Source organism: Lysinibacillus sp. A1, from assembly GCF_000801965.1.
GTDB classification, from domain to species: Bacteria; Bacillota; Bacilli; order Bacillales_A; family Planococcaceae; genus Lysinibacillus; species Lysinibacillus fusiformis.
Window position 1 is genome coordinate 1 of record NZ_JSZM01000004.1, and the last position, 230686, is coordinate 230686.

The 230686-nt window shown below is 36.9% G+C and carries 235 protein-coding genes, 2 riboswitches and 2 other annotated features (1 of these 239 cut by a window edge); of the genes, 168 read left to right on the plus strand and 67 right to left on the minus strand.

Annotated features, from left to right (window positions below; all coding sequences use genetic code 11):
• From PI85_RS01945 to PI85_RS01970, 5 genes are all read left to right on the plus strand, one after another.
• Positions 1 to 899: ArsA-related P-loop ATPase (locus PI85_RS01945; RefSeq protein ID WP_039390980.1), on the plus strand; the 899-nt coding region annotated here is incomplete at its 5' end.
• Positions 896 to 1177, plus strand: a complete 282-nt coding sequence (locus PI85_RS01950; RefSeq protein WP_009370515.1) for a HesB-like domain-containing protein — start codon at positions 896 to 898, stop codon at positions 1175 to 1177. The genes PI85_RS01945 and PI85_RS01950, both read left to right, overlap by 4 nt.
• A 65-nt stretch (positions 1178 to 1242) precedes the next feature.
• A complete protein-coding gene (locus PI85_RS01955) occupies positions 1243 to 1467 on the plus strand; it encodes a hypothetical protein (RefSeq protein ID WP_009370514.1) in 225 nt (74 codons plus the stop codon).
• 105 nt (positions 1468 to 1572) lie between these two features.
• On the plus strand, positions 1573 to 2928 hold the full coding sequence (locus PI85_RS01960; RefSeq protein WP_009370513.1) for an FAD-dependent oxidoreductase: 1356 nt from the start codon (positions 1573 to 1575) through the stop codon (positions 2926 to 2928).
• Between the two features lie 442 nt (positions 2929 to 3370).
• Positions 3371 to 5257 carry a TnsD family Tn7-like transposition protein gene (locus tag PI85_RS01970; RefSeq protein WP_009370511.1) on the plus strand — a complete coding sequence of 629 codons (1887 nt, stop codon included), beginning with the start codon at positions 3371 to 3373 and terminating at the stop codon, positions 5255 to 5257.
• A gap of 619 nt (positions 5258 to 5876) precedes the next feature.
• Here PI85_RS01970 and PI85_RS01975 read toward each other — a convergent pair.
• The 6 genes from PI85_RS01975 to PI85_RS02000 all read right to left on the minus strand — a co-directional run bounded on the left by PI85_RS01975 (position 5877) and on the right by PI85_RS02000 (position 11526).
• Positions 5877 to 6923, minus strand: coding sequence for an NAD(P)/FAD-dependent oxidoreductase (locus PI85_RS01975; RefSeq protein WP_008175519.1), 1047 nt, complete (start codon positions 6921 to 6923; stop codon positions 5877 to 5879).
• Positions 6924 to 7901, minus strand: a complete 978-nt coding sequence (locus PI85_RS01980) for an ABC transporter substrate-binding protein (protein ID WP_052323428.1) — start codon at positions 7899 to 7901, stop codon at positions 6924 to 6926.
• Between the two features lie 98 nt (positions 7902 to 7999).
• A complete protein-coding gene (locus tag PI85_RS01985) occupies positions 8000 to 9604 on the minus strand; it encodes a helix-turn-helix domain-containing protein (protein ID WP_052323430.1) in 1605 nt (534 codons plus the stop codon).
• Between the two features lie 142 nt (positions 9605 to 9746).
• Positions 9747 to 10403, minus strand: a complete 657-nt coding sequence (locus tag PI85_RS01990) for a DJ-1/PfpI family protein (protein ID WP_036121517.1) — start codon at positions 10401 to 10403, stop codon at positions 9747 to 9749.
• A gap of 127 nt (positions 10404 to 10530) precedes the next feature.
• Positions 10531 to 11136 (minus strand): TetR/AcrR family transcriptional regulator, encoded by a 606-nt coding sequence (locus tag PI85_RS01995; protein ID WP_036121515.1) that lies wholly within the window; start codon positions 11134 to 11136, stop codon positions 10531 to 10533.
• 51 nt (positions 11137 to 11187) lie between these two features.
• On the minus strand, positions 11188 to 11526 hold the full coding sequence (locus PI85_RS02000) for a helix-turn-helix domain-containing protein (RefSeq protein ID WP_036121513.1): 339 nt from the start codon (positions 11524 to 11526) through the stop codon (positions 11188 to 11190).
• A gap of 325 nt (positions 11527 to 11851) precedes the next feature.
• Between PI85_RS02000 and PI85_RS02005 the strand changes: the two genes are divergently transcribed.
• The 11 genes from PI85_RS02005 (at position 11852) to PI85_RS02055 (ending at position 22041) form a co-directional block, all read left to right on the plus strand.
• Entirely contained in the window at positions 11852 to 12565 is a 714-nt protein-coding gene (locus tag PI85_RS02005; protein ID WP_036121510.1) for an SDR family oxidoreductase, read from the plus strand.
• Between the two features lie 325 nt (positions 12566 to 12890).
• Positions 12891 to 13583 (plus strand): stalk domain-containing protein, encoded by a 693-nt coding sequence (locus tag PI85_RS02010; RefSeq protein WP_036121507.1) that lies wholly within the window; start codon positions 12891 to 12893, stop codon positions 13581 to 13583.
• A gap of 194 nt (positions 13584 to 13777) precedes the next feature.
• Positions 13778 to 15139, plus strand: coding sequence for a TraB/GumN family protein (locus PI85_RS02015; RefSeq protein WP_082011534.1), 1362 nt, complete (start codon positions 13778 to 13780; stop codon positions 15137 to 15139).
• Between the two features lie 355 nt (positions 15140 to 15494).
• On the plus strand, positions 15495 to 16028 hold the full coding sequence (locus tag PI85_RS02020) for an RNA polymerase sigma factor (RefSeq protein WP_036121504.1): 534 nt from the start codon (positions 15495 to 15497) through the stop codon (positions 16026 to 16028).
• On the plus strand, positions 16015 to 17661 hold the full coding sequence (locus PI85_RS02025; RefSeq protein WP_036121501.1) for a DUF4179 domain-containing protein: 1647 nt from the start codon (positions 16015 to 16017) through the stop codon (positions 17659 to 17661). The genes PI85_RS02020 and PI85_RS02025 overlap by 14 nt, the downstream gene beginning before the upstream one ends.
• A gap of 148 nt (positions 17662 to 17809) precedes the next feature.
• Positions 17810 to 18088 carry a transporter suffix domain-containing protein gene (locus tag PI85_RS02030; RefSeq protein ID WP_031416684.1) on the plus strand — a complete coding sequence of 93 codons (279 nt, stop codon included), beginning with the start codon at positions 17810 to 17812 and terminating at the stop codon, positions 18086 to 18088.
• Complete coding sequence (locus tag PI85_RS02035; protein ID WP_036121496.1) at positions 18078 to 18503, plus strand: MarR family winged helix-turn-helix transcriptional regulator; 426 nt, start codon at positions 18078 to 18080, stop codon at positions 18501 to 18503. Before PI85_RS02030 ends, PI85_RS02035 begins: the two co-directional genes overlap by 11 nt.
• Before the next feature lie 257 nt (positions 18504 to 18760).
• Complete coding sequence (locus tag PI85_RS02040; RefSeq protein WP_036121493.1) at positions 18761 to 20044, plus strand: histidine--tRNA ligase; 1284 nt, start codon at positions 18761 to 18763, stop codon at positions 20042 to 20044.
• A 142-nt stretch (positions 20045 to 20186) separates the two neighbouring features.
• Entirely contained in the window at positions 20187 to 20564 is a 378-nt protein-coding gene (locus PI85_RS02045; RefSeq protein ID WP_036121491.1) for a GntR family transcriptional regulator, read from the plus strand.
• Positions 20565 to 21422 (plus strand): ABC transporter ATP-binding protein, encoded by an 858-nt coding sequence (locus tag PI85_RS02050; RefSeq protein WP_036121488.1) that lies wholly within the window; start codon positions 20565 to 20567, stop codon positions 21420 to 21422. It begins immediately after the preceding gene.
• A gap of 4 nt (positions 21423 to 21426) precedes the next feature.
• Positions 21427 to 22041, plus strand: coding sequence for an ABC-2 transporter permease (locus tag PI85_RS02055; RefSeq protein ID WP_036121486.1), 615 nt, complete (start codon positions 21427 to 21429; stop codon positions 22039 to 22041).
• 46 nt (positions 22042 to 22087) lie between these two features.
• Here PI85_RS02055 and PI85_RS02060 read toward each other — a convergent pair whose 3' ends face one another.
• Together PI85_RS02060 and PI85_RS02065 are read right to left on the minus strand one after the other, a co-directional pair.
• Positions 22088 to 23701, minus strand: a complete 1614-nt coding sequence (locus PI85_RS02060; protein WP_036121485.1) for a hypothetical protein — start codon at positions 23699 to 23701, stop codon at positions 22088 to 22090.
• Positions 23698 to 24480 (minus strand): ABC transporter ATP-binding protein, encoded by a 783-nt coding sequence (locus tag PI85_RS02065; protein WP_036121482.1) that lies wholly within the window; start codon positions 24478 to 24480, stop codon positions 23698 to 23700. Before PI85_RS02065 ends, PI85_RS02060 begins: the two co-directional genes overlap by 4 nt.
• A 221-nt stretch (positions 24481 to 24701) precedes the next feature.
• Here PI85_RS02065 and PI85_RS02070 point away from each other — a divergent pair, with 221 nt between their 5' ends.
• From PI85_RS02070 to PI85_RS02080, 3 genes are all read left to right on the plus strand, one after another.
• Positions 24702 to 25286, plus strand: coding sequence for an RNA polymerase sigma factor (locus PI85_RS02070; RefSeq protein WP_036121479.1), 585 nt, complete (start codon positions 24702 to 24704; stop codon positions 25284 to 25286).
• The gene (locus PI85_RS02075) at positions 25258 to 26370 is read left to right on the plus strand and encodes a DUF4179 domain-containing protein (RefSeq protein WP_036121477.1); all 1113 of its coding nucleotides are present in this window, start codon (positions 25258 to 25260) and stop codon (positions 26368 to 26370) included. The genes PI85_RS02070 and PI85_RS02075 overlap by 29 nt, the downstream gene beginning before the upstream one ends.
• 116 nt (positions 26371 to 26486) lie before the next feature.
• On the plus strand, positions 26487 to 27200 hold the full coding sequence (locus PI85_RS02080) for a bifunctional 2-polyprenyl-6-hydroxyphenol methylase/3-demethylubiquinol 3-O-methyltransferase UbiG (protein ID WP_036121475.1): 714 nt from the start codon (positions 26487 to 26489) through the stop codon (positions 27198 to 27200).
• 70 nt (positions 27201 to 27270) lie between these two features.
• Here PI85_RS02080 and PI85_RS02085 read toward each other — a convergent pair whose 3' ends face one another.
• Positions 27271 to 28482 (minus strand): Zn-dependent hydrolase, encoded by a 1212-nt coding sequence (locus tag PI85_RS02085; protein ID WP_036127435.1) that lies wholly within the window; start codon positions 28480 to 28482, stop codon positions 27271 to 27273.
• Positions 28483 to 28905: 423 nt separating this feature from the next.
• Between PI85_RS02085 and PI85_RS02090 the strand changes: the two genes are divergently transcribed.
• Complete coding sequence (locus PI85_RS02090) at positions 28906 to 30354, plus strand: PLP-dependent aminotransferase family protein (protein WP_036121472.1); 1449 nt, start codon at positions 28906 to 28908, stop codon at positions 30352 to 30354.
• Between the two features lie 4 nt (positions 30355 to 30358).
• A complete protein-coding gene (locus PI85_RS02095; RefSeq protein ID WP_036121469.1) occupies positions 30359 to 31264 on the plus strand; it encodes a D-alanine--D-alanine ligase in 906 nt (301 codons plus the stop codon).
• 45 nt (positions 31265 to 31309) lie between these two features.
• Here PI85_RS02095 and PI85_RS02100 read toward each other — a convergent pair whose 3' ends face one another.
• Positions 31310 to 32149: a YitT family protein gene (locus tag PI85_RS02100; RefSeq protein ID WP_036121467.1), complete on the minus strand. Its 840-nt coding sequence runs from the start codon at positions 32147 to 32149 to the stop codon at positions 31310 to 31312.
• A 550-nt stretch (positions 32150 to 32699) separates the two neighbouring features.
• On the opposite strand from PI85_RS02100, the gene PI85_RS02105 reads away from it, so the two are divergent.
• From PI85_RS02105 to PI85_RS02115, 3 genes are all read left to right on the plus strand, one after another.
• Positions 32700 to 34148 carry an Msr family ABC-F type ribosomal protection protein gene (locus tag PI85_RS02105; RefSeq protein ID WP_036121465.1) on the plus strand — a complete coding sequence of 483 codons (1449 nt, stop codon included), beginning with the start codon at positions 32700 to 32702 and terminating at the stop codon, positions 34146 to 34148.
• Between the two features lie 125 nt (positions 34149 to 34273).
• Positions 34274 to 34717, plus strand: a complete 444-nt coding sequence (locus tag PI85_RS02110) for an SRPBCC family protein (RefSeq protein WP_036121463.1) — start codon at positions 34274 to 34276, stop codon at positions 34715 to 34717.
• A gap of 457 nt (positions 34718 to 35174) precedes the next feature.
• Positions 35175 to 36293: a serine hydrolase gene (locus tag PI85_RS02115; protein ID WP_036121461.1), complete on the plus strand. Its 1119-nt coding sequence runs from the start codon at positions 35175 to 35177 to the stop codon at positions 36291 to 36293.
• A gap of 10 nt (positions 36294 to 36303) precedes the next feature.
• Here PI85_RS02115 and PI85_RS02120 read toward each other — a convergent pair whose 3' ends face one another.
• Positions 36304 to 36768 carry an SMI1/KNR4 family protein gene (locus tag PI85_RS02120; protein WP_036121459.1) on the minus strand — a complete coding sequence of 155 codons (465 nt, stop codon included), beginning with the start codon at positions 36766 to 36768 and terminating at the stop codon, positions 36304 to 36306.
• Between the two features lie 126 nt (positions 36769 to 36894).
• Here PI85_RS02120 and PI85_RS02125 point away from each other — a divergent pair, with 126 nt between their 5' ends.
• Both PI85_RS02125 and PI85_RS02130 read left to right on the plus strand, forming a co-directional pair.
• On the plus strand, positions 36895 to 37422 hold the full coding sequence (locus PI85_RS02125) for a cupin domain-containing protein (protein ID WP_036121457.1): 528 nt from the start codon (positions 36895 to 36897) through the stop codon (positions 37420 to 37422).
• A 106-nt stretch (positions 37423 to 37528) separates the two neighbouring features.
• Positions 37529 to 37951 carry an Rrf2 family transcriptional regulator gene (locus tag PI85_RS02130; RefSeq protein ID WP_081937084.1) on the plus strand — a complete coding sequence of 141 codons (423 nt, stop codon included), beginning with the start codon at positions 37529 to 37531 and terminating at the stop codon, positions 37949 to 37951.
• Between the two features lie 54 nt (positions 37952 to 38005).
• On the opposite strand, the gene PI85_RS02135 is transcribed toward PI85_RS02130, so the two are convergent.
• Positions 38006 to 38410 (minus strand): hypothetical protein, encoded by a 405-nt coding sequence (locus PI85_RS02135; RefSeq protein WP_036121456.1) that lies wholly within the window; start codon positions 38408 to 38410, stop codon positions 38006 to 38008.
• A 106-nt stretch (positions 38411 to 38516) separates the two neighbouring features.
• Between PI85_RS02135 and PI85_RS02140 the strand changes: the two genes are divergently transcribed.
• The 5 genes from PI85_RS02140 (at position 38517) to PI85_RS02160 (ending at position 41577) form a co-directional block, all read left to right on the plus strand.
• On the plus strand, positions 38517 to 38936 hold the full coding sequence (locus PI85_RS02140; RefSeq protein WP_036121455.1) for an Lrp/AsnC family transcriptional regulator: 420 nt from the start codon (positions 38517 to 38519) through the stop codon (positions 38934 to 38936).
• Between the two features lie 14 nt (positions 38937 to 38950).
• On the plus strand, positions 38951 to 39475 hold the full coding sequence (locus PI85_RS02145; RefSeq protein ID WP_036121454.1) for a GNAT family N-acetyltransferase: 525 nt from the start codon (positions 38951 to 38953) through the stop codon (positions 39473 to 39475).
• Positions 39476 to 39485: 10 nt separating this feature from the next.
• The gene (locus tag PI85_RS02150) at positions 39486 to 39830 is read left to right on the plus strand and encodes a hypothetical protein (RefSeq protein WP_036121453.1); all 345 of its coding nucleotides are present in this window, start codon (positions 39486 to 39488) and stop codon (positions 39828 to 39830) included.
• 139 nt (positions 39831 to 39969) lie between these two features.
• Complete coding sequence (locus PI85_RS02155; RefSeq protein WP_042737428.1) at positions 39970 to 40563, plus strand: NADPH-dependent FMN reductase; 594 nt, start codon at positions 39970 to 39972, stop codon at positions 40561 to 40563.
• Positions 40564 to 40638: 75 nt separating this feature from the next.
• Positions 40639 to 41577, plus strand: coding sequence for a ring-cleaving dioxygenase (locus tag PI85_RS02160; RefSeq protein ID WP_036121451.1), 939 nt, complete (start codon positions 40639 to 40641; stop codon positions 41575 to 41577).
• 79 nt (positions 41578 to 41656) lie between these two features.
• On the opposite strand, the gene PI85_RS02165 is transcribed toward PI85_RS02160, so the two are convergent.
• Genes PI85_RS02165 through PI85_RS02175 form a run of 3 tightly spaced genes read right to left on the minus strand, consistent with a single transcriptional unit; the run spans position 41657 to position 44899 of the window.
• Positions 41657 to 42598: an alpha/beta hydrolase gene (locus tag PI85_RS02165; RefSeq protein ID WP_036121449.1), complete on the minus strand. Its 942-nt coding sequence runs from the start codon at positions 42596 to 42598 to the stop codon at positions 41657 to 41659.
• A 28-nt stretch (positions 42599 to 42626) separates the two neighbouring features.
• The gene (locus PI85_RS02170; RefSeq protein ID WP_036121447.1) at positions 42627 to 43700 is read right to left on the minus strand and encodes an LLM class flavin-dependent oxidoreductase; all 1074 of its coding nucleotides are present in this window, start codon (positions 43698 to 43700) and stop codon (positions 42627 to 42629) included.
• Positions 43701 to 43720: 20 nt separating this feature from the next.
• Positions 43721 to 44899 (minus strand): MFS transporter, encoded by a 1179-nt coding sequence (locus tag PI85_RS02175; protein ID WP_235318443.1) that lies wholly within the window; start codon positions 44897 to 44899, stop codon positions 43721 to 43723.
• A gap of 285 nt (positions 44900 to 45184) precedes the next feature.
• Between PI85_RS02175 and PI85_RS02180 the strand changes: the two genes are divergently transcribed.
• Complete coding sequence (locus tag PI85_RS02180) at positions 45185 to 45766, plus strand: TetR/AcrR family transcriptional regulator (RefSeq protein WP_036121443.1); 582 nt, start codon at positions 45185 to 45187, stop codon at positions 45764 to 45766.
• 136 nt (positions 45767 to 45902) lie between these two features.
• Here PI85_RS02180 and PI85_RS02185 read toward each other — a convergent pair whose 3' ends face one another.
• Complete coding sequence (locus PI85_RS02185) at positions 45903 to 46292, minus strand: RidA family protein (protein ID WP_036121441.1); 390 nt, start codon at positions 46290 to 46292, stop codon at positions 45903 to 45905.
• Positions 46293 to 46730: 438 nt separating this feature from the next.
• Between PI85_RS02185 and PI85_RS02190 the strand changes: the two genes are divergently transcribed.
• The 3 genes from PI85_RS02190 to PI85_RS02200 all read left to right on the plus strand — a co-directional run bounded on the left by PI85_RS02190 (position 46731) and on the right by PI85_RS02200 (position 49094).
• Entirely contained in the window at positions 46731 to 47783 is a 1053-nt protein-coding gene (locus tag PI85_RS02190) for an AI-2E family transporter (protein ID WP_036121439.1), read from the plus strand.
• A 98-nt stretch (positions 47784 to 47881) separates the two neighbouring features.
• Positions 47882 to 48418 carry a GNAT family N-acetyltransferase gene (locus tag PI85_RS02195; protein WP_191967630.1) on the plus strand — a complete coding sequence of 179 codons (537 nt, stop codon included), beginning with the start codon at positions 47882 to 47884 and terminating at the stop codon, positions 48416 to 48418.
• 220 nt (positions 48419 to 48638) lie between these two features.
• The gene (locus tag PI85_RS02200) at positions 48639 to 49094 is read left to right on the plus strand and encodes a GNAT family N-acetyltransferase (protein ID WP_036121438.1); all 456 of its coding nucleotides are present in this window, start codon (positions 48639 to 48641) and stop codon (positions 49092 to 49094) included.
• Positions 49095 to 49137: 43 nt separating this feature from the next.
• Here PI85_RS02200 and PI85_RS02205 read toward each other — a convergent pair whose 3' ends face one another.
• The gene (locus PI85_RS02205) at positions 49138 to 50481 is read right to left on the minus strand and encodes an MATE family efflux transporter (protein ID WP_036121437.1); all 1344 of its coding nucleotides are present in this window, start codon (positions 50479 to 50481) and stop codon (positions 49138 to 49140) included.
• A complete protein-coding gene (locus PI85_RS02210; RefSeq protein ID WP_036121436.1) occupies positions 50468 to 50935 on the minus strand; it encodes a GNAT family N-acetyltransferase in 468 nt (155 codons plus the stop codon). Before PI85_RS02210 ends, PI85_RS02205 begins: the two co-directional genes overlap by 14 nt.
• Positions 50936 to 51021: 86 nt before the next feature.
• Between PI85_RS02210 and PI85_RS02215 the strand changes: the two genes are divergently transcribed.
• Positions 51022 to 51852: a MerR family transcriptional regulator gene (locus PI85_RS02215; RefSeq protein WP_036121435.1), complete on the plus strand. Its 831-nt coding sequence runs from the start codon at positions 51022 to 51024 to the stop codon at positions 51850 to 51852.
• A 33-nt stretch (positions 51853 to 51885) separates the two neighbouring features.
• Here the strand turns inward: PI85_RS02215 and PI85_RS02220 are convergent, their stop codons facing one another.
• Positions 51886 to 53295, minus strand: coding sequence for a carboxylic ester hydrolase (locus PI85_RS02220; protein WP_036121434.1), 1410 nt, complete (start codon positions 53293 to 53295; stop codon positions 51886 to 51888).
• A gap of 117 nt (positions 53296 to 53412) precedes the next feature.
• Positions 53413 to 54054 carry a TetR/AcrR family transcriptional regulator gene (locus tag PI85_RS02225; protein WP_012295970.1) on the minus strand — a complete coding sequence of 214 codons (642 nt, stop codon included), beginning with the start codon at positions 54052 to 54054 and terminating at the stop codon, positions 53413 to 53415.
• Between the two features lie 286 nt (positions 54055 to 54340).
• Between PI85_RS02225 and PI85_RS02230 the strand changes: the two genes are divergently transcribed.
• Complete coding sequence (locus PI85_RS02230; RefSeq protein WP_082011535.1) at positions 54341 to 55618, plus strand: SMI1/KNR4 family protein; 1278 nt, start codon at positions 54341 to 54343, stop codon at positions 55616 to 55618.
• A 29-nt stretch (positions 55619 to 55647) separates the two neighbouring features.
• Entirely contained in the window at positions 55648 to 56823 is a 1176-nt protein-coding gene (locus PI85_RS02235; RefSeq protein WP_036121433.1) for a DUF4272 domain-containing protein, read from the plus strand.
• Positions 56824 to 56867: 44 nt separating this feature from the next.
• Here PI85_RS02235 and PI85_RS02240 read toward each other — a convergent pair whose 3' ends face one another.
• From PI85_RS02240 to PI85_RS02250, 3 genes are all read right to left on the minus strand, one after another.
• The gene (locus PI85_RS02240; RefSeq protein WP_036121432.1) at positions 56868 to 58277 is read right to left on the minus strand and encodes an erythromycin esterase family protein; all 1410 of its coding nucleotides are present in this window, start codon (positions 58275 to 58277) and stop codon (positions 56868 to 56870) included.
• A 144-nt stretch (positions 58278 to 58421) separates the two neighbouring features.
• Entirely contained in the window at positions 58422 to 58775 is a 354-nt protein-coding gene (locus PI85_RS02245; RefSeq protein WP_036121431.1) for a hypothetical protein, read from the minus strand.
• Positions 58776 to 58796: 21 nt separating this feature from the next.
• Entirely contained in the window at positions 58797 to 59480 is a 684-nt protein-coding gene (locus PI85_RS02250) for a DUF2225 domain-containing protein (protein WP_036121430.1), read from the minus strand.
• Between the two features lie 324 nt (positions 59481 to 59804).
• Between PI85_RS02250 and PI85_RS02255 the strand changes: the two genes are divergently transcribed.
• Together PI85_RS02255 and PI85_RS02260 are read left to right on the plus strand one after the other, a co-directional pair.
• Entirely contained in the window at positions 59805 to 60578 is a 774-nt protein-coding gene (locus tag PI85_RS02255; protein ID WP_036121429.1) for a Cof-type HAD-IIB family hydrolase, read from the plus strand.
• Between the two features lie 65 nt (positions 60579 to 60643).
• Positions 60644 to 61240, plus strand: coding sequence for a DedA family protein (locus PI85_RS02260; RefSeq protein ID WP_036121427.1), 597 nt, complete (start codon positions 60644 to 60646; stop codon positions 61238 to 61240).
• A gap of 28 nt (positions 61241 to 61268) precedes the next feature.
• Here PI85_RS02260 and PI85_RS02265 read toward each other — a convergent pair whose 3' ends face one another.
• From PI85_RS02265 to PI85_RS02285, 5 genes are all read right to left on the minus strand, one after another.
• Complete coding sequence (locus tag PI85_RS02265; RefSeq protein ID WP_036121425.1) at positions 61269 to 62006, minus strand: cyclase family protein; 738 nt, start codon at positions 62004 to 62006, stop codon at positions 61269 to 61271.
• Positions 62007 to 62094: 88 nt separating this feature from the next.
• Positions 62095 to 62201: riboswitch (SAM riboswitch) on the minus strand.
• 98 nt (positions 62202 to 62299) lie between these two features.
• Positions 62300 to 62701, minus strand: coding sequence for a hypothetical protein (locus PI85_RS02270; protein ID WP_036121424.1), 402 nt, complete (start codon positions 62699 to 62701; stop codon positions 62300 to 62302).
• A 150-nt stretch (positions 62702 to 62851) separates the two neighbouring features.
• Positions 62852 to 64423, minus strand: coding sequence for a helix-turn-helix domain-containing protein (locus PI85_RS02275; protein WP_036121422.1), 1572 nt, complete (start codon positions 64421 to 64423; stop codon positions 62852 to 62854).
• Between the two features lie 78 nt (positions 64424 to 64501).
• Positions 64502 to 65452: an ABC transporter substrate-binding protein gene (locus tag PI85_RS02280; RefSeq protein WP_036121420.1), complete on the minus strand. Its 951-nt coding sequence runs from the start codon at positions 65450 to 65452 to the stop codon at positions 64502 to 64504.
• A 159-nt stretch (positions 65453 to 65611) separates the two neighbouring features.
• Positions 65612 to 66796 (minus strand): MFS transporter, encoded by a 1185-nt coding sequence (locus tag PI85_RS02285; protein WP_036121418.1) that lies wholly within the window; start codon positions 66794 to 66796, stop codon positions 65612 to 65614.
• A gap of 109 nt (positions 66797 to 66905) precedes the next feature.
• Between PI85_RS02285 and PI85_RS02290 the strand changes: the two genes are divergently transcribed.
• A complete protein-coding gene (locus PI85_RS02290) occupies positions 66906 to 67289 on the plus strand; it encodes a helix-turn-helix domain-containing protein (RefSeq protein WP_036121416.1) in 384 nt (127 codons plus the stop codon).
• Positions 67290 to 67342: 53 nt separating this feature from the next.
• Here the strand turns inward: PI85_RS02290 and PI85_RS02295 are convergent, their stop codons facing one another.
• Entirely contained in the window at positions 67343 to 68188 is an 846-nt protein-coding gene (locus PI85_RS02295; RefSeq protein ID WP_036121415.1) for an aldo/keto reductase, read from the minus strand.
• Between the two features lie 310 nt (positions 68189 to 68498).
• Here PI85_RS02295 and PI85_RS02300 point away from each other — a divergent pair, with 310 nt between their 5' ends.
• A complete protein-coding gene (locus tag PI85_RS02300; protein ID WP_036121414.1) occupies positions 68499 to 68939 on the plus strand; it encodes a VOC family protein in 441 nt (146 codons plus the stop codon).
• 194 nt (positions 68940 to 69133) lie between these two features.
• Here the strand turns inward: PI85_RS02300 and PI85_RS02305 are convergent, their stop codons facing one another.
• The gene (locus PI85_RS02305) at positions 69134 to 70012 is read right to left on the minus strand and encodes a LysR family transcriptional regulator (protein ID WP_036121412.1); all 879 of its coding nucleotides are present in this window, start codon (positions 70010 to 70012) and stop codon (positions 69134 to 69136) included.
• 156 nt (positions 70013 to 70168) lie between these two features.
• Between PI85_RS02305 and PI85_RS02310 the strand changes: the two genes are divergently transcribed.
• From PI85_RS02310 to PI85_RS23755, 11 genes are all read left to right on the plus strand, one after another.
• Positions 70169 to 71365: a tetracycline resistance MFS efflux pump gene (locus PI85_RS02310; RefSeq protein WP_036121410.1), complete on the plus strand. Its 1197-nt coding sequence runs from the start codon at positions 70169 to 70171 to the stop codon at positions 71363 to 71365.
• Between the two features lie 22 nt (positions 71366 to 71387).
• Complete coding sequence (locus tag PI85_RS02315) at positions 71388 to 71603, plus strand: hypothetical protein (RefSeq protein WP_036121407.1); 216 nt, start codon at positions 71388 to 71390, stop codon at positions 71601 to 71603.
• A 14-nt stretch (positions 71604 to 71617) separates the two neighbouring features.
• Positions 71618 to 71860 carry an ankyrin repeat domain-containing protein gene (locus PI85_RS02320; RefSeq protein ID WP_338040006.1) on the plus strand — a complete coding sequence of 81 codons (243 nt, stop codon included), beginning with the start codon at positions 71618 to 71620 and terminating at the stop codon, positions 71858 to 71860.
• Between the two features lie 250 nt (positions 71861 to 72110).
• On the plus strand, positions 72111 to 72779 hold the full coding sequence (locus PI85_RS02325; protein WP_036121404.1) for a response regulator transcription factor: 669 nt from the start codon (positions 72111 to 72113) through the stop codon (positions 72777 to 72779).
• Positions 72776 to 74158, plus strand: coding sequence for a sensor histidine kinase KdpD (locus PI85_RS02330; RefSeq protein ID WP_036121401.1), 1383 nt, complete (start codon positions 72776 to 72778; stop codon positions 74156 to 74158). The genes PI85_RS02325 and PI85_RS02330 overlap by 4 nt, the downstream gene beginning before the upstream one ends.
• 107 nt (positions 74159 to 74265) lie before the next feature.
• Complete coding sequence (locus tag PI85_RS02335) at positions 74266 to 75177, plus strand: ABC transporter ATP-binding protein (RefSeq protein WP_036121398.1); 912 nt, start codon at positions 74266 to 74268, stop codon at positions 75175 to 75177.
• On the plus strand, positions 75174 to 75884 hold the full coding sequence (locus tag PI85_RS02340; protein WP_036121395.1) for an ABC transporter permease: 711 nt from the start codon (positions 75174 to 75176) through the stop codon (positions 75882 to 75884). Before PI85_RS02335 ends, PI85_RS02340 begins: the two co-directional genes overlap by 4 nt.
• Positions 75885 to 76622: an ABC transporter permease gene (locus PI85_RS02345; protein WP_036121392.1), complete on the plus strand. Its 738-nt coding sequence runs from the start codon at positions 75885 to 75887 to the stop codon at positions 76620 to 76622. It abuts the gene before it with no gap.
• Positions 76623 to 76640: 18 nt separating this feature from the next.
• The gene (locus PI85_RS02350; protein ID WP_036121389.1) at positions 76641 to 77900 is read left to right on the plus strand and encodes an erythromycin esterase family protein; all 1260 of its coding nucleotides are present in this window, start codon (positions 76641 to 76643) and stop codon (positions 77898 to 77900) included.
• A gap of 68 nt (positions 77901 to 77968) precedes the next feature.
• Positions 77969 to 78853, plus strand: a complete 885-nt coding sequence (locus PI85_RS02355; RefSeq protein ID WP_036121386.1) for an AraC family transcriptional regulator — start codon at positions 77969 to 77971, stop codon at positions 78851 to 78853.
• A 103-nt stretch (positions 78854 to 78956) separates the two neighbouring features.
• Entirely contained in the window at positions 78957 to 79115 is a 159-nt protein-coding gene (locus PI85_RS23755; protein ID WP_004231699.1) for a DUF1540 domain-containing protein, read from the plus strand.
• 48 nt (positions 79116 to 79163) lie between these two features.
• Here PI85_RS23755 and PI85_RS02360 read toward each other — a convergent pair whose 3' ends face one another.
• Both PI85_RS02360 and PI85_RS02365 read right to left on the minus strand, forming a co-directional pair.
• Complete coding sequence (locus PI85_RS02360) at positions 79164 to 79406, minus strand: hypothetical protein (RefSeq protein WP_036121384.1); 243 nt, start codon at positions 79404 to 79406, stop codon at positions 79164 to 79166.
• A 71-nt stretch (positions 79407 to 79477) separates the two neighbouring features.
• Positions 79478 to 80818 carry a PLP-dependent aminotransferase family protein gene (locus PI85_RS02365; RefSeq protein ID WP_036121381.1) on the minus strand — a complete coding sequence of 447 codons (1341 nt, stop codon included), beginning with the start codon at positions 80816 to 80818 and terminating at the stop codon, positions 79478 to 79480.
• Between the two features lie 118 nt (positions 80819 to 80936).
• On the opposite strand from PI85_RS02365, the gene PI85_RS02370 reads away from it, so the two are divergent.
• On the plus strand, positions 80937 to 81860 hold the full coding sequence (locus PI85_RS02370; protein ID WP_036121372.1) for a DMT family transporter: 924 nt from the start codon (positions 80937 to 80939) through the stop codon (positions 81858 to 81860).
• Between the two features lie 94 nt (positions 81861 to 81954).
• Here PI85_RS02370 and PI85_RS02375 read toward each other — a convergent pair whose 3' ends face one another.
• From PI85_RS02375 to PI85_RS25000, 4 genes are all read right to left on the minus strand, one after another.
• On the minus strand, positions 81955 to 82599 hold the full coding sequence (locus PI85_RS02375; RefSeq protein ID WP_036121369.1) for an SIMPL domain-containing protein: 645 nt from the start codon (positions 82597 to 82599) through the stop codon (positions 81955 to 81957).
• A 52-nt stretch (positions 82600 to 82651) separates the two neighbouring features.
• Positions 82652 to 83275, minus strand: coding sequence for a DUF2238 domain-containing protein (locus PI85_RS02380; protein ID WP_036121366.1), 624 nt, complete (start codon positions 83273 to 83275; stop codon positions 82652 to 82654).
• Between the two features lie 125 nt (positions 83276 to 83400).
• Positions 83401 to 83703 carry a YunC family protein gene (locus PI85_RS02385; RefSeq protein WP_008175342.1) on the minus strand — a complete coding sequence of 101 codons (303 nt, stop codon included), beginning with the start codon at positions 83701 to 83703 and terminating at the stop codon, positions 83401 to 83403.
• A gap of 151 nt (positions 83704 to 83854) precedes the next feature.
• On the minus strand, positions 83855 to 83977 hold the full coding sequence (locus PI85_RS25000; protein WP_255350090.1) for a hypothetical protein: 123 nt from the start codon (positions 83975 to 83977) through the stop codon (positions 83855 to 83857).
• Positions 83978 to 84234: 257 nt separating this feature from the next.
• Here PI85_RS25000 and PI85_RS02390 point away from each other — a divergent pair, with 257 nt between their 5' ends.
• Positions 84235 to 84972 carry a polysaccharide deacetylase family protein gene (locus PI85_RS02390; RefSeq protein WP_036121364.1) on the plus strand — a complete coding sequence of 246 codons (738 nt, stop codon included), beginning with the start codon at positions 84235 to 84237 and terminating at the stop codon, positions 84970 to 84972.
• 58 nt (positions 84973 to 85030) lie between these two features.
• Here PI85_RS02390 and PI85_RS02395 read toward each other — a convergent pair whose 3' ends face one another.
• Positions 85031 to 85282, minus strand: coding sequence for a hypothetical protein (locus PI85_RS02395; protein ID WP_036121362.1), 252 nt, complete (start codon positions 85280 to 85282; stop codon positions 85031 to 85033).
• A 105-nt stretch (positions 85283 to 85387) separates the two neighbouring features.
• Between PI85_RS02395 and PI85_RS02400 the strand changes: the two genes are divergently transcribed.
• From PI85_RS02400 to PI85_RS02420, 5 genes are all read left to right on the plus strand, one after another.
• The gene (locus PI85_RS02400; protein ID WP_036121360.1) at positions 85388 to 86182 is read left to right on the plus strand and encodes a DUF2268 domain-containing protein; all 795 of its coding nucleotides are present in this window, start codon (positions 85388 to 85390) and stop codon (positions 86180 to 86182) included.
• Between the two features lie 20 nt (positions 86183 to 86202).
• On the plus strand, positions 86203 to 86715 hold the full coding sequence (locus PI85_RS02405; protein ID WP_036121358.1) for a DNA-deoxyinosine glycosylase: 513 nt from the start codon (positions 86203 to 86205) through the stop codon (positions 86713 to 86715).
• 203 nt (positions 86716 to 86918) lie between these two features.
• Entirely contained in the window at positions 86919 to 87281 is a 363-nt protein-coding gene (locus PI85_RS02410) for a hypothetical protein (RefSeq protein WP_036121356.1), read from the plus strand.
• Positions 87282 to 87644: 363 nt separating this feature from the next.
• Positions 87645 to 89273 (plus strand): ribosomal protection-like ABC-F family protein, encoded by a 1629-nt coding sequence (gene abc-f, locus PI85_RS02415; protein ID WP_036127417.1) that lies wholly within the window; start codon positions 87645 to 87647, stop codon positions 89271 to 89273.
• A gap of 72 nt (positions 89274 to 89345) precedes the next feature.
• The gene (locus PI85_RS02420) at positions 89346 to 90107 is read left to right on the plus strand and encodes a hypothetical protein (RefSeq protein WP_036121353.1); all 762 of its coding nucleotides are present in this window, start codon (positions 89346 to 89348) and stop codon (positions 90105 to 90107) included.
• A gap of 97 nt (positions 90108 to 90204) precedes the next feature.
• Here PI85_RS02420 and PI85_RS02425 read toward each other — a convergent pair whose 3' ends face one another.
• On the minus strand, positions 90205 to 90690 hold the full coding sequence (locus PI85_RS02425; RefSeq protein ID WP_036121350.1) for an SRPBCC family protein: 486 nt from the start codon (positions 90688 to 90690) through the stop codon (positions 90205 to 90207).
• A 137-nt stretch (positions 90691 to 90827) separates the two neighbouring features.
• Between PI85_RS02425 and PI85_RS02430 the strand changes: the two genes are divergently transcribed.
• Positions 90828 to 91196, plus strand: coding sequence for a DUF4440 domain-containing protein (locus PI85_RS02430; protein WP_036121346.1), 369 nt, complete (start codon positions 90828 to 90830; stop codon positions 91194 to 91196).
• On the opposite strand, the gene PI85_RS02435 is transcribed toward PI85_RS02430, so the two are convergent.
• The gene (locus PI85_RS02435; protein WP_036121343.1) at positions 91189 to 91983 is read right to left on the minus strand and encodes a sulfite exporter TauE/SafE family protein; all 795 of its coding nucleotides are present in this window, start codon (positions 91981 to 91983) and stop codon (positions 91189 to 91191) included. The two genes, PI85_RS02430 and PI85_RS02435, sit on opposite strands and share 8 nt — an antisense overlap.
• A gap of 109 nt (positions 91984 to 92092) precedes the next feature.
• Here PI85_RS02435 and PI85_RS02440 point away from each other — a divergent pair, with 109 nt between their 5' ends.
• The 10 genes from PI85_RS02440 to PI85_RS02485 all read left to right on the plus strand — a co-directional run bounded on the left by PI85_RS02440 (position 92093) and on the right by PI85_RS02485 (position 101504).
• Positions 92093 to 92662, plus strand: a complete 570-nt coding sequence (locus PI85_RS02440; protein ID WP_036121340.1) for a nucleotidyltransferase family protein — start codon at positions 92093 to 92095, stop codon at positions 92660 to 92662.
• Between the two features lie 16 nt (positions 92663 to 92678).
• Positions 92679 to 93143, plus strand: coding sequence for a DinB family protein (locus PI85_RS02445; RefSeq protein WP_036121337.1), 465 nt, complete (start codon positions 92679 to 92681; stop codon positions 93141 to 93143).
• Positions 93144 to 93153: 10 nt separating this feature from the next.
• Positions 93154 to 93984 carry an AraC family transcriptional regulator gene (locus PI85_RS02450; protein ID WP_036121334.1) on the plus strand — a complete coding sequence of 277 codons (831 nt, stop codon included), beginning with the start codon at positions 93154 to 93156 and terminating at the stop codon, positions 93982 to 93984.
• 204 nt (positions 93985 to 94188) lie between these two features.
• The gene (locus PI85_RS02455) at positions 94189 to 95169 is read left to right on the plus strand and encodes an ABC transporter substrate-binding protein (RefSeq protein WP_036121332.1); all 981 of its coding nucleotides are present in this window, start codon (positions 94189 to 94191) and stop codon (positions 95167 to 95169) included.
• A gap of 104 nt (positions 95170 to 95273) precedes the next feature.
• Positions 95274 to 96281: an iron ABC transporter permease gene (locus PI85_RS02460; protein WP_036121330.1), complete on the plus strand. Its 1008-nt coding sequence runs from the start codon at positions 95274 to 95276 to the stop codon at positions 96279 to 96281.
• 28 nt (positions 96282 to 96309) lie between these two features.
• Entirely contained in the window at positions 96310 to 97305 is a 996-nt protein-coding gene (locus PI85_RS02465) for an iron ABC transporter permease (RefSeq protein WP_008175314.1), read from the plus strand.
• Positions 97306 to 97316: 11 nt separating this feature from the next.
• Positions 97317 to 98117, plus strand: a complete 801-nt coding sequence (locus PI85_RS02470) for an ABC transporter ATP-binding protein (protein WP_036121328.1) — start codon at positions 97317 to 97319, stop codon at positions 98115 to 98117.
• The gene (locus PI85_RS02475; RefSeq protein ID WP_036121327.1) at positions 98114 to 98884 is read left to right on the plus strand and encodes an alpha/beta hydrolase; all 771 of its coding nucleotides are present in this window, start codon (positions 98114 to 98116) and stop codon (positions 98882 to 98884) included. Before PI85_RS02470 ends, PI85_RS02475 begins: the two co-directional genes overlap by 4 nt.
• A 128-nt stretch (positions 98885 to 99012) precedes the next feature.
• Entirely contained in the window at positions 99013 to 100581 is a 1569-nt protein-coding gene (locus PI85_RS02480) for a BCCT family transporter (protein WP_036121325.1), read from the plus strand.
• A 389-nt stretch (positions 100582 to 100970) separates the two neighbouring features.
• A complete protein-coding gene (locus PI85_RS02485) occupies positions 100971 to 101504 on the plus strand; it encodes a YfiT family bacillithiol transferase (RefSeq protein ID WP_036127414.1) in 534 nt (177 codons plus the stop codon).
• Between the two features lie 88 nt (positions 101505 to 101592).
• On the opposite strand, the gene PI85_RS02490 is transcribed toward PI85_RS02485, so the two are convergent.
• Together PI85_RS02490 and PI85_RS02495 are read right to left on the minus strand one after the other, a co-directional pair.
• Positions 101593 to 102216, minus strand: coding sequence for an exosporium glycoprotein BclB-related protein (locus PI85_RS02490; protein WP_036121323.1), 624 nt, complete (start codon positions 102214 to 102216; stop codon positions 101593 to 101595).
• Positions 102217 to 102388: 172 nt separating this feature from the next.
• A complete protein-coding gene (locus tag PI85_RS02495) occupies positions 102389 to 103573 on the minus strand; it encodes a hypothetical protein (RefSeq protein ID WP_036121322.1) in 1185 nt (394 codons plus the stop codon).
• A 235-nt stretch (positions 103574 to 103808) separates the two neighbouring features.
• Here PI85_RS02495 and PI85_RS02500 point away from each other — a divergent pair, with 235 nt between their 5' ends.
• The 4 genes from PI85_RS02500 (at position 103809) to PI85_RS02515 (ending at position 106126) form a co-directional block, all read left to right on the plus strand.
• Complete coding sequence (locus tag PI85_RS02500; RefSeq protein ID WP_025113655.1) at positions 103809 to 104459, plus strand: hypothetical protein; 651 nt, start codon at positions 103809 to 103811, stop codon at positions 104457 to 104459.
• An 86-nt stretch (positions 104460 to 104545) separates the two neighbouring features.
• Positions 104546 to 105121, plus strand: a complete 576-nt coding sequence (locus tag PI85_RS02505; RefSeq protein WP_036121317.1) for a hypothetical protein — start codon at positions 104546 to 104548, stop codon at positions 105119 to 105121.
• Positions 105111 to 105395 (plus strand): hypothetical protein, encoded by a 285-nt coding sequence (locus PI85_RS02510; RefSeq protein WP_036121314.1) that lies wholly within the window; start codon positions 105111 to 105113, stop codon positions 105393 to 105395. The genes PI85_RS02505 and PI85_RS02510 overlap by 11 nt, the downstream gene beginning before the upstream one ends.
• A gap of 11 nt (positions 105396 to 105406) precedes the next feature.
• Entirely contained in the window at positions 105407 to 106126 is a 720-nt protein-coding gene (locus tag PI85_RS02515) for a hypothetical protein (RefSeq protein WP_036121311.1), read from the plus strand.
• 113 nt (positions 106127 to 106239) lie between these two features.
• On the opposite strand, the gene rpmG is transcribed toward PI85_RS02515, so the two are convergent.
• Entirely contained in the window at positions 106240 to 106389 is a 150-nt protein-coding gene (gene rpmG, locus PI85_RS02520) for a 50S ribosomal protein L33 (RefSeq protein ID WP_008175287.1), read from the minus strand.
• Between the two features lie 172 nt (positions 106390 to 106561).
• Here rpmG and PI85_RS02525 point away from each other — a divergent pair, with 172 nt between their 5' ends.
• Positions 106562 to 107755: a GTP-binding protein gene (locus tag PI85_RS02525; protein ID WP_191967634.1), complete on the plus strand. Its 1194-nt coding sequence runs from the start codon at positions 106562 to 106564 to the stop codon at positions 107753 to 107755.
• 18 nt (positions 107756 to 107773) lie between these two features.
• Here the strand turns inward: PI85_RS02525 and PI85_RS02530 are convergent, their stop codons facing one another.
• The gene (locus PI85_RS02530) at positions 107774 to 108316 is read right to left on the minus strand and encodes an isoprenylcysteine carboxyl methyltransferase family protein (RefSeq protein WP_036121306.1); all 543 of its coding nucleotides are present in this window, start codon (positions 108314 to 108316) and stop codon (positions 107774 to 107776) included.
• Between the two features lies 1 nt (position 108317).
• Positions 108318 to 109400, minus strand: a complete 1083-nt coding sequence (locus PI85_RS02535) for a type III polyketide synthase (RefSeq protein ID WP_036121303.1) — start codon at positions 109398 to 109400, stop codon at positions 108318 to 108320.
• Positions 109401 to 109796: 396 nt separating this feature from the next.
• Between PI85_RS02535 and rsgA the strand changes: the two genes are divergently transcribed.
• The 4 genes from rsgA (at position 109797) to metG (ending at position 114030) form a co-directional block, all read left to right on the plus strand.
• The gene (gene rsgA, locus PI85_RS02540) at positions 109797 to 110867 is read left to right on the plus strand and encodes a ribosome small subunit-dependent GTPase A (RefSeq protein WP_036121300.1); all 1071 of its coding nucleotides are present in this window, start codon (positions 109797 to 109799) and stop codon (positions 110865 to 110867) included.
• A 19-nt stretch (positions 110868 to 110886) separates the two neighbouring features.
• On the plus strand, positions 110887 to 111312 hold the full coding sequence (gene fosM, locus PI85_RS02545; protein ID WP_036121297.1) for a FosM family fosfomycin resistance protein: 426 nt from the start codon (positions 110887 to 110889) through the stop codon (positions 111310 to 111312).
• 15 nt (positions 111313 to 111327) lie between these two features.
• The gene (locus PI85_RS02550; RefSeq protein WP_036121295.1) at positions 111328 to 111981 is read left to right on the plus strand and encodes an HAD-IA family hydrolase; all 654 of its coding nucleotides are present in this window, start codon (positions 111328 to 111330) and stop codon (positions 111979 to 111981) included.
• Between the two features lie 99 nt (positions 111982 to 112080).
• Positions 112081 to 112339: a binding site (T-box leader), on the plus strand.
• A gap of 56 nt (positions 112340 to 112395) precedes the next feature.
• Positions 112396 to 114030, plus strand: coding sequence for a methionine--tRNA ligase (gene metG, locus PI85_RS02555; RefSeq protein ID WP_036121293.1), 1635 nt, complete (start codon positions 112396 to 112398; stop codon positions 114028 to 114030).
• Between the two features lie 46 nt (positions 114031 to 114076).
• Here the strand turns inward: metG and PI85_RS02560 are convergent, their stop codons facing one another.
• Positions 114077 to 115648 (minus strand): 2-isopropylmalate synthase, encoded by a 1572-nt coding sequence (locus PI85_RS02560; protein ID WP_036121291.1) that lies wholly within the window; start codon positions 115646 to 115648, stop codon positions 114077 to 114079.
• Positions 115649 to 115740: 92 nt separating this feature from the next.
• Positions 115741 to 115979: a binding site (T-box leader), on the minus strand.
• Positions 115980 to 116176: 197 nt separating this feature from the next.
• Here PI85_RS02560 and PI85_RS02565 point away from each other — a divergent pair.
• A complete protein-coding gene (locus tag PI85_RS02565; RefSeq protein ID WP_036121288.1) occupies positions 116177 to 116926 on the plus strand; it encodes an HAD-IIB family hydrolase in 750 nt (249 codons plus the stop codon).
• Between the two features lie 65 nt (positions 116927 to 116991).
• On the opposite strand, the gene PI85_RS02570 is transcribed toward PI85_RS02565, so the two are convergent.
• The gene (locus PI85_RS02570; protein ID WP_036147988.1) at positions 116992 to 118686 is read right to left on the minus strand and encodes a methyl-accepting chemotaxis protein; all 1695 of its coding nucleotides are present in this window, start codon (positions 118684 to 118686) and stop codon (positions 116992 to 116994) included.
• A gap of 311 nt (positions 118687 to 118997) precedes the next feature.
• Between PI85_RS02570 and PI85_RS02575 the strand changes: the two genes are divergently transcribed.
• The 5 genes from PI85_RS02575 (at position 118998) to PI85_RS02595 (ending at position 122164) form a co-directional block, all read left to right on the plus strand.
• Complete coding sequence (locus PI85_RS02575; protein ID WP_036121282.1) at positions 118998 to 119492, plus strand: DUF1648 domain-containing protein; 495 nt, start codon at positions 118998 to 119000, stop codon at positions 119490 to 119492.
• Positions 119493 to 119637: 145 nt separating this feature from the next.
• Entirely contained in the window at positions 119638 to 120291 is a 654-nt protein-coding gene (locus PI85_RS02580) for a YdeI/OmpD-associated family protein (protein WP_052323433.1), read from the plus strand.
• 33 nt (positions 120292 to 120324) lie between these two features.
• Positions 120325 to 120762 carry a DUF1801 domain-containing protein gene (locus PI85_RS02585; protein ID WP_036121279.1) on the plus strand — a complete coding sequence of 146 codons (438 nt, stop codon included), beginning with the start codon at positions 120325 to 120327 and terminating at the stop codon, positions 120760 to 120762.
• On the plus strand, positions 120759 to 121136 hold the full coding sequence (locus PI85_RS02590) for a VOC family protein (RefSeq protein ID WP_036121276.1): 378 nt from the start codon (positions 120759 to 120761) through the stop codon (positions 121134 to 121136). Before PI85_RS02585 ends, PI85_RS02590 begins: the two co-directional genes overlap by 4 nt.
• 44 nt (positions 121137 to 121180) lie before the next feature.
• Positions 121181 to 122164, plus strand: coding sequence for a GNAT family N-acetyltransferase (locus PI85_RS02595; protein ID WP_036121273.1), 984 nt, complete (start codon positions 121181 to 121183; stop codon positions 122162 to 122164).
• Between the two features lie 50 nt (positions 122165 to 122214).
• Here the strand turns inward: PI85_RS02595 and PI85_RS02600 are convergent, their stop codons facing one another.
• The gene (locus PI85_RS02600; protein ID WP_025113674.1) at positions 122215 to 122652 is read right to left on the minus strand and encodes an Rrf2 family transcriptional regulator; all 438 of its coding nucleotides are present in this window, start codon (positions 122650 to 122652) and stop codon (positions 122215 to 122217) included.
• A gap of 190 nt (positions 122653 to 122842) precedes the next feature.
• Between PI85_RS02600 and hmpA the strand changes: the two genes are divergently transcribed.
• The 11 genes from hmpA to PI85_RS02655 all read left to right on the plus strand — a co-directional run bounded on the left by hmpA (position 122843) and on the right by PI85_RS02655 (position 130495).
• A complete protein-coding gene (gene hmpA / locus PI85_RS02605) occupies positions 122843 to 124009 on the plus strand; it encodes an NO-inducible flavohemoprotein (protein ID WP_036121267.1) in 1167 nt (388 codons plus the stop codon).
• Positions 124010 to 124190: 181 nt separating this feature from the next.
• On the plus strand, positions 124191 to 124451 hold the full coding sequence (locus PI85_RS02610; protein ID WP_008175248.1) for a metal-sensitive transcriptional regulator: 261 nt from the start codon (positions 124191 to 124193) through the stop codon (positions 124449 to 124451).
• A 42-nt stretch (positions 124452 to 124493) separates the two neighbouring features.
• Positions 124494 to 124835 carry a rhodanese-like domain-containing protein gene (locus PI85_RS02615; RefSeq protein WP_036121264.1) on the plus strand — a complete coding sequence of 114 codons (342 nt, stop codon included), beginning with the start codon at positions 124494 to 124496 and terminating at the stop codon, positions 124833 to 124835.
• Positions 124836 to 124846: 11 nt separating this feature from the next.
• Complete coding sequence (locus PI85_RS02620) at positions 124847 to 125143, plus strand: rhodanese-like domain-containing protein (protein WP_036121262.1); 297 nt, start codon at positions 124847 to 124849, stop codon at positions 125141 to 125143.
• 66 nt (positions 125144 to 125209) lie between these two features.
• A complete protein-coding gene (locus PI85_RS02625; protein ID WP_036121258.1) occupies positions 125210 to 125758 on the plus strand; it encodes a sulfurtransferase TusA family protein in 549 nt (182 codons plus the stop codon).
• A gap of 15 nt (positions 125759 to 125773) precedes the next feature.
• Positions 125774 to 126169 carry a DsrE/DsrF/DrsH-like family protein gene (locus PI85_RS02630; RefSeq protein ID WP_036121255.1) on the plus strand — a complete coding sequence of 132 codons (396 nt, stop codon included), beginning with the start codon at positions 125774 to 125776 and terminating at the stop codon, positions 126167 to 126169.
• Between the two features lie 83 nt (positions 126170 to 126252).
• Positions 126253 to 127380, plus strand: a complete 1128-nt coding sequence (locus PI85_RS02635; RefSeq protein ID WP_036121253.1) for an MBL fold metallo-hydrolase — start codon at positions 126253 to 126255, stop codon at positions 127378 to 127380.
• Positions 127381 to 127524: 144 nt separating this feature from the next.
• Positions 127525 to 127752, plus strand: coding sequence for a sulfurtransferase TusA family protein (locus PI85_RS02640; protein ID WP_036121249.1), 228 nt, complete (start codon positions 127525 to 127527; stop codon positions 127750 to 127752).
• Between the two features lie 68 nt (positions 127753 to 127820).
• Positions 127821 to 128606: a sulfite exporter TauE/SafE family protein gene (locus tag PI85_RS02645; RefSeq protein ID WP_036121246.1), complete on the plus strand. Its 786-nt coding sequence runs from the start codon at positions 127821 to 127823 to the stop codon at positions 128604 to 128606.
• A gap of 2 nt (positions 128607 to 128608) precedes the next feature.
• A complete protein-coding gene (locus PI85_RS02650) occupies positions 128609 to 129313 on the plus strand; it encodes a DsbA family protein (RefSeq protein WP_036121243.1) in 705 nt (234 codons plus the stop codon).
• Positions 129314 to 129544: 231 nt separating this feature from the next.
• Positions 129545 to 130495 (plus strand): c-type cytochrome, encoded by a 951-nt coding sequence (locus tag PI85_RS02655; protein WP_036121240.1) that lies wholly within the window; start codon positions 129545 to 129547, stop codon positions 130493 to 130495.
• Positions 130496 to 130532: 37 nt separating this feature from the next.
• Here PI85_RS02655 and PI85_RS02660 read toward each other — a convergent pair whose 3' ends face one another.
• Positions 130533 to 132227: an FAD-dependent oxidoreductase gene (locus PI85_RS02660; protein WP_036121237.1), complete on the minus strand. Its 1695-nt coding sequence runs from the start codon at positions 132225 to 132227 to the stop codon at positions 130533 to 130535.
• A 249-nt stretch (positions 132228 to 132476) separates the two neighbouring features.
• Here PI85_RS02660 and PI85_RS02665 point away from each other — a divergent pair, with 249 nt between their 5' ends.
• Complete coding sequence (locus PI85_RS02665) at positions 132477 to 134465, plus strand: AarF/ABC1/UbiB kinase family protein (RefSeq protein ID WP_036121235.1); 1989 nt, start codon at positions 132477 to 132479, stop codon at positions 134463 to 134465.
• A 349-nt stretch (positions 134466 to 134814) separates the two neighbouring features.
• Positions 134815 to 135951, plus strand: coding sequence for a C40 family peptidase (locus PI85_RS02670; RefSeq protein ID WP_036121232.1), 1137 nt, complete (start codon positions 134815 to 134817; stop codon positions 135949 to 135951).
• An 85-nt stretch (positions 135952 to 136036) separates the two neighbouring features.
• Here the strand turns inward: PI85_RS02670 and ytvI are convergent, their stop codons facing one another.
• A complete protein-coding gene (ytvI, locus tag PI85_RS02675) occupies positions 136037 to 137095 on the minus strand; it encodes a sporulation integral membrane protein YtvI (RefSeq protein WP_036121229.1) in 1059 nt (352 codons plus the stop codon).
• A gap of 90 nt (positions 137096 to 137185) precedes the next feature.
• Between ytvI and PI85_RS02680 the strand changes: the two genes are divergently transcribed.
• From PI85_RS02680 to PI85_RS02775, 19 genes are all read left to right on the plus strand, one after another.
• On the plus strand, positions 137186 to 137737 hold the full coding sequence (locus tag PI85_RS02680) for a hypothetical protein (protein WP_008175231.1): 552 nt from the start codon (positions 137186 to 137188) through the stop codon (positions 137735 to 137737).
• An 87-nt stretch (positions 137738 to 137824) separates the two neighbouring features.
• Positions 137825 to 138370: a glutathione peroxidase gene (locus tag PI85_RS02685; RefSeq protein ID WP_036121225.1), complete on the plus strand. Its 546-nt coding sequence runs from the start codon at positions 137825 to 137827 to the stop codon at positions 138368 to 138370.
• A gap of 102 nt (positions 138371 to 138472) precedes the next feature.
• Positions 138473 to 138671: riboswitch (cobalamin riboswitch) on the plus strand.
• Positions 138672 to 138832: 161 nt separating this feature from the next.
• Complete coding sequence (locus PI85_RS02690; protein ID WP_036121223.1) at positions 138833 to 139390, plus strand: hypothetical protein; 558 nt, start codon at positions 138833 to 138835, stop codon at positions 139388 to 139390.
• Positions 139374 to 140324 (plus strand): ABC transporter substrate-binding protein, encoded by a 951-nt coding sequence (locus PI85_RS02695; protein WP_036121220.1) that lies wholly within the window; start codon positions 139374 to 139376, stop codon positions 140322 to 140324. The genes PI85_RS02690 and PI85_RS02695 overlap by 17 nt, the downstream gene beginning before the upstream one ends.
• A gap of 135 nt (positions 140325 to 140459) precedes the next feature.
• Complete coding sequence (locus PI85_RS02700) at positions 140460 to 141224, plus strand: tyrosine-protein phosphatase (RefSeq protein ID WP_036121218.1); 765 nt, start codon at positions 140460 to 140462, stop codon at positions 141222 to 141224.
• A 136-nt stretch (positions 141225 to 141360) separates the two neighbouring features.
• Positions 141361 to 142716, plus strand: a complete 1356-nt coding sequence (locus tag PI85_RS02705; RefSeq protein ID WP_036121215.1) for an MATE family efflux transporter — start codon at positions 141361 to 141363, stop codon at positions 142714 to 142716.
• A gap of 14 nt (positions 142717 to 142730) precedes the next feature.
• Positions 142731 to 143564, plus strand: coding sequence for a putative RNA methyltransferase (locus tag PI85_RS02710; RefSeq protein WP_036121213.1), 834 nt, complete (start codon positions 142731 to 142733; stop codon positions 143562 to 143564).
• A 79-nt stretch (positions 143565 to 143643) separates the two neighbouring features.
• Positions 143644 to 144246: a 1-acyl-sn-glycerol-3-phosphate acyltransferase gene (locus PI85_RS02715; RefSeq protein ID WP_036121211.1), complete on the plus strand. Its 603-nt coding sequence runs from the start codon at positions 143644 to 143646 to the stop codon at positions 144244 to 144246.
• A 61-nt stretch (positions 144247 to 144307) separates the two neighbouring features.
• Positions 144308 to 144769, plus strand: coding sequence for a low molecular weight protein-tyrosine-phosphatase (locus PI85_RS02720; protein ID WP_036121209.1), 462 nt, complete (start codon positions 144308 to 144310; stop codon positions 144767 to 144769).
• Between the two features lie 203 nt (positions 144770 to 144972).
• Positions 144973 to 145692, plus strand: coding sequence for a YebC/PmpR family DNA-binding transcriptional regulator (locus PI85_RS02725; protein ID WP_008175214.1), 720 nt, complete (start codon positions 144973 to 144975; stop codon positions 145690 to 145692).
• A gap of 70 nt (positions 145693 to 145762) precedes the next feature.
• Positions 145763 to 147058, plus strand: coding sequence for an arsenic transporter (locus PI85_RS02730; protein WP_036121205.1), 1296 nt, complete (start codon positions 145763 to 145765; stop codon positions 147056 to 147058).
• A 76-nt stretch (positions 147059 to 147134) separates the two neighbouring features.
• A complete protein-coding gene (locus PI85_RS02735) occupies positions 147135 to 148883 on the plus strand; it encodes a methyl-accepting chemotaxis protein (RefSeq protein WP_036121202.1) in 1749 nt (582 codons plus the stop codon).
• Positions 148884 to 149098: 215 nt separating this feature from the next.
• On the plus strand, positions 149099 to 150841 hold the full coding sequence (locus tag PI85_RS02740; protein WP_036121199.1) for a methyl-accepting chemotaxis protein: 1743 nt from the start codon (positions 149099 to 149101) through the stop codon (positions 150839 to 150841).
• 78 nt (positions 150842 to 150919) lie between these two features.
• Positions 150920 to 151495, plus strand: a complete 576-nt coding sequence (locus PI85_RS02745) for a YdcF family protein (protein ID WP_235318441.1) — start codon at positions 150920 to 150922, stop codon at positions 151493 to 151495.
• 77 nt (positions 151496 to 151572) lie between these two features.
• Positions 151573 to 153270, plus strand: coding sequence for a M3 family oligoendopeptidase (locus PI85_RS02750; RefSeq protein ID WP_036121195.1), 1698 nt, complete (start codon positions 151573 to 151575; stop codon positions 153268 to 153270).
• A gap of 209 nt (positions 153271 to 153479) precedes the next feature.
• Positions 153480 to 154577 carry an AI-2E family transporter gene (locus PI85_RS02755; protein WP_008175205.1) on the plus strand — a complete coding sequence of 366 codons (1098 nt, stop codon included), beginning with the start codon at positions 153480 to 153482 and terminating at the stop codon, positions 154575 to 154577.
• Between the two features lie 11 nt (positions 154578 to 154588).
• Complete coding sequence (locus tag PI85_RS02760; RefSeq protein ID WP_036121193.1) at positions 154589 to 155212, plus strand: NUDIX domain-containing protein; 624 nt, start codon at positions 154589 to 154591, stop codon at positions 155210 to 155212.
• Positions 155213 to 155342: 130 nt separating this feature from the next.
• Positions 155343 to 155804 carry a hypothetical protein gene (locus tag PI85_RS02765; protein ID WP_036121190.1) on the plus strand — a complete coding sequence of 154 codons (462 nt, stop codon included), beginning with the start codon at positions 155343 to 155345 and terminating at the stop codon, positions 155802 to 155804.
• Between the two features lie 233 nt (positions 155805 to 156037).
• Positions 156038 to 156646 (plus strand): alpha/beta hydrolase, encoded by a 609-nt coding sequence (locus PI85_RS02775; RefSeq protein WP_036121185.1) that lies wholly within the window; start codon positions 156038 to 156040, stop codon positions 156644 to 156646.
• A 41-nt stretch (positions 156647 to 156687) separates the two neighbouring features.
• Here PI85_RS02775 and PI85_RS02780 read toward each other — a convergent pair whose 3' ends face one another.
• From PI85_RS02780 to PI85_RS02790, 3 genes are all read right to left on the minus strand, one after another.
• On the minus strand, positions 156688 to 158799 hold the full coding sequence (locus tag PI85_RS02780) for an MMPL family transporter (protein WP_036121182.1): 2112 nt from the start codon (positions 158797 to 158799) through the stop codon (positions 156688 to 156690).
• A 105-nt stretch (positions 158800 to 158904) separates the two neighbouring features.
• Positions 158905 to 159921 carry an inorganic phosphate transporter gene (locus tag PI85_RS02785; protein WP_036121178.1) on the minus strand — a complete coding sequence of 339 codons (1017 nt, stop codon included), beginning with the start codon at positions 159919 to 159921 and terminating at the stop codon, positions 158905 to 158907.
• Between the two features lie 21 nt (positions 159922 to 159942).
• Positions 159943 to 160563, minus strand: a complete 621-nt coding sequence (locus tag PI85_RS02790; RefSeq protein ID WP_008175190.1) for a DUF47 domain-containing protein — start codon at positions 160561 to 160563, stop codon at positions 159943 to 159945.
• A 422-nt stretch (positions 160564 to 160985) separates the two neighbouring features.
• Between PI85_RS02790 and PI85_RS02795 the strand changes: the two genes are divergently transcribed.
• Both PI85_RS02795 and PI85_RS02800 read left to right on the plus strand, forming a co-directional pair.
• A complete protein-coding gene (locus PI85_RS02795) occupies positions 160986 to 161672 on the plus strand; it encodes an ABC transporter ATP-binding protein (RefSeq protein WP_036121174.1) in 687 nt (228 codons plus the stop codon).
• A gap of 1 nt (position 161673) precedes the next feature.
• On the plus strand, positions 161674 to 162993 hold the full coding sequence (locus PI85_RS02800) for an ABC transporter permease (RefSeq protein WP_036121171.1): 1320 nt from the start codon (positions 161674 to 161676) through the stop codon (positions 162991 to 162993).
• Between the two features lie 273 nt (positions 162994 to 163266).
• On the opposite strand, the gene PI85_RS02805 is transcribed toward PI85_RS02800, so the two are convergent.
• Positions 163267 to 164427 carry an SAM-dependent methyltransferase gene (locus PI85_RS02805; protein WP_036121169.1) on the minus strand — a complete coding sequence of 387 codons (1161 nt, stop codon included), beginning with the start codon at positions 164425 to 164427 and terminating at the stop codon, positions 163267 to 163269.
• A 189-nt stretch (positions 164428 to 164616) separates the two neighbouring features.
• Here PI85_RS02805 and putP point away from each other — a divergent pair, with 189 nt between their 5' ends.
• The 12 genes from putP (at position 164617) to PI85_RS02865 (ending at position 178173) form a co-directional block, all read left to right on the plus strand.
• Positions 164617 to 166104, plus strand: coding sequence for a sodium/proline symporter PutP (gene putP, locus PI85_RS02810; RefSeq protein ID WP_036121166.1), 1488 nt, complete (start codon positions 164617 to 164619; stop codon positions 166102 to 166104).
• Between the two features lie 137 nt (positions 166105 to 166241).
• On the plus strand, positions 166242 to 167528 hold the full coding sequence (gene hflX, locus PI85_RS02815; RefSeq protein WP_036121164.1) for a GTPase HflX: 1287 nt from the start codon (positions 166242 to 166244) through the stop codon (positions 167526 to 167528).
• Positions 167529 to 167946: 418 nt separating this feature from the next.
• Positions 167947 to 169434, plus strand: a complete 1488-nt coding sequence (locus PI85_RS02820) for a peptide MFS transporter (protein WP_036121161.1) — start codon at positions 167947 to 167949, stop codon at positions 169432 to 169434.
• A 207-nt stretch (positions 169435 to 169641) separates the two neighbouring features.
• On the plus strand, positions 169642 to 170787 hold the full coding sequence (locus PI85_RS02825) for a M20 peptidase aminoacylase family protein (protein WP_036121158.1): 1146 nt from the start codon (positions 169642 to 169644) through the stop codon (positions 170785 to 170787).
• Entirely contained in the window at positions 170787 to 171611 is an 825-nt protein-coding gene (locus PI85_RS02830; protein WP_036121156.1) for a GNAT family N-acetyltransferase, read from the plus strand. The genes PI85_RS02825 and PI85_RS02830 overlap by 1 nt, the downstream gene beginning before the upstream one ends.
• 21 nt (positions 171612 to 171632) lie before the next feature.
• Complete coding sequence (gene menC / locus PI85_RS02835; RefSeq protein WP_036121152.1) at positions 171633 to 172739, plus strand: o-succinylbenzoate synthase; 1107 nt, start codon at positions 171633 to 171635, stop codon at positions 172737 to 172739.
• 39 nt (positions 172740 to 172778) lie between these two features.
• Positions 172779 to 173831, plus strand: coding sequence for a membrane protein (locus tag PI85_RS02840; protein ID WP_036121147.1), 1053 nt, complete (start codon positions 172779 to 172781; stop codon positions 173829 to 173831).
• 285 nt (positions 173832 to 174116) lie between these two features.
• Complete coding sequence (locus tag PI85_RS02845; protein ID WP_036121145.1) at positions 174117 to 175067, plus strand: ABC transporter permease; 951 nt, start codon at positions 174117 to 174119, stop codon at positions 175065 to 175067.
• Positions 175060 to 176013, plus strand: a complete 954-nt coding sequence (locus PI85_RS02850) for an iron chelate uptake ABC transporter family permease subunit (protein WP_008175176.1) — start codon at positions 175060 to 175062, stop codon at positions 176011 to 176013. Before PI85_RS02845 ends, PI85_RS02850 begins: the two co-directional genes overlap by 8 nt.
• Complete coding sequence (locus tag PI85_RS02855; RefSeq protein WP_008175175.1) at positions 176010 to 176771, plus strand: ABC transporter ATP-binding protein; 762 nt, start codon at positions 176010 to 176012, stop codon at positions 176769 to 176771. Before PI85_RS02850 ends, PI85_RS02855 begins: the two co-directional genes overlap by 4 nt.
• Positions 176772 to 176837: 66 nt before the next feature.
• Positions 176838 to 177857 carry a siderophore ABC transporter substrate-binding protein gene (locus PI85_RS02860; protein WP_008175172.1) on the plus strand — a complete coding sequence of 340 codons (1020 nt, stop codon included), beginning with the start codon at positions 176838 to 176840 and terminating at the stop codon, positions 177855 to 177857.
• Position 177858: 1 nt separating this feature from the next.
• Positions 177859 to 178173: an antibiotic biosynthesis monooxygenase gene (locus tag PI85_RS02865; RefSeq protein WP_008175171.1), complete on the plus strand. Its 315-nt coding sequence runs from the start codon at positions 177859 to 177861 to the stop codon at positions 178171 to 178173.
• A gap of 103 nt (positions 178174 to 178276) precedes the next feature.
• Here the strand turns inward: PI85_RS02865 and PI85_RS02870 are convergent, their stop codons facing one another.
• A complete protein-coding gene (locus PI85_RS02870) occupies positions 178277 to 178816 on the minus strand; it encodes a hypothetical protein (protein WP_036121143.1) in 540 nt (179 codons plus the stop codon).
• Positions 178817 to 179154: 338 nt separating this feature from the next.
• Between PI85_RS02870 and PI85_RS02875 the strand changes: the two genes are divergently transcribed.
• The 8 genes from PI85_RS02875 (at position 179155) to zupT (ending at position 186253) form a co-directional block, all read left to right on the plus strand.
• Positions 179155 to 180057 (plus strand): polyprenyl synthetase family protein, encoded by a 903-nt coding sequence (locus PI85_RS02875; protein ID WP_144422565.1) that lies wholly within the window; start codon positions 179155 to 179157, stop codon positions 180055 to 180057.
• Between the two features lie 14 nt (positions 180058 to 180071).
• The gene (gene comX / locus PI85_RS02880) at positions 180072 to 180230 is read left to right on the plus strand and encodes a competence pheromone ComX (protein WP_008175167.1); all 159 of its coding nucleotides are present in this window, start codon (positions 180072 to 180074) and stop codon (positions 180228 to 180230) included.
• A gap of 5 nt (positions 180231 to 180235) precedes the next feature.
• Positions 180236 to 182524, plus strand: coding sequence for a sensor histidine kinase (locus tag PI85_RS02885; RefSeq protein ID WP_233301581.1), 2289 nt, complete (start codon positions 180236 to 180238; stop codon positions 182522 to 182524).
• A complete protein-coding gene (locus tag PI85_RS02890) occupies positions 182499 to 183119 on the plus strand; it encodes a response regulator transcription factor (RefSeq protein WP_008175164.1) in 621 nt (206 codons plus the stop codon). Before PI85_RS02885 ends, PI85_RS02890 begins: the two co-directional genes overlap by 26 nt.
• Before the next feature lie 413 nt (positions 183120 to 183532).
• Positions 183533 to 184432: a hypothetical protein gene (locus PI85_RS02895; RefSeq protein ID WP_039391042.1), complete on the plus strand. Its 900-nt coding sequence runs from the start codon at positions 183533 to 183535 to the stop codon at positions 184430 to 184432.
• A gap of 26 nt (positions 184433 to 184458) precedes the next feature.
• On the plus strand, positions 184459 to 184587 hold the full coding sequence (locus tag PI85_RS25005) for a hypothetical protein (RefSeq protein WP_255350091.1): 129 nt from the start codon (positions 184459 to 184461) through the stop codon (positions 184585 to 184587).
• 83 nt (positions 184588 to 184670) lie between these two features.
• Positions 184671 to 185279 carry a phosphatase PAP2 family protein gene (locus PI85_RS02900; RefSeq protein WP_036121133.1) on the plus strand — a complete coding sequence of 203 codons (609 nt, stop codon included), beginning with the start codon at positions 184671 to 184673 and terminating at the stop codon, positions 185277 to 185279.
• A 164-nt stretch (positions 185280 to 185443) separates the two neighbouring features.
• Positions 185444 to 186253: a zinc transporter ZupT gene (gene zupT / locus PI85_RS02905; RefSeq protein ID WP_008175159.1), complete on the plus strand. Its 810-nt coding sequence runs from the start codon at positions 185444 to 185446 to the stop codon at positions 186251 to 186253.
• A gap of 52 nt (positions 186254 to 186305) precedes the next feature.
• On the opposite strand, the gene PI85_RS02910 is transcribed toward zupT, so the two are convergent.
• The 3 genes from PI85_RS02910 to thrC form a co-directional block, all read right to left on the minus strand.
• On the minus strand, positions 186306 to 186992 hold the full coding sequence (locus tag PI85_RS02910; RefSeq protein WP_036121129.1) for an MtnX-like HAD-IB family phosphatase: 687 nt from the start codon (positions 186990 to 186992) through the stop codon (positions 186306 to 186308).
• 121 nt (positions 186993 to 187113) lie between these two features.
• A complete protein-coding gene (gene thrB, locus PI85_RS02915) occupies positions 187114 to 188028 on the minus strand; it encodes a homoserine kinase (protein WP_036121126.1) in 915 nt (304 codons plus the stop codon).
• On the minus strand, positions 188025 to 189077 hold the full coding sequence (thrC, locus tag PI85_RS02920; RefSeq protein WP_036121123.1) for a threonine synthase: 1053 nt from the start codon (positions 189075 to 189077) through the stop codon (positions 188025 to 188027). Before thrC ends, thrB begins: the two co-directional genes overlap by 4 nt.
• Before the next feature lie 204 nt (positions 189078 to 189281).
• Here thrC and PI85_RS02925 point away from each other — a divergent pair, with 204 nt between their 5' ends.
• Together PI85_RS02925 and PI85_RS02930 are read left to right on the plus strand one after the other, a co-directional pair.
• The gene (locus tag PI85_RS02925) at positions 189282 to 190511 is read left to right on the plus strand and encodes an MFS transporter (RefSeq protein WP_036121121.1); all 1230 of its coding nucleotides are present in this window, start codon (positions 189282 to 189284) and stop codon (positions 190509 to 190511) included.
• Positions 190512 to 190819: 308 nt separating this feature from the next.
• Positions 190820 to 191686: a MurR/RpiR family transcriptional regulator gene (locus PI85_RS02930; protein WP_036121118.1), complete on the plus strand. Its 867-nt coding sequence runs from the start codon at positions 190820 to 190822 to the stop codon at positions 191684 to 191686.
• Positions 191687 to 191789: 103 nt separating this feature from the next.
• Here the strand turns inward: PI85_RS02930 and PI85_RS02935 are convergent, their stop codons facing one another.
• Positions 191790 to 192593 (minus strand): GNAT family N-acetyltransferase, encoded by an 804-nt coding sequence (locus tag PI85_RS02935; RefSeq protein ID WP_235318442.1) that lies wholly within the window; start codon positions 192591 to 192593, stop codon positions 191790 to 191792.
• A gap of 396 nt (positions 192594 to 192989) precedes the next feature.
• Here PI85_RS02935 and PI85_RS02940 point away from each other — a divergent pair, with 396 nt between their 5' ends.
• Complete coding sequence (locus PI85_RS02940) at positions 192990 to 193916, plus strand: manganese-dependent inorganic pyrophosphatase (protein WP_036121113.1); 927 nt, start codon at positions 192990 to 192992, stop codon at positions 193914 to 193916.
• 421 nt (positions 193917 to 194337) lie between these two features.
• Here the strand turns inward: PI85_RS02940 and PI85_RS02945 are convergent, their stop codons facing one another.
• Positions 194338 to 195717, minus strand: a complete 1380-nt coding sequence (locus PI85_RS02945) for an FAD-dependent oxidoreductase (protein ID WP_036121109.1) — start codon at positions 195715 to 195717, stop codon at positions 194338 to 194340.
• 125 nt (positions 195718 to 195842) lie between these two features.
• On the opposite strand from PI85_RS02945, the gene PI85_RS02950 reads away from it, so the two are divergent.
• The 3 genes from PI85_RS02950 to PI85_RS02960 all read left to right on the plus strand — a co-directional run bounded on the left by PI85_RS02950 (position 195843) and on the right by PI85_RS02960 (position 200037).
• Positions 195843 to 196550, plus strand: a complete 708-nt coding sequence (locus PI85_RS02950) for a DsbA family protein (RefSeq protein ID WP_036121106.1) — start codon at positions 195843 to 195845, stop codon at positions 196548 to 196550.
• A gap of 195 nt (positions 196551 to 196745) precedes the next feature.
• Positions 196746 to 197372, plus strand: coding sequence for an FMN-dependent NADH-azoreductase (locus tag PI85_RS02955; protein WP_036121103.1), 627 nt, complete (start codon positions 196746 to 196748; stop codon positions 197370 to 197372).
• A 304-nt stretch (positions 197373 to 197676) separates the two neighbouring features.
• On the plus strand, positions 197677 to 200037 hold the full coding sequence (locus PI85_RS02960) for a bifunctional 2',3'-cyclic-nucleotide 2'-phosphodiesterase/3'-nucleotidase (RefSeq protein WP_036121099.1): 2361 nt from the start codon (positions 197677 to 197679) through the stop codon (positions 200035 to 200037).
• 21 nt (positions 200038 to 200058) lie between these two features.
• Here PI85_RS02960 and PI85_RS02965 read toward each other — a convergent pair whose 3' ends face one another.
• Positions 200059 to 200430 (minus strand): DUF2500 domain-containing protein, encoded by a 372-nt coding sequence (locus tag PI85_RS02965; protein WP_036121096.1) that lies wholly within the window; start codon positions 200428 to 200430, stop codon positions 200059 to 200061.
• A 35-nt stretch (positions 200431 to 200465) separates the two neighbouring features.
• Entirely contained in the window at positions 200466 to 200993 is a 528-nt protein-coding gene (locus tag PI85_RS02970; protein ID WP_036121093.1) for a YceI family protein, read from the minus strand.
• Between the two features lie 356 nt (positions 200994 to 201349).
• Between PI85_RS02970 and PI85_RS02975 the strand changes: the two genes are divergently transcribed.
• The 12 genes from PI85_RS02975 (at position 201350) to PI85_RS03030 (ending at position 213001) form a co-directional block, all read left to right on the plus strand.
• Positions 201350 to 201655 (plus strand): helix-turn-helix domain-containing protein, encoded by a 306-nt coding sequence (locus PI85_RS02975; RefSeq protein ID WP_004231981.1) that lies wholly within the window; start codon positions 201350 to 201352, stop codon positions 201653 to 201655.
• A 208-nt stretch (positions 201656 to 201863) separates the two neighbouring features.
• The gene (murB, locus tag PI85_RS02980) at positions 201864 to 202778 is read left to right on the plus strand and encodes a UDP-N-acetylmuramate dehydrogenase (RefSeq protein WP_036121089.1); all 915 of its coding nucleotides are present in this window, start codon (positions 201864 to 201866) and stop codon (positions 202776 to 202778) included.
• Between the two features lie 53 nt (positions 202779 to 202831).
• Positions 202832 to 203587, plus strand: a complete 756-nt coding sequence (locus PI85_RS02985) for an exodeoxyribonuclease III (protein WP_036121086.1) — start codon at positions 202832 to 202834, stop codon at positions 203585 to 203587.
• Positions 203588 to 203895: 308 nt separating this feature from the next.
• Positions 203896 to 206265 carry a penicillin acylase family protein gene (locus PI85_RS02990; RefSeq protein ID WP_036121083.1) on the plus strand — a complete coding sequence of 790 codons (2370 nt, stop codon included), beginning with the start codon at positions 203896 to 203898 and terminating at the stop codon, positions 206263 to 206265.
• 145 nt (positions 206266 to 206410) lie between these two features.
• The gene (locus PI85_RS02995; protein ID WP_008177117.1) at positions 206411 to 206782 is read left to right on the plus strand and encodes a metalloregulator ArsR/SmtB family transcription factor; all 372 of its coding nucleotides are present in this window, start codon (positions 206411 to 206413) and stop codon (positions 206780 to 206782) included.
• Complete coding sequence (locus PI85_RS03000) at positions 206763 to 208886, plus strand: heavy metal translocating P-type ATPase (RefSeq protein WP_036121080.1); 2124 nt, start codon at positions 206763 to 206765, stop codon at positions 208884 to 208886. The genes PI85_RS02995 and PI85_RS03000 overlap by 20 nt, the downstream gene beginning before the upstream one ends.
• 164 nt (positions 208887 to 209050) lie before the next feature.
• Positions 209051 to 209353 (plus strand): late competence development ComFB family protein, encoded by a 303-nt coding sequence (locus tag PI85_RS03005; RefSeq protein WP_036121077.1) that lies wholly within the window; start codon positions 209051 to 209053, stop codon positions 209351 to 209353.
• A gap of 122 nt (positions 209354 to 209475) precedes the next feature.
• Positions 209476 to 209895 (plus strand): transcriptional regulator MntR, encoded by a 420-nt coding sequence (gene mntR, locus PI85_RS03010; protein WP_008177112.1) that lies wholly within the window; start codon positions 209476 to 209478, stop codon positions 209893 to 209895.
• A 29-nt stretch (positions 209896 to 209924) separates the two neighbouring features.
• Entirely contained in the window at positions 209925 to 210782 is an 858-nt protein-coding gene (locus PI85_RS03015; protein WP_036121074.1) for a S1 RNA-binding domain-containing protein, read from the plus strand.
• Between the two features lie 138 nt (positions 210783 to 210920).
• Positions 210921 to 211835 carry a DUF1002 domain-containing protein gene (locus PI85_RS03020; protein WP_036121071.1) on the plus strand — a complete coding sequence of 305 codons (915 nt, stop codon included), beginning with the start codon at positions 210921 to 210923 and terminating at the stop codon, positions 211833 to 211835.
• Between the two features lie 132 nt (positions 211836 to 211967).
• A complete protein-coding gene (locus PI85_RS03025; protein WP_036121068.1) occupies positions 211968 to 212249 on the plus strand; it encodes a GNAT family N-acetyltransferase in 282 nt (93 codons plus the stop codon).
• 443 nt (positions 212250 to 212692) lie between these two features.
• On the plus strand, positions 212693 to 213001 hold the full coding sequence (locus PI85_RS03030) for a hypothetical protein (RefSeq protein ID WP_008177106.1): 309 nt from the start codon (positions 212693 to 212695) through the stop codon (positions 212999 to 213001).
• Between the two features lie 17 nt (positions 213002 to 213018).
• On the opposite strand, the gene PI85_RS03035 is transcribed toward PI85_RS03030, so the two are convergent.
• The 3 genes from PI85_RS03035 to PI85_RS03045 form a co-directional block, all read right to left on the minus strand.
• On the minus strand, positions 213019 to 214161 hold the full coding sequence (locus PI85_RS03035) for an MFS transporter (protein ID WP_036121065.1): 1143 nt from the start codon (positions 214159 to 214161) through the stop codon (positions 213019 to 213021).
• Positions 214162 to 214282: 121 nt separating this feature from the next.
• Positions 214283 to 215803 carry a succinate CoA transferase gene (locus tag PI85_RS03040; protein ID WP_031416501.1) on the minus strand — a complete coding sequence of 507 codons (1521 nt, stop codon included), beginning with the start codon at positions 215801 to 215803 and terminating at the stop codon, positions 214283 to 214285.
• Between the two features lie 349 nt (positions 215804 to 216152).
• On the minus strand, positions 216153 to 216803 hold the full coding sequence (locus PI85_RS03045) for a LytTR family DNA-binding domain-containing protein (RefSeq protein WP_008177095.1): 651 nt from the start codon (positions 216801 to 216803) through the stop codon (positions 216153 to 216155).
• Positions 216804 to 217308: 505 nt separating this feature from the next.
• Between PI85_RS03045 and PI85_RS03050 the strand changes: the two genes are divergently transcribed.
• The 4 genes from PI85_RS03050 (at position 217309) to PI85_RS03065 (ending at position 220263) form a co-directional block, all read left to right on the plus strand.
• Positions 217309 to 218103 carry a helix-turn-helix transcriptional regulator gene (locus PI85_RS03050; protein WP_025114261.1) on the plus strand — a complete coding sequence of 265 codons (795 nt, stop codon included), beginning with the start codon at positions 217309 to 217311 and terminating at the stop codon, positions 218101 to 218103.
• A gap of 165 nt (positions 218104 to 218268) precedes the next feature.
• Positions 218269 to 219027 (plus strand): membrane protein insertase YidC, encoded by a 759-nt coding sequence (gene yidC, locus PI85_RS03055; protein ID WP_008177090.1) that lies wholly within the window; start codon positions 218269 to 218271, stop codon positions 219025 to 219027.
• A 51-nt stretch (positions 219028 to 219078) separates the two neighbouring features.
• Positions 219079 to 219330, plus strand: coding sequence for a hypothetical protein (locus PI85_RS03060; RefSeq protein ID WP_008177088.1), 252 nt, complete (start codon positions 219079 to 219081; stop codon positions 219328 to 219330).
• A 150-nt stretch (positions 219331 to 219480) separates the two neighbouring features.
• Positions 219481 to 220263 (plus strand): D-alanyl-D-alanine carboxypeptidase family protein, encoded by a 783-nt coding sequence (locus PI85_RS03065; RefSeq protein ID WP_036121061.1) that lies wholly within the window; start codon positions 219481 to 219483, stop codon positions 220261 to 220263.
• 52 nt (positions 220264 to 220315) lie between these two features.
• Here PI85_RS03065 and cls read toward each other — a convergent pair whose 3' ends face one another.
• Positions 220316 to 221773 carry a cardiolipin synthase gene (cls, locus tag PI85_RS03070; protein ID WP_036127405.1) on the minus strand — a complete coding sequence of 486 codons (1458 nt, stop codon included), beginning with the start codon at positions 221771 to 221773 and terminating at the stop codon, positions 220316 to 220318.
• A gap of 167 nt (positions 221774 to 221940) precedes the next feature.
• Complete coding sequence (locus PI85_RS03075) at positions 221941 to 223101, minus strand: MFS transporter (RefSeq protein WP_036121058.1); 1161 nt, start codon at positions 223099 to 223101, stop codon at positions 221941 to 221943.
• Positions 223102 to 223434: 333 nt separating this feature from the next.
• Here PI85_RS03075 and PI85_RS24580 point away from each other — a divergent pair, with 333 nt between their 5' ends.
• Positions 223435 to 223572 (plus strand): Lmo0850 family protein, encoded by a 138-nt coding sequence (locus tag PI85_RS24580; RefSeq protein WP_164908744.1) that lies wholly within the window; start codon positions 223435 to 223437, stop codon positions 223570 to 223572.
• Positions 223573 to 223629: 57 nt separating this feature from the next.
• Here the strand turns inward: PI85_RS24580 and PI85_RS03080 are convergent, their stop codons facing one another.
• Entirely contained in the window at positions 223630 to 224817 is a 1188-nt protein-coding gene (locus PI85_RS03080) for an FtsW/RodA/SpoVE family cell cycle protein (RefSeq protein WP_008177081.1), read from the minus strand.
• A gap of 340 nt (positions 224818 to 225157) precedes the next feature.
• Between PI85_RS03080 and PI85_RS03085 the strand changes: the two genes are divergently transcribed.
• The 5 genes from PI85_RS03085 to PI85_RS03105 all read left to right on the plus strand — a co-directional run.
• On the plus strand, positions 225158 to 225910 hold the full coding sequence (locus PI85_RS03085) for a hypothetical protein (protein ID WP_036121055.1): 753 nt from the start codon (positions 225158 to 225160) through the stop codon (positions 225908 to 225910).
• A 114-nt stretch (positions 225911 to 226024) separates the two neighbouring features.
• Positions 226025 to 227104 carry a D-alanine--D-alanine ligase gene (locus tag PI85_RS03090; RefSeq protein WP_036121052.1) on the plus strand — a complete coding sequence of 360 codons (1080 nt, stop codon included), beginning with the start codon at positions 226025 to 226027 and terminating at the stop codon, positions 227102 to 227104.
• 11 nt (positions 227105 to 227115) lie between these two features.
• Complete coding sequence (murF, locus tag PI85_RS03095) at positions 227116 to 228483, plus strand: UDP-N-acetylmuramoyl-tripeptide--D-alanyl-D-alanine ligase (protein WP_036121048.1); 1368 nt, start codon at positions 227116 to 227118, stop codon at positions 228481 to 228483.
• An 80-nt stretch (positions 228484 to 228563) separates the two neighbouring features.
• Positions 228564 to 229256 (plus strand): carboxylesterase, encoded by a 693-nt coding sequence (locus PI85_RS03100; RefSeq protein WP_036121045.1) that lies wholly within the window; start codon positions 228564 to 228566, stop codon positions 229254 to 229256.
• Positions 229257 to 229608: 352 nt separating this feature from the next.
• Positions 229609 to 230686 carry the 5' portion of a DEAD/DEAH box helicase gene (locus tag PI85_RS03105; protein WP_036121042.1) on the plus strand. The gene runs 452 nt beyond the window's last position, so the window shows 1078 of its 1530 coding nt (coding positions 1-1078); it begins with the start codon at positions 229609 to 229611; the stop codon falls past the right edge of the window.

Genomic DNA, 230686 nt, shown 5'->3' on the forward strand with positions numbered 1-230686 from the left:
TGCAAGCATGGATGACTGACAAAGAAGTTATACATGCAGATGAATCAAATGAAGAAACTAAGATTCCTGAGATAGAAGAAATGATTGCAGATTATTTAGAACGTAAACCGAAACTCATTTTTACGATGGGGAAAGGTGGGGTTGGAAAAACAACTGTGGCTTCTTATATTGCATTACGATTAGCAGAAGAGGATACTCATGTACATTTAACTACAACAGATCCCGCCGCACACCTCGATTGGACATTCGGAGATGACAACGTTAATAATTTAACGATCAGTCGTATTGATCCAAAAGCAGAAGTGGCAAACTATGAAGCAGAAGTGCTTGCAAAGGCAAGTGAAACGATGAATGAGGAAGGTTTAGCATTTGTGAAAGAGGATTTGGCTTCTCCTTGTACAGAGGAAATAGCTGTATTCAAAGCATTTGCTAACGTTGTAGAAAATCATCAAGATGAAGTCATTATTATTGATACCGCACCAACAGGGCATACGTTGCTTTTACTAGACGCAACAGAAGCTTATCATCGGGAAATAAGCCGTTCACAAGGGGATATTCCTCCAGCTGTTTCTAACCTGTTACCAAGGTTGCGTGATGCCTCTTATACGAGTGTTGCCATTGTAACTCTTCCTGAAGCAACACCTGTTTATGAAGCTTCGCGCTTACAAGAAGATTTACACCGTGCTGGATTATCTGTTGATTGGTGGGTTGTTAATCAAACGTTTTCATCTATCTATACAACAAGTCCAACATTAATTCAAAAACAACAAGCTGAAACGAAATGGCTAAAAGAAGTTAGATCCATCAGCAATAATCAATTTGTGGCCATTCCATGGGTAAAAACGCCACCGGTTGGAACACAAGGCTTACATGAATTAAAAGGAGAGAAAATCAAATGAAAATGAGTCTAGAAGGTAAAAATTATTTAGAACAGGTATTAGCTGATTCAGAGGTTAAAACGCTTCGTTTCTTTGGTATTGCAGGCTGCTGTGGGGTTAATTTAGGTGTAGGCTTAGAAGCACCAGCAGAAGAAGATGCAATTCAAACAATTGAAGGTATCGAAGTCGCAATTCATCCTGATATTGCACCGCAATTAACAGATGTTACGATCCATGCAGAAGAAGAGAATGGTGAGCTAGGTTTAGTATTAGTTGGATACTCACCGACATCTTGCTAACAAGTGATCCTAAATATACTGTCTGTCGTAGCAATTATTCAATCCGTTGAATGGAGGATGCAATAATGACAGTAAACCATGCTAGCGAATTAACTAAAGATTATTTTATCGCTTATTTAAAGTTAATAATGAATAGTAGAGAATACACATTGATACAGGCTAAAGAGTTTGCTTTTGATTTCTTCTTTAAAGGAGATATGGATCGTTACGGCACTTCTACATGGTTGCAATTTGAAAAAGCTATAAAAGAAATTGATAAAATCATGTGTGAAATGGAAGTGTGTTCATAACTATCACAAAAGCTTAAATAAATTACGTCTAGCTTACTGCTAGACGTAAAAAATATATTTTATATAAGGGAATGCTTATATAAAGAAAAAAGAGGAGAAGTTTATATGAAAACACTAAAAGTAATCAATCAAAATCAATCTTGTTGTACTCCTGTTCAGGACATTGAAGTCCAAGAGACTGTTAATAATTCCAATAAGAATTTACCGATTGTCATAATTGGTGCAGGTCCTATCGGGTTAGCTACTGCTGCTCATTTAGTAGAGCAAAACCAGTCATTTATTTTACTTGAAGCTGGCAATGAAATAGCACACAATATTCGTACTTGGGGGCATGTCACATTATTTTCTCCATGGCGTTATAACATCAATAGAGCTGCTAAATCATTATTAGAGGGGTCTGATTGGGTAGAACCTAACTTAGAAACAATACCTACAGGGCATGAGTTAATTGATCTTTATTTAAAACCTTTGGCAGAGTTAACACAAATAAAACCTAGTATCCGATTGAACTCAAAAGTAGTAGGTATTTCAAGACAATTAAATGATAAAATGAAATCAAAAAATCGATTAAATCAGTTCTTTAATATATATGTTGAAAAAGAGGATGACATCGATATTATTGAGGCAAAAGCAGTTATCGATGCAACGGGTACATGGGGGAACCCAAACCCAGCAAATTCTACAGGTGTTTGGCTGAAAAATGAGAAAGTATTAGCAGATCACATTGAGTATGGTATTCCAGATATAAATACGAATCCTAAGAGATATGCAAATAAGAAGGTTGCTGTCATTGGTGGTGGTCATTCAGCGATCAATACCTTATTAGCTTTGGCTGAATTACAAAAAGATAATCCTTCAACAAAGCTTGTGTGGATTATGCGTAAAAGATCTGTAGAAGAAGCCTATGGCGGGGAGGAAAAAGATGCGTTGGCAGCACGTGGCGCACTCGGTATTCGCATCCATGAATTAGTAGATACAGGAAAGATTGAGGTAGTAACACCTTTCTATATTTCACAGGTGAAAAAAGAAGAGAATATCCATATTGTAGGTACTATTAATGGAGAACAAAAAGTACTTACAGGATTCGATGAACTTATTGTTAATGCAGGAAATCGACCTGATTTTACCATGAACAATGAACTGCGTTTATCTATTGATACAGCAACAGAAAGTGTGCAAGCATTAGCGCCACTAATTGATCCTAATGAGCATAGTTGTGGCACAGTCAGAGCGCATGGTGAAGAAATACTACGCCAACCTGAAAAGGACTTCTATATAGTCGGAGCTAAAAGTTATGGACGCGCACCAACATTTTTAATGGCAACCGGCTACGAACAGGTTCGTTCAATAACAGCTTATTTATCAGGAGATGAAGAAGCGTCGAAACGTGTTGAATTAGAATTACCAGAAACAGGCGTATGTAGTATTAATCTTGTCAATCAATCAAATACATGTTGCTAATTGGGGGGATATGTTTTGTTAAATCAGTTATTTATAGTGGGAGTATATATATTAATTATCTTAATGTTATCATATATTACACATGAATATCTGGAAAATAAGTTTAGTAAGCAATGTTATTTAATATGGTTGATTTGTGTTTTTTTAACTGGACCTATAGCATTCACCATATATATTATTTGGGATAAGAAAAACAACATACCTAATACAAATGTAAAATAGGTAAGTCTAATGTGGAGAATTCTATAAAGTTTAATTAATTGACTGTTAGTGAAAGCTAGCAGTCTTTTTAAAATACTAAGGGAAATGGGATGGACAAACTTATGGAACAGATTTGGGATGACAGACATCATTACTAATTGAAATATACTTTAGGTAGCGTTTTTACTTATGAAAAAAGCTTTACTGAAAAAACATTGTAATAAATAAGAGGAGTAAGGATATGATAGGTTATTTTCCAACGCCATATGAAGATGAACTATATTACAGTATAATAGCTCGTTATCACATTCATGTAGGTAACTTGAGTAGAAAACATACAAATAAAGAACTATTTGGAAAGAAGGTAAATATTAATTTAGAATTACCAATGGGACTCGCTCATTTAGTATCCCAAATCAATATATTCTCGAAAGAATTTACTAAAGAGTATTTTATTAACCAGCATACAGTGATACCGTTTGTAAAACCCTTTAAAAGTGAAGAATGGAATGAGAAAATTTATAAAAGTGATTTTAAAAATTTATATATTTTTTTATTTAGTTACAGTAAATACAATGTAAAAAACAAGAAATATTTATATTATTGTGCAGAATGCTTAAAGGAACAGCTTAAGTCAAATGGTGAAGGATTTTGGAACAGGATTCATCAAATTCCAGGGATTTTTGTTTGTACTAGGCATAAGACTCCGTTATTAGAGTATTCGTTAAAAATATCCGAGATGGGCTTTATAAATTATTTAATTCCAACAATTGAAGATATTAGAGAACCACTTAGGAGCTATAGTGAGGAACTAATGAAATATTTGATCGATCTAGCAGAGGACGTTGAATACATTATTAGAATGAATTACAAATCGTTTTCTGAAGAGTATTATATTAGCAAATATGTAGATTTATTAGGTAAGAAAGGGTTTGCATATCCCATTAAAAAGCGAAGAGAATACTTACAAAAGTTAATAATTGAATATTATCCAACAGATTTTCTAGAGTTATTAGATTCATTTTTCAAGATAAGTGACAAGTTTTCTTGGGTTCCTAGTTTAATAAATATTGAAGAAAATAGGTCGTTACATCCGATAAGACACTTATTATTAATGAGATTATTAAGTGGATCAGCCAAAAATTATTTTGAAAAGGAGAACTCATTTAAACCTTTTGGTGAAGGACCTTGGGTTTGTATGAACCCGTTTTGCAAGAATTATTTAAAAGAGAATATAAAAAATGTGAATGTTAGAGTAAATAATTCAGATAGGAAAATTCAAGGTATCATAAAGTGTAATTGCGGTTTTGAGTACATAATTAAGGAAGGGGAAAAATCTCCTTTTGATATAAGGGATTTCCATAGAAGAATAGTAAAGCGAGGCCGAGTATGGGAACTTAATTTTAATGAATTACTTAAACAAGATCTAACACTGAACAAAATAGCGGAATTAGCAAATATATCTAGGGATACAGTAATAAGGATTAAGAATAGGGGGCATCTTTCTTCAGTTCAATTAAAAAACAAAGAAGGATTAATGAACAAACAAAAATTAAAAACGGAGTACTACAAAGAGGAATTTCTAAAAATCCGAAAAGAAAATCCAGAATATTCACGCTCTGACTTAGGTAAAGCATATACTAAAATATACGGATGGCTTTTACAATATGATAAAGAATGGTTAATTCGCAATTCTCCTTACTTGAGGAGTACTGGTAATAGAGAAAAAATAGATTACTTAGAGAGAGATAAAGAATTACTAAGCAAAGCAAAATTAATAATAGATAGTTGGTCAGAACATGAAGGAAATTTAAAGAGATTGGTTAGGAAAAGTAGGACAGGGATAATAAATTTACTTGATGTCAAAGCAAGTTATAGTTTGTTCAGTGGAAAATACCCACTTACTACTAAGTATATCAATTCGAATATAGAGACGGTTGAGGATTTTCGGCATAGAAGAATAAAAATTGTTATGGATACCAAATATAAAGACGAGATTGTAACAAAAAATATGGTTATTGAAGCAGCTAATCTTAAAAACTATATTAGAATTAATATAGAGAAACGAGAAAAATTACTAAAATATATAGAGGATTTAGTAACTATCCATAATAACAAATTCTTATAGAATAAAGCTGTGAAGAAACATATTTAAACTATAATGTAAGTACATAATTTTCGTATTGGTATACAACTTTTTTGTAACAGTTTATTGCAAAATAAGTTAATTTGATGAAAATAAGTATACGACTTTATTGTCATTTTAAAGATAAGAAAGACACAAGAATGCGGGTTTGAACATTTGTTAGTATACAACTTTATTGAAACTCTTCAATTCAGCTTATGACATTCAAAGGCTGTATAAGCTGAAATAAATAATAACGAAATTAAAACTCGATCCATTAACCATGGGTCGAGTTTTTTTACAATTATCGTAAATGAAATTTTAAAGAGTTTTGTAAATATTTTCGAAAAATATTGTAGTCAGTTTCATGAATATAATTGTTAATTACTTTATATTTGGTTTGTTCTAACAGACAAGATATTATGACAGCTAAAGGAAACCAGCTCATACCGTAAAAATCATCGCTGTATCAAAGATTTTTTTAAAAAATTCGTAAGTATAGAAGCAAGGGGACCCAGCTCTTTTTATAGCCTTTGACAGCCGTATAGTGGACTGTAATTCCATAGATATCTTCAATAAAAATCCCCATTAGATTATACCTAACAGGGAAGATAGTAACTGATCACCTATGTGTAGTTACAGCTTTATTCTTTTGTTGTAGCGCTTCATTTTTTTCAGCGAAGCGGTCGTTGTGGGAAGAAACGCCCGCCATTTTTGCTTCTGTAGGGTCCATGTATAATTTGGCGCTATTTACAGCGAGGACCGCGTCATTAAATGCGCCTGCAATCAGTCTTATTTTCCCTTCGTTCGTTACAATATCGCCTGCGCCAAAGATGCCGGGGATACTAGTACACATTTTTGGTGTAACGGAAATGCCCCATTCTTCAGAAGCTAAGCCCCAATCCATAATGGCGCCACCAAAGTTTCGGTCAAACCCGTGATTGACAAGTACTTCGTCTACTTCAATATTTGTTGTATCATCTGAATGAACATGCTGTAATGTGACATGCTCGATTTTATTACCATTACCATGTAAACGAGAAACCGTATAGGGAACAAAGGTAGTGACGATAGACTTCATGCGCGTTACAGAAGATTCAAAGGCACTAAAGTCATCACGTCTATGCACGACATACACTTCTTTGGCGATAGGAGCCATTTCAATAGCCCAATCTACAGCTGAGTCGCCTCCACCAGAGATGAGTACACGTTTATCTTTAAATCTATTTATGTTCGTTACTGTATAATGAAGGTTGTTTAGTTCATAGCGGTCAGCGCCTTCTACCGTTAATTTCTGAATGCGTGTAATGCCTCGTCCTGTAGCTAGAATAATCGTTTTTGTATAATGTTTCTCTCCTGTTTTTGCTGTTAAGACAAAAATGCCATCATCGCGTTTTTCCATGCCAACAATTTCTTGACCAAAGACGATTGTTGGATTAAATGTCGTCGCTTGCTTGATTAAGGAATGAATAATTTCTTCACATCGAACAGGCTCAATACCCCCGACGTCCCAAACTAATTTCTCGGGATAGGTACGCATAAATCCACCTAGTTCATGCTTTACTTCGATAATTTTTGTTTTCATTTCACGCATACCACTGTAAAAGGCAGCATACATGCCTGCTGGGCCTCCACCGATAATAATTACATCATAAATTTCTTGTTGCATTTAACGCACCAACCTTTCAACTAAATAATCAAGGAATAGTGGAGAGCCAACTAAACCTTCACCTACAACGTAATCAGCTGTTTTTAATGGGTAAACATTGCCTGCCTTCACGGCATCCATTCCTTGCCACATTGGGCTATTCTCTAAATCCTTCATGGATTGTTCACTACTATAATTTTGCATTTGCCGTTGTTCAACAAAAATATGGTCTGCGTCAATCTCAGGTAAAACTTCTAAGGAAATAGGCGTGAACCAATCATGATGATCCTTCAGCTTAGTTGGAATACTTAATCCAAGTTGTGTATATAACATGTCACTACCAGGACTACCCTTTTCAGTGCCTAACACACGATATTGATTTTGTTCTACACGCAATACAAGAATTTTTTCGTCACCTATAGCCTGATGTAGTTTCTCTTTCGTGTCTTTTATTTTTTCTCTAAACTTCTGTAGAGCCCGTTCTGATTCTTTTTCTTTATTGAATAGTTCACCAAGCACAGGAACATATTCATCTATTGCAACACCTGCTTCAACAGCTACCGTTGGGGCAATTTTACTTAATGCATCATATTTTTTAGCATCAATAGCTGCGCCTTGAGCAATAATGACATCTGGTGCTGCTTGAAGAATAACTTCTAAATTGTCTTCATATTGCACAGTTGGAATAATTTTAACATGGTTGTCATCGAATAATTTAAAGCGATATTCAGGTTCAATTTCTTCAACAACTGTCACCATTTGAGGCGTTACACCGATTTCAATTAGGTTTTCAGCATAGTTAGAACTAAGAACTAGTATATTTTTAGGCTCGGTAGGGATAGTGACATCACCGTAGGCATCTTTTACAACACGTGTTGTTGGATCGCTTTTTTCTTTTGGATCCTTTGCTTCATTTCCTCTTTCTTTGTTAGTACTTGAGCAAGCAACTAAAGCTAAAGCAACTAGTATAAGAAGTATATAGGGCGTCATTTTTTTCATGGATTATTGCTCCTTTTTATTTGATAATGATTATCACTATCAAATAATAACAGGTAATGTTAAACCCTACTATGGCGTAAAGTGCCTTAAAAATTGGATTATTGTGTTCTAGAGCAAACACTCCCTAAAATCGCTTGTTCAATCTGTTGCATAATCTCCCTTTTGCCAAATACACTACAATTGTTAATCCATAAACCAGTATCCACATAAAAAACACGGTTATTTTTCACCGCATCTAAATTTGCCCACTGCTCACTATTTTGTAAAGTAGCTAGGCTTAAGTCGGCGGTATAATAGTTCATTATGCGTTTTTCAATAAATAAATATGTAGGATTGGCAGCCACTAATTGTTGTAAGGAACATATGTTGAAACTGTTTGCATTTGCACGCAATCCTTCAGGTATTTGCAAGCCCAGCTCCTGATATAAAAGAATAGCCGAGTCACTAGAAGATTCACCGAGATAGCGGTAACCTAGCTCCTCCACACGTAAGTATAGGATAGTAGCATCTTTTACTATATGATGTTGTATTTTATTTTTTAGAACCTCTACATATGTTGTAAGTTCGCGAATGATTTGTGCAGCTTCCTTCTCTTTGTGGAACAATTTACCAAAATAGCGGATGAGTGAATGTAAATCATAGGTTAGTCCAGTGATAACAGGGGCGATAGTTTGGAACTGCTGTTTTGTCTCCTCTGTTAAGTCGACACCGATAATTAAATCGGGTTGTTGTTGTACAATTATGTCCTGTTGAATCACATATTGAGGCATTTCTAAAATGGTTGTACCGACTTCCTGAAAAAGAAGTTGTTGATACTTTGGAGTTAGGGCGTTAGTCACAGTAACACAATTAGGTACAACACCTAATGCTATCGCAATTTCTGCATGTGCAGGTGAGAGAAAGCAAACACGATATTCACTAATGGTCTTTTTGTATTGCTTAGGTGGGCGACCAACAATACGTTTAAACTGTCGGCTAAAGTTTTGCACATCATCAAAGCCCACTTTTTTTGCGATATTTTGTGATAAATCATCTGTTGTTAATAGCATTTCCTGTGCGCGGAAAATACGATAACTAATTAAATAAGCTATCGGTGTCTTATCATATAACTCAATGAATTTTCTTGAATAATACCATGGACTATATCCAGCGATAGCTGCCAATTCATCTCTTGTCATCATTTGATTATACTTCTTTTGCATATAAATAACGGTATGTTTCATTCTTTGTTCCAGCGTGTATTCATCTATTGGTCTCTCTTGTTGTAATTCTTTCAACAAGCTGTATAAAATAAATTGTTTAATAGTGACATGGAGATGATCTATATTTATAGCGAGCGATATACGAATATCTGCGATGACCGTTTCAGGCACTCGGTGAATATAGTAACCATTTGTTGTATCGATAGACCAATTACAGGTTGATTTGACTTCTGTATCATATAGCTCAAAGCTAATTAAATAGCCCGAAAAATCAAGTCGATTTGTATGTGTAAGTTGGATAACGGCATCATTTTCAAGGGCGATTAAATGCCCAAATACAATATGCTCATTGTGACCATTAATAGATAGAGTGGTTTGGCCATCCGTAATCAATAAGAGAGCCGCACGATCAAGATGTATCGTCGAATTTTGAAATAATGATTGGGCTAAATCTTTTATTTCTGTGCAATGTGCCAGCCAATTAGGATTAGAATCAAGCATTTATGTACTCCTTTAGTTTGTTGTGATAAAAGTATACTACGGAATGTCACAATAAACGTCATAAAATGGTAAGAGCAAAATGAATACCATAAAAATTATGATGAAAACACCTCTGTGTTAAGGAGGTGTTTAGAAGGTGAGTTTACATATCAGGATCTCTCTCTGAAAATGCATGAAGCATTTTTTTAATATCTTCAACTAAAGGCTGAGGTGCTTTTTGCACAGAGCCTGTATCAAAAGGGGGCTGTGGATCATATTCCAGTATTAACTGAACGCCCATACTAAGGTCGTCACCAAATTCCCATGCAACTAATTGTAGAGCCATATCAATACCAGAAGAGACGCCAGCTGCTGTGACCATTTTATTTTGGCGCACAACTCTTTCATCTGTTGGAATAGTTCCAAGGGATTGTAGGATATCAAAGGAACCCCAGTGACTAGTTGCCTTCATTCCTTTTAATAGACCTGCTGCACTTAAAATAAGAGAGCCATTGCACACAGATGTTGTCCATTTGGTTGTTTGGTGTATGTTACGAATCCAATTGAGCGTTGTTTCATCATTCATTGGATTTTTGAAGTTAGGTGGACTACAGCCAGGAACAATAAGAATATCGGCAGAAGTTATGTCAGAAAAGCTATAGTCTGCATGTAAAAAGCCCATTTTTGAATCTAGTTTAATCATTCCTTTATCTTTAGCAACAAATTTCACCTGACATTGTTGTGTAGCTGCAAATACCTCGTATGGACCAATTGCGTCCAAAGCTGTAATCCCATCGTAAAGTAAAATTGCTATTTCCAAAACTATCTCTCCTTTAAAACATATTAGGACCGAACCGTCCGGTCCGCAAGATAATCTTAAACGCAAATGCATTTTTTTTCAACAATATAATTATTACATTTGAGTGAAAACCAAGAGGTCTTGTATTTTAAACCTCTTGGTTCTTTGGTGCGTACTGCTGTAAAAGGTATGTGATCTGTTCAATACTATGATTCATATGATCGTTATTTAAAGCTAAACGACTAGACATGACAGCACCCTCTAAAGTAGAGAATAAAAAAGAAGCTAGGGAATAAGCATTTACATGCTGGCTAAATTCTTTGGCGTGTATTCCTTCTTCAATGATTGATTGTAAAAAAAGTAGGGTTTCTTTATGTGAATTAGCAGCTAACTCATGTAGCTCTGGGAATCCATCATCACTTTCAATGGCTGTATTCAGTAGCGGACATCCACCATCAACTGGTGGGGTATGAACAGCATCTTGATAAACTTCAAACATAGCAATTATTTTATCAGTCGCCGTTATTTTAGACTTTATTGCTTCAAAATAATGATCCCAAATAATCTTCATAGAATGGGTGAAGGAAGCAATGGCGATGTCATTTTTATTTTCAAAGCGTCTATAAATGGCACCCTTAGGTAATGCCGTGACAGTCATAATATCTTGAATAGAAGTTTGGTTGTAACCTTTTTTATTAAATAAACTTAGAGAAGTTTGGATAATAAGATCACGTATTTGATCTTCTTTATTCATTGAATTTCCTCCATTTTTTACAATGATAGCTTACATTTAAAGGTTTATTTTTTATAAATTTAGTCCAAATCTTTTTAGTTCAATAAAAATCCCTTCCAATCTCTTTCCTTTTTCTGTTAGCGTATATTCCACGCGAGGGGGAACCTCAGGGAATACCTTTCTTTCTAAAATTCCTTGATCCTCCAACACTTTAAGGCGGAGGGAAAGTGTTTTCGGGCTAATTCCATCCATTGATTTCAATAGGTCACTAAAGCGCATCGTTCCTTCTATAAGCAGATCACGAATTATCAAAAATGTCCATTTTGTTCCAATTATATCCAGCGTTTTAGCGATGGGACAAGTCTCACCTGAAGTTCCTTTGGTCAACACGACTGGCTCGATCACACTCATCAGAAACAGCCTCCTAAAATTTTTTTGTCTAATTCACCTTATATTATCACAATAGTATACTTCCAGAAACTTTATGAAATAAATATCACTACTTCCATAAATGAAGTAACTATATATATAATATCGTTGGCTTTGTTAATCCATTACTAGATTGAGGAGGTAATGAAATTTAGTGAGATTTCAACAAAATATCAACTATCCTTAAGCATAGCTCTTATAATAAGTACTTTTACTATCAGTACCCATTATGAATTAAAGCGTGATATACAAATGCCAGATAAATTGTATTTTTAATTTACTATTTGGAAATATAGGAGGTAAAAACATGTTAAAAGATAAAAAGGTTGTCATTATTGGTGGGAGCTCTGGGATTGGCTTGGAATCAGCGAAACAACTATTAGCCCAAGGTGCTGAAGTAATCATTGCAAGTCGATCTGAAGATAAATTACGGAAAGCAAAAGAGCAATTGGGGGTGAAGGCTATAGCTTACACACTAGATACAACACAAGAACAGCAAGTTGTGACTTTCTTTGAAAAAGTCGGTCCGTTCGATCATCTTGTAGTAAGCGCAGCAGAAACATCAGGGGGCTCATTCCTTCAAACATGTACAGCTCAGGCTCGACAGTTATTTGAAAATAAATTTTGGGGACAATATTATGCAGCAAAATACGGCGCGTTGAAAATTTTACCAAACGGTTCCATTACTTTATTTTCTGGGGTTGTGGCCTATAAGTCTATGGTTGGTTCAGCAACTCTAGGTGCAGTCAATGCAGCTGTTTCTAATCTAGGCCAAACTTTGGCATTAGAACTTGCTCCAATCCGAGTGAATATTGTTTCACCTGGTATCATTGATACACCTTCTCGTAATAAAATGCCAGAAGAAATACGGAATAATTTTTATGCTTCTATTGGAAATAAACTTCCAGTTAAACGTATAGGGAGGGTCGAAGATGTTGCACAAAGCGTATTATACTTGCTACAAAATAGTTTTGTGACCGGAACCATTCTTCATGTAGAAGGAGGACACATACTAGCATAATTAGTAACTAAAAGAAAAATGGAGTTAAACATTCATTTTTCGATAGATAAGAATAATCCATACGGATTTAAGGAATATTCAGATACTAATAATCATATTAAAAGTGGAAAGCTTCAATTTCATAAACAAAAGTCTGTGAGATTAAACAAGTGTAGCCAGTGATCTTAAGCCTCATTTAAAAGCCAAATTTAATTATGTAGAATAAGGATTGCTTCATGATTAAAGAAGTGATAAGCAGGTTTTTTTCTATTTTAAACAATATATTGAAATATTTATATGAAATTTTTGGTATAATTACATATAAATATATTAAGGAGTGTGCTCTATGAAAAAACTACTTATCATTACAAGTTATTTAGGCTTTTTTATATTAGGAGGTTTAACCTTTACCTACCTTTCAACAACAGAGGCAGCAAGCAGTTTGAAAAAGATCAATGTTTCTCAAGATACGATTCATTACTATGTAGATAAGGTTGAGAAAAAGCCAAAAGAGGGTCAATCTGGCTTTATTTATGAAGGAACTACTTATGTGCCGATGCGTTTTATTGCTGAGTCCTTAGGGAAAAAGGTGACATGGGATGGTAAATCAAAATCCGTTTATATTGGTGAGGCTCCAACCTTCATCTCTTTAAAAGATGTAAAGCCTATTGGGAGTGATGAAGATCATTTCTTCCATAACCCAAGCTCTATCGTTATTAGTACTGGAGAAAAGTTTGAACAATCCTATCAACTAGGTGGCTATCACGGCGGTGGGGCTGTACAAGATCATACAGTTGAATACATGGCTAATGGAAATTATAAATCATTTGAAACATACCTAGCGCCTGTTAAAAAGCTAGCGGCAGGTTCTTTCGGCATAGGCTATATGAAAATTTACGCAGATAATAAATTGATTTATGATAGCGGATCGATAAAAGATAAGATAAAGGTTAATGTAAATTTAGAAGGTGCTTCAAAAGTGAAGTTTGAAATTGAAGGCAGTGGTTTGGGTATAGTGGATCCTAAATTTACTCGATAAGCTTAACATTAAAAGGCGATGACAAGAACGAGTGTCATCGTCTTATTTAATGGGATGAAATAACTATTCAGACATAATTAAAGTCAATACATTTTTGTAAATTTTTTCACATTTACGTATAAAATAGTTGGTTTATTTATGGTATAATTTCAAACGTTGTAGGTAAGGAAGTAGAAAAAGGGAGAGAAAATCTTATGATGAAAAAGATAATGAAACGTACAAGCGCTATTTTACTTGGGGCTTCATTGATGCTGACAACGGTTGTACCTGTGATCCATGCGGAGGAGCAGTCACTACCTTTAACACCATCAATTAGCGAGTGGGCAATAGAAACATTAAATGAGGGAGAAAAATACGGAATCTTTCCAATGGAATGGTATTTCGATGGTTTCCTTCAAGAAATTTCGGTAGATAAAGTAAATGAATTATTAGCTTTAACAGAAAAGAAAATTGCTTCTCTAGGTTTAGATGAAAACAAACAATTTAAACCAGTGAGTGTGAAGAATGATAACACACGAGGGGATATTGTAAAACGTTTATATAATATTGTAGCGCGTTATGATTTACCGGTTGGTAAAGATCCTATTCAATTTATGAAAGAGCATCATATATTACAAGGCTCAGCAAACGGATTACAGTTGGAGAGCAAGGCAACGACTCAACAGGCTGTAATATTGGCTGTGCGTTTCATTCAGAGTACATATGCGCTAGCAGAGCAAGGATCGAACGGAGTAGCTTGGGTTGTTCAGGATGAGGATACACTTGTATACTTACTAGGTTCCATTCATCTAGGAACACCCGATTTATATCCATTCAATAACAAACTAGTAAAGGCATTCAATGAATCGGATGCACTATTAGTAGAGGCGAATATCCTGGATGCGGAAGCACTCGAATACTATGCAGAAAAAGCAATGTATACAGATGGCAAAACATTAAAAGATAATGTTGCACCAGAAACATATGCAAAGTTAGAACAAGTCGCAAAGCTTTACAATCTTCCAATGGAGGAACTAACAGTACAAAAGCCATGGATGCTTTCTAGTGCATTATCAATGCTGGCAATGGACGATTCCTTTGGAATGACGCCACAAGAAATGACAATGCACGGGATTGATATATACTTTTTATTGAACGCACAGTTGCAGCAAAAGCCAGTGATTGAATTAGAAGGTACAAGAGCGCAGGTAGATATGTTTGATGCATTGTCACCAGAGGCACAGGAGCAGTCATTAGTCGCTGTGCTGGATAATATCATCAATCCATCTGAAGAAAATCAATCCGAAATTCTTCAAGAATGGTTTACAAGCTGGCAGCAAGGGAATGTGGAAGAATTCGCAAAAAGCTTCCAAGCAATGGAGGGAACATCATCTGAGTTCAATGAAATGCTTTTCGGCTTACGTGACGAGCAAATGGCCAAGAAAATCATGAATGTTCTTGAAGAGAAAAAAGGGAAGTACTTTGTTGTAGTGGGATCAGGACATTTCCTAGTAGATAAAAACATTCGCTATCATTTGGAGCAAAACGGATACGATGTAAAGCCGTTTTATCAATAAAAATATAAAGGCAACCCAAAGCTATGAAATTAGCTAGGGTTGTCATTTTTAGTTGCACCGACAATCATCGCTAGCTATCATTATCTTAAGATATACTTTTTTTGTAAAATAACTACCGTAATCAGCGGAAATATGAAGGAACAGAAATTTCTAGACCCAATGATGTCGCTGCTTATTGCGGTCTACAAGCTAAAAACAGATGGTTTGATGTCCTATAATGGACCTCTCTAATGCCATCTGTTTTCATTTTGAGGTTTTTAATTGAATTACATAACAAGGAAGTTCTAAAAAAGATGAACCATTTCTAGTAGTCATTTGTTTATAAAGTAGAACAGTCAGAAAGGAGTGACTCAGATTGACAGAACGAGAATTATTTGATTCATACAATAAGGATGTATACCGTACCTGTTACTACATGCTAAGAAATGCACAAGATGCGGAAGATCTCTGCCATGATGTATTTGTCACCGTGTTCCGTCAGGATTGGAAAAGCATTGAGCATATACGTGCTTGGATTATGCGCATTGCGATGAACCAATGCTTAAACTTGTTAAAAAGAAAGCAAGCTCAATTGAAAAAACAAGGTCAGGTTCAACTTCTACATGAGCAGAATACGGCATTGGTTAAGTCTGTAGACACAATTGTAATGGAGAAGGTAGCTGTGGAGGAATGGGAGGAATTGCTCAAGCAGTTGCCAGAAAAGCTTATGGCCGTTGTTACTCTTCGTTTTATCGGTGAATTGTCGTTAGTAGAAATCGCAGAAACGTTAAAAATTCCTGTAGGTACAGTAAAGTCGAGGCTGCATAAAGCATTAAAAATAATACGCAAAAAATTGGAACAAAATCAAAATCTATGGTTGAAGGGAGAGAATCAATTTGGAACGCACTGAACAGAAGCTGAAAAAAGGTATGAAGGCAGATCATAATATGGTGTATCCTGATTTCGAACAAATGTGGAGCTCTATTGAACAAGATGAGTTAAAAATTACCGAAGGTGAAACGATTGAAAAACGGCCCCGCAGAAGAAAGAAATTCGCTTTGGTGGCTGGACTAGCTGTCGCGCTAATGGCCACGCCAGTTTATGCAGCCCTGAATTATGATTGGTCAAACATTCTTTCATATAGAGCTGGTATTCAATCGGCATTAGCGCAAGGTTTAGGCCAGACGATTGAGCAATCCATTACGAAGGACGGATTTACGTTAACGGTACACACAGCGTTTATTGATGATAATAGAACTTTCCTTCTATATAGTTTGAAGCCTGATGCCACTTGGGATGGAAATAATATTAGATTTGATCAAATTGGATTTGAAAACTTTGAGGGTGATTTGATTAAAGGGAATTATGTACATCAATGGAATGAAGATCTTGGTCTATTCCAAGGATATTTCGAGACAGACTGGGTTGCAGAGGATCAACTATCAGATATTAATTTTTCAATAAAGAATATTTATGCGATAGGTGATGAGGAGCAATCTATTAGTTATAATCCTAATGATTTTAATACGCAGCATTTCGCCATTCAAAAGGATGGAATTGATAATGTCACATTACAAATATTTGAGCAACCAGAGGGAAAAGTAATGCTTCACTCGGCTGTTACGTTTACAGATTCAAACATGAAGGATAAATGGGTGCGTATCAAAGCAGTCAATGATAAGAACCAGCCTATTCAAGACGTGGGGACACCAGTCTTTGGAACACCAGGAGCTACAGGTGAATACTTTAGTCAGCAAATTTTCTCCTCAGAAAGTTTACGGGCGAAAGGGACACAGTTCAATCTAATATACGAACATACATTAAGTATTACAGAAAATACTTGGAGTATTGATATGAATTTGTCCAAGGAAAAATTAAAAAAAGGATCTTTTAAAAAAGTTGTTAATATTCCATTAGAAAATGCACCTGATGGAACAGTTATTCATGAAATGAAAGTTACACCAACACAAGTACGTTTAATACTGAAACATAAAGAGAAGTATGCACATATTCCTTACAAAGATTATCAGCTAAATATTGGGGGAGTACCTTTAGATGGAGGTAGGTGGGATGAAGAAAACGATCCTTATAAAACAGAGCTCCGTTTTGAACTGACAGGGGTAGATGTTTCCTCGTTGGTGGATAAAACAATGACATTGGTTGCTAAACATCGTGTTGATATAGTTGATGGTGATCTACAACCGATACGCTTAACTGATATAACAGAGAAACCTCAAAGTAAAACGTCGATGGTTGGAGAATATCCAATTACATGGACATACTACATGAAGGACAATAATCTTTATATTGAATCCTTTAGCTCGGATCCTACATTTGGCGGTGTCACTCAGACCTATTATCTTGATCATAAAGATCGAAACTATGGTATGCCAATATTTGCAGGTATACTTGGTGATAATAATAATAAGCGAATGGATGAATATAAAAATTTTAAGGAGAAAGAGCTTGATATTTATATTTATAATTATACAACGCAACAACCTGATGAAGAACTCCGTATACCTTTAATAATAGGAGAATAAGGATGCAAATTAACCCATCTATTTGGACAATCAAAACTCAAATAGATGGGGTTTTTTACTCATTATGTCCATAATTGCTTTACTTACAATAATATTTAATATATAATTAAGTTAACTTAACTAAATTATTAAATAGGAGAATCATTGTATGCCCTCTATCGAAAAACAAAAGTCCATTGCCTATAAATTGGGTATCGGGATTATTATTTTTTCACTTTCGTTGTGGTTAATTCCAATTATTACACCATTCACACCTATTCCTACGAAAGTAAAAGCAGGTATTATTCCAGGTAGCATCATTGTAGCTGAAATCTTATTTTGGTTGGGCGCTTTACTTGTCGGGAAAGAAGTAGCTAACAAATTTAAAAGCTATCTTAATCCTAAAAAATGGCGTGAAAAAGGTGATACTCAAAAAAATGAAGACTAACAATGTAGCAGAGCAAATTAATCATACAATTGAAGATATTTGGATTGTTCTTGAGAAAATGGAAAGAGACTATACTAAGTTCAATTTAAATAATCAGCAAGCGGTCCTTTTAGCATTAGTGATTCGTCATCCTTCCATTTCACCATCAGAAATAGCCGAGAAAATGACGATTACCAAAAGTGCCGTGAGCCAGCAGATAGCAAAGCTTGAAAAGGATGGCTATATTATAAAAAGGCAGCACACCGATGATAAGCGTGGCTATTCGATTGAATTAGGTGAGAAAGGTTTGTTGTATAAGCAGGAAGGTGAAGCGTTTAATCAAGAAATCACTAAAAAATATCAAGCACATCTATCGGATGAGGAATTGGTGAATGTGTTAGAGGTACTAGAAAAATTAAAAAATGTACTTTTATAAAATTTTCTAAATAATTTGACATTTATTTCATTTTGTCTTATAGTATCCCTTAACATAAAAGGGGGAATACATATGACAATCAACTTTGTCCAATCGTACACAACAAAACATCATCATAGTCAGTAGTCTTGCTATCATTATTATTTAATTAATATTGAATAGGAAGACTTTTTCTCATGTAATCGTATAAATAAAGCTGATGGAAGCTTTATCGAATACGGTTTTTTTATTTGTCAAAAAATGAGGAGGCAAAAGTGATGAAAAAAATGGATTACCAAAATGTACGTGGTACACAAGATTATTTACCTGAGCAGGAGGTGACTCGTCGTGCTATTCGACGCACTTTAGAAGACACATTTATGGCTTATGGCTGTAAGCCGATTGAGACACCAATTCTTAATTATACGGAGTTGATGGCTTCTAAATATGCTGGTGGTGCTGAAATCTTACAGGAAATGTATACACTAACGGATAGAGGTGAGCGTGATTTGGCGTTACGCTATGACTTAACAATTCCATTTGCAAAGGTAGTAGCGATGAATCCCTCTATTACGATGCCATTTAAACGTTATGAAATTGGTAAAGTGTTTCGAGATGGGCCAATTAAGGCGGGACGTTTTCGTGAATTTACACAATGTGATGTAGATATTGTTGGGGTGACGTCACAAGCTGCTGAAGCGGAACTAATGCTGATGGCGATAGATGCATTTGATAGGCTTAATCTCCAGATTAACATCCAATATAACAATCGCAAGCTTTTAGTTGGTTTACTGCAATTATTTGAAGTAGAGCAGCAACAAATGAATCAGGTTATTTTAATTTTAGATAAAATCGAGAAAATAGACCAAAAAACAATGCTATCTGAATTGAGGGAATTGGGAATTTCTGAAAACAGCATGACTAAAATAAAGAAATTTTTAGAGGCGCGACCTGAAATAAATATGGCCTATTTTAATGAGTTCGCTAATCAAAACACCATTTTGCAGCAAGGTATACAGGAATTAGTGGAGCTAACAGCTTATTTAAATGCACTTGGATTAAATGAGAAATGTACGTTCAATCCATTTTTAGCACGAGGGCTTGAAATTTATACAGCAACAATTTATGAAATCTTCTTAGCAGATGGAACCATTCGTTCGAGTATTGGGAGTGGAGGACGTTATGATCAGACGATTGGTGGCCTTTTGGGGTCTGAGGAGCAATCGTATGCCACTGTGGGAATTTCTTTTGGATTAGACGTCATTTATACAGCCTTGGAGGTTATAGGGAGAATCGAACAAAACGTTCCGATTGTGGATATTTATATTATTCCCCTTGGAACAGAAAAGTCAGCGCTGAAGTTGGCAGCAGCATTGCGGCAACATGAATATAAGGTAGAAGTTGAGCTTAGTGGGAAAAAAGTAAAAAAGGCAATGGAGAAAGCGAATCGGGAAAATACACCACAGGTTATCGTCCTAGGAGAAGATGAGGTCACGCAAAATATGTATAAAATAAAAAATATGCAAAGCGGTAAGGAAGAAGTAATTGCATTTAAATTTTAAATTGAAAAGGCATGTAGTCATTCATTTGGCTATATGCTTTTATTTTTATTTCACAAAAAGGAAAATTTTACTTGCATATTTGTATCTATGTGTATATATTGTATATAAAGTATATATACAATATTTTAAAAGAGGTATTTGCATGCAAATTATTATTTCGAACAGTTCTAAAGAGCCTATTTATGAGCAGATACATGCACAAATTAAAAAGCTAATTTTAACAGGGCAATTACAAGAGGGGCAGCCATTGCCTTCCATGCGCCAACTTGCCAAAGATTTAGAGATTAGTGTCATTACAACGAAAAGGGCATATGAAGAGCTTGAAAAAAATGGATTTATTTATTCTATTGTTGGGAAAGGATCATTTATCTCTGAACAAAATTCAGAAATGATGAAGGAAAGAAAAATGAAGGCCATTGAGGAAAAATTGTTGGTGGCGATTCAAAATGCGAAGGAAATGGATATTAGTTTAGCAGAGTTAAAGGCTATGCTTACTTTATTGTATACGGAGGATGAATAAATGGAAAATGTTATTGAATTACAGCATATACAAAAGTCCTTTAATGGTTTTCAAATAAAGGATTTTTCAATCCATGTTAAAAAAGGGTTTGTCACAGGGTTTATTGGAGGGAATGGTGCAGGAAAATCAACGACCATTAAAATGATTATGAATTTATTGCAGCAGGATAGTGGGACTATTTCTATTTTCGGTAAAAGTTATAAGAAACATGAAAAAGAAATAAAAGAACGTATCGGTTTTGTTTATGATGAGAATATCTTTTATGAAAATATCACACTCAAGGATATGAAAAAGATTATTAAACCTGCCTATAGAAGATGGGATGACAAGGCATTTCAGCATTATGTGGAACAGTTTGAGCTGCCCTTGAACAAAAATATGAAGACCTTTTCGAAAGGGATGAAGATGAAAGCATCCTTAGCCATCGCGTTAGCACATCATGCTGAATTAATCATCATGGATGAACCAACGTCAGGGCTCGACCCTATTTTTCGCAGAGAATTACTCAATATTTTACATGAGTTAATGCAGGATGGAGACAAAACTATATTTTTCTCCACACATATTACGACAGATTTAGATCGCATCGCAGATTATATAACGTTTATTCATAATGGCGAGCATATTTTCACAAAGGAGTTTTATAAAATTCAAGAGGAATACGCTATTGTTAAAGGAACCTTGGATTTATTAGATCGTGAAACGGAGCAGGAATTCGTCGCCCTTCGTAAAACAAACAGAGGCTTTGAAGCATTAACAGCCAATAAACATCGAGCAGCTACTATATTTGGCGATACAGTGGTGGTTGAAAAGCCTACGCTTGAAGACATTATGTATTATACAAAGAAAGGGTGGTAAGGATATGTTGAACCTTATTTTAAAAGATATTTTAATTCAAAAAAACATCCTAATATTCTACATAGCAACAATTATTCTTTATTTAATGGTCAATGTTCCGTCGGTATATATAGTATTTATATATAGTATCGTATTTGTTTTAAGTGCTTTTTCGAACGATGAAAAAGATAATGCAAATATTTTACTTAATTCATTACCGTATACAAGAAAAGAAATTGTTAGTTCTAAATATATTGGAGCTTTAATTTTTACAGGGCTCTTTATGCTCCTTACGTATTTGTTCGACTTTCTTTTAAATGGGAATCAGGTAGCTGTATTATGGAAGGAAATAGTACTGATTATGGGCCTCGTTATGATTGTCATTTCGTTTATTTTACCGATGTCCTATAAATTCAAAACAAAGTATTTAACTATTGCTATCATGGGATTATTTGGAGTTTATATGGTAATCATCAATTATTTTGTCCCTAACTTAAATAAACAAATAAGAACCGCTGTACAAAATTTCATGACTATACAGGAACTACAACTATACTTTATGATCTCATTACTAATTGTTGGACTCTATATAGGCTCATGGATGCTCTCAGTAAGGATTTATAAGCGCAAGGCGTTTTAAAAGAAAACGGCCGGTCCCATATAAGGTGGGACTCGAGCCGTTTTTGTCATTTGAAAGCTAACTTCCAAACAAGCATGTTGATAAAAAAAAGCACTATAAAATAAATAGTAGGTCCGAATGCTATTTGACTGGCAATTAAATAGTGTAGACCTGCCAAAATAGCTATAGGGATAAACAATAAAAAAGTTTTCCAGCCTTGAGCATCTCCAACCTCATCATATGGTTTGGTAAAAGGTATTTTATTGCTCATCGTTACGAAACAAAACAGTGTATATATCCAGCTTGTCACTAAAACTACTAGTAGGTCTGGGATAATTCGAATACCGTATATATAGCTAAAGACCAAACTTAGCACTAAAAACAATGGGACATATAATTTGATTAAAAATGCCTTTAAACTGCCTTTTTGTAAATTCGTATAATCTTTTAATGGAAGTATTTTGTAAATCCACGCCGCTTTAAATTTAGCCGAATGACCAAGTAAAAGGACAGCAGCTGGAATAATCATCATACTAAAATAAATATTTAAGTAGCTCATACTAGTAGCGTAATCAATTTTTTCGGATCCGCTAAAGGTAAATATAAAAATAAATGGGATAATAAATGAAAAACCTAAAGAAGGGTAAACTTTGAGCTTAAACTCGCGTTCTTGCTTCATCATAAGAGAGGCGAAACGAAAAAATGCTCTTTCTTCATGTGTTCTACATAGCAGCGTTAATAAAAGTACCTTCAGTCGATTGTTCTTCTCTTTTTTTGATTTACTTGTACTTAATAGTTTTTGAAGGTTACGTTCAAAGGTTGGGATGAGTTTAATATATAACCCAATCGAAAGTATCGGTATGATTACAGCAAAGAGGCTGTATAGTACTGTTAATAACGAAGTATCGCCATTTAGTAATAAGTTAAAGGGTGCAGCGAACCACATCGGTATTAGGAAGAGACTCCACCAATGAAATGACACCGTCATATCCAAATTAACGAATTCAAAGGACCGAATCAGAACCTGGTAGCCGATCATGAGCATTAACGACAAGGCAATTTGTACATAGTTGATCATATCCTTCAGCTTTTCACCATCGAAGAAGCGTAAAATGGCAATATATAAAATGGCAGTGATCGCTACAATAAATAAATTAATGAATATAATCTCTAGAACGGTTAAAAGGAAAAATACAATTCCTTGCGTAAAAAGGCTGACGAGTAAAGGGATGCCTGTTAAGGCAATTGTTAAATAGAATAAGTAAATGAAAATATGCATAAATTTTGCTGCGTTAATGGTTCTTGCGGAAATAGGCTTAGTTGATAGTATGCTTTTGTCTCGTACATCTAAGAGTACTGAGGAAAAGTCAGAAATCAATGAAGTCATAATTAAAAAAATGATCATGGCAAACGCAATACTCATTTGAAATAAAAAGTTTTGACCAAATCCCATGAGTGGGATTAGTATAAGGCCGAATAAAACATAAATCCATAGCGATTTAATATAGCCATATTTTTGATCGTTCTTCTTTTTGTTCTGATTAAATAGTGTGGGTACTTTACGTTCATCCATTGTTAATTTGATATGAAGGATTTTTCTCATTAGGTCATAATCAATACCCATTCTTACAAAGAGCCAGCGGAATAAATCAAGCAATTGGAGTGTTTTAAAATCTGTCATGATTGTACTCCTCGAACGATGGATACAAATTTCTCACCAATTTCCTGATGCTCATGAAATCCTGTTAACTGATTAAAGATCCTTTCTAGCGTTCCTTCAGTGTTACCAGCTTGTAATTGGGCAAAAGTTCCGTCCGCTGCTATGTTGCCGTCATATAGCAGGATGATGCGACTACTGATCTTTTCAACGACATCCATAATATGAGATGAGTAAAATATTGTTTTTCCATTGGCTGCGAGCTGCGTTAAAATCTCTTTAAAAATCATTACACTGTTTGCATCTAAGCCATTGATCGGCTCATCTAAAAATAATAGGTCTGGGTTATGTATAAGACTAGCAATGATTAATAGTTTTTGTCGCATGCCCTTTGAGTACGAGGAAATTCTAGAATGGTACGCCTCACCCACTCCAAACAACTCCATGAGCGATTTCGATTTGTCAGCTGCCTCCTCTAGCTCTAGCCCATATAACTGACCGATAAAGGTTAAATATTCATAACCTGTTAAGTTGTCATAAACATCAGCGATTTCTGGAACGTAACCAATTCTACGCTTATAGTCTATTTGATCTTGCCTAATGCTTTCACCAAAGAGCTTAATCTCGCCACCATAATCACCTTCAAGCCCCAAAATAATTTTAACAGTCGTGCTTTTACCAGCACCATTTGGACCAATATATCCGATAATTTCTCCTCTAGTTGCATGGAGGTTTATTCCTTTTAATATTTCCTTGTTTCCATAACTTTTCGTTAAATTTGTAATCGTTAAAATGTCTTCCATTTCAGTGCACCTCCATAATTATAGAAAAAATATCCATTAATACACTATAACATATAAAAAGAGAATATATTCCTTTTGGTAAAATGAAACCAGTTCAATTTCATGTGGTTGGGGAAGGGTTATTAAATTAAGAAATTATATATTATAACGCCAATTTTTATTCTTTTGCTGTCACAAAACGGTAGTGAATTTAGTTATACAGATAGAGAGGAGGGAAGCTTGTGACTATATCAAATAAAACAGAGGAAACGTTATTAATAAAAGAGGTAGTTAAACAAGTTCAGGCAGGGGATACTCATGCCTACACAGAAATCATACGGTGCTTCCAAAAACAAATCTATCTTTACTGTTACTACCTATTAGGAAACAAAGAAGAAGCTGAAGATGCCTCACAGGATGTTTTTATAAAAGGTTTAGAGAATATTCGCAAATTCTCTTACTCAGTGTCATTTTCAGCGTGGCTCTATAAAATTGCTCATCATCATTGTATCGACCTACTGAAGAAGAAAAATAAGGGCTTTAGATTTTGGACAGGGTTTAAAAAGGAGCAAATGGTCGAGCAGGCATATGAATCCCATCATTACGAGGATTCGATTCATCAGTTATTAGAGAAATTAAATGTGGATGAAAAAAGAATTTTATTACTTCGATCTATTGAAGAGTATAGCTTTGATGAAATTGCCTCTATCATGGATTTGAAACCAGCTACTGTACGCAAAAAATATGAACGATTACGAAAAAAATTGTTGAAAGAAAAAAAGCAAGGGAGGGGATATTATGAGCGTTCGATCAAAACTGAAGGATGATGAATTGAACATGCTAAAGAAGTACATCCGAGAAACACCCGTAGAAATTGATTTAGTTGACCGTGTTATGAATAAATATGACCATGATTCTAAAAAATTGATTACTCATAAAAAGAAGCCTCATAATGTGTTGGTAGTGAAGGCTATTGCTACCGTAATCGTATGCTTGCTACTAATCACGCCCTTCATTTCACCTACAATGGCAGCAACCATAAAACAAGTTCCTGTATTATCCTCTATTTTCAGTCTAGCTGGTGACCTTGGTCTGAAAACGGCTGATGAAAAGGGGCTTTCAACGAAACCTAATGCAAGCGTCAGTCACGATGGATTTACATTAAGTGTATCGGAGGTAGCATATGATGGTACACGTGTCTCGATTGGGATAGAGCGACCTCGAACAGCTAGTGAAACGGAGACATTAATGGAGCGCCTCGGCAATATTGAATTGTTTATTAATGGAGCACCTATAGATGATTTTGCTCCTAGTGAGTCGAATCATATTGGTATCTTTCTACATCCAGGAAAAGATAAGGATTCTACAATAATTGAGTTTTCGGATAAGAGCAATCAGGGAGGACAACCTTTCCCGGAGCAATTCGATTTAACAGTATATGCTACTATTACGGGCATACAGGCTCCTTTAAAGATTGATATTCCTGTGAAAAATAAAATTGCAGACTATGTGACTTTACAGCCAAATGTAAATCGACATTATAATAATATTCATTTTACAGTTGAACAGATCAAGATTACCCCTATTACAACCAATATAACGACGAGAACCATATTGACAGACAACTCCACTTTTATTGAGCCATGGTTAACAATGGGGATAGATATTTTTGATGAGCAAGGGCGTAAACTTGGACTAATTAATGGGAATGGTTGGCATGAGACCAATGGAAGTGAAAAAATTATGGATCATCGCTTTACTCCTTTTGAATCTGTACCTGCATCCATAACGATCAAGCCTTATATCCATCTTTTTAAGGAGCATCCAAAAGGAAGCTTTCAAATGGATGAGAATAATAAACCGATCATTCAATATATTCCTGAGCTAGAAGTGACAATACCAGTAAAGTAATAAAATATTATAAGTGAGAAGCGTTTTTATGGTTTATATTGGTTATTTTGAAACTGGCTGAGTATGTATTCGCTCCTATATAATGAAGCTTTAATAAGAATAAATCGAGGTGTGGAATGCTAATTAAATCCAATGAAGATTTGCTTATTTTACTAGATCATTTACTACGGGAGCCCCAACATTTTTGGAATAATTTTTATGATGATACATGTCGAAAGGTTCCTTTCTTTGTTAATAAGCCTGATGAAAATCTAGTACACTATTTTGAAAAGGAAATGATTTTTCCGAGTAAAGTTTTAGAATTAGGGTGTGGTGCAGGGCGTAATGCTATCTATTTAGCTAAAAAGGGATGTTCAGTGGTTGGAGTGGATCTATCAGAAAATGCACTGGAGTGGGCAAAAAAGAGAATATCTGAAGATGTGAATGTAGAATTAGTATGTGCTAATATTTTTGATTTAGATTTTCAACAGGAAAGCTTTGATTTTATTTATGATTCGGGATGCTTTCATCATATAGCACCACACCGTCGTGTTAGTTATATAGAGATCATTAATAGGTTATTAAAGCAGGATGGATACTTTGCTTTATGTTCATTTGAGGAGAATGGTACATACGGTGGCTCTGCCCTGACAGATGAGGAAGTATATTTAAAGCGCAGTTTAGAGGGTGGGCTTGGTTATACCAAAAGTCAACTACAGGAAATTTTTAATTTTTTGGAAGAAATTGAAATACGTAAAATGTTACCAATGTCTACAGTAGATCCGCATTTTGGATTAGAAGGTTTTATAGTAGGGTTATTCCAAAAAAATGATATTAAAGAGCCATTCTAAAAATGAACTGCCCCGTAAAAGTTAAATTGATATCTAACTTTTCGGGGCAGTTCACTTCTATTATAGTGAACTATTTAGAGAGCTCGACGACAGAATCATAAAAAATAGTAGTGGCTATAATGATATCCTCATCGGAGCTAAATTCTAAGGGATTGTGGCTAATGCCGTCTTTTGAGCGGACAAACAACATCCCGATTGGAGCGATTTCAGCCATATTCATGGCATCGTGTCCTGCACCACTTATAAGAGAATAGGGACGTATCCCTTGCTTTTCAATACTTATGGCAAGTTGTTGCTGTAGCTTCTCATCCGCTTTTGCAGGTTTAATGCGCTGTAATATTTTCGAAGCCAATGTAACATTTCTTCGGTCTGCAATTTGTTGTAGTTGCTGCAAAATCGTAGTCTCTAGTGATCTCACTTTTTGTTCGTCTATATCTCGTAGATCAATTGAGAAAGTAACTTTGCCTGGAATCACATTTGTTCCATTCGGGGACACAGTAAGCTTGCCGACCGTTGCAACCGCATCTGTAGTGTCATTTAATAGCCGTTCAATCGCTAAAATCATCTCGCTTGCCGCAGTTAGAGCATCCTGCCGAATGGGCATAGGTGTTGCACCAGCATGTTCACTGACGCCAGTGACAGTAATTTCTAACCATACAGGAGCGGCTATACCTGTTACAACACCTACAGGTAAATCTTCATTTTCTAGCACCTTGCCTTGCTCAATATGCATTTCTAAATAAGCTTTAATGTCATTTCGTTGAGCATTAACTAAAGGATAAGGCGACAATTGGAATTCCTTCATAGCTTCTTCAATGGAAATGCCAGCCTCATCTGTGTGCTGTAATTGTTCCTCCGTTAAAAGCCCGGCCATCGCACTACTACCAAGTAGCCCAAAGCCAAATCTCGTTCCCTCCTCATCCTTAAAAGCGACAACTTGTATCTTTTTAGAGGGGAGTATTTGTTGCTCATACAACCTATTTACGACTTCAATAGCTGCCAATACCCCTAATGCTCCATCGTATTTGCCGCCTTCTGGTACTGTATCAATGTGTGAGCCTAGCATAATGGTTTCATCGCCTTCACCATAAGTACCAATGAGATTTCCAACAGCGTCAACCGTTACTTTCATGCCAGCCTGTTCCATATAAATGGTCACTAGCTCAATAGCCTGTTTTTCTACTGATGTAAAGGAGAAGCGATTAATCCCACCTGTAGCTTCATTGCAGCCGATTCGGCTTAAGTCTTGAAGATGTTGTAAGAGTCTACCTCCATTAATCATGACAATCACTCTTTCATCTGGAATTGGAAGTGGTACTGTCCTTCTCATAAGACAAATTGGTCATGAACCACCTCTAAATTATTATTGTACCCTTTGGCAATAGTGGGGTCGATTACTTTGCAATGAAAGTGGCGCATTTACCTGTTTCATTATCCGCCGCTTGTTGACCCGATGGACAATGGATAACTGTTTTGTTGAACCTCGATTTCCTTATAAACAGTTCGAGCTTAAATAAATTATTATGACCCTTATCGTAGTGTGGCACATAGTTAATATTGTGAACGATCTTCATCACGTTTGATACGTATAATAATTTTGAAATAAGATAGAAAGAAGAACAACCACTACAATAGGAAATTACATACTGAGTGGACCTTTTGAGTTCACTCGCGTTATGCAAGAATGAAGCAAGGGGGTCAGGGATTGTTTAATGATTTTAAGATGGTGGATGATCGTCCTGTTTATGTGCAATTGAAGGATTATGTTCAAGATATGATTGTCAAAGGGCATCTGTTAGAACATCAAAAGCTTCCATCTACGCGTGAACTTAGTAAGCTATTAGCGGTTAGCAGAAATACAGTGCTGAATGCATATGCTGAGCTAGAGCAGGACGGCATCATTTACGCAGTGAAAGGAAAAGGGAACTTTGTAGGAAAGGTTACTACTTTGAAAACGTCCCCTATCGAACTTGACTGGAAAAATAGGCTGAATACAGCAACTTTGTTAGCAGATGAAATTGATTTAGTACGACAAGATATTCAGTGGCAAAAAGGGATGATCTCCTTTACTAGTATTGCTCCGGAAGAAAAGCTTTTTGATGTTGAAAATTTCAAAAGGGCTTTTCTTACACGTATGTCCCTTGAAGGCGATATTGTCTTGAATTATGGCTATGCAAAAGGATATAAACCTTTAATTGATTATCTCCTTCGCTATATGGAAATGAAGGGTGTAGATATTTCTAATAAAGATATTTTAATTACTAACGGCTTTACGGAGGGACTCGATATTTTATTATCCTCAATAGCTAAAAAATCTGGGCGTGTTCTATGTGAAAACCCTACACATCACGCAGCATTGAAGCTTTTTCGTTTACATGGGCTAGAAATACATGGCGTTGAGATGAGCGATGATGGCATTGACATGGAGCAGGTAGAAAAAATATTAGCCAAAATGGATTTTGATTTTGCCTATCTCATCCCGTCCTATCATAATCCAACAGGAATTGTTACCTCCTCTGAGAAGAGGAATGCTATTTTTCAGCTTTTTTCCAACTATCAAATACCTATCGTAGAAGATGGCTTTAATGAGGAATTAAGGTATTCAAGCTCTCATTTGGCACCACTAATCGCATTTAGTGGTTCAGGTAATAACATTGTCTATATTGGCAGCTTTTCTAAAATCCTTTTCCCAGGCTTACGTGTTGGCTGGATTTTAGCAGATAAGGAGCTAATTGCTAGCCTAGAAAGCATGAAAAGAGCGCGAACAATTCATACATCGACACTGGATCAGGCAGTGTTATATCAATATTTACAGGATGGTTATTTTGAAAAATATTTAAAGAAAGCAAGAGCTGTTTATAAGAAAAAGTATGAGCTTGCTCGTCAAGCCTGTATGGAGTACATTCCATTTTGCAAAATCAGAGGGGATGGAGGACTTCATCTCTTTATTGAACTAGAAGAGGGCATAGATGCTCGCAGATTATTAGAAAAATGTTATGACGAAGGTGTGGTGTTCTATCCAGGAGATGTATTTTATACAAATGGTCTTGGTAAAAATACATTTCGCCTAGGGTTTTCCCGTTTATCAGAAGAAGATATTGTCCGGGGGATTCAAATTATTGGGGATACATTAAGAAATGATAGAAGGGGTTGAAAAGATGAAAGTGGGCGTAATTATGGGCGGTACCTCCTCTGAAAAGCAGGTTTCGATTATGACAGGGAAGGAAATGGTTGCTCATTTAAATAAACAAAAATACGATGTTGTTGAAATAGTATTGGAAGACCATCAAGAGGTAATAGAAAAAGTGCAAGGTATCGATGTAGCTTTATTAGCACTGCACGGTAAGTTTGGAGAGGATGGCACGATTCAGGGTGTATTAGAAACATTGGGTATTCCTTATACAGGAAGTGGTCTTCTAGCAAGTAGTTTGTGCATGGATAAAAATATGGCCAAGAAAATACTGCGCTATGAAGGGATCGCCACACCAGATTGGATGCATCTCGTAAAGGGCGAGGAGCTGCCATTACAGGACATAGAGCTGATGGGTTATCCGCTGGTCGTTAAACCAAATGCTGGTGGCTCTAGTGTAGGTGTTCAAATTGTTCATGATCGAAATGCCTTATTGACGGCTGTTGCAGAGGTATTGAAGTGGGATAACGAAATTATTATTGAGCAGTACATGATTGGTGACGAAATTACATGCCCAATCCTCAATGATAGGCTATTGCCAGTCCTTTCAATCAAACATACAGCAGTATTTTTTGACTACCAGGCGAAATATGATGATGCTTCTACAATAGAGGAGCCTGTGGAGCTCCCACTTGCGATTCATGACCGTGTGGCAAAGGCTGCTATGACCAGCTATAAGTCTTTAAAATGTAGTGTGTATGCTAGAGTAGATATGTTAATTAAGGAGGGCGTTCCTTATGTATTGGAGGTTAATACATTACCTGGCATGACCCAAAATAGCCTGCTACCAAAAAGCGCCTTTGCTGCAGGAATTAGCTATTCTGCCCTATTGGATAGCATTATTGATAGCTCCTTACAGATTGATAATAGGTAATAGAAAAAACACCTTTTGCTTTCCTACAAAAGGTGTTTTACTATCTTAAGATTTAGCTAATTCAATAAAGCCTTCTCCAAAAACATCCCTTACATCATGAATGGCAATAAAGGCATCCTTGTCGACTTCTTTGACAATTTTTTTGAGCTTTACAACTTCTTGCTTACTAATGACGATATACAAAATTTCTTTTTGTTCCTTTGTATAATAGCCATGACCGGAAAGTACCGTAACTCCGCGGTTCATATAAGCAGTTACCTGTCCAGCAATGTCTTCTGGGTTTTTAGAGATGATCGTAACTGCTTTTTTAGGATTAACCCCTTCGATAACGAACTCCATCACCTTAGTACCAACATAAAGCATGATTATTGTTAACATTAATGCCTCTGCTCCGATGATAAAATAAGATGAAAAAGCAACGATTAAATCAAAGAATAAAAGTCCATAGCTAATACTCCAGCCAAGGTACTTGTTGGTGATTCTAGCTAAAATCGTAGAACCTGCCGTTGTACCACCGACTCTAATAATCAAACCAATACCGACCCCAGCAAATACTCCACCAAAAATAGTATTTACGATAATTTCATTTGAGGAAATCGACCAAGATTCTGTTAAATGTAAAAATAAAGAATGGAATGAGACCGCAATGATTGTATAAATGGTTGTTTGTCTATTTAGAAATTTATAGCCAACTAGTAGTAAAGCCGCATTCATAATAAAGCTGACAATACTCGGAGACCATCCGAAAAGATAATAGGCTATAATCGTTAAGCCCGTTACGCCACCTTCACCCAAATCATTTGGAATAACAAATAAGTTAACTGCTAGGGCAAAAAGCAGTGATCCAAGCATAATCATTAAAATATCTATTACGTATTTTTTCATTCACATAACACCACCATATCAAATTAGATTTTTTCTTAAATCCATACTATATCAGGTTTTCACCAAATGATATACTTTTTTTGTAATATTCATTTAGGATATATCGACCTTTTTTTGTATGTCTGTATACTAAGAAGACCTTGACTAATTAGAATAAATATTTATAATAATCATAATACTTTTAAGGAGGATTATTAAAAAATGACATATACAATGAGACTACGTTGCACCGTTTTGAACCAATAACTGAATAGGGTCAAAAACTCTGTTTGTGAACCCAGAGTATACGGGATAGTCTGTCCTTTTTTAATCATCTTCAATTGCGCAAGAAAGAGAATAGCTCACGCCTTTATTTAAAGAGGCTGCTTATTCTTTAATATATCCTAGTTACTTGGATCACAGGCAAATTGTCTGTGATTTTTTGTTTTATTTAATAAGGAGGAATAGATCATGCATATGCTATTATTCTTTTGATATGAGCTTTAACTAGAGGCTCGTATCGGTACCATAGCTATCGATACGAAATGAGTTAATTTCGGGAGGTAGTCATATGGAAAAAGTTTGCTTTGAATTAGAACACGTAATTGTAAATTATTTAGATAAAGAGATTTTAAACATTGAAAAATTAGCCATTCATCAATTCGATCGAATCGGTATCGTTGGGAAAAATGGCGCTGGAAAAAGTACATTAATGAAGTTACTTGCTAGCAAGGTTCAGCCGACAACTGGGATGGTAAATAGTCATGTACAGTTCGGCTATTTTGAACAAATGGAAGCACCAACGCCTGTAGAGGCAGAGCCACAGTTATTAGGAAAATTAGCTATTCCAGTAAATTCTGAAGGACTAAGTGGTGGGGAACAAACGAGATTAAAGTTAGCTCATTTATTTTCTTTCTATGAGGAAGCACTGCTCATTGATGAACCAACAACACATTTAGATCAAGAGGGTATTTCATTTCTAGTGGATGAATTGCGTTATTACTATGGTGCGCTCGTACTAATTAGCCATGACCGTGCGGTTCTGAATCAATTGGTCACAACAATTTGGGAGATTGATGGGGGCACAGTAAACATTTATTCTGGCAATTATAGTAATTATGCTTGGCAAAAGCAGCTGGAGCAAGATCAACAACGTCAGGCGCATGACTTATACTTGAAAGAAAGAAGTCGTCTTGAACAAGCTGCCGAAGATAAAATGAAAAAGGCTGAAAAAATTACCCAAGCAGGTAACATGTCAAAAAGAGAAGCTCATGCAAAGCCGAATCGCATGTTTATGACAAAGTCCAAAGGGACAAGTCAAAAAAACGTACAACGTGCAGCCAAGGCAATAGAACAGCGAATAGAGAAGCTTCAGAAAGTAGATGCAGTGCAGGTAGACAGAAATATAGTTTTTCGACAATCGAAGGCATTGGAATTACACAATAAATTTCCGATTATGGCAGATCAATTCACTTTACACGTTCCAGGAACAGTCCTATTGGATGTCGTAAGCTTTCAAATACCATTGGGTAAAAAAATTGCACTTGCAGGTAGTAACGGTTGTGGGAAAAGTACCTTACTACAACATATTGCAAACTATGGGGATGGGTTAACCATTTCCCCTAAGGCCAAAATAGGCTATTTTCATCAAATGGGCTACCAATTTAAAAGTGAGGAAACGGTCCTCCAATTTTTAAAAAATCGCTCTGATTGCGATGAAGGCTTTTTACGAAGCGTTCTAAGTTCCATGCAGTTTGTAGGAACTGATATACAAAAGGGTGTGAACTCTTTAAGCGGTGGTGAAGCGGTACGCCTCCAGCTGTGTTATCTGTTTTTAGGAAGCTATAATATACTGTTATTAGATGAGCCAACTAACTTCTTAGATATTCAAGCATTAGAGGCGCTAGAGCAATTTATAACGGCTTATGAGGGAACCATAATCTTCGTGACTCATGATAAAAATTTTATTGAAAATGTAGCAGACATACAATTTACAATAAAAAATAATAAGATATTTTAACTGTAAAGATGCGATTCTACCATTAGGAGGAATCGCATCTTTTTATTAAAGTTTTAATCAAAGAGAGGGAAGAGGGGAAATTTGGCGAATGTGATAGATAGACACTATGAAAAGGATGATGATCGATGTTGAATACGAATGTGACGACTAAATTAAAAATCAAGCAGCCAGCTCATAAAGTTTTTGAAGCCATTATTTCTCCTACTGAAATCGGACATTATTGGTTTTCTAGTAGCTCTGAAAGATGGGCAGAGGGGAAGAGGATTACATTGAGATACGAGGAGTATAGCGCAGAAGGAATTATCTCAGTACTTGAAATAGAGACTAACAAAAAAATTGTATTTTCTTGGGGAGAGGAGCATGGTGAAGTGACGATTGTTACTATGACCCTTGAGGAATATCAAGGTGAGACAATCATTGAGGTAGTGGAATCAGGACTGAACGCACATGATCCGGAAATTGTGACGAAAATGATGGGTCAAAAAGAAGGCTGGATTTATACATTAACCTGTCTCAAAGGATACTTAGAAAATGGCATAAATACTTTAAGAGCTTCATTAATTCATTAGAGTAGTATGATTTGATGACCTATTTTTGAGGTGATTTTTTGGATAAACGAATTTTTTCATTTTGTATCATTTTGATCGCTGTTATTTCGTTATTTAGTCCGACGATTGTTTCTAATTTAATGCTTCAACAAAGTACAATAATGGATAATCATTATTACATTCAATATATGGCTAATTTATCGAGTGTTTTTCTAAGTTTATTTTTTTGGCTTCATTAGCATTCGTTTTATTTCTCAAGAAAAATCGATGACTAAATTCATCAATGCTTTGCTGAACATCCCTTTCTTACCTTCCGGGATGAAGGATGGGGGAGAATGGACATTACGGCTACAATTTGCTTCGAACCAATTTAGAAATTTCGTGTGCCTAGTTGTAGAAGTCATCCCACCTGAAGCTATAAATAGGGCAATAGCGCTCTGATTAAATCATTCATCTACTGCATAAAGGAGGGATTGGTATGAAAAAGTGGGTTTGGCTAACTGGTGGCCTTTTAGTATGTACAGGGTTTGTCATAGGCATTGTATTTTGGAAAATCCAAAAAGAAGTCAAGAAAGACGACCCTGAATATATTGTGCAATTTATGAAAGAGAATAAGGGCAATAAAAATGTTTCCATAGCGATACAATATAATCGCCAAAGCTGGGTAGAGCAGCATACAAAGGAACCACTGCCTTTAGCCAGTACGGTTAAAATAATCGTCGCTATCGCATATGCGCAACAAGTCGCAGATGGACATATTAATCCTCAGCAACAAGTTCGCTTAAGGGAATTAGAGACATTTTATATCCCAAAAACAGATGGTGGCGCACATGAAGCGTGGCTCGCGCAGTTAAACCTCAATGGCAAGGAAAGTGTGCCGCTGAGCGAGGTTGCAAAGGGAATGATTACTTATAATTCTAATGCCAATACAGATTATTTAATGCATGTACTAGGGCTCCAAACTATTAATGAGGTTCTCACTCAACTGGATGTAAAGGGTCATGAACCCCTCTATCCAATCGCAAGTGCTCTCTACATCCCGATTCAATTGCTAGATGAAAAGAGTCTAACGAAAAAAGAAGTACTAGCGGCTTTAAAAGATATGGGGATGGCTGAATATCGAGAGCGGGCAATGGTTATTCATGAGAAATGGCTAGAAAAACCTTTAACAAAAGAGGAGAAAGCTCAGGCAATAAAAATGCTCAATATGGATGTTCAGGGGGTATGGTCTGATCGTTTAATAAGGGCTTCTACTAGTGACTACATTTCTATTTTAGAAAAGTTGAATAGTAAAAATTACTTTACAGAAGATGTACATAAATACTTAGATCCTGTGATGGAACAATTGATGCAAAACCCTAGGAATCAAGAATGGCTTATACATGCAGGTCAAAAAGGAGGGTCAACAGCCTTCGTATTGACACTAGCCGCCTATGCGGAAGATAAGGATGGGAATCAGACGGAGATAGCCTTTTTTGCTAACGACTTAAATACAATACAACAAATTAAATTATCTACTAGCATGAATAGTTTTCAATTAAAATTTCTTACAGACGAAAAATTTAGGACGCGTCTTCAAAGGGAATTATCTATGTAGTGAATGGCCTTTAAAATGATCTATGTTCATCAAGTAATCTTTCAAGAAAAGCAGAGAATGTAGCTGCGTACTCATCAATCATGTCATTCATTAGGTCATAACACATGACGGGAAATTCCCCATCTTTATCTTTTGCGGATAAATCGAAAAAATAAAGCTCATCTGCGTCTGGGACAAATAAGTCCAATCTATTTGGATATTTTCTGTACCAATCTTCATCAGCCAAGTTCAGACGGTGAATATAGAGAATGTCGCTATCGCCGATATCTCTGTATTCAGGTTGACTGACCGTCAGAATGTTTCCTCCATTTAGTCGGGCATTACCATAATTCATTAACCACCAGCAATAAGAGGGCGGTAATTGAAATCCTAGCTCTAATTCTGCTTCGGCTATCCAGCTATCTTTTACATTGCATCCTGGATGCCACTTAATCGATGTAGTATGAGCTAGCTTTTTTATTAAATTCTCATACATCAAAAAACCTCACTTTTTCATAATGACATTTAAAGAGCGCCCTTGTAGTTAAGGTAGCTAGAATTCGTACATTCCTTCGACTGTCTGCATACTATACGTTTATAATATGTGAGAGGATTGAGATCAATGCATTACCCTTATTATCATAATTACCCCGTGTATAACTATGGCTACCACCCTGTTTATTGGGCTTATCCAACACAGCTAGAGCAGGGGACCAGAAGTAATATGCGGAGAGATTATGGACCAGAGCCATTCGTTGTGGACATAGAGGACGTTACAAAGCAAAACAGAAATTACCGTACAGCATTATGGACAGGGTCAAACTTACAAGTAACTGTGATGAGCATCGATGTAGGTGATGATATTGGCTTAGAAGTGCATCCGCATGTCGATCAATTCATTTGTATTGAAGAGGGTAAGGGAATTGCCCAAATGGGACCGACTAAGGATTATTTAAACGTTCAAAGAAATGTTTCTGAAGATACGGCCATCATGGTACCCGCAGGGACATGGCATAATATTACGAATATAGGAAATGAACCATTAAAGCTCTACACGATTTATGCGCCTCCCAATCATCCATCTGGGACTATTCATGTGACGAAGGCAGATGCAGAGTCTGAGGAAGCGGGCTATGGTCAAGAATATTAAAAAATAAAAAGCGTGTTTTATTTAACATGCTTTTTTCTCGATATATGGTAGAATGTTTTTTAATTGCAGATAATAAAGGTCCTTAATTAATGAAAGAAGGTAATGAATGATGAAATATTCAAAAGCAACAAACTATGCGTTACATACAATGGTATTTTTAACGCATACGCCTAAAGGAAAATCAATGAATGTTGAGACACTAGCAGACATGCAGAAACTATCTCCAACCTATCTTTCAAAAATTTTAACAAAGCTTGTAAAGGCGGGGTTAATCGAATCAAATCCAGGGGTCAATGGAGGTTATCGCATTTCGAAGCGCCCTCAAGAAGTTTCCTTTTTAGATGTGATTTACGCAATCGAGGGACAAACCTCATTATTCAGCTGTTCCTCTGACCACGAGGATTCCTTTCATAATGAAGGTTGTCTCATTGAGCAAGTAATGGTGGATGCTGAGAACAATATGAAAGAAGAGCTAAGTAATAAATTGATTATTGATATTGCTCATGAAATCGATAAAAAAATGAAGTAGGCGGCTAGAATGTTGAAATGGATGGATAAGAACTAGGGGACTCTAGTTCTATTGTTATTTCAATTGCATAAGAGCCCCAAAGTATTGCTGTGCGGTTGTGAAACAAATAAATGCCAGTAGTTCACTGATTTCAGCCTCTGTTAAATATTCTTTTAAGACAGCGGTGACATAGGGTGCGGTATGACCTTTAGTCACTAAAAATGCCTCAGCAAAACCTGTACAAACGGCTGTTTTCTCATCGTAATGTTGAGGGTCAGGTATACCTTTCGCCTGACAATATTGACAACCATTTTTTTGTGCTAATGTTTTTCGGACCTCTTCTTTTAAATGTGCAGATAAATGACCGTCCTTTTCGACCGTTTCTCCTAATTGTAACCAATGCGACTGTATTTCCTCGTTATAGCCTAGTAGTTGTTGAAATGGCGTTAAGCCCTTGTCATATAAATGAATGAGTGTCATTAATGTTCCCTCCTATAATTAGTGTAAAATATGAATGGCCTTGTTCACATACCAATTCGAAGGGAAATATTTTCTTTCTCCTTTAAAATGAAGGGAATTTTCTACAATGGATTTCATTAATGAAACAATACTAACAGAATTGAAAAAAGATAGCCGAATTTCTATGAGTGAGTTAGGCAGAAGAGTACATTTATCGGCCCCTGCAGTTCGTGAAAGGGTACGACATTTAGAGGAACAGCAAGTTATAAGGAAATATACATTAGACATTAATTCAAAGGCGCTAGGCTTTCCCATTGAAGCTATAATAGAGGCAACAATTAAAAATAATCGCTATGCAGATTTTAAAGAACATATCCTGACATTTACAAACGTCAATTTTTGCTATCGAATATCAGGAGAGGCTTGTTTCTTATTAAAGGCTCATTTTCAATCTTTTTCTGATGTAGAGCAATTTATTGATGATTTACAGCTATATGCACATACAAAAACCAATTTTATCTTTTCTGATATATGTGAGGACTTATAAAAAAGGGGATCTTTATGGAAATCAAATTATTTACGGGTGAAATAGATGACTTAGTCCATTTACTAACTCAAAATAAATGGATTTACCACACCAATCAGCACGTAAAAGAAGAGAGCGTCCGAGCAGCGTTCGCAAAGGGATATTATGAGAATGATCGTGAAACATATTGGATAATGGAAAATGGAAATAGAGTAGGAATTATCTTTATTCATGATATCAGTGACACCATCCCACTGTTTGATATCCGCCTACATACAAATTGTAGGGGGAAAGGATATGGCGTAATGGCACTTCGATGGTTACAAGAGTATCTATTTGAGGTAAGGGGTAAGATTCGTATTGAAGGCTATACAAGAGTTGACAATATAGGGATGCGGAAATGTTTTAGCAAAGCTGGTTTTGTGAAGGAAGGCTATTTACGAAATGCCTGGGAAAATGAAGATGGCACAGTGACCGATAGTATTGTCTATGGTGCTATTAAAGAAGATTGGGTTCTAGGAAATCCAACGCCTATTAAAATAGATGACGTTCCATTTTAAGGAGACAAGCATGAAGAAAAATGTATTAAACGCTCTAAGGCAATCTTGGTCGGCCCAATCAAGTTCTAAATGGAGCGTTGAAAATCCTGCAAAAGGACAATGTGGTGTTACCTCTCTAGTGGTGCAAGATATACTTGGCGGGGAAATTAGGAAAACACGTTTGGATGAAGGCTGGCACTTTTATAATGTAATAAATGGAGAGAGAATAGATTTTACGGAAGAGCAGTTTTCATCTAAAATTGATTATCAAGACATTGATTCGAATAGGACAGAGGCCTATCAGGATACAAATAATGCTCAATATAGCTGTTTAAAATCACAAGTTAATAGACATCTAGTAAGAGCAGAGGGATAGATTCCTCTGCTTTTTCAAATTAATAAAACAAAGGTGTTGACGTTTAGGAAAGAGGCATGTTATTATTATCTCGAATTCAAGATAAATAAATTCAAGATAAACGAATTCAAACCTTTAGCTTTCGTAAGGAGGTACAATAATGGGTTTTTGGAATAAATTATTTTCTTCAAAAAAAGAGGAGGAACAAGCAATGGCAGAATTAAATATCGGTATTATTATTGGATCAACACGTGAGGGACGTGTAAGTCCTCAGGTAGCGCAATGGGTAAAGGAAATTGCAGATCAACGAGGAGATGCAAACTATACAGTGATTGATATCGCTGATTATAAATTGCCATTATTAGGAGAGCCAGGGCAAGATGCTTCAGGTGCACAGGCTTGGTCAGAAGTTATTGCTAAACAAGATGGATTTGTGTTCATCGTACAAGAATACAATCACTCTATTACAGGCGCTCTAAAAAATGCACTAGATTATTTACGTGTTGAGTGGAATAACAAAGCAGCAGGTATCGTTTCATATGGTTCTGTAGGTGGTGCTCGTGCAGCAGAACATTTACGTGGCATCATGGGTGAGCTTTTAATCGCAGATGTACGTGTTCACCCTGCATTATCATTATTCACAGATTTTGAAAATGGTTCAGACTTTAAACCACAAGCTGTACAAACTGATTCAGTCAATCAAATGTTAGATCAAGTAATCCCATGGTCAAAAGCTTTATACACTATTCGTTAAGCTTACGCGTTTGAGATAGGACGAAATTGGATAAAGTATGGGAGAGAAAAATTAGTCAGGAAAGGGCATGTTAACATGAAAAAACATACAGCAGGTATTCACCATATCACAGCTATTGTAGGCCATCCACAAGAGAATATTGATTTTTATGCAGGTGTATTAGGCTTGCGTTTAGTGAAACAAACAGTAAACTTCGATGATCCTGGCACATATCATTTATATTTCGGTGATGCAGGTGGGAAACCTGGAACAATCATTACATTCTTCCCTTGGGCCAATGCTTATCAAGGGCGTATTGGTGACGGTCAAGTTGGTGTCACAACGTATGTTGTACCAGAGGGGGCACTACCATTTTGGATTAATCGTTTAGCAAAATTTTCGATTCCTTTCCAAAAAGCTGAACGCTTTGGTGAGCAAGTCATTCAGTTCGATGATCCGCACGGTCTGCATATCGAACTCGTTGCGCGTTCTGCAGGCGAATTAAATAACTGGACATTTGGAGAAGTAACGCCAGAGGTTGCCATTAAAGGATTTGGTGGAGCTACATTATATTCTAGCCACCCTGAAGAGACTGCAAAAGTTTTAACAGAGGTAATGGGTCTTGAAAGAGTAGCGACAGAGGGTGACTATACTCGTTTTAAATCTAATGCGGAGATTGGCAACACAGTTGATTTAAAAGTGGTTGTAGGACAACGTGGACAAATGGGTGTAGGGACGGTTCACCATATTGCGTGGAGAGCTCAAGATAATACGGATCATTTAGAATGGCAAGAGTATGTTATGAATCATGGTCAACATGTAACGGAAGTCAAGGATCGTAATTATTTTAATGCGATTTATTTCCGTGAACCTGGTGAAATTTTATTTGAAATTGCTACGGATCCTCCGGGATTTGCTCATGACGAAACAATGGAGACGATGGGAAGCCAATTAATGTTACCATCTCAATATGAGCAACAACGAGAGCAATTAGAAAGTGCATTAATTCCGATTAAAGTACGTGAGCTTGACTAATATATAGAATCTACTTAAATCAATGCGAAATGTTGAGAACTCAACATTTTCGCATTTTTTTGATCCGGCGCCATCCTCATCAGCCGTTGAGCGCACGGGCCATGGCATCTAAATAATTTTGACTAGTGCGCTGACTAATTTCAGCATTCGGCACAAAGACATCAAAGCAATGAAAGCTACCAGGATAGAGATTCATCTCAACATCTACTCCTGCTTGAGCAAGTCGTGCTACATAGTCGAGGGTTTCATCTCTGAATAAATCAAGTTGGCCTATACATGTGTAGGTAGGCGGTAGTCCTGCTAAGTTATCTGCTCTTGAAGGAACCGCATATGGAGAAAGTTCATGGGTGTCCTGTTCTTCTCCTAAGTACATACGCCAAGCGGTCAAATTATTTGTTCTATTCCAAGTTGCGTGACTGTTAGTAATTTCATAGCTAGAAGGTGTTTCATTTCGGTTATCAAGCATTGGATACAGTGGCATCTGGAATATAATCGCGGGCCCTCCTTTATCGCGAGCCATTAATGCTAGAGCTGCTGTTAGCCCTCCGCCTCCACTTGCACCAGCAATTGCCACTCGTTTAACATCAATGCAGAGTGATGGAGCCTCAGCTGTCATCCATACTAACCCTGCATAACAATCTTCAATCGCGGCTGGATAAGGATGTTCAGGAGCAAGTCGATAATCAACAGAAACGACAACGCAGTTAGCGGTCTGAACAAAACGTTCACATAGAAGATCATCCATATCGGGGTGTCCCATAACAAAACCACCACCATGAATCCAAAGCATAGCTGGAAGTTTATCGTTGCTCCGTTTAACGGGTTCATATATTTTAACTAGCATTTCACCTCCATCACCTCTAGGAATTGTACGATTAGTTGTAAATACAAGTTCTGACTCCTCTAATGGTGATTGGGCTAAGAGACGACGACTCCACTCTAAATCTTCGTCTAGGCGAAAGCCTGGAAATTGCGAGTAAGCCTGCGTTAATTCAGGTAAGATTCGGGCATTGATTGTCATATAAATCCTCCTTTAAAGTAACAAAATTTTAAATAAATAGATGTCCTGCTACAGCCATTTCCGCCTCCCATTGGGCAACTTCTTCACGCACACGAGGAGCCACTTCAGTTCCTAGAAGTTCTATAGCTTGCATGACTTGATCATGTGGCATTGTACTTAAAGGTACGTATAACATAAATCGTGTGATCCCTACATGTTTACGAAGATGAATAATTTTCTGAGCAACTGTCTCTGAATCACCTACATATAATGCTCCTTCAAAACTACGTGCAGCATCATAGCTAGAACGATCATAATACGGCCAACCCCGTTCTTTGCCCAGTTTATTCATGCCTGCCTGTGTAGATGGGAAGAATGTATCTGCTGCCCACTCGTTATTCGGGCCAACGAACCCTATCGAATGGGAGCCTACCTGAAGCTTAGATAAATCATGACCTGCATGAGCAGCAGCTTTTTTATAAAGTTGTACGATTGGAGCAAACTGCATAGGACTGCCACCGATGATTGCTAGCATAAGTGGTAATCCTAAAAGACCTGCCCGAATGGCTGATTGTTGATTTCCTCCACTACCAACCCAAATAGGTAAGGACTTTTGAACAGGTCTTGGATACACACCTAAATTATTGATCGCCGGTCGATGCTTTCCTTCCCACACTACTTTTTCTTCCTCACGAATTTTAAGTAATAAATCTAAATGCTCTTCAAATAGTTCATCATAGTCATTTAAATCATATCCAAATAACGGGAAGGATTCGATGAACGACCCACGACCTGCCATAATTTCCGCACGCCCATTGGAAAGTCCATCTAAAGTAGAAAAATCTTGATAGACGCGAACCGGGTCAGCTGAAGAAAGGACAGTCACCGCACTTGTAAGTCGTATTTTTTCCGTTTGTGAAGCAGCGGCGGACAACACCATTGCAGGGGAAGATGCAGCATAGTCTTCTCGATGATGCTCGCCAATGCCAAATACATCCAATCCTACTTGATCGGCAAGAATAATTTCTTCAACCACTTCACGCAAGCGTTGGGCATGACTAATCACTTCCCCACTATGAACATCTGGTTTTGTTTCTACAAAAGAGGTAATTCCTATTTCCATTTGTCTTTCTCCTTGTCAAATTATTGTTTTGTAAAGCGTAGAGTCGTTACCCAAAAAAGAATTGCTAGAGCACTAATTGAAGCTCCGAGGAAAGAAATCCCTTCCCAGCCAAAGTGTGCATATATTTGAGTAGAAGCAATGGAGCCACTTGCACTGCCAATGGAATAAAAAATCATATATCCGGCAGTAAGTCGACTTCGTGCCTCTGTACGTAATGGAAGAATTATCGCCTGATTCGTAACATGTACGGCCTGTACAGCTAAATCTAGCAATACGATTCCTACAATTAACGCAAATAACGATTGCTCTAGATAGCTAATAAACAACCAGGAAAATAGTAACAGTGCTAATGCTATACCTGTTGTTCTTTGTGCGTATCCTCGATCAGCCAATTTCCCTGCTCGGGCCGCTGCCAACGCTCCGGTCACTCCAACAAGACCAAAAGCACCAATTACGCTATGTGAAAGGGCCAACGGTGGTGCACTAAGTGGAAGAACAAGTGATGTCCACAAAATACTGAAATCAGCAAAAATTAACATGGCTAGAACGGCACGGATACGTAAAGTTCGTTCTTGTTTTAATAAAGTGAACACAGATTTAATGAGCTGATGGTAGGTGAGTGATTTTACTTCGCGCTCCACTGTAGGTAATACCTTTACAAACAAACAGACCATGATGAGCATGAAGGCAGCAGAGAATAGATAGACAGTACGCCATCCTGCAAGGTCAGTTAATAGTCCTGCGAAGGTACGAGCAAGCAGTATGCCAATGACAATCCCACTTGTAACAATACCAACGACGCGTCCACGCTCAGCTGGGGAAGCGATGGTTGCTGCAAATGCTACAAGCGTTTGTGTCACAACTGCAAGTAAACCTACTAAAGCCATGCCTGCGAAAAGAACTATGCTATAAGAAGCGGTACCAACTATAACTAAAGCAGTTGTGGATAATAGCATTTGACCAATAATCAAACGTCGCTGATTAAGTAAGTCCCCAAGTGGCACTAAAAGCAATAGGCCTATCCCGTAAAAGATTTGCGTGATTGTAATGACAACGCCAATAATCGACGGATCAATATTAAACGCAATAGACAGCTGATCTAGTAGCGGCTGTGCAAAATAAATATTGGCGACTGACATTCCACAGGCTGCTGCGAATAAAAATGTGACAGCGCGTGGCATGGACGACGGTAGATTCATCGCAGGTGCATCCCATGTCTGTCTAAGATCTTCGTCCATCTTATATCCTCCAGTCCATATAGAATTTCATTATAACGTACCGAACGGTACAATATAATTATTGGTAAATATATCTTACCGTTATTGATAGTGTCAAGTGTTTTTTGTATTTATTTTTACCTTCTTACTGAAAATAGAGTAAAATTGACAATGGAACCAGCTGATTATACAATGATTACATACTGTTTGGTATTTTAATTTTTATATAGTTTAAATGGCGAATTCTACTACAGTGGAGGTGATTTTATGGCAAGAACCCGTGAATTTGATGAAGAAAAAGTTTTAGAGGCTGCCATGCAGTTATTTTGGGAGAAGGGATATGAAGCTACTTCTCTAAGTGATCTTACTTCAAGAATGGGCATTCAACGTCCAAGTATTTATTCAACCTTTGGGGATAAAAAAGAGCTATTCGAAGCAGCACTGCGTAGATATACGACATCTAGAGCAGCTGATATACGGGCTAGACTTCAAAGTCATGTTTCTGTAAAGCAGTCATTTGCTACTTTTTTTGAAGAAGTGATTCAAGCTGAGTATACGAAAGATCTTAGTAACGGTTGTTTTTGTATTAATACAATGGTTGAACTCGCTCCTCATGACGAAAGATTTGAGATTTTAACGAGGGAGCATCAACTTTATTTAGCAGTTATTTTTCAGGAGACCATTGAGCGAGGGGTCCAGGCGGGGGAGCTTGAGGCTGACACGGATGCAAAATCACTTGCACAGGCACTCATTGTATCGTTAATTGGATTAACTGTTATGATGAAATCACAGCCACAGCGTTCATTCGTTGATAATGCAATAGCCACGACTCTGACATTACTTAAATAAAATTTTAAACTAGTAAAGAATAAAATATGAATGTCCATGTAACCCTTTAAAAATAATAATTTAAAGGGTTTTTTTGGGTTATTTTTCCATTATTAAATTCAAATCACATATCTATAAAGCTCTACATAAAATAAATTTATACTTCTTTACAAGCCCAAGCATCAATCTCGACCTTTATGGCCGGAGCAGCCAGTGCCACTACGTACAGTAAGGTTGTACATGGAAGATGTCCTTGTAAAAAATCATCCATTATTTCTTTTCGTTGTTGAGCATTCATATCGCCTACCAAGTAAAACACGAGCTTTGTAATATCTTGAATCTCCATATTGGCATGATCAAGATTTTTCCGAATATTATCTAGTGCTATCTTCAATTGGGCAACCGGATCCTCAGAAATTGACCCATCTATCTCCATGCCAATTTGCCCGGATAATGTTAACCATCTGTTTGGTCCTGTTACTTCGATCTGATGTACATAAGGGGCTACCGGTGGATGAATGTTTTCTGGATTTCTACTAATTTTCATTGAATCCATCTCCTTCTCTATTATTCATTTTCATCTCTCCATTAAAATAGCATAGAGTAATCATAGATAAAAGTAGTACAAATACCATTATAAATGAACTTACAAATTGGATATGTCGATACAAAGGGTTATAATAGATTCATAAAATATAGGCTTATACGCTGATAAAGCATTCAAAATAGATAAAAGTATTAACTTTTTAATTTGACTAGACATACAATTCACTTCACGCCCTTAGGTTTTATACAGATACTTCTAAAGAAACATGAATTTCGTCTTAATTTGAAGGTGGATGGCTATACTCATTAAATGAGAGGGAAATTTTTACATAAGAATGATGCGTATTGATGTAAATTAATGTTTACTACTGATGTTTAGTTACTAGTGCAACCTTAGGTGGCAAAGGCAGCGAGGCCGTTTTGTAGAAGGAGTGAATAAATGAATAATTTCTTTCGGAGTAATGGATTTAAACGTTTTATCATTCTAGTTGGAATTGCTGTTGCATTGTATTTAATGCGAAGTATGATCAACTTAATTTTGCTTACATTTATTATTACCTATTTGATGAATCAGCTTACTACGAAGACAACGAAAAAAATAAGAAAATACACACCGATGAATGAAAAGGCTGTTACTGTAACATTATATTTGTTACTGGTCGCTGGTATTGTTGCTGTGATTTACAAATACTTGCCCATTGTCACGCAGCAAGTCACACAGCTTTTTGATCTTATTGCTAGCTTTAACCTCGATCCAGATGACAATGAGATTGCGAGATATTTGGCTCCAACCTTTGAGAAGATTGAGCTTGGTAAGTATTTAGAACAGGGTGTGGATATAACTCTTAAAAATATTACGAATATTGGTAAAATCATTATGCAAATTTTGATCTCCCTAATATTGAGTTTGTTCATCTTGTTGGAAAAGAAACGCATCATTGAATTTACAGCAAAGTTTAAGGATAGTAAAATTGGACCTCTTTACGATGAACTGCATTATTTTTCAAGAATTTTCATCCGTTCATTTGGTAAAGTAATTGAGGCACAGTTCATTATTGCTGCTGTTAACTGTGTATTATCAGTGATTGCCCTTTCGATTATGGGCTTCCCACATCTAATTGCTCTTGGGATTATGCTGTTTATTCTTGGCTTAGTGCCAGTTGCAGGTGTTATTATTTCATTAATCCCACTCAGTATTATCGCCTATAGTATTGGTGGCTTAATGTACATTGTCTACATTTTAGTAATTGTTATGGTCTTACATGCGATTGAAGCGTATTTCTTAAATCCAAAGCTTATGTCAGCCAAGACAGATTTACCGATTTTCTACACATTTATGGTCATCCTTTTCTCAGAGCATTTCCTTGGTGTATGGGGATTAATCATCGGTATCCCATTGTTCATGTTCTTACTTGATATTCTAGGGGTTACTTCCTCAGAAGAATCTAAACAGAAAATGGACGTCGTTGAGGACAAAAAATTAATGGAATAAAAATAGCTTTACAAAAGGGATCATCTTGTATGTAGAGATGATTCTTTATTAATTTACAGGCGTAGCTCATTTAAGATAAGTAGGGGGTGTTTTTGACAATGATGGTAAAGGGTCAGAGGGTATATTTAAGAGAAATCTCTGTTAATGATAGCGAAAGTATTGAAAAATGCTTTCAAAATGAGGAAATCATGTATATGACAGGAACTCGTAACTTGCTAACAAAAGAACAAATTAAAGAGGCTATCTACCGCTTTAAAGAAGATTCTACTCGCTATGATTTTGCTATTTGTTTAGTAGATAATGATCAAGTAATTGGTGACTTAGCTATTATGGAAGTGGATTTAGATAATAAGAAGGCAATGTTTCGTATAGCCCTGCATGGATTAGAGGATTGTGGCAGAGGTCTTGGATCAGAAGCAGTTCAACTTGCTCAAAAATTTACATTTGAGGAGCTATGTCTGAATCGTTTGGAACTACAAGTTTACTCTCATAATATTAGAGGGATCAAATCCTATGAAAAGGTTGGCTTCAAAAAAGAAGGTGTATTGAGGCAGGCATTATTTATGAATAATACTTTTTCAGATGAAATCATTATGAGTATTCTTCTGGAAGAGTATAGGGAAATATCAAAGTAGAAACTAAGCCAGCACAGAGAATATTTGTGCTGGTTTTAATTTTGCTAAAAAGAAAAAAATGTTAATAATGTATAAAAAGGTATGTTATTATAGTTATGAATCTTTGCTATAGGGGGCGGTCATGATGACAAATACATTTATTTTTATCGTTCAATACAGGGGGAAAACGCCTTATTAACAAAGTGTTTAGTGTTTCCCTAAATTCGGAAGGGGACCATATATGTCTAGCAATACTGTAAGAATCGAAGAGGTAAATAATAATAATTGGTATGATTGCTGCCTGTTAGAAACATCAGCAGAGCAAAGGGATTATGTTGAATCCAACGCTATTTCTATTGCGCAATCAAAGTTCGAACCAACTTTAAAGCCATATGCCATTTACTATGAAGACAAGATTGTTGGATTTTTAATGTTCAATACAGTAAAGGAAGAGCTTGGCGGGTACTGGATCTATCGCATAATGATTGATCAGCACTTTCAAGGTAAAGGTATTGGCAAAGAAGCCACAAAGCAAATAATAAACGAACTAGCTAAGTTACCGGATGCTACAAAGGTTGTTGTAGGTTATCATCCAGAAAATAAAGCCGCGCATCATTTGTATGCAAGTTTAGGTTTTGTCGATAATGGCGATCGTTTCGGTAAAGAAATGGCTGTTATTCAATATTTAACTGAATAAATAGTAGGAAAGGGACCTGTATAAGTACAAGGTCCCTTTCCATTTAAGCATCGCCAGAAGAGTAAATTATTCGTGGGTTTTTTTTGATATACCCGTAAATAAGTAAGGCTGTAATACCCTCTGCCACTGGGAAGGTCCACCAAATTGCTTGAGAGCCAAACACTTTAGGCAGGAGAATAAGAGTTGGGATAAATAAAATAATACTCCGAAGTAACATAATAGTTGTGGCAATACGAATTTTTTCGATAGATTGAAAGAATTCGGCAAGTACCATATTGATACCTAAAAATACATAGCCTATAGCAAAATGAACAAAGCCTTGAGTTGCCATATGACGAATTTCGAATGAGCTATCTCCGAATAAAGCCATAAGCTGTGAAGGGAAAAGCATAGCTATAAGGGCTGTCGTTAATCCTAAAATAAATGCTGTAGCTAATCCGATTTTTAGTAATGCTGTTAACCTCTCAAGTAATCTTGCCCCATGATGATAGCTAACTAATGGCTGTAGAGCCATGCCAATACCTAAAAAAATTGTTAACAGGACTGTATGGATATAGTTGACCATTGCATAGGCGGTCACACCGTTTGCCCCTAAATAGTGTAAAAAGGTCACATTATATAAAATAATAATAACTGCTACAGAAGCCTCGACAATAAAACTAGGTAATCCGATAGCGAAAATTTTTCTTAAATCTGTCTTATTGAAGAATGAAGAGACAAACTTTAATTCAGATTGTGGACGGAAAAAATGAAGACATAGTACAGCTGTACCTATAATAGTAGCTATTGCTGTTGCTAATGCACAGCCTGTTACACCATAATCTAGAACGAAGATAAAAATATAATTTAAGATAATATTCAATACAGATGTTGTAATTAAACCCAGCATAGCTAGCTTTGGATTACCATCATTGCGAATAAAGATACTTAAAAGATTTTCAATTGTATAAAACACTCCAAATAACAAAATAACGTGTAAATATTCTTGCACATATGGATACGTATCATCACTTGCCCCGAATATATAAGAAATATCTTTTAAATTAAGCGCAAGGAACCCGATAATTGTTAACACGACCACAAGCATTGTAGTAAACGCCAACGTAAAGAGCTGATGAGCTCGTTGCTTATTGCCTTCCCCAAGAGAAATGGAATAGAGTGTAGCTCCACCCATCCCTATCCAAAGCGAAATAGACAGCAGAATAGAGAAAATCGGAACTGCAATATTAACGCCTGCTAACGCTGTAGGACCCACGCCGTGACTAACGAAAATGCCATCCACTAAAATATTAACGGACATGAGAAGCATGCCAACCATCGCTGGAAATAAATAGGATAAAAATAATGGTTTGAGCGGCCGTGTTTCAATTGGATTAATGGTTGTCATATCCATGCACCTCCAAGACCATTACTTTTTCCCCTTTATCATCTAGTTCACCATTAAACATAAAGCCAAACTGTTTATATAGCTGAATAGCTACTGCATTATTGTCATAAACACTTAAATATATTTTGTGACAGCTGAATTTTTCTGTTAAGTAATGTATAAGCTGCTGTAAAAAATGTTTACCTAAACCTTGTCCCTGATAGCGTTCATCAATTAAATAACGATCAAGCCAAACTCGTTGACTATGATCCTCATGAGGAAATACGCCATACATAGCGAAGCCTATTACGGTGCTATCCTTATATAAGCCTAAAGGTGTAAAGCGCCGATCCATCTCCGCCTCTGCTAAGCATTGGTCTGTACTTTCAATAAAATTTTGCTGATTGTCAGCAATACGTAATGCTAAAATTTCTTGTTTGTTAAAAGCTGTAATGTCACGAATCTCCGTGAACATAATGTCAAAACCTTTCTATTTTTATTGTGAATAGGTACAATCTAAAGTATATAGTTACTATATAGTCAAGAGAGGATACTCAAAAAATGCTTAATAAAAATGTAAAATATTTTACAACTGGCGAATTTGCTAAAATATGTAAGGTTAATAAACAAACTTTAATTTATTACGATCAAATTGGCTTGCTATCTCCTGTTATGAAGGATAGTAAAGAGTATCGATATTATTCACTCGCTCAATATGATTTTTTTAGCGTCATTGAGTTATTAAAGGCTGTTGGCATGTCTTTGAAAGGTATACAGCAGTATATGGCGGAGAAATCACCTGAAAATTTTTTAGAATTGATGCATTTACAAAAGGAAATTGTCGCAAAAAAGCGGCGAGAACTGGAGATGATTGAAGGCATTATTGATGTCAAAATTGATTTAACGAAGGAGTCACTACAACTTGATTTTGATAGCATTACAATTGAGCATTTCCCAGAGGCAACCTTGTATTTAAGTCGAAATATTGAGGACTCAACGGAAGAACAATTCGTTAAGGCTGTCTCTGATTTTATAGATGAATTGGATCGCTCTCGCTTAGACACAGGTTATCCGATTGGTGGAATTACCAAAAGGGAGCAGGTATTAGCCGGTAACTATGATAATTATAGGTACTTATATATTGAGCAGCCGCATCCGCAGGAAGGTCATCCTTATTTTAAAGCAATTGAAGGAAAGTTTATTGTTGGATACCATGTAGGAACATCTACGACTCTGGAAGAGACCTACAAGCGATTATTCCAGGTCATGAGAGAAAAAGGCTATGAACTGGGGCAGTATGTTTATGAGGAATATATTTATGATGCGGTTATTAAAAATCGTGAAGAGGAATATGTAACAAAGATTATGGTGGAAATAAAAGAAGGTTGTTGATGCATCTCTGCCTATCAACAACCCCAAATATACTTAATGCAAAGTTAAGTTTATTTCCGGATGTGCCTTTTGTATTTTATTTAATTTATTGTCTTGGATTCCTTTTAAATTTTTATCGAAAAAGCCAAGTGATAATTCATTAATCAATTTATAAATTGCATTTACATCTGCCCCAGATTCATTAATAATCGGCGAAACGGCTGCTAAATCTGTAAAACTTCCGTGATTTGTTTTTGGAATAATAGCTGTGTAAACACCAGGCTTTTCAATTGTTTTATTTCGTAGATAAGCTTCTACAAACAATTCATCACGATTACCAGGCTGCTGGTTATATGCTTCTTTCATAAAGTTTATGGATGCCTCAGCATTCATCAGCATAAAAGGCTTTTTAGGACCATTTTTTGGCATTGAATCGCCATATAACCCACCATCCATATCAATGGCTGCTTTAATACGATTATCCTTTACTAGCATTTGAGCTGAAGTAGCGCCGCCAAAAGAATGACCTAGCATACCAATGCTATCATAGTCAATTAGTGAGGCTATTGCACGAAAGTTCTTATCAAAATCTCCTTTAATGACTTCATCTAAAACAAAAGATGCATCCTGCTCCCAAAGATGAATTCGATTATTCAAGAATGTAATGGTGTTTTCAATTGGTGTAAAATCAACCCGATCACCATCGGGGAATATTGTTGTTGCCGCGTCACCTGTAAAGTTAAGAGCAACGACAATATAGCCATGACTCACTAATTCTTCTAGTTGGAAGGTATTTTGTCGACTATATAAACTCATACCATGTGCAAATAATAAAAGTGGAAATTTTTCTTTAGACTTTATAGCTGTCGCATCTTGATAAGAATGGGTTTTCGTCAGTCCTAAATGCGTTGTTGCGATATTGGGAAAACCCTGTGTCGTTGCTAACTGTTGTGTTAACGCATCTATATCTTTAAAGTAGGGTGAAGGTTGTCCTGTCTCTTTTTCAGCAGGATAATAAACTTGAATCATCAGTTCGCGATTCACCTGATGATTAGGTACAACAAATTCTTTGCGATTCTTATCGGTCAGGTGAAATGTCTGTGTTCCTACTGTGTATTTTCCTGTTGGTTCAGGAAAAGACATGATTGGAAATAACGTTGGTAATGTGAACATTGTAATAGTGGCCACAACAATACCTGAAGTTTTAATTATTTTCATCCTTAAATTTTTTGAAACAATTGTACTTTTTGGCTTCACAAAAACTTGTAATGTTAATAACATCAAAACAAAATAAGCAGGGATCATGCGCCAGTTAGCACCAATTGTCATAATTGTTCCTATTAACAAAACATAATTGGTAGCTATCATAATAAGATTTATTGTAGTTACCCCACGTTGTCTAAAAGTTAGTGAGATACTCGATAGTATTAAAATAAGTGTAAATAGTACTTCTAAGGTTTTCATCATTTATCTCCTTTTTCATACATACAAATGTATGAAATTAATTAAAAATATTTTTAAGTATATATACATACGAATGTATGTATAAGATTAAAATAATAAACTACATATAGTAGTTTATTATTCCTGCACTTTATCAAATAATGCTAAAAAAACATCTTTCAATTCATCATTCATAAGTGGTATGCCAATCCCTTTGAACATCAAACTTATATGTTCAATTTTATGAATAAATTCGGCTCGGCTTACACGAAATATTTCAGGATTCATCCAAATGTCAAAAAGCATTGTAAAAGTTTCAGCTGCTTGCTTCGGGAAAGCAACTTGCAGTGAGCCGTCTTGATTGCCCTCATCAATAATTTTTTGAATTCCTGGTGCAACAACCTGAATTCCTTCTGTGATGCGGCTATAAACAAACTCGGCAGAATTCATTTTTAAATGAATCGAGGATAAGTTTTCTTCCTTTCCGCTTTGAGAAATTGAGAAAGAAATGCCTTGTCTTAAACGCTCTAAAGCATTTAAGTTTTCCAAATCTGAGATGTCATTAAAATAATTATTTGCTGTTAGCATTTCCTTTGTAATGGCATCAATAACATCAGCACGCGTTTTAAAATGATGATAAAATGCTCCTCTAGTAATATCCCCTACATCATCGACAATTTCTTGAATCGTTACATTATCCCAACCATTTAAAGTAAATAATTTAACAGCTGATTCAATGATTCTTTTTCTCGTAACTTCTGGATATTTATTTCTGGCCATAAAATATCTCCTTATAGATACATTCGAATGTATTTATAATAATAGGCGCATCCTTCCAAATTGTCAACATGATACGATTTATGAGAATTGCTGAAGAAAACTAGAAAAGAACAAGTAAAGGTAAGTAATTTAGCATATATTTTGAATTTAAATAGAAGTAAAATCCGAGTGTTTTTAGGGAAAGTAAAACCAAACTCTAATACATAAATGACTTCCTGACGATACATTAGTAGAGAAAAAAGTAGAGCATTATCCGAAATATTTTTCTAAGCATGGAGGAATAGATATGCAAATATGGGTTGATCGATGGACGCAATTATTAAAACAGCTTGAACAGCAAGGTGCTTGGATTCATCCACTGGAGATAAAGCCTATGGCTACTGTGCATGAACTATCAATGGTAGAGATGCGGCTCGGCGTTCCGATTCCTTCTGAGTTCCGTGATGTATTACTTCATTGTTCTCGACAAGTGGGGGTATATTGGTCTTTACCTGACGAGGCACTACTTCCTATTGAGCTGGAAGACACACCTTTAGGTGATTTTGGCTGGAGCTTGGAAGAACTCGAATTCCCTGATTTTGGCGGAGACAGTGATAATGCAAAAGAACAACTATACCTACAATTTCATACGGCTGGCAATGGTGATGCGCTACTTATTAAGATTGAGGATGGTTCCGTTTGGTATTGGAGTCATGAGGAGGATGAGTATGACCTTCTTGCCTTGAATTTTAAAGATTATGTAGAGAAAGCTACAACTTTAGGCTGCATAGGGGCAGATTGTGGACAGTGTCTACAGTTTTGTAGTGAAGGTGGACTAGATTTAAGTTTGACCACTTCTCAAATCTGGCTAAAGTGGTTTGAACAATATTTAACTTCAACATGGGAGAACGTTATGTATCAACTGGATACTTTACTCCTATATGTGTCGATGCATGGTATGGAGGATACTAGGGTTCGAGAAGCATTTACACGGTTAAATACTGGGAAAGTGTTTGCCGCACTTCAAAATCAAATTGAACAATCACGGCGTTTAGCGGATAAAGAAGTATGGTGCAAAGTGCTAGTAGAGGTTTGTGCAACAGAGGCAAGTCATTGGGTGATGACACTTTGGGAAGACCAAAATGATTTGCCTAATAGTATTAGAGATTATTTAACCGCCTACTGTCTACCAGAAGAAGTGGGGTTATCACTTGTTCTTCAAGATATTGAAAAAAGGAGAATTGAATCTTATATAGCTTTACAGCGACTACGTGATTTTCATAACCCAAGAACAATAGCATGGATGAAACGTTATGTTTCTTTTCCGATAGAGGGGTGGGATACGCTTTTAGTAGAATCACAGCCGAGTGCAGAAACTTTATTTGAGTGGTTGAATGGTAAGGAAGTAGAGCGTCAAATAGCAATACGAGCCGTATGCCAAATGTTGCAGCAAGGAATTAAACCGACAACTTCAGTGGATATGGAGAAATGGCTGTCATTGCTTACGTTTTGGAAGGACAATGAAGTACTACGAAAACATAAACAATTTTTTAGCCAAGCTCTAGAGGGCATTGAACTTTGGTGAAATCTAATAATTGTAAGGAGGAGAAATAATTGAACAATTTCACTATATTCGCTTCTATGAATAATACAAAAGAAATCGAATGTAAGATTTTCGATGTTTTTAGTAAAGGTTTTGCTATTGAAAAAAATGAAAATAACTATCTTATAAAATCCAAAGCATTATTTAACAAATATAAATTGATGGTTAGGGTGATGTCTGAAGATACAGACTCAGAATACTTTGTGAATAATATCCCTGGAATGATGAGCTATTACAACAGTATTCCATTTGAAGATAACCATTTAAAAGAATTAGTTTTAACGCAAATTTCTGTGTTAAATACAGTCATTGCGATCGAATGTGAAAAAGAAATAAAGGATGAACAAATGCAGTTATGTTTGAGTCTGCTATTAACCATTGGAGGAATTGGATTTTTACCAAATGGTACCTTGTTAGACAAAGAAGGTGCAGTCATTGTTTATCCTGATGGGCAATCAGGGCCATCTAACTTTAGGCCTTATGCTTGTACACAGAAAGTGAGGGGACAAGAGGCGACATCGGAAGAAGGTCATCAAAGAAAGAATAAAACGATAGCATATTTAAAAGAAAACGGTATTCCATACACAGATTCACTCCCGCAACTTCCGCCAATTGGAGCTTGTCAGCTTAAAGCCAAAGAGGATATTGCTAGGAGAGCTGTAGCTTTACTATTTGTTATTCAATTTGCTTGTGATGTGGCACAAGGAGAAAATGTTGAAGAATCAAGAGATTTCTTCATCAATATGTTGCATAAATATGAAGTAGAGGCAAATCTAACGGATAATGAAAGGGCCTTTTTATATGATCAACAACCAAATGCACAAGAAGCCATTAATATTTCATGGCAATATGAAGCTTATTGGATACTGATTTGGGTACTGGGATTTGTTAAAGAGCTTGATTTCCCTGATGAAGTATGTGATTGTGAGTACGCTATTCAAGTTATTTCTAACTGCGAAACGTTTGAGCAATTTTATCTTCAAATTATGATGCGTAGTCAGAAAGAAATAATGGATGAAGCCGACAAGATATTCAGATTACACTGGGCGTGCGTAGATAATCGTATACAAGAACGACCGGCTCCTGTTGGAATGAATGAAAGTATTGTTATGGAAAGACGTAGAGCCTTATTCTGGTTGATCGGTCATCAAAACGAAGAGTGGGAAACGATATCAATGGATACTTAAAAAGTAATAGCAAACTAGGATACTAGTTTGCTATATTATAAAGGTTATTTTACATATGTTGGTTTATTCACCTTATCAATTAAAAGAATACCATCATATTGATCGCGTGGAACAAGGCTTTCTTGTATTACTCCCCAGCTATAGGATAGGCGAGGTTCAAACATCCATGAGTTACCACGTTCATTTTGACGATTACGTAAATCAATGAATGTGTAAGGTTGGTTGGCTGAGGATACAATATCTTCGATAGATCCTTTTATTGGTGGTAAAACGGGCATCGTCTCACCCATATTATTGGCAGTTTCTCCGCTAGTCATATATAGGCCTAATACATAGCTATATTTTTTGTAGATGTCTGGTAAACGTTCACCCATTAATTTAACTGGATATGGGGAGCCCATTACATCTGATTGAGCCTTACGAATATGGTCATTATGCGCCCAAACGATAAACTTTTCTGTTGGATAAACTTCTTCAGCTAGCCAAAGTAAGTTCTCCATCATCGCCTGATCACGCCACTCCATTGTTGTTAAAAACGATTCATATTTATTTTGCTCCATCTCAATAGTGGATTGAATTGTTAGCTCTACATATTCGTCTGCCAAACGGATACGGTCTGCTAAAGTGCGCTCCATCAGCTTTACTATTTGAAGTTCATTCGGATAAGCCTTTTGAAGCTCCTTTTCTTTCGTCTGAACTTGTGCTTTTACTTGTTTATAAACGTTAATAATAGCTGTTTTTTCTTTCTGGTAGCCTTTTAAATCTTTGCTAGAGCTCCATTCTGCGAGTTGCTTTTCCGCGTCACTGAATTGCTGAGCCAATTGAGGGTTTTGCAACCAATCCCCATTCGTAAATGCCCCTTGCTGTTGAATATCAAAGCCTGCTAGAACAAGAGGTTTCTCTGTAGCTTGAGTTGTTTTTGCGTATTCAAAAAGAGGCAATGTTTCTTTTGTCCACCATACTCCAAAAATAGCATCCTTCATCGTTTGTAGTGCAGCTTGTTTATCAATTTTTCCTTGGGCATTCATGACATCGCCCAGACCACTTTCGAAGGCTAAAACATTGTAACCCATTTCTTGATGTAAAAATTGTATTAAACGAGTTTTAGCGAGATTAAACTGTGCGACCCCATGAGAACTTTCACCTAAAAAGACAATACGTTTATCATGTAATAATGGCTTTAGCATTGCTAGGTCCTCAAATTTATTAGAAGGGATTTTCTTCGAACTAGCTGTTTCCGGCTGAATGGAAGTCAAGCTATAAGCATGATCATTCACCCATGTTTTCCAATCCTCTAATGTTTCAGTAGTAGTCCTAGCCTGCTGAACCACTCCGTATTTTTCCTGCTCTTTTACCGCAGGGGCAGCCGCTGAAGCACTAGTTATGCCACTGAATACGATTAAACTTGTCAGTGCTGTACTTAATAAAGCTTTCCGTTTTCTATAATGTTTCATTGAAAATCAGCCCTTTTCTTTATGTTGATCCTAAGTATAAGGGGCAAAGTTTAAACCATAGGAGGAGTTTGTTTAAATTTTGTTTAAATTTGGATTGATTGTTAAAAAAGAAAGCATCTCCATTTAAATGGAGATGCCCAACAACTATTTATAATGATACGTACTAGCTCTAACATGGTTACGTTGAATTTGTTTAAACCATGCCCGATCCTTTTCCTCTTGATTTAAGGTACCAATAATAGAGGAGGAGCAGCTCACGCAAATTTTCGCTTGAGTAATTTGTCCACATCTTTCACAAGGGGCGCCTAAATTTGGGAATATCGAATTTTTTAACTTTCCGGCTTTGACCCATTTATACAGTAGCTCAGACGAGACACCTGTCAACGTCACAACCTCTTCGTTTGTTAAATAACGATTATTTTTTCTTAATAAAAAATGATGCAGTTCTGAAAAAATATCCTCTTCTCTCACATCTATCTTTTTTTGAAATAGCAACATAACTAGTCCTCTCCTCGTCACTCAATTCATGCTTTCTTTAACGGTTATAGGTTGTTCATCATATTTATAATTTTCCCAACGATTACGTGCTAGCTTTCGATATTTTGGCGAGACATTCTTATCGGCAATTAATCTAGAAAATCCTTTTTTAGCTTCTGTCATATCACCAAGTCGGAGGCTTAGCTCGGCATGTAAAAATTGAATTCGCTCTCCACCTTCCTGGTTAGATGCAAATGATTTACTGTAAAAATCTCTAGCAGCAAAAAGGTAGCGTTTTTCAGATTCCTCGTCGTTTTTTAAGCGATATAACCAGGCAATTTTTAATGCGAAATTTGCCATCAAAAGCGATTCTTCCATTGATGCGCGAGATACTAGGTAGGCCAGCTTAAAGCTTATAATGGCATCATCGATTGTACGTTCCTGACAGATATTCATAGGTTTCTGTAGCTCTTTAATGTATAGTTCATCTATGAGCTGCATGAAAGGTCCGTATGTCCGCGTCATGGATTTATGGAAAGCAAACCCACAATGTGGGCACACAGCAACTTCATACAGCAAAGGGTTTAGGCCATCATAGACGGGCATGAAATCTGTTTGTTCCTCGATAATTTTATATCGATTTGGGCGTACTTTATACGTTGTAAAATGCTTTTTGCAAAATTTACAATCTACGCTACTTTCATAGTAGTAGATGTTAAATGCCATAAGAATCAACTCCTTTGCATGCTCTAGAATATTATTTCTTTTGTTCTATTTATACGCAATCGATAATCGTTCAATGTATTTAATTCATTATCTATCATTTTAACAATTCTGTGTTCTTTGGTATACTCCTTTAGAATTATTAAATTAAAAATAATCCTTACATTATTAGTTAAATATCATTAGAAATAAGCTTGTAATAGTATTTATCGGTGTACTTAAAGTAAGTTATATAGTTCGAGCAAATTTTGTCGAATTATATACAATTTATTTCATAGACAATTCGAATTGTATAGTTCAAAAGTTTGATGTGAGAGGATGGAGGAAATGACATATAAAATAGTATTTTTTGATGTGGACGGTACTCTGATCAATTATGAGAATGGCGCTGTGGAAGAAAGTACAAGGCAGGCCATTCATCTACTACAGGATAAAGGGATTCATCTAGTGGCTGCGACAGGAAGGCCGTTGTCCATGTGTGAAGGGCTGAAAAGTTTGGGAATTGAAACCTTTATTACGGCAAATGGGGCATATGTGAAGCACAAGGATGTTGTCATACATAAAATTCCGATTGAAAAGGGCATTGTTCAAAATGTTCAAGCTTTTGCACAGCAACAACAGCATTCCTTAACATTTTTTACAGAACAACTTACGATGAATGCTATACAAAATCCGTTAGCGTTAAGCGCGATGCAAGAGACATTGTCTTTACGTGATTTTCCCGTTAGAAATGACAGCATTATAGAAGAAGAGGTTTTTCTTATGTGTCTTTATGCAGATGAGCAGGCTGAAAAAAGATTAGCTTGTCAATTTTCGAATATATTACGGCAACGATGGCATCCTTATATTGTGAATGTCTTACAGCAGGATGTGTCCAAGTCGATAGCTGTAAAGGCTGTACTAGATTATTTTGAAATTAATTTTAAGGATGCAATAGCTTTTGGAGATGGAGAGAATGATATAGATATGCTAGAGCAGGTTGGTCTCGGGGTAGCCATGGGAAATGGGAGCCAAGCTCTAAAAAATGCTGCAGATTTTGTTACAAAGAAATCTATTGAAGGTGGCATAGATTTTGCTTTACGTCAGCTTCACATTATTTAACGACATATTTGCTTGAGCAATTTTACTGTTATGACTGTATAGAAAAGGTGTTAGGTGGTTGGAAAATGGCGCAACATGTGCAATCTCTAATTGAACATTACGGGTATTTTGGTATCATTGTGATCCTAATTGGAGGCATTGTTGGGTTGCCACTTCCTGATGAAGTATTTTTAACTTATGTAGGCTATAGTGTTTATCGAGAAAGTCTTGAACATATCCCAGCGTTAGTAAGCGCCCTGATTGGTGCCATGGGAGGTATTACTTTAAGCTACTATATCGGCCATCGATTTGGCTTACCGCTCTTGCAGAAATATGGGCCAAAGTTTCATATAACTGAGGAAAAAATTGATTTTACTAAAAAAATGTTTACGAAAGTAGGTCCTTTTTTATTAATAGTTGGCTATTTTATTCCAGGTGTACGCCATCTGACAGCTTATATTGCGGCTATTAATAATTATCCCTATAAAAAATTCGCATTCTTTGCTTATACAGGAGCATTTATTTGGACGTTCACATTTATAACATTAGGAAAAGTATTAGGGGAGAAGTGGCGATTCGTCGGTTACTATTTATCCCATTATAGTATTTATGTCATCTTACTATTTGTCCTTGTCATGTTAATCGTTTATTATCTATTGAAAAAAAGAAACGTACAAAAGTAAAAGTCGGTATGAGTGTACCGACTTTTTGTTATGGCAAAATGGCAAATGATCGAACAGGGAATCCAGATGCTGTTTCAGGCTTAGGTACAATATTAAAAATAATAGCCCCTTTTGGAGGAAGCTTGTCCAAATTAGTCATAAGCTCAATTTGATAGGTGTCTTGATCAAGGACAAAATATTCTCCATCCAATTTGCCGCTTTGACGAAAATCAGTAGCAGAATCGGTATCAAAAGTTTCATGACCAATTGCACTTACTTTACGTTCCTTGAATAAAAATTGTAATGCCTCCAAGCCCCAGCCTGGAAGATGATTATGGCCATCCACATCTTTATTATTGAAGGCTTCTTTATCGGGCCAACGCTTACTCCAATCTGTTCGCAGTGCCACAAAAGTACCTTCTTCTATTTGTCCATGTTGTGCCTCGAATTCTAGAATATCTTGGACACTGAGCGTAAAGTCATGATTACTAGTAGCCTCTTGTGATTTATCAATAACGATAAGCGGGAGAACTAGCTCCTTTAGCTCTAGTTCATCTAGAAAACGAGTATTTCTTACAAAGTGAATAGGTGGGTCAATATGTGTTCCATATTGTCCGGGGAATGTAAATTGCTGTGCGAAAAAACCGTCATCATGCGAGAATAATGTTTCAAATTTAGCATCTTCAAACATGAAAAAATGAGGTGAATGTGGGCCAAAGGTATGTGTCAAATCGACCCATTGTTTTGATTTTAGTAAGTGCAATGCTTGTAAAAGTTCATTAGACATTTAATTTCCTGCTTTCTAAAAGTAATGGTAAATAAAAAAGAGTCCTCTATAGAAGAGGACTCCCTAAATCATACGTGGGTAGTTCGTCTTCTCATCTTTCAGGCTTAGATTTTGCCAAAAGGAATTAGCACCATACTGATTGAGCTGGTTGCTGAGACTTCATCGGGCCGATCCCTCCGTCTCTCTTGATAAGAAATAGAATATAAGAATTTTCAGAAATAACAGTACAAATACTTTAGCATATATTTTTATAGTTAACAACTTTTATAGGATTACATGGTTAAAATTTTTATTTACCAATTTAAAATTAACGTTACTCTACAGCAATCACTATCCATAAGCTGTATTCTAAAATTATCTGGTGTATAGTTGGTTTCGAATTTTGTAGTGATGCCTGTGGATGTAATCAATTTTTCGACCTCTGTTTTATTTGAAAGTTGTGCAGCATTTTTTAAATCATGGGCAAATTGTTGAGAACTATCAATTTTATCCGTAAGTAATTGTGCTTGTTGCATAATCGCCTTTATCCGCGTAGCTGAAGATATTAATTTTTGTGTATCAATAGAGGGAAAGGGACTATTACTGGTCGGCATTGCTAAATGTTGAGAAAAGGGTCTAGCTACAAGGTGATGGGCCGTTGACGGTATTGGGTAATGGTAGGGGTGAACAAAATACGGATAAGGATTATAATACAATTCAATTCCTCCTATCCAAAAGCTGATATCTTATCTTATGTATCATGATCTTTTTAGGTGTTTGGATAAAGATGTTTCTGTACAGGAGTGTACAACATGCTATGCTACACAAACAAAAGAGGAAGCCATAGCAAGCTTCCTTGTTGTTCTTTAGCCAAGAACATTTAAAACATCATCTATTTTTTTGCTATGTGATAGGATTCCATAATTCATCCAAGTTAAAAAATCGACCTCATAAACACAGCTGCTCTTAACTGCACTTAGGTTTTTCCACATGGAAGATTTTAAAATAGTACGCTCTTCATGCTCATAAATGGAGTGCTGCTTGTCGAAGGTGATGAATAAAAGATCCGCGTCTAGCTGTAGCAGCTGATCGGAAGTCAGATGAGCTTTACGCTGATTTAGCGGTATTTTCCATACTAATGGGTGAGGCGTTAAGCCTAAGTCACGGTATAGGATTGGCCCTGTATAACCGCATTCAGGGCCGGCATACAGCGTAATGCCAATCGCTGAAATACGAAGAAATGCCACACTTTGCCCGTAAACGGATTTACCGAGAATTTGTCGAGCCTTCTGTACCTTATCCTCGTAATCCAAGATAATATCTTGCATCATAGCTGTTTTTCCTGTTAAGTCAGCAATTTTAAAGAGGGTCGATTGCCAGTCTTCCCCAGGGTGGTCTAGGTGACAGATTGGGGCTAGCTTATTTAAATGAAGACAAGCTTCCCAACGTTCTATACCGGCATCTAACATAATTAAAGTTGGTTTATAGTGAAAGAGACGATCCACTTCTCCGTACTGTACATCGATATCGGGCACATCCTGCAAACCTAAATAGTCTTGTTTCCCCCACTTGGAATGACTAAATTGGGCAATGGGTGTAATACCTAAAGCTACAAAAAAGTCCTCTAAGAACGGTGCGAATACACGTACATTATTACTTTGACTTCGTCTGTATTGTCCTGGGGAAATACCTACATGCTCTTTAAAACGACGGTTGAAATAATATTCGTTATTAAAACCAATGGACTGACTAATTTCAAATACACGATCATTAGTTGTCATTAATAATTGTTTGGCTTTTTCAATACGTATACTATTTAAATAATGAAGAGGAATCTGCCCCGTAATATCTTTAAAAATACGAGAGTAACTCCATCTTGGAACATTTGCAAGTTCTGCTAATTGTTCAACAGTCCAATCCCTACCAAAGTGTTTGTGCAAATATTGAATGGATTGCTCTACAGATTGACGATCATTTTGTAGTATAGGCTTTGGTTGGTTTTGTTCAAAAATAAATAGCATTAATTCTTGGAAACGAACATGCTGCTCAAAAATAGTGTGTTCATCCTTTGCTTGACGACACCGATAAATAGCTTCTAATAGTCTATTGCATTGAGAAAAGGGAAGGAGACGTAGTTCTCTAACACTTGTAAAGAGACTAGTAGGGGCATGGGATTTACTAAGATAAATCGTGTTAAATGTCAATTGGTATAAGCAGAGGGGCTCATTTGCAGTGTGAATTTCGACATGGCAATTAGGTGGAATAATCACACATTTTTCTTTCATAAGGTGGATAGTTTCATGATTTGTCTTAAGTGTTCCGTTACCACTAATAAGGATGAAAAGCGAATAGTATGTATGGCTATATGGCTGCATATCCGCTGGTAGAATAGTATATGAAATAGTTTGTAAATGATAGATTTGTGTTAAAGTACCCATTGTCCATGCACTCCTAAGTAAAGTTTAAATTTGGAAAACAACAGAAAGAAAGCCCCCTAAAGAGCTTTCTTTTGTAAATTATTTCACGAACCATTTTTCAAGATCATCATATTTTCGTAGGTTTGCAGTAATGGCGCCAGACTGCCAATAAGTTCGATCAGCAATATAAACTTGTCCATTTTTTACAGCAGGAACTGTTTTCCAAAGTGTACTATCTAACCATTTAATCGCCTCTTGATTTTCCTCGGTTTCCCAAGTGCCATTTGAAGGGAAGAGTATAATATGATCAGCATCCAATTCTGGAATAGCTTCTTCAGACAAGACCTCGTGGAACTCTGTCATATCACGAGCTAATGGATGTGGAGTTAAACCAGCTTCCGTATAAATGTATCCCGTGTAACGATTCTTCATTCCGAATAATGCCAATGTTTTATCGGCAACATTTAGACGAACAACGGCAACAGTTTCGTCACCAACTGATTCATCTAACGTAGCTTTTAAATTAGTAACACGTTCCTCATATTTATCAACGATTTCATTTGCTTTCTCAGGAATATTTAAAACATCAGCTATCGTTTTTACAATCTCCCGTGGATCTTGTAGTATTTCTTCTTTTAAGCGATAAGTAGGCGCAATCTTAGAATATTCTTCATACTTTGCCTTATCTGCGGCACCATCTACAATGATTAAATCCGGCTTAGCTTGAAGTAATGTTTCCATACTACCTGTAACGTCAAACTCAGGTACGTCTAAGCCTAAATAATCTTGTTTCCCCCAGGATGGGTGATACCATTGCACAACGGGTTTGACATCTAGGGCAGTTAAATAATCTTCCATATAGATGGCTGCTACTCGCTGTGGATTTGTTGGAATTGTTACTTCGCCAAACTCATCTTCTACAACTCGTGTATCTTCTTTTGGTGGATTCTCATTTTCGGAATTTGTTTGTGCTTCATTTGAACCACAGGCACTTAAAACGAACATCAGTACAAGGAAAAGTACAAATGTAAAATATCGACTGATACGCATGGCAATTCACTCCTATAAATTTACTAAAACAGATTGAATGTTATCTTAATTTAGAATGATAATCATTCTCGTTTGATTCAAATAAATTATAGGATACAACATAAAAACAAACAATACATATTTTCTACATCTTTTTTATACAAAATGAAGTTTAGAGCACTATTGTTTCTTTTTATCAAAAAGTAGCCATAAGAGTGTAACGATCGCTGCAAGCATAACCATAAAGAATCCATAAACAGGCGTGTGTGCTAATGATTGATGACGAATAATAAAGCCTCCAATATAGGAACCTAAAAATATACCAATATTGAAAGCAGAAATATTCAATGCAGAGGCCATTGAAATAGCTGATGGTATATATTTTTCAGACAGTATAACTGCATATAGTTGCAAGCCTGGGACATTCATGAACATAAATAGGCCCATTATTAGTACCATGATTAACCCGATAATTGGCGATTCAAGAGTATAGCCAATGCCAAGTAAAGCTAATGCAAGTCCTACAAAAATAATAAAGATGGAACGAAGTGGATTTTGATTTGCAAAATGGCCTCCTAGTGTATTACCAATAGCCACGCAAATACCATAGACAACTAATATAATAACGACCGCGTGTGGCGAATAACCCATATATTGCTCTAATATAGGTGAAACATACGTGTAAACAACAAATGCGCCACCGTATCCAATTGCTGTAATGAAAAGGATTAATAACATTCGAATATTATCTAATACTTTACCGATATCACGAATTGAGATTGGGTTACCTTTTGATAATTGGCTTGGTACTAACAAAGCATTACTAATTAAACCAATTATTCCTATAATAACAATAAAGATGAACGACATACGCCAGTCTGTTACTTGTCCAATAAATGTACCCAGTGGGACACCAGTCACAGTAGCCAATGTTAGTCCAGTAAACATAAAGGCAATAGCACTTGCGCGTTTATTTGGTTCAACTACATCAGCCGCTATGACAGAAGCGATGGACATAAACACACCGTGTGCTAATGCTGAAATAATACGTCCTATTAATAAAATTGAGAAATTTGGTGCCATAGCTGCGGTTAAGTTCCCAATTATAAAGATTGTCATGACAAGCAATAAAACAGTTTTTCGACTAAGGCGAGATGTTAAGGCTGTTAATAATGGAGCTCCAACAGTAACGCCTAATGCGTATATTGAAACAGTTAAGCCAGCTGTGCTTAAAGAAATACCGAAGTCATTTGTAATTAATGGTAAAAGCCCAACGCTGATAAATTCAGTGGACCCTATTCCGAAAGCACTGATTGCAAGTGCTAGTAAAGTTAATTTAGCATTTGGCTTTTTTGATTGTGACATACTACTTATATCTCCTTTGATTTTTTTTATCATGTGTAGTAATATTCATACATACCTATAAGATATGTAGAGTACTTTTGGTTACTTTTGAATATTACGGGGGTTTACAATGCAAAAAATTTATAATATTGGTGTAGAAGCTACACTTGAAGTCATTGGTGGTAAATGGAAACCAGTCATTCTTTGTCATTTAAATCACCATGGTAAAATTCGTACAAATGAGTTTCGACGATTGATTCCAGGAATCTCGCAAAAAATGCTCACTAGTCAATTAAGAGAGTTAGAGCAAGCTGGATTAATCCTTCGAAAGGTCTTCAATCAAGTGCCACCGAAAGTTGAATATTCCTTAACGCCTTATGGACAAGGAATGGAACCTATTTTAAACATGCTTTGCACTTGGGGCGAGAAGCATGTTGAAGTATTACAGGATAAAGGCGAAGATGTACTGTTAAAACAACGTGATGATGATATAGCTATGCAGCAAACATCGTAATGAGGGGGAAAGAGACTGTCATACAAAAGACAGTCTCTTTTCCTTTTTAATGCTTATAAAGCAAAGTCATATTCATCAGGATTAGGTCCAACTCGTTGTTCAAGATTCATCGCATTGATGATAGCCATTTCTGCGTCTGTTAAAGTAAAGTCAAAGATATCGGCGTTTTGCATCATGCGTTCTCTACGCACAGATTTAGGGATAGTAATCACGCCATTTTGTACATCCCAGCGCAGAATAACTTGAGAGTTTGATTTTCCGTATTTTGTTGCTATTTTTGAAATCGTTTCATCTTCAAGAAGCCCACCTTGCATTAAAGGAGCCCATGCTTCAAGTTGAATTTGGTGCTCTTTACAGAATGAACGAAGCTCCACTTGCTGTAAGCGTGGGTGGAATTCCACTTGATTTACAACAGGTTTAATACGAGCAAACGATAATAAGTTTTCCAAGTGTGCCACAGTGAAGTTACATACGCCAATTGCTTTGATCTTCCCTTGTTCATATAGGTCTTCAAGAGCTTTCCAAGATTCAGCAAACTTATCTTTACCTGGCCAATGAATCAGGTAAAGATCTAAATAATCTAAGCCTAATTTTTGTAGACTCTCTTCATAGGCAACAATCGTTTCATCGTAGCTTAATCCGTCATTCCACACTTTTGATGTTATAAACAGATCTTCGCGATGTAAGCCAGTCGATACTAGCGCCTGTTTAATGCCTTCCCCTACACCAGCTTCATTGCCATAAATAGCAGCAGTATCGATGCTACGATAGCCAACCTCTATAGCGTTTTTAACCATTTCAGCAGTAGCGTCATTTGCTACTTGGAAAACACCTAATCCTATACCAGGCATTTGTAAACCGTTATTTAATGTGATTGTATCTTGTAAATGATTAATCATTGTGATTCCTCCAATTGTTTTGATTGCTTATTGCTCCTTCATTATGATGTCCTATAAGGGTAAAAAAAAGTACGTACATTTTTGTTTCATAGAAACGTTAAGGTAACTTTTGTGAGTTGACAAAGGTTTGGGGGGAATAATTTTTTTCATTTGTCATATTTACAAACGGAGGACGTTTCTAGTAGCTAAACTAATGTCTAACGATGATTGCTATACAAAAAGCAACGGGACAGAGAGGGAATCTCATAATAAAAGGGTTTTTTCTTTTTAAGCAGAATTAAAGTAGTATTACTGTAAAAGGGGTAGGAAGATGAATCGTTTAAATTTGATTACATTAGGTGTTAAAGATATGGTGGAGTCTCTCGCTTTTTATCGAGATGGTTTAGGTTTTGAGGTTGTAGTTTACGGAGAGGAAACAAATCCTGATGTTATGTTCTTTAATAATGGAGGGACAAAAATATCACTATTTCCAATTAAAAGATTGGCTAAAGATATTAATGAAGCAAACCCACCTGAAATTGGCCATGGCTTTGGTGGAATTACTCTTGCTTATAATGGTAAATCAAAAGAAGAGGTGGACAGTATTTTTGCATTAGCCAAAAAGGCTGGGGCAAAAATTGTTAAAGAGCCTGAAACTGTATTTTGGGGTGGTTATAGTGGCTACTTCCAAGATCCGAATGGCTTCTATTGGGAAGTTGCTTACGGCGATATGTGGCAGTTCGATGAGAACGATATGCTAATTATTCAATAATGGTCATATGTAGCTCACATAATAAGATCGTCTATTTTGGAATAAGTGGGGGATTCCTATAGGGCGACGACTCCCGAGAAAAGTAACAGTTTCACTATGTTTCATTGTAGAGAAGACTGTAGACAAGCTCAATATTTTTAATAGTTTGTCTACAGTTTGAAAATAGCTTGTTGTTGAGCGACATAGTGATGTATTTAACAATAATTTCTTCTCATTAAATCAACAAAGTTTTGAGCGGCTTTTGATAAGTAATGATTTTTCAACCATACGAGTCCTACAGAGGTGGATAATTCTTCTGACGGTATTTTGTATGCATGAAGTGGTAAATCTCCATATTGCTTTAGAATAGTTTCAGGTACGATAGAGGAGCTAAATCCCGTAGCAATTAAATTCATTAAAAGTGCGGTATCTGAACATTCACCCACGATATGGGATTGTAATTGGAAGCGGGAAAAGGCTTCTAATATTGAATAGTGAACGCCTAACCCTTCAGTACTTGGTAAAAGGAGTGGCCAGTTTTGAATTTCTGCCAGTGTCACCTCATGTTCTAGCCGATCATTTTTGTCGGATTGAATAAAGTAAAATGGCTCTGTATACATATGAAGAACAGAGAAATCATCTAATTCTAAAGGTAATCGAATGATAGCCAATTCTACTATACGGTCTCTTACAAGCTTACAGAGATAAGAGGATTCATTTTGCTGGATCTTATAAGTTACCTTGGGATAGTGTTGTTGAAATTGATGTAATAATGGAGGGAGCTCAACTACCGAAAACGTATTAATGCCTAGTGTTAATCGTCCATGAATGCCTAACCCTACATCTTTAACTTCCGCATCAGCTTCCTCCATTAATTGAGCAACCTGAAGTGCGTATTTATATAAGGTTTTTCCAGCCTCAGTGACTTCAAAATATTTTCCACTTCTCTCCACTAGTTTTGAGCCTAGTTCTTCCTCCATCGCTTTTAAATGCTGGCTTAATGGAGGCTGAGAAATATGTAGCCTTTCGGCCGCAGCAGAAATCTTTTTTTCCTCTACAATCGCAATAAAATATCGTAGTTGTCGAATATCCAATTAAAAGTGCACCTCCTTATTATTCGAAAAACCTAAGTAAAACATATTTTTTAAATATTTTTCATATAGTTAGTGCCATGTTAGCATATTTGTATAAAAGAAAAAAGGAGATACGTCTCCATTTTTTCGCACATATGTGTGAAAGGGACAACTACTATGCCAACTAAAACCGTATTTCCACTTCTATTAGTTTATATGTTTCTCGCTATGCTTGGTGCAGGTCTTGTCATACCGATTCTTCCACAGTTGCTGATTGAGTTCGGTGCAAGTGGTAAAGCAGCAGGATATTTAGTATCTGCTTTCGGATTAACACAATTTTTATTTTCACCTATAGCTGGGAGGTTTTCTGATAAGTATGGCCGAAAGCCAATGATCATTGGTGGTCTAATTTTGTTTGCGTTATCCAATTTAGTTGGAGCTCTAGCAAGTAATTTCACCATTTTTCTTATTTCACGTTTTATTGGGGGGATGGGATCAGCAGCATTGGTTCCTTCTATAATGGCTTACATCGTAGATATTACCACTGAAGAAAAGCGATCGAGGGCGATGTCATTTTTAGGGGCATCCATGTCTTCAGGATTTATTGTTGGACCAGGCTTAGGAGGGCTGTTAGCAGAGTTAGGTACAAGAGCTCCGTTCTTTACGTCAGCTATTGTTGGTGTTTTAGCAGCCATTAGCTGTTTATTTTTATTACCTGAATCACAAAGGACTACACGATATGTTGAATCAAATTTAAAAAAGGAAAATATATTTCAACAGCTTGCACAATCTATTAAATCTCCCTATTTTATTTTACTATTTATGGTATTTTCACTGACGTTTGGACTGGCTCACTTTGAAACTGCTTATCCGTTAGTAGTCACACAGAAGTATGGTTTTACAACAAGACAAATTTCTATTTTATTTATGGTTTGTTCCTTCGTTGGAACAGTGAATCAATTATTATTAACAAGCTGGCTTACTAAAAAGTTTGAAGAAAAGCATATTATTAGTAGTATGCTTCTATTTTCGGCTACGGCGCTCGTCCTTTTACTGCTGTCCGCTAATTTTTACTACATCATGGTAATAACGATGCTATACTTCTCATTTAATAATATTTTACGGCCGACCATTAATACTCTTTTATCGAAAGAGGCAGGGAATGAACAGGGCTTTGTGGCAGGCTTAAACAATGCTTATATGAGTCTCGGGCAAATTTTTGGACCCGTACTTGCTGGAATATTATTTGATCTTCATTTGAATCTCCCGTATTTATTTGGAGCATTGGTCCTCATCGTAAGTAGCGCTATCTCGATGAAACGAATAGGAAAGCTGCGGAGAGATCCATTACAACATAAAAGTACGATGCAATAGCCAAAAGGAGCTAAACACTGACATGATAAAAAAATGGTTCATAGTATGTTTAGGAATCGTGTTCCTCCTCCAAGCGTGTACATCAAACGACCATAAGGATATTCAAAAAGAAGTTGGACTAGTGGGAAATCAGCTACTACAAGCGGCCGAACAGGGAGATCGAGAGGCCGTCTACAAATTAATAGCTGATGAAGATATTGAATTAAATATTTTCCCGCAGCAGAGCATGGTTATGTAGAGAATGTTCGAGAAATTCTTAAGTATACAAATGTCGATGTAAACCATATGAATAAACCAGGCTGGACGGCATTGTTAGAAGCAATCATCTATGGGGATGGTGGCCCCAAATATCAGGAAGCTATTCATGTATTGATTGAACATGGAGCGGATGTTCATTTGGCAGATGCAAAGGGAATCTCCCCCCTTCAGCATGCACAATCTCGAGGATTTCAGGAAATTAGCAACATTCTTATTCAAGCAGGGGCAAAACAATAGATAGGTCTACGGAGTGGAATGTTCGATTCAAGCTATACAACATTCTGTAAACAGAAAACGCAACTTTTTCAAGCAATAAAAAGTTGCGTTTTTTCATGCCCTCATAAAAAATAGGAAGAAAATAAGTAGAAGATTACCATATAATAACCATGTATGGAATTTATCTTGTACTTCATTTTAAGATAAATGTATAATGCAAAATATGGTATTTTAGTATATCTTTCAATATAGGCATAAGGAGGGTGAAACATTGATTCGTATATTATACATAGAGGATGAAAAGGAAATAGGACATTGGGTTAGTAAAGATTTAACTGAAAGGGGCTATGAGGTAACATGGCTAGAGTCTGGGGATGGTATTGAGCAACATATTGCCTCAAAGGATATTGCCATACTGGATGTGATGTTACCTGGGTTAGACGGATTTTCCATCGGTAAAAGAATTAAAAGGGAAAATAAAGAACTCCCGATTCTAATGCTATCGGCGAGAACGGCAGTCGAAGATAAAATAGAAGGCTTGAATTTCGCAGATGATTATTTAACAAAGCCTTTCCATCCAGATGAACTAGTAGCAAGGCTTGAAGTATTACTGAGAAGATACCAAAAAAATGATGATGTGCTGGAACTACAGCATCTTAAAATGTATACAAAAGATATGAGAATTATTAATACATTGACTGAAGAAGAAATTCTCTTGACGGGTAAACAGTTTTATCTTTTACAGTATTTTATTCGCCACCTCAATCAAATTTTAACGAAAGAGCAACTTTATGAGGGCGTTTGGGGTGAAAGCTATATCGAAGGTGATAAAACATTGATGGTACATATTCGATATTTAAGAGAAAAGATAGAGATAAATCCTGCAAAGCCAATGATTATCGAAACGATTCGAGGGATTGGGTATAGGGTGAAACTATGAAATTCTTCCGATCACTACTAGCTAAATATATGTTGATCATTATATTAGCCTTATCCATTGTTCAAATTTCTTATATGGGGACAGCTATGTTTGTATTAGGAATTACGAAGACAGGGGTAGGAGAGTTTTCTAGTGAGATCCTTTTGGAAAGTGAAATTGAGGAGCAATGGCATGCTCAGTCTAAAAATATAAACAATGTATCAAATGATGCCATTACCCAGCTTTTTCAAAAGTGGCAAGAGCAATTACCTACGGCTTCTATGTTCTGGGTAAGTGAAGACGGGACATTATTGACTACGGTAAATGTGCAGGAGGAGCTTCCAGCAAAGTGGACACCTGCATTTACTACTAAATTTATAAAACAGCGATATGGAGGAGATCCATTTACTGTTATTGCTTTCTTAGGTGATGATGTATCCAATGGTTTTATTGTGTTAGAAGTTCCAAGAAACGTATTTAATCCACCACTTATCAATATTTATGAAAACTACGGCAACCTCTTATTTTTTGGTGTGATTGCGATTATTCTTTTTTTCATTGTCGTCTCCTTGTTATTTTTCAAAGGAATCCGAAAGAGACTTTTACATCTTCAAGATGCCATGGAAATACGGGATGTAGATGGTTTACCTATTGAAATCCATGTGAAAAAAAAGGACGAAATTGGGCAACTGGAGCATAGTTTCAACAGAATGGTTTGTGAGCTAAGAGAAAGCAAACAACGTCAGCAAAAAGAAGAGCAACTAAGACGAGAGCTAATTGCGAATCTTTCACATGATTTGCGGACACCTTTAACAAAGGTAAGAGCTCAATCTTACTCCATTAGCAAAGAAACATTGTCAGAGGAAGGTAAGCAGGCGTTACGGGCGATGGAAACATCTATCGTGAATATTGATGCTTTAATTGAAAATCTAATGTCCTACACATTGCTCATGGCAAGTAAATATAAATTTGAACCGAAAGAAATCAATGCTATTCGTTTTGTTCGAGAGCACCTGACGACATGGTACCCAGTTTTTGAGCGTGAGGGATTTACCATAGATATTGAGCTACAAGCATTCGAACATCAAGAATGGTGTGTAGACCCCATTTGGTTAGGGCGTATATTAGATAATCTTTTCCAAAATGTACTGCGACACGCCAATAGCGGGAAATATATAGGTGTGAAAACAGAGTCAACAGGTAGTTATACGGCATTTATTATTGAGGATCAGGGAAATGGTATGAAAAATGAATCGAATGCAAAGGGTGCAGGGATTGGCCTATCCATTGTAGATGTTATGGTAAAGGGCATGCATTTAGAGTGGGATATTTGTTCAGAACCATCGGGTACAAAAATTATAATAAAACATGCAAATCCATCTGCGAAGCTTGATCAGTAAAAGCTCGCAGATTTTTTATGGAAAAAATGCTTTTTAAACAAAATTTAAACTTAGCCCTTACCTGTTTTTAAACTTCTATTCTTATGATAGTTAATGAGGTGAGGATATTGGAATTTATCGTACAAACACAAAACTTATCAAAATACTTTGGAAAAGAACAAGCTGTATCAAATATAAATTTGCAAATACGCAAAGGTGAAATTTACGGATTTTTAGGACCTAATGGAGCGGGGAAAACAACAACGATTCGCATGCTTCTTGGTCTAATGAAACCATCCTCAGGGACAATAAAAATTTTTCAAAAGGACATTGCGAAGGACCGTATTCAAATTTTAGCGAACGTGGGCTCATTAGTTGAAAATCCATCTTACTATCCCCATTTGACAGCCTATGAGAACTTGGAGGCCCTACGAAAAATACTAGGCGTGCCTAAATCTAGAATCGATGAAGTTCTGCAAATTGTCCGTTTGAAGGAAGTTGCCAACAAGAAAGTAAAGGGCTTTTCACTAGGAATGAAACAACGTCTTGGGATTGCTGCTGCTTTATTGCACAACCCAGAGTTACTCATTTTAGATGAGCCAACGAATGGTCTTGATCCTTCAGGTATTATTGAAATTCGCAATTTAATTAAAAGACTACCGAAGGAATACGGCATGACCATTATTATTTCCAGCCATTTATTATCAGAAATCGATCAAATGGCTACACAGGTAGGCATTGTTTCTAAGGGAACATTGATTTTTCAAGATTCCATTGAGGAAATGCGTAAATTTGCACAACCAAAGGTTATTTTTAAAGTTAGCAATAGCGAAAAAGGATGGCGTTCTCTATTAGCAAATGGCATTAAGGCAGACTATCAGGATGGTGTCATTTTCTTAGAGGAATGCTCTGACGAAAAAGTAGCCCATATTGTTCAGGTACTTGTTCAGGAGGGTATTTCAGTATTTCGAGTAGAGGAAGAGAAACGCTCATTGGAGGATATTTTCCTGCAAATGACGGCGGGAGAGCTAGTGCTATGATAGGTAAATTATTAACTGCTGATTTTTTAAAAATTAAACGCAAAGGTTTATGGTTTTTAACAATTTTAGGTCCCGTTGGTGTAGTTGCTCTGCAAATGGTCAATTACGGTGTGAGGAAAGACTACCTTTTACAGCAGAGCGATGATGATTGGGGTTATTTTTTACAAAATATTCATTCCTTTACACCGCTAGCCATTGTACTAGGTATTGCTATCCTAACGTCATTCATGGCGAGTATTGAAAACGAGACAAATGCGTGGAAACAGCTCATCGCCTTACCTGTTTCTAAACTATCCGTGTATTTATCTAAATTTACAGTATTGGCGATTCTGTTATTTTTGTCTTCAACACTGTTAATGCTTTTCACACTGAGTTACGGACTATTTTTAAGCTTAAGCGAACCGATACCTTACTTAGAGCTCGCCAAGTATAGTTACTTTCCAGCTCTAGCAGCATTGCCAATTCTAGCTCTCCAGCTGTGGATTGCAAGTGTTTGCCATAATCAAGGGATACCTATTACTGTAGGTATTTTCGGAGTGATTTTTGCCTATTCTTCCTATGTTTTACCAGATTGGATGATATGGAAATGGCCGTCATTGATGAATCAATGGGATGAGCCGACCATCAATGTCATGTTAGGAGTAGGAGTAGGTATCTTCCTCTATATGGTTGGTATGATTGATTTTGCAAGAAGGGACGTGAAGTAAATGACGGCTATACTGCGAGCTGAATGGTATAAGCTACGTAAATCAAAGATGGTACCGATCATTTTAGCAGGACCCATTATTGGGCTATTTATCGGATTATCGGCCAATTTAGAAGATAATATGTCAGGAGTAGCAATCAATGAATGGTATATTGCTTTGTTCTCCATGAATTTAACATATGCTTTATTATTTTTACCACTAATTACGGGGGTCTTTGCTAGTCTCATCTGTAGGTATGAACATCAATCTGGAGGCTGGAAGCAGCTATTAGCATTACCTGTAACGAGGGGGAAAATATTTGTCGCTAAATATGTGTTAATTGTACTGCTTGTTATGGCGATGCAGTTATTGTATTTATGTTCAGTTTTTACTGTTGGGATGATCAAGGGCTATACGGATCCTTTCCCAATGGAGATTGTGTGGAAAAGTATTGTGGGAGGATGGGTAGCGACATTGCCTTTAGTAGCCCTTCAATTATGGATGTCGATTATGTTTAAAAGTTTTGCCGCTCCTTTTGCAGTCAATGTGGTATTTACATTACCCTCTATTTTTGCTATTAACTCTGAACGTATTGGACCTTACTATCCTTGGGCACAGCCCTTTTCGATGATGTATATTGGTGGCAGCACAGACGATGTGTTTTTTGTACCATGGGAGCAATTGTTAACAGTTGTCGGTGGTGGCTTCATCCTATTTTTCCTTGGTGGGTATTACTACTTCCAACGAAAAGCCATTTAACCTTAAGGGAGAATTGACATGAAAATGAAACGAAGTTTGAGAATATTAACTACATGTATACTACTAGCAGTTTTAGGTGGCTGTGGACAGGGGGCGGCTGTCAAAGATGCCTCACAATATAGTAGTGAAATAAAAGATATTACTATACCTGATGATGTAAAAATTATTGGCTTTGGAGAGGCAACACATGGAAATGTGGAATTCCAAGCCTTAAAAAAGGATCTATTTGAAGCAATGATGAAGAATGAAAATGTTCGCGTCTTTGTTTTAGAGGGGGATTTCGGGGGTGCCCAAAAGATAAATCAATTTATTGTCAATAGTGTTGGCACGGCGCAAGATGCTATTAAAGCACTGGATTACGGCATTTATCAAACTGAACAAATGGTGGACTTTGTGCAATGGATGCATGACTATAACTTAACGGCCAAGGAGGAAGATAAAATTTATTTTTATGGTAATGATATGCAACGCTATGATGATAGCAAAAAGGGTTTACTTGATTATTATGCGGATGTCGATGCTGAAACGGCTAAGCAATATTCGGCTCAGTTAGAACATGTGTCCAATAAAACAATGAGAGATTTATCGAATAGCCAGTTAGTAGAGCTTGATAAAACAATCGATGCCATCATCAAAGATTTACAATCAAACAAAGAAGTCTATGAGAAAAAGTCATCAAAGGATGCCTTCTCTTTTGCGGCGCAATATGCACAAATTTTAAAGCAACGTACGCAATTGTTTTTAAACGATGGTAATTACATGAATTTACGTGATGAATACTTAGCTCAAAATTTACAATGGATTGTTGATTTCGAAGCGACGAAGGGCCATGATAAAGTATTGATGTCTGGACATAATGGTCATATAGATAAAACGTCTGCTACAATGGCTGGTTATAAGTCGATGGGACAATATTTAAATGAGCATTATAAAAATCAGTACTTTGCTATTGGTACGGATTTTGTGAAAAATACATTCCAAGCACCAAATGGGTCTGGTGAACGTAAGGAGTATACGATTGAACATCATAATGCTCTAGTGGATGCTTTTAGTGATATCAATGACAACATCTTGTATGTAGATTTTGAAAAGGCTAGTCAATCAGAAGAGCTATCCAATATTCTTACAAAGGAGCAAAGAATGGGCAATATAGGCGATGATTTTCGTCCTTGGTATAAGCTTACAAAAATGCTTTATACCATTAAAATGACACCTGCAGATGCATATGACGGTCTGATAATTGTACAGGAAGCAACACCAACAAAAGTAACGGATTAGTCAAATATAGCAATCTCCATCAAAAAATCTCTTTTCTTCGCCATTATGATAAAAGTGAGGTGAGCAATATGGAGTATAGTCAGGCAACACAAAGAATTATTACTTATATCGAGGAGCAATTGATGGAAGAAATAGTACTTGAGTGTATGCCGAATATTACCGGCTATTCGAAGTTCCATTTAAGTCGAATCTTTAAACAAGAAACAGGGCTGACGATAGGTGCATATATTCGGATGCGCCGATTAGCTATGGCTGCCAGTTGTTTAATATACTCCAATGCATCGATAATAACGATTGCCTTTAAATTTCAGTTTCAATCTCAAGAGGCTTTTACAAGAGCTTTTAAAGAGGTGTATGCTTTGCCACCAGGAAAGTACCGAAGATTGATGCAATCACTAGCTATGTTGGAGGAGGAAAAGTTGATGGAATTAAATGAACAGGTTACGGGCTGGGTGCTAAGTGGCGGAAATCCAGAATTATATCAATTTCATACGGATGATAAGGTATTTCATTCAGGAAAGCGCTCTGGTGTATTATTTTCCACCCATGCAGCAGCCAATAATGGGCAATTTGCTACGATGATGCAGGGTTTTCAGGCAGCGGAATATAAAGGTAAGCGGCTCAGAATGTCATGTTACTTAAAAACGGCTGAAGCTACAAAATGTGGAGCGTGGATGCGCATAGACAACGTTACGGGTGATACCATTCAATTTGATAATATGGATCAGCGCTCTGTGACAGGAACTACTGAATGGAATCATTATTCTATTGTTCTAGATGTACCTGAGGAAGGAGATTCCATTTATTTTGGTGTGTTGTTAATTGGCTCAGGGAAAGTGTGGGCAGATGGCTTCCGTTTTGAAGAAGTCTACGATAATGTACCCACAACCAATATGCTTACGCAGGAACGATTACCAAAACAACCAGCAAATTTAGACTTTAGCATGGAGTGATTTGGATACGCTACACTCGCGTGTGGACCGAGAATCGACTTTGTTGAACAACGTATTGTTTACCTCTAATTTGTTAAAGCTAACATAGAGGAGGTGTGAAACGATGGCACAAGAAATTCTTTGTGAAGTCAATAACTGCACATTTTGGGATTCTGGAAACAAATGCACAGCAGAAAAAATTTATGTTGTCAGCCAGAAGGGACAACATGCTTCCAACAGTGAGGAAACTGACTGTAAAACATTCGAACCTGAAACGCATTAATGAAAAAAGGGTAGCCACTTATATGGTTACCCTTTTTCCCTGTCTTTATTAAAAAGCATCGACCTTTTCTTTATTAAATAAAAGTTCATGTGCAGTTTTTACTTTTTCCTCTACATAATCCAATGAGTACTTACCCACCGAATCTGTTAAATCTCCAATTGCCCGCGACAAGTTATCAATGATCGGGATTAATTTATGCATTTCGTTGCGGTCTTTTTCTTTGTGCATCTCATCCATAATTTCATATGCAAGACGCTGAATTTTCCTTAGTCGCAATTTCTCAGAGTGCATTGAATCCTCCTTATTGAACCAATTTATGATGTCTAAATATATGAAGAACAAGAAGGTTTCATGAATGACTTTTAATAAAAGTAATTGTTAGGATCGTTAAGAGATAAGGAAATTTCCTTTATACCCAGATCAATTTTTGACTCTTCCACATTAGATACATTTAATTTCAATATTCGTTCATGATAAAATTCTTCTAAATAATTGCGGTTAATCGAATCTAAAAGTATATGTCTTTGTTTCAAATGCTGGATCAGTTTATCGGTATTAACCTGTCTTGGTAAAATAATGTGGCTATGCATACAGATTTCCTTAGAAGCCCTATACTTTGCCAAATGAGTTGTTACCGATTGTTGAAGTATGTTAGCTCGTATGGCATAAGACTCGCTGACCTTCTTTTGATAACGTTCAAACATGCCACTTTTTAGGTATAGCTCTAAAGCTGCCTGGGAAATCATCGAGCTATCAATATCAGTGGTATTTTTATATTGTTGAAATGTCTGGATGAAGATGTCTGGTAAAACGGCTAGCCCAATACGTAAGCCAGGAAACATGATTTTAGAAAAACTTTTTAAATAGATGACATGCTGCTGTGTATCATCTGTAACAATGGGATCTATTTTCGAATTTTGGTCGAAATCCGCTAAATAATCATCTTCAACAATGTATACATGATATTGATAGGCAAGTTTACGGATCATATCTTTTTCCTGCTTGCTGTATGAAGTCCCTAGAGGATTGTGCAAGCGAGGCATCGTGTAAAAAAACTTAATGTCGTGATGACTAAAAATGCGCTCTAATTCAACTAGATCAATGCCATATGTTGTTCTTTTAATGCCGATAGCGGGGATTCCATAGGTTTTCAAATAATCCATATACAAATGATAACTAGGCTGCTCCACTAAAATGGTTGAACGACCATTTGGGAATGGCATAATACTTAGCAAAGATAGGGATTGTTGGACACCAGAAGTGATAAATATATTTTCCTCTTTTGTGAACACTTGATAATTTGTTAATAGTTTTTTGGCTTCTTTTATGAGAGATGGTAAGCCTTTCGGTGTCCCGTATCTAAATAGGTCTGCTTGGTATGTATCGATTGCCTTGTTGATGCAATGTTGAAAATCTTGGTACGGGAAAGCATGCCAGCTAGGTGAGGAGGTAGCAAAATCTATATGGTCTTGAACCTGTGGCTGAAAGGGCACTTGATGGTCTACAACATAGTAACCGCTTTTCGGTAATGCATAGATAAGATGCTGCTCCTCAAGCTTTTTCAAAGAAGTTAAAATAGTACTTTTACTGCAGGAGTATTGCTGTGATAACTGGCGGATTGAAGGTAGCTTTGCCCCTGATGGAAGAGTGCCTGCCTGTATTTGAGTCATAAGCTGTGAATAAATCCATTCATATTTAAGCATATATAACCTCCAACGCATCTGTATCGGTACAGATGTGTTTTTTTCATATCGTCAAATGGTGCACTTTTTTATACGATAACCATACCGGCCGGATTTGATGGAGAAGGAGCATTGTCGTATGTCCAAAAAAAGAAAAGCCTATATAGCAGCGATTTCGTATGCATTGATCATTGGGCTTTCATTCCTATTTGTGAAAGTTACATTAACAGTGTCAAGCCCTATGGATACATTAGCTCATCGTTTTTCAGTTGCTTTCATCAGCATTGTTATTGTACTAGTAATTACGAAAAATAAGCTAACAATAAAAAAACATGATTTATTAAAAATTTTACCTTTAGCCATATTGTATCCCATAGTTTTTTTCACGTTTCAAGTGCTTGGACTTGCTAGAATTTCCTCTTCAGAAGCGGGAATTATTCAAGCAACGATTCCTATTTTTACATTAGCACTAGCAGGTTTATTGTTAAAGGAAAAAGCTACACGTGGACAGCTTGTAGCCATTGCGTTTTCTGTACTTGGTGTGATGTATATGCTAATGATGAACGGGGCAAATGCTACTACTGGGAATGTTATTGGCAGTGGGTTTGTTTTACTTTCAGCAATTGCGGCATCGATTTATAACGTCTTTGCAAGAAGGCTTACAAAGCAATATTCTTTACTGACATTAACATATGTCATGACATTATGTGGATTTGTCATTTTTAATGGGATAGCTATTGGAGATCATATGATGAAGGGCACTATCCATGAATTTTTTAAGCCATTTCTACATGTTGATTTTATTATCGCCATTTTATATTTAGGCCTATTATCCTCGCTCGGCACGTCTTATTTATCAAATTATGCTCTATCTATATTAGAGGCCTCTAAAATGAGTGTTTTTAGTAATTTGGCTACGCTTATTACTATATTTGCAGGTGTTTTATTTTTACACGAATCCTTCCAGACGTACCATTTAATCGGGGGAGTAATGATTGTTATGGGTGTTATAGGAACAAATTATTTCGGCATGAAGAGGGTAGAAATAAATAAAGAAATATAGCCTTTTATTATTGAAAAGTTGTAATGGAATGGGTATGGAATTCACAGTAGGAAAGCCTTCCGCTGTTGTTTCGCTGAAGGCTTAAGGTCATCAATCAATATTGAAAGTTCACGCGGACAGAGGCATTTATGTCGATTTGCCCTTGTTCTATAGGTGTCATATCGGAGGAAACGGCCATTGAGCGATAAAGAATAGGCGTATTAACTTGTTCTTCGACAATTTCAGTGGGGAGGAGCTGCAAAGGTAAATGCATAGTTTCTGCAATGGTTTTTGCCTTTGCTTGAGCATTATGCAAAGCCAAACTCAATGCTTGCTGATAGTAAGCATCTGCACGGTCAACTTTGAATTGAATGTTGCTGATACGATTTGCCCCGTTTTCTACAGCTGTATCAATGATAAAGCCAACACGTTCAGGATCTGATACATTGACGGTAATGGCATTCGTTACTTCATAACCAGTGAAAATTTGTTGGCCGTCTTCAAAATGATAAAGTGGGGTAATTGTATAGGCAGCTGTTTGAATTTGTTCGCTTGGAATTCCAAGGGCTGTAATGGATTGAATGACTTGCTTCATAGTAGCCGCATTCTTCTGCTGTGGCTCTTGTACATTTTGGCCTTGTGTTTGAACTTCTATTTGTAGTTGCATGGCGCTTGGCCTCGCCTTTACCTGCCCAGTGCCCGTTACAGTTATAACACGTGGGGGAATGGATGCCTGATGAGGGAGCTGTGCATAGTACATACAATACCACCTTTCATAAGATTTTTATTCCTTATACTATGCAAAAAAGATTTTATTTGTTTAATCTCTTTAAATATTTATCATGGAGCTTTGTCAATAAAAGCAAGGTAATAATGGAACCTAGCAAGGCTAAAGACATGTCCCATTGAGCGTCCCAACGATCTCCCTGCATCCCTAAAAAGTCTTTGGCCCCTTTACTGCCCTTCGAGATTCTTGTGCTTAACCATTCAATGATTTCATACAATGCAGCAATCGCAAGCAAAATACTAATGGAGATACCTGTTAGCCAAGCCCCTTTTGTAAGAGGGGTTTTTCGAATTAAAATTTCTCTTATAACAATGGTCATTAAGCCTTTTAAAAAATGACCGAAGCGATCGTAATTATTACGATGCAAATCAAATTCTTCTTTTATCCAATTAAATAGTGGCACCTCTGAATACGTATAATGTCCACCTATGAAAGTTAGAATTGATAATAGGGTAATGATCAAGTAAGAAATGGTTGTGAATCGGAATTTAGGATAAATACAAACTACAATAATTATCGCAATAATTCCTGGGCTAACTTCAGCGAGCCAATCTAAGTAGGAAGATGGTTTAATAACAGACCAGATAAAAACGATTAAAGCAATCGCAAGGAAAGTTACATGTATTTTAAAATGCTTATTATTATTCATGACAACACGCTCCCTTTGTCCCACAGTATGGGGAAGAGAGAGTTTGCTTATTCAACCAGTGTAGGGGTTCAAAAAAAAGGAAAAGCGTCTAGTCATTCGTTCTAAAACTGACGCTTTTTTATATATTAAATCATTTTTAAAAGTGCCTCGACGCCACTCATTCCTTCTGTAATGCCAAGTTGTTCGGCTTCATAAGTCACGGATTCTAACGGAGCCGTTAATAACTCATCAATCGTTTTCACACCAACTGCCCGACCAGCAATAATTTTTCGATCAACTAAGCGACTATTTAACAGACCTACATCTAATGCGCCGCACATAATGTAGCCAGTATTATTAGAAATAGTCAGTAGTGTTGTTTTAGGTAATTGAACAACTACTGCAGTGAAAAAATGTCCCTTAATCATGATAGGTTCAATTGTCACCATTGAAATCACTCCTTTTCTCTATATACATATGGCGATAACTATCAAGGTGTTCGACATTTCTAATAAAAAAACTCTTGGTAATAAAGAAAAAAGTCTAATATCAAAATAATAAAAAGGAATCTATTCTAGGCGAATAGATTCCTTTTAGCATTTACTTTGTATAAGACAATAAAGCGGTTTGTTTACATTTACTCAATGCAATGGTTGCTTCACTTTTAGAAGTATATTCAAACATCCGATACGTGTTTTCTTCAAATACGGTAATTATCCACATTTATAGTATCTCCTTTTATCTGTTACATAACATTTATTAAATTTATATATTGTTATATATCAATGATGATTTCATTTTACATGAATAAAGAAAAAAATAAAGGAATATGAGTGATGTTTCACAATTCGTTCAATATTATAAGTTTTTTTGAAATAATTAAAACAGGAAAACAGACGTCTCTCACAAGTATAATTAACGGTAATTCGCAAATAGTAAGTTGACGGAGTTCTGTGAATGTGGACTTGGGAGGTGATGCTATGACACGTAAATATGTATGGGTTTTAACGGTTTTCGTTTTAATCATCTCGGGATTTTTTGTAGGGTTCAAAGCTCATGCTAATAAAGGACGTCCGTATTATGAGGAGACTGGAAAAGTTGTGTGGGATATTAACACGGAGGATAAAATAGTGGCACTTACCTTTGACGATGGCCCACATCCCAAATACACAGCGGCGGTGCTTGATTTATTAGCCAAATATGATGCCAAAGCGACTTTTTTTATTATTGGAAAAAATGCTGAAAAATATCCAGAGCTTGTTTTACGTTCTTATACAGAAGGGCATGAATTAGCGAATCATACGTATACACATCCGTTTAAAGTTTCCATCAATAAATTGCAAGAAGAGCTTCGACAGACGAATGACACGATTTATGGTATTACTGGTTTTTCCCCTGTTTTATTCCGTCCTGTTGGTGGAAATTACACAGATGCTATGATAAATGCCGCTGTTAAGGATGGCTACAAGGTCGTGATGTGGTCTTGGCATCAGGATACTCAAGATTGGAAAGAGCCCGGTGTAAAGAAGATTGTACAAAAGGTTATGAAGGGCACAAAGCCTGGCGATGTCATATTATTTCATGATGGTGGTGGAAATCGTACACAAACCATTCAAGCATTAGAGGAGATAATACCAGCATTAAAAAAGCAGGGCTACACATTTGTAACAATATCCGAGTTGATTGAAAGTAAACAGCAGCAAGAGCAAGTTCAATAATGAAAAATGAGCCATCTCAACAATGTTTGAAATGGCTCGTTTTTCACATCCATATAACCTAGAAGAAAATAATTGGAGCTAGTGCAATACCTAGAACAGTTCCTAGTGCAATGCCAACGCCAAATCCTCCTCCACCATATCCCCAAAAGCCTAGACCGTAACCACCATATCTTCTATCAGGTAGAATCCATACCTGTCTTCTGTCTACCCTCGTGATTTCCCCAACATGTACTCTACCAGATGTATCCGAAATTCGAACTCGTTTACCGTGATATTTACAACAAATATTGTAAGCATCAGTTGGATTCACAAATATCCCTCCTTTCTACTTCATTACAAGCTAATATATGCTAATTAATGCATTTATCTTTAGCCGATTGTCTATTCATCACATATACTATCAAGAGGTGATGACGTGGCAGTTGAGTCTACAGATAAGTGGCTTGAGGAGTATGAATTAGCCAGAAAATCTAAGAGCAGTGATGAGCTATATAGCTTGCAGTGTTCGATTCTATGTGATCGTTTGGTTAAACTATTTCAAGAGGGATATCCAGAGGAAATACACTTCGAATTACAGCAGCAGGGTCTTTTTTTATCAGAGGAAGAGATTCATCTAGAGAGACTGAAACAGATGAATGTGTGGGGCTGTGTGGAGCAGGAGTTTATGTACTTACAGAAGAAGTGGGATGGTCCAACTATACCTATATATATATTTCCAATTACCCGACAACAAACTATCACTAACAAAAATGGTGTGGCGTATCCTCATTCGCTTTTTTTATTTGTGGGAGAAGTAGAAAAACAGGAGCTTCAAGCATTACTCGCCCATGAATATAACCATGTTTGCCGTTTACATTATCTTAAAAAGTCTTTAGTCGAAATGACTTTATTGGATTCACTTATACTAGAGGGTTTAGCAGAATGTGCAGTGAAAGAACTTTACGGAGATCAATGGCTAGCACCGTGGTTAACTGACTATACGATCGAGAAGGTTATAAAACTATGGAAATCTCAGTTTTTGCCAAACCTACAGCTTCTGGGATTGGAAAAGCATCGACCATTTTTATATGGTGGAGAGCTTCCACCGTGGATAGGCTATTGTATAGGCTATGAAATTGTTCGGTCGTATGTGAGGAATCATTCATCCCAGCTTCCTTTATTAGTACCAAGCCAAGATATACTTGCCGGATCTGATTTTCCGCTACAATAGAGAAAAGGAGAGTGATTGTTGTGTCTAGTGAAGTAAAAAATGTATTATTACCCGTTGTAGATTCATCCACAAAGGTGCTAATTGTTGGCTCCATGCCAGGAAAACAGTCATTAGAAAAACAGCAGTACTACGGTAATCCACGCAATCACTTTTGGCCCATCATTGGTGAGCTATTGCATATTGAAGTTCCTGACGATTATGGTGAGAGAATGGCTTTATTAAGAAAGCATGCAATCGGACTTTGGGACACAATTGAAGCCTGTGAGAGAAAAGGGAGCCTAGATGCGGCGATTCGTAATGAAAAGCCAAATGATTTTCAAACTCTTTTTCAAAGCTACCCGAACATCGAGTTAGTACTCTTTAATGGGGCGAAGGCATTCGATGTTTTTAACAAGCATATTGGATTAGAGCTTTTAGCTGGACGAGCTTATAAAAAAATGCCGTCAACGAGTCCGATACCAGGGAAAAATATTAAATCCTTTGACGAAAAAGTAGAGGATTGGGGAATTATGCAGTCATATTTATCTCAATAGTTTGCGGTCATTCCACCATTGTTTTGTACATAATCAGAGCCATACTCTTACGATGAGAAGCATACCTAGACTTTACTAAGATGTGCTGCCAGAGGTTATAGCATGAGGGAAAATACGCTGCTATTATCTTCACCTAGGTAGGCAATGGCTCAACGGTTAAATGCCCGATTACATATATTGAATTATGTAAAAGGAGGGCTTGTGTGTACAATAATCCATTTAGAGAAGATAATTTTAGAAGACCTGGCTGGGGTGGCGATGATAATTTTGAAACACCGCCATTTGGTCCACCTAATTTTGGTCCGCCTCCGGCAGGACAAATGCCAATGAGTGCACCACCAGGCTTTTCGCCACCAGTGCCTGCACGGCGAGAAGGATCAAGTGGTATTCGATCCTGCCTATTTAGAAACACCTTTATTTGGTTGAATACAGGTAGGAGCTTTTGGTTTTTCCCAACTGTTATAGGAAGAGAATTCATTGCTGGCTTTCGTTGGAGTAGTCGGTATGGCTGGTATTTCCGTACGATAACGAGAAATCAAATTCGTTCATTTGAATGTTTCAGATAATGTCGCGCAAAGAAAGTTTCATTTTCAAAAAAATGGTGTTACAATGACGGTAATAAAAGATGAAGGGACGATGGGTGGCTAATGAATAACTAATCTTATTTTTTACAGATGAAATTTAATTTAAATTTCACCAACAATAAAAATAGGATTAGTCTGCCCATTTTCCATAATTAACGCTTGTATTGGTCTTAATAGGCCAATATAACGCTATTCCAGAAGCTTATTTTACGATGTCTAAAATAAGTAATGGAGTAACAAATATAGCTGTTTCAACAGTTAATTTGTGTATATGTAGCGGTGACTAATCCTTCCAAAATACTTGGAGGGATTTTTTTAGTCCTCCAACTGGAGAGGATGGATAGTATGAAGGAGCTTTTAAAATTACAGGATATTAGTTTTGAAATAAAGGATACATTCCTATTTGAGCATGTGACCGCTACCGTAAAGCAAGGTGAGGTAATCGGCATTATTGGTAGAAATGGTGCTGGAAAATCCACATTGCTTCAATTCATACGAGGGATGCTGGTGCCTACTACAGGAGAAATAAAAGGGCTAGAAACAGTAAAAACGGCAATTGTAGAGCAGGAACTAGCTCATTTTACTAGGATGGAAATAACGGCTAGAGAGGCAGATTTGCTATCTAAATGGAAGGTGCCCAATCTGCCATTTGAAGCATTAAGTGGTGGAGAAAAACTGAAAATGCGCCTGGCAGAAGGTTTTTCGCAGGGTGCTCAAATTCTAATGCTGGATGAACCAACCAATCATTTAGACGAACAGAGTACCACATTTTTGATTAAACAAGTACAAAACTATAAGGGAACGATTATTGTTGTCTCACATGATCGTTACTTTTTAGATAGCGTAGCGACGAAAATCTGGTCGATTGAGGACAAGAAGCTTATTGAACATAACGGAAATTATTCAAACTATATGGCTGAAAGAGAGCATCGAAGATTAACACAACAACGTGCATACGACAAGCAGCAAAAAAATATTGAGCGTATTGAGGCACAGATGCAGGAACTAACAGCATGGTCTCAAAAGGGCCATGCTCAGTCTACCAAGCTAGAAGGTTTTAAGGAATATCACCGTGTGAAAGCAAAGCGTCTTGATTCCCAGGTGAAATCTAAGAAAAAGCGATTAGAAGCTGAGCTTGAGAAGGCAAAGGTCGAAGCTGTGAAGCCTGAATCAGAAATACGCTTTTCTTTAGGAACCAATCAACGTGTCGGTAAACGTTTTTTAGAGACCAAAAATGTTTCCTTACGATTCGACGACAGATTGCTGTTTAAGGATGTGAACGTCACTGCGCAATTTGGAGATAAAATTGCTGTCACGGGCACAAATGGTAGTGGAAAAACAAGTTTTTTAAAAGTCATTTTAGGTCAATTAAAGGCTGAAGGTGAAGTATGGGTATCTCCGGCTGCCAACATTGGTTATTTAACACAAGAAGTCTTTGACCTACCGCTTGATCAGACACCAGAGCAGTATTTTTATCAAGAAACGTTTGAAGAGCGAGGGAAAGTTCGCAATCTCATGAAAAATCTAGGCTTTACTTCTACACATTGGACATCTTCGATTGGGGAGATGAGCATGGGTGAGCGTGTAAAATGTAAACTGATGGCATATATAGTAGCAGACAAGAACGTTCTTATTTTAGATGAGCCAACGAATCATCTTGACCTGCCTTCTCGTGAGCAGTTAGAGCAAACGCTTGCCCAATACAATGGAACATTACTTGTTGTCTCACACGATCGCTACTTTCTGGATAAGGTAACGAATAGTGTTTGGGAGGTTCATGGTCAACAGATAGAGAAAAAATGGAGAAAAGAGGTTAAGCAGGACGAGGATGTAATGACACTTCGTTTAAAACTAGAAACGGAGCGGCAAGAAATATTAGGGAAACTAAGCTTTCTCACAGCTAAGGATAAGGATTACGCCAAGCTCGATGAAAAATTTAATGAGCTGACGAAGCGAATTAACGAGCTAAAATAGCAAACGTTTAAGTTAGTTTTTACTAGGGAAAAATACCGAGAGAAGGAAATTAATAGATGGAGGTTCACACGAATGAAAAGAATGCTATTTCTCCTTTTTTTGAGTATTTGCTTTATAGGTGCCTGTGCAAATCGTGAAGAAAATCAACAAGCATATGAAAGTGAGACCCAAATACCTGTAGAACAAGCTAATCATCATAATAATGGAACAGCAATGGAACAAACAGAGGTCCTGCAACAAATCAAGGATCAAATACATGCTGATTTCACCATAAAAATGCCAACAACTTTACCTATTCCAGAGGGTGCTTTTTTATCAGCTACTACAAGGACTGAAGGGAATCAGGTGGAAATTGTCTTTTATGAAAGTAAAGAGAATATACCTATTAATGATATTCGATTAAAGAAATCAGCAACCGTCATAGGGCGATTGCTCGTTAAGCAATACAATAATGCAGAAGGTGCTAGCACTCAAATAGCGTTTGATAATTTTAATCAAAATGGTGGGCGAAAAGTGGATCTTGGTTACAATATTAAAGGTTACCAAAATGCAGGAGCCGGTTCCTTATGGACTGGATGGAATGAAGGACGTTGGGCAATTGCTACACATACCCGAACAGAAAATCCAGATGCAGGTGTTAAGCTTGCAAAGCAGGTAGTAGAATATTTAGAAAGTCATATGCTCCCTATTCCAAAGCAGTATGGCATGGCTCAATTGGACGTTTATCAGACAGGCAATTTAATCGTTTGGCAGGATGAAAAGCTTGTGTATACACTCGATTCCATAAAGGACCCTCTAAAGGCCATAGAAATAGCTACAGCGTTTTACCAATAATAAAAACCCTAGAGTCATTGTGACGTGACCCCGATTATTAGACGCATCTAACAATTGGAGGTGCACGTCAATTGTACTCTAGGATTTTTTTAGTCGTTTACTTTACGGAATCTACAAGGTCCTTGTAGTCATGGAATCGCTGTTGCCAACTCTCCATTGGGAAGGTTAGCCGTTCCTGACCATCTAGCAGATCAGCCAGCAAGTCCAGACATATATGCCATCCTGCTAAATCCTTTGGCGTATGCTCCGTTAAAGCTTGAAGTGTCTCCACTAATAGTAGTAATGTGCCCTGGTCAGTAGAAGAAAGTTCGAATCGTACAGTATCCGTACCCCAATCAAATTCGAGAGTTTCATTCTCTGCATAATCAGTAATGCCTATTGTTTCATAGGCATCTGTTCCATCGTTCATATTAAAATGAATCTTACCATTGTTACGAAGATCGATGATTTCTAAATTACTCATCCACTTTTGCAGCTTGTCATTATTAGTAATTGCTGCCCAAACAACCTCTATCGCATGAGGGAGCGGGCGTTTAAATATAGCAACATGGTGATTGGATTGTTCTTCAATAGAAGCTAGCATAGTATCCTCCGTTTTTTATGTGATTTTGTCCTTATTATAGGTGTTCTTTATGAACTGTTCAAAGGAGAACATCACATAAATACATTTTTTATAAGAAGGTAGATATGGGATAATATTGTTAAAAAGGAGGCGAGAATATGACACATAAACAAGCATTAGAACGTTATATCCAAGCAACAAATACGCATGATTTTAATGAAGTAAAGGTTATTTTGCATCCACAGGCTGTATATTGGTTTTCGGATAAAACATGTACGACTACAGAGGAAATTGGTGCTTACTTCAATCACGCATGGAATGTAATTCAAAAAGAGGTCTATTCAGCGACTGATATAGCATGGCTAACCGTTGATGAAAAGACAGCTACCTGTCTTTATACATATCACTATGAAGGCTATCATAATGGAAGATTTGTATCAGGTAGCGGTAGAGCGACAAATATTTTCACGTTGATGAATGGTGAATGGAAGTTAATTCATGAACATTTGAGTGGCAATATTAAATGATTTTCCATAGCATCTGAATAATCAACAATGAAATAATGACAGGTAGGAGTAGTTTGGCTATTTTTATTGGAATATGTGGCAGCACTAGGAGGCCTAATTGAGAGCCTAGGATAGAGCCTAATGCCATGGCAATGGCATAGTGCCATTGAATAAAACCAGTTTGATAAAAAACAATAAAAGCTCCTGCACAACTCCCAAAAAGCAGTGCACGAGTGAGTTGTACAGCTTTTATGTAAGTGTGCTGGCAACGCAAATAATATAAAATACTAAAAATTGAAGAACCAGGGCCAAAGCCACCATCATACATAGCGATAAAAAAGGGCTGCCAAAGGGAAGACGTTGTATGCTCTGTATGATTCACAGTGTTAGTCCAAGCCTTATTTTTTAAAGTGACGACTAATGCAAAAATCAGTAGGATACAGGCTGTAAAATTCATAGCTTTTTCAGATAGTGACACAGCCAGAAGTGCACCACCAACCCCTCCAATACCTGCAATAGTGATGTATTTTAAAATAGCTTTCAAGTGTAGCTCCTTATGGTACAGTAAATAAAAAATGCTAGATAAAGCCGATATACCAGTTGAAAATTTATTTGTCGCAATACTAGTCTGAATGGGAATGCCGACCAGCATCATTGCAGGAAGTGTGATCAGTCCTCCACCTCCCGCAAGTGTACCGATAAAGGCAGCTATAATACCAATACATATGAGGGTCAAAGAAATTTTTGCATAGTAAAGCCCCACCAAACTAAGGAGTACAAAGAACGATACCAGTAAAATTTTTTTCATAAGCTACTCTCCTCACTTGAATAGCTTTAGGGTAAATGGTTTTAATGTATAAATCTAATATATTATTTTTGAGTATTTATAAATTTATTTTATCTTTTGGAGGGCTAAGATGAGATTGCTACAAACTGAGAAAGAATTAATAAGTCTAATAGCAGCAGACGATTGGATGATGAATGTTTTAGAAGCTGTTGAAAAAGTACAGCTCCCTGATTGTTGGATATGTGCAGGATTCATTCGTTCAAAAGTATGGGATTATATTTATGAGAAAGAAGATCGAACACCAGTAGCTGATATTGATGTGATCTATTATGATTCATCCAATTTAACAGAAGAAAAAGAGAAGCATTATGAGCAGGAGCTGTGGAAGATTTGTAAGGACGAGCCTTGGTCGGTCAAAAATCAGGCAAGGATGCACGTCATAAATAGGAGTAATCCATATCACTCTTCCTTAGATGGAATCTCTCATTTTCCTGAAATCCCAACTGCTATCGGTATTAAATTAACGAAAGGTCGGCTACAAGTAGCTGCACCATATGGTATTCACCATTTAGGTGCTGGCATAATAGAACCAACCCCGTTTTTCCTTGAAAATAAAGAAAGATATGCGATATATCGCCAAAGAATTACTTCTAAACAGTGGCATTTAAGATGGCCGAAATTAGAAATCAATCTACAGTAATCGGAGGGCAAATCCAATGCTGCGAGACAAAAAGTCGATTATTAAACACTATGAACAATCTCTTATTTGGGTAAAGAATATGAGGAATTTATCTGAGGGGCAATGGCGTATGCCAATTAAATCTGGAAAATGGTCGGTTGCAGAGGTGATAGGACATCTTACCCCATGGGATACATTTGTATTAGAACATCGAATACCTTATTTATTTATAAATACATCTTTACCAAAAGGGCCAGATATCGAGCATATGAACACGAAGGCAGCTGAAAAAAGTCGTGAACAGCATTTAGAAAAAACGATTACTGAATTTGTTTTGACAAGGCGTCAATTGCTACAGACTATTCAACAATTGACAGATGAGCAATGGCACCAGTCGTTCAGTATTGGGCAGTCTAACATAACGGTTGCGGATTATTTTGGCGGGTTAATTGACCATGATTTACATCATTTTTCACAAATTCAGAGCGTTTTACATATATAGGAGCTAGCACATGGATATCAAGTATTTAATAGATTACTTTGCACAAGCATCTGTAAAATTTACCGATGTCTTTACGAAAAGAATGGAGCCGGGAGAAGTTGATTTAGGGAGAACTACTGCACCAGAAAAGTGTGGAATTATTGTGCCGCTTGCAGGCAGTGCTATTTTTAGCTTGAATGGAACGCCTTATGTAATGGAACCAGGAGTAATAGTGCATGCCGGTTCTCAAATGCCAATTGAAGTGAACGTAACGAGCCAGAAGGTTTGGGAATATGCTGTAGTTCATTATAATCTACCTATGGATGAGGCGGCACTTTATCCACTAGCTCAACAACACTTTCTTATTAAAACAGGCCATAATACGCAAATTATTACCCAAGTTCAGCAATTGGTAGAAAGCTATTCCTTTCCAGGGAGTATGGCGGTATTTAAGTCTAAGACATTATTCATGAATTTGCTGGAACACATTCTTATAGCGGCAAAAGTGAAGGTTCTGGATAATGCTAATGAAATGATGGAGCAGGCTTTACAGTATATACATGAGCACTACGCGGAGCAGCTTTCGGTATCAAATATTTCTAGTGAATTTGAAATTGAACGACGTCGATTTGCCTATTTATTTGAGCAACATACAGGCATGAATCCAAGCACATATATAACGGAATACCGGATAAGACGAGCAAAGGACTTACTAGAGTATGGTGGAATCCCTGTAGCTGAAATTGCAGAATGTGTTGGCTATATAGACTGTTTTTATTTTAGTAGGGTATTTAAAAAGTGTACAGGTTTATCGCCTTCAGCCTATCGAAAATTAAAAATAGAGGAAGCCAAATACGTATAAATGACTGTTTCTTATAAAAAAGAAACAGTTTTTTTATTGATTAAATCGGCAAAAGTCCATGTCATTTTCGAAATCGTCCATTCACAATCTATTTTCACTTTGTTAGGATAGTATCCGTAAATGATAATGAGTATCAATTATATATTGACATACATATGAAAACGATTATCATTATCAATATGAGCTCGTTAGGAGAGAATATCTATGAATAAATATTTTAAAATGTGTGCGCCAGCACTTTTAGCACTATCATTAGCTGCATGTGGAACAGATAAGGCGGAGGAGTCTACATCAACAAATAATACGGCTGAAACAAGTGCAACAGAATCACAGACAGAGCAAACTAAGACACAGACAATAACTTACTTAGGTGAGAAATATGAGCTTCCAGCAGAAGTGAAAAATATTGTCGCTGCGAGTCTTGAATCTATGGAAGACGCTGCAATGCTAGGAATTAAGCCAGTAGGTGTACTTGAAGTGGGTGGTAAAGTGCCAGCATATCTAGCATCAGATTTTGAAGGTGCTACACTTGTAGGAAATAAAATGGAGCCGAATGCAGAAGCCATTCTTAATTTGGATCCAGATGTCATTGTGGGTACTTCAAAATTCCCTGAAGAAACGGCTGAAAAGTTGAAAAAAATTCAAACAATGATTCCTTACTCACATATTTCAACAAACTGGAAAGAAAATTTGACAGTGCTTGCACAGCTAGCTGGTAAAGAAGATGATGCTAAAAAAATCATCTCTGACTATGAGGCAAAAGTTGCTGATGCACAGGTGAAATCAAAAGAGCAATTAGCTGATAAACAAGTGTTAATCATTCGTGTTCGTGGTGGCGTTATGTACATTTATCCGGCTGGTGTTTATTTAAATCCTGTTTTATATGAGGATTTAGGTGCACCAGTTCCAGAGGTAGTTACGACAGCTAAAGCGCAAGCTGAATTATCGCTGGAAACACTAGCTCAAGTAAATCCAGATGCTATTTTCCTTCAATTTGAGGAATCAGAAAATAAGGATACTCCAAAGGCTTTAGAGGAGCTACAAAAAAATCCAATTTTCACTAGTTTAAAGGCATCACAAAATAATGAAATTTATGTCAATACAATTGACCCATTAGCACAAGGTGGTACGGCTTGGTCTAAGGTTAAATTCTTAGATGCAGCAGCTGAAAAATTACTTAAATAGTATACACAGGCTGGTAGTAGATTTGGTGATATCACCGGGCTATTACCGGCCTTTTGTTCAGTAGAAGTTTGGATAAGAAAATGGTATAGAAAAAGGTGTGAAAGTTGAAAAAAACAAACATAGTGTCATTTTCAATATTAGCGGTATCTCCTTTCCTTATTGCCCTTGTGGCACTTGTTTCTGTTATGTATGGAACAAAGGATATTAGTGTAATCACTGTGTGGCAGGCAATATCAGCATTTGATCCTTCCAATGTTGATCACCAAATTATACGAACAGGACGTATTCCTAGAATAGCCGCAGTATTGTTAGTTGGAGCATTTTTGGCAGTTGCGGGTGCAGTTATGCAGGGAATTACACGAAACTATTTAGCATCTCCGTCATTGATGGGTGTCAACGATGGCTCTGCATTTGTTATCACATTAGCTATTGTCTTTTTCCCAGGACTGCCCAATTATCAGATGATTTTATTGTCAATGCTAGGTTCTGCACTGGGTGCGGGCATTGTTTTTGGCTTTGGCTCATTAATTCGAAATGGCTTATCACCAGTAAGGTTGGCTATTATTGGAACCGTTATTGGGACATTTTTAAGCAGTATAGCTACAGCAATCGCGATGTATTTCCAAGTATCACAAACAGTCAGTGCTTGGTATAACACTAAAGTACATATGGTAGATATGGATATGCTGATGCTTTCAATTCCATTTGGATTAACTGGATTATTTTTGGCCTTATTATGTGCGAGGGCCATTACGATTACCTCGCTAGGTGAGGATATTGCAATGGGACTAGGTCAAAAAACGAGAGCAGTACGGATTATTAGTATGTTAGCTGTCGTATGCCTGACAGGGACAGCAGTCGCTCTCGTTGGAAAAATAGCCTTTGTAGGGTTAGTTATTCCGCATATTACTCGTTTCCTTGTTGGGGTGGATTATCGCTATATCATCCCTTGTGCAGCGGTTATTGGTGCCTTTTTCTTGGCGCTTTGTGATGTCCTTAGCCGTTTTGTCAATTATCCGTTCGAAACGCCAATTGGAGTATTAACAGCATTAGTTGGCGTACCATTCTTCTTATATTTAGTTCGTAAGCACGGAGGTGAAAAACGTGCGTAAACATACCTCAAGTGTATTCTTTTTGACTATGTCGATGCTTTTACTTTTAATTTTAGTTGCAAGTTATCTACATATTACAAATGGCGTTTTTGACATGTCTGTGATGGATGTCATAAAAACATTATTGCGTATTGACTCTAATCCAAAATTTGATCTTGTTATTTTTGAATTCCGCTTACCACGGATTGTCATAGCCGGACTCGTTGGTATTGGTTTAGGAATGGCTGGAGTTGTTTTACAAGGTATTACGCGCAATGGGCTTGCAGATCCAGGCATATTAGGGATTAATGCAGGAGCTGGTGCCGCGGTCGTAATTTTTATGTTTTTCTTTCAGTTAAAATTAGTGAGCGCAGATATGAACAGCTGGCTATCTATTTTAATGATGCCATTGTTCGGTTTTATTGGTGGAACAATTGCGGCTATATTGATTTTTACATTTGCTTTGAAAAATGGTCATCTCGATATGCAGCGATTAATATTAACTGGGATTGCCATTAACAGTGGATTTGGCGCTTTATCATTGTTTTTATCCCTAAAAATGAGTGCGCAGGATTTTGAATCCGCAGCCATTTGGATGGCAGGCTCCATTTACAATGCGAATTGGATTTTTGCTCTTACTATGTTACCTTGGCTTTTAATATTAGGAATTTATGTGCATAGAAAATCGTATTTACTTGATTATTTTCAGCTGGAAGAGGATAGCATCACAAGTTTAGGGATTGCTGTTGAAAAAGAGAAAATGAAGCTGTTATTAGCCAGTGTGGGACTAGTTAGTGCCTGCGTATCTGTATCAGGAAGTATTGGTTTTATTGGCTTAATGGCGCCACATATCGCTAAGCAGCTTGTTGGTATTCAGCACCGTTATGTCATGCCAGTAAGTGCATTGATAGGTGCAGGCTTGTTAATCCTAGCTGATTTTATCGGCAAAACGGTATTCGCACCATCAGAGCTGGCTGTTGGAATAGTAGTGTCGATTATAGGAATTCCATATTTCTTGTATTTACTTGTAAAATCTAAGGCATAGGAGGAAACGGTATGCAAACTGCATTTAGAATGGAAAATTTGGCTTCGGGTTATGAGCAGGTTCGAGTATTTGAAGGGTTAAATTTAACGATTGAAGAGGGCAAGGTCACAACAATTATCGGACCGAACGGCTGTGGTAAATCAACGCTTCTCAAAACGATAGGACGAATTTTAAAAAAACAACAGGGCACGGTATACTTGCAGGAGCAAAATATGCAAAATTTATCGACAAAGGATATTGCACAGAAGCTAGCAATATTATCACAGACACCCATCGCACCAGGGCAATTAAAAGTTGAGGAGCTAATTGCTTATGGCCGATATCCACATCGCAACAATGTCAATCGTTTAACAAATAAGGATGAAGAAATGATTGAGTGGGCGTTAACGGTCACCAATACGATGGAATATCGAAATCGAGAGCTGGCACAGCTTTCTGGGGGACAGCGTCAGCGTGTATGGCTTGCTATGGCATTGGCACAGGAAACAAATATATTGTTACTTGATGAGCCCACTACTTATTTAGATATGGCCCACCAGTTGGAAGTACTGGATATCGTGAAAAATTTAAATGAACAGCATCAATGTACAATCGTCATGGTTCTTCATGATATTAATCATGCTGCTAGGTATTCAGATCATCTTATCGCCATGCGAAAGGGTGTTATCATGCAAACTGGAACACCACAGGAAATTTTGATTGCAGAAGTGATGCGCCAAGTCTTTAACATTGATGCACGTATTATGGAAGATCCGGCAACGAATACACCTGTATGTTATGGCTATGACATATTGAAGGAGGAAAACAAATGAATCGAACAGAAATAGATTACTCAACACAGCAAATGACTTCAAAATGGGCAGACTATACGTATGAGATTAACGTCTATGTACCCAATGAGGAAGCGCCAACAGAAGGCTTTCCTGTCATCTATGTATTGGATGGTTCTTCTTATTTTTCTCTTGTTAAGGAAGCAGTTCGATTGCAAAGTCGTAATGCGCCAAAAACGGGTATTTTACCATCCATTGTTGTTGGTATCGGGCATGGTGAAGATATGCGTGAACGACGATTTTATGATTTTACGGCACCAGCAGAGACGTATATTTATCCCGCAAGATTTAAAGGTAAAGGGCATGAAAAGCTTGGTGGGGCAGTAAACTTTAGTCGATTCCTAGAAGAAGAACTAAAGCCAACGATTGAAGCCAACTATCCAGTAAATAAAGCACAGCAATCGATATTTGGTCATTCATTAGCGGGTTATTTTACACTTTGGCAATTATTTCACCATCAAACAAGCTTTCAACATTACCTGGCTATCAGTCCCTCCATCTGGTGGAATGAGCATGAATTAGTCCCATGTGCCTCAGTATTTTTAAATGAGCATCAGGCTATGAAGGAAACATTGTTTATTAGTGCTGGTGAACTGGAAACCTTTATGGTAGATGATGCACGACAAATGGCAACAATGCTTGAAAAAATAATGAAGGTTGATTTTTATGAAGCTTTAAACGAAAATCATGCATCTATTGTGCCCACTGTTATGAGTAGAGCCATACGTTTTGCTTTTAAAAATGAATAAATAATAGCCGCATTATCTACGGGTAATGCGTTTTTTTATTTTCAGGAAGTTTTGATTTATAAAATACTTGAATGAAACTCATAATAAAGGAAATTTGGTAAAACGTCTGGGATTAATGGAGGCGCTATATGCAAAAAAATAAAAATTTAATCAACCCAGTATTTATTATTTCTAGTGGAGCCATTTTACTTTTGGTCATTATTGGGGCAATAATACCGGAACAGTTTAAGAATGTAGCGAACAGCGTCTTTCATATGACGACGGATTTTTTTGGTTGGTTTTACTTAATGGCGGTCTTTATAATCGTGGTTTTTCTATTTGGCTTGGCGATTAGTAAATATGGCACTATTCGATTAGGAGCAGAAGAGGGTCGCCCAGAATTTAGCTTTCTCACATGGATATCTATGCTCTTTTCTGCAGGACTAGGCGTGGGACTAGTCTTTTGGGGAGTAGCTGAACCAATGAGTCATTATTTTTCACCACCTTTTAGTGATACAAAGCCTCTTACGACAGATTCAGCCCGACTGGCAATGGGCTATTCATTCTTTCATTGGGGAATCAGCCAATGGTCTGTGTATGCCATATTGGGACTAGTTATGGCATATGTGCAATTTAACAAAAAAAGAAATATGCTCATCTCAACCGCCTTAGAGCCTGTAACGGGGAAAAATCGAGTCGTGAAGGGCACGATTGATATTTTAGCGGTTATTGCCACAGTGATGGGGGTAGCTACTTCTATTGGCTTGGGCGTGCTCCAAACAAATGGAGGCTTAAGCTTTGTCTTTGGTTTACCTAATACATTTCTCTTACAAGTAGTCATTATTCTTATCATGTTTATTGGCTATATGTTATCTGCCACTACAGGCCTTCAAAAGGGAATGAAAATCTTAAGTAATGTCAATATGATGCTAGCGATTGTGTTACTGCTATTTGTTTTTATTACAGGTCCGACAGTATTTATAATGGAAACCTTTACACTAGCGATAGGCGATTATATTTCAAACTTTATTCAATATAGTTTAAGGATGCAACCGTATGTCGGAGGGACATGGGTAAAGGATTGGACTATCTTTTATTGGGCGTGGGCGATAGCTTGGTCACCCTTTGTTGGTTCTTTTATTGCTCGTGTATCAAAAGGTAGGACCATTCGAGAATTTATTGTTGGCGTATTAATCATTCCTCCTCTTATTGCTTGTTTTTGGATTGCTGTTTTTGGAGGTACTGCCTTGTGGTTCGATTTGCATCAAGAAGCTCAAATTGCACAAACCGTTCATAACGATGTAACAGTGGCGTTGTTTCAAATGTTAGAGCATTTGCCACTTTCAACGATAGCCTCTTTTATTGGGATTTTGCTTATAATTATCTTCTTAATTACGTCAGCCGATTCTGCTACTTTCATTATGGCCAGTATGACGACAAGGGGATCCTTAAACCCTACAGTACTGTCGAAGTTAGTTTGGGGTATATTGATGGCCTCTATTTCAGGTGTTTTATTGTATACGGGTGGGCTAGATGCATTACAAACGGCGTCGTTAATTGCCGCTTTACCATTTACGGTAATATTACTGTTGTTAATGATTTCTTATATTAAAATGATGAAGGATGAGATTATTCCGCTGAAGAAAAAAGACATTCAACGATTGAAGATAGCCAAAAAGCATCTTGAAAAAGAAGCAAAAGCTAAAGAAAAAAAATGAAGTCGTAAGCTGTATTATTCTTTCATGAGTAATACAGTTTTTTGTATGTGTGTACATTAAAATGTGTTGAAAATCATTTGTTTATGTGGCATCTTTAGGGGATTGAAGGATATGGAAATACAGAGCTACCAGTAGTAGGCTACCATAGAGATACTAAAACTATTCAGCCAATTTTAGTGGATAGATGGAGTATAGGCCTTGGCGGGCCCACAAATGGAGCGGATGCTCATAGCCCTTTAAGCGTAAAAATTCCTAGTCCAGGAGAATGGGCCATTTTCTTGTATACAAATGGTAAATACTTTGATACGTTGATTGATGATATTCAGAAATAAGAGTGACCTAAAACACTTTGGAAAAGTAAGAGGATAGAAACGGAGGAGAGCAAGTTGATCGATTTCGAATTACGATATCCAATTGGGGAGTTTCAATGTCCAACAGAAGTGACATCACAGCATGTAAAAGAATGGTTGAAAGATATTCGTTTATTACCACAGCAGCTTGAAGAAGCCTTAAGTGGAGCCAGTGAGCAGGAATTGGCAAAATCCTATCGTGAAAATGGCTGGACTGTAACACAGCTAATCCATCATATTGCTGATAGTCATATGAACAGTTATATCCGCTTTAAGCTAGCTTTAACAGAGGATGAACCAACTATTAAGCCATACAATGAGGCTGAATGGGCAATGCTACCAGATTCAGAAATGCCAATAGCGACCTCTCTTCAATTAATCGAAAGCTTACATGGACGTTGGGTTTACTTATTAACAAGCTTAACAGATGAACAATTACAAAGAGCGTTTAATCATCCTGATTCAGGGCTGACAACATTGGAACAGGCAATTGGTATATATGCTTGGCATGGCAAACATCATTTGACGCATATTCAGAATGCTTTAGCCTTAAATTTTATAATTAAAAAGTAGGCGATTTAATTAAAATCGCCTACTATAAATTAATTTTCAGTTTTTTGATTTTTGAAAAAATTTAACAGTAATTGTTAGCATAATTCACTTATACAATAGTAATTCCTGCACTTGCGTTACCAGCAAGAGTAACCAGAACAGTAGCTCCTGAAGTAGTCATGGAGAACACCATTAATAAACGATCACCAGTACTTACTGGTACTGAAACGTTTGCACTACCGCTTGCAATCGCACCAGCTAATAATGCTGCTAATGGTAAAGCTGGAGCTAAATCAACAAATGCTGCAGTAGGGCTGAAAACATTGCTTCCTTGAACTGCACGGTAAATTTGTGCTCTAACAGTAGCTGTTCCTGTTAGTGTTAAAGCGGCTGTTGCTGAAATTGTTGCAGCAATAGATGTAATTGTTCCTGGACGTGGAACAGTAAAAGCTTCTGTGGCAAGAGAACTTGTTAAATCAATATTAACGCCAGCAAGAGCTACACCTGGAACAGATGTACCAAATCCAACAAGGCTCACAGTACTAACTAACCCAGAAGCAAGAGATACTAATACAACAGGAATTGTTCCAGAAGAAAATGGGATAATGGAACCTGTAGCGGCTGGTGGAGTAATACACGCCGCATCAATACCGATAAATGGCCCAAGTGCTGTACACTGCCCATTACCATGACCATTACCAGAGCAACCACACATTGAATTATTCAAACACATTTTTACACCCCCTTTCTTCATTATTCTATTCATTTCAGATTAGGGGTTAAGGGCAAATATCTATTTCACTTATAAATTCAATGACTTCTTAAAGCCAGCTTTATTTGAAATATAAAGACATCCACTATGTAAGGAAATACATTGTGGATGTCTTATTATAGAGTGATAAATTTTAACTCCATCTTTTAAAGAAATCGAAAAAAGAGTTTTTTCCCTTCTTATTCTCTTCCTCCATCGGTGTGTTTACAGGAACAGGTTGATTATTTTCTTCTTCAAGGGACGAATGAACCTCATAGACGGCTTCAGAATTATACACTTCAACATACTCTTCGGTTTCCAATGAAGGAGTATGATGTGTGTCAGTAGGTTCTGCTACTGCTTCTGAAATGACTTGGCTAGGAGGCTCGTTAGCTATTGCTGTATTGTCTTGACTAACTGGCTCGCTAAGTATCCCTGAATGAACCGGTTCCAACGATTCTTTAGTTACTTCAGAAATCTCATGATTGTTACGTTCATTTTCCGTTTGCACAACCTCTATAGGATCATCTGATTTTTCGGTTCCAGCACTCGATTCATTAACAATAATTGTTGGTGAATGATCTTTCTCGATGTCTTCTTCACTTAAAGTGAGTTGTACAGCCGATGGATCATAAACACTTACTGGAACTTCCTTTGCATCCGTGGCATTTTTAAAATGGAAGGTGGATTCAACTGTCGTGTTTCGGAATAAACCATTGTATATATGGCTTGGATGCGTATTAATAGATTGGAAATACTGCTGATTAAAATGCCGCTCTTCATGTTTAGTTGCCTGTCGATCATTATGAGAAGAGGGAGTGCTATTATTATTGCCATTTTGTTGATGGTTTGTGGCTTTACCTGCCAAATTTTGTAGCAGTCTATAGGATGGTTGTGCTGTTATCGTAGTTTTGTCTGCTGTCTGTGTCATTCTAGGTTGTCTAGGTAAATGAGTAGCGGAAGTTTGAGAAGGTACTTTAATGGAGGGAGAAATGGTTGTAGTATCATTTCCTTCAACAGTTACTAATTTGTTTAAAACTGCTAAAATTTCTTGATTCATTTCTTCCATGGTTTGATTCAGAGACTCAATTTGTATGGATAGAAGCTTGATTTGATCATCATACCCTTTTATATATGAATTTTGTTTAGTATCCAATGTCTCTGTAATCCCCTCTAAATGAGCCATCTGTGTTTTCAGTCCATCAAACTCCTGCTTCATATAAAGGAAATCTTCAATTGACGAACCCATTTTTAATGAAGATAACGATTCTCTATAGGTTTCAATTTTTTGCCTTAAATTTTCAATTTCTTGAGTGGTATACAATTTTGACTCTTCCATTGTAGTTCACCCCTTTCAGTCCATTATTAGTTTATTAAAAATATTGACGTTCTGTTACAAATATACCGGTTCATTCAACATTTTAGTTCTTATTATAAAGAAAGAACTGTCTGTAAAAATGATTGCCGCTGATTTTTATAAATATCCAATGTAACTATTTATTAGCCCATGCACTTATAGCTGAAAAACATATGCTACAAACGAAAGATAAAAAACTTATGGAGGTGTCAAAAGGATGCAAGAACATATGCCATCCCAGGCGCAGGAACTGATTTGTATAAATGTTGATAAGGTATATGACTGGATTGTAAAGGAAATGTCATTTGATATTTCACCAACTGGAGCAATTACATTCCCAGGCGTAACAGCAGCTACTGACTTAACGGGTGCTATCGTTACATGTCGAGTAATTCCAGCAGCTACAAATCCAATTGTGATCCTAAACCGTGAGAATCGCCAATTCTCTATCGATGGATCAACTGTTTGTTTACAACATTTAAATATTCAAAAGAATTTCATTCTTACGATCATAGTTACATTACCAAATGGAACAATGTTCACAAGCACTGAAATTCCTGTTTCACGCTGTGAGCAAGTAACATTATGTGCACCTAAGGGTACAGATGTAGAAATTCTATATACAGATTTAGATTGCTTTGTTTGCACAACTGGATCACTTACTGTTGGAACAGGTACTGCAGCAGGTACAATCACATTCTCTGCGTTAACAATTACTGTTGCTGTTTGCCAAAGCATTCAATCTACATTCCCAGTTACTGTGGAATTCTTAGCAACTTTCTGCGAGCCAAGAGCAGATCTGCCATTCACATGTCCAACTGCGGTTCGTCCACAACAATGCCCAGTTATTTTCCCAACTGTTGGTTAGTAGTGCTAACAAATAGAGGAAAGTCATATCATGAAGAGAGGGTTATCCTCTCTTTTTTTTTATGAACAAGAATAAGGGGGCATTTAGTGATAACACGGATAGAAGACAAGATACAAGCGGTGAAAGAACAGACAAACACGTATGTTCAGGAAATTAAAAAATTGGTAGAAGAGCTACCGGTTCAAAATAAAATTAGTCTTATCAGTTATTTTACATCCTCGTTCAATATATCCTATGACTCTGAGCAAGAAAGTCTCTGTTTAGGATCCTACCATATTCGCAATATTGGGCAGACACCCGTGACCAATCCATATTTATGCATTAAATTACCGAAGGATTCTCCGTTTTATTTCTCAGGAAGGTATGTCCACGAAAATTTCACACCGACTTTAAAGACGCAGGGGCAAAGTAATTGGGAGCGTTTTAACGACAAATCGAGCAAAGAGGAATACTGGCTGAGACCAGTAGGGAAGTCCACCATCGAACCAAATGAAACGATTTCATTTACCAATTTTCAAATTAAATGGTCACATAATTTATCGTATTCTGGCACTATTATGGGTTTTACATATTGTGATCAGCTAACGGATGGTGTGGTTGTGTTAAACCCAATTAATCTCAATGGCGTTAGTCCAACCCAGGAGGTAAATAATGGTGGATAATGAAAAACAAGAGCTTAGTAGCGTAATTCAACAATTGCTGAAAGACCAACTTAACCGCCGTAATGTACAAGATAATAGTTTTGCCTTTCTTGAAAAAAACACATTACAACAATTAATTGCCTATCTTGTCTCTGGGGAAAAAAGTAAAAATTTTGAACAACATGATCATCCAGAATTACAAACAAAGTGGTTAAAACAACTGGATGAGGTGTTAGAAGACAGTAAAGCGCAGTTTGAAGAAGTTATTGAAATTCTAAAAAGTTTTTCAGGCTAGGAGGTGCAAGGATGGACAACGATATTGTCAAAAACAATGATCCTCTACAGCTCCAACAAATGATTATTTTTTTAAGAGCCGAATTAGCCAAATATAAAAATGAAGTGAAAAGGCTTAGGGATAGTGATTATTATGCATTAGTGCTTCGTCTTGAACGGGAGAATATACAATTAACAAGGCTCAGAAAGGATCTTTCGATGGAACTATTAAAGTTGAAGAGAGATTTTGATAAGGAATTGGAAGCATATGATGAAGAGATCCAAAAGCGAGAGCTCCAAAGAAAAAAACAAATTGCTTCGATAGAGTCCTTATTAAAGGAACTAAGAAAGCTGCGAGCAGAAAATAAGTTATTAAAGGACAACATTGATGTATCTATTGAAGAAACAAACTATAAGTCAATGATGGAGGAGTTAGATAAAAGATTAAAAGACTTTACCATTGTTACAGGTGGAAAAATGGAACATATCGTAGAGACGATAGAACAATCATATAGAAATAAAGTAGAGGCGGACAGTCTTTATGACCAATTAGTAAAAGAATTAGAAACGAAAAATCTAGAAATTGAAAAACTCACTAATGAGATAAAAGGCTATAAAAATCAATCTGATGCTAGTAGAGTAAAAATGAATGAGTCTATAAATATAGACGAGCAGATTGATTTTCGATTACGAATGCTTGATGAACTCGATCAAAAATTGAACGAGCTCGCATTCGAAATAAATAGAAAATAGATGGTATACAAACACTGTTTCAAAAGAGGTAAGCCTTCCTCTTTTGAAACAGTTTTTTTAGGGCAAGGATGCTTGGTCCAAGAAACATTCAAATGAATTAACTACTGCCTAAATTACTTTGTTTCACGATGTAAAGTAACCCGTTTTAAGCGAGGGGAATACTTTTTAAGCTCCAACCTCTCTGGATTAGTACGTTTATTTTTCGTCGTGATATAGTTTTTATCACCAGTTTCCGTGCAGGCTAGTGTTATTTGTACGCGCATAAATATGCCTCCTTTTAAATGGTAATCATTACGATTTAAACGATATATTTTAGGGTGTAAATTGTCAAGTTTATTTTTTAAAGTGATAAAAAGCTTTGCATTTTCAAAATATATATGTTTTAATTACAAATTGTAAATAGTAATGATTACGATTTAAGGGGTTGGAGTGAAAATAATGAAAATACCTGTGACTGTATTAAGTGGATATTTAGGGTCTGGTAAGACCACGATGATGAATCATGTATTGCAAAACGAAAAGGATTTACGTGTTGCTGTTATTGTGAATGATATGAGTGAAATTAATATTGATGCTGAGCTTATTGCAAATGGCAGCGGGATCTCACGAACAGAAGAGAAATTTGTGGAGTTATCCAATGGCTGTATTTGTTGTACATTGCGAGAAGATTTATTACAGGAGGTCGAACGTCTTGCGAAACTTGGCAATATTGATTATATATTGATTGAATCGACAGGTATTAGTGAGCCGATTCCAGTTGCACAAACATTTAGCTATTTAGATGAAGAGCTGGGCATAGATTTAACGAGATTTTGTCAATTGGATACGATGGTAACAGTCGTAGATGCGCATCGCTTTTGGCATGATTTTCAATCAGGAGAGAGTTTATTAGAGCGTAAGGAAGCAATTGGTGAGTTAGATGGACGGGATGTTGCAGACCTTCTTATTGATCAAATAGAATTTTGTGATGTCCTTGTATTAAATAAATGTGACTTAGTTTCAATAGAAGAAGTAGAACGGTTAGAGCGCATACTACGCGCACTACAGCCAGAAGCAAAAATAATCCGAACGGTTAATGGTGAAATTGATCCTGCTGAAATTTTAAATACAGGTCGTTTTGACTTCGAACGTGTCTCGGAATCAGCTGGCTGGTTAAAAGAATTAGAGCTTGGTCATGAAAACCATATGCCGGAGACGGAGGAGTACGGCATATCTTCATTCACCTATACAAATAGAAGGCCATTCCATCCAATGCGTTTTGTCGAGTGGTGTGACCAAATGCCACCATCAATTGTGCGAGCAAAGGGGATTGTTTGGAGTGCAAAGCATCAAGACATCGCATTATTGCTATCACAGGCAGGTTCATCTGCAAAAATTGAACCTGTTTCTTATTGGGTAGCGGCATTACCAAAAGCTCAGCAGGAAGATGTTTTCCAACAAAGTCCGGAGGTGTTGGAAGATTGGGATAGCGAGTTTGGAGATCGCATGACACAGCTTGTTATTATTGGTATAGACTTAGATAGAGAGCGTATTATTAAACAGTTGGACAGCTGTTTATTAACAGAAGAAGAGTTTCGTAACCCTTGGGAACGACTACAAGATCCGTTTAACTGGGAATGGCATTCATAAAAAGAAAGAAGATTTCGGCTATGATTCCGAAATCTTCTTTTCAAACACACGATTATAATTAGTAGCATCTCGTAATGCCTTTTCTTCTATCGGAATTCGTACAGAAAGCATTGTAATATTTAATAGTGTAAAACAAAACGCCGTGAAATATGCCTGAAACATAAGAGGTAGAAGGAGAATTTCTAAACAAACGACAGCATAATTAGGATGGCGCATAATTTCATAGGGACCTTTACGCACGACTTGTGCATGAGGTAGAATGAGAATTTTTGTATTCCAAAATGGGCCTAAAGAACGGATACACCATATACGCAATGCCTGAACGGCTACAAATAAAATAAAAAATAATGGGAATAAGGGCGATATACCATTGTGATTTGTTACTACTTCAACAATTAGAAACAAGAAGAAACTAATATGCATAGTGACCATATAAGGGTAGTGAGAGTTACCAACCTCATAGGCTCCCTGAGCAATCATCCATTTCTCATTTCGTTTAGCAATGACAACCTCTGTCAATCTTTGTAGAATGACAAGCGTTACAATTAGATAGAAGATCATGCTACTCCCTCCAGTTTAGTAATACAGCTTCTGCACAAAAACCAGGGCCAAGAGCGACGAGTAAACCTGTATCCTCCACTTGTCCTTCATGTAACATAAATTGTTCTAACACATATAACACGGTTGGCGATGACATATTACCATGCTGACGTAATATTTCCCGAGAAATGTCGGTTTTTTGAGAAGAAAGATAAAGCGTGTCCTCATAGGCTTTTAATACTTTTTTTCCTCCAGGATGTGCAATGAAATGAGTAAGCTGTTCACTATAAATTCCTTGTTCCTGTAAAAATTGTTCAATATATGGTCCAAGCCAACTAGTAATAATAGCCGGAATGCTTTTTTGGAAAATGACATGAAGACCATTATTTTTAACGTCCCATCCCATTACATTTTCTGAATCTGGCATCCATTTAGAGCCTGTTGCCAGAATTGCTGGTGATGTTTTTTTTGTATCAATCATGATTTCATCACCACATACGAGAATACAGGCGGCACCGTCAGCAAAAAGTGAAGCACCGATTAAATTACTTTTAGAAAAATCATTTGGCTGAAAAGTGAGGCTACATAGTTCTACACAAACAACAAGCACTTTTGCATGAGGGTGTGCTTTACAAAAATCATAGGCTCTGCTAACACCTGCTGCTCCTCCTGCACAGCCTAATCCCCATAGCGGAATACGTTTCAATTGATCGGAAAAAGAAAGCTTGTTCATCACACGTGCATCAATGCTAGGTGTTGAAATTCCCGTACTGCTTACAAATATGATGGCGTCGATTTCTTCAGGAGAAATAGGTGAATATAAAAAGGCTTCATTTTGTAAGCATGCCTGAATAACGTTCACGCTGTATTGTGTGGCTAGTTCAATATATAGATCATTACGCTCCTCAAAGGAGTGATTTGTACGATGCCACTCAGGTGGAACACAAAAATGACGCGTTTCAATTCCACCATTATCGAAAACCTTTAAATAGCGCTCTAGTTTTGGGATTTTTTCATAGAAAAGTTCCTTTGTTAGCTCCTCCGCATTTGATTGCTGTAATGTGTAAGGTGGTTGATGTGTGCTAATAGAAATGATTTTAGGCAATTCAACATCTCCTCGCATTTATTGGTCTTGTACATTCTATGCGTTGAGGAAGGAGATACATGCTAATAATATTTTATTTGACAATTACCCAAATTTTATATATATTGGTAACAACTAAATGGAAAGTAGGTGATGTGACATGTTGAATAAATCTATTTTTAGCGAACTGCAATTCGGTTTGTTTCATTTCACACGCCTAAAATATACAAAGCGACGTCGTGCATAGCTCGAGGTATTTGTATATCCTTTAAACGTGCGTGTGAAACCTTGTAACTGCCGAATTGCGCAGATACAAGGTTTTTTATCGTGGTTCAAATTTGCTGAATCAAGATAATCGCTTCTGGCGGAAGTCTGCACAGAAGCTTCATGGAAACGTACCTTTAGGAGGAAATTAATTTGAATTTAACAACATTAGGTTTTACAAAATATTTTGAAGAGCAAATATTAGAAATGAAGAAACAGTCTAAATTTAAAAATTGTGTGCCTGCGAGGGTTACTTTAGAGCATAAGCATTCCTATCGAGTGTTAGCTCAGGAAGGGGAATGGCTTGCAACAATCGCTGGTCATTATGCCTATACATCTTTAGCTCGTGAAGACTTTCCGGCAGTGGGCGATTGGGTGCTGGTAGAGAAAATGCCTGGTGAGGAACGAGCTATTATTCATCAATTATTCCAACGAAAATCTGTCTTTTCGCGCAAAGTTGCTGGTTTGGAAATCCAGGAACAGATTGTTGCATCGAATGTGGATATTGTGTTACTTGTCATGAGCCTGAATGCTGATTTTAATATTCGCCGTTTGGAACGATATTTAGTAGCTGCCTGGGATTCAGGTGCAAAGCCTATTATTGTTCTAACAAAGGCAGATTTATGCGATGATGCACCAAGCTTAGTGAAAGAAGCTGAGTCAGTAGCTTTTGGAGTAGATATTTTCGTAACGAGTGCCATTTCGGGAGAAGGCTTAACGGAAATTCAGGCCCTTTTTACAGAAGGGGTCACTGGAGCGTTATTGGGCTCCTCCGGTGCAGGAAAATCTACATTAACGAATGCTTTATGTGGGGAGATGTTGATGAAGGTATCAGACATTCGTGAAGACGATGCTAAGGGACGTCATACAACAACTCACAGAGAGTTAGTAATGTTACCTTCTGGTGGCTGTTTAATCGATACACCGGGAATGCGTGAGCTACAATTATGGAATCAAGGTGATAGTTTATCATCTAGCTTTCAAGATGTTGAGGAATTAGCAAAAGCTTGCCGTTATCGTGATTGTACCCATCAAAAAGAGCCGTATTGTGCAGTACAGCAAGCTATTGCTGATGGTGAACTTGATCAAAATCGTTTACACAGCTATTTTAAGCTACAAAGGGAATTGGCTTATATGGAACGTAAAACAAATGTGCAAGCAAAGCTCGAGGAGCAACGTAAGTGGAAGCAAATTTCTAAAGGCGTTAAAAAGGGAAAAAAATAAGAGGAGCACACATACACATATGACCATACAAAGCATAAATCATCTACTATTTTCAGTTTCTAATCTAGAGCAATCTATTGCATTTTATGAAAATGTTTTCGATGCTAAGTTACTTGTAAAGGGAAACAGCACAGCCTATTTTGATGTAAATGGGCTGTGGCTTGCCCTCAATGTTGAAAAAAATATACCGCGTAATGATATTCAATATTCCTATACACATATCGCTTTCACGATCTCGGAGGATGAATTCGATAAAATGTATGATAAATTAGTACAATTGAAGGTTCATATTTTAGACGGCCGACAAAGAGATGAAAGAGATAAAAAATCAATTTATTTTACCGATCCTGATGGACATAAGTTTGAATTTCATACGGGGACTTTACAAGATCGTTTAGATTATTATATGAAAGAAAAGTTACATATGGAGTTTTTTAACCATTGATCAAGGAGTGATTTTATGACGAAAGCATTTATTTTTGATATGGATGGCACTTTATTTCAAACAAATCTTATTTTAGAACCTGCGCTGGATGCTACATTTGATGTGTTGCGTACAAAGGGCTTATGGCAGGGAGAAACACCCATTGAAAAATACCGTGAAATTATGGGCGTTCCTCTACCGGTTGTATGGGAGACCTTATGTCCAATGCATTCCGTAGACATACGTGAGGAGAGCAATGTGCTCTTTCATATAAAGCTGACGGAGCAAATCCGTAGTCGTAAAGGTGCGCTTTATCCACATGCTGAGCAAACTCTTGCCACATTGTCAAAGAGCTATCCGTTATACATAGCGAGTAATGGACAGGTTGACTATTTACAGGCAATTGTTGAAACCTATCAATTAGAGCAATTTATAAAGGGGACTTACAGCATTCAATCCATTGCAAGCGGGCATAAATCAGACTTAGTAAAAAAAGTAATGCAAGACAATGGAATTCAGGACGGTGCGGTAGTTGGAGATCGTTCATCCGATATTCAAGCTGCCCGCGATAATGAGTTACTTTCAATAGGTGTTCGATTTGACTTTGCTCAGGACCATGAATTGCAACAGGCACATATTGTGATAGATGATTTAACGGAGTTATTAAACATAGAGATAGGCTCATCATGATAAATCCCCTAACAGGAGCGTTTTTGAAAAAATGGGAGCAATTTAACGACAATTATTGCATTTCATCGTAATAAAGCGTAGAATAGTGCCAATCCTATAGATAAAGCATTGAAAAGGAAAAGTAAATAGGAATAGCATTTTGTAGAGAGCCTCTGTTGGTGGAAATGAGGTAAATGAATCCTTTTGAAAATGACCTTTGAGCTTCGTACCGAAAGCTTATAGCAAGTAGATTACGACGAGATGGGCACTCGTTACAACAGCGGCAGTATCTCATATTAAAAAAAGACGTACTGAATAAGGCAAATAGTGTGAGCTATTTGTAAATATAGGTGGTAACACGGGTAGACTCGTCCTAATCAGATTTGATTAGGGCGATTTTTTTTACCATTTTTTATGTGAGGGGAGCAATTTAGAATGACTATTGTTATTGGAGGCGCTTGGCCGTATGCAAATGGCTCTTTGCATTTAGGACATGTAGCCGCATTATTACCAGGTGATATTTTGGCTAGATATTACCGTCAAAAAGGTGAACAAGTATTATACGTATCGGGTAGTGACTGTAATGGTACACCCATTTCTATTCGTGCAGCTCAGGAAAACACAACAACCGAGACGATTGCTAATCATTATCATGAAGAATTTACAACATGTTTTAATGAGCTAGGATTTACTTATGATTTATACACAAGAACAGACGCAGAGCACCATCATGAATCCGTTAAGGGCTTATTTTTACAGCTACTTGCCAACAATTTTTTATATAAAAAGAAAATTGAACAGGCTTACTGTGAGACAGATCAGCAATTTTTACCGGATCGATTTGTAGAGGGCGTATGCCCAAATTGTGGTGCAAAGGCGAGAGGAGACCAATGTGATAACTGCTCAGCAATTTTAGACCCACTAGATTTAATCGATAAGAGCTGTAAAATATGTGGGAATGAGCCAGTCATTCGAGAGACAGAACATTTTTATTTTACCTTTAGTCAATTTCAAGGGAAATTAGAGACATTTTTATCCGAGGCAAAGGCAGAAAAACGTTGGAGGGACAATGCATTAGGATTGACAGAGCGCTACTTAGCAGAGGGCGTCCCTGACCGAGCAGTAACGAGAGATTTGCCAAATGGAATAGATGTTCCAGTGCCTGGCTTTGAAGGTAAGAAAATATATGTGTGGATTGAAGCAGTTGCAGGTTATTTAACAGCTAGCCTAGAATGGGCGAAGCAACATCATATAGCGATTGAAGATTTGTGGAATGAAGAAACCATTTCGTATTATGTCCATGGAAAGGATAATATCCCATTTCACACAGTTATTTGGCCAGCTATTTTGATGGGGCTAGGTGCGAAAGCTTTGCCGACACATATCGTATCCAATGAATATTTAACATTAGAAAAACGCAAATTATCAACGAGTCAAAATTGGGCCGTATGGGTTCCTTATATTTTAAGTCGTTATGATGCGGACTCTATTCGCTATTTCTTAACGACTAATGCACCGGAAAATCGCGATACTGATTTTTCATGGCGAGAATTTATTTACAGCCATAATGGTGAATTACTTGGTGCCTATGGTAATTTTGTGAATCGAACATTGAAATTTATAGAGAAATCCTTTGCTAATCAAGTACCTCAGGCGGAAGTGGATAGTATTATTCGCAAACAAACTATTCAGCTATTTAACGAAGTGGGTATTCTTATTGAAGGTGGTCATTTCAAGCAAGCATTAGAGTCCATTTTTGAGTATATTCGTGGCGCTAATCGTTATTTCGACGAACAACAGCCATGGGTACAAGTAAAAGAAAATGTGGAGGCGGGCAATCGCACACTCGCAACCTGCGTCTATATCATTGCCAATCTCGGACAATTACTACATCCATTCCTACCGTTTTCAGCAGAGAAAGTAAGGAATATGCTAGGTATAGATGAAATGATGTGGCATGAGCAAGTGGAATTACCTGAAACCATAAAAGAAGTAACACCTTTGTTTGAACGACTGGATATCGAACTAATAGAAGAAGAATATGAAAAGTTAGTAAGAGATAGTCGCTAGCAGTGAAAAAGCAGTATGGCTAATAGGCCATACTGCTTCTCTTGTTTTAATTCATGACAGGTGTTAATTTGGCCACTACAATGCTATTGATGGCATTAATATAGGCTAGGGCACTGGCTTTTAGAATGTCAGTATCTGCAGCTTTTGCCATATACTTTTCACCTTCATGCTCAATCGTGATTTTTACCTTTCCTAGCGCCTCTTTGCCGTGCGAAACACTATTGATATTATATTCCACTAGTTTTACATCCATGCTTGTAACTTCTGCAATGGCTGAATAGAGAGCATCAATTGGACCTGAGCCAACTGCGCTGGCCTTCAATACTTCATTACCTTTGCGTACTTTAACGCTCGCAGAAGGGAAGCTTGTATTGCTGACGACTTGTAGATCTTCAATATCAAAGAATTGGTCGCTATAATGAGTTGCATTCTTGTGAGAAGCATCATGTTTTTCATAATAGCTTTCAACGATTACGTATAAATCATGATCGTATACTTCCTTTTTGGCATCCGCTAGCTTTAAGAAGCCTTCAAAGATTCCCTCGAATTCATCTGTAGAAAGATTTGAAAACCCTAATTTTTCAAGAGCATTTTTTACGGCATGTCGACCAGAACGCGCTGTTAGTACTAGCTCCATATCATCAAGACCAACGTCTTCAGGATGCACAATTTCATAGGCATCACGAGATTTTAGTAATCCGTCCTGATGGATACCTGATGAATGGGCGAATGCATTATCTCCCGTAATAGCTTTATTTACTTGAACATCTAAGCCCATAAAGCTAGAAACAAGTCGTGATGTATTCATAATTTCTTTTGTGTTAATTCGTGTATCAGCATTGTAGACAGAGCTACGCGTTTTTAGTGCCATAACGACTTCTTCTAGTGCCGCATTACCTGCGCGTTCACCGATACCATTAATTGTACATTCTACTTTATCGGCACCATTTTTTATCGCTGCAAGCGTATTAGCTGTTGCCATTCCAAGGTCATTGTGGCAATGAACGCTAAGAAGAACGCTATCGTCTAAATTTTTCATACGGTTGTTTAATTTAAAGATCATTTCACCGAACTCTTCTGGTTCTGCAAAGCCGACTGTATCAGGAACGTTAATCATAGTAGCACCAGCTCGCATAACAGCTTCAATCGTTTTCCAAAGATACTCAAAGTCTGAACGAGACGCATCCTCAGTAGAATATTGAACTTGTGGCAATAGAGTTTTTGCATACTTTACAGCATCTACACCAATTTGCAGAATTTGATCTTTGGATTTACTGAATTTTTTCTCCACATGTATATCGGATGTCCCAAGAACCATGTGAATCATTGGATTTTCAGCGTATTTCACAGCATTATAAACGGCATCAATATCTGCCTTTACTGCACGTGCTAATGCTGTAATCATAATATCACTAGTAGTACCGACCTTCTCAGCTACAGCTTTGACAGCATCAAAATCCCCCTGTGATGAAGCGGGGAATCCAGCTTCGATAATATCGACACCTAATTTTTTCAGTTGCTGTGCTATTTCTACTTTTTCATATAAATTTAGCTTGGCACCTGGCACCTGTTCACCATCACGTAATGTTGTATCAAATACCCAAATTTTTCTCCCCATTTTTTAACACTCCTCTTGTAGTTATCAGTATTTAAAATCTACACGTAGGCCAATGATTCATAAAAAAATAAAAAAACCCATCTCTATTTAAAAATAGAGACGAGTTTATGCTCGCGGTACCACTCTAATTGACCTTCTCTATACAGAAAAAGTCCCCTTATCGACAGCTATCACTGTCTATCCTGTTAACGGGGGAAACCGACATCCCTTACTAGACTATTCAGGGAGTAGCTCATGGACGAGTTCAAAATGTGTGTCTACCGATTTTCACCAACCATCGGCTCTCTACAAGTACATCACCATTTTTACTATTTCCAATCTTGGCCTGCAATGTGTTGTTGAAAGCAATATTACTTGGATATTAATAGCCTGTCAATAATTTTCTAAAAATTTTTAAAATTATGTCTAAAGTAATGTTTGTTATAGTAAGTATTTGATAGTTATGAAATGAATAAACGTCCACTAAAAATAGTCATTTCTGTGAGATAATAAAAATTGCAAATGAACGTAGGAGAGGTAGGAAAAACTATGAAATTTGTCTTTGATTTAGACGGTACAATTTGCTTTAAAGGGAAGCCTTTAAGTGTGGGTATTATCAATGCGCTAGAGGCATGTAGACAAAGTGGGCATGAAGTTATTTTTGCCTCCGCTAGACCAATCCGTGATCTATTACCGGTATTGCCTGAGATGATGCGAGAATATCCAATGGTGGGCGGAAACGGAGCATTCGTCGCTTGTAATGGAGTAACGGAGGAGGTTACAGCATTTGAGACGGAGGTAGTAGGGGAACTTCGGCAGATTATTACAGCATTTCAATTACCGTATCTCGTAGATAGCCGATGGGATTATGCGTATACAGGCAGTGAAGCTCATCCCATTTATCAAAATCTAGATCCGCTAAAAATAGCTAAAAAAGTAGCGTTGCAAGATCTTCATGATATTGTAAAAGTTGTTTTATTTCCGGGGGAGAATAGAGACACATTGTTATTTGAGCTACAACAGCTTGCTGTTACTCTCTATGAACATGCATCAGAAAATATTATAGATATAAGCCCTAATGGAATTGATAAGTGGGATGGCTTAACTAAATTAGGTGTCATCGAGGGGGAGTATATAGCATTTGGAAATGATGCGAATGATGCCTCGATGTTTTTGAAGGCAAAGGAAAGTGTTTGTGTAGGGAATCATCAGGTTGGTGAGATGGCTACTTTGCAAGTTCCTAGTGAGGAAGCAGCCATTATAGAAATGCTTTATCATTTAAGCGATAAATATAAGTGAGTAAAGGCCTATACATATAAAGAAAAAAACTGCTCGTTTCCTAGAGGGAATCCGAGCAGTTTTCTTTATTCTAATTTAAAGCGAGAGACTTCTGTTTGAAGCTCCTCAGCCATATTTGAAAGTGTTGCCGCGGAAGCAGCGACTTCCTCGATTGTTGCTAACTGCTCCTCAGAGGCAGAAGCGACATTTTGCAAATTACTAGAAGACATTTGAGCGATTGTTGCTATTTCATCGAAGGAAGCATAAATTTGTTCTGCACTGGATGACATTTCTTCTGAAACTGTTGTAGCTTCTTGAATTTGCATGGACACTTGTTCAATAAGCTCCATAATTTTAGAGAAGCCTTCTTCAGCTACCTGTACAACCTGCATACCAATTTGTACTTCTTGTGTACCGGTATCCATCACCGTCACAGCACGGTTTGTATCCTGTTGAATTTCTGCAATCAACGTAGCAATTTGCTCTGCTGATTTTTTGGATTGCTCTGCTAACTTTTTCACCTCGTCTGCCACGACAGCAAAGCCTCGCCCATGATCACCTGCACGAGCAGCCTCGATAGCGGCATTGAGCGCTAGTAAATTTGTCTGCTCTGCAATATCTGTAATAATGCCAATAATGTTACCAATTTCTATAGAATGCCCGTCTAAATTTTTCACAACGCTTGCAGATTCTAATACAGCAGTATTAATGGTAGTCATTTGCGAGATCACTCGATGTAATGATTCATTGCCCTTTTGAGCCTCTGAATTCGTTTCCATTGCTAGTTCAGAAACTGCCGCCGTAGTAGATGCTAATTGCTGTATGCCCTTTGTCATATTCTTCATCGCTTCGGAGCTTTCTGTAGCATTTTTACCTTGAGCCTCAGAGCCACTAGCCACTTCCTGAATCGAAGAAGTGATCTGCTCTGTCGCTTGGATGGTTTGCTCAGCACTTGCTGTTAATTCAGCAGCAGAGCCACTAACTTGTACAGTGTTGTGACGTACATTTGTAATTAAATCTTTTAAATTAACGGCCATTTGATTAAATGCTTGGGCTAAATCACCCACTTCATCACGATTCTTGATACGAATCTGTTCAGCCGTTAAGTCACCTTCTGCTATTTTTTTAGCTGCTTTAGCCATGCCGTTAATTGGACGAGACATTAGACTACCAACAACCATTGCAATTATCAGACTTATGACAACAGCAAACACCCCAAGCAGTATCATTTGGAACTTAATATCTTGAATTTGTTTAGATGTAGCGGCAATTTTTCCTTCAATATACTCATTTTGATAATCGGAAAGGTTTTCAACACGTTCGTCAAATTGTTTAATAATTAGACGCCCTTGTGTACTATCAAGCTTTTCGTACTTTTCCGTTTCACCTGAAGCCTTTAACTCGAACATACGGTCCGCAAACTGTTGAACATTTTGCTCACTTTTATTAATAGCCTCTAGAAATTGGATGGATTTTTCCGTCGTCAAAGATGACATTAGCTCTTCAGATTTTTGTTTAAATTCTGTTCGAGAGTCTTGATTGCTTTGAAGATTTTGTTTATCTCCAAGTAGTAAATAGCCACGTAAACTAACTATCTCTTGTTTGGCAATAACGCGTAATTCTTGAATAGCGATAGATTTAGTTGTTTGCTCCTCCAATAATGTACGATAAGTTTTGTTCACAGAATCAAGCTGCTTTATATTTAGGCCGATAGTAGCAACTAGAACTAAAATAACTATAAAAAAACCGAGTAATAATTTCTTGTAGATAGTAAATCGCATAGATGAAATTTCCTTTCTCAGTATTTAGTAGAAATGTTACAAATTAATGAAATATGTATATATATCATTTATATCAGAAAATATGAATTTTACAAAGTATTATGAGTATTTTTACTGTACTAAATAGTTTAAAGGTGGCAGAAACTCGTGAATGAAGTGATAAAAAAAGGATTTTTACTGCTAAAATATGCTAGGAATAAAGCGATAGTTAATGGTAGTGACTAAATATTAAGCCAATATTCATAAATTTTGAAACTTATAGAGTAGTCGAAGCGTAAATTACGTAAGAAGATGAACTGAGGTGGTATGAAGTGTATAGACCCATTTTAAAAATCCCTAAAACGAGGTCTGAAAAGGTTTGGAATTATATTGGCGTTATCATATTCCTATTATCTATCTTTTATATTGCAGTGATGTGGGGGAAATTGCCTGAAGAAATTCCTGTTCATTTTAATGGTATGGGTGAGGTTGATCGATGGGGTTCAAAAATTGAGCTCATTATTCTTCCATTTATAGGTGTGTTTCTATGGATAATAATGAATCTTTTAGAGAAAGCCCCACATATGCATAACTTTCCAGCACGTTTGAATGAACAGAATGTAGAAGCATTTTATTTAAACAGCAGAAAAATGTTAAACGCAGTAAAAAATTTCTGTCTTATTTTATTCGCATGTATATCATTCCAGATGGTCCGCATTGCGCTAGGAGAGACCGCCTCCATAGGATGGTGGTTCTTGCCAATTGTCATAATCGGGATCTTTATTCCGATTATTAAAGGCATAATCGTTACTCGCAAAATAAAATAAAGCTGAACCGTAAACGCTTGAGATATGTTCAAGCGTTTATTTTTGTTCCCAAGCTCTCATTTATTCAGTATACTATCAAAACTAAGATTCAAATGTATGAGCCATTTTTTAGTGGCTAAAAATGAGTGGGAGAAGAGGTGTTTAAATGATGCAAAAGAAATTAAAACTAGAGGATGATGTATCCATTGCCATCCATAACCAGCCACTTGATTCGACATTAGATGGAGTGTTTCATTGTGGAGAGGCACCGTATGACCGCATTATTTCTTTTGCGTTTTCCATAGATGCCATGGTAACGTATTTACAAAAAGTGTTAAAAGATAATAGTCTAGTGGAGCAGGGCTATTTATTTTTTGTTTATCCTAAAAAGGGTAATAAAAAATATGAACAGTTTATTCATCGAGATGAGATTTTTCCAGCGATCCATGTGGACGAGGAAAAGTATATTGATGGTAGTGATTTAAAGTTTTCTAGCTTGATGTCATTAGATGAAACATTTTCAATCTTAAGTATTAAGAGAGATGGTAAAGGAAGAGGTAAGAAAAAAACAGCCAATAGTCAATGTGTGAGTGACTATGAGAATATGATCCCTCCATTACGGGACTTACTCTCCGAAAATCAGGATGACTTAGTCTTTTATGATGGACTCACTCCGGGATATCAAAGGGATTGGGCACGTTATATCTATAGTGTAAAAAAGTTAGAAACACAAGAAGCGCGTTTACAAGAGATGCGTCAAATTATTCGACTAGGTTATAAAACAAAGGAATTGTATCGCAAGGCACAAATTAATAAGTGAAGTAGGGAAAATAACGACAAAGTGAGGCTAGGTATGAAGAGCATATATATGGAGCAAGTAGAGGAAAAATGGCGAGATGCCTTTAGTAAGCTTGTAGATGTTTTAGAAGCTAATTTGCCAGTGGGTTTTGAACAAACTATGCAATATGACATGGTTAGCTATGTAGTGCCATTAGAAATATATCCAAGTGGCTATCATGTGACGCCAAATATGCCATTACCTTTTATTAGTCTTGCAGCGCAAAAACGTCATATTGCGCTCTACCATATGGGTATATATGCAGACCAAGCATTACTTTCTTGGTTTCAGGAGGAATATGCGAGGCGAGTACCAACAAAATTAAATATGGGGAAAAGTTGTATACGTTTTACAAGTACGAAGCATATTCCCTTTGATTTAATTAGTGAACTTGTTGCAAAAATGACACCAGCAGAGTGGATTTCACATTATGAGGGAGCGAAAAATAGATGAAAAGCGCGACAACTTTCTTAATGTTTCAAGGACAAGCGCATGAAGCAATTGAACAATATCAGCAATGGTTTACAGATTTAGAAGTTATACAGATAGAATATATGGAAAATTCTAAGCAGGTAGCGATGGCCACCCTACAATTAAATGGGTTAAAACTAATGGTGAATGATAGTGTTATTCAACATAGCTTTTCGTTTACGCCATCAACGTCTATCTTTCTAGAATGTGAATCTGAGGAAGAAATAAAGAATTTAGTAAATCAAATAGTGGAAAGTGGGCAGGCGTTAATGCCACTTGATCATTATGGGTTTTCAAAGAAATTTGCGTGGATTCAGGATCGCTTTGGCGTCTCCTGGCAACTAACGTATAGTTGAGAATAGAATACGACAATAGAATGTTAGTAAAAGGGGAATAGAAGATGACGGTAACTTTAGTGAAACATGATATCAAATATGCTGAGGCCATGCATGAGTTGTCTTCTATGCCACAGGTTCGAGATGCACTAGGGCTACCTGTTGGTAAAGTAGAAGATACTATTCATTTTATCAAACGTGAATGCATCGATGAAGAAGAAGGGAAGACCGTTCCTCGTGTTGTTTTAAATGAGGAGGGACAGCTAATCGGTGTGACAGCATTGATGTTTATAGACCAACATAAAAACAGTTGTCATATCGGTTCGTGGCTCGGGCATCCATTTTGGGGAAAAGGTTATAATCTTGAGGCTAAAACAGCTATTTTAGATATCGCCTTTTTTGAGCTTGGATTAAAGCGAGTTTTTGCTGGAGCAAGGAAGGTGAATATACGTTCACAAAAGGCACAGGAAAAGCTGAGCTTTATTCAACTAGGGGTGGAAGGAGATTATCCAGAAGAGCATTCATGGTTAGAAGCGAAAGAGAAACAACCATGTGTATTAAATGTTTTTGAACGTGAGGATTTTGTACGATATCGAACAGCTCTAAAAAAAGTAAATGGTAGTCGAGAGCCCTTTTTACCACAGCTTTTACTGGCAGATGAGAGTGAAGAGGCTATTCGAAAATACCTCGATGAGGGTACCTTATTTGAAGTGAAGTGTGGAGAACAGCTTGCGGGGGTGGCATTATTAATCCCTCAATCTCAAACAACCATTGAATTAAAAAATATTGCGATTGTGCCAAAATTCCAGGGGAAAGGGCTTGGTAAAGAGGTATTGCAACAGCTTACGGCAATTTGCGAGAAGGAAGGCTATCAAACGCTTTTAGTTGGAACAGCAAATTCAAGTATTGATAATATAGCCTTTTATCAAAAGGCAGGTTTTCGCATGGAGACCATTGAAAAGGATTTCTTTCGCGACTATCCAGAGCCAATATATGAAAACGGCATTCGTGCATTAGATATGATTTTCTTTACTAAGCAATTGTTGTAGATGTTTTTTCATAAAGAAATACCCGTCCAACAAACGTTGAGCGGGTATTTTTATTTACCTAACAAGAGGGCCATTAATTTCTCCTTTGAATGTAAGAAGTCATCTAATGTGTAGCGATCTAGTACAGTTAGGTAGGCCTGTAAAGCTTCATATAGGACACCTTTTAGCTGACATTCCGGAGCTATTTTACATAAATTATTCTCTTTATCGAAACATTCTACTAAATGAAAATCCTCTTCTGTATGACGAACAATCTCACCAATGGTGATAGTTTTTGGATCGATGGCTAAGCGAATACCGCCACCTCTTCCGCGAATTGTTTCGATATAGCCTAACAATCCAAGTTGGTGCGTCACTTTCATTAAATGGTTTTTCGATATATTATAAGCCTCTGAAATCTCTTGAATAGTTGATAATTGGCCATCCTCTTTCGCACCTAAGTAAATAAGTGTACGAAGAGAATAGTCTGTGTATAAAGTTAAGCGCATAAGAACACCCTACTTTCTATAATTCAAAGTAATTATAGCATTTTTACAATGAAGTATAATATTTTGAAACCACTTTTAAAGATGTATTTAAAATACATTAATTATGTCCATTTTGTTAAAGATGTATTTTACATATTGCTTTAAGAAAATGAAAGCGTTATATTGTAATCACGAAAGGATGGTAAGCGATATGTTAAAACAAGAAACTATTCAAATTATTAAGGCAACAGTCCCTGTATTAGAAGTTCATGGTGTAGAGATTACAAAGACGTTTTACAAAAATATGTTTCAAGCTCATCCGGAATTATTGAATATTTTTAACCACACTAACCAAGAAAAAGGTCGTCAGCAAACAGCATTAGCAAACACAGTTTATGCTGCGGCAGTTCATATTGAAAATTTAGAAGCTATTTTACCAGCGGTCATGCTTATTGCGCATAAACATCGTAGTTTAGGTATTTTACCTGAGCATTATCCAATTGTTGGTGAAAACTTACTAAAAGCGATTAAGGAAGTACTTGGCGACGCTGCGACAGACGATATTATTAATGCATGGGCTGAGGCATATGGCGTTATTGCAGATATTTTCATTCAAGTAGAAGAAGAGTTATACCAAAAAGCTGAAAATAATGGTGGATGGCGTCTATTTAGACCATTAAAAGTGGCGAAAAAAGTGGTAGAAAGCGACTTAGTTACATCTGTTTATTTTGTTAATGAAGATGGCTCCTCATTACCAGCTTACGAGCCAGGACAATACATTAGTATTCGCGTGAAAGTTCCTGGAGAAGAGTATTTAATGAATCGTCAATATACACTTTCACAAGCAAGCGCAGAAGATGGTTACCGCATTTCAGTGAAACGTGAAAGTGATCATACGCCAAACGGTAAAGTGTCAAACTTTATTCATGATGACTTACAAGTTGGAGATTTAGTAGACGTAAGTGTGCCAGCAGGATTATTCGTTTTAGAAGAAACGACTGCTCCTATTACATTTGTTAGTGGTGGTATAGGTGTAACACCATTAAACAGTATGCTACAATCTCTAAAAGAAGATGCAACGAATAAAGTTAACTTTATTCAGTGCGCACGCAATGAAAAAGTTGTAGCGTTTAGCGATGATATTCAAGGAAAAGTAAATGCGTTACCTAATGCATCGTATACGGCTCTATATTCTGATGAAGACAAGCAAATTACAAAAGAATTATTAGCAGAAAGAGTAGCTGATAACGCTGATGTTTATGTATGTGGACCTGTAGGCTTTATGGAAGCCGTTATTAAAAATTTACAAGAAATTGGCGTGAAAGACGAGAAAATTCATTATGAATTCTTCGGACCAGCCATGCAATTAGCAAAATAAAATCGTAGAAATACCTGTTATGAGTTACAGCTCATAGCAGGTTTTTTTGTATAAGACAATATAGATAAAGACTCTCAAGAAAAAGAGTTGAAGCTTTCATGTTGACAATATACCTATTGGGGTATAATATGAATCACGTAAGCAAGTTGAATCTATCGTTTTGAAAGGGGGCTGGAACTGAATGGCTTATGACTCTAAAACAGCTAATCGAGTGAAACGGATGGAAGGTCAATTACGCGGGATTTTACGCATGATGGAGGAGGGTCAAAACTGTAAGGATGTGATTACACAGCTATCTGCCGTGCGTTCAGCAGTTGATCGGACGATAGGAGTTATTGTTAGTGAAAATTTATTAGATTGTGTCACTACTGCTGAAGGCAATGCGGAAAAAATGAATTCAGCCATCCGAGAAGCAATGGATTTAGTGGTGAAAAGCAGATAGTTTTTATATACCCTTTATCGTATAAAAAGGAGCGGTGATAAATTGGAAACGTGGATCATTATTGCGATTATCGCAGCGTTTTTCATTTGGCGAATGAAACCAACAAAGGGCGTTCAATCGATCTCTACAGCCCAATTAAAAAATATGCTGAGTGATAAGGATAAGATATTTATCGATGTACGCACGCCAGCTGAATTTAAGGGGCGCCATATTTCGCAGTTTAAAAATATGCCTCTCGGGTCAAGTTTTGACAAACTACCGAAGGATAAAGAAGTGGTAGTGATTTGCCAAAGTGGTATGCGTAGTAGTCAGGCATGTAAGCAATTGAAAAAGCAAGGCTTTGAGCGTATTACAAATGTTCGTGGTGGAATGAGTGTCTATTAGGAGGAAAGAAAATGAAGGAAATTACAGCAAAACAAGTAGAACAAGCAATCATGCAGGGTGAAACACCGAACCTGATTGATGTTAGAGAGGTAGATGAAGTAGCGACTGGTCATATTCCCGGTATTATTCATATTCCACTTGGTTTATTAGAGTTCCGCGTACAGGATTTGAATAAGGATGAACCATATATTATCGTTTGCCGATCTGGTGCTCGTAGTAGCCGTGCTACCGAGATATTAGAAAGTAAAGGCTTTAATGTTTCGAATATGGTTGGTGGAATGTTGTCCTGGGAGGGCGAAGTACAATAGTAGCATATAGCTATATTTTTTTGTTAAAAATAATACCCTAATAGGTATATGGAGGTTGGAATAAGGATGAAGGCAGATTTTCAGCTAGATGCCAAGGGCCTTTCTTGTCCGTTGCCCATTGTGAAAACAAAAAAAGCAATGGCCGATCTAGAAGATGGTCAAATTTTAGAAGTGTTTGCGACAGATAAAGGATCAAAAGCTGATATTGCAGCATGGGCAGAAACTGTAGGGCACCAATATATTGGCACTTTAGAAAATGAAGGCGTGCTCAAGCATTATATTCGCAAATGTACAAACGATCAAATAGAAGAAATTTCGTTTGACCCAACGATTGATCTAGAGCAAATTAACAATCGTGATGGATTAATTCTTGATGTACGTGAGGAAGCGGAGTTTGCCTTTGGGCATATTGAGGGCGCTAAATCTATCCCGATGGGTGAATTGGAAGCACGCCTCTCGGAGCTCGACAAAGAGCAAGAAATTTATGTTATTTGTCGTACTGGAAAGCGTAGTGATATGGCTGCGCAGAAGCTAGCTTCACATGGTTTTATAAAGGTCTTTAATGTTTTACCAGGAATGACATCTTGGAAAGGCACATTAACAAAAAACATTTAATAGGAGGAATTTTTTATGTCAAACAAGGTAGCAATTATTGCAAGTAACGGTGGTTTATTTGATGCATATAAGGTGTTTAATATCGCAACAGCGGCTGCAGCTTCTGAGAAGGAGGTAGCGATCTTCTTCACATTTGAAGGATTGAATCTCATTCATAAGCAAGGGATGCGTGCATTACCAATGCCTGCAGGGGCAGAGCATTACGCAGAAGGGTTTGCGAAAGCGAATGTTCCTGCCATTCCTCAACTAGTGGACATAGCCCAAGAATTAGGTGTCAAATTTATTGCTTGTCAAATGACGATGGATGTAATGGGTTTATCGACAGATGATTTTATTGATGGTATTGAAGTGGGTGGAGCTGTTACTTTCCTTGAATTTGCAAAAGATGCAGCACCTTCACTAACTTTCTAAAGAGTTTTGTGCAAGGAAGGCGGAGGGGCTAAAGGCTCTCCACTTTAAAAAACTTCGAAATTATACCTATGGGGGTTATATATATGCCAATGCAGAAATGGAACGCTTCACAAATTGCTAAAAAGGTCATTAACAATGAAGAGTTGTTTATTTTAGATGTTCGTAATGCAGATGCGTTTGAAGACTGGAAAATTGACGGTCACCGATTTGAGTATTTAAATGTACCATATTTTGAATTGTTAGATGGGGTTGAGGAGATCTTGCCGCAAATCCCCTCCAATAAAGAGATTCTAGTCGTTTGTGCTAAAGAAGGATCCTCATTGATGGTTGCTGAAATGTTGTCAGAAGCTGGTCGAGATGTTGCCTATTTAGCGGGCGGTATGAAATCTTGGAGCGAATATTTAGAGCCTATTAAAATTGGTGATTTAACGGGTGGAGGAGAGCTTTATCAATTTGTCCGTTTAGGGAAGGGCTGTCTTTCTTATATGGTGATATCTGAAGGAGAGGCAGCTATCGTTGATGCTGTTCGCTTTACAGATGTATTTATCAATTTCGCCGAACAGAAGAATGTGAAGATTACACATGTTTTTGATACACATTTACATGCCGATCATATTTCAGGTGGACGCCATATAGCTGAGTTAACTGGTGCGGTCTATTACTTGCCACCGAAAGATGCAGAAGAGGTTGTCTTTTCATATAGACCGTTAGTGGATGGAGTGACTGTTCAAATTGGATCATCAAAAATAGAGGTAGGAGCTATCTACTCACCAGGTCATACAATTGGCTCTACATCATTTGTTGTCGATGGCCAATATTTGTTAACAGGGGATATACTATTTGTTGATTCTATTGGACGTCCTGATTTAGCTGGCCTTGCTGAGGACTGGGTAGGAGATTTACGAGATACGCTTTACAAGCGTTATCGAGAATTGTCCGGTGAGCTTATCGTGTTACCAGCTCACTTTATGATCATTGATGAACTTAATGAAGATGGGACAGTAGCGAAACGACTAGGGGATTTATTTTTACAAAATCATGGTTTGAATATTCATGATGAAGTAGAATTTAAGCGTGTCGTGACAGATCAATTGCCACCACAACCTAATGCCTACCAAGAAATTCGTCAGGTAAATATGGGGAAAATAAACCCTTCGCCAGATGAACAAACGGAGATGGAAATCGGCCCAAATCGCTGTGCTGTTCGATAAAATTTATTAAAGTACAAAGGACACGTCTCTGTACTATAAATGTGGATCGTCCAGAAATTGAAGGTGCTCATCCTTCATGAATGTAAAATAATAAGAAGAACAGGCAAATCGCTTACAATCTTTGCCGTGTTGAAGGGGATCAATATGAAATCAAATTTACAATTAGATGCAACAGGTCTTTCGTGTCCCATGCCTATTGTGAAAACAAAAAAGGCGATAGACACATTAACTATAGGAGAAATTTTAGAAGTTAAGGTGACAGATAAAGGGGCTTTAGCGGATATTCCTGCTTGGGCAAAAGCTGGAGGTCATCATATCGTAGATCAATCCGAAGAAGCTGGTGTCATCACGTTTTTAATTCAGAAAGCTTAAGGCTAATGGAGGGTTGTCTATTAAATAGAACAACCCTTCTTTCACTTTTCGGAAAGAAGGAAGAATGCATGGATATTACATGGATATTAACGATCTTTTTAATTGGCTTTCTCGGTTCGTTTGTATCAGGGATGTTAGGTATCGGTGGCGCAATTATTAATTACCCAATGCTACTGTATATTCCACCATTATTAGGATTTATGGCATTTTCGGCTCATGAAGTATCCGGAATTATTGCCATACAAGTATTTTTTGCATCCCTTGCGGGTGTATGGGTATACCGCAAGGGTGGACTTTTAAATAAATCACTTATTATCTATATGGGTGGTGCTATATTAACAGGAAGTTTTGTTGGTAGTTTTGGTTCCAAATTTTTATCCGAGTCAGGCATCAATATCGTTTATGGTGTGCTAGCCTTAATAGCGGCAGTCATGATGTTTATTCCAAAAAAACAAATTGATGATCAACCGTTGCAGGATGTCACATTTAATAAAACATGGGCAATTTTATTGGCCTTAGTTGTTGGGGTTGGATCAGGTATTGTGGGAGCAGGTGGTGGATTCTTATTAGTCCCTATTATGTTAGTGGTTTTAGGGATTCCTACGCGTATGACCATTGCTACTAGCTTAGCAATTACATTTATCTCCTCCATAGGGGGAATGGTTGGGAAATTAATGACCGGACAAGTTGAATATTTCCCCTCGCTCATTATGATTATTACTAGTCTTATAGCGGCCCCGCTTGGTGCGAGAGCTGGGAAAAAATTAAATACCAAAAGCTTGCAAGGCATTTTGGCAATACTTATATTGGCGACTGCCATCAAAATTTGGATAGATATTATTGGGGGGATCTAACCATGAAGATTGAAGTATTTACGGATTTTACTTGTCCGTTTTGTTATATTGCCAAGCGAGAATTGGAACGTGCGATTAAGACAAGCGGCTATACGGGACAAGTAGAAATTGAATACAAGGCTTATCAAATAGGTCCGGAAACGCCTAAAGTAAATGCACCGAATTTTTTAGACACTTTGGCTATGAAGTATAACGCAACACCTGAAGAAGTACATGGCATGACAGAGAATATGGCATCAAGAGCTGCAGAAGTTGGGTTGACTTATAATTTTGAAATGATGACAACAGCTCACACAGAAAAAGCTCATCGATTAGCAAAATGGACACAGCAATTTGGCCAAGCATCTGCATATACGGAAGCACTGATGGCTGGTTATTTTATGGCTGGTGAAGATGTGAATGATGATTCCTTTTTATTAAAGGTGATTGCACAATTAGGTTTAGATATAGAGGAGGCGCAGGACATTCTAGCTACTAAGGTCTTTCTTGAGGCTTTAGATCAGGATCGATATGATGCACAGCAACTTGGTATACAAAGTGTGCCATTCTTTGTGTTTGAAAATCGTTATGGCATTAAAGGGGCAGAGCCAAATGAAGTCTTTGTGCGAACATTACATCAAACTGCAAAAATAGTGGGGATTCAGCCAACGATTCAATTAATGGGAAATGGTGAGGATACGTGTACGGATGGTGCATGTAACTTGTAAACCGATGGATAAGTGTCGAGTACTTAAAGTACTCGGCACTTTTTTGATTCATCCCCATACTGCAAGAGGTATTAAGTCGTGATTTCGGTGTTGTAGTACAATAATTTATGTATAATATATCCATTTTTATCATCTGAATGGTTCTATTTTATAGTGGTGTGAGAAAAATCACATCCAATAAAATGTTATGTTGCTAAAATATAAGTGAGTATACAAAGGGGGGTATTATAGATGAAACCTATAGTAGCAGGAGTAGCAGGGACAGTACTGTTAGTAGGCACAATTTTTGTAGCAACCATTATTAGTGACAAAATTACAGTTGATTCGATTGTGGAGGAGAATGAAACGACAGTGCAGACGCAATTACCAACGACAGCAGCTGCTCAGTCAGTTGTCTATGCTCCACCAAGTATTGACGAAGTGCCAGATGGACCAATGAAAGAAGCGATTTTAAACGGCTATGAGCTTGTTAATAACACACATGTTGCGGCGGACGAATATGTAGGGAACCAATTATCATGCACAAGCTGCCATGCTGGTGCTGGCTATGACGAGCAAGCATCATCATTAGTAGGAGTAATGGCTAATTATCCACAATATATTGGACGCTCGGGTGGTGTAGTTACAATAGAAGAGCGTATTAACGGCTGTATGGTTCGTAGTATGAATGGTAAAAAATTCGAAATGAATAGTGATGAGCTAGAGGCCATGGTCGCTTATTTTGCATATATTTCTGAAGGTGTTCCAATTGGGGCAAAACGTGAATGGGCAGGTACTAGTGATATGAAAAATGTACCGACTCCGAATGTTGACAATGGTGAGGAGCTTTATGGTCAGTCCTGTATAGCTTGTCATGCAGCTGACGGCTCTGGGACTGGTGCCAATACTGGTCCAGCATTATGGGGTGATAATTCCTTTAATGATGGAGCAGGTATGGCGCGTATGTCAAAAATGGCTGGCTATATTCAAAATAATATGCCAGTAGGTGCAGCAGGGACTTTAACAGATCAAGAAGCGGCTGATTTAGCAGCGTTTATTTTATCGCAAGATCGTCCTGAATGGCCAAATCATGATAAAGATTGGCCAAAAGGCGGAAAACCAAATGATATTATGACTAAAGAAAAACGTGAACAAGTTAAAAATGGTACGATTGATTGGGAAAAGGTACTATCTACAAACTAATGAAAAGGGATGCTGTTTTATGGGCATCCCTTTTCAATTACTTAAAATTATAAGCAGTGACAATTTTATCTCTGTTTGTTGTGACATCTGTAAAATATTCGTATAGGCTAATACCCAGGAATGACCCGCTTACGTTAAAGACGTTAGAATAACCGCTATTTTGAAGGGCCATAACAGCATTATAGCTACGCTGACCGGATCGGCAATGTACATACACTGGTTGATCCTTAGGTACCTCATGCATTCTTTCTCGAAGTTCACTTAGAGGGATATTGTGTGCATGAAGGAGATGACCAGATTCAAATTCATTCTTTTCGCGTACGTCTAAGAAGTAGGCTTCATTTTCAATGAGTGTTCTCACTTCATCAACTTTTATTTGTTTGTAGTGTCCATGTAATTGATTTTGAGCTACAAGAGCTGCTAAATTGACAATATCACGGGCAGTGCTAAACATTGGGGAGTAGGATAGCTCCAGCTCCTTCAAATCTTCTAAAGTACCACCCATTGTGATGAGGGTAGCTATTACATCAATTCGTTTATCTGCATTGCCTTTACCTATAGCTTGGGCTCCGAGGATTTTACCGGTTGGTGTTTCATAAACGAGCTTAAAATGAAGCGGATTACTATTCGGCATTAAGCCTACTTTATCAGGAGCTATTAGATAAACGCTTTTCGCCTGAAAGCCATTTGCTAGAGCTGTTTTTTCGTTCAAACCCGTTGAAGCACAGGCAAGGTCGAAGATTTGTACACTTGAAGATCCGATAACCCCTTTATTGTGATGAGGGATGTTATACATATGATTAGCTGCAGCACGAGCTTGTCGCTGAGTGGGCCCGGCTAAAGCAAGTCGTGTCTGTTTATGGCTAAGCTGATGGAATACTTCAATCGCATCTCCCACTGCATATATGGAAGGATCTGATGTCACGTAATTAGCATCAACCTGAATGCCTCCGAGTGCACCGATAGTTAGCCCGGCTTCTTTGGCTAAGTGGATTTCAGGACGAACGCCAATCGCTAATACGACGGCTTGTGCTGTCAATTGTTTGCCAGAATTTAACGTCACATCACTTGGAGTAACCCTTGCGAGACCATCATTGACAATAACTTGAACCCCCTTATCGGTCATCTCCTTTTGCAATATTTGAGCCATATCATAATCAAAAGGGGCCATAATTTGTTGACCGAATTCAACTAAAGAGACATTATAGCCCGCTAGCTTCAAATTTTCCGCTACCTCTACACCAATGAAGCCTCCACCGATCACAGCAATATCCTGTACATGATCCGTTTGTAGGTATTGATTTAAACGGTTAATATCTACCACGTTTCTAATGGTAAAGACATGGTTTGAACGGATACCCTCTAGGTCAGGGACGATAGGACTTGCTCCTGGTGATAGAACTAATGTATCGAAACTTTCCTCATAATCTCTACCCGTTATTAAATTCTTAATGGTAATGGTTTTTTGTTCTCGGTTAATGCGTACAACTTCTTGCTGTACACGAGCCTCTATATTGTATTTTGTTTGAAAGGATTGAGGTGTCATTAAGATCAATTTGTCACTATTTTCAACAATCCCGCTTAAATGGAAGGGGAGAGAACAGTTGGAGAATGAAACATTTGGTCCTTTTTCAAACATAATAATTTCTGCCTTTTCATCGAGACGACGAATGCGGGCAGCAGTGGATGCTCCACCTGCAACGCCACCAACAATTAAAAATTTTTTACTCAATTGTCAACACTCCTTTTGCTTAATACATATAAGGGTATAAAAAAGCTTTTAAATATAGTTTTTTGTTATTGAAATCAATAAATAATGTAGTATGAGTACTACAAATTAAATAATATACCCTAAAGGGTATATTATCAAGGTGAAAGACTTCATTAATTTTCTAAGGTGTTCCTTGTGAAAGAAAGTTAATGTATAAATTTGCTATACTAACAGTAGTAGGAAATGGAAATGACAATGGAGGTGACACTGTTGATTTTTTTGAAATTTTTGATGCAAATCATTATAGTATCGGGTTTGATTTATATTGTGAGTGGACGATTAATAGGCTCTAATATTAATTTTGTACGAAGAGTGCTTTCAGTCGTCATTAGTGTGACATTAACCTCTTTTGTTTACTGGTACTCTTATTTACGTCATACAGATTTTTTGTCAGAAACCATGATGCAAACTGTTACAGAGGTCAGCACATTAATTTGGATAGGGAGTATGCTACTCATTTCTATGTTGCTGTATTTGGTTTTTGAGCTCTTTGATCCAAGTGGCATTACAACTGGAGATCGTCGAAATGGTCAAAAATCTTTGCTCTTACGACTGCGGAGCTATTGGCGACAGCAGAAACGATTGCGACAAGTTTTAAAAATTGCAGTTACAAATGGTGTCGTCCAAACGATTAAATATGCAAGGCAACGTGAAAACGAAAAAGAGTTGGCGATTGCATTGCGCGCAACATTAGAGCAATGTGGTGGGATTTTCATTAAATTTGGACAAGTACTGTCTACACGTAAAGAATTATTTTCACCCATCTTTATAGATGAGCTAGAGATGCTACAACATCGTGTAAAGCCTTTACCAGCAGAGCAAGTGACAAGTATTTTAGAGCGCTCACTTCCTCAATCAATGGATGAGTTATTTAGCCAATTTCAAATGGAGCCTATTGCAGCAGCCTCTATCGGTCAGGTGCACAAAGCACGGCTTAAAAATTATGAAGATGTTGTCGTCAAGCTTCTCCGTCCAGAAGTAAAAGGGATTATGCGCGATGATCTTGAAATTTTAGAGGAATTTGCAAATTGGCTTTCATCCAAATCTACTTGGGCAGAGTCACTAGGCTTTCGTGAGCTAGCTGGTGGATTCGCAGATGGGCTACGTGAAGAGATTCATTTAGATATTGAGGTACGTAATACGTTACAGGTTAAGAACGCATTATCGAAAAGTGATTATAAGGTTCGCATTCCAAAAATTTATACAGCTTACAGTAATGAAAATATTATAGTGATGGAATATATTCGTGGACAGAGTGTGGCAGATGGGGGATCAGAATTCAATCGTCTGTCCATTGATCGCAGACAATTTGCTAGAACAGTATTATATTCTTTTTTTGAACAGATGCTTTTTTCAGGTATTTTTCATGCTGATCCTCATCCAGGAAATATTCACATTGATGAGAAGGATGGTACACCCGTATTGCTCGATTTTGGAGCAGTTGGAAGATTGGGGGCCACACAACAAGAGGGCTTAAAGCTATTTTTAATGGGTATTCAGCTCAATGACTCCAGTGTCTTGTACGATGGCTTAACACTATTAGTGGAAAATGCCGATCATGCGGAACGTGCAAGAATGGAACAAGCAATCGATCAAATTTTACTAAAAATCTCGTATGTTGACCGCATACCAACAGAAGAATTAATACATGCTTTATTTACAGTGGTGCGGGATTTTGGGCTAGCCTTTTACCCAGCGGTAGGTTTAGCACTCCGCTCTTTGGTGATATTAGATGGAACATTAAGGGTAATTGATTCACGTTTTGATATTTTTACAGAAGCTAAGGATTTCTCTGCTACATATATGCGTGCTTCTTTCCTAAAACCATTTAAAGAACCAATGGCTACAAAAGAACGGCTGCAAGAGGAATTATCGATGCTGATACCAACTTTGCGTAAAATGCCAAGAAGAGTGGATCAACTAATTCAGCGTGTAGAGAGTGGAAAAATTATTTTACATCACGATATATTCTCTGATGAGCATAATGCCCGATTCATTACCAACTTGTTTTCCCGATTCGTACTGCTTTTAGTAGGGATTACATTTGGAATTATATCTGTGGCTCTTTTAGCAATCTCACAATTTATCCATGATTCTTATGCAGTATATTTAAACACAGCTGCTTATTTAGGTTTATTTTTATGTGCAATTTTGTTAGTAAGGTTATCGATACAGGCATTGCGTTCCATGAAGCAGTAGGTAGGGATTATTCCCCTACCTCTTTTTTTTTGAAACATTTCCAAGTAATATTACAAAAACATTACAAAGTAGGTCGTGTGACTATTGTCGAATTAGCTAATAACAGACTTGTGTAGAATATATAAGTGTATTGTAGAATAATCGGTATTTTACGCGAATGTTACAGAAATGTTTCGAGTTTTACTAATGTATTAAATAGATAGGAAATAGTATAAAAGTTATGCTGAAAATGCTAAACTTTAAAAGGCTAAAACAAATATATAAGAACAATTGATTAAATATAGGATCGTTCAACAGATTACATAGAGTATTCAGAGCGAAATTGATAAATGAAGGGAATTGAAGGTACGTGGGTAAGCGCAATAAATGGCGTAAGTCGATGGTGCTCGCTTTAGCACTAGCAGGCGGCTTATTATTTAATACAATTCAACCAACAGAAGTACATGCTGAAGAAACTTCTCAACAAATGATTGAGAAAAAGGCTGAAATAGATGCACAAGTTAAAAAATTACAAGAAGAACTAACGAATTTACAAAAAGAGATCGACGAAAAAGTAAAAGTTTTTAAACAAGTACAAGAGGAAATTAAAGAAGTAGATGCTAGTATTGTTGAAACAAAAAAACGTATTGAGCAACGTTCTAAAATCTTAAGTGAACGTATGGCTGCATACCAAGCACAAGACAACACAGTGGGTGTTTATTTAAATGTAGTTCTTGAAGCAAAAAGCTTTGCTGATTTAATGGACCGTGTCGTAGCGGTTAAAACATTAATGGATGCTGACCAAGAATTAGTGGATCAACAAGAAGCTGACAAAGCGAGCTTAGAGCAACAAAAAGCCATTCTAGATGAAAAACAAAAAGAGCTTCAAAAGCAATTCCAAGAGCTTCAACAAAAGGAAAGCGAAATGGAAGTGAAAAAGGCTGAAAATGAAGCAAAATCATTAGCCCTAAAAGCTCAAATTGCTACAAAACAGGAAGAAGAACGTTTAGAAGCTGAACGTAAGGCAGCTGAAGAAGAAGCGGCTCGTTTACGTGCTCTTCAAGCAGCAACGCCAGTAGTACAAGCTACTCAAAATAACGGTGATGGTCAACAACCACAAAAAATTATCGTTGGTTCAGGCGCTGGTACTGCCTCTTCAGGTGATGCTATTTCTACAGCAAAACAATTCCTTGGTCGTCCATATGTTTGGGGTGGTAGTAACCCAACTTCTGGATTTGACTGCTCAGGTCTTGTACAATGGTCTTACAAACAAGCAGGCGTTTCTTTACCACGTACTGCATCACAACAATATTTAGCAACACAACGTATTTCTGCTGGGGAAGCACGCGTTGGTGACTTAGTATTCTTTAGCTATGGCTCAGGTGTAGCGCACGTAGGTATCTACTTAGGTAATAACACAATGATTGATGCTCAAAATAATGGTGTTGTCATTGAATCACTTGATTGGTGGAATCAATATTTAGTAGGCTTTGGTCGAATTCAATAAGCCTCTATAGTATATAGACGATTAACATGATAAAAAGGTCATCTTTGTAAGGGAAAAATACAAAGATGACCTTTTTTTATTGGTATCAAATTTTGAAGTTTACTTTTATGATGCCTGTTTCCTTTAAGGCGATAAAGAAAATAATGACAAATGGCCCGACAAGTAAACCGATAATTCCAAATAACTGTAGTCCAATAAACATGGCAATTAATGTAGGTAAAGTTGATAACCCAATATGGTCTCCCATTAGTTTAGGCTCGACTACACGACGAATAATGAGTAAAATAGCAGCTAAGATGAATAATTTTACAGCAATAGATGTGTTTCCCATTAAAAGGTGATAAAGCCCCCATGGTGCTAAAATAATAATGGAGCCTAAAAAAGGGACAATATCTATTAGCCAAATAATAATGGTCATGGTTATGGCATATTTCGGCTGGATTAATAAAAGTCCAATAAGTGTAACGCCTCCGATAATGAAGCTTACAAATAAATGTGCTTTCATATAGCCGAATGTCGCATCCTTTAAACGGTTTAAAATAATTTTTATTTTCTTTGCTGTATTAGGCTTTAAATACTTATAAGTAATGCGCTTCAATTTCGGCAGATCTAGCATAAATAGGAATAGGGCAATCATATAGACGAGAAGACTGATAAATAGACTTGGAATCTCTGAAAAGAAGGCCGAAACTTTGCTATAATTAAAGAAGCTTAAAAACGTTTCTTCAATTTTCTTTATGAAATCCATTGTGGTTTTTTGAAGCGAAGTACTTACTTCAGGTGGAAAGTCTTCCGTGTATTTAGAAATATTTTCTTGCATATGAAGCCACATATCTGATAGCTTGGAAATATAATAGGGAGCTTGCTTAGACAATAAAATTATTTGCGTCATGATCTGCGTAATTGAAATATAGCAAATAATAGAAATGATAATGACACTCACTATGTATATAAAGGCAACTGCAATTTTTCGAGACATTTTCCAGCGCCTTTTAAAGAACATGACGATTGGTTCAAGGAAAAATGCGCTGATAGCTGCTAATATTAACGGCATAGATACCGGAATAATAAAGTAAGCGGCTATAATTAGGGACAGAATCACTAGCAATCGAAAAATCAATTTCCTAGCATTAAATTTATTCATAAACTCACCTTCTTTGCGAAAAAAATTAAGTTAAGTGTAACATAAATCAAGTTTTATGACGTTCTGAAACAATAAAGGTAGGGATAAATTATGGAAAAAGAGATTTTGCAACTTTTTAGTAATCTAACAGAGCGTGATCGAGATATTCAATATGAATCTTACGAGGAACTGATGAAAATTATGCAGGAGCCCGTAGATTGGACATATGCAGTGTGGGAACAGCTTGTACAAGCACTTACATATAAAAATGGGCATGCACGTGCACTTGCCGCACAAATTTTATGTGCTTTAGCTGCAAAAAGTGATCCCGAAGAAAGAGTATTAGAAGATTTTTTAAAGATTTGGGCAGTGACTTATGATGAAAAGCCCGTCACGGCAAGGCATACATTACAGGCTATTTGGAAAATTGGTTTAGCAGGCCAAGTACAAAGCGATTTAGTCGTATCTTATTTAGCCAAGAGATTTCAAACTTGTTTAGATGAAAAGCATCCTACTCTCATTCGCTATGATATTATTGTATCTTTAAAAAAATTATATGATCAAACGAGTGATCCTAAATTATTAGACATAGCACATCGCTTAATCAATGAAGAGCAAAATGTTAAATATAAAAAGAAATATAAGTCAGCCATCCGTTCTTAGTAACGAGATGGTGTTTTTTGTGCAAACCTTTGGTAATGAGGAGATTAGTCAACTATAATATATGAAAAAAACAAAAGGGGTTAGGGAATGAGCATTTATAATTATTTAGTACGAAAGCCGAATGGTGAAATTTTATCAATGGAAACTTTTCGAGGAAAAACAATGCTAATTGTTAACACGGCCAATCAATGCCGATTTACATATCAATTTGAAGACTTACAAAAAATGTACGATAAATATGGCAAAAATAATTTTGTCGTTCTAGGATTTCCTTGTGATCAGTTTGGCCATCAAAATCCTGAAGATGGAGAGGAAACTGCGCATCTTTGTAAGGTCAACTATGGAGTTACGTTTCCCATTTTTGAGCTAGTCCAAGTAAATGGTGAGACGACACATCCTTTATTTAATTATTTAAAACATGAAGTCGATTTTCGTGAATTTGGAAAAGCAAGCATGCAGGAGAAAATGCTTGCTGAGGCAATTGTTCAACTTGCTCCAAGCTTTTTAGATGGTCGTAATATTCGCTGGAATTTTACTAAATTCCTAGTAGATGCAAGCGGAAAAACCATAGCTCGCTTTGAGCCTACAGACTCACAGCTTGATATTGAGCAAGCAATTGAAAAAGTATTGTAGTAGAGTGATTTTATGGGAATTGAAATACGTCTAAAACGGCTATCATTTTTGTACGCAACTATTTTTTCCTATCAATCTATGATAAACTGCTTTACAAGTGAATTATTCTTGCAGAATAAAGGTGCTAGCTAGCATAATCGGGAATTCGGTATAAGCCGAAGCTGTTTCCGCAACTGTAAGTACAGCTATTATAAAGATGAACCACTGTTTCATAGGAAATGGGAAGGTTCTTTATAGCTCTTATAAATTTTATAGGAGCGTTGTACAAGCCAGGAGACCGACCTTTATTTGAACGTATAACAACTCTTCGGAAGCTAGGAGGATATACGGCAAATACATAGGCAGTGTCGTGTTTCTATGACAATCATTATGTTATTTTCGTCGTTCCTTTGCGTGAGGAGCGACGTTTTTTTATGTTCTATAAAAGTGAGGATTTTCATTAAGAAAAAGGGGGACAGCAGGTTGAAAAAAGATGCACGTTATTCTTGTTATCCTTTTATGCGAGAGAAGGCTTCAACTGTCGATTTTGAGATTCGCACAGATAGTTTAACAACGCATTTAGGGGTTGCGCTAGCTATAGTAAAGAAAGAGGATGTACAAGTTGTTGCAGATGATTTAATGCAGATTTTACCTATGGCTTATCATGTGAATGGCTCGGTTCGTGGGAAGCTAGCAGTTACAGATGAGGATCTATCCTGGTTAAGTGAGCGCTATGATTTTTATGTAAGTCATGTGAAGGAAGAGATTCAAAGTTTTGTTTTACCTCAAGGAACAGAGGCTGCTGCTGCTTTACATCTTTGTCGTAGTGAGGCGAAAAAATCATATCGAACTTTACACAAGGTTTCGGAAGAACGAGAGATACCGACTATTCTCTTCGATTATTTAGGCTTATTAGCCAATGTATGTTTTGTAATGGCTGTCTATACGAATCAACAAGCTGGAATAGCTGAAATTCCGTTTATGAGTAAATCATATCCAATGAAAAAGAAAAAGGTGAATAATAATGAAGAAACTATTTAATTTACAATGGCTATCGGTTTTATTGCTAGCGCTCGTTTTAGCAGGTTGTGGAACTGCGGAAGATACAAAAAATAAAAATGGTTCTCAAGATGAACAAAAGATTGAGCAAACAAGTTACAAAGTAACCGATGATCGTGGCGTAGAAATAGAGTTTAAGGAAGTGCCAAAAACAGTTGTGTCCTTACAACCAAGTAACACAGAAATTCTATTTGCATTAGGGGTTGGCGATAAAATTGTAGGTGCCACTGAATATGATACATATCCAGAAGCCGCCCAAAAAATCGAACGTGTTTCTGATACTGTGAATTATAACAGTGAGCGAATTTTAGCGTTAAAGCCAGATGTTGTTATTGCGTATACGATTGGTGAGAAGGATGCACTTAAGCCACTCGAGGATGCAGGAATTAAAGTATTTGTTATTCAATCAGCGGCTACATTTGATGATGTATATGGAGATATCGAACAAATTGCAGCTGTTATGGATGTTAAGGATAAAGGCAAGGCATTAAACGAGGAAATTAAAGCAAAAATCGCTGATGTGCAAACAAAGGTTAAGGAAGTAAAAACACCAAAAAATGTTTATTTAGAAATTAGTCCGAAGCCAGAAATATATACAGCAGGCTCTAGCACTTTCCAACAAGAAATATTAAATGCGGCAAATGTAAAGAATGTGTTTGCAGATTTAGATGGCTGGAAGCAAGTATCTGAGGAAGATGTAATTGCGAGAAATCCAGACGTCATTTTAACAACAGTCAACTATACAGAAAATCCAATTGGAGAAATCCTTGCTCGTGATGGGTGGAATACGGTAACAGCTATTCAAAACAAGGCAGTTCAGTCCCTTGACACAGATATCTCAAATCGTCCAGGTCCACGTATCGGTGAAGCAGTTGAGCTTGTTGTTAAAGCTGTGTATCCAGAGTTATATAAATAAGATCGTAGAAAATGCTAGTTGTTTATTACAGCTAGCATTTTTTATTTTATTACCTAGTGTGAAAATTGGTATTCATGTAGTTTGTTCGATAGAATAAAGGTAAGAACGCTTATTAATATAGGGAGGTGTAGTTCAGTGAAGCAAGTACAAAAAAATATTCCGTTTGAGGCCGTTTATAATTTCCGAGATATGGGGGGATATCAAACGAGAGATGGGCGTGTTATAAGAAATGGCTTATTTTATCGCTCTGCCGCACTTGGTAAAATGACATCGACAGATAAAGAATTATTTGAAACATTAGGTATTAAAACAATTTTTGATTATCGTGACACAAATGAAGTACAACATAATCCTAATCCTGTGTTTCCACAAACTCGATATATTCAAATCCCTGCGAAGGGAAAGCATGCATTTGAAATGCCAACCAATACAGGTGGTAGAGAATTTTATAAAGTAGTTAACGCTGATATGTTCAAGGAATTTTATGCACAAATGCCTTTTCATAATCCCTCTTTTAAAGAATTAATGACGACTATACAAGACCCTGATAATTTAGGGCTAGTCCATCATTGCGCAGTTGGAAAAGACCGAACAGGAATTGGCGGAGCTCTTATTTTATTGGCTTTAGACGTACCTGAAGAGACCATTATGGAAGATTATTTAAATACGAATATTCATTTGCGTCCCATGGTAGAAAGAATGGCTCAAACGATCCAGCACCAGTATAATGAACAAGAATTACAGCAATTTTATGCATTAATGTCCGCTCGTGAGGATTATTTACAGGCAGCGTTGGATGCTATGGATCATCGTTACGGCTCAAAGACAGCTTTTTTGGAGCAGGAGTTTGGTCTAACGGCTGATAAGCGTGAGCAATTACAGTCATATTGCTTAATCTAAATAAAATCCCTTTCACAAATTAGTGAGAGGGATTTTTTATGTGGAAGCGTTGTCTTCCTATAAATCTCTTTACAGTCTGAAAATTTATGATAAGATACAATAGATTTTTAAGAAAAGTATAGGAGAAGTGAAGGTATTGGCAGACACAATAAAAGAAGCAAATAAGTTAAGTCTATTCCATTTAACATGGCCTATCTTTTTAGAAGTATTTTTATTTATGTTGATGGGACTAGCCGATACTTTTATGCTTAGTGCGCTATCAGATAATGCTGTGTCAGGAGTAGGTGCAGCCAATCAATATATTCATATCGCTATTTTAATTCTTGAGGTAGTCGGCAACGGTGCGTCCATTGTTGTATCACAATATTTAGGTTCGAAACGTTTTTTTGAAGCGGCTAAAATATCGGCTCTAGCAGTCACAATGAATTTGGCAGTTGGACTTATAATGAGTGTTCTATTTTTCTTCTTTGCTAGTCATTTAATGTCGATGATGAACTTGCAAGGTGAGGTACTTCATTATGCTCAAAGTTATTTAGTGATTATAGGGAGTTTTATTTTCCTTCAAGCAATCATTAATGCCCTTGCTGCAATTATTCGTGTTCATGGTTGGACGAAACAGACGATGTATGTATCACTTGGCATGAATGTACTGCATGTTGTACTTAATTACGGCCTGATCTTTGGGAATTTTGGTTTACCAGAGCTTGGTGTAAAAGGTGCAGCTATCTCTTCAGTGATTAGTAGAGGATTAGCGATGATCGTGTTTTTCTGGTTGCTTTATCAAGTGATGGAGGTACGAGTAAAGCTACACTACTACTTTGAGTATTCCAAGGAATATGTAAGAAAAATTTTAAACATTGGTTTACCGTCTGCCTTTGAGCAGGTTCTTTACCAGTTTTGCCAGATCATATTTTTATATTATGCCACATATTTAGGGGCAGAAACTTTGGCGGCAAGACAATATGCTATGAACATATCTATGTTTACCTATTTATTCGCTATTGCGATTGGGACAGGAACAGCCATCATTATCGGTAGGCATGTAGGTGCTGGAGAAAAGGATGAGGCTTATCATCAGCTGTGGACAAGTGTTCGAGCAGCATTTATTTTTACCATTATTATGGTTGGTGTAGTGACCATTTTCCGCAAGCAGCTGATGCATGTTTTTACAGATAACCCTGAGGTGATGGCTATCGGAGCATCTGTCTTGGCATTAAGTATAGTGCTAGAAACTGGTCGGACGATGAATATAGTCGTCATTAACTCTTTACGTGCCTCGGGAGACGCAAGGTTTCCTGTTAAAATCGGTTTTCTATCAATGGTTTGTATGAGCCTCCCGTTAGGTTACTTTTTTGTATTCGTCCTCGATTGGGGCTTAGTAGGTATTTGGTTAGCTATATCTGCAGATGAATGGGTAAGGGCAATTATCGTATACTTTAGATGGAAAAGCCGAAAATGGGAGCGTTTTGCCCTCGTTTCACCGAATGAATAGAAGGAGGAATAGCAATGGGAGCACTATCTAAACGTGCAATAGGAGCAGCATTGATCAATCAACATATTACGCTTTTTGCATGTCCGTTATGTCAGCAATCTATGCACGTCTATGAGCAGGGGAGCCTCGTTTGTTCTGCCAATCACTCTTTTGATATTGCCAAGCAGGGCTATGTCAATATGCTGACACATGGCTCTACTTCTAAATATAGTAAAGATCTTTTTGAATCTCGCAAAGCTGTTATTGATAGCGGGATTTATGATGTTGTAGAAGCAAAGATTGGGAAGCTTATTAACTCTGCGAATACAGTGCTCGATACGGGCTGTGGAGAGGGATCGCATTTAGCTCGTATTATGAATGAAAAAAAGAATGGGGTAGGCATCGGTATTGATATAGCTAAAGAGGGTATTTTGGCTGCGGCTCGACATTATCCACAGCAAATTTGGTGTGTTGGCGATTTAGCTAAGAGTCCTTTTGCACAAGGTAGCTTTGACGCTATTTTAAATATTTTATCACCGGCAAATTATGAAGAATTTAAAAGGCTTCTTGCGCCTAATGGCTGTATTGTGAAGGTTGTGCCACAAAGCGGCTATTTACAGGAGCTGCGTGCTCAATTATATGCCGATTCGAGTAAGGAAACATATTCTAATGAACAAATTGTTGCTCGTTTCCAAGATAGTTTTGGCGAAGTGAATATAGAACGAGTCACTTATACATTGCCACTTGCTCAGGAGCTTGTCCCTGCTTTATTGGAGATGACACCGATGGGCTGGCATAAAAAAGATGAGACAGACATTGTATTAAGTGAAATTACGATTGATGTAGATCTATTGGTTGGAAAGATGTAAGATGGTCACCTACAATTGCAGTATACTAGTCTTTTCGATTACAATGGGAATAACTATTGAATAAGGTAGGAATGTGACAGTGTATAAATTAGTAGCAAATATTGTTAAAGTAATATTAAAACTTATGGGTTCGAAGGCTCGTGTGTATGGTGAGGAAAACTTGCCAAAAGAAGGTGGATATATTATAGCTTGTACGCATACAGGCTATGTAGATATTTTAAACCTCGGCGTTGCCATGTACCCTCAAGAAATTCACTTTATGGCGAAGAAGCAATTATTTGAAATGAAGGGTCTTGGCTGGCTTATTGAACATTTAAATGCCTTCCCAGTGGACCGTGATAATCCTGGTCCGAGCGTTATTAAAATTCCCTCACAGTTATTGAAAGAAGGAAAAGTAGTGGGGATATTCCCATCTGGAACACGTAATTCAGAAGGAACGGACTTAAAGCAAGGAGCCATTACAATCGCTCAATTGGCAAAGGCGCAAATTGTTCCAGCTGCCTACGTTGGTGCACGTAATGCAGGAGATGTCATGAAGCGCGGTAAAGGCTATTTAATTTATGGAGAGCCGTTTTATGTAACGGGTAAAGGAAAAGAAGGTCGGGAGCAATTTACTCAGCACCTTGAACGTGAACTAGTCGCTTTAACAGAAGAATTGGAAAATCGTATTGCAGTAAAATAAAATGAAGTGGCACTCAGAATCAAATTGATTTTGGGTGCTTTGTTGTAGGAGGATAATCGTAATGATTCAAGTACTTTTTGTTTGCTTAGGGAATATTTGTCGCTCGCCAATGGCAGAGGCGGTTATGCGTGAGCTGGTGAGAAAGGAGGGTTTAGACGATAAAATTGCTGTGGATTCTGCCGCAACAAGCTCATGGTATATCGATGAACCTCCTCACCGAGGCACACAGGATAAGCTTAGAGAATATGGTATTTCTACAATAGGAATGGTAGGTCGACAGCTACAAAAGGCTGATGTAGAAAAATTCACATACATTATTGGAATGGATGAGAGCAATATTCGCAATATCAGAACGATCTTAGGAAATCCTACTTCACTAAAGATTTTTCGTTTTTTAGATTTAACAGAACATCGTAAAGACGTTCCTGATCCTTATTACACAGGGGATTTTCAAGAAACCTATGATTTAGTGCTAGAAGGCTGTACGGCATTACTAGATAAAATTAAAGAGGAATGGTTATAGAAGGATGCTAAATAGCGTAAATCTTTACAGCTATTGCTACAGAAAAAATAAGCATAAACATTGGTATATCTAGCTTTGTAAGCATCATTATGTTATTATTTGCAGAGTAAAGATACGATAAGTATTTAATTACCATTTTAAGATGTGCAACTGCATATCTATTATTTTTTTATAAATCTATCCTTTGAAAGAGAGTGGAAACAATGGGTCGTAAGTGGAATAACATTAAAGAAAAGAAAGCGTCTAAAGATCAAAGCACTAGCCGTATCAATGCTAAATTTGGGCGAGAAATTTATGTGGCAGCTAAATCAGGCGAACCAGATCCAGAGTCAAACCGTGCACTTAAAGTGGTGCTTGAACGTGCAAAAACATATAGTGTTCCTAAACATATTATAGAAAAAGCCATCGATAAAGCAAAAGGTGGCGGTGACGAAAACTTTGATGAATTACGTTATGAGGGGTTTGGTCCAGCCGGCACAATGATTATCGTAGATGCTTTAACAAACAATGTAAATCGTACAGCATCTGATGTGCGTGCAGCATTTGGTAAGAATAACGGAAATATGGGTGTTAGTGGATCTGTCGCGTATATGTTCGATTCTACTGCAGTTATCGGTTTAGAAGGTAAAACAGCTGATGAAGTACTAGAAATTTTAATGGAAGCAGATGTAGATGCTCGTGATATTCTGGAAGAAGAGGAAGCGGTTATTATTTATGCAGAACCGGATCAATTCTTTGCTACACAAGAGGCATTAAAGGCTGCTGGTATACAAGAATTCACAGTAGCTGAGCTTTCTATGCTACCGCAGACTGAAGTAACATTAACTGGAGACGATGTTGCAAAATTTGAAAAATTAATTGATGCATTAGAAGATTTAGAAGATGTTCAAAACGTCTTCCACAATGCTGATTTAGGTGAATAATCCAATATTTTATTGATTGAGTAAACCAGTAGCACATAAAGCTACTGGTTTTTAATTAGGGAGGAAAATCATGCAGACTGCATTAGCGATTATTTTGTTTTTAGTGACTTTATTTTTTGTTATTGTACAGCCACGTAAATTATCGATTGGTTGGTCAGCCTGTATAGGAGCTGCCATCGCACTCATAATTGGAGTAGTTACATGGCAGGATGTGCTGGAAGTAACAGGAATCGTTTGGAATGCTACTTTATCGTTTATTGGTATTATTATAATTTCCCTAATTTTAGATGAAATCGGCTTTTTTGAATGGGCTGCCCTGCATATGGCACGACTTGCTAAAGGAAGTGGTATACGTTTATTTGTCTATATTGCTTGCTTAGGAGCGATAGTATCAGCGCTATTCGCTAACGATGGGGCGGCGTTAATATTAACACCCATTGTTTTAGCGATGGTTAGAAAACTGAATATGACGGAAAAAATGATTTTCCCATTTATTATTGCTAGTGGCTTTATAGCAGATACAACATCCTTACCCTTTGTTATTAGTAATTTAACAAATATTGTATCAGCAGATTTTTTTGAGATAGGCTTTATGGATTATGCGATTCATATGGTTGTACCGAACTTCTTTTCTTTAATTGCAAGTATAGCTGTACTGTATGTGGTTTTTCGTCGTTCCATACCACATTGCTATTCTCTCGATGCAGTTGAACAACCTAAGCAGGCGATTAGAGACCCGAAGTTATTTGCGATATCTTGGTATGTAATAGTAATTTTACTGGTGGGGTTTATAATCGGCGAAATGTTCCACGTTCCAGTGTCATTTATTTTATGTAGTGTAGCCGCTATTTTCTTATGGCTGGCAAATCGTAGTTCTTTTGTAGATACAAAGAGAGTTGTCAAAGGGGCACCGTGGAATATAGTGTTCTTTTCCATTGGTATGTATGTGGTTGTTTACGGCCTGAAAAATGTAGGGATGACAGGTATACTAGCTAGTTTACTAGAACATGCTGTGCAGCAAGGATTCGTTGTAGCGACCATGACTATGGGATTTGTAGCTGCCGTTTTATCAGCAGTCATGAACAATCTACCAACAGTCATGATTGATGCATTAGCAATCTCTGAAACAAGCGCAACAGGCATGATGAAAGAAGGACTCATTTATGCCAACATAATTGGTACTAATCTTGGCCCAAAGATGACGCCAATCGGTTCACTTGCGACATTAATATGGCTTCATATTTTAGCTCAAAAAGGGATTAAAATTGGCTGGGGGCAATACTTTAAATTCGGCATAATTCTTACCATTCCGACATTATTCGCTACTTTAATTGCTTTAGTTATTTGGATATCGTTATTAGCATAGTTTTATTGTCGAAATAGTGCAAATAATAGTACAATAGTTAATAGATTAACTTAGTAGTTTGTTAAAGGAGGTAAGCATGCGAGCAACAGGTAAATTAAGTAATAGAATCGTGTTGATGTCATTTGTTATGTTAGTAGCTTTGTTAGCATTTTTTATTGTCACAACGATCTACACAGCGAAATCATCCGTCAATAAAACAATGGGTGCACAGGCTGTCGCTGTAGCAGAAAACATTGCGAAGCAATTAAACCCAGAGGACTATGAACAACTATCAAAGGACCCAAGGGAATCAAATTTATATTGGCAGCTAAGAGAAGAACTGAATGAATTACGTGAAATAAATGGGGTCTTGTATGCCTATACGTTTGCCGTTCCACAGGAAGATCAAAAAGTTCGATTTTTAGTGGATGGTATGCCAGCAGATGACCAAGAAAATGCAGGTGTTATAGGAGAGGAGTCTTCTTCTACATTATATAAAGATATTGAAAAAGTAATGGATACAGGAAGTTATTACTCTAATATTTTACATAGTGGTTTTGGGGATTATTTGTCTGGTACAGTACCATTAAAGAATGCAGCAGGAAATATTGTGGCGTTTATAGGGGTAGATATAGAGGCTAACGAGGTAAGTGGTGTAACGAATGCTGTATTGACAGCCATTTTGCCAGCATTAATTGTAGTAATGTTAGTTTTAACAGGAATTGTTATGTTTATAATGTACCGTTACATAAATCAAGCATTAAAGCCATTGGCAAATTTAGGGGACGCGGTATCAAGTTTTGCACAAGGGGATATCGTAAAGGCCACAATGGAGGTTGAAAAAATTCAGCTAAGAGGGAAAAATGAAATTTCTATGTTTGCACGAGCCTTTCAGGAGTCCTTACAAAAATTAAAAGAAACATTCCAAACCATTCAGCATCAAACATTCGCCTTACAAAGCGTTGTGAAAAAGATTGATGAAACTACACAACATGTTGAAACATCCAATGCTCAAATTGCTGAACGTATAGTTGAAATTGCTGCTGGTAGTGAGCAGCAACAGCAAAACAATCAAGAAGTTGTCTTAACGATGAATGAAATGTCGATAGGTATTCAGCGACTGGCTGATACAACTTCTGAGATTGCTGAATCATCCTCATCGATGACGGACCTAGTGGAAACTAGCGTGAATCATTCTCAAGAGGTCATATCTCAAATTCAAAACGTGGAATCCTCTGTTTTACGAACGGCTAATCATGTTGAGGAAATGGGAGATCGATTCGGCTCTATTGAAGAGATGGTAACAATTATTACGAGTATTGCTGACCAAACTAACTTACTGGCATTAAATGCGGCGATAGAAGCGGCGAGGGCAGGGGAGGCTGGTAAGGGGTTTGCAGTCGTTGCAGATGAAGTACGGAAGCTTGCTGAACTGTCGAAAGCATCAGCGGATGAAATACATACGCATCTGAAAAGCTTTAAGACTATTACAGCACGAGCATTACATGAAATGTCTGGAAGCGCGGTAGATGTACAAGCAGGTAATAGGGCTGTACAACGTATTGGTGAAAGCCTAGAACAAATATTAGAATCAGTTGTTGAGGTAAATAATAAGATTCAGGATGATTCAGCTGTCATTGAAGAAATGTCAGCGGGCTCTGAAGAAATATTAGCTACTACAGAACAGATGAATGATATTGCTCAGCATAGTGTGCAAGGAACAAAAGAAGTAGCAATGGCTTCTGACTTACAAGTAACAATGGTTTCAGAATTAAATGAAGTTGTAGCGATGTTAGACCAAACATCTAAAGAGGTAACTGAAACAATCAATACGTTCAAATTATGATCATTGTAAACTATTTTTCTATGAGAAGAAGTCTTGTAGAAAAATAGTTTTTTTACGCTAGTTGGAGAAAAATAAAAATATAATGAGCATGGATTTGTCGAAATAAACCAAATAGAGGAATTAATTTGCGTTTTATCCATTGCGGAAACTTCCAAATCATAACATAATATAAGTTAATATACTCTTTGAACGAGAAGAATAAGGGGGGCTAAAGTATGAGGTTTTTACGTTCGATACAGGGGAAACTAGTCGTTATTTCATTGGCACTACTAATTATTCCAAGTTTAATAATTGGCGTGGTTAGTTATAGTAAGGCGAAGAATGGTATGGAGGATATAGGAGAGCAAGTAATTTATAATAGTGTTCAATCTGCTTTGCAAATAATTGAACTCGCCAATGAAAGTGTTGAAAAGGGAGATATACCTTTAGATGTAGCACAGGAACGGGTACGCGAGGCTTTCTTGGGACCTAAGGATAGTGAAGGGAAGCGGCCGATTAATTATCCAGGTGATTTGGGGGAATACGGCTATATCTATGTATTAGATGATAAGGGAACATTAACAACACACCCTACTCGGGAAGGTGATAATCTTTGGAACGATCAAGATAGTAGTGGAAATTACTTTATTCGGGAAGTAACTTACCGAGCATTGGATGGTGGAGGTTTTACTAAATACGAATTTGAGCTACCAGGCCAGAATGTATTGGCAGATAAAATTATTTATTCAGCAAAAGATCCACATTGGGGATGGATTATTGCATCAGGTACATATATGCAGGATTTTAATGCAGAGGCAAACTCGTTACTAGTAGTCATTGGTTTGACGTTATTGGGTGCTATTATCATAGGTGTTATGGTTGTTATTTTAGTATCTAGGCATTTGGCATTACCGGTCAAAAAATTATCGCAACGCGTACGTGAGGTAGCAAAGGGTAATTTAACTGTAGATATGGAGCATTTACAGCGTACAGATGAAATTGGCCAGTTAAATGAGGGCTTCAATGAAATGGTTGATCAATTAAAAACACTAATTTCAGATGTAGAAGAAGCAATTGTAGAAATTCAATCGACATCGTCAAATTTAACTGCGGTTGCTGAAGAAACAAATGCTTATGGCGATGAAATTGTTAAAGCTATTAATGAAGTATCGAATGGCGCCGTAAAACAAGCATCAGAGGCGGAAGATACAAATCGAACAGCTACTGAGTTTGCTCAACAAATTGAAGGATTGCACGATAAAAATGAATTAATGCTAGATGCATCACAACATATGCAAAAATCAAATGAAGAGGGTATCGTTAATATCGCTAGTTTAAAGGATAAGTCGCAGGAATCTTCCATGCTTATTCAGAATATTCAGTCCGTTTTTGGGAGTTTAATTGTGAAGGTACGTGAAATTGAAGGCATTGTAGGGACAATTACAGAGATTTCTGATCAAACCAATCTCTTGGCTCTAAATGCCTCTATTGAGGCTGCACGAGCAGGTGAACATGGCAAAGGGTTTGCTGTGGTCGCAGAGGAAGTACGAAAACTAGCAGATCAAACATCCGTAGCGACAGAGCTAGTTCGCACTACCTTAAAGGGGATTGAGAGTGAAACAAATTTAGTCAATGATGAAATGCAGAAAACGCACGTCATTGTAAGTCAACAAAATGATTCTGTCATGGTAACAGAGTCTTCCTTCAAAGAAATCAAAATGGCTGTGGAAAAAATCATTTCAATTATTGGTGATATGACCGATGGCGTAGAATATGTAAATAGCGCTAAGAATGATATGATGAAATCCATTGAAAGTATTGCAATGATCAGTGAAAAAAATGCCGCTGCTTCTGAAGAGGTGACAGCATCGGTAGATGAGCAACAACGAGCGATTCAGCTTATTAGTGAATCTTCCAATGATTTAACAGATGAAATTACAGCGTTACAGGAATCCATTAAACGCTTTATTTTAAGATAAAATTATTGAGGGTGCTTGGTAATCAAGCATCCTTTTTTTCTGTAGTCACGTTAATAAAAGGTAAAGGAGGGTTGATTTGTGAAAAAATGGTTGATTAGAGTAGGTGTTGTTCTAATAGTTATTGCAGTTGTCCTCTATATTTGGTTGGGAAAAGAAATTGAACATGGGGTGGAAGCAAATGCAGATGGCTCGGCTAATTATATGATCATACTGGGAGCGAAAGTAAAACCAGGAGGGGTACCATCACTTTCTTTAAAAAGTAGATTAGAGGTGGCCGTTTCATATTTAGTAAAGTATCCCCAAGTGAAGGTCATTGTGTCAGGGGGACAAGGACCCGATGAAGATCGAACGGAGGCATCCGTGATGAGAGATTATCTCGAACAAAATGGTATTGATGCTACCAGAATTATCGAGGAGGATCAGTCCACCTCCACGTACGAGAATTTAGTATTTTCTAAAGAACTTTTACCAAAGGAAACAAAGAAAATTACGATTGTTTCAAATGACTTCCATCTAAAACGTGCGAAATATTTAGCCGAGTCTTTAGATTTTGAAGTAGATGTAGTGTCAGCTAAGACGCCAAAGTCAGTAGAAGCTAAACTAAAAATAAGAGAGCGAGCGGCATTACTAAAAACATATATTGTAGGTTATTAAAAAATTGTTTCTTAATAGCTAAGATTTGACATATAATAGAAATATCACGGGGTATATGACAGAAAGAGGGGACTTCAATGAAAACGTTTAAAGACTATGAGTACAACCGTCCACATGTTGCGGGGATGAAAGAGCAACAATTAGCGCTCGTCGACCAATTTAAAAAAGCGCAATCGATGGACGAACAAAGTAACATCATTGAAAAATTAAATGCAATCAGTAATGACTTTGCTACAATGGCTAACTTAGTGTATATTCGCGCATCCATCGATACAAACGATGAATTTTATCAAGCAGAGCGCGACTATTTCGATGAAGTTAGTCCTGAGCTAGAAGAAGTAACAACGGAATATTATAAAGCATTGATTGCCTCACCTTTCCGTGAGCAACTAGAAGAAAAATGGGGTCAACAATTATTCGATCTCGCTAACTATCAAATTAAAGGGTTCTCACCAGAAGTCATTGATTTGATGCAAAAAGAAAATAAGCTTGCTTCTGAGTATAATAAGCTTGTAGCATCTGCACAAATCGAATTTAATGGTGATACTTTAACACTTGCTCAGCTTGGACCGTTTGCAGAGTCTACAGATAGAGCTACGCGTAAAGAAGCAACAAATGCGCGCTTTGGTTTCTTTGCGGAGCATGAAGATGAATTTGATCGCTTATACGATGAACTTGTAAAAGTACGCCATGAAATTGCGGTTAAACTTGGCTATAACAACTATGTTGAGCTTGGTTATGTTCGAATGAATCGTATTGATTATAACGCTGAGATGGTGAAGAAGTTCCGTGATCAAGTTCGCGACTTAATTGTTCCTGTAGCGACAAAGCTGTATGAGCGTCAGGCGAAGCGTATTGGGATTGACGATTTAAAATTCTATGATGAAGCACTGAACTTTTTATCAGGCAATGCGACGCCAAAGGGTGATCCAGAATGGATTGTGGCGAATGGTAAAAAGATGTATGAGGAGCTATCACCTGAAACGGGAGAGTTTTTCAATTTCATGATCGATCATGACCTTATGGACCTAGTGGCGAAGAAAGGAAAAGAAAGTGGCGGGTATTGTACATTTATTGAAAACTATCATTCTCCGTACATTTTCTCGAACTTTAACGGTACTTCAGGTGACATCGATGTGTTAACACATGAAGCTGGACATGCCTTCCAAGTTTATTCAAGCCGTAACATCGGCATTCCTGAATACTTATGGCCAACTTACGAATCTTGTGAAATCCACTCGATGAGTATGGAGTTTTTCACATGGCCATGGATGGAGCTATTCTTTAAAGAAGATACAGAAAAATATAAATTTACACATTTAAGTAGTGGTCTTTTATTCTTACCATATGGTGTTGCAGTTGATGAATTCCAACATGTTATTTATGAAAATCCTACAATGACACCAGCTGAGCGTAAGGCAGCATGGAAGAAAATTGAGGAAACATATTTACCACATCGTGACTATGATCACAATAGCTACCTTGAAGCAGGTGGAATTTGGCAACGTCAGGGTCACATTTATGCTAGTCCGTTCTACTATATTGATTACACGCTAGCCCAAATTTGTGCCTTCCAATTCTGGAAGCGTTCACGTGAAGACTTTGAGGCGGCTTGGAAAGACTATATTCATCTATGTGGTTTAGGTGGCTCCATGTCATTTACAAAGCTTGTAAAAGAAGCAGGCTTAATTTCACCATTTGAAGATGGCTGTGTCGAATCAGTTATTGGTGAGATTGAGGCATACTTAAATTCTGTAGACGATTCCTCGCTATAACAAATACTGAAATTCGCTACACTTCCACGACTAGTATAGTGGAAGTGAGCGAATTTTTTAGTTTGCTGGAAGGGAGCTTTTTAAGTAAACGCGAAAATGTGGTAGTAAATTCGCACTGAAAAAATTGATTGAGTCAAAACATACTAGGATACTTGCGAAATGGTTAATATATCAGTAGTATCATGAGTAACGGCGATAAAAGGAAGTGAATGAAAGTGACGAGGAAGGTTTGGTTTCAAGTAGGTGTAGGGATACTACTTACACTATTAATAATTAAATATTTTATAGAAATTCATTGGATTTTTTCACCACTAGTTATCATATTAAAAGCCATTTTTATCCCTTTACTACTTGGGGGTGTCTTTTATTATGTAACTGAACCGATTCAGAGATTTTTAGAAAAGCGTAAATTCCCTAGATGGGCAAGCATATTGACGATTGTGTTCGGTCTCATAGGAATTGCAGGGGTTTTTGGCTGGATTATTGGGAACCCGATTGCCGAGCAGGTCAATAAATTAGTGAAGAATGCCCCTATGATTAGTTCAAGTATTAGTACGAGTATTCAGCAATTAACAGACTATGTACTGCTCAATAAAGATAACTTCCCACAGCAGGTAAATGATGTAATTGAAAAAATGGCGAACTCTGTGCAAGATGTTGCAATGGTGGCGAGTAAAGGGTTTATTTCCTTTTTACAATCCATTGTGTCTGTATCATTACTAGCTGTTTTAATTCCATTCTTCTTTATTTTTATGTTGAAGGATCATGAGAAATTTGCACCATCTATTTATAAATATTTCAGTGGCGAACGTCAGCAATGGGTTAAGAAAACATTAAGTGAAATTGATGATGTTTTACGTAGTTATATTCAGGGCCAATTGCAAATTAGTTTTTTATTAGCGCTTATTATGTATGTGGGCTACTTAATTATTGGATTAGAATATTCGTTACTATTAGTAATCTTTGCATTCTTTATGAATATGATTCCATTTATTGGGCCTTGGATCGCATTTACACCAGCCCTAATCGTAGCGGTTATTCAGGATCCTATTTTAGTTGTTTGGGTATCCGTTGTGACGCTAGTTGCTCAACAAATTGATAGCAACTTTATTACACCTAACGTGATGGGGAAATCGCTCGATATCCATCCACTAACTGTTATTACAATTATTCTAGCAGCAGGTAATATTGCAGGCTTTATAGGAATTATTATCGCTGTACCATTTTATGCAGTATTGAAAGTTATCGTATCCAATATTTATGATCAACGTAATGCAATAAAGAAAAAAGCGACGAAATCAGTATAGGAGTCGAAACGATGGAACAAGAAATTGTAAAGGTATTTAATGAACAGCATGAGGAAATTGGGACAGCTACACGGTCGGAAGTACATGAAAAAGGGCTTTGGCATGAGACATTTCATTGCTGGCTTGTCAATGAGGACTATATTTATTTTCAAGTACGAAGCTCACAGAAAAAGGATTATCCAGGTTTACTTGATATTACAGCAGCAGGCCATCTATTAGCTGTTGAAACAGTGGAATCAGGTATACGAGAAGTAAAAGAAGAATTAGGGCTCCAAATAGATGTCCGAGATGTTGTCAAAATGGGCATGACCTCTTGTAGTATCGTTTCTGAAAATATGATTGATAATGAATTTTGCCATGTCTACATATATCCTTTCGAGCATGATTGGAATTCCTTTGCTTTACAATATGAGGAAGTATCAGGTGTAGTAAGAGCAAGACTGAATGAGGCCGAAGCTTTCTTCTTGGGAGAAACGACAACACTGAATATTGAAGGATACGAATACTTCCCTGATGGTCAACGAGTGAAAATTGTCAGACCAGTTGGAACGGCACAATTTGTTCCTTATCGTGAATTATATGTTGCACATGTGATCAAATTTGCGCGTGAGAAAATATTTAATCAAACATCCTAATTTGGGTAGGATAAGCTAGAAGATAGCTTATCCTATTTTCTTTGTAAAAATGATGAGAATGTACACAATATAACAGGAAAAAATAAGTTATACTGTTAGATAGATTGTAAAGAAAAGGAGCATTTTTTATATGCTAACATTTGAACAAAAACAAGCAATTATTGAATCATTTTCTGAACTAACGAAAAAGGAAATATCATTAAAACGCTTAAATTATCACTTTATGGACAGTCTTTATGAAAAGACAATTGTAGTTGAAAAGCTACATCCGAATGGCAATGGCTTTATCTTTGTTGGAGATTTATTGCGCTATGAGCAAGAGGCTAATAAAGGATTAGTAAATATCCGTGATTATGATGAGCAACAACTTCGTGAGATTATTGCGGATGCTATTCAATATCTATCTGAAGAGGTAGAGACGGAAGACCCGATTATCGAGATTTGGCATAGTCGAGAGGGTGATCAATTACAGCTAGTATTTGAACAACGTTCTTGGAATGTCTACCATGGGGAAAATCTTGAAGAGGCGTTTGGTACGTATGATGCAGCAAAAGAATATTTGCTAGAAGAAGGCTTTCGTAAAAAGAAATAATAAATACGGGGGATTATCATAAAATGAACGGGAAAAAACTAGTGGGAATTGTTATTGTTGTTGTGATTGTGGCGTGTTTACTATCAGTTTTTACTATAACTAATTTTTATAAAAACCATGAGGAACAACCAAATCGTGAAAATCGCGAAATTAATAAGTCAAAGAGCTTGAATTTAATTTTGCCACAGGCTACAATTATCTCGAATTCAAGATAATCGAGAGGTGGACTGTCAATGAAACACATTTTTTATAAAGGTACAGACGAAGCAAAACCAACTCTATTGTTGTTGCATGGCACGGGTGGTAATGAAGAAAGCTTAATTGGACTTGCCAAGGAAATTGATGATACAGCCAATATATTAAGTGTACGAGGCAATGTACTAGAACATGGAATGCCAAGGTTTTTCCGTCGACTAGCGGAAGGTGTCTTTGATATAGAGGATTTAATCATTCGTACAAAGGAACTGAATGAATTTTTGAACGAGGCGTCACAGCAATATGGCTTTGATCGTCAACGAATTGTAGCTATCGGTTATTCAAATGGTGCTAATATTGCGGCTAGCTTATTATTCCATTACGAGGACGTTTTAGCAGGGGCTATATTACATCATCCAATGGTGCCGAGACGAGGGATAGAGCTACCTAAGCTATCTGCTATCCCTGTTTTTATAGGTGCAGGTACAAATGATCCGATGTGTACAGCACAAGAATCAGAGGATTTAGAAGCACTTTTAAGTTCGGCGGGTGCGACTGTGACGACGAACTGGTTTGATTTCGGACATCAGCTAACGATTCCTGAAGTTCACGCAGCAAAAGAGTGGTATAACAGTATTTATGCATAGAGAAAAAATCCGCTTCCTTGAACAAGGAGGCGGATTTTTTATTATTTATTTTTCTTTGCGAAAGGAAGCCACCAGTTCCAATCACCAAATAGTTTCATGAGACTTGGTACTAGCATAAGACGAATGATTGTGGCATCAATAGCAACAGCAATGGCTATACCAACACCAATTTGTTTCACAGGCATGACATCTGTGAAGGCAAACGCTCCTGTAATAACAATCATAATGAGCGCTGCTGAAGTAATAATCCGACTTGTGGATGTCAGTCCCTCTATTGTAGCGTGTGTATTGTTGGCGCCTTTTAAATATTCCTCTTGGATACGAGAAATTAAAAAGACTTCGTAGTCCATACTTAAGCCAAAAACAAGACAGAAAACAATAACTGGGATAATCAATACAATCGATCCTGCCTCAATGCCAAAATGTCCGTATTGGAAAATATAGACGAGTATTCCGAAGGCAGAGGAAAGCCCAATAATGTTCATAATAATGGCCTTTAACGGAATTAATACTGAACGGAATGCCAGCATTAAAATAAAGAAAGTGGACACGATGATTATGGCTATCGCTAAAACAATTTTATTAGCGATCTCATCAAATATCTCTTGGTTAAATTTTGCGGGTCCTCCAAGTGCAAAGTGTACACCTAAATCTTTATCCATCCAAGTTCGTGCAAATTTTTGGGCAGTAGTGGAAGAACCAGCTGCATCAATGGTAATTGGGATGAATAGCCTTGTATCTTTTGAAAAGGTTTGAATAACCGGTTTTAATTGCTCCGCCACCTGTGGAATTGCTAAAGAAGCAGAGAGTTCCTTAGGTGTTGAAATGTTTGCGGCAGTATAGATAGTTGAAACATTAGTAACAAGTGGATCTTTTAATAACTTTTCTTGAATAGTGTAAATCAGCTCTCTAGCTTCAGCATCCTCCCAGCCTTCTTTACGTTCAGCTAACAAATATAAAGTAGATGTTTCACCGAGTCCAAACGTTTCATCTAATTTATCGTACGCTACACGTGCATCATATTTTGTCGGTAGGGAATCTACCTGAGGAATTGTTAATTGGATGTCCTTTAATGGGAGCATTCCGATACCAAGTAATAATAATGCAGCAATTACGATTGCTACTGGATGTTTCATGACAAAACCTGCAAAGCTCCGCCAACGATTTGCGCCTCCTGGTTTAACACGTAGTAGACGCCATTTATTGAGTCGGTCGCCTAACAGCATCATCGTCGCAGGGAGTAAGGTTAAGCCGGAAAGAACAGCTAATAGAACTACTATGGTGCCTCCTAGAGCGATATTATGGAATATTTCAACATCAATGACGATCATGGCACCTAAACCAATCATGACACATACTGCAGAAAAGATGATGGAGCGTCCTGCTGTCTGGATGGCAGTTTGAATAGCTTGTGCAATGGATGTGTGGGCACGCTCTTCACGGTAACGATTAATGAGCAATAGTGCGAAATCAATACTTAAAGCAAGACCAAGCATTGGAACAATATTTAAAACGAAAATGGAGAGATTCACGCTACCGCTAAGTAATGTCATAATACCAAAGGCGGTTACAACTGTAACAACCCCAATGATAATTGGCAAAATAGAAGCAATAACCGTACCAAAAGCCAATAATAGAACGATAATGGTGATAGGTAACCCAATGGCCTCAGCAGATGCTAAATCCTTTTGGCTGGCTGTATTAATGTCAGCAGAAATAACTGGTCCACCCGTAATATGAACGCCGTCTTCTTCAATTAATGAACGGACATCCTCAACGATTTCAGAAAGGTTTTCAGCATCGTTTTTTAAATGGACCATAGCATAGGCAATCCCATCTTTACGTAAAGAAGCATCCTCTAAAGGTGACTGGATGGAATGTATTTCCTTTATGTGATCGAGTTTATTTAAAGTTTCTTCAATTTTCTTATCCTGAGCTGGATCGAACACAACCAAGATTGTATTGGTTGGTATATCGAATGTTTTTGCTAGCTCTTTTGTGACATAGTTATGATCCGCTTCAACAAAAAAGCCATCCCCTTGAAGTTTACCGGGAAGCTGTAAAGCAAAATAAGCCATGGCTAGAAAAATAATAATCCACAGGACTACGATTGCTTTTGCATGTGTGGTAATAAAAGTTGAAAAAGTTTTCATAGTTGTTTATGTATCCCCCTTTTCAATTAGTTTAAAGGATGTGTCACATTTTGTCGTGTGACAAACTAAAGACTCCTGTCCATTTATTAGACAGGAGCCTTGTTATTAAAAGAATAATGATAGGACGAAATAAATAACGGATGCCATTACAGCTGAAATAGGCATTGTAATAACCCAAGTAGTAACAATCTTGCGGGCCATTCCCCAGTTAACGCCACGTACACGCTGTGCAGAACCAACACCCATAATCGATGAAGAAATAACATGTGTTGTAGATACAGGTAGATGGATTAATGTCGCACCAAAAATAACTGTTGCTGACGCTAAGTCTGCCGCTACCCCATTAACAGGACGAATTTTCATAATCTTACCGCCAACGGTTTTAATAATTTTATAACCACCAATAGATGTACCTAGACCCATAGCTGTGGCAGCAGCAGCACGTACCCAGAAAGGTATTTCATCACCGCTATGCAATCCTCCAGCGATTAAAGCCATTGTCATAATCCCCATTGCTTTTTGCGCATCGTTCGTACCATGTGTGAACGATTGAATGGCTGCGGTGAAAATTTGCATCGTACGGAAACCTTTATTAGTGCGATATAAGTTAAGGTTTTTAAACCATAATTTAAATAGTGTCATCATAATAAAACCAGCACAAATAGCCAGTATTGGAGAAAACACTAACGCCATAAGGATTTTAGTAAAGCCGCCATAGTTTAATACATCGAAGCCAGCAGATGCGACAGCAGCACCTGCGATAGAGCCAATCAATGTGTGGGAAGAACTTGATGGAATACCGAAATACCATGTAAGTAAATTCCAAATAATAGCTGAAATTAGTGCGGCCAAAATAACGACTGAGCCGGTTGTGTCTCCTTCAAAGGCATTTAAAGAAAATGGATCTACAATGTCTTTTGTTAAAGCTTTAGCAACCCCTACAAAAGTGATAGCGCCGATAAAGTTCATGGTTGCGGCCATGATGATCGCTACACGAGGTGGCAATGCTCGAGTGGAAACCGAAGTTGCAATAGCATTTGCAGTATCATGGAAGCCGTTGATAAAGTCAAATGTTAGGGCAAAGATGACGACCAGTACGGTTAGTATAATGATTGTATTCATTGTAAAGTGCCCATCTCCTAATTATGCGTTACGCATGATAATTGTTTCCATAGTATTAGCTACGTTTTGACAATGATCAGCGATATCTTCAAGTTGTTCATATATATCTTTAAATTTAATGAGGCGAATCGGATCTTTTTCGTTTAAAAACAGTTGTTTAATGGAAGAACGTTGTACTTCATCACATTCACGTTCATAGTCTTTAATTAGAATAGCGTGAGGGCGCATACCAATTAGATTCTTTTTCTTTAACTCTTCAGTTGCTTTGACAATTTCATCCACACTTTTAGAAATATAGCCTAGGAAAGTGCGCATGGATTCATCAATTTCTGTGAGTGAAAACATTTCAAAATGGGCAATACAATGTTCTGTACCATCTAGTATATCATCCATACGAATGGCAAACTCTAAAATATCTTCACGCTCAATAGGTGTCATAAATGATTTGTTTAGCATTACGATCAGTTCGTGAATGAGCTTATCGCCAGCAGTTTCGTAATTTTTCATTGTAATGCTAATCTCTTTTAGGTCAGCTACACTGTTAATACGAAAATCATTTGCGTAATGCACAGCCTCTCTCATATTTTCAGCAATTTTATGCAATGCAATAAAGAAAGGGTCTTGTTTTTTTGAGTTAAGCATGTAAATCGAATCCTCCTGGATATAAATAAATTAATCGACCTCTAAACTTTACTATCATAACAAAATCTTTAATTTATCTACATAAAAATTTTATATTCGACATAAAAATTTACATTGCTGTAATATACAATTCGTTCACAAAATAAAGGGAGATTAAACTGTCATTGTTATTAATAGTACAGATAAATCCTTTGTAATTAGGTTTTTTACTGATATTCAGACGTGTTTAGCACAGATTTGTGTGTGATTTACAATGAAAATCAGTGAAAATAATACTTGAATTGTAAAGGGAATGTAAATTCAATTTGTTTTAGTAGGTGTCTCTCCTTATTCTTAAGAATATCTTCATTTTTATCCTTCCTCTTTATTAAGAATTGTTTTCTACAATGGGAAATGAGTGAGAAAGGAGTGTTTATTAACAAATGATTCAAGTTGAAAACTTACAACATACATTTTTAATTGGAAAAAAGGGGAAAGAAAAGCAGGTTCCCGTTTTAAAAGGCGTGAACTTTGAGGTCAATAAAGGAGAGATTGTAGCAATTGTCGGAAAAAGTGGCTCTGGAAAGTCAACTTTATTACAAGTTTTAGCTGGATTTATGAAGGTTGAGCAGGGTTCTATTAAAGTGAATGGTAAAGAAACAGCACAACTAAATGAAACAGAAAGCGCCGCATTTCGCTTGAGACAATTCGGTTTTATCTTTCAAAACTTTCAACTAATGCCTGGCTTGACGGCATTCGAAAATATTGAGTTACCCTTGAAGCTACAAGGATTGCGCAAAGCAATGAGAAAAGAAAAAGTGAAAAAAATAATGGACAAGGTTGGTCTAACAGAAGTCGCCGATCATTATCCAAATGAATTATCAGGTGGGCAGCAACAGCGTGTCAGTATTGCAAGAGCGCTCATCACGAATCCTCCTGTATTACTGGCAGATGAGCCAACAGGAAGTTTGGATTCAGAAACAGAGCAAGATATTTTGATGCTTATTCAAAGTTTAAACCGAGAGTTTGGGTTAACCTTTGTCATTATTACTCATGATGAAGAAGTGGCGACAATCGCACATAGACGCTTCCGTATGTATGATGGCGAACTGGTAAAGGAGGAAGCTTAAGATGTTATTTAAAGACCAAATAGATTTTGTCACGCAGCATATCAAGAAAAATAAATTACGTGTTTTTATGACGGTTCTAGCTGCAACGATGGGCTGTGCTTTCCTTATCGTACTAGCATCCGTAGGTTTTGGATTACAGGAATCTCTACGTAATGAAATTCTTTCAAATGAAACAGTTACGAAAATTCAAGTGTATGGAGATAAGCAATTTACAGAGGATCAGGTCCAAGAAATTAAAAAGATAGATCATGTGGAAACAGTACTTGAAACGGTGGGCATGAATGCCTCTGCACATTCCTTCTTAGGTGATCGTGATTCAACTTCTAGTTTAATTTTGAACGATATGAAGGATTTTGAGCAGGTGAATGGCAAGCTTGCAGAAGGTGTTTATCCATCAAAGCCAAATGAAATAGTGGTCGGTTATCATTTTGCACAAACATTATTAAATGAGGCCGATCGCAATGTGATTAAAGAAAAAAGCAAAAAGGCTGAGGCAGATGGTACCTATTATAATGGAAGCGATGAAGGCTATAAAAAATCATTAATTGGACAGAGCATTAACATATCACTCTTGCCTAACACTGGTAACAATGAGGAATCAGAAAAAATGACCTATACAATTGTTGGTGTCATGGAGAAACCGTCGTATGATTGGATGATTGATAATACTATTCATATGGACATAGCGCAAAAGCCAGCATTAGTTGAGAATTTTTCCGCTCTTGGAGATACAACCGAGGAGGAATTGTTTTACTCAGAATTCAATATTTTTGCTGATACATTGGAAAACGTGAAGCCAATTTTAGAAAAACTAAAAGATAATGGCTACAGTGTCTATTCCGTGACGGAGCAATTAGATCAAATGAATGTATTTTTCTTAGTATTAAAAATCGGTTTGATTTTTGTTGGTACGATTGCGGTGCTCATTGCTTCCATCGGTATTTTCAATACGATGACAATGGCGGTGACAGAGCGAACTCGTGAAATAGGTGTATTAAAAGCGATCGGTGCGAGTCCAAAACTGATCCAACGTTTATTTTTAATGGAAAGTACATTTATTGGGCTTTTAGGTACCTTCATTGCGGTTATCATTTCATATGCCATTAGTTTTGCGGCAAATGCAGTGCTACCGTTAATTTTAAAAGCAGCCACGGGAGAAGATGCATTTGCTACAAATGATATTACATTCTCTCTTATTCCTTGGCAGCTAGTCGTTATTGCAGCAGGTATTAGTATTGGAGTAGCAATGATCTCAGGTTATCGTCCTGCTCGTAAGGCGACGAAAATTGATGTCATCCATGCTTTACGACAAGAGCTATAATAATTTGGCTTGCCTTAGACTGTAGACAAAACCATCGAGAAGTTTTCACTCTGGATGGTTTTTGTTCATGGTGAATGACTACACCAGATATGCTGGCTGCTGGTAGGCTGTTCAAACGTAAGCATGAACGGAGTGAATATTCTCGCTCCACCCTGACACTGACATGGAAAGCGTCCATCCATCATGAAAAGCGACAGCTTTGTAAAAGAAAAAAGACTATAGCCACACTCGAAATTTTCGAGCTGGTCTATAGTCGGCTTGCCTTTTTGTATGTTATAAATACTCTTTTAACTCCGTTTGTAAAAATGGTGTTGCATGTAATAAATTTAAGAAAGCATCATAGTTGGCACGTTGCTCTACATTTGCTTTTTTTCCTGTTCGGTATGCTCGGATTAAAATATTTTTAGGCGTATTTTCCATATCAATAAATTCAAGAAGCTGTGCTTCATAGCCAACAAGTGACAAGATTTCAGCCCGAATAGAATCAGTAGCAAGGGCGGCGAAACGCTCTCTGATAAGACCGTGTTGTAACATAATGTCCAATGAAGGGGTATTTAGTTGACGATTTAATTCATGTTGGCAACAAGGAACACTTAATATAACGCTTGCGCCCCATTTCACGGCACGGGCTAAAGCCATATCTGTAGCAACATCGCACGCATGCAGCGTTACGACCATGTCTACAGCGGATTCCTCATTATAATCATTAATATCTCCTACAAGAAATTCAAGCTGGTCATAGCCTAGATCCTGTGCTATTCTTGAACACTCTTCAATAACTTCCTTTTTCAAATCCAAGCCTGTTACACGTATATCTAGACCTTTTTCGATTTTTAAATAATGATACAACGCAAACGTTAAATACGATTTGCCTGATCCAAAATCTAAAATACGAACTTGCCGATTTTTTGGTAAGTAGGATAAAGCATCGTCAATAAATTCAATAAAGCGATTAATTTGCTTAAATTTATCGTATTTTTGTTTTTTAACTTTTCCATCCTCTGTTTGCACGCCAAGCCGGATTAAAAACGGGTAAGGTTGATCATCCGAAAGTAGGTAATTTTTTTTGCGATTATGTGCCAAATTAACTTGCTTAGGTGTACTGGATTGATCGGATTTCCAAAGTACTTTATTCTTTTTGGATAATTGGACTTGTACTTTTTCATCAATAAAATCAACATGGGCTTGGCGATAATCTTCGAATATAGTCTCCAGCTTAGCGGGAAATTCGGTCAATTGAATATTTTCATGTTTTAAAATTCGTTCATATTGGTATTCAATTTGTATATGATAACTGTTCTTTAACATTAAAGGCTTCAACTTAATGCGTTTAACTTCATTAGATTTCATGCGAGGTTGACTGATTGTCGCAGTAACTAGCTGTTGCTGTAAAATTCTTTTTATGAGATGAGCTTTCATTTCTTCAAATGTCATACATTTTCGCCTACTTTATTGTGTAATAGATGGCACTAGTTTAACACACTTTATAACGAACAATGTTTTTGAAAAAATTTTCACAAAAATTCTGAGTAATTATAGGTAGAATTGTATGTTCATGGTATCTTTATGTATAGTATTTCTTTATGAATTGGTGATACTAAAGACTGAATAGGAGGAAAAAGTATGTCAGATAATATGTATCAATTATTAGCAATTATTATTTATATGGTCGCCATGCTAGCGATAGGCTGGTATGCATTCGTTAAAACATCCAATTTAACAGACTATATGCTTGGTGGTCGTTCCTTAGGTCCGGCTGTAACGGCTCTAAGTGCAGGTGCGGCGGATATGTCTGGCTGGCTTTTAATGGGCTTACCCGGTGCTATTTTTTTATCAGGTCTTGTTGAGGCTTGGATTGCCATTGGGTTAACAGTAGGTGCTTATTTAAACTGGTTATTAGTAGCACCACGGCTACGCGTTTATACACAGGTTACCAATGATTCCATTACAATACCGAGTTATTTGGACAATCGATTACGCGATCATACGAAGTTAATCAGAATTGCTTCAGGTATCATTATTTTATTATTTTTCACATTTTATGTTTCTTCCGGGATGGTAGCAGGGGGCAAATTTTTCGATAGCTCATTTGGTTATGATTATCATACAGGTTTGTTAATTGTTTCGGCAGTAGTAGTAGCCTATACATTGTTCGGTGGATTTTTAGCAGTAAGTTATACCGATTTTTTACAAGGACTTATCATGTTTATAGCACTTATTTCTGTACCACTATTCGGTCTTTTTGTAACAGGTGGGATAGGGGATACAATTACTTCTATTAAAGCAGTTAGCCCAGATCTTCTAAACATGTTACCGGCCACTGCAACAGCAGCCGGTATTATTTCCTCGCTTGCCTGGGGATTAGGCTATTTTGGGCAGCCACATATTATTGTGCGCTTTATGGCCATCAGCTCTGTAAAGGAAACAAAGCAGGCTCGTCGTATTGGTATTGGCTGGATGATGTTAAGTTTATTTGGCGCCATTGGGACAGCATTAGTAGGGGTAGCTTATTATGAACAAAATGCAGGTGAGCTAAAAGACGCTGAAACAGTGTTTATTGTACTTGGACAAATTTTATTCCATCCATTTATAGCTGGAATTATGCTAGCGGCCATTTTAGCTGCTGTTATGAGTACCATTTCATCGCAATTAATCGTTACCTCTTCGGCACTTGTAGAGGATATTTATAAAGCATTGTTTAACAAAACAGCAACTGATAAACATTATGTTTTTGTAGGGCGTATGGCTGTTTTAGTTGTTGCGATTATTGCAGCAATTTTAGCCTGGAATCCAGATAGCTCGATTTTAAGTTTAGTTGGTTTTGCATGGGCAGGATTCGGTGCAGCATTTGGGCCAGTCATTTTACTTTCTTTATATTGGAGAAAGTTAACAAATTACGGAGCTTTAAGTGGAATGGTAACGGGTGCTGCAACAGCATTTATTTGGGGGAAAGTTGAATCATTATCAAGTGCCCTATATGAAATTGTGCCAGGCTTCTTCGTATGTTTAATCGTTGCGGTTATTGTTAGTCTATTGACGTATAGACATAATGAAGAAATTGAAGAAGAGTTTAACCGTTCGGAAGTATTATTAAAAGAAGAAAGAAAATAAAGGAAATGCGCCTTTTCTAAGAGGCGCATTTTTTGAAACGTTTTTCATAACGTTCCGAACATACGGACAGGTGTAATTTATGGTAAGATGAAGAAAATTTGTCGTAGGGTCACCGAGGCTTTGGTGGGAGGTTTCTAATGGATAGAATTAAGGAAGTTGATGTATTAATTGAAAAGGCCATTCTCGTTGGCGTAAATTTACGGAATGATGCGCACTTTGATTATTCAATGGAAGAGCTTCAAAATTTAGCAGAGGCTCTCAATGTGGAGGTTGTAGGGATAGTTACGCAAAATTTAGAGCGCGTGACACCTTCCCATTATGTTGGTACAGGTAAAATAGAAGAAATCAAAAATTTCTATGAAGAAGCACAAGCAAATCTCGTTATTTTTAATGATGAGCTATCACCGTCGCAAATTCGTAATTTAGAGCGTGATCTAGCAACAAAAGTTATTGATCGAACAATGCTTATTTTAGATATTTTTGGCCGCCGTGCGAAAACACGGGAGGCACAAATGCAGGTAGAACTAGCACAGCTTCAATATATGCTCCCACGCTTAGTGGGCTTACATGCCTCTTTAAGCCGTCAAGGTGGAGGTACAGGTGGTGGCTTTAAAAACCGAGGTGCTGGGGAAACAAAGCTAGAATTGGATCGTCGAAAAATTGAAGATCAAATAGCAAAAATCAAAAAGGATCTAGAGCAGGTCAAAGATCAACGAGAAACGCAGCGGAAACAGCGTCGAAAAAATGCCCTTCCGGTAGTGTCTATTGTCGGCTATACGAATGCTGGCAAGTCAACGATTATGAATCAGTTGTTGGCAGAGATAGGGCAAGAAGAGCATAAACAAGTCTTTGAGAAGGATATGCTTTTTGCTACGCTTGAAACCTCAGTTCGTCAGATAGAGCTACCTGATAAAAAGACATTTTTATTAACGGACACAGTTGGATTTGTAAGCAAATTGCCTCACCATTTAGTAAAAGCGTTCCGCTCCACATTAGAAGAGGCACGAGATGCAGATCTCTTATTACATGTCGTAGATGTTTCTAATTCAGAGCATGGTTTTATGATGGACGTTACAAATGAAACGTTAAAAGCGGTAGGAGTTGAAGGTATCCCTACCATCTATGTTTACAATAAAGCTGATCTTGCCCAAGTGCCTTACCCTGTTGTAAGTGGGGATAATATTTGGGTTTCAGCAAAACAAGGGGTAGGGTTAGAAGAATTAATTCAATTAGTTCGTCAACATATTTTCTCCCATTATGTGACATGTGAAATGCTCATACCTTATGACCAAGGGAATATTGTTTCTTATTTAAATGAACATGCCTCTGTTTCTAATACAGCATACGAAGAGGGCGGTACTTTATTATCGCTTGAAGTTAAAGAAGCGGATTATGCAAAATATCAGCAATACGTTGTAAATTAATAAAATGAAAAAATAACCTGAAGCATGCCAAAAAGATTTTGGCATGCTTTTTGTGATTAAGGGGAATATAGAATCTAGAACAACAGCATGTACGTATTTTAATAATTTTTAGAAAAGATAGTTTAAATTTGGATAAAAAGTTATAAATCCGAATTTTAAATATTTTAGAATAATTTAATGTTCAGAAAACAAGTTTGCACTATGGAAGTGTGAGAAAACTTAGATATATCAAAGGATTTAATAATTATCAAAATGAACAGTCAGAATTTAAAGAAAAATGATAAATTTTCAACATTTTTTAAAACTCTTGCTAAAGTTAAAAAAACACTTTAGTATGATGAAACACAGTTTTTTAATCCTTATTTTAGGGTAATAATGTTTTTTTAAGAGAATATTTTTAATTGGGAGAGGGTATTGTATGTCTAGTAAAGATGAAGTTGTAAAATCTGTCCCTCAAAATGGCTTTGTTGGACACCCTAAAGGGCTCTTTACTTTGTTTTTCACAGAATTTTGGGAACGTTTCTCGTATTATGGTATGCGAGCAATTCTCATCTTCTTTATGTATTACGAATTGAATCAGGGTGGATTAGGTCTAGACCGCGGAACAGCGAACTCGATTATGGCCATTTATGGTTCCCTCGTTTATATGTCAGGTATTATAGGTGGATGGATTGCTGACCGAGTATTAGGAACACGTAGAACTATTTTTTATGGTGGCGTGTTAATTATGATTGGTCACTTATTGCTAGCACTGCCTGGCGGTGTAGCGATGCTATTTGCTTCAATGGCATTTATCGTAATGGGGACTGGGTTATTAAAACCAAACGTTTCAAGTATTGTTGGGGATATTTACGCTGAAACAGATAGCCGTCGTGATGCAGGCTTCTCTATTTTCTATATGGGTATTAATATGGGGGCATTCATTGCACCATTTATTGTCGGAACAATTGGACAAAAGTATAGCTTCCACTTAGGCTTTGGTTTAGCCGGTTTAGGGATGTTCATTGGATTAATTGTTTATAAATTGACAGAGAAAAAATACTTAGGCTTAGCGGGTTTACAAGTTAATAACCCATTAAAGCCTGAAGAACGTAAAAAAGTCTTTGCGCAATTTGGTATTGTTGCTTTACTGATTATTATTCTTGGTGCTATTGGTATTAAAACGGGTACTTTAACAATGAATGTATTCAGTTTAATTATTACAGCTCTAGGAGTATTAATTCCAACAGCCTTCTTTATTTTTATGTATCGTAGTAAAAAGACAACAAAAGATGAAAAATCTCGACTTCTTGCCTATATTCCATTATTCTTGTCAGCCGTTATGTTCTGGGCGATTCAAGAACAAGGGGCAACAATTCTGGCTACGTATGCAGACGAACGTACACAACTAAGTATTGGTAGCATTCAGCTTCAATCTTCGTGGTTCCAGTCATTAAACCCGTTATTTGTTATAACAATGGCACCATTATTTGCGATGTTATGGCTTAAATGGGGAGACAAGCAGCCAACTACGCCACGTAAGTTTTCATACGCCTTATTCTTTGCAGGTTTATCATTCCTTGTCATGATGATTCCAGCACATTTATCTGGCGGAGAAACATTAGTTAGTCCTTGGTGGTTAGTACTGTCATTCTTCTTAGTAGTTGTAGGTGAATTATTATTATCACCAGTTGGTTTATCTGCTACGACGAAATTGGCACCACAAGCATTTGCTGCACAAACAATGTCTTTATGGTTTTTAACAAGTGCTGCAGCACAAGCAATTAATGCTCAGTTAGTAAAGGTTTATGAAGTTGTAAGCGAATTCACATACTTTGGCTTCTTAGGATCGCTTTCAATTGTCATTGGTATATTATTGTTAGTTTTATCGCCAATTATTTCAAAGGCAATGAAAGGTATTAACTAAATTAAAGATGTAAATACAGTCCGGATAATGGGCTGTATTTACATCTTTTTTTGTTATCTAAATAAATGTCTATTTATGAAGTCTAGCGCGAAATATATTATCTTAAGTAGTAATTTTATTGAGTATGGGTATAAGTTTCTATGTAGAAGATGATTATTTTCGCTATAATAATCATAATTATAAGAAAATTTTAAGGGGTTGGATGTTATGAAAGAAGAATTGGACCGTTTGAGGTCAAGATTAATGGAGATTTTCACGTATTTACACGCCAATCCAGAAATTAGCTGGCATGAGGTAGAAACAACCAATTATATAGTAGATCTATTAACTGAAGAAGGGTTTTCGCCAATTCGTTTTAAAAATTCTACAGGTCTTTATGTGGATGTGGGCCATGGTAGTCCCAAAGTAGGTTTACGAACAGATATAGACGCATTATGGCAGGAGGTTGATGGCCATTTCCGTGCCAACCATTCCTGTGGGCATGATGGACATATGACAATGGCTATTGGTGCACTCTTATTATTAAAAGAACAACAGCCATCATTTAATGGTACAATCCGTGTCATTTTCCAACCGGCTGAAGAAAAAGGGACTGGAGCATTAGCGGTCTTAGAAGAAGGGGTAATTGATGAGCTCGACTATTTATTTGGAGTTCATGTAAGACCAGTCCATGAGCTAGAGGATGGTACATACTGTGCTGCCTTGTATCATGGTGCCTCTCGTTTACTTGAAGGGGAGATCATTGGGGAAGATGCACATGCTGCAAGGCCACACCTTGGCATTAATGCAATCGAAGTAGGGGCTACCATCATTGAAGATTTACGAACCATTCATACCGATCCAATGGTACCTGTTTCGGTGAAGATGACAAAGTTTCATGCAGGGGGAGAATCAGGCAATATTATACCTGGTAATGCCTCATTTACGATTGATATTCGAGCCCAACAAAATAATGTTATGGACGATTTAGCGCAAGGGGTCAAACGTGTTATTGATTCCTCTAAGTTATTGCATAAGGTGCAGATTGAATTACGTACTGTTGCCAATATTGTAGCCGCAGAAGTTGATACGAGTGCACAATATATTATGGAACAAGCAATTATACAAGCTGCCGGATTATCAAATTTAAGAAAGCCGGTACACACACCTGGTGGAGAGGATTTTCATCATTATGCGGTAAAACGACCACACTTAAAAACAACAATGTTGGGCTTAGGATGTGGGTTATCACCAGGGTTACACCATCCTAAAATGAAGTTTAAACAAGCAAGACTTGTTACTGGCGTGGAGATTCTTACGAGAGCAGTCTTGTTAGCATTGGAATCAACGGATACAAAGGAGGCGTCAGCATAATGTTAGAGCAAGTGCATATTCGCAAAGTAATGACACCTATAGAAATTGCAGAGGTCCAAAAGTTAAATGCTGAAATATGGGGAAGCCAAGCAATTCCCTCTCACCAATTACTAGCAGTTGTACAAAATGGCGGATTAGTTTTAGGTGCTTATTTAGAAGAAAAGCTAATTGGCTTCAACTATTGCTTTGTAGGTTCTCATGATAGAGAAATATACTTACATTCACACATGATTGGTGTAAATAAAGCATATCGTGAACAAGGTGTAGGTGAGTTATTAAAGCATGCTCAGCAAGAATACGCAAAAGAAAATGGATTTCAGCTGGTTCGTTGGTTAATTGAGCCTCTGGAGGTGAGTTTAGCAAATTTAGCATTTTTAAAGCTAAATGCTATGAGTTATCAATACGAAAATGATTATTACGGCGCTCTTCAAGATGACTTTAATGAAGGATTACCATCAGATAGGCTAGTTGTAGAGTGGTGGATAGAGCGTGAACAAATGGCAGATAGCATTGACGAACTAGAAGAGATCGCAGATGAAATCGTACCGTGGACACTAACTGTCGATGGCTTGCCTGTCCTAGACATAGATAACACATTTCAAATGGAGCAATCCTTTCATCAGGATGCCTATCTATTACCCATTCCTCAATATTTGCAGAAATTGAAAGTTGAAAGTCCTAAGCTAGCTGAGGACTGGCGCTATAAAATTAGAAAGATCTTAACAACGTTATTCAATCAAGACTATGCCATTGTACGCGTCAAGAAGCACCCGGAATATGTCCATAGCTATCTGTTAGTCAGACGCTCCTTATTAGCCTTATAATTATAATAGGGAGTGAAGTTTGTGAAAATAGAAAAGATAACGTTAAGACATATTAAAATGCCGATGAAAGCACCATTTACAACAAGCTTTGGCACAATTGATGAAAAGGAACTGTTATTAATAGAAGCGCAAGATGAATCTGGGATTACTGGATGGGGAGAAACGGTAGCTTTTGTAGCGCCTTGGTATACAGAGGAGACTTTAAAGACGACATGGCATATGCTGAAAGATTTTCTAATACCCATTTTGCTACATAAAGAGGTTGGGCATCCAGATGAGGTGACTACATTGTTTGCTCCTATTCGCAGAAATTGCATGGCGAAAGCTTCGATAGAAGGCGCAATATGGGATATTTATTCCCAGCAAACAAAGCAATCACTCGCAAAGGCTTTAGGTGGGCAAAAACAACGTATTGAAGTTGGGGTCAGCGTAGGTATTCAAGCTTCAACAGCTCAATTAATAAAAGTAATAAAAAGCCATATGGAAAAGGGCTACAAAAGGGTGAAAGTGAAAATTAAGCCTGGCTATGATGTAGAAGTGGTACGTGCAATCCGTGCAGAGCTACCGGATCTACCTTTAATGGTCGATGCGAACTCAGCTTATACGTTGGGTGATATCGCCATATTACAGCAGTTTGATGATTACAACTTATTAATGATCGAACAGCCATTAGCTACTGATGATATTGTGGACCATGCAACCCTACAAAAAAACATAAAAACACCAATCTGTTTAGATGAAAGTATCACATCGTTTGAAGATGCTCGTAAAGCAATTGAGCTAGGGAGCTGTGGTGTAATCAATATTAAAATTGGACGAGTTGGCGGTTTAACAGAGGCGAAACGGATTCATGATCTCTGTAAGGAGAATCATATTCCCGTTTGGTGTGGAGGGATGTTAGAGGCAGGAATCGGACGAGCACATAATATTGCCTTAACTTCGCTTAGCCATTTTATGTTGCCTGGAGATACTGCAGGCTCTAGTCATTATTGGTATGAGGATATTATTAATCCAGAAGTCATCGTCAAAAATGGATACATTGATGTACCTCAAGAAATCGGCATTGGCTATACAATTAATAGGGCTCTTATTGATAAGCTAACGATTAGCAAAGAGATCTATCAATAAAATCATTTACGATAAAGGAAAAAACGAGGAGAGAACTGATTGAAAAAAAGCTTGCAAATCGGCGGTGCCTATGTAGGAATTATCGTTGGTGCAGGATTTGCATCTGGACAGGAAATTGTCCTCTATTTTACAAGCTATGGCTTTAAAGGGGTTTATGGTGCCCTATTAGCGATGGTTGGTTTCTCTATTGTTGGTATGTGTGTAGCCCAGGTTAGCTCAAGACTACGCACTGCATCTCATAAGGATTTAATTTATCAGATTTCTGGTAATGCTGTTGGTCTTGTATTGGATTATTTATTATCACTGTTTTTATTTGGCGTGGCTGTTATTATGTTTGCTGGTGCGGGTGCAACATTGCAGCAAATGTTTGGACTACCTATTTGGCTAGGGAGTATATGTATGATACTGCTAACTATAGCCACCGTGATGATGGATGTTAAAAGTATTATTAATATTATTGCACTAGCAACTCCGTACTTATTAGCGATTGTTTCTATTATTGCTATCTATGCCATTGCAACGATGGATCTTACCTTTGTCGAACAAGCGGTAATTGCCCAGCAGGCGCAAATAAGCTCGAAAAGCTGGTGGGTGACTGCTTTGTTATATATGTCATTTAATATTGGAGTAAGTTTCTCATTATTAACGGTGATGTGCGGCTCGGTGCGTAATGATAAAATAGCTGGAATGGGGGGCATTATTGGCGGAATTCTTTTAGGCGCTTTAATTCTGCTTATTAATTTTTCTCTTCTTGCAAAAATGAACGTTGTTATAGGACTAGATATTCCTATGCTAGCATTAGCAAATGAAATTCATCCATTAGTTGGGCTATTAATGACTTTCTCTCTATTAGGGATGATTTATAATACGGCAGTAGGGATGCTCTATTCATTTATGGTAAGATTCTTTAAGCCTGATAGACCTAGCTTTAAAGTAGCGGTTATTTTTATAGGAGTTTTAGGCTTTTTAGCAAGTCTAGCAGGATTTACGACGCTTGTAGCTAAGCTCTATGCAGTAATGGGATACGTAGGGTTGGTATTAATTCTATTCATTATTTCAGCATGGTTTAGAAAAGTGAGACGAATCATATAACAAATAAAAATGGTAATTGAGACGCGCGGGTGTTCTCAATTACCATTTTGTTTGGATAAAAAAATTGTAGAAATAGTGAATTATTTAAGGGATAAAATTTGCCGAAAATACTAATATTTCATTAATTAGACACGTTTTCTAGTTCCTTTAAAATAAACCGAGAATAATTCTCATTTACAGGTTGACTGAGAATGAAAACATGACTATAATGGAAATCGTGAGTAATGATAATCATTTTCACTACACATTCATTACACACAAAATTGAAATCTACCGGGGATTACTATGAAAATAAGATATCTTTTAACAGCAACTGTTGTGTTGTCTATAGTATCGCTATTTATCGGAGTAGTAGATATTAAACCAAGTGATCTATTAGACTTCCAATCAGAAGAAACTAGACTATTTTTAATTAGTCGTGTACCTAGACTTGTTGCTATTTTGCTAGCAGGTGCAGGTATGAGTATTGCTGGTTTAATTATGCAAAGCTTAAGTAGGAATAAGTTCGTATCACCAACGACAGCAGGTACTTTAGATGCCACTCGACTGGGTGTATTGATTTCCATGATGTTTTTCTCGAATGTCACGTATTTCCAAAAAATTTCCTTCGCTTTCATATTTGCTTTAGCCGGCACATTATTATTTATGCAAATATTAAATCGAATTAAGTTTAAAGATGCGATTTTTATACCGCTTATTGGCTTAATGTATGGTAATATCCTGTCTTCCGTAACAACGTTCTTTGCTTATAAGGCAAATATTATCCAAAACATTTCTGCATGGTTACAAGGAGATTTCTCATTAATCATGAAAGGCCGTTATGAACTGTTATACATAAGTGTACCAGTACTTATTTTAGCTTATATTTATGCCAATCGTTTTACAGTAGCTGGTATGGGTGAGGATTTTGCTAAAAATCTTGGTCTATCCTATAAGCTTGTGGTGAATTTAGGCTTAGTATTGGTGGCTCTTATCTCCACAACAGTGGTGCTAACAGTCGGTGTCATTCCGTTCCTTGGCTTGATCATACCGAATATTATTTCACTGTTTAAAGGTGATAATTTGGCAAAAACATTGCCGCATACAGCATTACTTGGTATGTCATTCTTATTATTCTGCGATATTTTAGGACGCGTACTGATTTTCCCTTATGAGATACCAATTAGTATGACTGTTGGTGTAATTGGAAGTGCCATCTTCCTAGTCATGTTGTTTAGGGGGAGAGCATATGCGTAATCGTACAAGAATGTTCATTTTACTGGGTCTTGCCGTGATAGCTATCTTATTGTATCTATTTTGGGAGTTAAATGGGAATTATCACTATGCCTTCCCGAGACGTGTCATAAAAGTTATAGCGATGGGGCTAACGGGTATAGCTATTGCCTATTCAACAGTGGTTTTCCAAACCATTACCCATAATCGAATTTTAACGCCAAGTGTTATGGGATTAGATGCTTTGTATATGTTGATTCAAACATGCATCTACTTTTTCTTTGGCTCTACATCTATTTTAGTTATCAATATTTACTATAATTTTACCCTTGCTATTGTATCAATGATTGTTTTCGCTTTAATTTTTTATAGAGTTTTGTTTAAAGAAGGAAAGCGACCAATATATTTCTTACTCCTTGTTGGTATGATTGTCGGTACGTTCTTAGGAAGTATCACAACATTCTTCCAAGTATTGATTGATCCTAATGAATTTTTAGGCTTACAAAGTAAAATGTTTGCAAGTTTTAACAATGTTAATTCAGATTTAGTTTGGCTTGCTGGTGTAATCATTTTACTAACATTTATATATGGTTGGCGTCATATGAATCAATTAGATGTCATGTCTTTAGGACGAGATACAGCAATTAATTTAGGTGTACCATATGATAAGCTGGTACAACGCATGTTAATTTTAGCTTCTATCTTGATTTCTGTTTCGACAGCGCTAGTTGGGCCAATTACATTCTTTGGATTAATCGTTGCGAATTTATCGTATCAGTATTTTAAAACATACAAGCACTCCGTCTTAATTGCTGGTTCTTGTGTAATGAGTATTATTGCTTTAATCGGTGGGCAGTGGATGGTTGAACGAGTATTCACTTTCAGTACTACACTAAGCGTCATTATTAATTTTGTGGGTGGAGTATACTTCATCTACTTATTATTAAGAGAAAGTAGGTCAGCAGGATGATACAAGTCAAAGAAATTACGAAGTTTTTCGGGAAAAAACCTGTCGTTCAAGATGTAAGTGTTGACATTGTTTCAGGGAAAATAACGTCTTTTATTGGACCCAATGGTGCAGGAAAGTCCACGCTACTTTCAATGGTGAGCCGTTTGCTGAATGCAGATACTGGTGAAGTACTACTCGACAAAGCAGATGTAAGACGCTGGAAATCAGATGATTTCGCTAAGCGCGTATCCATATTAAAACAGTCTAACTTTATGAATGTCCGCTTAACGATTCGTGAGCTTGTATCCTTTGGTCGTTTCCCTTATTCAAAAGGAAATTTAAAACCCGAAGATGAAGAAAAAGTGGATGAAGCTATTCAATATATGAATTTAGAAGATATTCAACATAATTACTTAGATGAATTATCAGGCGGTCAACGTCAGCGGGCTTTTATTGCAATGGTTATTGCTCAGGATACAGAATACATCTTACTGGACGAGCCGTTGAATAATTTAGATATGAAACATTCTGTTCAGATTATGAAGATTTTACGTAAGCTAGTGGATGAGTTAGGGAAAACAGTTGTAATTGTACTCCATGACATTAATTTTGCATCAGTATACTCAGATAATATTGTTGCATTAAAAGATGGCCGTGTTGTGAAAAACGGTTCTACCAACGATATTATTAACTCGGACGCATTGAAGGAAATCTATGATATGGATATCCCTGTTCAAGAGCAGGATGGCTGCCGAATTTGTGTTTATTTTAATTCTTAGAAATAGTAACAGATGGTTTAACCATCCATTTAACTATAAAATATATTTTAAAGGAGAATTTTTAAAATGAAAAAATGGAAATTACTAACAGTATTAATGGCGATGATGCTATTAGTTTTAGCTGCTTGCGGTTCAAAAGACGAAGCAAAAGAAGAAGATAAAGGTACGTCAACTGACAAACCTGCAGAAGAACAAAACGAGGCTTCTTCAGCATATCCACTAACTATTCCAGGTAGCACTATTGAAGGTCGCGATGGTAATACTACATTTGAAGAAGTAAAGCTTGATAAGATCCCAGAAAAAGTTGTTGTTTTTGATAATGGTTTCTTAGATACTCTAGATGCACTAGGTGTTAATCCTACTGCAGTAGTACAAGATTCATTACCATCTTACTTAAGCAAATATAAAGATAGCACTTATGTAAATGCTGGTACTTTATTCGAGCCTGATTATGAAAAATTATCTGAAATCAACCCAGATATTATTTTCATCTCTGGTCGTGCGTCAGCAGCATATGCTGAGTTATCTAAAATTGCACCAACAGTTTACATTGGTGTAGATAACAAAAACTTCCTAGAATCATTCAAAGCTAATACAGAATTAGCTGGTAAAATTTTTGGTAAAGAAAAAGAAGCAGCAGATGCAATCTCTGCATATGAAGCAAAAGTTGAAGAAGTAAAAGGCAAAGCAACTGCATCAGAAGAGAAAGCTTTAATCGTATTAGGTAGTGAAGGCGCATTATCAGCATATGGTTCTGGTTCACGTTTCGGTGTTATTCATGATGTATTTGGTGTGAAAGCTGCTGATGAGAAAGTTAAAGTTGGCACACATGGTGATAATGTAAGTTTTGAATATGTTCGTGAAACGAACCCTGATATTCTATTTGTAGTTGACCGTGACGCTGTTGTAAATGAAAACGGTGAATCAGGTACAAAAGCTGCAATTGAAAATGAAATCGTAAGTGCAACAAACGCTGTGAAAAACGGTAAAGTATTCTACCTAGATCCAGAAGTTTGGTACCTTTCAGGTGGCGGTTTACAATCTGAAACGTTAAAAGTTGAAGATGTATTAAAGGCGTTTAACTAATATGTTTGTACAAATTAAACGTATCGTTGTGACGGAAGGGAATTCGGACAAAGTGGTGGAACGTTTTGGTGCTAATCCAAACGGACCATCATTACTTGAACAACAACCTGGTTTCATTGATAAACAGGTACTTGTTAAGAAAGTTCGCCGTGGTGATGAGGAAGTGCTAGTGATGGTTCGTTGGGAATCAGAAGAAGCATGGAAGAATTGGGAGAAGAGCCCTGAGCATATTGCTGGTCATAAGGCAAGCGCAGGTAAGCCAAAGCCTGATCATATCATTGAAAGCGGACAAGAAGTATATTATGTAAAAGGTTAATAGCCTAGAGGTGTCTCAAGCGATTGAGGCACCTTTTTGTTGTACATAAAAAGCAGATAACAATGGAACGAAAAGGGATGCCATTGCTATCAGCTTATTCAAACTAATGGGTAATCGGTGTTTTTATTGAACTACAAAATGTAGCATCCATATTAAAGGAAATAGTGCTTTCATTAATGGAAAGCCCTGAGATGCTAGTATTTTCATCTAGCCTATGAGTTATAGATGATTCTGTCACCGCTGCCAGTCCTCTAGCATTAATAATTGTGTAGTTTGCAGTCATGTAAGCGGTAGATGACGCTATATTTAATCCAAAGGTTAATGGATTGACTGATGGCATACTAGATAGGTTGTCATTCGAAATTTTAATAATGCCATATTGCTGAATATAGTAATCTCTTTTTTGCTGAAATGTATCTTCAAATCCAGGAACATCACTAATTAAGTTTGAAAAGGTTGAAAGCTTTTTATAGACCTTTAAGGTTTCTTGATAAGCTTTTAACTCAGATTGAATAATAATCTGTTCAATTCGTAGTTGCTCCCCTGTAGGCTTTTTAATTGTAATTTCTTCAGCTGAGACAGAGATATTACATGAAAAAGTAGCCGTAAGTATGAAAACAGTTTCGTTAAATCCATTTTTCATTTTAAAACACTCCCAGTACAAAAAAATTCATGTTCATCAATCTATCAGGACAATGAGAAAATCAATTTATATTAATATAAGCGTAACATCTGTCATAGCGCCATTTCAATGGTGAGTTTACGCCAATTTTATGGCGGTACATAGTTCTCTACCGCCATATTATAACTAATATTTAACAAAATAATGGCGTGGTTTGTATAATTAACGCCACTTTTTGGCGGGATACTTCTTTATATAAGAAACTATGGGATTATATGTATAAAATATTGACACTGCTAGTATTAATTCCCACTAATATATATAATATTTATTAATATATCGGGAGGGAGAGAGGACTATTGAACGGGTTGGATGAGTGTATTAATAAATCATTAGACATTCTTATTGAAAATGAAACATTTCTTGATCATGAGCTAAAATTGCTGTTTAAAAGCTTTAAAGAAGAAAAAATAGAAGTAGGTTTTTCTTTTGGCAAATTATGCTATTGGCACTACGAGGCGTTTTCACATTTTGTAAATGACGACATTTACAAAATCGCTGCAGCGGTTGAACTCTTAATACTGTCTTTTGATATTATTGATGATCTTCAAGATAAGGATTCAGATAATAGTTGGTGCAGGACGCCAGAACTTTCTTTAAATGTTGCTCTAGCTATGTTGATTATGGCTTCAAAAACAATTAACGAAACTTCCTTTGAACATAAAAGAGCTGCTATAACAATACTTGAAGAATGTGCATTAAAAAGTATTAGTGGTCAACAATTGGACTTATTAAATAATTGCCGGGATGAAGATTCTTATATACACATGATTACACTTAAATCTGGTTCCTTAACAGCGATGAGTTGCTTAATAGGAGAGGTTCTTGCCAAAGGGGAAGTATCCAAAGAAGTAGAGGCTTATGGAAAATACATAGGCATTATCCAACAAATTAAAAACGATATCCAAAGTTTGAAAGCATGGGGACCTAAAAATGACCTACTAAATAAAAGATTCTCCTTGCCGATTATTTATCTTTTATCACAGAAAAATGATGTTTCAAAATCTGTAGCTGACTATTATAATGGTGATATAGTTACAATTTTGGATCATAAAGAAGCAGAAAATGAGTTGACAAATGGCGGAGCAATACGTTATGCAGTTACTGTGAAAAATGTCTATAAATTGAAGGCAATAAATGATCTTGAAAATATAGAATTAAATGATTTAGCTAAAGACTACCTACAAAAATTAATAAAGTGATGAGGAGCGATTGGATGATTAATGTAATTCAGTACTTAGAAAAAAACCCAAGCCTAGTTGCATTATTAAAAGAACAAAGAGCCTCATTAATTGGAATTTCATCTATAGAACAAATGGCAATTTTAGAAGCATTTATTGATGAAATGAATATAGAAAGTGAAATTTGGAACTAAAAACTTTGCGTAACAAGTTTTTTTGGCCAGCTATAGTTCTTTATTTAGTGGTAGGTTTATATTTAAATTTTGTGAATTATAGCGCGCCATATATTGAAATTGGGGTAGAAGAAAAAGATGGTAAATGGCTAGTATCTCAACTATATTATAAAGATTGGGCTAAGGGGCAGAATATATCCATTGGTGATACTGTTTTAAACGTAGATGATGGCCCGATTGCCGAACTAAATCAATTGAAATATAAATCAAAAATACTATCTGCGAATGACCTTACAATTATGAAGCCAGATGGGAAAATCAAAAATATACATATTAAACATTTAGATATTCCTCAGCAATTTTTTTATGTATTAATAGTTCCAGCTTGCTATTATTTATTAACGTTATTTGTTGCTTTTTATTTATATTTCAAGCAAAGAAATACTAGGTTAACAGATTTACTCATTCTTTTTATATTAGCTGTCTCGCTAGCTTATGTAAGTAGTGGAGTTTCGGGTAGGTTAGATGGGATAGGGATTATTGTAAATCGTACTACTATGTTATTATGTTTAGTGATTTTATTACATTTTTTAAAAAATTATTTTGCATTTATGAAAACGAAATGGATGTTTACGAATAATATCCGGTTCTTTTATTTAATGCCTTTGATTGGTTTTATATTGGCTTGTATTGGAACTGTTTTCCCTGCTTCTAATGATATACTTTCGAATATTGTATTATTTATGTTCCTTATTTTGCTTATTATTATCTTAGGTATTTTATTAATAAGCTATTTCAAATATAGCTCACCTCAGTTGAAGATTTTATTAAGTAGTATAATGATTCCGTTTTTACCATTTCTATTTTTATATGTACTTCCAAAAATCCTTTTTCATACGTATATCCTTTCATCTGAGATCAGCTCCTTATTTTTATTACTGATACCTTTTAGCTTTATATTTACACAATTAGCAGAACGATTATTTGATATCGAGTATCATATTACTAGATTGCGCTACTATGTTATTTTTTCTTTACTATTTACCTTATGGTTCACAGTTGGCTTGTATTTCATTGCCGGTCAATATTTAAGAATCACTGTCATGTCAGGCGTGTCCTTCTTTACATTTTCTTCGCTAGTCATACTCTTTTATGTAAAAGAAAAAGTTGACTATCGTAAGCGGAAAATATTATTTTCAACAAAAGGTGATTATATTCATCAGCTGTACACGGCTGTAGATAAAATAGGGAAAACTATTAAAATGGATGAGCTTTTAGAGAAATTCGCATATGAGGTTTCTGTTCATTTGGAGCTAGAGGATGTTTTTGTTTTAACTTATAACTATGATACGAATGAATTCCTTACAAATAGTGGGGAGAGAATTTTGATACATCCTGACACAATGGATGATATAAGATTGGGAGAAATACGTAAGATTGATAAAATTTATTTAGCATTTCTCCATCAGGATGTTCATTATAAACGAGCATTAGTGCTGGGGCATAACAATACAATTCATTTAAAAGATGAGGAGCTACTATGGCTCGAATTGCTCCTATTGTATGTAAATAATTTTATTGAAAATACAAAGATGGTGGAAGAACTATTAGAGGAATTGAAGCATATGAAGCAAGCTGATGACGGCCAACTGCCGTGGCTTAATAAGCTGTTATGGTTGAGATTCGAAGAAGAAAAGTACCAGTTAGCCCAAGAGCTACACGACACCAATTTGCAGGAACAACTTCATATTGCAAGAGAGGTGGATGTCCTTGTTAATGCAAAGGATACAACAGACATTCAGGAGAAGCTTGCAAAAATTCATAAGCAGATGGTTGACTCTCTACATGAATTACGATCATACTGTGAGAATTTAAAGCCTCCATTACTGGATACATTAGGTTTAAATGCTGCATTAGAAAAGTTAATTCGAAAGGTTCAAGAAAGAGCTAATTTTGTTCTAATTTATTCAATAGATCGACTGTATTTAGAAGATGAGCGTATGAATTTAATGATTTATCGATTATTTCAAGAGGTACTGAATAACGCCTTAAAACATTCCTATGCAACAGCTGTTGAAATCCATCTAAAGGAAATGAATGATGGTTTTGAAATCATCTATAGTGACGATGGTGTAGGGTGTCATGTAGAGGATATTATCGTAGCAGAGTCAATGGGCATCCGAGGTATGCAGGAGCGTGTAAAAGCCTTTAATGGTCATTTTTATATTGACTCACAACTAAACCAAGGGATGTCTATTAGAATAGCAGTTAAAGAAGGGAGTGAAACACATGATTACCATGCTCATAGTGGATGATCACCCTATAGTTTTAGAGGGAACTAAAAATTTATTTCACGAAAATGAAGATATTATAATTGATACTGAAAGTGATGCCACATGTGTTATACAAAGAATAAAAAATAAACCATATGCTATTTACCTGATTGATATTAACATGCCATTGGAAAATGGTATTAATTTAGCCCGTCATATTAAATCTATTCAGTCGGATGCTTCCGTTATCCTTTATACAGGAGACGATATAACGGATTATTATCCCCTTATTTTAGAGAGAAAAATAGAAGGCATTTTAGCGAAAACGGCCTCTAAGGAGCAAATCATACGGACAGTTAGAGCGATTGCAAATGGTGAATTTGTTCTACCAAAAAATTTCTTAGATTTTCTGGATGATAAATTTAAATTGCAAAGTGCTAAAGATATTCATTTAAATGAAAAAGAAAAGAAAATTTTAAGACTGATTGCAGAAGGTCATACAAATAAAGCCATTGCTATTGAATTGAATATTCCTCAGCGAACTACTGAGAGATATTTAACACAGCTCTTTTCTTTGCTAAATGTAGATTCAAGAACAGAGGCTGTGAATCTTGCTGAAAGAATGAATTTACTCTAAAGAAATTCCATGCTATACTGTTGGTGTATTTTTCTATTAAAAGGTACTTTATAACAAAAATTCTTCTCATATAATTTTCTGGGAAAATATACCTCATTATTATGCTGGATTTACTATGAAATTTTCTAACACCGCCAAAAAAGTGGCGGTGTATTTTTATGTCCGCCAAATCACGCCATATTTCTGTATGAATCACGCCAAAAAAATGGCGTAAACCCGAAGTTGAAATATCGGTATAAGTACTGGTACGCTTAAATTACCGTGGTTAAGTAGATTTGCTATAGTGAGTAATAATACAAATGATTTTCTTCAAAATAAAGGAACCTGACTATCTATGTAAAAGGTAGATTATAGAATGGTAACTAGCAGTCAATATACTTCACCATAAAACTTTATAAAGGTAGGCGTGTATTGTGAAAGTAGAACTCGAAAATTTGTTTTCTATAGATGAATCTAGTCAAGATCAAGTGATTAACGTTTATAATCGTCATGGTATTGCTATTGGTGCGCCTGAAATTAGAAAGAGAAATTTAAAAACAAAATTTAATCCTATTTTTACATTAAATGAAGATGTAACATATGAGAAAGTAGCTGCAGTATACGAGTCATTAGAGCGTGAATTTGGCATTGTCTCAATAGGAGAGCGTTTCTACTTTGAATTTTCTGATTTGGAATATGAACGGGCACCATTATTTACTTTAAATTCAACAGGAAATTCACCCGAGATGTTTCTAGAGGATAAAGGAACTTTATTTTCTTTAAGTACTCATTGTAAAAATTGCGGACTTATGGATAAAGAGCAATTATCTCCTATAGTTATTGATACTTCACACATGAAAGGACGTCATTTAGTTCATGTAAGTGGATATTGGGTAGCTTCAGAGGAACTGGTAGCACTATTGAAAAATGAAAAACTAGAAGGCTTTGAATTTTTAGAGGTAATCCATCAGGGACCTGAGCAAGGTAAACAGCCAGCTTATCAAATTATTCCAACACAAATGCTACCGTCTTGTAGTCAAGATAGAGTGAAATTATACTTTGCAACTGAACAACCTCCATGTAGCTGTGGTTTAAATGGTGTTATCAAGGGGCCAGATATTTATCATCAGGAAGATTTAGCTGCGTTAAAAGGCGATGTCTTTTACTCAACTGAATGGAGTCATGATGGAAGATATCTTTATAAAAAAACTTTATTTAGTAAAAGATTTAGAGAAGTGATTATAAAACATGGAATCTCTCGTGAAGTAAGAGGAGAAAAAGATCGAAACTTTGATCCAAAGGATTGGCTGTTTGATCCAGTACTCATCAAATAATATAGATGTGGAACAGAGGTGTGTTGATGATATTTAGGAAAATTCTACCTATTGTGGCCATTTTATTCATTGTTGCATTGGTCGTCTCTAATTATTTTAACAAGCCTAATGAACAGGCCATGATTGTCACTGAAGAATGTAAAATGTATTTATAAAAATTAATGCTTCTCTCCCTCTAGTTCGGACATAGTTATGTTATGATGTGAAGATCATAGCAGTATGTTTTTGAGGTGAACGTATGAAAAAATGGGCCTATCCTTTGGCAATTATTACACTAATTATTTTTATTTTTCTGAAATTTACTTTTCGAAGTGATTGGATGAATAAATTTGATGCGAAAATGGCAGATGTCTTTTTTGGCAATCAATTTATTGAAGTCTTTCATTATATAGGAGAACCTATATTTGTTGTCATTGTAGCAGTACTTTTGATTGTGTATTTAGCGTGGAAGACAAAAAATTATCGAGGCATGCTATTTGTTGTTTTAACATTTGCAGCAGGGAATGTGTTAAATCAAGTATTAAAAAAGTGGATCCAACGAGCGCGACCTGAAATTGAAGATCAATTAACATCGTATAGTTTTCCATCTGGACATGCTATGACGGGTATTCTGTATTTGTTTGCAACTGCTTATATATTAGCTGAAAATAACAGTAAAAGTCGTAAAATCCTATTATGGGTTGGGGCTACGATTCTGATGGTGCTTATAGGATTATCTCGTATAGCTGGTGCTAGACACTTTGCTACGGATGTACTTGCAGGCTGGAGTATGGGCTATACTTGGTTTATCATTTGTGTCATCTGGTATGAACGTCGCAAAAGAACATTCCAATCGAATCATAAATAGGTTGTGAGGGCAGTATCAAATTCATCGGATTTGATACTGCTTTTTTCTGTGCAAAAGGATCAAGGAAGGGCATGAGCGATATTTACCTTGTAAAAAAGAATTGCTCTTAGGAAACTTCTGCGTTAAGATGAGTACAATAAAAAAAAGGGAAAAGGAAGAAGGGTATGGACGGGAACGTTTTACTAGCATTTGGTCTGACTCTATTTGCAGGGCTTGCAACTGGGGTAGGTAGTTTAATAGCGTTTTTTACATCACGAACAAATACAAAATTTTTATCGCTAGCATTGGGTTTTTCTGCAGGCGTTATGATTTATGTCTCACTTGTTGAGATTTTCGTTAAGGCTAAAGATGCTTTAACGAATGCATTAGGTACTACGAATGGTTATTGGATGACAATCGCCGGATTCTTCGGTGGCATGTTATTCATTGCTTTAATCGATAAATTCATTCCAAAATCTACAAATCCTCATGAAGTAAAACTAGTGGAAGATGTGAATGCAATAAAGCCACAGGTCAATGAAGATCATTTGATGAAGATGGGTATTTTTACAGCTCTAGCTATTGGAATTCATAACTTTCCGGAGGGGATAGCTACATTTATGTCAGCTATTAATGACCCAAATGTAGGGATTGCCATTGCGATAGCAGTAGCAATTCATAATATTCCAGAGGGGATAGCAGTGTCTGTACCAATTTTCTTTGCAACGGGTAATCGTCGAAAGGCTTTTAAATTATCATTTTTATCGGGGTTAGCAGAGCCCGTCGGTGCATTAGTAGCATTTTTGCTCCTTATGCCATTTTTAACAGACGTAATGTTTGGCATCATTTTTGCTGGAGTGGCAGGCATAATGGTCTTTATTTCATTGGATGAATTATTACCAGCAGCGCAGAGGTATGATGAAACTCATTTATCTATGTATGGTTTGGTAGCGGGAATGGCTGTCATGGCCATCAGCCTTGTGTTATTAGTATAAGTCTATCAAAAAGGGAGCCATTCATGTGGTTCCCTTTTTTAATAGTCGTATATTAAGTTGCTGGTATAGTATGTTTGGTTTCTATAAGTTCTTGTACAACTTTTAAACAGTCGTGGAATGTGATAAATGGTTTATATGGAACATGAAGCTCTTCACAGTGTTGAATGAGATGATCTCTAGCCAGAACAATATCAGCTTGTTTAGCAGCTTCAAAATCTGAAAGAGAATCACCAATAACGATTTTAAAATGATCTTCTTTTGCTACCTTCCGCATAACGCTAGGCTTGCAGCAACCACACCCTTGTATGCTATATTTTGCGCAATCCTCATCACAGCTATTTGAATAAATTAGTTTAATTTGCTCACCAGAAAAGTCAGCTGTATTGCAGTAAATACCAGAGAAAGGACCGTATTTTTCTACTAAAGGCTCAATAAAAAAATCGACCCCTCCACTTACAATGTAAAATGGTATGGCATGATTTTGAGCATATCGAACAAAATCTCCAAAGCCTTCACGAATGATAGCTGTTTCCATAAGATATTGAATGACTTCATCTTTCTGTTGAGTAGAAAGTAAATGAAACATGGCAGAGAGCCCATCTTTAAACGAAATGGTTTGCTCCATCATAGCTTTTGCAATTTTCTCAGATTCTTGTGGAACAAATTCCGTCATCAGAGAAAAGATATTATCAGTTTCTGTTATTGTGCCATCGAAATCACAGAATATAATTGGCTTCAAGATAGTTCCTCCTTAGAAAAGCGCACATCGTAGTAGTTAATAATAGGTGTTTCAAGGCAATTCCTATACTTCTATAATATTAGATTTATCCACACTTGCTTTCAAGAAAAAACGCCTACTATTATAGTAGACGTTTCATATATTCATGTACTTGTATACCTTGCTCATCAGCTTTTGTTAGAATCACTTGATGTTCAGGAAATTGATTTTTCATAGTTTGAACGAAGTCATATGCAATGGTAGAAGGAATGATAGAAATCAATGTAGGGCCAGCTCCACTTAAAGCTGTACCATACGCACCATTCATCTTTGCTGCTGTACGAATTTCTGTATACTCCGGTATTAGCTTTGCACGAAAAGGTTCATGGAATAGATCTTCTTCCATATAACGCCCAGCACGCTGGAAATCACGTGCCATTAATGAAGCTGCTAACATATTAGCATTTGCCGAAGCATGAACAGCATAGGCTCTGTCAAATTGCTCTGGCAATACAGATCGAGATTCGCTCGTTTTTAACTCGACATTTGGTACATATACTACAAAGGAAGCATCAATTTCATTGATATGAAAAGTATCAACATTACCTTGTTCATCCATAGAAGAAATGGTTAAGCCTCCTAAAACAGAAGCGGTTGCGTTATCTGGGTGTCCCTCAATTTGAGATGATAGGTTGAGTTTATCTTGTATCGTTAAGTTAAGCCCACATACTTGATTGGCTAGTTCAATACCTGCAACTATCACAGCAGCACTGCTTCCAAGCCCACGTGCTAATGGTAGCTCGCTAGCCATCTCGACACGACATGCAGGTAATTGTTGACCATATTGAGCAGCAACTTTTTTGGCAATGACGTATAGTAAATGTTCGTCAAGCTCAAACTCTTTAGGACCGTTATCATCAAGATGGATAATATCCCATGTATCTTGTAAAGTAACTGTTAATTGTAAGTATAGAGACAAGCCGAGTCCTATGGAATCAAAGCCTGGCCCTAGATTGGCGGTGCTTCCTGGAACTGAGATTTGCCATGCTTTACTCATAGTACTCCCTCGATATATTCTCTAATTTCATTTTCGTCATTTTTAAGGGATACAACTTCGACTGTGGATACATCCATGGCTGTATCGGGATCTTTTAGTCCATTACCTGTGAAGATTGTAACTACTTTTGAACCCTTTGGAATTTTTCCGTTCTCGACTGATTTAATAACACCTGCTAATGATGCGGCAGAGCCTGGTTCAACGAAAATGCCTTCTGTATTGGCGATTAATTGATAAGCTGCAATAATTTCTTGATCTGTTACGGAATCAATAATACCCCCAGATTCATCTCGAGCTGCTTCTGCCAATTTCCAGCTAGCTGGGTTACCAATTCGAATAGCAGTGGCAACTGTCTCCGGATTTGCAATAGGCTCTCCTTTGACGATTGCTGCTGCACCTTCTGCTTCAAAGCCATACATCTTTGGTAGGCCAGAATCTTTTGCAGCATGATATTCTTTAAAGCCTTTCCAGTAAGCAGTAATATTCCCTGCATTACCAACCGGGATGCATAGATAATCAGGAGCAGAACCTAAGGCATCTACAATTTCGAATGATGCAGTTTTTTGTCCTTCAATGCGGTATGGATTGACGGAGTTTACAAGTGCGACAGGAGTTGTTTCACTTACTTGGCGAACAATACTTAAAGCATCATCAAAATTACCATCAATCTCAATGATTTTTGCACCATACATAGTTGCTTGTGCAAGCTTACCAAGGGCAACTTTTCCTTTAGGAATTACAACGATGGATTGAATACCAGCTCTTGTAGCATAAGCCGCTGCAGCAGCGGATGTATTTCCTGTAGAGGCACAAATCACACACTTACTACCATCTTCAATAGCTTTAGCTACAGCAAACACCATACCACGGTCTTTAAATGAGCCAGTTGGGTTTGCACCCTCAATTTTACCGTAAAGCTCAATGCCTAGTTTCTTGGATAAATTCACTAAATGTATAAGAGGCGTATTGCCTTCGTTTAAAGTTAATGAGGGTGTATTTTCTGTTACAGGTAAAAATTGTTTATATTCTTCAATAAGGCCTTTCCACATAAAGATACGATCTCCTTTTGTTCTTATAGAAAGAACAGTTGTATTTGTATAAAAGACATTTTAACGCAAATCACACTATTATTTCAATAGCATTTCATAAATTGTCGAAACAATTCGGTAATTTGAATTTTGCTTGTCACTTTCTTGAAACAACTGTATAGTAATCTTGTAATGTAAAGTCAAGTGTAAAGACAGGTGGTTAAAATGGCGACAAATACTGTAGGAACAAATAAATCTAAGCAAACTATTTCTAGAAATAGACTATTGGGCGTTGCAGGGATTGGGTGGCTTTTTGATGCAATGGATGTTGGAATATTATCGTTTGTCATTGCAGCATTGGCAGCAGATTGGGGACTGACACCAAGTCAATCTGGCTGGATTGGTAGTATAAACTCAATTGGAATGGCTGTTGGAGCCCTTGTATTCGGTGTTTTTGCAGACAAAATAGGGAGAAAGCAAATTTTTATGTGGACACTTGTCCTATTTTCCATTGCCAGTGGTCTATCTGCTTTTACGACTACACTGACGGCATTTTTAATGCTACGTTTTTTAGTAGGAATGGGTCTGGGCGGTGAACTACCTGTAGCATCAACGCTAGTATCTGAAAGCGTGGCAGCAAAAGAAAGAGGACGCGTAGTTGTTTTATTGGAAAGCTTTTGGGCAGCTGGATGGCTAATTGCCGCATTGATATCCTATTTTGTTATTCCAACATGGGGATGGCGAGTAGCGCTCATCTTAACAGCTCTCCCTGCATTTTATGCTATTTATCTTAGATGGCATCTCCCAGATTCACCGCAGTTTACGGTGAAGCAAGAGGCCAAATCACGTAGCATCCTTCAAAATATAAAAGAAGTTTGGTCAAAAAAATATGCACGTTCTACATTGATGCTTTGGGTGCTTTGGTTTACAGTTGTATTTTCTTATTACGGTATGTTCTTATGGCTTCCAAGTGTCATGGTTGGTAAGGGCTTTGATATGATTACGAGCTTTAAATATGTTCTCATTATGACATTAGCTCAATTGCCAGGTTATTTTACTGCAGCCTGGTTTATTGAAAAGTTTGGACGGAAATTTGTGCTTGTTTCCTATCTAATTGGTACTGCAGTGAGTGCTTTCATTTTCGGGAATGCTGAAACACTTGTAGTACTGTTATTGTCAGGCATGTTTTTATCATTCTTTAACTTAGGAGCATGGGGGGCTTTATATGCTTATACACCTGAGCAATACCCTTCCATTATTCGAGGTACTGGTGCAGGGATGGCAGCAGCTGCTGGCCGAATTGGTGGTATTTTCGGACCGCTACTAGTTGGTTCTTTATTAACAGCTGGTTATGATATAGGCTTCATTTTTGCCATTTTCTGTGGAGCCATTATTATAGGTGTTATTGGTGTCATTTTCCTAGGGAAGGAAACCAAGCAGCTAGAATTAGAATAATAACTAAACAATGTCCTGGATAAGAGTAATCAATCCAGGACATTTTTGTCTTTATTCGCTAGTGTATTACATAAAAATTAGGAATTATTGATTTTTATTCACCCGAACCAATAAATTTGGTAAAATAACAAATCAACATAGAAAAGTACAAAAAGTCGACATATTAGCAGGTTAATGCGCTGAAGATTTTTCAGAAAAGTCATTGTATTCAAATTGCAATCATGATACTGTATTTTTAATCGAATTTTGAGTAAGTAGGAAACAATCTCCCATTCGTGATAAGGTCATTGAAAGAAAGGTTGTTAGGAATGTGTATTCATGAGGATATAAAGAAAAGGTTTGTAAGACTGTCAAAGGGGCAGCGTAAAGTAGCTCAATTTGTAATGGATAATCCCAATACAGTGATTGCTAATGGAGCGGCAGAAGTAGGCAGACTGGCTAATGTAAGTGAATCAACGGTTATTCGCTTTTGCTATGCCATGGATTTATCGGGATATGTGGAACTGCAAGAAGAAATAAGAAGTTATGTCATGTCCCAAGATGTAGGAACAAATCTACAATCTACCTATACGGGTAAAAAGCAAACTAATTCTCGTTTTGGCAAGGTAATGCAGCGAGATAGTCAAAATATTCAGGAAACAATTCAATTAATTAGCGATCAACAGATTCAAAAAAGTTCAAAATGGATGCATGAAGCAGATAATATCTATATTCTAGGTACTCGTCAGGCAGCATCTGTAGCAAATTGGTTATCCAACACATTAAAAACACTACGTTCTAATATTAAGCAGCTTCGTATAGATTCCGATGAAATATTGAATCAAATTAATAGCATGGGAGAGCGTACAACATTAATTGTTTTATCATTTGATAAACAATTAAAGGATATTCAAACGATTGTTGAAATTGCAAGGATGAAGAAAGTAAAAATTATTGCTATTACTGGAACTGCATTTTCACCCGTTCGTGAATATGCTAATATTTTGTTTGCGCTTGGAACAAACAAGCATTCCTCGCTAGATATAGTGCCCGTTTTATTTTCTTTCTTACATGCTTTATTGGAGGAAATGATTAGCCAAGATAAAGGGCATTATGAAAAATATCAAAAATCCTATGAGCAAGTAGATAGTAATATATTATTTCTGGATGCTGCTAGAGAGAAACAGGTATTTTAATGTTATGCATAGAAAAGTGTTATATTACTTTTCTATGCATTTTTTATAGTCTAAATATATAAAAAGATGTCCAAATATGCTTTAGACATCTAGGCAAAGTGATTTATAAAATTTTACTTAAGTTATACTCGTTAATGTAAGTATCATTTAATTTAATAGCATTTTGTCGGATGCCTTCTTGTTTAAATCCTATTTTCGTAAAAAGATGTAAAGCAACATTATTATGTTCCATAACTGATAATTCTAATCTGGATATATCACGCTGTTTTGACCAACTTTCTACAGCCTTCATTAGCGCAGAGCCAATGCCTTTTTGTTGGTACTCTTCCTTCACAGCTAAGCGAACAGAGGCAACATGTTTAGCTTTCGTTTGTTTATACCCATGTACAACTGCATAGCCTGCAAAAATACCATTTAATACGCAAAGTAATATAGTGCGATTTTTTAGTTGTTTCCAATAGGCTAAATTTTTACGAAGTTGTTGGACAGTTAGATCTACTTCATCTTGAACATTATACATGAAGTCGGTTTGTTGAAAAATTTCTTCCTGTAAAAGAATAAACGATCTAGCATCCGATGCTTCAATCCCTCGAATTATGTATGCAGAAGGGTACTCTTCATTTTTTGAAAGATTGTTTACAGTTGTCTTAGTTTGCGTGCATGAGAACGTTATACTAGTACCTAGTCTAACATCAATGACATGGTAGCCTGCATTTGTCCATGACAAATAGTGTGATAGAGGGGGCTTTGTTTTTTTCCACCAGCTCTTATTTAAGTAGGCGGCATTCGGTAAGGCTTGTCCCATAATGTTTTCTAATTCACTAAAGGATAAAGTGATTTCTTGTTGTAAAGCTACTTCAAAATAATTTGCTAAAGGAATGTACTTTTTTTCCATCTTCTTTGTCATCGTAATCCCCATTTCCTGAATATCCAAAAATATAGACTATCTGATAATAGCATAAAATTATGCTTACATAAATATGAAAATCCAACTAAATATCTATGTAAAATAATTAATATTAGAAAAATATGCGCTTTTACTATTGAATGTTAAAAATAGGATGGTAAAAAAAGATAATGAAAACAAAGGGGATGGGTGCACAAAATATACGTATGTGACAGTTTGAAGGTCCATTATACTTTATCCGTATTTGTATAGTTGGTTATTGGGAGTGGGGAATTATTATTGTATATTAAATGAATGAGCATAGTTTGCTTAATGTTTCAATTTTTCATTTGTTAGTCCATAAGATATGATAAAATAAAAGATAAATGTAAGGTCATTTTAGGAGGAATAAATTCAATGAGTAAAGTATTAGTTTTTGGACATAAAAACCCAGATACAGACACGATCACATCTGCAATTGTATATGCTTATTTAAAACAACAAATTGGAGAAGAAGCCGAGGCTGTACGTCTTGGAGATGTTAATAATGAAACACAGTTTGCTTTAAATAAATTTGGCTTTGAAGCGCCACGTTTAATCTCATCTGTAGTTGGAGAAGCGGACAAAGTTATTCTAGTAGACCACAATGAATTCCAGCAATCAGCTGATGGTATTGAGGAAGTGCAAATTGCTGAGGTAATTGATCACCACCGCATCGCTAACTTCCAAACAGCTGATCCGCTATATTATCGTGCAGAACCAGTAGGCTGTACGGCTACAATTCTAAAGAAAGTTTTTAACGAAAACAGTTTAGATATACCAGCGAACATTGCTGGTTTAATGCTATCAGCAATCGTTTCAGATACATTATTATTCAAATCACCAACTTGCACGGAGCAAGATGTAAAAGCTGGCGAAGAACTAGCGAAAATTGCTAATGTGGATGTTGCAGAATATGGTTTAGCTATGCTAAAAGCCGGTGCAGACCTATCTGATAAATCTTTAGAAGATCTACTATCATTAGATGCTAAGGAGTTTCAATTCGGTGAGTACAAATCTGTAGTCGCACAGGTGAATGCTGTGGATATTAATGATGTACTTAATCGACAAGAGGAATTAGAGATTTTATTAAATAAAAATGTTGCTGAGAATGGTTTAGATTTATTCTTCTTCGTTGTAACAGATATTCTAAATAACGATTCTACAGCTGTAGCAATTGGACAAGTCGCACAAGCTGCAGCAAAAGGATTCGGTGCTGAGCTTATCAACAACCGTGTTGTGTTACCAGGCGTTGTTTCTCGTAAAAAGCAAATTGTACCAGTATTAACAGAAGCTCTAAAGTAATTTACACAACAAGACAGCTACTTAGACTGTAGATAATAGCCATCGAAAAGTTCACACTTTCGGTGGCTTTTGTCATGTTTTTTGCATGTACCATATTGGGTAATTACTGTCGAATCCAACATGCTTCTTAAGATATTTACTCGTCTGATAGTCAGTTTCTTTACTATGACAGCAAGTAAGCATCGCTGTATGGGCAGTTTTTATGACATTTACAGGTTGTCCATCATACACCATGCTTTTTCTTTGCGCTTTGCATAGATTTTTTACTTTTTATTAACATATGAAAAGGGAGTCTTTTATATAGAAAATGGATAGGAACGAAGTGCGCCCATAGTGGACATCAACGGCTTTACTTTATTTCATCGTAAAAAAGACTGTAGCAAACTCATAATTTGTGGACAGTTTGTCTACAGCCTTCTTTTTAATCTAATTTCAAAGGTTGTACGGCTGGTCCTTCCAGTACTTCCCCTTGAGCATTGAAGCGGGAGCCATGGCAAGGACAATCCCATGTTTCATCAGCCTCATTCCATTTCGTCTTACAGCCCAAGTGAGTACATGTAGGAGCACTGGCATTTCTCATATACCCAGCAATAAATTCTTTTGCGACAAAGCCGCCAACTTTAAGCATTTGCATAAACTGGGCACCGAATTTTGTACGTGATGGTGAATAGAGTGCGATGGCACCATCCTCACTTCTTGATCCCGTGATTAGGCTGGATAAAATGTCACCGGCAACAAAGGAATTAGAAATGCCCCACTTTCTATAGCCGGTAGCAATGAATACGTTTGGCAATGAGTTTGTAATTCTTCCTACGTAAGGAACGATGTCAGGAGTTTCGATATCCTGAGCAGACCATCGATAAATGGGCTCTTGCTCAAAATGTTCTTTCATTTCATTTGCAATGGCATCATAGTACGGCTCTGTATTGACTGTTTCCCCAGCGATGTGATTCGCTCCACCCAGTACTAAAAAATGTTCGTTGTTAATTGTAGCTGTGCGAATGGAACGAGAAGGGAAATCAACGGATAGATACTGCCCCTGCATCGTTTCAGAAATTTTACTAGCCACCATGTAAGAACGACTATTTGACAGTTTAAATAACTTTAGCCCCTTGAAAGCTTCAATTGGATAATGTGAGCACAAAATAAGTTTTTTATATTGAACCGACATATTCTTTTCGGTATGTAAGTTATTTTGAGCTATGTTTAATTGCTGAACTCGGGTATTTGTATAAAGCTTGGCACCCATCGCTTGTGCTTCTTTGGCAAGAAAATTACTTATCTCTACAGGATTTATTTGAGCTTGCTGGGACATGCATAAAGCCTTTGTAATGGGGAAGGGAAGCTCTGTTTCTGTGGTGATTTTTGATTGGATATTTAACACCTTATAAGCATTCCATTCTTTTAATAATTGCGCATACCCTTCTTTTGTTTGAGCATACAATAGCGAATCTACTTGCTTCACACTGCTTTTTGGAAACAATTGTGTTACTTTTTCAATGGCTTGTTGATTGAGTTGGTAATAGAGCTGTGCCTCATCAACGGATAGTTTCTCTAAAAGGTTAGCATAAACGATACTATGCTGGGCAGTTAGTTTACCCGTGGAATGTCCTGTAGTACCGTGACCAAAATGGGTATTCGCCTCAAGTAAAAGTACATCAACACCTGCTTTTGCCAAGACATAGGCTGTATAAAGACCAGTTAATCCTCCTCCGACTATACATACATCACAAGTTGTAGATGAAGAAAGTGAAGATAGTGAGACTGATTCGGAAGTAGCGAGCCAAAGAGATTGAGTCATAGATAAACCTCACAATGTTTTTATGTTCAGTATGTAGATGTACTGGAGAATTTATGCGATGAAGCATAAAAATTGCCTTGCGATTTAATCTATCGCTACAATGTAGCAAAAGGAGAGTGTGAGTAATGAAAATTGAAATATGGTCTGACTATGTATGTCCATTTTGTTATATTGGAAAAAAACAATTAGAGCAAGCGATTGAAGATACTGGCTTTGGTGGGCAAGTGGAGCTTGTTTATAAAAGCTATCAACTTGATCCTAATACCCCAGTAGATTCGAATATTACTGTCTATGAATCATTAGCGAAGAAATATGGTATGTCTTTAGAAAAGGCCAAAGAAATGACATTAGGTGTTACTGAGCGTGCGAAAGAAGTAGGCTTAAACTATGACTTTAGCAATCTAATGGAAGAGAATACGTTAAAGGCACATCGACTTGTTAAATGGGCTGAGCAGCAGGGAGATGTTACAGCATTAGTTGAAGCTCTACTGCACAGTCATTTTATTGAAGGAAAACGTATTGGACAAGAGGCTGTATTATTAGATATAGCCGAACAGGTAGGATTGCAACGCGAGGAAGTAGCAAAAGTTCTTGCTGTGGATGAATTTAAAAATGAGGTAGAAGCAGATATTCAAGAAGGATTGCAGCTTGGAGTTCGTGGGGTCCCATTCTTTGTCTTAAACCGTAAATATGGTATTTCTGGTGCCCAGCCACAAGAAGTATTCGAAGATACACTACGTAAAGTGGCTGAGGAAGAGGGCTTACAACCTGGTCTAAAAATGGCTGGCACGGGTGACGCTGGTGTTTGTACAGATGATAACTGTAAATTATAGTGCTAAAATTACTCTAACTACGGAGGGGCTTGACAAACAAGCCTCTTTTATTCGTTTTAGTGAAAAGTTTTATCTAATATTTCAGTCAAAAGTCTGAGGTAAGTATCGTTGACTTTTTAGAAGAATTTTTTTAAGATAAGTTTATATCTTGAATTCGAGATAATAGACTATGAGATATAAGGGAGATTTTATATAATGAACGTTTTAGTAGTAAAAGCAAACAACCGTCCAGACGGTATTTCAACAAAAATGTACGATACTTTTATGGAAAACGTACAAGGTGTAAACGTTACAACTTTTGACGTATTTGCAGAAGATATGCCATATTTTGGGCAAGACCTTTTCAATGCATTTGGTAAAGTACAAAATGGTGGAGAGTTAACAGACATCGAATCACGTCTTTTAGCTGCTAAACAAAAAGCGATGGATGCATTAACAGCAGCTGATTTAGTAGTATTTGCTTTCCCACTTTGGAACTTAACTATTCCAGCACCTTTACAAACATTTATTGACTATGTGTACCAAGCAGGTTTCACATTCAAATATGGTGAAGATGGCCAAATGGTTAGCTTAATGACGGATAAAAAAGCGATTATTTTAAATGCTCGTGGTGGTTACTACTCACTACCAGAAACACAGCCGATGGAAATGTCAGTAAACTACATTAAAAATGTAGCGGGCGGCGTGTTCGGTATGGAAATTATCGAAGAAGTAATTATTGAAGGTCACAATGCATCACCTGATAAAGCACAAGAAATTATTGCAAATGGCCTAGAAGAAGTGAAAAAAGTAGCTCAATCACTTCAAACAGTAAACGCGTAAAAAAATTTTTTTAATAAAAGACCTCTCGAATTTGAGAGGTCTTTTTTTATTTTGTGAGCAGAGGTATGGTGTGGTGTAGAAGTCGGATATATTGGTATTAACTATTTATTTGGAATTTACATTTACTAACATTCTATTGGTGGTATAAAAATAAAAATGATAGAAAAATGTGATTTTATAGGAAAGTGATAACCCATTCTTTTAAAAATACATATAATTAGGACTAATTATTCAGTAAAAAATAGAGTTAGTTTAATATAATAGTATCTGTAGGAAAATACTAGATGAATAAGGAGGTTGTTGTATGAACAAGAAATTAATAACTAAATTTTTAGCCATGCTACTAGTTTTATCCGCGTTGATACCATTTGGATTCACTGCTAATGCTGCTTCCAATGAAGTTACACGCGCTGATTATGTAAAAGAATTAGTAGAAAGCTTAGATGTCGAATTAGGTGATGGATCTTCCCTTACTTTTACGGATGTCTCTAAGGATTTAGCACCATATGTAGAAAAGGCTGTACAGTTAAAACTTATAAAAGGAAAAACAGCAACTACATTTGGTCCAAACGATAAATTAACACGTCAACAAGCGTTTGTTATATCTGCTCGTGGACTTGTTAGTGAAAACGCTTCCCTGGCGGTCTTAGACCAATTTAAGGATGCTGATCAAATTGCTAAAGCTTATAAACAAGATTTAGCTAATGCTGTTGCAGCAAATATTCTTCAAGCGTATGAGGATAATACGATCCGTCCTCTTGACTATGTAACACATGAGCAAATGGAAAGTATTGTAGAGCGTTTTGTAGCAGAATACAAGGCACCATCTAATGGAGTGTCAGTAGATCTTCAAATTTTAGGAACTACAGATATTCATACAAATTTAGCAAATTATAATTACTATTTAGATGCTCCATCATCTGAGGTTGGTTTAGCTAATACAGCTACATTAATTGAACAAGCTCGTGCTAAAAACCCCAACACACTACTATTCGATAATGGAGATTTAATTCAAGGTACGCCACTTGGCTCTTATAAAGCACTAGAAAGTGTATTAAAGCCAGGGGAAGTACATCCGGCTATTGCGGCACTTAACGCTTTAAAATATGATGGTGGAACTTTAGGAAACCATGAATTCAACTATGGTCTTGATTTCTTAAATGAAGTTTTAAATGATGCTAAATATCCAGTCGTAAATGCTAATACTTACGATGCTAAAACAAAAAAACGTATGTTTACACCTTATGTTATTCTTGATAAAGAAGTAGTGGATAGCACTGGTAAGAAACATACACTGAAAGTTGGTGTGACAGGGATTGTACCAACAAAAATTGTTGAATGGGATGCCATTCATTTAGCTGGTAAAGTTGACATGCAAGAACCTGTTGAAGCAATAAAAGAAGTAGTTCCTGAAATGCAGAAGGCTGGAGCAGACGTAATTGTTGTTCTTTCCCATTCTGGTATTGGTGAGGACACTTACGTGGAAGGCGCTGAGAATGTTGGCTATCAACTAGCTGGAATTGACGGAATTGATGCTTTGATTACAGGGCACTCTCACTTAACATTCCCAGGTGACTACAAAGATTTGAAAGATGTAGATCAAGAAAAGGGAACGATTCACGGTGTTCCAACAGTTATGGCAGGTAGCTATGGTAGCCATCTTGGTATCATTGATCTAAAACTAGAACAACAAGGATCAGAGTGGGTTGTAGTAGATGGTAGTGGGTCATTGCAATCAATCAAGCAAGAAGGTTTACAACCATCCACTACGGTATTAAAAGCTGTGAAACAAGCACATGAAGGCACTTTAACTTATATTCGCCAGCCTGTTGGTGAAACAACTGCGCCAATCCATAGTTATTTCTCAATGGTGCAAGATGATCCTTCTATTCAAATCGTCACACAAGCACAAAAATGGTTTATTGAACAGGAATTAAAGGGAACGGCTGATGAAAAAACGCCGATTCTTTCTGCTGGGGCGCCTTTTAAAGCCGGTTCACGAAATAATCCATTAGATTATACAAACATTCCAGTTGGTCCACTTGCCATCAAAAATATGGCGGACATTTATCATTACGATAATACTGTAGCAACAATTAAAGTTACAGGTGCACAAGCCGTCGAGTGGTTAGAGATGGCTGCAGGTATTTTTGCAACAATTGATCCGAATAAGACAGAAGAGCAAAATATTATTGATTCAGAAGCACGCTCTTATAATTTTGACGTGTTAGATGGTTTAACCTATCAAATTGATGTGACATCTCCATCTAAATATGACCGACGTGGTAATCTTGTTGATGAAAAGGCGAACCGTATTAAAAATGTACAGTATAATGGTAAACCAATTGATTTAAAACAAGAATTCATTATCATTACAAATAATTATCGTGTTGGTGGTTCGTATGGAGCGACATTTAAAAATACGGACGGTTCGAATATAACTAACTATGCATATGAAAATCGTCAAGCTGTAGTTGATTATATTATGGCAAATAAAACAATTAACCCAGCTGCGGATAATAACTGGTCATTTGTACCATTCCCAGCCAAGACGAAAGTTGTTTATCTATCTGCGAAAGATGCACAAAAATTTATCTCAACAGATAGCAACATTGAATATTTAGAAGATACAGAGGCAGGATTTGCAAAGTATTTAATTAAATAAAACTAAAAGGGAGAGTACGATTTAATCGCTACTCTCCCTTTTTTGTCTTTCGAAAGTATGAAAGCGTGTGCCCTGAAACGTTATAAAACCAATGTCACCCTCCACTAACTGTCCAAAATCGCGACCTTTCACTTTAAATTCCTGACGCTCCCCATGTCGTTCTTCAAACGTGATGAAATAGGAAGTATATGCCGCAGAATTATTAGTGCCTCCACGAATATTTGTACGTTTTGACACAACCTTAGCGGGTACAGTTAAGGTTTGTGATTGGTTATTAATAGACCAAGTGACAATAGCTTTAATAAGGCTGAAGGCGATGCTACCAAAAACAATAAAAAAGACGATTGTAATAAAGCTCGATTCAAATGTAATTCCGTTATCAAACCATAGCATGTAAAGTTCCCTCTTTCCTTATAGTAAATCAAAAACTAAAGGGGGCTTAACTCGACGTCTACCACAATGTCAATCTCATCATTGATTAATACGCCACCTGTTTCAAGAATTGTATTATAGACTAAATTAAAATCACGGCGATCAATTTGTGTCTTTGCCTGAAAACCATGTACTTCTTGTGCCCAAGGATTAACACCGTTTCCTGTATATACTGTTGTAAATAAGATAGGCTTTGTTATGTTTTTAATTGTTAAATCCCCATGTATCAAAAAAGTTTTATCATTTTGTTTATCAATATATGTAGAGGTGAAAACTATTTTTGGATAGACGTCTGCATCAAAAAAATCTGGAGACACAAGGTGTACATCACGGTCATGATTTTTTGTGGAGACACTAGCCACGTCAATGGTAATAGAGATACTTGCATCCTGCATATGCTCAATATTGGCTGCAGCAATTTCAGCGTTGTACGATTCGAAAGTACCGTGAATTTTAGATATCATCATATGTCGTACAGAAAAACTAAGTGTGGAATGACTGATATCAATAGTGTATTTTTTCATTTAAAAACCCCCTAAAACAGCATTCTACAACGAATAATAAAGGAAACAAATACCATATTCAATGGGTTTTTCATAAATAGGAATGGATCATCACTAATAAAAGTGTAAACTGTGAACATTTACAAGACTTTAAATAAATAGTTAGTCATATTACTGTTATCTAGGGCATTGTATTATTAGGAGGACGGACGGTTTAACGATGGAAGGTTCCACCCTAATTGAAAAAAACTGAAAACTAAAGTTACTTTTTGTAATTAAGTATATAAAAGTATATTAATTATTTTATGTAAATAAGTTACTCTAAATTTACATTTCCTGCAATAATCGTTACAATAGTTACATAGAGGTGAAGAATTATGAATGAGACAACTTTATGTCCTCGTTTAGCTAAAGCAATGGATTTAATCGGAAAACGATGGACGGGTTTAATATTATATCAATTATTAGATGGACCACAGCGTTTTAATGAAATAGAGTCTGCATTACCTGTTAGTGGCCGTTTATTATCAGAACGTTTAAAGGAACTGGAAAAAGAAGGACTTGTTGAACGTAAAGTGTATTCTGAAGTCCCAGTACGAGTTGAATATTCATTAACGGATAAAGGGCAAGCACTAGAAGGTGCTATCCGTAATATTGAAACATGGGCAAGTAGCTGGCTTTAAAGTGAATGGCTTGTTCTTTAGGTAGTATTGTGCCAAAAACGACACTTGGAATGACTGTCAATTTTCTTTATAATATTCATCATCTCTGCACAGGACTTACCTGTCTTTTTATATGAGATAAAAATACCCTTCATTTTACTTGTCAAATTGGGGTTCTAAATCCATACTGGTGTAGAGTAAGAAGGACGTTAGAAAGGAATTAGCTCTCATGACAAAACAACAATGGGCAAAGGATTTAGCGAAGAGCATTAATCCTGCCAATATTAAGTTAGATGAATCATTACAACAATATACAATGACAAAATTAGGTGGCAAAGCAGATGTTTTTGTTCTTCCTGATACAGAAGAAGAAGCAGCATTTGTAATTCACTATGCATATATAAATAATATTCCTTTATTAATGTTAGGTAACGGATCTAATATGGTTGTTCGTGATGGTGGTCATAGAGGAATCGTTGTAACATTTTCAAATTTAGATGAGATTCGTATTAATGGTGAACATGTTTATGCTCAAAGTGGTGCGCTAATTAAAGATGTGTCGAAACTATCTGCCAAAGCATCTTTAACAGGCTTCGAGTTTGCCTGTGGTATCCCTGGGTCAATTGGTGGGGCAATGGCTATGAACGCAGGTGCTTATGGCGGTGAGATTAAAGATATCATTATTTCATCTAAGGTGTTAACAAAAGAGGGAGAAATTTTAACCTTGTCAAAGGATGAGCTTGAGCTTGGTTATCGTAAAAGCGTTATTGCGAAGAAAGGCTATTACGTGTTATCCTCTGAGTTCCAATTAGCATCTGGCGAACAAGGGGAAATTGATGCGAAGATTGCTGACTTAACCTTTCAGCGAGAATCTAAGCAACCATTAGAATATCCATCTGCGGGAAGTGTTTTTAAACGCCCACCAGGTCATTTTGCAGGGAAGCTTATTCAAGATAGTGGCTTGCAGGGCAAAGGAGTAGGCGGTGCAGAGGTCTCTACGAAGCACGCAGGTTTTATTGTCAATAAAGGAAATGCTACTGCTTCTGATTATATTGCGACTATTCAAATGGTACAGCGGATTGTGAAAGAAAAATTCGGTATTGAATTAGAAACAGAAGTTAAAATTGTTGGTGATGATCTATAATGTGACGCTCTTCGCTTGAGTCGAAGGGCGTTTTTTTAAGGAGTGAGTATGAGATGAAATTTATATCATGGAATGTTAATGGCATTAGAGCTTGCCTAGGGAAAGGCTTTCTAGACTTCTTTCATCAAATAGAGGCAGATTTTTTTTGTATCCAAGAAACGAAATGTCAGGCTGGACAAGTAGAGCTTGCACTAGATGATTATGAGCAATATTGGAACTATGCTCAAAAGAAGGGCTACTCGGGGACAGCTATATTTACAAAGCATACACCATCATCTGTTAAGTATGGAGTTGGCGATGAAGATTCTCAGGATGAGGGTAGAATCATTACTTTAGAATATCAAAATTTCTATTTAGTAAATGTCTATACCCCCAATGCACAGCGAGATTTAGCGAGATTACCACTTCGATTAACATGGGAAGATCGTTTAGCTGGCTATTTACAAGACCTGAATAGTAAGAAGCCTGTTGTCTATTGTGGCGACTTAAATGTTGCACACACTGAAATAGATTTGAAAAATGCGAAATCGAATGTGGGGAATTCCGGATTTACATTTGAGGAGCGTGCTAAATTTTCGGAGCTTTTAGCCAGTGGTTTTGTAGATTCTTTCAGATACAAGCATCCTAATGAAACTGACCATTTTACATGGTGGTCCTATATGAATAAAGTACGTGAACGAAATATTGGTTGGCGCATCGACTACTTTATTGTGTCGGAGCAATTAAAAAATCAAATAGATCAAGCGACTATTCACCCACACATTATGGGCAGCGATCATTGTCCTATTGAATTACAACTACATGTCTAGCATTAAAAATCGTATTTTCTATTTGGAAATACGATTTTTTTGTCTTTGCAATAATAATAGAATGAATAAAAAAGGAGGCTAATGAAAGGAAAGCCATGTATCTATGAAATACGTTTTTTAACAATGCTCTGTACCTTCATATAGCCAATTGTTTATACTAGTCTAATAGCGAATGGCGACAAAATTTTGTATTTAAAGATTGATTTACTTACATAACACACAAATATTCGCTATCGACAATCTTTTGAACCTTGTTTTAAGGATTTTAAGAGGTAGGAAGGAATATAGTGCACAGAGGGGGTAATGAGATGGAAAAGAGAAAGTTCAAATGGAGAAAGTGGCTCATCGTCCTTGCTGGGATCGTAGCGACTTTAGCTATCGTAGCTTTTATCGGATTTACATGGTTTATGAATAAATCTAAGCCGATAATTGATGGCGAATTAGCTGTCCATATTTTAGAGCAGGATGTGTCGGTTACAAGGGACGACAAAGGGGTTCCTCATATTTTTGCAAAGACAGATGCGGATTTATATCGTGCGCAAGGTTATGTTCAAGCACAAGATCGATTATTTCAAATGGATTTAGCACGAAGACAGGCGAGTGGTCGATTATCAGAAATTATTGGGGAAGCAACAATAAATACGGACAAACACTTTCGTACATTTAGCTTACGCGATGCCGCTGAGAAATCGCTCGCAGCCTATGATGAGGAAAGCAAGCAAGTACTAGAGTGGTATGCAGAAGGGGTAAATGCATTTATTGCGCAAGCTAAGGAAAATAAAACTTTAAGCTATGAATTTTCATTATTGGGCTACGAGCCAGAGGAATGGACAGTCGTGGATTCTTTAACGATTGGGAAGTATATGGCATATGATTTGGGAGGGAATTGGAATACACTTGCCTTCCGTCACTGGGCTTTACAAAATTTTGATGAAGAAAAGGCCAAAGAATTATTTATTAAATACCCTGAAAATGCTTCATCTATTATTGAGGCAAATATTAAAAACCCTGTAGCGGTAGCAGGACAATTTAATGCAGATCTACTGCCTAATGAATTTAACGGCAGTAATAACTGGGTTGTTTCTGGTGATAAAACTAAATCAGGTACACCTATTTTGGCGGACGATCCTCACCTAGGGTTGAGTACTCCATCCATTTGGTATCAGATGCATCTGCAATCTCCACAACAAAATGTTAGTGGTGTTATTTTTGCAGGAATTCCAGGTATTATTTTGGGTCATAATGAGGATATAGCATGGGGTGTGACGAATGTTGGCCCGGATGTGCAGGATTTATATATTGAAATACCTAATCCCGATAATCCAACACAATACCGCTACGATGGAAAATGGGAGCAAGCTGAGGTACGTGATGAATCTATTAAGGTGAAGGACGGAGAAACTGTAGATTTTGATGTGGTGGTGACTCGCCATGGTCCGATTATGACGGATCTAGCATTCAAAGATACCAAGCCAACTGCACAATTTTCAATGCAGTGGACAGCACTTCAATCAACTGCAGAATTACGTGCAGTAATTGGTTTTAATAAGGCTGAATCTTGGGATGACTTTGAAAAAGCTTTAGAAGACTTTAAGGCACCTGCGCAGAACTTCGTTTTTGCCTCAAAGGATGGCACCATTGCTTATAAAGCAAATGGTCAAATTCCTATTCGTAAGCAAGGTGATGGTCAATTGCCAGTTCCAGGTGATTCTAGTGACTATGGTTGGGATGGTTTTATTCCATGGGATGAGCTGCCAACAGTAGTGAATCCAGAGGAAGGCTTTATTGCTACAGCCAATAATCAAGTCGTAGGAGAGGAATATCCTTATCACATTACAGATTTCTGGGCTCAGCCTTACCGTTTTGAACGAATTAAAGAAGTGCTTGAGGCGAATGATTCGATAACGGTAGAAGATATGATGAACTTGCAAATGGATCAACATAATCTCTATGCAAGGGAATTTCTTCCTAGTTTATTAACATCTATGAAAGCGCAAGATCAGGATGGTACGTACACAGAGATTATTGCCATGCTGGAGAAATGGGATATGGTGGATGCTAAGGAATCAAGCGCACCACTCGTATTCCATACGCTTATGACCAAATTACAGGAAGTATTGTTTAAAGATCAAATGCCTGCAGATATGTATGACATCATGCATGGTAAATTTAATATTACAGACCAGCTTTTACGCACTGCCTATGCAGGGGGCAAGAGTATTTGGATAGAGGAGCAAGGTGGAGTTGATGCAACAGTTTACAAGGCACTTGAGCTTACCATTGCACAATTAGAAGATCAATTTGGTAAAAATGCATCCAAGTGGCAATGGGGAGATTTCCACCAGCTCACTTTTGATCATACGTTAGGTAGTGCTTCTCCAATTTTAGCTGCCTATTTTAATGCTAAAAAGGTTCCAATTGGAGGATCCAAAGTGACGGTACAGGCAGCTGATAATGATCTTGCTGGTAATGTGGATCATGGTGCTTCTTGGCGTTTTGTTGTGGATGTGGGTGATTTATCTTCTGGCTATCATATTGTTGGACCTGGTCAAAGTGGTCATGTAAAGTCTGATTGGTATCAAGATCAGGTACTTGATTGGGCAAATGGTGATTATCATCGAACTTTTGTAAAACAGGAAGATATTAAAGGTAAAACATTAAAATTAAAAGCGAAGTAACAAAAATGATTAGCGTACTTATTAAAGTACGTTAATTTTTTTTACTAGGATATAAATCACAACATTCAAATATTCATTTGAATAAGATGGAATAATATGTTACATTGAATACAATCAAACGAATATTTGAATGAGGTGAGGAACAATGCCAAAAGAAATTTGTGAAGTGACGCAAGTACATGAAGAAGCAGTCACTAAGGTACAACAACAAATGCCTGATCTATCAGGGGTAGCAAAGTTTTTAAAAGCATTATCTGATGAAACAAGGCTTAAAATCGCCTTTGCTTTAACGGTAGAGGATGAATTATGTGTTTGTGATGTAGCATCGATTATTGGCTCGTCAGTCGCAACAGCATCACATCATTTACGTTACTTAAAAGATAATAATTTAGCAAAGTCACACCGCAAAGGGAAGCAAATGTATTACTCTTTAGCGGATGAGCATGTATTTCAAATTGTAACAATTGCCTATGAACATGCGAAAGAGGGGATTGCGAATGGTAGCGACGCCAACTAAACAAGAATACAGATTGCAAAATCTTTCCTGTGCTAGCTGTGCAGCGAAGTTTGAGAAAAATGTAAAGGCTATTCCTGAGGTGGAGGATGCACAAGTCAATTTTGGTGCTTCTAAAATAACGGTAGTCGGCAGCATTAGTGTGAATCAAATTGAAGAAGCAGGTGCCTTTGATGGGATCAAGGTGTCGCAATCAGCAGTGAGAACAGTTGAAAAATCTACACCTTTTTACCGTAAAAAAGAGAATATTTTGGCAGGGATATCTTTGTTCTTTGTCATTCTAGGCTATTTATTTGTTTCTATGCAGGGAGAAACAAACCCGATTCCAATAGCCATGTTCATCATAGCTATTCTTGTAGGGGGAATTGGTATTTTTAAAACGGGCTTCCGTAATTTAGCTCGCTTTGAATTTGATATGAAGACCCTTATGACAATCGCTATTATTGGAGCTGCTATTATTGGCGAATGGGAAGAAGCGGCAGTTGTAGTCTTTCTATTTGCCGTAAGTGAAGCACTTGAAGCTTACTCTATGGATAAGGCAAGACAATCGATTCGAGGGTTAATGGATATCGCTCCACCGACAGCTATTATTAAAAGAGCGCATGGCGAGCATTTTCATGAGCTTGAACTGCCGACAGAAGATATCGAGATAGGGGATATTTTACTTGTAAAGCCTGGGCAAAAGATTGCGATGGATGGCATTGTCATTAGCGGACTATCTGCAGTAAATCAAGCAGCTATAACAGGTGAATCCATTCCAGTAAATAAAACAGTGAATGATGAAGTATTCGCAGGCACATTAAATGAAGAGGGTGCGCTTGAGGTTCGCGTGACAAAGCGAGTAGAAGACACAACAATTGCTAAAATCATTCATCTTGTAGAAGAGGCGCAGGCAGAGAAAGCACCTTCTCAGCAATTTGTAGATCGCTTTGCGAAGTATTACACACCAGCTATTATCATTGTTGCTTTTTTAGTAGCTGTTATTCCACCTTTATTTATAGGAGATTGGCAGCACTGGATTTACCAAGGCTTAGCAGTGCTAGTAGTAGGATGTCCTTGTGCACTCGTTGTTTCTACACCGGTGGCTATTGTCACTGCGATTGGGAATGCTGCAAGACAAGGTGTCCTGATTAAAGGCGGAATTCATTTAGAACAATTAGGACATATTGAAGCAGTAGCCTTTGATAAAACAGGTACATTAACTGAAGGACAGCCAGCTGTTACGGATATAGTGACAATGGATGGTTGGTCAGAGGACTATGTATTACAGCTAGTGGCAGCAGTAGAGAAACAGTCCCAGCACCCATTAGCAAAAGCTATATTAAATAGATTACACGATAAAAATTTATCTGAGCTAGTGCCTACAGAATTCCAATCAGTCACAGGCAAAGGAGCCTTTGCAACAGTTGATCAGCAGATTATTTACGTAGGTAGCATGAAATGGGTATCCACATTAGCTTCTATCGATAAAAATATAGAAAAGCAGGTTAAAAAACTACAGGAACAGGGTAAGACAGTAGTAGCAGCGGTTTCGAAAAGCCAACTCATTGGATTAATTGGGATTGCTGATCAATTGCGTCATGAAAGTAAGGATGTCTTGCAAAAACTTAATGCCCTAAAAGTAAAACATATGGTGATGTTAACAGGAGATGCAGAGCCTACTGCTAAGGCCATTGCTACATCATTACAGGTAACAGATGTGCGTGCTGGTTTATTACCAGAGGAAAAATTAATGGCGATTAAAGATTTACGTGCACAGTATGGAGCCGTAGCAATGGTTGGGGACGGTGTAAATGATGCGCCAGCATTGGCCACTGCAAATGTGGGAATTGCAATGGGAGGAGCAGGCACAGATGCAGCTCTCGAGACAGCCGATATTGCCTTAATGGGTGACGATTTAACAAAGCTCCCATACACAATTGGGTTAAGCAGAAAAACACTACGCATTATTAAGGAAAATATTATTTTTGCCCTAGCCTTAAAATTAATTGCGTTGCTGCTAGTCATCCCAGGATGGTTAACGTTATGGATAGCAATTTTTGCAGATATGGGCGCAACCTTATTAGTTGTTTTTAATTCATTAAGACTAATAAAAGCAAAAAAGTAGTAGGTAAGATGTGATTTGATAGGAAAAAGCAGGAGATTAATCTTACTTTGACACTACTAATTTTGTGCGAATAGATGCTACTAGTGATTCTTGAAAAAGTACTTTTTAAAAGCTATTATAGTTTCAGGAGTAATGTAACCATTCAATATAAATGAGGCGAAAGTTTGAATAAGTCAGATCCTATTTTAGTAAATGTTACAGAAGAGATTGTGCGTGGTTTAGTAAGCTTTTTACTACGAGGACCGGAATATCAAACATTTTGTAAATGCGAAATCTGTGAACTCGACACGGTGGCACTTACACTAAATGCATTGCCGAGTAAGTATGTTACATCTATGGAAGCTAGAGACGAGGCATTTAAGGAAATGAATACTCCTGAAAGTATTGAGCGCATCAACAAAGAGATTATTCACGCGTTACATGTGGTAAATAAGTATCCTCGACACAAAGCGGAGCCTACTTCTTAAATGAAGAGGCTCTTTTTAAGTTGTACAGGTCGTGATTTTCTGGCATATGTATTTTCAGTTAACTTTTAAGCCAAGCTTGTAGTAAACTAGAGAGTAAGAAAAGGAAAGAGAGGGAAAAGGATATGCCAACACCTAGTATGGAGGACCATATCGAACAAATTTATTTACTAATCGCTAACAAAGGATATGCGCGAGTGTCTGACATTGCTGAAGCATTATCTGTTCTTCCTTCTTCTGTTACAAAAATGGTTCAAAAATTAGATAAAGATGGTTATTTAGTTTATGAAAAATACCGTGGGCTGACATTGACGCCGAAAGGTGAAAAGCTAGGAAAGCGTCTTGTGCAGCGCCATGAATTGCTCGAGCAGTTTTTACGAATGATTGGTGTGGATGAAGAGCGTATATATAATGATGTTGAAGGAATTGAGCATCATTTAAGTTGGAATTCAATCGATCGTATAGCAGATCTTGTGCAAGTAATGGAAGAGAATCCAGACATCGTGAAAAAATTAGAGGCATCAAAAACACAGCACAATCTATAAAATGATGGTGTGGAGGAAAGGGAGACAATATGGACGCATTAAAATCAGGTGAAGTCGTTACATTAACGGTATTAGAGCAACAAACATCAAAATGGATTTTAACAAATGGAGTTGAAGAACTACCTTTAAATGCTTCAGAGGTAACAGAGCCGCTAACAGTAGGTGACCGCCTTGAAGTATTTTTATTTGTAGATCGACGAGGGGATTTAGCTGCTACAACAGCAATCCCAGCTTTTACACAAGGAGAATATGGTTGGGCGAAAGTGCTAAAAGTAGTAGAACGTGAAGGGGCATATGTAGATATAGGTTCCTCCCGAGAAGTGTTAGTTAAAGCAGAGGATTTACCACCATTAAAAGAAGTATGGCCGGTTCCAGGTGATCATTTATTTATGACATTACGCACAGATCGTAACGGTGATTTATTTGGACGATTAGCAACGGAAGAAAAGATTTCGGAGCTATATGAAGGTGCATTTGAAGATTTGCATAATAAAAACATTCAGGCACGCCCATACCGTTTGTTACCAGTTGGTTCGTTTTTACTAGGTGTAGAACATCCATATCGTATTTTTGTGCATGAATCAGAGCGTAATGCGGAGCCACGCATGGGACAAGATGTAGTAGTTCGAATTATTGATGTAAAAGAAGATGGCTCCATGAACGGTTCTCTTTTGCCGAGAAAACATGAGCGCCTTTCCGATGATGCGCAGCAAATTTTGAGCTATCTACAGGATGTTGGGGGCAAAATGCCATTTGGCGATAAATCCTCTCCTGAAGAAGTTCAAGAAATGTTTCATATGAGTAAGGGTGCCTTTAAACGTGCCTTAGGAACATTGATGAAAGCTGGTAAAGTGAAGCAACAGGACGGCTGGACTGAAGAAGTCTAGTGGACGATTAATTAAATTAAATAATAGCGACAAGAGACATCCTTGAAACCTTCTCTTCTTTTTTACGTACTAATAACTGTATAGTGGTATACATTATTCAGGCTAATTATGAGGTTTTATCGAAAGGGGTCACACGATTTGAAAAAAACTTGGATGAAAATACTAACAGCTACTATGTTGGTATTTGGTGTGATGGCACCAGCGACAGGGTTTGCATCTGATAATACGCCTCCGAAAGCAATTGATGAAAAGTTAGGCGTTCCAATCGTTGTATATGGGGCAAATTTATCTGAAACTGAAAAAGAGTCAGTAAAAAAATCATTAAAAGTCAATGAAGAACCTGAAATCGAAGAAATAACGGTATCAGGTCAGGATCTAGTTAAATACATTAAAGATAGTAATTCAAGTTCCCGCATGTATTCTTCTGCTAAAATTACACGAAGAGATGTAGGGGAAGGTCTAGTAATAGAAATTGTCACACCAACAAATATTACACAGGTGACATCAGAAATGTACGCGAATGCAATGTTAACGGCGGGGATTGAAGATGCTACAGTACAGGTGGCTGCACCTAAGGCGGTAACAGGGCATTCGGCGTTAGTTGGTATTTACAAGGCATACGAGGTTACTACAGGTGAAACGCTTGATATTGAACGAACAGATGTAGCAAATGAGGAGTTATCGGTTGCAACATCTATTGCTGAATCTGCAGGTGTGGATGATGCAAAGGTAGCTGAATTACTTACAGAAATTAAAAAGCAAATTGCTGAATTAAAGCCAGCTACACGTGAAGACGTTGAAAAGATCGTTCAAGAGCAATTAAACAAGCTTGACATCAATTTAAGTGAAAAGGACCGTCAATTGCTCGTAGATTTAATGGATAAAATCAGTAAGCTGGATATTGATTTCAGTAAATGGTCTGAACAATTAAATGATATTAGTAATACGATTCAGGAAAAGTTCGGCTCTCTTATGGAAGATAAAGGATTTTGGGAGAGTGTGAAAAGCTTCTTTACTAATTTAAAAGATACTATATCTTCTTGGTTTAACTAATAATGAATAATAAAAGAATCTGTCATACTCATCTACTAGAATGAGTGGACAGATTCTTTTTGTTTAGAAGAGTCGCAAGTTTTGTGAAAATCCAAAAGGCTATGGTACTATGTTTAAAAGGAGTGGTGAGAAATGGAATTTAAATTACAGCAATTAGCAGGAAATAAATTTGCATTTTTGAATGAGCAAGCAGGGGAAAGACTTGCAGAAATTACTTGGCAGCAAAACGGGCAAGTAATGGTAATGGATCACACCTATGTATCAGATAAGCTCCGAGGTCAAGGGGTGGCCAAACAATTGCTTGATCAGGCAGCACAGTATGCGCGTGAACACGGCTATAAGATGGAAGCAGTTTGTTCCTATGTAGTAGCGGCCTTTGCCAAATCAGATGCTTATAATGATGTAAAACGATAAAATAAAGGCAATCTGCTTAGAAGGTAAGCGGATTGCCTTTTAAATTCTAAAGTAACTCATTCAAGTAGCTCCTTACAAAAGTATAACACCATAAATTAGTACGGTTAAAAGGCCTGCCCCTCCTACTAATGAAGCCATGTCTATCCAATCATACGCTAAATCGAAATCCTTCATCATAATCACGCTCCTATTTTTAGTATTAATTCATTAATTCCCTTTACTTGCCTTTTATAATCATAAAAAATTACATAATTATGATAAATGTCGAAAATTTAGCTGAATGTGAATAGAAGAATAGGTTGTACGGCGGATATGTAGGCAAGTATATTTCTTATTCTTATATATATGCAGATAGAGATAAAAAAATAAATGTTTATTCTTCTAAGAATAGGGAAAAACTATAGTACAGAGCTAGTTTCTATATTTTTAGGAGGTAATAAATTATGGCTAAACGAAAAGGAACAGGTGTTGTCATTGCAGGATTAGCGGGATTAGCAGCATCTTATTTAAGTAAAAAAGAGAACCGTGATAAAGCACTATCGATGTTTAATAATATGAAATCAAGATTAGAATCTTATCTGACAACAGGTCCTGATATGCACGACAATATTGCAGAACGCGTATCAACAGAGGTGGCAACAGAGGCTGGTACTTCTCCAACGAAGATTGCCTCAAATGAAATGGTCGCTGAAGGTGGAGGACATACTGGTGTCCACTTCTATAATGAGGAAATTCAAGATAAGGAAAAATAATGACAAAACCTTCTCATCTATGCATGAGAAGGTCTTTTGTGTGGGAGTAAGATTACTCCAGCAAATATTAATAATACAATTCCCGTAAAGATAAAGCCACTAATCACTCCAAGTGATAACCATCCTAACAAGGAAGAACCTAATACTACACCAAGAGAGAAAAATGCATAGAAATAACCATATGCTTTTCCTCGTATTTCAGCAGTTGTAGAATCGATTAAAAGTGAATTGACGGAAGGGAAAAGGAACCCAAACCCTACCCCATAACATGCCATTGCTAGATAAAGCAAAGAGCTAGAATCAGCTTGGCTTATTAATAATTGGCTTAATCCCATTAATCCAATACCGAGTGACAATGTTTTTAGAGGATTAACCTTATCAAAAATACGATTAGTTGGTAATAAAAAAACAAGTACAGCGATAATACCAAATGTGCTCATCAATGTGCCACTTAAACGAGAGTCAAAGCCTAGCGATTGAACTTTGAGCGGTAGAAGATATGCAATTACACCTTGTGAAAACATTAAGAAAAAGGCTCCTGAAAATGCCTTTAATGTTCCTGTATTATTAAAAAATACACTTATCGGTATATATGTACTTGGTGCCGCTTTTTCTTTTTTTACTTGATTTGCTCTTAGTAAAAAGAAAGAAAGGATCCCTAATAAAAGCATAAAGCTTGCAGTAATATTAAAAACAAATGGGACACTTGTCCGGCTTGCTAGAATACCACTAAAAGCAGGGCCAATAATAGCAGCAATACCAACAAATGCGCCAGAAATAGCACTACCCTTACCTCTTTTTTCTTGCTCAGTAGCGTTTGCTAAAAATGTAAAGGCGGCAGGGACAATGAAGCCTGCAACAAGTCCATGAATAAAACGGACTACTAAAAGCGCAAATGGCTCCTCTACTAAGTTATAAAGTGTTAATGATAGACCTGTTGTTAAGAGACCAACGATGAGTATGATAAAAGGTCCTTTGCGATCCGTTAAAAAGCCTGAAATAATATTACCAAATGTATTGGATAACGAATACATACCTACTGCAAGACCTGTAAGGAATGCTGATGCTCCTAAAGACTCAGCATATGTACTCATAACAGGTAGCTGGGTAAATAGGTCGAAAAAAGAAAAGAAAATAATTACATAAATAAATTTTTTCATAGCTCCTCCCATGAATTAGAACAAATTAGTAAGATAGTTGCATATATTCCTATTATAACATTTCCAATAAAAAAGAACGCCCAATAAGTTTTCACTTAGTAGGCGTCCTGAAAATTGAAGATTAAGCTTTTGACACTTCTTTTTTCATTGTTTTGTTTTTAGCAAGGTTTACATGCCAAGAAAGTGCTTCCTCTAAAAGGTGAGGCGTTTGATGGCTACCAGTTGCTTCGACAGCACGGTTGTAGTAATCCCATAATTGCTCTTTATAATCTGGGTGTGCACAGTTTTCAATAATTAAAGGTACACGTTCTTTTGGTGCAAGACCACGTAAGTCAGCGATACCTTGTTCTGTTACGATAACATCTACATCATGCTCAGTATGGTCAACGTGAGATACCATTGGTACGATAGAAGAAATTGCTCCACCTTTTGCGTATGATTTTGTAACAAAAATACCAAGGCGTGCGTTACGAGCGAAGTCTCCTGAACCACCGATACCGTTCATCATACGAGTACCAGAGACATGCGTTGAGTTTACGTTACCATAAATATCTAGCTCAAGAGCTGTGTTGATTGAGATTAGACCCAATCGACGGATAAGCTCAGGGTGGTTAGAAATTTCTTGTGGACGTAAGCAAATTTTATCAGCATATTTTTCTAAATTGCCATATACTTTTTGCTGTAATTCTTCAGTCAATGTAATTGAAGTTGCAGCGGCAAATTTAACCTTACCTGCATCGATTAAGTTAAATACTGCATCTTGAAGTACTTCTGATGCCACGATTAAATCTTCAAATTCTGAATCTGCAAAGCCATCAAGTACAGCGTTTGCAACAGAACCAACACCAGATTGTAATGGCATTAATTGTTTTGTTAAACGACCTGCTTTAATTTCATCGCTGAAGAAGTCTAATAAAATGTTTGCCATAGTTTGTGTTTCTTCATCTGGAGGTACGATTAATGAAGGAGCATCTGGCTCTTCAGAAATAACAATTGCTTTAATTTTAGCTGGATCCACTTTAATACCGATATCACCAATGCGTTGCATAGCGTCTGTCATTGGAATAGCTTCACGTTTACCTTGTTCGCCAGGTACATAAATATCATGGATACCGATTAAAGCTTCTGGATGTGAGATGTTTAACTCGATAATAATATTTTCTGCATATTCTGCAAAGATAGGTGAGTTACCTACAGAGTTTGTTGGAATGATTAACCCATCTTCTGTAATAGCAACCGCTTCAAGAATTAAATACTTAATTGGTCCGATAATTCCTTGGCGCACTAGCTCAGCATTATGAGAAAGATGAGCATCTACATATAAAACATCACCAGAGTTAATTAAATTACGGATACCAGCGTCTCCTTGGAATGGTCCACGTTTACGAATGGCACCAGCTTCTGCTAAGTACTTATCCACTTCTGGTCCTAATGATGCACCTGTATATACATCAATTTTGAATTCTTCATTTTTTGCTCGCTCAACTAAAGCCATTGGCACAACTTTTGCGTCCCCAGCACGAGTAAAACCACTCATCCCAACTACATCACCATTAGAAATAAGCGCTGCTGCTTCTTCAGCAGTGACAATTTTACTCTCAAGCTCTTTTAAACCTAGGCGTTTTTGAACATTTGCATCCATAAAAAAATCCTCCCCTAAATAATTTTGATGGAAACCGATTACAAAACTAGAAAAAACATTTGAGAATTTTCTGTTTATTCAGTTGTAGTATGACTCCAACCATTTGAATAATACTATCACCAAATTGTCACAATTACTTTATGAATAGCATTAAATTGAGTAAAAAAAGGAAAATCGAGCATTAAGATGATTTTTCGACAGAGAAAACGTTTTATTGTAGAGCTGTATAAATATAGGTAATTACTACATAAAAACTATGCGAAAATTGTTAATAGGGGACATGAGGAGTCTATTTCGGATTAAAAAAATACAGCGAACAATCCACATAGATTGCTCGCTGTACTTAAAATTAGAAACCTAAAGAACGACGGAAATAGCTTGCGTAGCGTTGGCTAACAGGGATACGAGTACCGTCTTTCATTATTAATAAAAACGTTGAGTGAGAATCTGGTTGAATTTCATCGATGTAGTCAATGTTAACGATGTAAGAGCGGTGACAACGAATAAATGAATCAGGTGCTAAAAATAGCTCTAAATCACTTAGGTTTAAACGGTGATAACCTTCACGAGACATTGTTTTAACAAATGTTTTACGGAGTTGTGTTTCTAAATAAATCACTTGATCATGCTTAATTGGGTACCAGCAATCATCGATTTTAATGGTAATGTAGTTTGTTAAGAATGCTGATGGTTTTTGCGGGAAGATAGCAGTGATAGCTCCTTTAGTTTCGCCTTCCTCCATTAAAGGAATACTCATACCGTAATAGGCTACACCGAAAACATCAGGTTCGATGTACGAGCTAATTTTTTGACCATAGCTTAGGGCTTTATGAGCCGCTGAACCTTCTTTAATAGGGTCGCCAGGTTTAATTTTTAAATCAACCTTCTTACTTGGCTGGTAATACAAATACTCATTGGTATCAGAGATAGCAATGGAAGTATTCTCGGGGAAGAATTCCTTAATGATCTCCATAATTTCTTCTATTTGTTTTGGTTCCACTTTAAACACCTCGTCTAAACTTTTAAAAATAGTATTATCATCTATTTTACTACATAATCATATAAATTATATAGAGAAGATTTAGGAATAAAATAGAAAAATGTCGATTGACTCATTAGAATGGTGAAATTTGTCTTGTATAATTTGTAAATACATTTAGATAATGACTAAAATATTTTGATACGTATATGGTAAAATTTAATTGTTAGGAATAAGTTTACAAGGTTTCTACTATGCCTATGTGATAAATTAGAACTAGAGTAGCAATTAAAATGTGGTTGAAAGGAAATCGCAGAATATGGTAAAATTCACTGTATAGTCTATTTTCTTGTGTTCTGGTGTTTAAGTTAGGTTATTTATAAGGTAGTTTTTTTAAAAAAATGTGAAATAGGACTCAGTTCTTAAGATAAATTAATAAATACTATTTTCTTATTTTTTATTCACTGGGATTGATGTCAAATATTGTAATGCAGTTCGTGCACTCTGAGGAAAGATGGGGAAGATTATGCAACTACATCAACATTCTATGTCAGAAACGATTTCCAAAAGATACTTCCAAGAAATCGATAATATAAATCAATATATCGGCGTCGAAGAATTTTTTAATATTGAGTCGAAATTAATTTTTGAAATTTACCATTTAGAATCCACCAAAGCGAAAAAATCTTTACATGAATTAATTGATATTCTTTCAATTCGTTTTGGGAAGCAGGTCATTAAAATTGTTCGAGGTTATTTTTCCGTTTTGTCTTCGATCGTTGCTCGAAAATTGCTAGACAATCAAGTACCTTCAAAAAAGGCATTTGCTTTCAATATTGCTTGTAATGATATGATCGAAAACCAAATGAAAGACGCAGAATTTTTGCAATTTGCCGATGATTTAATTGATTTCTTTGTTTATTTTATTGCAGATCGCAAACAACCGACTTTCCGACATCAAACTGTCAACAAAGTGATCATGTATATAAATGATGAATTAGAAAATGATTTAACTGTGGAAAGTATAGCTAATAATTTCCACATAAGTACTAGTCACTTATCACGTATTTTTAGAGAACATGTAGGTATTACATTAGTTGAATACTTAAATGTTCGACGTGTAGAAGAGTCACAATACTACTTACGACATACCAACAAAAGTATCACATCTATATCTGATCAATTCCATTTCTGTAACCAAAGTTATTTTACACGTATTTTCAAAAAGTATACTGGTGTTACACCGAAGCATTTTAGAGATGAGCTCCATCATGAATTTTACCGATTTGAAATGGCTGAGACAGAATTACAAAATGCATAGATTTTGAGCATAGAACAATATGAGGTGCGGAGGTGTTAGCTATACTGCTATAGCTCGCACCTTTTTTATGAAAATAACAAACATAAATAGGGCACTTCTATTTGATAAAGATAGACCCTATAAGGTATACTTCACAGTAGTTGATAAATTATAGTAGGTGGAAAAATGAAAAATTTGAAACTATTTTCAATGCTTGGGCTGGCTGTTTTTGTACTTAGTGGCTGTCAGGCAGTGCAAAACAAAGAAGGCTTTTTCTATAGTATCTTTGTAAAACCTATGGAATTTTTATTGGAATTTTTCGGAAACAATATCTTTGCAGGTAGTTATGGTTTAGCAATCATAGCGATTACTGTTCTAATCCGTTTAGTCTTAATGCCAATTATGTTAAAAAATTATCGTCAACAACAATTGATGAAAACAAAAATGGATGCATTCAAGCCTGAAATGGAAGCAGTTCAGAAGAAAATGAAAGAAGCTAAGACAAAAGAAGAGCAAACGCAATATCAACAAGAAATGATGGCTCTCTATCAAAAGCATGGCATTAATCCATTAAACATGGGATGCTTACCAATGTTAATCCAAATGCCGATTATTATGGGTCTTTATTTCTCGATTTTATATTCAACAGATGTGAAGTCACATGAGTTTTTATGGTTTAGTTTAGGGTCTCCTGATATCGTCATGACGATTGTAGCAGGTATTGTTTACCTCGTTCAGGCACGTGTATCGTTATGGACTGTACCTGAGCAGCAAAAGGCTCAAATGAAAATGTTTATTTATATTTCACCAATTATGATTGTCTTTATTTCAATGTCATCTATGGCAGCATTACCTTTGTATTGGTCTGTCAGTGGTGCGTTGTTAATTCTACAAACATATATTGGGCGAAAGTACTATTCGCAACATCCAGAAAAAGCAAAATAATTTATTCATGTCGAGGCGCCTCTGTTGCCTCGATTTTTTTAGGGGGACAACATGATGAACAGAAAATGGCTATCATCCATTTTAGTCGCTATTTTTAGTATTGCGGCACTTGTATTTATTATTATAGGGAAATTTAATTTTGCTGTACTTGCAATGACGATTATGTTTGCCATGTCAAATGGCTTTAGAGCAAAAAGTTTTGAAGAACAAGGATATGGAAAAGAAGCGAAATGGATGAAGTATATGGCGATATTTTTTGCGTTAGCTTCAATCATCGTATTCATCATTATTCTTACAGACTAATATTTACAAAATAACAGGTGAATTTCACACCTGAACATGTGAACAGTGCTAAAATGAGATTATATCAATCAAGTAATAAAATAAGATAAGTATTTACAGAGGGAGGACCTACTCTTTTCGTATTTGCTATTTTTAAAAGGGGCATAAATAGTGAAAAACAATCGTCTTTTGCTCATCATGGGTGCTTTGATTTCTGTTGCGTTAATCGTATCTATTTTTGTAGTTTACAACTATAAAAATAATCAAGTAAATAGTGCATCTAATGAGCAACCAAAATCTACAGAAACAAATAAATCAACAGAGCAAGATTCTTCTACAACAGAGAAGTCAGACACTACACCTGAAACAACTGAAAAGCCAGAGCAACAACCAGACGAAAATGGCTATCTGCCTAATCAAACATTACCTACCGAACCTACTTATATAAAAGGCATTCTGCTAGCAAATAAAATTTATCCGCTTCCTTCTACCTTTGCACCTGAGGAAAATCCAGAGGCAAGAAAAGCGCTTAATCAAATGCTAGAGGCCGCCAAGCAACAAGGGTTTGATTTAGTTGCTTTTAGCGGTTATCGTTCTTTTGAATATCAAACAACACTTTATAACAACTATGTTAATCGTGATGGACAAGCAGCGGCAGATCGATACAGTGCTCGTCCAGGCTATTCAGAACATCAAACAGGCTTAGCGTTTGATATAGGAGAGCGTGGAAAAGAAGATGTTTGGCTGACAGAGGAATTCGGAGAAACACCAGCAGGTCAGTGGTTATTTGCACACGCTCAAGAGTATGGGTTTATTCTACGATTCCCTCAAAATAAAGAGGAAATTACAGGCTATATGTATGAGTCTTGGCATTATCGTTATGTTGGTAAGGACGTAGCTAAAGAAATTGCTAAGCAAAGCATTACGCTAGAAGAATATTTAGGCGTGAAATAAGAAAAAGGAAGAGATGCGGTTCTACACGAACAAGCTCTCTTCCTTTTTCATTTTATAAAATAGGAGTTAATAACCGAGATATTGATTCTTTAAATTTGATCAATGATGAACGGTTTTGGTACATCTCCCACGTGAGCTCTGTACAATCAAAAATATCCTTTTCAAACAGCTCCGCCAGCTGATGCGAAATGTTGGCATCATAGATAAAGGCATTCACCTCGAAATTTAAGCTAAAGCTTCGAACATCGATATTAGCTGTACCAACAGTGGAAGCTTCATCATCGATAATGATAGCTTTGGCATGAATAAAGCCCTTTTCATAGATATATACTTTTGCTCCTGCACGAAGTAGCTGTCCAACATAGGAATATGTAGCCCAATAAACAAACATGTGATCTGGCTTGTTAGGAATCATAATACGTACATCGATACCGGACAAAGTCGCAATTTTAATGGCATCTAAGAAGCTTACATCTGGAATAAAATAAGGCGTTTGAATATAGATATACTTTTGGGCCATATTTATCAGCTTTAAGTAACCAATCTTAATTTGCTCCCAATCGGAGTCGGGTCCGCTTGAAACAATTTGTAAACCAACATCACCTTTTTTCGGGATGGCAGGGAAGTAGCGGTCCGAGTAACCCATCTTTTGCTGGGAGCTTGCTTGATTCCAATCCAATAAAAAGCGTGTTTGGAGTGGATGTACGGCACTACCTTCAATACGTAAATGTGTATCTCTCCAATACCCAAACTTTTTTTGTAAGCCTAAATATTCATCCCCAACATTAAAACCTCCGATATAGCCAATGCGGCCATCAATGACAACGATTTTTCGGTGATTTCTAAAATTTAAACGGGGATTCAGGAGTGGAAAGATGGAAGGGAAAAAGACTTCTACCTCGCCTCCGGCATTAAGCAATTCTTTGAAATGTCGTTTCTTCACATTACGTGAGCCCATCTCATCATAGAGGAGGCGTACTTTGACACCTTGCTGCGCCTTTTTAATTAGTGCTTGAACGATTCGTGTTCCTAAATCATCAAGACGGAAGATATAGTATTGAATATGGATATGGTCCTTAGCCGCTTCAATATCTTTAAGGAGCTGTTCAAATTTATTGGCCCCATCATCAAAAATATCTAGATGATTGTCCTGCGTTAAAACGGCATTGTTTGTTCTAAGGTGCATGTAAATCATCTCTTGATAATTCTCTGCATTTGAAATACGAAACTCAAATGTTTCATCACGAATGGCATCCATTTGATAGTTGATGAGCGTATCAATACCGATATCTTTACGCCCTTCCCAACGGAATAAATGTTTTTTTCGTAACTGTCTTCCAAGTAATAGATACAAAATAAACCCAACTAATGGTATGAAAAATAGTACGAGAATCCATGCCCATGTAGATGTAGCATCTTTACGTTCTAAAAAAATGATAGTCATGGCTAATAAAATATTAAAAAATAAAGTTAAAGGAACTAAGTATTCTATATCTGTAAAAATGCTCATTCCTACACCTACCTTTACTATTGATAATAACATACTTAGTATAGCCTACTTCAAATGAGGAAAGAAGATTTTAAGTAGCTAGTTAGCATAGAAAAGGATTATCTCTATGACTTACTAGAGATAATCCGAATTGCTTGTTAATCATTCTATCGTAGCCATGATCAATGTTAATCAAAACGCAACGATTTTTTAGAGGCTTTAAAAATAAAAATTAAGCTAATAGAAAGAATAGCGATTACTGCTGATGTATAGTAACCGAGACTTGCATGCATCGTAAATAACCAGGTGAAAAATAGAGGACCTAGTATGCGTCCTAGATTATCCATGGAATAAGATAGTCCAGCTGCTGTACCATATTGCCCGCCAGATTCTTTAGAGGATAGTGAAACAACACATGTTCTTGCAAGTGCGTTTCCGGCTGTAAAGACACATAATGCTAGCCCTGCGATAAATAGGTTAGCGGTTAACGTGAATAAAAGCATCCCCACGGCTGTTACAATTTGTGCCCCGATTAGCCAAGTTGTCTCACTACCGTTTTTAATTCGGCGAACGACACCACCTTGTATCGCAGCATCAACAAAGCCACTAAACATAAATAAATAACCAATTTGTAATGGTGTAATTTGAATTTTTTCGATTTGGAATAGTTGGAATGTAGCTTCAACACCTGCTAACATAAATGTTACTAAAAATGAAAACATAAATAAGTAACGCACACGGTATTGTAGCATTTTCCCAGCACCTTTTGGCACAATAGCACGTTTATTTGAATCTTTTCGTTTTTCAGGTTCTTTTAAGACGAAACTTGCATAAATAAATAATAGTCCAATTAATATAGCTGATGCGATAAACGGTAATTGCAAGCTATAATGCCCTAGTATTCCACCAATTGCTGGGCCAAAAATAAATCCTAGACCGATGGACATACCCATAAAGCCCATATATTTATTACGTGTCTCCTCGCTAGACATATCTGCAATAAATCCTGTTACAGCCGTATATAAAGCTCCAGAAAATAATCCTCCTACAACGCGGGAAACATATAAAATAGCTAAGTTATCAATAAATAATGAAAAAATAACAAAGCTTAGGCTAAAACCAATTAGTCCCGTTAAGATTAGCTGTTTACGACCTACCTTATCTGATAGCATGCCCCAAAATGGTGCAGTGAAAAAGCTAGCTAATGAATAGACGGTCAGTAAGCCACCAACATGGAGATTATCCCAATTTTGCTGCACAATAACCTCAGGTAAGACTGGAATAATAATACCGAACCCCAGGTAAACGAGGAATTGAACAGACATTAATAATAAAATTGCCTTTTTCATACAGTTCCCTGCTTTCATACAATATTTCAATATGTATATTCTAACCCCGTTGTTCTTGCTATTACAAGAAAACGGAAGGAGAAACATGGATAGACGGCTTTTCTTTTGCTGTGAAATAGAGTAAATGAATAAAATATGGGTGTTTAGGTTAGTTTATAAATGTTTGGTGGTGAACAGGGCAGGGTATAAAAAATACAATGTCACAAAAAAGAAAAATTTCAAAGCAAAGTTAAATGGTATGATAAACTTGTCAGACATCATACTCGTAGAAAAATGAAACTTTTTTGCCAATTAAACGTTATATAAAATCGAGGAAAGATTGAGGTGGAATGTATGAGGAAAGAAGTAGATTTGAAAAAGATTGTTTCGAATTTATCTAAGTTGGGTGTAACAGCCACTGTAACAAAGTCTCGACTAGAACTTTTAAAAGTGCTAACACCACCAACGCAGACACCGCAAGTTCAAGCTTAACTCGTTTACAATAGAAAAAGGAAAGTCTCTGTAATAGAGGCTTCCCTTTTTCTATTTTTATTCATCTTCATCATGTGTAGTAAACATGTACGTCCGATAGTGGAACCTCATACTAAAGACAAGTCCGATAGCTAGAGCATTTCCCATTAATGAACTACCACCATAGCTAATGAATGGAAGTGGAATACCGGTAATCGGTAATAATTGAATCGTCATTCCTATATTCTCGAACACATGGAATGTAATCATAGCGATAATACCAGCACAAACATATGTTGAAAATGGATCTTTCAATAAAAGAGTAGTTTTTGTTAAATGATAAATTAGTAGGAAGAAAATACAAATAACAATACTTGCTCCAATAAAGCCCCATTCCTCACCGATTACAGTGAAAATGAAATCGGTATGGTTCTCTGCAACATAAACTTCCCGGTTTCGAAAGCCCTTACCGAAAATTTCACCTGATCCAATTGCATTGAGCGATGTGATTAAATGGTAACCATCACTGGAAGAATAGGAGTAGGGATCAAGCCAAGAATAGATTCGAGCGAACTGATATGTTTTAAAACCGAATGTTTTCTCTAAGAAATCTTGCATGTAGAGAGCCATCCATAATAGTGAACCACCTGCTACTACACCACCTAAAAATGTAGGTAATATTATTTTCCATGAAATACCCGCTACAATAATAAGGGCAGCGGTAATAGCAAAGAATACAAGTGCTGAACCAAGGTCTGGTTGTTTCAAAATAATCGCTAATGGAACGATAAGAGTTAAACCGATTTTTCCTAATAATAAGAAGTCTGTTTTTAATGATTTTAATGAATAGACTTCATGGTGCTTACTAATTAATCGTGCCAGTGCTAAGATGTAGAATGTTTTCATAAACTCTGAAGGTTGAATGTTTCCAAGGGGTGTATGGTACCAGCTTTTTGCGCCATTGACCGGTGCACCAATTTGACCTTCTCCTTCAGGCATAAAAATAAGCAGTACCAATAAGGCAATCCCTGCTCCATACATATACCATGACATTTTTTTATATTGATCTGGCTCAAAAAACATCACTATGCCAATAATTACTGCACCAATTACATACCATTGCATTTGTTTTGGAACGTAGTTAATGCCATATTGACCGGATGTTTGGGCAGATGCAATAGCTAACAAACTAATGACTAGAAAAGTGAAAAGAATAAAAGCAAGGGTCCAGTCAAAACGATTTGCGAAATTTCGTTTATTTTCCATAAAATCCACCTAAATTAAAATAGTATCTCAATATGAGTAAATATAATGCGTTTCTTCCATTTTGGTTTATAATGTTGAAAGAATAGTGCAAATTCAAAATCAGAAAGAATGAATGTCTACTGATAAGATTGCAATTTGCTTTGAACGTTGTCAATGGAACTTTTAAGCAAATATTTTAACTCAATGAGTAATCGAAAACCTGTATGCAAATGCATGTTTAACATTCCTATTATAACGCAAAAAACACTTTTATGCCTGCGTATATAGTTGTGACGACAATTAACATAAAATGTTTCAAAAAAATCGAGTTTAGTCTTATAATGTAGTGAAGAATGGGGTGATGGTTGTGGCTAAAAAATTAAAGTCAGCTGATGATTTTATGTATCATATTTATGTTCATATGAATGATGTAGATAAATTTGTCATTTTTAGCGGGTTGAAATTCTCGCAATTTGCGGCTTCGCTTGAACCACTGCATCACTTACTTTTACTAAAACATTCCTATGAAGACGGTTCTTTTAATATGCATACACAATTTGAATATGTATTGGATGAAGAGGTACCCCATTTTGTAAAAAAATCGGCTGAGTCCAAGGAATTATGTTGGGTCGATTTTATGGATGAGAAGAGGCTAGACCATCTAACACCGATGGAACAAGGGGAATTGCTTTACATAAGTCATAAAAAAGAACCAATTACATCTGCATTTTTTAACAAATTGCAAAATAGATTCGTCTATTACTCTTCAGATTTAGAAAAAATGACAAAAATTTATTTCCGACATTTAAGTGATTCGGATTTATTGGTGGCAAATGTTTTTAATAGTTTAATTCGCGAAAAGGAACGTAGCACTGGATTTTGGCGTCGAAAAGTAAAATCAAGTATCCCTACCATTTCACCTGAATTCTTACGTTCTTATCGATCCTTTTCTAAAGACGGTGCATTATTATCGTTGTACCGTATTGAAAAACCAAAAGCGGCATATGGGATAGAAGTACGCAACTTGTCAGAATATTCTTTTCCTGATGAAGTATGGGACGATTTAAATACCATTTTGAAAACTGAGCACGATGAATTGATTTATATTATTTAACGAAATATACACTCAAATCTCACCGTCGAAAATTACGGTGGGATTTTTATGTCATTTGTCAAGACGTTTCGTGATAAACTAATAGTACTCAAGAAGTATGTGGAGGGCACAAAAATGAAAAAAAGAATCGGTTTATTATACGGCGGAAAGTCAGCAGAGCATGAGGTATCCTTATCAACAGCTCGTGCAGTCACTGGTGCTTTGAATTTCGAGGAGTATGAAGTATATCCGATTTTCATAACATCTGAAGGAGAATGGCGACGCGGAGATCGTTTAGAAAAGCCTGTAAGTACTATCGAAGAACTACAGTTTGGTGATAATACTACAATTTTAGAAAATAATATTACTGATTTTTTAATCGACAAACATGGCAAATCAGTACAGTTCGATGTTATTTTTCCATTGTTACATGGAACAAATGGTGAGGATGGAACCGTGCAAGGTTTACTAGAGGTTCTAAATCTTCCCTATGTAGGAAATGGAGTTTTAGCATCTTCTGCTGGAATGGATAAAGTGGTTATGAAGCAATTATTCGAGATTGCTGGTTTACCACAAGTGCCCTATACGTACTTTATTCGCAGTGAGTGGAAAAATGAACAACAGGCTATTATTGAACGCTGTGAAGAAAGATTGACTTGGCCAATGTTTGTGAAACCTGCAAATTTAGGATCTAGTGTGGGGATTAGCAAAGCAACAAACCGTGATGAATTAATAAAAGCAATCGAGGTTGCTTTACAATACGATCGTAAAATTGTTGTCGAGCAAGGTATTATCGCTCGAGAAATTGAACTTGCCGTCTTAGGAAATGATTATCCAGAAGTTTCAGTACCAGGTGAAATTAAACCTGTTACAGAATTTTATGATTATGATTCTAAGTACAAGGACGGCTCCACAGCACTGATTATTCCAGCTGAGCTACCAGAGGAAACAGAATTAAACTTAAAAGATCTGGCAAAACGGGCTTTTAAAGCGATTGATGGTAGTGGTTTAGTTCGTGCCGACTTTTTTGTAACAGCTGATCATAGCGTTTACATTAATGAAGTCAATACATTGCCTGGTTTCACGCCAGTAAGTATGTATCCACTACTGTGGCAACATACAAATGTAAGCTATCCAGAGCTGATCAATCGTTTGATTACGTTAGCCATTGAACGTTTTGAAGAAAAACAACAGCTTCACTATAAAAAAGACTGAGTGGGATTATTGTGAAAAAAACATTAAAACAATTAGCTGCATGGTTAAATGAGGATATGTCGGCTTACGATGATACGGTTGTATCAGGAATTTCCATTGATACAAGAACAATTCAACAGGGGGATTTATTTGTACCATTTCGTGGTGAGCAAACAAATGGACACCGGTTCGTTGCTCAGGCGTTTGAAAAAGGTGCAGGTGCTGCTCTCTGGCAAAAGGATGAACCTAATCCGCCCGAAGGTATACCTTTATTGTTTGTGGATGATCCAGAAATAGCTTTACAGGAAATGGCTCGAGCTTATCGGAATGAACATAAAGCAAAATTTATTGGTATTACTGGCTCTAACGGTAAAACATCAACAAAAGATATTTTAGCGGGTACACTTGCTCCGTTCTTTAAAGTTCAAAAAACAATTGGGAATTTTAATAATCAACTAGGTTTACCGATTACCATATTACAGCTTGATGAAGATACAGAGGTAGCTGTCCTTGAAATGGGAATGAGTGGATTCGGCGAAATTGAATTTTTAACAAAGCTAGCTCAGCCACATATGACAGTTATTACAAATATCGGTGAGGCCCATATGCAGGACTTAGGGTCCCGTGCAGGTATCGCACAGGCAAAGTTTGAGATTATTCAAGGAATGCAGCCGGATGGCCTATTATTCTATGATGGAGATGAACCATTGCTACAGGAATTAGTGGCTAAGGAACAGCATTTAAATGCCGTAGCGTTTGGATTAGAGCCAAATAACCTTTTATTTGCCGATCATATTCATGCCAATGCTAATGGTAGTAGCTTTACAACCCACGGTATGATAGAGGGTGACTTCTTTATTTCTGTACTTGGAAAGCATCAAGTGAAAAATACATTAGTTGCCATGTTAATTTCTCATCAACTAGGTTTAAAAAATGAGCAAATTCGTACATCCTTAGAGCATGTAGTATTAACAGATATGAGGATGCAACAAGTACAAGGTACAAATGGTGCATTATTTATTAATGATGCTTATAATGCTGCACCTACCTCTGTAAAAGCGGCTATTCAATTTATCGCTACTTCAACTATTCGACCTGAAAAATGGCTTGTATTAGGGGATATGCTAGAGCTTGGGCCGGATGAACAGCGTTTCCATGAAGGGTTAGCGGAGGATATAGATGAGCAAGAAATCGATTACGTTTGTCTATTTGGGCCTCGAATGACTCATCTTTATGAAGTATTAAAAGAGCGCTTTGGAGCAGAGCGATTGTTGTATGCCGAAGATGATTATACGCCTATTATTGAAAAACTAAAACTTGCTAATGAATCATCTATTGTTTTACTAAAGGGTTCCCGTGGGATGAAATTAGAGACAATTTTACAAGCTTTTACGTCATAGTTTTCATTGAATCGGTGGGATAAATTGCTCACCGATTCATTTTTTTTTTAGAGGTTTCTTTGTTAAATGAGGTGAGGGATTTGTCAATAGGTGTACTATGCATTCATGGGTTTTCAGGTGGTCCCTATGAAATGGAGCCGTTTACAACATACTTACGGACGCATACAGATTGGCTCATTGTAGAACCAACATTATCGGGGCATGGCGAAGCCTTGCATATGGATGGATTTACTGCAAAGCACTGGTTAATGGACGCAGAGCTAGCCATACGGTCATTAGCTAAAAAAGTAGATGAGATTATCGTTGTTGGATTTTCAATGGGGGGCATTATAGCTTTATATTTGGCGAAACGTTATAAGGTAAAAAAGCTAGTATTATTGAGTGCTGCCGCAAAATATATTAGTCCTAAGCAACTGGTCATTGATTTCAAATTGCTTGCGACAGATGCATATCATCATAATTTAACGAATAATGAGCTATTTTTACGTTATCGACATAAGTTTAATAATGTGCCATTAGCTTCAACAATTGAATTTATGAAATTGGTCCGAAGCGTGGAACCTTATTATCGGCATATCGAAATTCCTGTCTTTATTGTGCAAGGGAAACAGGATGGAATTGTGCCATTTAACACAGCACAATTTCTTTATGATGAATTGGCTTCCACTAATAAAATTTTGTATTTTTCTGATAATGGAAGGCATCATATATGTCTTGAGGAAGATTGCTCCGATTGGTTTCCGCGGGTTTTGCTGTTTTTAAAGGATACTTGAAGTAGTCAGATTATTACGACTCATGCGTTATCGTTGCATACGTATTAAAGCCATGTTAGACTAGTGTAAGCAATGGATACATTTTGTGCGAAGACTCTTCATATTTGGTTGAAGAGTACTTTTTTTTGAACACAACGGTTTTATTCTAAAGTGAATAATTACGACAGAATCGAACCGCTCGGTAAAGACCGGGCTTTCCTTTTCATATAAGAGAGCTCTTCATGAATGATCATGTAGAGAGAATTTTTAAGTAACGGAAACGTTCCACTACACAGGCTCGAATTTGCCGACAACTTCATCTGAAAATGTAACCATTTGTCAACTTAAAAGGAAAAAAAGGAGATTGAGAAGTTTGACAAATTTTTCAGAATTAAATATTAGCGAATCTACATTACGCTCTGTAAAGCGTATGGGATTTGAAGAAGCAACACCAATCCAAGAAGGTACTATTCGTTTTGCTATTGAAGGCCGTGATGTATTAGGTCAAGCACAAACGGGTACTGGTAAAACTGCCGCTTTCGGGATTCCACTAATTGAAAAAATTGACCCAAAAAACCCAAATATCCAAGCATTGGTTATTGCTCCAACTCGTGAATTAGCTATTCAAGTATCTGAAGAGCTTTACAAGATTGGCTATGATAAACGTGTGAAATTATTATCAGTTTACGGTGGGCAAGAAATTGGCCGTCAAATCCGTGCACTGAAAAATAGACCTCAAATCATTGTTGGTACGCCAGGACGTATTATTGACCATATCAATCGTCGTACGTTGAAATTAGAAGATGTGCAAACATTAGTACTGGATGAAGCTGATGAAATGTTAAACATGGGCTTTATCGATGATATTAATGCCATCTTAGAAAACGTTCCTACTGATCGTCAAACATTACTGTTCTCAGCAACAATGCCACCAGCAATTCGTAAAATTGCGGAAACATTTATGCGTGATCCAGAAATCGTAAAAATTAAAGCAAAAGAATTAACTGTTGATAATATTGATCAATATTTCGTGAAATCAGCTGAACGTGAAAAATTCGATGTTTTATCTCGTTTATTAAATGTTCACCAACCAGAGCTTGCTATTATCTTTGGTCGTACAAAACGTCGTGTAGATGAGCTAGCACAAGCTTTATCAATTCGTGGCTACCTTGCTGAAGGTATTCATGGTGATTTAAGCCAAGCTAAGCGAATTTCTGTATTGCGTCAATTTAAAGAAAATAAAATTGATATCCTTGTTGCGACGGATGTGGCGGCACGTGGTCTGGATATTTCTGGTGTCACACACGTATACAACTTCGATATTCCACAAGACCCTGAATCTTATGTTCACCGTATTGGTCGTACAGGTCGTGCAGGTAAATCTGGTCTTGCTGTTACGTTTGTAACGCCACGTGAAATGGGTTACTTACGTATTGTAGAAGAAACTACGA

Bases quoted from the DNA above. Each gene is read 5' to 3' on its own strand.
- PI85_RS25000 (WP_255350090.1), bottom strand. From the start codon at position 83,977: ATGTGGATAATTACCGTATTTGAAGAAAACACGTATCGGATGTTTGAA.
- PI85_RS02720 (WP_036121209.1), top strand. From the start codon at position 144,308: ATGATTCAAGTACTTTTTGTTTGCTTAGGGAATATTTGTCGCTCGCCA.
- PI85_RS02725 (WP_008175214.1), top strand. From the start codon at position 144,973: ATGGGTCGTAAGTGGAATAACATTAAAGAAAAGAAAGCGTCTAAAGAT.
- PI85_RS02450 (WP_036121334.1), top strand. From the start codon at position 93,154: ATGGATATCAAGTATTTAATAGATTACTTTGCACAAGCATCTGTAAAA.
- PI85_RS02390 (WP_036121364.1), top strand. From the start codon at position 84,235: ATGACACGTAAATATGTATGGGTTTTAACGGTTTTCGTTTTAATCATC.
- PI85_RS02455 (WP_036121332.1), top strand. From the start codon at position 94,189: ATGAATAAATATTTTAAAATGTGTGCGCCAGCACTTTTAGCACTATCA.
- PI85_RS02595 (WP_036121273.1), top strand. From the start codon at position 121,181: ATGACGGTAACTTTAGTGAAACATGATATCAAATATGCTGAGGCCATG.
- PI85_RS02260 (WP_036121427.1), top strand. From the start codon at position 60,644: ATGGCGCAACATGTGCAATCTCTAATTGAACATTACGGGTATTTTGGT.
- PI85_RS02420 (WP_036121353.1), top strand. From the start codon at position 89,346: ATGAAAAGAATGCTATTTCTCCTTTTTTTGAGTATTTGCTTTATAGGT.
- PI85_RS02165 (WP_036121449.1), bottom strand. From the start codon at position 42,598: ATGACAATCAATGCCCGAATCTTACCTGAATTAACGCAGGCTTACTCG.
- PI85_RS03060 (WP_008177088.1), top strand. From the start codon at position 219,079: ATGATGAACAGAAAATGGCTATCATCCATTTTAGTCGCTATTTTTAGT.
- PI85_RS02495 (WP_036121322.1), bottom strand. From the start codon at position 103,573: ATGGAAGAGTCAAAATTGTATACCACTCAAGAAATTGAAAATTTAAGG.
- PI85_RS03050 (WP_025114261.1), top strand. From the start codon at position 217,309: ATGCAACTACATCAACATTCTATGTCAGAAACGATTTCCAAAAGATAC.
- PI85_RS02105 (WP_036121465.1), top strand. From the start codon at position 32,700: ATGGAAAAAGTTTGCTTTGAATTAGAACACGTAATTGTAAATTATTTA.
- PI85_RS02800 (WP_036121171.1), top strand. From the start codon at position 161,674: ATGTTATTTAAAGACCAAATAGATTTTGTCACGCAGCATATCAAGAAA.
- PI85_RS02030 (WP_031416684.1), top strand. From the start codon at position 17,810: ATGCCCTCTATCGAAAAACAAAAGTCCATTGCCTATAAATTGGGTATC.
- PI85_RS02630 (WP_036121255.1), top strand. From the start codon at position 125,774: ATGTCAAACAAGGTAGCAATTATTGCAAGTAACGGTGGTTTATTTGAT.
- PI85_RS02230 (WP_082011535.1), top strand. From the start codon at position 54,341: ATGCAAATATGGGTTGATCGATGGACGCAATTATTAAAACAGCTTGAA.
- PI85_RS02215 (WP_036121435.1), top strand. From the start codon at position 51,022: ATGCTTAATAAAAATGTAAAATATTTTACAACTGGCGAATTTGCTAAA.
- PI85_RS02500 (WP_025113655.1), top strand. From the start codon at position 103,809: ATGCAAGAACATATGCCATCCCAGGCGCAGGAACTGATTTGTATAAAT.
- PI85_RS02955 (WP_036121103.1), top strand. From the start codon at position 196,746: ATGAACGTTTTAGTAGTAAAAGCAAACAACCGTCCAGACGGTATTTCA.
- PI85_RS03035 (WP_036121065.1), bottom strand. From the start codon at position 214,161: ATGAAAAAATTTATTTATGTAATTATTTTCTTTTCTTTTTTCGACCTA.
- PI85_RS02645 (WP_036121246.1), top strand. From the start codon at position 127,821: ATGGATATTACATGGATATTAACGATCTTTTTAATTGGCTTTCTCGGT.
- PI85_RS02060 (WP_036121485.1), bottom strand. From the start codon at position 23,701: ATGACAGATTTTAAAACACTCCAATTGCTTGATTTATTCCGCTGGCTC.
- PI85_RS02510 (WP_036121314.1), top strand. From the start codon at position 105,111: ATGGTGGATAATGAAAAACAAGAGCTTAGTAGCGTAATTCAACAATTG.
- PI85_RS02990 (WP_036121083.1), top strand. From the start codon at position 203,896: ATGGAAAAGAGAAAGTTCAAATGGAGAAAGTGGCTCATCGTCCTTGCT.
- PI85_RS02000 (WP_036121513.1), bottom strand. From the start codon at position 11,526: ATGAGTGTGATCGAGCCAGTCGTGTTGACCAAAGGAACTTCAGGTGAG.
- PI85_RS02220 (WP_036121434.1), bottom strand. From the start codon at position 53,295: ATGAAAACCTTAGAAGTACTATTTACACTTATTTTAATACTATCGAGT.
- ytvI (WP_036121229.1), bottom strand. From the start codon at position 137,095: ATGAATAAATTTAATGCTAGGAAATTGATTTTTCGATTGCTAGTGATT.
- PI85_RS02970 (WP_036121093.1), bottom strand. From the start codon at position 200,993: ATGAAAAAATACACTATTGATATCAGTCATTCCACACTTAGTTTTTCT.
- PI85_RS02195 (WP_191967630.1), top strand. From the start codon at position 47,882: ATGATGGTAAAGGGTCAGAGGGTATATTTAAGAGAAATCTCTGTTAAT.
- PI85_RS03015 (WP_036121074.1), top strand. From the start codon at position 209,925: ATGGACGCATTAAAATCAGGTGAAGTCGTTACATTAACGGTATTAGAG.
- PI85_RS02945 (WP_036121109.1), bottom strand. From the start codon at position 195,717: ATGACTCAATCTCTTTGGCTCGCTACTTCCGAATCAGTCTCACTATCT.
- PI85_RS02855 (WP_008175175.1), top strand. From the start codon at position 176,010: ATGATACAAGTCAAAGAAATTACGAAGTTTTTCGGGAAAAAACCTGTC.
- PI85_RS02045 (WP_036121491.1), top strand. From the start codon at position 20,187: ATGCAAATTATTATTTCGAACAGTTCTAAAGAGCCTATTTATGAGCAG.
- murB (WP_036121089.1), top strand. From the start codon at position 201,864: ATGACAAAACAACAATGGGCAAAGGATTTAGCGAAGAGCATTAATCCT.
- PI85_RS02785 (WP_036121178.1), bottom strand. From the start codon at position 159,921: ATGAATACAATCATTATACTAACCGTACTGGTCGTCATCTTTGCCCTA.
- PI85_RS02010 (WP_036121507.1), top strand. From the start codon at position 12,891: ATGAAAAAACTACTTATCATTACAAGTTATTTAGGCTTTTTTATATTA.
- PI85_RS02430 (WP_036121346.1), top strand. From the start codon at position 90,828: ATGACACATAAACAAGCATTAGAACGTTATATCCAAGCAACAAATACG.
- PI85_RS02065 (WP_036121482.1), bottom strand. From the start codon at position 24,480: ATGGAAGACATTTTAACGATTACAAATTTAACGAAAAGTTATGGAAAC.
- PI85_RS02730 (WP_036121205.1), top strand. From the start codon at position 145,763: ATGCAGACTGCATTAGCGATTATTTTGTTTTTAGTGACTTTATTTTTT.
- PI85_RS02440 (WP_036121340.1), top strand. From the start codon at position 92,093: ATGAGATTGCTACAAACTGAGAAAGAATTAATAAGTCTAATAGCAGCA.
- PI85_RS03025 (WP_036121068.1), top strand. From the start codon at position 211,968: ATGGAATTTAAATTACAGCAATTAGCAGGAAATAAATTTGCATTTTTG.
- PI85_RS02370 (WP_036121372.1), top strand. From the start codon at position 80,937: ATGTCCAAAAAAAGAAAAGCCTATATAGCAGCGATTTCGTATGCATTG.
- PI85_RS02890 (WP_008175164.1), top strand. From the start codon at position 182,499: ATGATTACCATGCTCATAGTGGATGATCACCCTATAGTTTTAGAGGGA.
- PI85_RS01985 (WP_052323430.1), bottom strand. From the start codon at position 9,604: ATGCTTGATTCTAATCCTAATTGGCTGGCACATTGCACAGAAATAAAA.
- PI85_RS02740 (WP_036121199.1), top strand. From the start codon at position 149,099: ATGAGGTTTTTACGTTCGATACAGGGGAAACTAGTCGTTATTTCATTG.
- PI85_RS02135 (WP_036121456.1), bottom strand. From the start codon at position 38,410: ATGACACTCATTCATTTATATGACAAGGGCTTAACGCCATTTCAACAA.
- PI85_RS02150 (WP_036121453.1), top strand. From the start codon at position 39,486: ATGAAGAAAAATGTATTAAACGCTCTAAGGCAATCTTGGTCGGCCCAA.
- PI85_RS03030 (WP_008177106.1), top strand. From the start codon at position 212,693: ATGGCTAAACGAAAAGGAACAGGTGTTGTCATTGCAGGATTAGCGGGA.
- PI85_RS02600 (WP_025113674.1), bottom strand. From the start codon at position 122,652: ATGCGCTTAACTTTATACACAGACTATTCTCTTCGTACACTTATTTAC.
- PI85_RS02350 (WP_036121389.1), top strand. From the start codon at position 76,641: ATGAAAATGAAACGAAGTTTGAGAATATTAACTACATGTATACTACTA.
- PI85_RS02275 (WP_036121422.1), bottom strand. From the start codon at position 64,423: ATGGGTACTTTAACACAAATCTATCATTTACAAACTATTTCATATACT.
- PI85_RS02655 (WP_036121240.1), top strand. From the start codon at position 129,545: ATGAAACCTATAGTAGCAGGAGTAGCAGGGACAGTACTGTTAGTAGGC.
- PI85_RS02590 (WP_036121276.1), top strand. From the start codon at position 120,759: ATGAAAAGCGCGACAACTTTCTTAATGTTTCAAGGACAAGCGCATGAA.
- PI85_RS02925 (WP_036121121.1), top strand. From the start codon at position 189,282: ATGGCGACAAATACTGTAGGAACAAATAAATCTAAGCAAACTATTTCT.
- PI85_RS02515 (WP_036121311.1), top strand. From the start codon at position 105,407: ATGGACAACGATATTGTCAAAAACAATGATCCTCTACAGCTCCAACAA.
- PI85_RS02040 (WP_036121493.1), top strand. From the start codon at position 18,761: ATGAAAAAAATGGATTACCAAAATGTACGTGGTACACAAGATTATTTA.
- PI85_RS02015 (WP_082011534.1), top strand. From the start codon at position 13,778: ATGATGAAAAAGATAATGAAACGTACAAGCGCTATTTTACTTGGGGCT.
- PI85_RS01955 (WP_009370514.1), top strand. From the start codon at position 1,243: ATGACAGTAAACCATGCTAGCGAATTAACTAAAGATTATTTTATCGCT.
- PI85_RS02750 (WP_036121195.1), top strand. From the start codon at position 151,573: ATGAAAACGTTTAAAGACTATGAGTACAACCGTCCACATGTTGCGGGG.
- PI85_RS02355 (WP_036121386.1), top strand. From the start codon at position 77,969: ATGGAGTATAGTCAGGCAACACAAAGAATTATTACTTATATCGAGGAG.
- fosM (WP_036121297.1), top strand. From the start codon at position 110,887: ATGACCATACAAAGCATAAATCATCTACTATTTTCAGTTTCTAATCTA.
- PI85_RS02300 (WP_036121414.1), top strand. From the start codon at position 68,499: ATGAATCGTTTAAATTTGATTACATTAGGTGTTAAAGATATGGTGGAG.
- PI85_RS02860 (WP_008175172.1), top strand. From the start codon at position 176,838: ATGAAAAAATGGAAATTACTAACAGTATTAATGGCGATGATGCTATTA.
- PI85_RS02055 (WP_036121486.1), top strand. From the start codon at position 21,427: ATGTTGAACCTTATTTTAAAAGATATTTTAATTCAAAAAAACATCCTA.
- PI85_RS02050 (WP_036121488.1), top strand. From the start codon at position 20,565: ATGGAAAATGTTATTGAATTACAGCATATACAAAAGTCCTTTAATGGT.
- PI85_RS02610 (WP_008175248.1), top strand. From the start codon at position 124,191: ATGGCTTATGACTCTAAAACAGCTAATCGAGTGAAACGGATGGAAGGT.
- PI85_RS02445 (WP_036121337.1), top strand. From the start codon at position 92,679: ATGCTGCGAGACAAAAAGTCGATTATTAAACACTATGAACAATCTCTT.
- PI85_RS02205 (WP_036121437.1), bottom strand. From the start codon at position 50,481: ATGACAACCATTAATCCAATTGAAACACGGCCGCTCAAACCATTATTT.
- PI85_RS02155 (WP_042737428.1), top strand. From the start codon at position 39,970: ATGGGTTTTTGGAATAAATTATTTTCTTCAAAAAAAGAGGAGGAACAA.
- PI85_RS02245 (WP_036121431.1), bottom strand. From the start codon at position 58,775: ATGTTGCTATTTCAAAAAAAGATAGATGTGAGAGAAGAGGATATTTTT.
- PI85_RS02185 (WP_036121441.1), bottom strand. From the start codon at position 46,292: ATGAAAATTAGTAGAAATCCAGAAAACATTCATCCACCGGTAGCCCCT.
- PI85_RS25005 (WP_255350091.1), top strand. From the start codon at position 184,459: ATGATATTTAGGAAAATTCTACCTATTGTGGCCATTTTATTCATTGTT.
- PI85_RS02585 (WP_036121279.1), top strand. From the start codon at position 120,325: ATGAAGAGCATATATATGGAGCAAGTAGAGGAAAAATGGCGAGATGCC.
- PI85_RS24580 (WP_164908744.1), top strand. From the start codon at position 223,435: ATGAGGAAAGAAGTAGATTTGAAAAAGATTGTTTCGAATTTATCTAAG.
- PI85_RS02035 (WP_036121496.1), top strand. From the start codon at position 18,078: ATGAAGACTAACAATGTAGCAGAGCAAATTAATCATACAATTGAAGAT.
- PI85_RS02190 (WP_036121439.1), top strand. From the start codon at position 46,731: ATGAATAATTTCTTTCGGAGTAATGGATTTAAACGTTTTATCATTCTA.
- PI85_RS02170 (WP_036121447.1), bottom strand. From the start codon at position 43,700: ATGGAAATAGGAATTACCTCTTTTGTAGAAACAAAACCAGATGTTCAT.
- PI85_RS02120 (WP_036121459.1), bottom strand. From the start codon at position 36,768: ATGTATGAGAATTTAATAAAAAAGCTAGCTCATACTACATCGATTAAG.
- PI85_RS03000 (WP_036121080.1), top strand. From the start codon at position 206,763: ATGGTAGCGACGCCAACTAAACAAGAATACAGATTGCAAAATCTTTCC.
- PI85_RS03040 (WP_031416501.1), bottom strand. From the start codon at position 215,803: ATGGATGCAAATGTTCAAAAACGCCTAGGTTTAAAAGAGCTTGAGAGT.
- PI85_RS03075 (WP_036121058.1), bottom strand. From the start codon at position 223,101: ATGAAAAAGGCAATTTTATTATTAATGTCTGTTCAATTCCTCGTTTAC.
- PI85_RS02780 (WP_036121182.1), bottom strand. From the start codon at position 158,799: ATGAAAACTTTTTCAACTTTTATTACCACACATGCAAAAGCAATCGTA.
- PI85_RS02560 (WP_036121291.1), bottom strand. From the start codon at position 115,648: ATGGGGAGAAAAATTTGGGTATTTGATACAACATTACGTGATGGTGAA.
- thrB (WP_036121126.1), bottom strand. From the start codon at position 188,028: ATGAGTAAAGCATGGCAAATCTCAGTTCCAGGAAGCACCGCCAATCTA.
- PI85_RS02930 (WP_036121118.1), top strand. From the start codon at position 190,820: ATGTGTATTCATGAGGATATAAAGAAAAGGTTTGTAAGACTGTCAAAG.
- PI85_RS02760 (WP_036121193.1), top strand. From the start codon at position 154,589: ATGGAACAAGAAATTGTAAAGGTATTTAATGAACAGCATGAGGAAATT.
- PI85_RS02845 (WP_036121145.1), top strand. From the start codon at position 174,117: ATGAAAATAAGATATCTTTTAACAGCAACTGTTGTGTTGTCTATAGTA.
- PI85_RS02380 (WP_036121366.1), bottom strand. From the start codon at position 83,275: ATGAATAATAATAAGCATTTTAAAATACATGTAACTTTCCTTGCGATT.
- PI85_RS02290 (WP_036121416.1), top strand. From the start codon at position 66,906: ATGCAAAAAATTTATAATATTGGTGTAGAAGCTACACTTGAAGTCATT.
- PI85_RS02330 (WP_036121401.1), top strand. From the start codon at position 72,776: ATGAAATTCTTCCGATCACTACTAGCTAAATATATGTTGATCATTATA.
- PI85_RS02580 (WP_052323433.1), top strand. From the start codon at position 119,638: ATGATGCAAAAGAAATTAAAACTAGAGGATGATGTATCCATTGCCATC.
- PI85_RS02340 (WP_036121395.1), top strand. From the start codon at position 75,174: ATGATAGGTAAATTATTAACTGCTGATTTTTTAAAAATTAAACGCAAA.
- PI85_RS02805 (WP_036121169.1), bottom strand. From the start codon at position 164,427: ATGACATTTGAAGAAATGAAAGCTCATCTCATAAAAAGAATTTTACAG.
- abc-f (WP_036127417.1), top strand. From the start codon at position 87,645: ATGAAGGAGCTTTTAAAATTACAGGATATTAGTTTTGAAATAAAGGAT.
- PI85_RS02795 (WP_036121174.1), top strand. From the start codon at position 160,986: ATGATTCAAGTTGAAAACTTACAACATACATTTTTAATTGGAAAAAAG.
- PI85_RS02570 (WP_036147988.1), bottom strand. From the start codon at position 118,686: ATGCGATTTACTATCTACAAGAAATTATTACTCGGTTTTTTTATAGTT.
- PI85_RS23755 (WP_004231699.1), top strand. From the start codon at position 78,957: ATGGCACAAGAAATTCTTTGTGAAGTCAATAACTGCACATTTTGGGAT.
- PI85_RS02935 (WP_235318442.1), bottom strand. From the start codon at position 192,593: ATGACAAAGAAGATGGAAAAAAAGTACATTCCTTTAGCAAATTATTTT.
- PI85_RS01950 (WP_009370515.1), top strand. From the start codon at position 896: ATGAAAATGAGTCTAGAAGGTAAAAATTATTTAGAACAGGTATTAGCT.
- PI85_RS02360 (WP_036121384.1), bottom strand. From the start codon at position 79,406: ATGCACTCTGAGAAATTGCGACTAAGGAAAATTCAGCGTCTTGCATAT.
- PI85_RS01970 (WP_009370511.1), top strand. From the start codon at position 3,371: ATGATAGGTTATTTTCCAACGCCATATGAAGATGAACTATATTACAGT.
- PI85_RS02125 (WP_036121457.1), top strand. From the start codon at position 36,895: ATGCATTACCCTTATTATCATAATTACCCCGTGTATAACTATGGCTAC.
- PI85_RS02310 (WP_036121410.1), top strand. From the start codon at position 70,169: ATGCCAACTAAAACCGTATTTCCACTTCTATTAGTTTATATGTTTCTC.
- thrC (WP_036121123.1), bottom strand. From the start codon at position 189,077: ATGTGGAAAGGCCTTATTGAAGAATATAAACAATTTTTACCTGTAACA.
- PI85_RS02345 (WP_036121392.1), top strand. From the start codon at position 75,885: ATGACGGCTATACTGCGAGCTGAATGGTATAAGCTACGTAAATCAAAG.
- PI85_RS02080 (WP_036121475.1), top strand. From the start codon at position 26,487: ATGCTAATTAAATCCAATGAAGATTTGCTTATTTTACTAGATCATTTA.
- PI85_RS02475 (WP_036121327.1), top strand. From the start codon at position 98,114: ATGAATCGAACAGAAATAGATTACTCAACACAGCAAATGACTTCAAAA.
- PI85_RS02975 (WP_004231981.1), top strand. From the start codon at position 201,350: ATGAATGAGACAACTTTATGTCCTCGTTTAGCTAAAGCAATGGATTTA.
- PI85_RS03080 (WP_008177081.1), bottom strand. From the start codon at position 224,817: ATGGAAAATAAACGAAATTTCGCAAATCGTTTTGACTGGACCCTTGCT.
- PI85_RS02140 (WP_036121455.1), top strand. From the start codon at position 38,517: ATGGATTTCATTAATGAAACAATACTAACAGAATTGAAAAAAGATAGC.
- PI85_RS02100 (WP_036121467.1), bottom strand. From the start codon at position 32,149: ATGAAAAAATACGTAATAGATATTTTAATGATTATGCTTGGATCACTG.
- PI85_RS02830 (WP_036121156.1), top strand. From the start codon at position 170,787: ATGTTAGAGCAAGTGCATATTCGCAAAGTAATGACACCTATAGAAATT.
- PI85_RS02375 (WP_036121369.1), bottom strand. From the start codon at position 82,599: ATGTACTATGCACAGCTCCCTCATCAGGCATCCATTCCCCCACGTGTT.
- PI85_RS02695 (WP_036121220.1), top strand. From the start codon at position 139,374: ATGAAGAAACTATTTAATTTACAATGGCTATCGGTTTTATTGCTAGCG.
- zupT (WP_008175159.1), top strand. From the start codon at position 185,444: ATGGACGGGAACGTTTTACTAGCATTTGGTCTGACTCTATTTGCAGGG.
- PI85_RS02965 (WP_036121096.1), bottom strand. From the start codon at position 200,430: ATGCTATGGTTTGATAACGGAATTACATTTGAATCGAGCTTTATTACA.
- PI85_RS02530 (WP_036121306.1), bottom strand. From the start codon at position 108,316: ATGATCTTCTATCTAATTGTAACGCTTGTCATTCTACAAAGATTGACA.
- PI85_RS02005 (WP_036121510.1), top strand. From the start codon at position 11,852: ATGTTAAAAGATAAAAAGGTTGTCATTATTGGTGGGAGCTCTGGGATT.
- PI85_RS02960 (WP_036121099.1), top strand. From the start codon at position 197,677: ATGAACAAGAAATTAATAACTAAATTTTTAGCCATGCTACTAGTTTTA.
- PI85_RS02085 (WP_036127435.1), bottom strand. From the start codon at position 28,482: ATGATTAATGGAGGTAGACTCTTACAACATCTTCAAGACTTAAGCCGA.
- PI85_RS02790 (WP_008175190.1), bottom strand. From the start codon at position 160,563: ATGCTTAACTCAAAAAAACAAGACCCTTTCTTTATTGCATTGCATAAA.
- PI85_RS02110 (WP_036121463.1), top strand. From the start codon at position 34,274: ATGTTGAATACGAATGTGACGACTAAATTAAAAATCAAGCAGCCAGCT.
- PI85_RS02850 (WP_008175176.1), top strand. From the start codon at position 175,060: ATGCGTAATCGTACAAGAATGTTCATTTTACTGGGTCTTGCCGTGATA.
- hmpA (WP_036121267.1), top strand. From the start codon at position 122,843: ATGTTAAAACAAGAAACTATTCAAATTATTAAGGCAACAGTCCCTGTA.
- PI85_RS02255 (WP_036121429.1), top strand. From the start codon at position 59,805: ATGACATATAAAATAGTATTTTTTGATGTGGACGGTACTCTGATCAAT.
- PI85_RS02470 (WP_036121328.1), top strand. From the start codon at position 97,317: ATGCAAACTGCATTTAGAATGGAAAATTTGGCTTCGGGTTATGAGCAG.
- PI85_RS02385 (WP_008175342.1), bottom strand. From the start codon at position 83,703: ATGGTGACAATTGAACCTATCATGATTAAGGGACATTTTTTCACTGCA.
- PI85_RS02200 (WP_036121438.1), top strand. From the start codon at position 48,639: ATGTCTAGCAATACTGTAAGAATCGAAGAGGTAAATAATAATAATTGG.
- PI85_RS02735 (WP_036121202.1), top strand. From the start codon at position 147,135: ATGCGAGCAACAGGTAAATTAAGTAATAGAATCGTGTTGATGTCATTT.
- PI85_RS02765 (WP_036121190.1), top strand. From the start codon at position 155,343: ATGCTAACATTTGAACAAAAACAAGCAATTATTGAATCATTTTCTGAA.
- PI85_RS02825 (WP_036121158.1), top strand. From the start codon at position 169,642: ATGAAAGAAGAATTGGACCGTTTGAGGTCAAGATTAATGGAGATTTTC.
- PI85_RS02865 (WP_008175171.1), top strand. From the start codon at position 177,859: ATGTTTGTACAAATTAAACGTATCGTTGTGACGGAAGGGAATTCGGAC.
- PI85_RS02820 (WP_036121161.1), top strand. From the start codon at position 167,947: ATGTCTAGTAAAGATGAAGTTGTAAAATCTGTCCCTCAAAATGGCTTT.
- PI85_RS02985 (WP_036121086.1), top strand. From the start codon at position 202,832: ATGAAATTTATATCATGGAATGTTAATGGCATTAGAGCTTGCCTAGGG.
- PI85_RS02075 (WP_036121477.1), top strand. From the start codon at position 25,258: ATGAGCGTTCGATCAAAACTGAAGGATGATGAATTGAACATGCTAAAG.
- PI85_RS01960 (WP_009370513.1), top strand. From the start codon at position 1,573: ATGAAAACACTAAAAGTAATCAATCAAAATCAATCTTGTTGTACTCCT.
- putP (WP_036121166.1), top strand. From the start codon at position 164,617: ATGTCAGATAATATGTATCAATTATTAGCAATTATTATTTATATGGTC.
- PI85_RS02425 (WP_036121350.1), bottom strand. From the start codon at position 90,690: ATGCTAGCTTCTATTGAAGAACAATCCAATCACCATGTTGCTATATTT.
- PI85_RS02940 (WP_036121113.1), top strand. From the start codon at position 192,990: ATGAGTAAAGTATTAGTTTTTGGACATAAAAACCCAGATACAGACACG.
- PI85_RS02995 (WP_008177117.1), top strand. From the start codon at position 206,411: ATGCCAAAAGAAATTTGTGAAGTGACGCAAGTACATGAAGAAGCAGTC.
- PI85_RS02240 (WP_036121432.1), bottom strand. From the start codon at position 58,277: ATGAAACATTATAGAAAACGGAAAGCTTTATTAAGTACAGCACTGACA.
- metG (WP_036121293.1), top strand. From the start codon at position 112,396: ATGACTATTGTTATTGGAGGCGCTTGGCCGTATGCAAATGGCTCTTTG.
- PI85_RS02685 (WP_036121225.1), top strand. From the start codon at position 137,825: ATGAGCATTTATAATTATTTAGTACGAAAGCCGAATGGTGAAATTTTA.
- rpmG (WP_008175287.1), bottom strand. From the start codon at position 106,389: ATGCGCGTACAAATAACACTAGCCTGCACGGAAACTGGTGATAAAAAC.
- yidC (WP_008177090.1), top strand. From the start codon at position 218,269: ATGAAAAATTTGAAACTATTTTCAATGCTTGGGCTGGCTGTTTTTGTA.
- PI85_RS02285 (WP_036121418.1), bottom strand. From the start codon at position 66,796: ATGTCACAATCAAAAAAGCCAAATGCTAAATTAACTTTACTAGCACTT.
- PI85_RS02650 (WP_036121243.1), top strand. From the start codon at position 128,609: ATGAAGATTGAAGTATTTACGGATTTTACTTGTCCGTTTTGTTATATT.
- mntR (WP_008177112.1), top strand. From the start codon at position 209,476: ATGCCAACACCTAGTATGGAGGACCATATCGAACAAATTTATTTACTA.
- PI85_RS02315 (WP_036121407.1), top strand. From the start codon at position 71,388: ATGATAAAAAAATGGTTCATAGTATGTTTAGGAATCGTGTTCCTCCTC.
- PI85_RS02115 (WP_036121461.1), top strand. From the start codon at position 35,175: ATGAAAAAGTGGGTTTGGCTAACTGGTGGCCTTTTAGTATGTACAGGG.
- PI85_RS02160 (WP_036121451.1), top strand. From the start codon at position 40,639: ATGAAAAAACATACAGCAGGTATTCACCATATCACAGCTATTGTAGGC.
- comX (WP_008175167.1), top strand. From the start codon at position 180,072: ATGATTAATGTAATTCAGTACTTAGAAAAAAACCCAAGCCTAGTTGCA.
- PI85_RS02435 (WP_036121343.1), bottom strand. From the start codon at position 91,983: ATGAAAAAAATTTTACTGGTATCGTTCTTTGTACTCCTTAGTTTGGTG.
- PI85_RS02095 (WP_036121469.1), top strand. From the start codon at position 30,359: ATGAAAGTGGGCGTAATTATGGGCGGTACCTCCTCTGAAAAGCAGGTT.
- PI85_RS02175 (WP_235318443.1), bottom strand. From the start codon at position 44,899: ATGAATCTACCGTCGTCCATGCCACGCGCTGTCACATTTTTATTCGCA.
- PI85_RS03090 (WP_036121052.1), top strand. From the start codon at position 226,025: ATGAAAAAAAGAATCGGTTTATTATACGGCGGAAAGTCAGCAGAGCAT.
- PI85_RS02265 (WP_036121425.1), bottom strand. From the start codon at position 62,006: ATGTCTAATGAACTTTTACAAGCATTGCACTTACTAAAATCAAAACAA.
- PI85_RS02130 (WP_081937084.1), top strand. From the start codon at position 37,529: ATGATGAAATATTCAAAAGCAACAAACTATGCGTTACATACAATGGTA.
- PI85_RS02480 (WP_036121325.1), top strand. From the start codon at position 99,013: ATGCAAAAAAATAAAAATTTAATCAACCCAGTATTTATTATTTCTAGT.
- PI85_RS02900 (WP_036121133.1), top strand. From the start codon at position 184,671: ATGAAAAAATGGGCCTATCCTTTGGCAATTATTACACTAATTATTTTT.
- PI85_RS02870 (WP_036121143.1), bottom strand. From the start codon at position 178,816: ATGAAAAATGGATTTAACGAAACTGTTTTCATACTTACGGCTACTTTT.
- PI85_RS02755 (WP_008175205.1), top strand. From the start codon at position 153,480: ATGAAAGTGACGAGGAAGGTTTGGTTTCAAGTAGGTGTAGGGATACTA.
- PI85_RS02550 (WP_036121295.1), top strand. From the start codon at position 111,328: ATGACGAAAGCATTTATTTTTGATATGGATGGCACTTTATTTCAAACA.
- PI85_RS02250 (WP_036121430.1), bottom strand. From the start codon at position 59,480: ATGGCATTTAACATCTACTACTATGAAAGTAGCGTAGATTGTAAATTT.
- PI85_RS02950 (WP_036121106.1), top strand. From the start codon at position 195,843: ATGAAAATTGAAATATGGTCTGACTATGTATGTCCATTTTGTTATATT.
- PI85_RS02295 (WP_036121415.1), bottom strand. From the start codon at position 68,188: ATGATTAATCATTTACAAGATACAATCACATTAAATAACGGTTTACAA.
- PI85_RS02145 (WP_036121454.1), top strand. From the start codon at position 38,951: ATGGAAATCAAATTATTTACGGGTGAAATAGATGACTTAGTCCATTTA.
- PI85_RS02635 (WP_036121253.1), top strand. From the start codon at position 126,253: ATGCCAATGCAGAAATGGAACGCTTCACAAATTGCTAAAAAGGTCATT.
- PI85_RS02775 (WP_036121185.1), top strand. From the start codon at position 156,038: ATGAAACACATTTTTTATAAAGGTACAGACGAAGCAAAACCAACTCTA.
- PI85_RS03085 (WP_036121055.1), top strand. From the start codon at position 225,158: ATGGTTGTGGCTAAAAAATTAAAGTCAGCTGATGATTTTATGTATCAT.
- PI85_RS02490 (WP_036121323.1), bottom strand. From the start codon at position 102,216: ATGTGTTTGAATAATTCAATGTGTGGTTGCTCTGGTAATGGTCATGGT.
- PI85_RS02565 (WP_036121288.1), top strand. From the start codon at position 116,177: ATGAAATTTGTCTTTGATTTAGACGGTACAATTTGCTTTAAAGGGAAG.
- PI85_RS02465 (WP_008175314.1), top strand. From the start codon at position 96,310: ATGTCGATGCTTTTACTTTTAATTTTAGTTGCAAGTTATCTACATATT.
- PI85_RS01975 (WP_008175519.1), bottom strand. From the start codon at position 6,923: ATGCAACAAGAAATTTATGATGTAATTATTATCGGTGGAGGCCCAGCA.
- PI85_RS02210 (WP_036121436.1), bottom strand. From the start codon at position 50,935: ATGTTCACGGAGATTCGTGACATTACAGCTTTTAACAAACAAGAAATT.
- cls (WP_036127405.1), bottom strand. From the start codon at position 221,773: ATGAGCATTTTTACAGATATAGAATACTTAGTTCCTTTAACTTTATTT.
- PI85_RS02280 (WP_036121420.1), bottom strand. From the start codon at position 65,452: ATGCGTATCAGTCGATATTTTACATTTGTACTTTTCCTTGTACTGATG.
- PI85_RS02365 (WP_036121381.1), bottom strand. From the start codon at position 80,818: ATGCTTAAATATGAATGGATTTATTCACAGCTTATGACTCAAATACAG.
- hflX (WP_036121164.1), top strand. From the start codon at position 166,242: ATGGATAGAATTAAGGAAGTTGATGTATTAATTGAAAAGGCCATTCTC.
- PI85_RS02680 (WP_008175231.1), top strand. From the start codon at position 137,186: ATGGAAAAAGAGATTTTGCAACTTTTTAGTAATCTAACAGAGCGTGAT.
- PI85_RS02620 (WP_036121262.1), top strand. From the start codon at position 124,847: ATGAAGGAAATTACAGCAAAACAAGTAGAACAAGCAATCATGCAGGGT.
- PI85_RS02710 (WP_036121213.1), top strand. From the start codon at position 142,731: ATGGGAGCACTATCTAAACGTGCAATAGGAGCAGCATTGATCAATCAA.
- PI85_RS02180 (WP_036121443.1), top strand. From the start codon at position 45,185: ATGGCAAGAACCCGTGAATTTGATGAAGAAAAAGTTTTAGAGGCTGCC.
- PI85_RS02640 (WP_036121249.1), top strand. From the start codon at position 127,525: ATGAAATCAAATTTACAATTAGATGCAACAGGTCTTTCGTGTCCCATG.
- PI85_RS02625 (WP_036121258.1), top strand. From the start codon at position 125,210: ATGAAGGCAGATTTTCAGCTAGATGCCAAGGGCCTTTCTTGTCCGTTG.
- PI85_RS01995 (WP_036121515.1), bottom strand. From the start codon at position 11,136: ATGAATAAAGAAGATCAAATACGTGATCTTATTATCCAAACTTCTCTA.
- PI85_RS01980 (WP_052323428.1), bottom strand. From the start codon at position 7,901: ATGAAAAAAATGACGCCCTATATACTTCTTATACTAGTTGCTTTAGCT.
- PI85_RS02225 (WP_012295970.1), bottom strand. From the start codon at position 54,054: ATGGCCAGAAATAAATATCCAGAAGTTACGAGAAAAAGAATCATTGAA.